Below are 230686 nucleotides of genomic sequence, written 5' to 3' on the forward strand. Positions count from 1 at the left end.
GCATGCGCCGACCTGCCGCTGCGCCTGCGCGCCGCGTTGGCGCGCCAGTTGCCCGACTACATGCTGCCCTCGGCGTTCGTGCCGATGGTGCGCTGGCCGCTGACAGCGGGCGGCAAACTCGACCGCGCGGCGTTGCCGCCGCCGGACGAGGATGCGCTGGCGCGGCGCGCCTTCGTCGAACCCGCCGACGCCGCCGAGGCCACGCTGGCCGGGTTGTGGCGCGACTTGCTCGGCATCGAGCGGATCGGGCGTCACGATCATTTCTTCGAGATCGGCGGCCATTCGCTGATGGCGGTGCGGCTGGTGGCGCGCATCGAAGAAGCCCTCGGCGTGCAGCTGCCGCTGCGCGAAGTGTTCGAACATCCCACCCTCGCGGCCATGGCGGCGCAAGCGGGCCAGGCCCGCGCCGGAGGTCTGCCGGCGGTGTCGCCGGTCGCACGCGATCGCGATCTGCCGTTGTCGTGGGCGCAGCAGCGGCTGTGGTTTGTGGACCGGATGGATCCCGAGGGCGCCGCGGCGTATCGGATGCCGGGCTGGTTCAGACTCGAGGGTGAGTTGGATATCGCCGCGCTGGGCCGCGCTCTGGACGCGCTGGTGGCGCGACACGAAACCTTGCGCACCCGTTTTCCCGCCAACGACGGGATCGCGCGTCAGCACATCCTGCCGGCGGAATCGGGATTCGCGCTGCGGCGGATCGACCTGTCGCACTTGCCCGAAGACGAGGCCTGGGCACAGGCGCGCACGGCTTGCCTGGATGAGGTCCGGCGCGGTTTCGACCTCGCCGTGGACACGCCCATTCGCGGTCTGTTGGCGCGCATTGGCGAACGCAGCCACGGCTTGCTGGTCCTTCAGCATCACATCGCTTCGGACGGATGGTCGGTGGCGATCCTGACGCGCGAATTGTCGGCGCTGTACGCGGCGTTCGCCGCCGGCCGGCCCGATCCGCTGCCGCCGTTGCCGGTCCAGTACGCCGACTACGCGGTGTGGCAACGCGAGACCATGCCCGCGCACTCGCACGAAGACCATCTGGCGTTCTGGCGAACGCACTTGCAAGGCGCGCCCGAGCGGCTCGACCTGCCGACCGACCGTCCGCGTCCGGCGTCGCCGAGCACGTGCGGCGGCGAAGTGATCCGCTGCCTAGATACGCGCCTGGCCGACGCCGTGCGCGGCTTCGGCGCGGCCCGCGGCATGACCTTGTTCATGACCGCGTTGACGGGGTGGGCCGCGCTGATGGCGCGCCTGAGCGGACAGGACGATATCGTCGTCGGAACGCCGATCGCGAATCGGGTCAGGGCTGAGTTGGAGCCGCTGATCGGCTTCTTCATCAACAGCCTGCCGCTGCGCTTGCGCCTGAGCGCCGAAGAAACCTTCGAAGGGCTGGCCCGGCAAGCGCGGGCGACCGCGCTCGATGCCTACCGGCATCAGGACTTGCCGTTCGAACAGATCGTCGAAGCCGTGCGGCCCGAGCGAGGCGAGGCCAGCCATGCGCCGCTGTTCCAGACCATGCTGCTATGCCAGAACATGCCGCGCGCCGAACTGGCGCTGCCCGGCATCGAGGCGACGGCGCTGGCGCCGCTGGAGATCGGCGCCAAGTGCGATTTGACCGTGTACGTCAGCGACGACGACGGCCGGATCGAACTGCGCTACGAGTACGCGGCCGACCTGTTCGACCCGGCCAGCATCGAACGCTGCGCGGATCACTTCGAGGCCTTGCTGCTGACGATGACGCAGGCACCGGAAACGGCGATCGTGTCGGCGCCGCTGGCCGCGCGCGTTCGCGCCGACGAGGCTGTCGCCACGCAGGTTGAGCAAACCGATGTCGATGCGCGGGCGTTGTCGCCGCACCAGCAGCGGCTGTGGTTCATCGAGACCTTCGAGGCGGGCAGCCTGTATCCCTCCAGCCCGACTTATCACAATCTGCCGTTGCTGATGCGCCTGAGCGGCCGGGTCGATGCCGATCGCCTGCGCGCCGCGGTCGCGCGGGTCGTATCGGCGCAGCCGGCGCTGCGCACGCGCATCGTCGCCGAGGACGGACGCGTGGGGCAGCGCTTCGTCGACGATGATCGGATACCGTGGTCGCAAGTCGACACAGACACTGACCCGATCGACGCGGCCCTGGCCTGGGCCGCCGAGCCCATGCCGCTGGGCGAGGGCGCGCTGCTGCGCTCGCGGCTTTATCGTGACGGCGCGCAGCGCAGCCTGCTCGCGCTCAGCGTTCACCATATCGTCGCCGATCGCGCCGCGCTGATGCAGATCGCGAATGCGATCGTGCAGGCCTACGACGGCGAGCCGATCGCGACGATCCAGACCGACGAGTACCTGGCCAGACTGCATCGCGATTCGCAGGCGCCGCTGACCTTCGAACCCGCCGCGCTGTACTGGCGACGGCAACTGCGTGCGCCGCTGCAGGCGGTCGAGCTTCCGCTCAATCGCCCGCGGCCGACGGTGCATACCTACACCGCCGCGCGCATCGACTTCCGCATCGACGCCGCCGTGGCGGCCGCGGTGCGCGCGACCGCCGCGCGCATCGGCGGCGACGAGGCCGCCGTGGCCAATGCCGCGTTCGCCGCGCTGATCCGCCGGTATGCCGGGCACGAGGACATCGTGTTCGGGACCAGCGCCGCCGCCGAGCCCGCCGCGCTGGGCCCGTTCGCCAATCTGCGGGTGATCCGCCAGCGCATCGGCACCGATACCCGCGTCGCCGCGTTGTTGGACGATAGCGCGCGGGTGCGCGCACAGGCCGATGCGCACGCGCAGGTTCCGTTCGACCGTCTGGTCCAATGGCTGGCGCCCGAAAAGGACATGAGCCGCACCGCGCTGTTCGATCTGCTGTTCCAGTTCGAGCGCGCCCCGAGCGTGCGGCAGGGCGCCGAGTTCGCCGTGCGTACCGTCGAGACCAACCTGGGCTACGGCAAGAACGATCTGCATCTGCTGGTCAGCGACGAAGGCGACGGCTATGCCTGCCATCTGGTCTACAACGCGGACTTCTTCGACGCGTGGATGGCGGATCAGATCGCTGGCCATTACGCCGCGCTGTTGCGCGAGATCACCGGCGACGGTTCGCGCACGGTCGATGCCCTGCCGTTGCTGTCCGCGGCCGAGGTCGAGCGGCAACGCGGGCTGGCCCAAGGCGCGCGCGCCGATTACCCGCATACGCAGACCTTGCATGGCCTGATCGCGCGTCAAGCCGAGCAGGCGCCCGATCGCGTCGCGCTCATCGACGGGCGCGGCGGCCTTACCTATTCGGTGCTGGAAGCGCGCGCCAACCGACTGGCGCGGCTGTTGCGCGCGCGCGGCGCCGCGCCAGGCGACCGCATCGGCCTGCTCGCAAGCCGTTCGGTCGAGGCGGGCGTGGCCATTCTCGCCATCCTCAAGGCGGGTTGCGCCTATGTGCCGCTCGATCCCGATGCACCCGCCGAACGCATCGCGTTCGCCCTGGACGATGCAGGTGCGCGCCTGGCGGTGATCGCGGGCGACGCGAATGCGCAAGGGCTGCCCGCGCACTGCGAGGCGGTGGCCAGCGACGATACGGGCCTGGCGGAACTGTCGGATGCGGCGATCGGCGAAGACGTGCAAGCCGATGCCGATGCCTATGTGATCTATACCTCCGGTTCGACCGGACAGCCCAAGGGCGTGCCGATCACGCATCGCAACGTCGTGCGACTGCTGATCAACGATGCACTGCCGTTTCGCTTCGATCCGGACGATGTCTGGTCGGTGTTCCACTCGTTCGCGTTCGACTTCTCCGTCTGGGAATTGTTCGGCGCGTTGCTGCATGGCGCCCGCGCGGCGATCGTGCCGGGTGCGTTGCGGACCGATCCGCCGGGCTTCGCCCAATGGCTGGCGGCGAATCGCGTCAGCGTGTTGAGCCAGACGCCGTCGGCGTTCCAGGCGCTGTCGCGCATGCTGCCCGATGCGATCGATTTCTCCGCCCTGCGCTATGTGGTGTTCGGCGGCGAGTCGCTCAATCCGAGCAAGCTGGCGCCGTTCCATCAGCGCCATCCGTGGGTCGCGCTGGTGAACATGTACGGCATCACCGAAACCTGCGTGCATGTCACCTTCAAGTACCTGGGCGCGGCCGAACTGGCCAGCGCCGACAACAACGTCGGACAGCCGATCCCGACCACGCGGGTGTATATCCTGAGCCAGGATCGCCGGATGCTGCCGTACGGCGCGACCGGCGAGATCTACGTCGGCGGCCTCGGCCTCTCGCGCGGCTATCTCAATCGGGATGCATTGACCGCCGAGCGTTTCGTCGCCGATCCGTTCGAGCCCGGACAGGTCCTGTACCGCTCCGGCGATCTTGGACGCTTTCTCGAGAACGGCGATATCCAGCACCTGGGGCGGATCGACCAGCAGGTGCAATTGCGCGGTTTCCGCATCGAGCCGGGCGAGATCGAAGCGGCGCTGTTGCGACTGCCCACGGTCGCGCAGGCCGCCGTCATCGCGCGCGGGGATCGCTCCGGCGATCTGCGCCTGATCGCCTACATCGTGCCTTCGGGCTCGGCGCAACTGGACCTGTCCAGCCTGGACGTGCCCGGCCTGCGCGCCGCGCTCTGCGCAAGCCTGGCCGAGTACATGGTGCCGTCCGCATTCGTGCCGATGGCCGCGCTGCCGTTGACCCGCAACGGCAAGCTCGATACCGACAGGCTGCCGGCGCCCGATCGCGATGCGGTCGGCGCGCTCGCCTACCAGGCGCCGCAAGGCGAGGTCGAGTCCGTCATCGCCGAGGTCTGGATGCAGTTGTTCGATCTGCCGCGGGTCGGCCGCCACGATCATTTCTTCCGCCTCGGCGGCCATTCGTTGATGGTGGTGACCTTGATCGAGCGGCTCGCCCAGCGCGGTTTGCGGCTGGACGTGCGCAGCGTGTTCTCGGCGCCGGTGCTGTGCGATCTGGCCGCGCTGGCGACCGAGCCTGCCGCCACGTTCGCGCAGGCCGGCGAGTCCTCGCTGCCGCGCCTGACCGATGCCGACGTGCGCGACGCCTTGATCAAGGCGCGCGGAGGTGTCGACGATCTCGAAGACGCCTATCCGCTGTCGCCACTGCAGCAAGGCATGCTGTTCCATCATCTGCGCGACGAGGGACCGGACGCATACTTGATCCGCACGCTGCTCCAGTTCGAGCGCGGCGAGGACATGACGGCCTTCGTAGCCGGACTGCAGTCGATGGTGGATCGCCACGACATCCTGCGCACCTCGGTGCATTGGCAGGGGCTGCGCGGGCCGCTGCAACTGGTGCATCGCGGCGCCCGCCTGCCGGTCGAGGCGGTGACGCCGCCGCCGGGCGTGACCGCGAAGCAGGCGCTGATGCAGGCCAGCGATCCGTCGCGGGTGCGTCTGGACCTGACCCGTCCACCGCTGCTGCGTGTCTGGACCGCGTTCGACGAAGCGTCGGGAACGTGGCTGCTGGCGATCCTCAACCATCACATCGTCAGCGATCACGTCAGCCTCGAATTGGTATTGGCGCAAGTCGCGGCGCAAATGCGCGCAGATCGCGCCGATGTCGTTCCGGCGGCGCCTTACCGCGAGTTCATCGAGTCGGTGGCCGCATCGTCGGAGGCCGCGCACGCGGCGTATTTCTCGGCGCTGCTCGCCACGGTGGACGAGATCACCGCGCCGTTCGGCGTGGCGGCGGTCGCCGATGGCGTGATCGGTGCAAGCAACGGTACGCGCCGGGTCGAGGCCGCATTGGCGGCGCGCTTGCGCGAGTGCGCGCGCGAAGCCGGGGTCAGCGCGGCGGCGGTGTTCCATCTGGCCTGGGCCCTGGCGCTGGGCGCCGCGAGCGGGCGCAGCGACGTGGTGTTCGGCACCGTGCTGAGCGGACGGCTGCACAACGCATCGCTGGCCTCGACCCCGGGCGTGTTTATCAATACCTTGCCGATGCGCGTGGACCTGGATGCGGCGTCGGCGCTCGCCGCGTTGCGCGCCCTGCACGAGCAGTTGGGCGCGCTGCTGGAGCACGAGCATGCATCGCTCGCGCTCGCGCAGCGGTGTTCGGGACTCGGCGCGGGCGCGGCGCCGTTCGCGGCCTTGATCAATTACCGCCACAGCGCGGGATTGCTGGCGGGCATCGAAGACGCGGGCGAGGGTGGCGAGGTGGACGGCGCCTTCGGCATGCGGCTGCTGGTCAGCGACGAGCACACTCATTATCCGCTGGCGTTGTCGGTCGACGATTACGGCGCGGGATTCGCGCTGAAGGTGCATTGCGCGAAGGGTATCGAGTCCGAGGCTGCGCTCGAGCGCATCGAACACGCCGTGAGGGTCCTGGTCGGCGCGCTCGAGGCCGAGACGTCCGGCGCGACGGCGATGGCGCCGTCCGCTCTGCCTACGTTGTCGGCGAGCGAGCGCAAGCGTCTGACCGCGGACTGGAACGCGACCCATCACGCGTATCCCCGCGAGGTGATGCACGCAGGATTCGAGCGCCAAGTGCTTGAGCGTCCGCAGGCGCTGGCGGTGTTGTGCGGCGATGAGCGCTGGAGTTACCAGGCGTTGAACGAACGCGCGAACCGTATTGCCTACCGGTTGCTGGCCGATGGCGTGCAGGGCGGCGACCGGGTCGGGATCCTGCTCGAGCGCGGTCCGTGGATGGTCGCGGCGGTGCTGGCGGTGGCGAAGGCCGGTGCGGCCTACGTGCCGCTGGACCCGGCGCATCCGGTGCAACGGCTGCGCGAGACATTGGATGACTGCGCGCCGCGGCGGGTGCTGTCGCAGCGATCGCTGTCGCAACATGAAGGCTTGTCAGCGGTACCGGTGCTGTGCGTGGACGAAGCCGAACGGTGGTCGGACCAGCCGGTGTGGAATCCGTCGTCGCAAGGGATCGGCGTGGACGCGCAAGCGTTGGCGTATGTGATCTACACCTCGGGTTCGACCGGTCGTCCGAAAGGCGTGATGGTCAAGCACGCGGCGGCGGCGAACCTGTTCGCGTGGGTGGAGTCGACGTTTGCGATGGGGCCGTCGGATCGGGTGCTGTTCACGACCTCGCTGAGTTTCGACCTGTCGGTGTACGACCTGTTCGGGGTGCTGTGGAGCGGCGGCAGCGTGCACGTGGCGCGTTCGGAGGACGTGCGCGATCCGGCGCGTTTGATCGAGCTGCTGCGCAGCGGGATCACGTTCTGGGACTCGGCGCCCGCGGTGTTCGCCGGTCTGGTGGGTTCGTTGACGGAGGAGGTGTCGCGCGACCTGCGGCTGGCGTTCTTCAGCGGCGACTGGATCGGCTTGGAACTGCCCGATGCGGTCCGGCGCGCATTCCCGCGTTGCGAAGTGGTGGCGCTGGGCGGAGCGACCGAAGCGACGGTGTGGTCGAACTACCACCGAATCGATCGGGTGCAGCCGCACTGGAAGAGCATTCCGTATGGCCGTCCGATCTGGAACGCGCGCTACTACGTGCTCGACGCGCGTGGCGAGCCCAGTCCGGTGGGCGTTCCGGGCGATCTGTACATCGCCGGCGACTGCCTGGCCGAAGGTTATTGGAACCGCGACGAGCTGACCGCCGAACGTTTCGTGCCCGATCCGTTCGTGTCGGGCGAACGCATGTACAAGACCGGCGACCGGGCACGGTATTGGGCGGACGGGACGATGGAATTCCTGGGCCGCAACGATTTCCAGGTGAAGATCCGCGGTTACCGGATCGAACTGGGCGAGATCGAATCGGCGTTGCAGTCCTGCGCGGGCGTGCGCGACGCGGTGGTGGTGGCGCGCGGCGAAGCGGGATCCGAGCGGATCCTCGTGGCGTATTGGCAAGGCGACGCGATCGAAGTGTCGACATTGCGTAGCCAACTGCAATCGCGCCTCCCTGAATACATGCTGCCATCGGCGTATGTGCATGTAGATCAGTGGCCGCTGACGCCCAACGGCAAGCTGGACCGCGCAGCATTGCCCGCGCCGGAAGGCGATGCGCATGCGCGGCAGGCGTACGAGGCGCCCGAAGGCGAAGTGGAGCAGGCGCTGTCGCAGCTATGGACGGAACTGCTGGGTGTCGAACGGGTCGGCCGCCACGATCATTTCTTCGCCTTGGGCGGACATTCGTTGCTGGCCGTGCGGTTGCAGGCGCGGGTGCACGAACGCCTCGGCGTTGAGTTGCCGCTGCGCGAAGTATTCGCCGAACCGACCTTGGCCGGTCAGGCGCGGCGGGTGCAGGCTGGCGGCGGCAATGGGTTGCCGGCGATCGCGCCGACCTCGCGCGAGGATCGGCTGCCGTTGTCGTGGTCGCAGCAGCGGTTGTGGTTCCTGGACCGGCTGGATGCGGCGGCCGGCGCGGCCTACCACGTGGCCGCGGGCCTGCGCTTGTACGGCGCGTTGGACGAGTCGGCGCTGGAACGTGCGTTGGCGCGGATCGTCGAGCGTCACGAGGCCTTGCGCACGCGTTTCGAAGACGTGGAAGGCGAGCCGGAGCAGCGGATCGAGCCGGCCGCGGGTTTCGCGCTGCGACGCGTGGATCTGTCGGCGCTGCCGATGCAGTCGCGCGCGGCCGCGCTGGACGCGCAGATGCGCGAGGAGGCGCAATCGCGTTTCGATCTGTCGCGCGGACCGTTGATCCGCGGGCGTCTGCTGCGATTGGAGGCCAACGAGCATGTGCTGCTGGTAACCCAGCACCACATCGTGTCCGACGGCTGGTCGCTCGGCGTGCTGGTAGAGGAACTGCGAGCACTGTACGCGGCATTCGCACAAGGCCTGGACGATCCGCTGCCGCCGTTGCCGGTGCAGTACGCCGACTATGCGCTGTGGCAACGCGGCTGGCTCAGCGGCGCGCGTTGGGAGGCGCAATCGCGTTACTGGCGCGAGCAGTTGCGCGGCGCGCCGGAGTTGCTGGCGCTGCCGACCGATCGACCCCGTCCCCCGGTGCAGAGCTATGCCGGACGAATGCATGCGGTACGGCTGGATGCGGCGCTGACGAAACGTCTGCGCGCATTGGCGCAAACCCATGGCGCGACCTTGTACATGGTGCTATTGGCAGGCTGGAGCGCATTGCTGTCGCGATTGAGCGGGCAGGGCGAGGTGGTGATCGGTTCGCCGGTTGCCAACCGGCCACGGGTGGAGCTGGAAGGGCTGATCGGCTTTTTTGTCAACACCCTGGCGCTGCGCACGCGGGTGGAGAATTCGACCACGGTGGCCGCATTGCTCGCGGACATCCGCCAGACCACCCTGGCTGCCCACGAGCATCAGGATTTGCCGTTCGATCGCGTGGTCGATGCGGTGCAGCCCTCGCGGACGCTGGGCCATGCGCCGATCTTCCAGACCCTGCTGGTGCTGGACAACACGACGGACAAACCGGCGGCGGCGCTGCCCGGCCTGCGCGTGGAGGCGCTGTCGATTCCGCATGCGACCACGCAATTCGATATCTCGCTGTCGCTGACCGAAACGCAGGACGGGCTGAGTGGGTCGATCGAATACGCGAGCGATCTGTTCGACGCGGACACCATCGCGCGCTGGTCGCGATGGCTGGAGCGTTTGCTGGACGGCATGGCGCAATCGCCGGATGCGACGGTGTCGTCGCTGGCGCTGCTGGACGAGGACGAGCGCACGCAACTGCTGCAAGCAAGCGCCGGTCCCTCGACCGAGCAGTCGCCGCGGACGTTGGTAGATCTGTTCGAGTCGCAAGTCGCGCGCACGCCCGACGCGGTGGCGCTGCGCAGCGGCGAAGCACAGTTGAGCTATGCGCAACTGGAAGCCGCATCCAACCGAGTCGCGCATGCCTTGATCGAGTTGGGCGTGGTGCCCGATACCTGCGTGGGTCTGTGCGCCGAACGCGGGATCGAACTGGTGGTCGGCCTGCTGGGCATCCTGAAGGCCGGTGGCGCCTATGTGCCGCTGGATCCGGGCTATCCACGCGAACGCGTGCTGCAGATGCTGGAAGACGCCGCACCGATCGCGGTGGTGAGCGCCGGCGGCGCAGCCGCGCGGCTGGGCGTGGACGCGGTTGCGGTACTGGAAGTGCAAGACACCGCCGGCAGCGCGCAGTCGCATTCGCCGAACGTGACATTGCGTCCCGATCACTTGGCCTACGTGATCTACACCTCCGGCTCCACCGGCCGACCCAAGGGCGTGGCGATCGAACACCGCAACACCGTCAATCTGCTGGCCTGGGCGCATAGCGCGTTCGCGCCAGAGGAGCTGGCCCGCACGGTCTGCTCGACCTCGGTCAATTTCGACCTGGCCGTATTCGAACTGCTGGTGCCGCTGACCCAGGGCGGCAGCGTGATGCTGGTGGAGGATTTGCTGCGCGCTGGCGCGCAGTTGGAAGGCGCGACCTTGGTCAACACGGTGCCGTCGGTGCTGAAGGCGGTACTGGATGCGGGTGGCCTGCCGGCCAGCGTGTGCGCGGTGAACCTGGCCGGCGAACCGCTCAAGCGCGAACTGGTCGAGCAGGTGTTCGCGCAGACCCAGGCGGCGCGGGTGGCGAACCTGTACGGCCCGACCGAGACGACGACGTACTCGACCTGGGTCTCGATGCCGCGTTCGACGGGCTTCGTGCCGGGGATCGGCGCGCCGATCGCGAATACGCGCGCTTGCGTGGTGGACGAACACGGCGAGCTGGTCGCGCCGGGCGTGGTCGGCGAGTTGTGGCTCGGCGGCGCGGGCGTGGCGCGTGGTTATCTGCATCGTCCTGAATTGACCGCCGAGCGCTTTATCGACGATCCGTTCGCGATGGGCGGCCGTGTTTATCGCACCGGCGATCTGGTCCGGCGTCGCGGTGACGGGGGCCTGGATTACCTGGGCCGCAACGATTTCCAGGTGAAGCTGCGCGGCTATCGGATCGAACTGGGCGAGATCGAGGCTGCGTTGCAAGCCTGTCCGGGCGTGCGCGACGCGGTGGTGGTGGCGCGCGGCGACGCGGGATCGGAGCGGGCCTTGGTGGCGTATTGGCAGGGCGACGCGATTGAAGCATCGGCATTACGCGGCCAACTGCAGTCGCGTCTGCCCGAATACATGCTGCCGTCGGCGTTTGTACACGTGGATCATTGGCCGCTGACCCCGAATGGCAAACTGGATCGCGCGGCGCTGCCCGCGCCGGAAGGCGATGCGCATGCGCGGCAGGTGTACGAAGCGCCCGAAGGCGAAGTGGAGCAGGCGCTGTCGCAGGTGTGGACGGAGTTGCTGGGCGTCGAACGGGTCGGCCGCCACGATCACTTCTTCGCCTTGGGTGGTCATTCCCTGTTGGTGGTGCGTTTGCAGGCCATGATCGAACGCCGCTTGCAGCACCGCCTGACCATGGTGGAGCTCTTCACCCATACCACCGTCGCGCAACTGGCGGCGTTTATTCGCGACGGCGATCGCGAGGCCGGTCGATTGACCGACAGCGACCGCCGCGGCGAGCAGCGACGCGAAGCCTTGCGTCGCCGCCGCGGCAGGCGTGCATCGGCCGAACACGAAATCGAATTGGAAGATTGAACTCAGGACCGTGCGACCGCGCGCGGTCGTGGCGGTAATTCATTGGAGGGGAGCGGATGAACGAGAACCAAGCAGGGGCGGGCAGCGACGGCAAACCGCGGACGCAGCCGACGCGGTGGTGGCGGACGCTGGCGGGACTGGCGGCGATCGTCGCCGTCGTGGCCGTGACATGGTCGCTGTCTTCGCCGCCCGCCGTGCGCGGCGACGGCGGTGCCGGCCACGCGTTCTCGGTCGAGCGAGCGATGTCGCACGTGCGGCAGATCGCGCGCGCGCCGCATCCCACCGGCTCGGCGGCCAATGCGAAGGTGCGCGATTACCTCGTCGCGCAACTGCGCGCCAGCGGCCTGCAGGTTGAGGTGCAGCGTGAACTCTCGTCGGGTCAGGGCAGCTTCGCCTGGGTCGAGAACGTCGTCGGCGTGCTGCCGGCGACAGGCGCCAGCGCCGGCAAGCCGCGCGACGCGGTGCTGTTGATGTCGCACTACGACTCCATCCCGTGGGCGCCAGGCGCGGCGGATGCCGGCGCCGGCGTGGCCACCGTGCTCGAGGCCGCGCGCGTCGCCGCCGGGTCGGACCGCGGCGCGCGCAAGCGCGATCTGATCGTGTTGCTGAGCGACGGCGAAGAAATGGGCGCGTTCGGTGCGCGCGCCTTCTTCGATCGCCACGCGCTGGCGCCGCGGGTCGCGACGGTGTTCAACTTCGAAGCGCGCGGCAGCAGCGGACCGGTGCTGATGTTCCAGTCCGGTTCGGGCAGCGCGCCGCTGCTGCGGTCGCTGCACGACGCAGCGCCCGTGGCGAATTCGTACTCCGATGAAATCTACAAGCGCATGCCCAACTTCACCGACTTCAACGTGTCGCTGGAGCGCGGGCTTCCGGGCCTGAATTTCGCCTTCATCGAGGGCTATTCGGACTATCACTCGCCGACCGATACGCCCGACCATCTGGCGCCGGCGACGCTGCAGCACATGGGCGACCAGGCCATCGGCGCCATGCGCGCGGCGCTGTCGGCAAGCTCGGTCGCGCCCGCGGCGGGCGCCGAGCCGGCCTATATGAACTTCACCGGCAAGGCCTTTTTCCAGTACCCGCGCTGGCTCGATCAGGCAGCGCTGGCGCTGGCCACGCTCCTGCTGATCGTCGCCGCGTGGCGCGGCCGCCGCTGCGAGCCCGCCGGCGTGTTGGCCACGGCGCGCGGCGCCTTGGCGGTGCTGGCGGCGATCGCGGTCGCGGTCTCGGTCGTGCTGTCGGTGTCGGCGTTCGTGCGCGAGGATTTCTGGCCCGGCGCGATGCAGCGCGCCGTCTCCGCGCATCAACTCGAATGGTTCCTCGCCTGGACGCTGCTGGCGGGCGGCGTGCTGGTGGCGATCCTCGGCGCCGCACGCGGCGGCCTGCGTTGGTGGTGGGCGCTGGCGCTGGCCTTGCTGGCGGCGCTGCCGATGCTGCGTGCCGGTTCGGTGTTCATTCCCGGTCTGGTCGCGGCCGCGCTCGTCGCCGGGCTGTTGTACAAGCCGCTGACGGAGACGGCGCTGTTGCGCGGCGGCGAGGCGCTGTTGCTCGTGCTGGCCTGGGGGCTGGCGCTGGCGCTTCCCGGCGCGGCCAATATCCTGGTGTGGCCGTTGCTCGCGCTTGCCGTCGTGCGCGTCATCGCCGCCCTGCGCGGACCCGCCGCGCCGGCGTGGAGTTCGTTCGCGCTGGCGATGCCCGTGGTGGTGGTCGGCGGCGTGATCCTCGGCGAATTGGCGATGCGGCTGGATCAGGCCCTGGGCGTCAGCGTGCCGGTTATCGGCGCGGTGCCGGTGCTGCTGCTGTGCGTGTTGTGCATGCACGCCTGGCTCGCCCACGGCGCGGCGCGCGTGGGCGCGGCGCTGGCGTTGTCGGGTCTCGTCGCCGTCGTCGCGCTGGTGTTCGTCAATCCGTTCGACACGCGACATCCGCTGCCGAGCAGCGTGTTCGTATTGAACGACCGCGTGCAGGGCGTGGACTGCCTGGCGAGCATCGACGCCACCGACGACGCCTGGAAGCGCTCGGTGTTGGGCGATGCGGCGCGTGCCTTGCCGAACAATCTGTATGCGCCCGAGGTCTGGCGCGAAACTCGCTGCCGGCCGCTGGGCGAGCGCGCCGCCGCGATCGGCGTGCCGGCGACGACGCGCATCCGCGTGCTCGGCGTGGAGCCGCAGGGCGAGCTGCGACGGATGCGTCTGGCCGTGACCGCGCAAGCTGGTCACGACGTGCTGGACCTGTACCTGCCCAAGGGCGTCGACGCGCGCAGCGCGTCCGTGCAGAACCGTTCGATCCACGCGCCGACCGCCGAAGGCTTCGAGCAATGGCCGGTGCGCATCCGCGGCTTCGCGGTGCCGGCGGGAGAGCTCGAACTCACGCTCGACATTGGCCCGGGCCCGCTTCCGGATGCGCTGCTGGCGGTCACCATCGACCACGGTCTGCCGGGCGGACTCGCATTGCCGGCGCGCCCGGCGGGTTTGATGGCGCAGACGCATCCGTATTCCGATGCGCGCGTCGGCGTCGCCCGCATCGCGCTCGAAGCGGCTCCAGCCGGCCCGTCGCCGTGATCGCCGAAACGATCCGGCGTCATCGGATTCCCCTGGCCACCGCCGGCGCATTGGCCGCGGGCAGCGCGCTGGCCTCGATCGTGCTAATCACCCAGATCGGTACGATCGCGGGCGGCGTCTTCGCCGGCACGCCGAACTCCATGCTCTGGCCGGCCGCGGCCAGTCTGGTCGCGATGCTCGCGCTGTCGGCGGCGGCGCAGACGTTCCAGGCCCATTTCGGCGCCGCGGTGATCTCGGACCTGCGTTCGCAGTTGTGCGCGCGGTTCATGGCGCTCGACTACGCGCGCTTGATGTCCAACCGCGAACGCATCGCCGGCGCGCTGGTGGTCGACGTGACCCGGATCGCGCAGATGCTGCTGGTGCTTCCGCAGGCGTTGTTCAACGCGCTGGTGGCGCTGTTCTGTCTGGCCTACCTGGCGTGGCTGTCGTGGCCATTGCTGCTGGTGCTGGCGGGATTCGTGGTGATCAGCGTCGCTTGCGCCCTGGCCATCCTGCGGCGCACCGAAGGTTTCTTCGCGCGTATCCGCGAGGAGGAAGACAGCCTGTTCCGCCACTTCCGCGCCATCGCCGAGGCGAAGAAGGAGCTCAGCATGAATGCCGCGCGCGCCGCGCATTTTTCCGAGCGCGTGCTGGGACGCGCGATCCGCGACAACGAAGTGTCGCTGCGCGCGGCCAACCGCTGGCTGGGCTACACCGAAGTGTGGAACATGGCGATCGTGTACGCGGCGATCCTGTCGGTCGCCTTCATGGGCCGGGCCTATCTGGGTCAGGACGCCTCGCAGGTGGCCCGCTTCGTCATCGCCTCGCTGTTCCTGATCGGACCGATCAGCGGCCTGATCGCCGCCATCCGCCAGGTGGTCGCGGGAATGAGCAGCGTGCGTTATCTGCGCACCCTGGGCCCGGCGTTCTCGGGCCCGGCGCTGGTGGCCGCGGTCGATCCGACGCGGTTCGCGGGATGGTCGCGACTGTCGTTCCGGCAGGTCGAATACCGCTATCCGGGCGACGCCGATGAGTTCCGTTTCGGGCCGATGGACCTGGAGCTGCGGCGCGGCGAAATGGTGTTCGTGACCGGCGGCAACGGCAGCGGCAAATCGACCTTGTCGCTGCTGCTCACCGGCATGCTGGCGCCGAGCGGCGGCGAAGTGCGGGTGGACGGCCATGCGTTGACGGCGGCCGACCTGGGCGACTTCCGCCAATTGTTCACCGCCGTGTTCGCCGACTACTGGCTGTTCGACGATCTGCTCGACCGACGCGGGCGCAGCCCGCCGCAGGCCGGAATCGAGGCCTTGCTGCACAGGCTGGGTCTGGATCGCAAGGTCACCGCGACCGATGGCCGTCTGAGCACGCTGGATCTGTCGCAGGGCCAGAGAAAGCGCCTGGCGCTGACCCAGGGCTATCTGGAAGACAGCGACATCTACCTGTTCGACGAGTGGGCCGCGGACCAGGACGTGGAATTCCGCCGCTGCTTCTATCAGGAACTGCTGCCCGAACTGAAGGCCGCCGGCAAGACGCTGGTGGTGATCACTCACGACGACCGTTACTTCGACGTGGCCGACCGAGTGGTCCGGTTGGAGTACGGCCAGGTGGCCGCCGACGCGAGCGCGGTCTGAGCGAGTCACGAACGGCGTCATCGCCAGGAACACGCAATGAGCAAAGCAACAGGCATCTCCAATTCGTCCGCGACGCGCGATGGCCACGAGGCCGCGATCGCCATCGTCGGCATGGCCGGGCGTTTCCCCGGCGCCGGCGATCTGGAATCGTTCTGGGCGAATCTCGTGGCCGGCGTCGAGTCGGTCCGCGATTTCGACGACGCGAGCCTGCGCGCGGCCGGCGTGGCGCAGTCCGATCTGGCCGACCCGCGCTATGTCCGCCGCGCGGGCGCGCTGGACGCAATCGAATCGTTCGATGCCGATTTCTTCGCGATGACGGCGCTCGAGGCGCGCGCCACCGATCCGCAGCAGCGCCTGTTCCTGCAGACCGCGTGGACCGCGATGGAGCATGCCGGCTACGGGCCGGGCTCGCGGATGGGCACGGTCGGCGTCTATGCCAGCGCTTCGACCAATGCGTATTTTCTCGAGCGCCTGGCGCGGCGACCGGAGCTGATGCAGGCGGTGGGGCCGATGGCGCTTTCGATCGGTAACGAGAAGGACTATCTCGCCACCCGCACCGCCTACAAGCTCGGGCTGCAGGGACCGGCGGTGACGGTGCAGACCGCCTGTTCGAGTTCGCTGGTCGCCGTGCATCTCGCCTGCCAGGCGCTGCTCGCGGGCGAATGCGATATGGCGTTGGCCGGCGGCGTGTCGGTGCGGACCCTGGAACCGCGCGGCTATCGGCACGTGGACGGCGGCATCCTGTCGTCGGACGGGCGTTGCCGGCCGTTCGACGCCGATGCGAGCGGAACCGTGTCGGGCGACGGCGTCGCGGCGGTGCTGTTGAAGCCGTTGGCGCAGGCGCTGGCCGACGGCGACTGCATCCACGCGGTGATCATCGGCAGCGCGGTCAACAACGACGGCGACGACAAGACCGGATTCACCGCGCCCAGCGTGGAAGGGCAGGCGGCGGTCGTGCGCGAGGCGTTGGCGGTCGCCGGCGTGGAGCCGGAAACGATCGGCTATCTGGAAGCGCACGGCACCGGCACCGCGCTCGGCGATCCGATCGAATTCGCCGCGCTGAAGTCGGCGTTCGGCGACGCACAGGCGCCGTACTGCGCGCTCGGCGCGCTGAAGGCCAACATCGGCCACCTCGACGCGGCGGCCGGCATCGCCGGGCTGGTCAAGGCCGCGCTGGCGATCGGTCGCGGCGAACTGCCGCCGAATCCGCATTTGCGCCAGCTCAATCCGCATATCGATACGACGGGCAGCCCATTCCGTTTTCCGCTCGCGCGCGAAACCTGGCCGCTGCGCGACGGCGTGCGCAGGGCCGGCGTCAGCTCGTTCGGCATCGGCGGCACCAACGCCCATGTGGTGCTGGAATCGCCGCCCGCGTCACAGGTCGTGAGCGCGCCACAATCGAAATGGGCGCAGCCGCTGCTGCTGTCCGCGCGTACGCCGGCGGCGTTGACCTCGCTGGTGGATGCGATGCGGCGCCGGCTCGCCGATGCGGGCGATGCCTACGCCGCGATCGCCCACACCACGCGCACGGGGCGCAAGGCGTTGCGCTACCGCACCGCGATCGCGGCCGCCGATGCGTCGGCCGCGATCGAATGCTTGGACCGCGCCCAGATGCACGACGGCGAGAACGCACCGGCGCTGGTGTTCCTGTTTCCGGGCCAGGGCAGCCAGTTCGCGGCGATGGCCGCGGCGCTGTACGCGGCCTATCGCGGCTTCCGCGAGGACGTGGACGCGTGCGCGCGCGTGCTCGAGCCGCAGCTCGGCCTCGATCTGCGGCCGCTACTGCTGGAGCCTTCGCAGGCAGGGCGGCTGGAAGCGACCGAGCTGACTCAACCGGCGCTGTTCGTGGTCGGCTACGCGCTGGCGCGCCTGCTGGAATCCTTCGGTCTGCGCCCCAGCGCCATGCTGGGCCACAGCCTGGGCGAATACGTCGCGGCCTGTCTGGCCGGGGTGATCGCGCGCGACGACGCGCTGCGTCTGGTGGCGCTGCGCGGGCGATTGGTCGCGCAATTGCCGGCCGGCGCCATGCTCGCGGCGATGGCGGACGAAGCGAGCCTGCGCGACCTGTTGCTTGCGCAGGTGGAGATCGCCGCGGTCAACGGCGCGCGCCAATGCACCTTGGCCGGTCCGCCCGAATCGATTCGCGCGCAGGCCGAAGCGCTGGCGACGGCCGGCATCGCCTGCCGCGGCCTCAGCGTTTCGCATGCATTCCACAGCGCGATGCTGGAGCCGATCCTGCAGCGCTTCGCCGATGCGGTCGCGCTGACGCCGCTGTCGGCGCCGCAGCGTGCGTACATCTCCAACGTCGATGGCGGGTGGATCAGCGCCGAGCGCGCGACGTCGGTCGATTACTGGGTGGCGCATATGCGTCAGGCCGTGCGCTTCCACGATGGCCTGCGCAGCTTGGCTTCGCTGGGCGAGATCGCGGTCGTCGAGGTGGGGCCGGGCGCGGCGCTGGGGGCGTTCGCGCAAGCCGCCGGCGTGTCTTCGCAGAGTTTTCAGACCTTGTCGGCGAGCGACCAGGATCCGCTGGCGGCGCTGCGGGCGACGCTCGCGGCGCTGTGGGCGCGCGGGCATCGGATCGACTGGCGGCGGGCGGTGCCGGAGGCGCCGCAACGTCGCGTGCCGGTGCCTGCTTATCCGTTCGCCGAGGAACGGCACTGGATCGATGCATCGCCATCGACGGTGACTGAAGCTCGTAGCGACGATGTCGTTGCCCATTCGTCCTCAGGGTCCGGCTTTGTTGAAAGCGGTCTCGTTGAAATCGTTCCTGCTGCAATCGCTGCCGCCGAAACCGGTTGGGTCGAAACCGCGGCCTCGATTCCCGGCTGGCGCCGGCTGCCGCGGCCGCCGGCCGAATGGCCGATCGCGCCGCCGCGGGAGGTCCTGTGGTTCGCCGATCCGGGCGGCGCCGATCTTGCGACGCTCAGCCATCTGCGCACGCAAGGCTGGCGCGTGCGTCTGGTCGAGGCAGTCGCGGGCGTTGTGGGCGTGGTGACGCGATCGGACGGCTTCGCGCTCGACCCGGCGCAACCCGAAGCCCTGGCCCGGCTGGTCGCCGAACTCGGGGAGGGCGGCGCGGTGCCGTCCAGAATCGTCTACGCCTGGCCGATGTCGGCCCGCGACAGCGACGGCGAAGGCGCCGAACAGCTGTGCGTGCACGCGCCCATCGCGCTGGCGCGCGCTCTGGATGCGAGCGCCGGCGCGCGCTTCAGCGTCGACGTGCTGACGCTGGCGGCGCAGTCCGTCGACGGACGGGAACACGACGACCCCGCGCAGGCCCTGGTGGCCGGCGTCTGCCGGGTCGCGCCGCTGGAGCATCCGCGCATCGCCTGGCGTTGGCTCGATGCCGAAGGCGGCCTGCACGACGGCCATGCGCCGGCCGATCCGCTGCTGTTGGCGACGGCGCTGGCCGGTCTCGGCGTGGACGCCGGCGCGCATCCGGCGCATGCCGTCGTCGCTTTGCGCGGATCGCACGCGTGGGTGCCCGATCTGGCCGAGGCCGATCTGCGCGAAACCGATCCGACGCGGGCGATCGATCCGGAAACCGGCGGCGCAGCGCTGCGCGACCGCGGCCACTGCCTGATCCTCGGCGGCACCGGCGGCATCGGCCTTGCGTTCGCCGAGTATCTGACCGCACGCGTGGCGAATCCGCGGCTGACGCTGCTGGCGCGGCACGAGCGCGACGATATCGAGCGGCGACTGGACGCGCTGCGCGAACGCGGCGCCGCGTTCCGTCTGATCCGCGCCGATGTCGCCGACGCGGACGCGCTGCGCGCCGCCATCGCCGATGCCGTCGCCGCCTACGGCGCCATCGACCTGGTCCTGCACGCGGCCGGCGCGGCGGGCGAAGGCCTGATCCGGCATACCGATCGCGCGCGTCTGGCGCCGGTGCTCGATCCCAAGACCGCGGGCTTGCGCGCCCTGGATGCCGCGCTGGGCGACGCGCCGGTGCGGATCGTGTTGTGTTCGTCGATCAATGCGCTGCGGCCGGTGCCCGGGCAAGTCGGCTATTGCGCCGCCGGCGCCTACCTGGACGCGTATGCGCAGAAGCGATCGCGTCGCGGGCGGCGCATCGTCTCGGTCAACTGGGGGGCGTGGGCGGGCGTCGGCATGGCGGCGGCTCAGGGCGCTGGCGATATGCCCGATGCGCGCGCGATCGGCGATGCATTCGATGCCGTGCTCGGATTCGGCGGCCGTCAATTGCTGCTGACGCCGAGTCGTGCGGCGTCGGCTGCCGTTGCGAACGCCGCGCCGGCGCTCGTCGAGGCGACATACCCGGATGCGGTCGGCGGCGAGTTCGCGGCGGTGATCGCGCGCATGCGCGGCATCTGGAGGGACTTGTTCGCGCGCGACGCCGCCGACGATGCCGACTTCTTCGCCGTGGGCGGCCATTCGCTGATGGCGTTGCAGCTGATCGCGCGCGTGCAGCGCGACTTTGGGGTCGAGCCTTCGCTGCAAGCCTTGCTGGCCGCGCCGACCCTGGTGGGCATGGCGCGGGCGGTATGGAGCGCGATGCGCGGCGCGCAACCGGGCGCATTGCCGTTGGCGGATCGCAGCTTGCCGCTGCCGTTGTCGTGGTCGCAGCAGCGGCTGTGGTTTCTGGATCAGCTGGATGCGGCGGCCGGCGCGGCGTATCACATCGCGGCGGGCGTGCGCCTGCGCGGCGTACTGGACGAAGCGGCGCTGACGCGGGCGCTGGATCGCATCGTCGAACGGCACGAATCGCTGCGCACGGTGTTCGAGCACGGCGCGGACGGTCCGGTGCAAGTGGTACGGGCGACGAACGGACTGACATTGGAGCGGCAGGACCTGCACGCGCTGCCGGCTTCACAGCGCGAGGCCGCGCTGGCGCAGGCCTGCATGGCCTGGTCGGCGGCGCCATTCGATCTGTCGGCGCATCCGCCCGTGCGTGCGCTGCTGGTGTGTTTGCAGGCCGACGAGCACGTACTGGTGCTGGTGCAGCATCACATCGTGTCCGACGGTTGGTCACAGGGCGTGCTGGTGCGCGAACTGGGCGCGCTGTATGCCGCGTATGCACAGGGCCGGCCTGATCCATTGCCGGCACTACCGCTGCAATACGCCGACTATGCCGCCTGGCAAAGGGTGCGGCTTTCGCAAACCGACAGCGCCGAGCAGGTGCAGGCGTGGTGCGCGCAACTGCGCGGCGCGCCGGAATTGCTGGCGTTGCCGACCGATCGCCCGCGTCCGTCGTTGCAGAGCTATCGCGGCGGCCGTTTGCCTTTGCGTCTCGAGGCTGGGCTGACGCAGCGCCTGCACGCGCTGGCGCGGGCGTACGGGACGACCTTGTATACGGTGCTGCTGGTGGGCTGGAGCGCTCTGCTGTCGCGACTGAGCGGGCAGGACGAGGTGGTGTTGGGTTCGCCGGTGGCCAATCGGCCGCGGGTGGAACTGGAGGGGTTGATCGGATTTTTCGTCAACACCCTGGCATTGCGGCTGCGGGTGGAGGACACGGCGACGGTGGCCTCGTTGCTCGAGCAAGCCAAGACGAAGGTGCTTGAAGCACACGGGCGCCAGGATGTGCCGTTCGAACGCGTGGTCGAGGCGCTGCATCCGCGGCGCAGCCTGAGCCACAGCCCGGTGTTCCAGACGCTGTTGAGCCTGGACAACACGCCGGAGCGGACGCTGGCATTGCCGGGGCTGGACGTGGAAGGCTATGTGGTGTCGCATGGCGCGACCCAATTCGATCTTGGCCTGACGCTGCGGGAAGAAGGGCAGGAACTCAGCGGCGCGATCGAGTACTCGAGCGATCTGTTCGACGAGGACACCGTCGCGCGCTGGTCGCGGTGGCTGGAGCGTTTGCTCGACGGCATGGCGCGTTCGCCCGACGCGACGCTGGCTTCGCTGACGTTGTTGGACCAGAACGAACGCGCGCAATTGCTGCAAGAGAGCACCGGCCCTTCAGCTGAGCCGCCGCAGAAGACGCTGGTCGAGTTGTTCCAGACGCAAGTCGCGCGCACGCCCGATGCGCCGGCGTTGCGCAGCGGCGAAGCGCAGTTGAGCTACGCGCAATTGGAAGCCGCATCCAACCGCGTCGCGCATGCGTTGATCGAGTTGGGCGTGGTTCCCGATACCTGTGTGGGCCTGTGCGCCGGGCGCGGAATCGAGCTGGTAATCGGCTTGCTGGGCATCCTGAAAGCCGGCGGCGCCTACGTGCCGCTGGACCCGGACTATCCGCGCGAGCGCGTGCTGCAGATGCTGGAAGATGCCGCGCCGGTCGCGGTGGTGAGCGCCGGCGGCGCGGCTGCGCGACTGGGTGTGGACGGCCATGCGGTGCTGGAGGTGGAAGACACCGTCAACAGCGCACGGTCGCATGCGCCGCAAGTGGCATTGCGCCCCGATCACCTGGCCTATGTGATCTACACCTCCGGCTCCACCGGCCGGCCCAAGGGTGTGATGGTCGAACATCGCCAGGTCGCGGCATTGTTCGCCGCCACCCAGGCATCGTTCGGTTTCGGCCCCGACGACGTGTGGACCGTGTTTCATTCGTTCGCCTTCGACTTCTCCGTGTGGGAGTTGTGGGGCGCGTTGCTGTACGGCGGCTGCGCGATCATCGTGCCGTGGGAATGCACGCGTTCGCCGGAGGATTTCCTGGCCCTGCTGGCGCGCGAGCGCGTCAGCATGCTCAGCCAGACGCCGAGCGCGTTCCGGCAGCTGATCGCCGCTGGTGCCGGTGACACGCCGCTGCCGGCGCTGCGCGCCGTCGTGTTCGGTGGCGAGGCGCTGGACCCGCGCATGCTGCGGCCGTGGATCGAACGCCACCCGCCGGAGCGCGTGGCGATGATCAACATGTACGGCATTACCGAAATCACCGTGCATGCGAGCTATCTGCGCCTGCAACGCGATGCGATCGAACATGGCCATGGCAGCCCCATCGGCCGGGCGCTGCCGCACCTGCGCCTGTACGTGCTCGATGCATCGGGCGAGCCGGCGCCGGTCGGCGTGCCGGGCGAACTGTATGTCGGCGGCGCCGGCGTGGCGCGCGGTTACCTGCATCGGCCCGAGTTGACCTTGCAGCGCTTTGTCGCCAATCCGTTCGTGCCCGGCGATCGTCTCTACCGCACCGGCGACCTGGCTCGCCGGCGCGCCGACGGCGGCTTGGACTATCTGGGCCGCAACGACTTCCAGGTCAAGATCCGCGGGCACCGCATCGAACTGGGCGAAATCGAAGCGGCCTTGCGCGGGCTCGACGGGGTCCGCGAGGCCGTGGTCGAAGCGCGCGAGGGCGGCGAGGGCGAGCGCCGGCTGGTGGCCTATTTCGAAACCGCGGATGCGAACCTCGCAGCCGAGTCGCTACGCGCGGCGCTGATCGCGGCGTTGCCGTCCTACATGGTGCCGGCCGCGTTCGTGCGCGTGAGCCACTGGCCGCTGACGCCGAGCGGCAAGCTCGATCGCGGCGCGTTGCCGACGCCCGATGCCGAGGCCGCATTGCACCGCCGCTACCGCGCGCCGACCGATGCGCTGCGCCAATCGTTGGCCGACGTCTGGGCGCGGGCGCTGCAGCTGCCGGTCGATCGCATCGGTATCGACGACAACTTCTTCGAACTCGGCGGCGATTCGATTCGCAGCATCGCGGTGGTGGCCGAGGGCCGGCGGCGCGGTTTCGGCTTCGCGGTCGTCGATCTGTTCCGGCATCCGACCGTCGACGCATTGGCGCATGCGATCGGATCAAGCGTCGCAAGCGCCGAGGCCGATGACGCGCCGGACTGGCAAGTGCTGGACGCGGCATCGACCGAGACCCCGGTCGGCGACGAACTGCCCGACGGCGTGGAAGACGCGTGGGACGCGACCTTGCTGCAGCGGGGCATGATCTTCCACGGCGAATACGGCGGCGCCCGCGGCGTATACCACGACGTGTTCTCGTACCGCATCGATCTGCCACGATGGGACGAACCGGCCATGCGCGCCGCGCTCGATGCGGTCGCGCTGCGCCATCCCTCGCTGCGCAGCGGCTTCGAGCTGCGGCGCGACGGCACGGTGAGGCAGTGCGTGCATGCGGCGGCGCGGATCGCACTGACCTGCAGCGACCTGCGCGGTCTGGACGCGGACGCCCAGCGCGCCGCGGTGCTCGCGTTCCTGGCCGAGCAGCAGGCTCGGCCGTGGGAGCTGCAGAAGGCGCCGCTGTTGGCGTTCTTCGTTCATCGCTGCGACGGCACCCGGATCCAGCTGACGATCGCATTCCATCACGCGATCCTCGACGGTTGGAGCGTGGCGCTGATGCAGAGCGAGATCTTCGCCGAATATTTCCGCGCTCTCGGCATGGATGTGCCGGCGCCGTTGCCGCCGACCGTATCGCCGAAGGCGGCGGCCTGGCTCGAACACCAGGCGCTCGGCGTCGCGCGCCACGCCGAGTTCTGGTCGGGTTATCTCGCCGACGCCGAAGCCACGATCCTGCCGGATCTGCCGGGTTCGTGGCCGCACTGCGACGTGCGCAATCCGGCTGTCGCGGTGCCGGCGCCGGTGGCGGCGCGATTGTCGGCGCTCGCGTCCGAATTGGGGGTGCCGCTGCGCTCGGTGCTGCTGGCCGCGCATCTGCATGTGATCGGCCTGTTCGCGGACACGCAGGCGCCGATGACCGGCGTGGTATGCAATACCCGTCCGGAAACCGACGGCGGCGAGCGCACGCTCGGTCTGTTCCTCAACACCCTGCCGCTGCGGATGAGCGCGGCCCCGGGCAGTTGGAAGCAACGGATCCAGGCGGTGTTCGACGAGGAAAACCGGCTGGCCGAACACCGTCGCTATCCGTATTTCCGCATCGTGTCCGAGCACGCGCACCGGGCGCGTCTGGATGCGGTGTTCAACTACGTGCACTTCCACGCCCACCAGGCCATCCACGACGCCGTGCGCGATCGCGCGGTGCCCATGGCCGCGAACGATGTCGATACGGTCGAGTCCACCGGCTTCGGCCTGACCACCACGTTCTCCGGCGCGGGCGATGGCCTTGCTCTGGCCTTCGACGCCGACCGCGGCCGCTTCGGCCGTGACCAGTTGATGCGAATGGCCGACGCGTACCTGCGCGTGCTCGCGACGATCGCCGACGACGCCGACGCGGCATGGCAGGCGACATCCGCGTTGTCGGCGAGCGAGCGCAAGCGTCTGACCGCGGACTGGAACGCGACCGATCACGCGTATCCCCGCGAGGTGATGCACGCCGGGTTCGAGCGCCAGGTGCTTGAGCGTCCGCAGGCGCTGGCGGTGTTGTGCGGCGATGAGCGCTGGAGTTACCAGGCGTTGAACGAACGCGCGAACCGTATTGCCCACCGGTTGCTGGCCGATGGGGTGCAGGCCGGCGACCGGGTGGGGATCCTGCTCGAGCGCGGTCCGTGGATGGTGGCGGCGGTGCTGGCGGTGGCGAAGGCGGGCGCGGCCTACGTGCCGCTGGACCCGGCGCATCCGGTGCAACGGCTGCGCGAGACATTGCAGGACTGCGCGCCGCGGCGGGTGCTGTCGCAGCGATCGCTGTCGCAACACGAAGGCTTGTCGACGGTAATGGTGCTGTGCGTGGACGAAGCCGAACGGTGGTCGGACCAGCCGGTGTGGAATCCGTCGTCGCAAGGGATCGGCGTGGACGCGCAGGCGTTGGCGTATGTGATCTACACCTCGGGTTCGACCGGCCGTCCGAAAGGCGTGATGGTCAAGCACGCGGCGGCGGCGAACCTGTTCGCGTGGGTGGAATCGACGTTTGCGATGGGGCCCTCGGATCGGGTGTTGTTCACGACCTCGCTGAGTTTCGACTTGTCGGTGTACGACCTGTTCGGGGTGCTGTGGAGCGGCGGCAGCGTGCACGTGGCGCGCTCGGAGGAAGTACGCGATCCGGCGCGCTTGATCGAGCTGCTGCGCAGCGGGATCACGTTCTGGGACTCGGCGCCCGCGGTGTTCGCCGGTCTGGTGGGTTCGTTGACGGAGAAGGTGTCGCGCGACCTGCGGCTGGCGTTCTTCAGTGGCGACTGGATCGGCCTGGAACTGCCCGATGCAGTCCGGCGCGCATTCCCGCGTTGCGAAGTGGTGGCGCTGGGCGGCGCGACCGAAGCGACGGTGTGGTCGAACTACCATCGAATCGATCGGGTGGAGCCGCACTGGAAGAGCATTCCGTACGGCCGTCCGATCTGGAACGCGCGCTACTACGTGCTCGATGCACGCGGCGAGCCCAGTCCGGTGGGCGTTCCGGGCGATCTGTACATCGCCGGCGACTGCCTGGCCGAAGGTTATTGGAACCGCGACGAGCTGACCGCCGAACGTTTCGTGCCCGATCCGTTCGTGCCGGGCGAACGCATGTACAAGACCGGCGACCGGGCGCGGTATTGGGCGGACGGGACGATGGAGTTCCTGGGCCGTAACGATTTCCAGGTGAAGATCCGCGGTTACCGGATCGAACTGGGCGAGATCGAATTGGCGTTGCAGTCCTGCGCGGGCGTGCGCGACGCGGTGGTGGTGGCGCGCGGCGACGCAGGATCGGAGCGGACGCTGGTGGCGTATTGGCAGGGCGACGCAATCGAAGTGTCGGCATTGCGTGGGCGACTGCAGTCGCGTCTACCTGAGTACATGCTGCCGTCGGCGTTTGTACACGTGGACCATTGGCCGCTGACCCCGAATGGCAAGCTGGACCGCGCGGCGCTGCCCGCGCCGGAAGGCGACGCGCATGCGCGGCAGGCGTACGAAGCGCCCGAAGGCGAAGTGGAGCAGGCGCTGTCGCAGCTATGGACGGAACTGCTGGGTGTCGAACGGGTCGGCCGCCACGATCATTTCTTCGCCTTGGGCGGTCACTCGTTGCTGCTGGTCCAGTTGTCGCTGCGGATGCGCGAAATGTTCGCGATCGAACTGACCATCGACCTCCTGATGCGCTCGCCCGTGCTCAAGGCCATGGCCGAGGCGGTGGTCGACATGCAGTTCCAGACCTATATGGGCAGCGATGCGCAGGCTTTGAGCGACAGCCTCGACGGACTGTCGCGCGACGAGTTGCTGGCGTTGCTGGACGAGGAGGACGGCGTGACATGAGCCACGACCCTGCCGGGACAGACAGACACGATCGGATATTCACTCATCGAGGACGACCCCATGAAGCACGCAGTCATTGAACAAGCAACCAACGGCGAAGCCGGCAACAGCGCGAACAAGACGGCGCCATCGAGGCGAACGCGCCCGCGCGGCGCGCTCGCCTGGGTGATGATCGTGGCGCTGATCGCTTTCAGCCCCGTCGCACCGGCGCGACAAGCCGCGCCCGTGGCAGGGAACGACTACGCGGTCCTGGCCAAACCCGTGCAGGCCTCGCCCGGCCCCGGCATCGAGGTCGTGCAGGTATTCAGCTATGCCTGCGGCGCCTGCGCGAAGTTCGATCCGGCGATGGAAGCGTGGCGGCGCAAGCTGCCGCGCGGCGTCCGCTTCCAATACGTGCCGGCGGTGTTCGGCGGCGCCTTCGATGCCGGCGCCAAGGCCTATTACGCGGCCGCGCAACTGGGCGTCGTGGACAAGACCCACGCGGCGATCTACCGCGCGGTGCATGTCGAGCAGACGTTGACCGGCGACAGTCCCGATCAGATCACCGACGCCTACGCGCGGCTGGGCGTGGACCGCGCGCGCTTCGCCAACGCTTACGCCAGCAGGAAAACCGACGAGCGCGTGCAATGGGCCAGGTCCTACGCGATCGCCGCCGAGGTCGACAGCACGCCCACGATCATCGTGGCCGGCAAGTACAAGGTCGCGCCGAAACCCGGCGCGGCGCCCGAGGCGCTGCTGGCCACGGTCGACTATCTGATCAGGGTCGAACGCACGGCGCGCGCGAAGCGTTGAACGCCGATCCGCACGGACGCAACGAGGAGAGACCCTTGTTATACGACTCAATCCTGGACACCGTGGGACGCACGCCGATCGTCAGGATCAACCGGCTCGCGCCGGCCGGCGTCGACATCTACGTCAAGGTGGAGGCGCGTAATCCCAGCGGTTCGATCAAGGACCGGATCGCGGCATCGATCCTCGACGACGCGCTCGCACGCGGCGCTCTGCGCCCGGGCCAGGCCGTGGTCGAGGCCACCTCCGGCAACGCCGGCGTCGCCCTGGCGATGGCCTGCGCGGTGCGCGGCTACCGCTTCGTGGCCTTCATCAGCGATAACTACTCGGTCGAGCGGCGGCGCCTGATGCGCGCGTACGGCGCGGAGGTCGTGCTGACTCCAGCCGCCGAAGGCGCGATGGGCCGCAGCCGCGCGGCGCGCGAATACGCCGAGCGCACCGGCGCGTACTTCGCCGACCAGTACGCCAATCCGGCCAATCCGGCCTGTCACCGCGACAGTACCGCGCGCGAGATCCTGCAGGCGTTCGCGCAGCGGCGGCTGGACTGGTTCGTATCGGGCTGGGGCAGCGGCGGCACCTTGAGCGGGGTAGGGGCGGCGTTGAAGGCCGCGCGTGCCGACGTGCAAGTGGCGGCGGCCGAACCGGCGCGCGCGCGCGTGCTCGCCGGCCACCCATGGACCGCGCACGAAATCGCCGGCTGGGCGCCGAATTTCATGCCCGCGGTGATGACGCCGGAGGTGGTCGACCGGACCGTGGCGGTGGAAGAGGACGAGGCGCGCGAGGCCGCGCGCGAACTCGCGCGCCAGGAGGGCCTGTGCTGCGGCATTTCCTCGGGCGCGGCGTTCGTCGCGGCGAGAAAGATCGCGTCGCGGGCGCCGGCCGGCAGCGCCGTGCTGACCATCCTGCCCGATACCGGCGAACGCTATCTGTCCACCTCGCTGTTCGACAGCGCCGACGCCTGAGTCGGACCCGCATCTCTCCACGCCACGCAACCGCAAAGCCCCCGATGACCGACGACACCCTCAGCCTGGAAGAACTCAAGCGTAAGGTCCTGCAGCGCGCATTGGACAAGCGCATGCGCGAGGCCGCGCCCGCGCCGGCAGCGATCGCGATCGCCGAACGCGGCGAAGGCCTGCCGCTGTCGTTCTCGCAGCAGCGGCTGTGGTTTCTGGACCGGCTGGAACCGGCCAGCGCCACCGCCTACCTGCTGCCGGTGGCGCTGCGCCTGAGCGGCACGCTGGACCGCGTCGCGCTGCGCGCGACCCTGGATCGGATCGTGGCGCGGCACGAAGTCCTGCGTTGCGCCTTCGTCGAACGCGACGGCGCGGCCCGCGCGCAGCCCGCGCCGGCCGACATCGGCATACCGATGCGCGAGGACGATCTGAGCGGATTGCCGGTTGAAGATCGCCAGGCGCGGATGCGGGCGATCGTCGCGCAGGAATGCGCCATGCCGTTCGATCTCACCCGCCCGCCGCTGGTGCGCTGCCGGTTGTTGCGGCTGGACGAACGCGAGCATGTCGTGATCCTGGTGCAGCACCACATCGTCTCCGACGGTTGGTCGCTGGGCGTTCTGGTCGGCGAGATCGCGGCCTTGTATCAGGCCTCTCGCCTTGGCGCCGCCGATCCGCTGCCGCCGCTGCCGTTGCAGTACGGCGACTACGCCGCATGGCAGCGCGAAATCGACGACGGCGCCGCGATGCAGGCGCGGCTGGACGCATGGCGCGCGCGCATAGGCGATGCGCCAGGATTGCTGGCTTTGCCCTGCGATCGCCCCCGACCGCCCCAGCAGAGCTTCGCCGGCGCGGCGGTCGCCGTGGCGCTGCCCGCCGCGCTGTCCGCGCGCGTGCGCGAGTTCGCGCTGGCCTGGGATGCGACCGCGTTCAACGTGCTGCTTGCCGCCTGGTCGGTGCTGCTGTCGCGGCTGAGCGGTCAACGCGATCTCGTGGTCGGCGTCTCGGCGGCCAATCGCGGGCGCAGCGAGGTCGAAGGGTTGATCGGATTTTTCGTCAACACCCTGGCGCTGCGGGTCGACCTGCGCGACGCGCCCGACGTGGCGACGCTGATGCAGCGCACCCGCGAGACCCTGTCGTTCGCCTACTCGGCGCAGGACGTGCCGTTCGAACGGGTGGTCGATGCGGTGCGACCCGCGCGCAGCCTCGCGCATGCGCCGCTGTTCCAGGCCATGTTGAATTTCGACAACACCCCGGTCGCGGCGCTGGACCTGCACGAGCTGCGGGTCGAGCCGGTCCGCCTGGAGCAGGCCGCGACCCATTTCGACCTGACCCTGGCGCTGAGCGACGACGGCGAATGCATCCACGGCCGGCTGGAATACGCCACGGACCTGTTCGACGCCGACACCGCGCAGCGCTGGGCCGGCCACTTCCTCGCCGTGCTCGAATCGCTGACCCAGGCCGCGCCGTCGACCGCGGTGGATGCGCTCGATGTGCTGGGTCCCGGAGAGCGCACGCGGCTGCTGCGCGACTTCAACCGCACCGACACCGTGTTCGCGGAAGAACTGTTGATCCACCGGATGATCGAAGCGCAAGCGCGCAGGACGCCGCAAGCGGTCGCGGTGGAGTTCGAGGGCGCGCAGCTGAGCTACGCGGAACTGGATGCGCGGGCCAATCGCCTGGCGCGTTACCTGCGCGCGCGCGGATGCGGCCCGGACGTGCTGGTGGCGATCGGCATGGAACGTTCGCTGGAGATGGTCGTGGCCCAACTCGGCGTATTGAAGGCCGGCGCCGCGTTCCTGCCGCTGGATCCGTCCTATCCGCTCGACCGTCTGGCCTACATGCTCGAGGACGCGCGTCCGCGCATGCTGCTGAGCCAGGCGCGGCTGGCACCGATGTGGCCGGCGCAGCCATCGCGCGACAGCCTGGCCCTGGACACGCAATGGGACGAAGTCGAGGTCTATCCGTCGACGCCGCTGGAGGCGACCGCCGAGGCGCCGACTGAACTGACGCCCGATCACCTGGCGTACGTCATCTACACCTCCGGTTCGAGCGGTCGGCCGAAGGGCGTCATGGTGCATCACCGCGGCATCGCCAATCACATGAGCTGGTTGCGCGCGCGGTACCCCATGGATACCAGCGACATCCTGATCCAGAAGACGCCTTTCAGCTTCGACGCCTCGATCTGGGATTTCTTCAGCGCGCTGATCTGCGGCGCGCGTCTGCTGGTCGCCGCGCCCGGCCGCCATTTCGATGCCGACTACCTCGTCGACCTGATCCTGCGCGGCGGCGCGACCCGGCTCAAGCTGGTTCCGACCTTGCTGCGCGCCATGCTGGATCATCCGCGCTTCGGCCAGTGCACCAGCCTGCGGCAGGTGTTCTCCGGCGGCGAGGCGCTGCCGTACGAACTCGCCCAGCGCTTTTTCCAGGTGTTGCCGGGCACCGAACTGTTCAACCATTACGGACCGACCGAAACCTCGGTCAATGTCTGCTACGCGCGTTGCCGGCCTGACGATCCGGGCGCGCGCGCGCCGATCGGCTGGCCGATCGCCAACACGCGTTTCTACATCGTCGATGCGGCGATGCGTCCGGTGCCGGTGGGCGCGCCGGGCGAACTGCTGATCGGCGGCGTGCAGGTCGCGCGCGGTTACCTCAACCGTCCGGATCTGACCGACGAGCGTTTCGTCGCCGATCCGCTGGATCCGGCCGGCGGCCGCGTCTATCGCACCGGCGACCTGTGCCGCTGGCTCGACGACGGCAGCGTGGAATACCTCGGGCGCAACGATCAGCAGGTCAAGATCCGCGGTTTCCGCATCGAACTGGGCGAGATCGAAGCGCAACTGCTCGCGGCCGCGGGCGTGCGCGAAGCGGTGGTGGTGGCGCGCGCCGGCGAAGCCGGCGAAAGCGGGCCAGGCGATGCGAGGCTGGTGGCCTACGTCGTTGCGCACGATGGCGCCGAGCCCGATCCGTCGGCATTGCGCGCCGGACTGGTCGCGAGCTTGCCCGACTATATGGTGCCGGCGGCGATCGTGCGGCTCGCGGCATTGCCGCTCACGCCCAATGGCAAGCTCGACCGAAACGCGCTGCCGGCGCCGGATCGCGGCGCGATGGCGGTGCGTGGCTTCGTGCCTCCGAGCACGCCGACCGAGCAGCAAGTGGCGGCGCTATGGCGCGAACTGCTGGGACTGGAACAGGTCGGACGCGACGACGGTTTCTTCGAATTGGGCGGGCATTCGATGCTCGCGATCCGAATGGTGGCCAAGTTGCGTGAGCATGGCGCCGCGGTCGACGTGCGCGCCGTGTTCGCCGCGCCGGTGCTGCATGCGTTCTGCGCCCAGCTCGATGCCGGTGTCGGCCGCGCGGCGAGCGTGGTCGACGATGGCGGCGTTCCGAAGGACGCGGTGGCGTTGCACCCGGACATGGTGCCGCTCGCGGGCCTGTCGCAGGCCGAGCTCGACAGCATCGCCGCGCGGGTTCCGAACGGCGCGGCCGGCATCCAGGACATCTATCCGCTCGCGCCGCTGCAGCAAGGCATCTTGTTCCATCATCTGGCGGAAGAGGTCGGCGATCCGTATCTGTCGACGTTCGTGCTCGGCTTCTCGGACCGGCGCGGACTGGAGCGCTTCGTGGAGGCGCTGCGCACGGTGGTGGCGCGTCACGACATCCTGCGCACCTCGATCCACTGGCAGGGGCTGGCGCAGCCGATGCAGGTGGTGCATCGCCAGGTCGATCTGCCGCTGCACGAAGCGGCGGTGCCGGCGGGCAAGGACACGGTCGCCTGGCTGTCGCGCATCGCCGATCCGGCGACGGTCCGCATCGCGCTCGATCGCGCGCCGCTGATCGCGCTGCACGCCGCGCCCGAGCGCGCCGGCGATGATGCCGATGATCGGGGCGGTGATCGGGCCAGTGGAGAGTGGCGGCTCGCGCTGGTCAATCATCACCTGATCAGCGACCACGTCACCCTCGAACTGATCCTGCGCGAGGTCGCCGCGTTGCTCGACGGCCGCGCCGCGCAGCTGCCCCGGCCAGTGCCGTTCCGCCAGCATATCGCCGCGATCGCCGCGCAACCGGCGCAGGCGCACGAGGCCTACTTCACCCAACTGCTGGGCGATGTCGATGCGCCGACCGTTGCCTTCGGCGTGGACACGCTGCGCGGCGGCGCGTCCGGGCTGCATGAAGCGCGGCGCGCATTGTCGGCGCAGCTCGCCTCACGCATCCGCTCCTGCGCGCGCACGCGCGGCATCGCGCCGGCCGCGCTGTTCCACGTCGCCTGGGCACAGGTCGTGGCGCGCTGCAGCGGACGCGACGAGGTCGTGTTCGGCACCGTGCTGTCCGGGCGCATGGGCAGCGATCGCGCGGACGAGATGATGGGGGTGTTCATCAACACGTTGCCGTTCCGCCTGCGGATCGACCGGCGCGATGCAGGCACCGCGGTCGACGCGGCGGTCGCGCAACTGGCGGCGCTGCTGCGGCACGAGCATGCGCCGCTGGCGCTGGCCCAGCGCTGCAGCGCGGTGCCCGCGCCGCAACCGCTGTTCACCACGCTGCTCAACTACCGCCACACCGTGTCTCTGGCCGAACCGGGCCCGGGCGGCGCCGACTGGGACCGCATCCGCGTGTTGTTCATGGAAGAGCGCACCAACTATCCGCTGTCGATGTCGGTCAACGACGAAGGCGACGGCTTCACCCTGGTCGTGCACTGCGCGCGCGAGATCGACCCGGCGCGCACCATCGGCCTGCTCGATCTGGCGCTCGACGGTCTGACCGAAGCGCTCGCCGACGGCGCCGCGACCGGCATATGCGATCTCGAGGTGCTTCCGGCATCCGAGCGCGCGCTCATGCTGGAGCAGTTCAACGCCACCACCGTCGATTACCCGCGCGGACTCACCGTGCACGGCCTGTTCCAAGCGCAGGCCGCGCGCACGCCCGATGCGGTCGCGGTGGAATACGAAGGCGAAACCTTGAGCTATGCGCAACTCGAGGCCGCCGCCAACCGGGTCGCGAACCGGCTGAGTTCGTCCGGGATCGGGCCGGAGGCGCGGGTTGCGATCTGCGTGGAGCGCTCGCTGCATCTTCCGGTCGGCCTGCTCGGCATCCTCAAGGCCGGCGCCGCGTACGTGCCGCTGGACCCGGCGTACCCGCACGAGCGCTTGAGCTACATGCTGGAGGATTCGGGCGCGGCGGTGCTGTTGATGCAATCGGCCCTGGCGAAAAAACTGCCGCAACTGGCGGCCGCATGCGAGCGGGTCTGGCGCCTGGACGAGAGCGGAGAGTGGTCCGGCTACGGCACGCAGGCCGCGCCGGTGCCGGCGCTGACCGAGGCCAACCTGGCCTATCTCATCTACACCTCCGGATCGACGGGACGCCCGAAGGGAGCGATGAACCAACACGACGGCGTGGTCAATCGCCTGCTGTGGGCGCGCGATCATTTCGGCGTCGACGCGGGCGATGTGGTGCTGCAGAAGACCTCGTTCGGCTTCGACGTGTCGGTGTGGGAAATCTTCCTGCCGCTGTTGAGCGGAGCCAGACTGCTGCTGGCGCGGCCGGGCGGACAATCGGATCCGGCCTACCTGTCGCGCACGATCGGCGAGCGCGGCGTGACCATGGTGCATTTCGTTCCCTCGATGCTGCAGGCCTTTCTCGATGCGGGCGATGCCGAGGCCTGCAGGGGACTGCGGCAGGTGCTGTGCAGCGGCGAAGCGCTGTCGGCGCGGCTGCAAAAGCGCTTCCGTCAATGGCTGCCGCGGGTGCAGCTGCATAACCTGTATGGACCGACCGAAGCGGCGGTGGACGTGGCCTGCTGGGCGTGCGAAGAACAGGCGCCCGAGTCGGTGCCGATCGGCCGGCCGATCGCGAATACGCGCATGTATGTGCTCGACCAGCGACACCGGCCGGTCCCGCTCGGGGCGACGGGCGAGTTGTATATCGGTGGCGTGCAGGTCGGCCGCGGCTATTGGAATCGTGCGCAACTCACCGCCGAGCGCTTCCTGCCCGATCCGTATGTCAGGCAAGGACGGATGTATCGCACCGGCGATCTGGGCCGCTGGCGCGAGGACGGCGCGCTCGAATATCTGGGACGCGGCGATTTCCAGGTGAAGATCCGCGGCTATCGGGTCGAGCCGGGCGAAATCGAAACCTGCCTGGCCGCGCATGCGGGTCTGGACGATGTGCGCGTGGTCGCCCACGACTTCGGCGACGGCGATCGCAGACTGGTGGCCTATGCGCAGCCGTCGGCGCGCAACGCCGCGGTGGCGCGCGCGATGGCGGCGTTGGCGGCGCATACCGACACGCAGACGCTGGAGTTGGACGGCCTTGGCGAGGTGTTCCATCTCAACACCAGCGAAACGCGTTTCCTGCACGAGGAGATCTTCGGCGGCGACGCCTATCGCCGCCACGGCGTGAGGCTCGACGACGGCTGCTGCGTGTTCGACGTCGGCGCGAACATCGGCATGTTCGCGATGTACGTCGGCGCGCATTGCCGCGGCGCGCGGATCTTCGCGTTCGAACCGATCCCGCAGGTCCATCGCATCCTGCGCTTGAACGCCGAACTGCGCGGGCTGGATGCGACCGTCTACGATTGCGGCCTGGCCGCGGCACCGGGCGAGGCCGACTTCATTTTCTATCCGCACAACAGCATCGTCTCCAGCAGCGTGCTCGATGCCGATGTATCGCGTGGGGTAGTCGAGTCCTATCTGAGTTCGTCCTCGGTCGATGCCTCTGGCACCGGCGAAGATCTGCGCGAACTGCTGGACGAGCGCATGCAGGGCGAACGGGTGCGCAGGCCGTTGCGGACCTTGTCGCAGATCATCGGCGAGCACGAGGTCGCCCGCATCGACCTGCTGAAGGTGGATGTGGAAGGCGCGGAGCTGGAGGTGCTGCTCGGCATCGACGCCGCGCATTGGCCGCGCGTGCGCCAGGTGGCGGTGGAAGTGCACGACGTAGACGGACGGCTGGCGCGCGTGCGCGATCTGCTCGCGCATCACGGTTTTGCCGTCGCCAGCGAGCAGGATGCGGCGCTGGCGGGAACCGCGTTGCACAACGTCTATGCCATCCGTCCCGAGGCGCCATCGCCGCGCGAAGAACCGCGCACGCGCTCGGCCCAGGCGGCGCGCTGGAATGGACGCGGCGCGCTCGAGCGCGACCTGCGCGAGCACGTCGCGGTACTGCCCGAGTACCTGCGCCCGGCGCATTACGTCTTCGTCGCGCGGCTGCCGACCACGGCCAATGGCAAGCTGGATCTGAGCGCGTTGCCGGCGCCGGGACGCGGCCCCGCGCTCGCCGGCCGACGCGAGCCGCCGGCCGATCGAAGCGAACGCGAGCTCGCCGGGCTGTGGAGCGAATTGCTCGGCGTCGCCGAGGTCTGCCGCGACGACGACTTCTTCCTGCTCGGCGGCCATTCGCTGTCCGCGCTGCAGCTTGCGCTGCGGGTCCGCGAGCGCCTGGGCATCGCGCTGACGGTGCGCGACGTGTTCGCGCATACGACGCTCGCCGCGATGGCGGCCGCGGCGACCGAGAAAGGGCTGGCGGCATACGACGCTCGGGCGGTGGAAGAGGCCAGCGCAGGGCTCGACGGGCTCAGCGAGGAAGAACTGCTGGCGCTGCTGGACGAGTAAACGCCGTGCCCGATGGGCGAAACGATGGACGTGCGGGACCGACCACGAAATGGAATCCAGGTAATGACGCAGAATCGAGACGATGCAGGCGACAACGGGCAGCGGCAGGATGGCGACGATAGCGTCCGCGGCGAGCACGCGGGTGACGGCGGGGCGGACCAGGGCGGGGCGGGCGAGCATGCGGCGCGCAACCGGCTGGACGCGTTGCGCCGCGCGGTCGCGCTCAAGCGCTTGCGCGCGACCTCTGCACAGACCGACGCCGATGCGACGGGCATCGCCCGTATCGATCGCGACGGCGCGCTGCCGTTGTCGTGGGGCCAGCGCCGGCTGTGGTTTCTGCACCGGCTTGGTGGCGCGGGCGGCGATGCGTACCGGATCGGCGCCGCGCTGCGCCTGCTCGGGCCGTTGCGCGGCGACGCGCTGCAGGGCGCGCTGAGCGATCTGACGGCGCGGCACGAGATCCTGCGCAGCCGCATCCTCGACCGCGACGGCGAGCCGGAACTGACGATCGCTGAAGCGGACGATTTCGCGCTCGCGCAGTCCGATCTGTCCGGCGTTGCCGACACCGGCGAACGCGAATCGCGGCTGCGCGAGCTGTGCGCCGAAGAGGCCGCAATGCCGTTCGATCTGCAGCGCGAAGCGCCGATGCGCGCGCGCCTGATCCGCCTCGCCGAAGAGAACCACGTGCTGGTGATGACCCAGCACCATATCGTTTCCGACGGCTGGTCCATCGGCATCGCGGTGCGCGAGCTCGCGGCGCTGTACGCCGCGCGCCTGGACGGCGCGCCCGATCCGCTGCCGCCGTTGCCGCTGCAATACGCGGATTTCGCCGCGTGGCAGCGCGGCCGTCTGCGCGGCGACGGCTTCGACGCCGCCTTGTCGGCCTGGAAGCAGGCGCTGGACGGCGCGCCGATGCTGTCGACGCTGCCCGGCGACTTCGCGCGCTGCGCCGTGGCGCGTCATCGCGGTGCGCGCGTCGTCATCGGCTGGCCGCAAACCGTCAGCGCCGCGGTGCGCGCGCTCGCTTCCCGCTGCGGCGCCACGCCGTTCGCGGTGATCCTCGCGGCGTGGAATGTGTTGTTGGCGCGGATGAGCGGCCAGCGCGACCTGGTCGTCGGCATGCCGGTCGCGCATCGTCCGCGCACCGAACTGGAAGGCCTGATCGGTTTCTTCGTTGACACCTTGCCGGTGCGGCTGCGGTTGGACGACGGCATCGGTGCCGGGCGCCTGGTGCGGGCCGTGCATGATGAACTGCTGGCCTGCTTCGAGCGCCAGGAGGTGCCGTTCGATCGCATCGTCGACGCGGTGCGTCCGCAACGCGCGCTCGGCCACGGTCCGCTGTTCCAGACCCTGGTGTCGTTGAACAACACGCCGTCGGCGACGCTGCAACTGGGTCGCCTGCGCATCGAAGACTTCCCGCTGGAGCAGCAGACCGCCAGCCACGACCTCGTGCTGAATCTGAGCGAGACCGCCGATGGCCTCGTCGGCAGCCTGACCTACGATGCCGATCTGTACCGCCACGCCAGCGTCGAGCGCTGGGCCGACTACCTGCAGCGGCTGTTGCTTGAGATGGCGCGCGATCCCGCCGCGCCGGTCGATACGCTGGCGCTGCTTCCGCCGTCGGAGCGTTCGTTGCTGCTGGAAGAGTTCAACGCGACTGATCGCGTCTACCCGCCATTGCCGACACTGCATGCCGGCTTCGAGGCGCAGGCGCGGACGGCGCCGGACGCGGTGGCGGTGGAGTTCGAAGGCTTGCAGCTGACTTACGGCGAATTGAACGCCCGGGCCAATCGTCTTGCGCATACGCTGTTGGCGCAGGGCGTGCGTCCGGACGATCGGGTCGGATTGTGCGTCGAACGCAGCCTGGCGATGACGATCGGTTTGCTGGGGATCCTGAAGGCCGGCGCGGCCTACGTGCCGCTGGATCCGTCGCTGCCGGAGCAACGGGTGCGGGCGATGGTGACCGACTGTCGGCCGCGGCTGGTGCTGGCCGATGCGGCCGGCGCGCAGCTGCTGGAACAGCTATCGGAAGCGGTGTTGCGACTGGACGAACCCGAATCGTGGTCGCTGGTCGAGACCGACCCGGATGCGCAGGCGCTGGGTCTGAAACCCGATCATCTGGCGTACGTGATCTACACCTCCGGCTCGACCGGCACGCCGAAGGGCGCGATGAACCAGCACGACGGCGTATGCAACCGTCTGCAGTGGGCGCGCGAAGTGTTCGGTTTGAGCTCGCAGGACACGGTACTGCAGAAGACGCCGTTCGGTTTCGACGTATCGGTCTGGGAGTTCTTCCTGACCTGGACGGTGGGCGCGCGGCTGGTGCTCGCGCGTCCGGGCGGTCATCAGGACCCGATGTACCTGAGCGAACTGATCGAATGCAGCGGCACGACCGTACTGCACTTCGTGCCCTCGATGCTGGATGCCTACCTGCGGCATGCACGCGAAGGCTCGCTGTCGGGCGTGCGCGCGGTGCTGTGCAGCGGCGAAGCGCTGAGCGGCGAATTGCGTGATCGCTTCCTGTCGACGTACCCACAGGTGGAACTGCACAACCTGTACGGCCCGACCGAGGCGGCGGTCGACGTGACCTGGTGGACCTGCACGGCCGGCGAAAGCGGCGCGGTGCCGATCGGACGTCCGGCGCCGAACGTGCGGATGTATGTGCTGGACGGCGGCCTGCGGCCCGTGCCGCTGGGCGCGGTCGGCGAGCTGTACATCGGTGGCGTGCAGGTCGGTCGCGGCTATTGGAATCAACCTGAGTTGACGTCGCAGCGATTCATCGACAGCCCGTTCGTAGCGGGCGATCGGCTGTACCGCACCGGCGACCTAGGCCGCTGGCGCGAAGACGGCGCGCTGGAGTATTTGGGGCGCAACGATTTCCAGGTGAAGCTGCGCGGCTTCCGGATCGAGCTGGGCGAGATCGAAAGCGCGCTACGCCAATGCGATGGCGTGCGCGAGGCAGTGGTGTGCGCGCATGCCGACGGTAGCGGCGAACCGCGACTGGTGGCCTACATCGAAGGCGAGCCGTTGCAGGTAGCGGAATTGAGACAAGCGCTCGGCGCGCGACTGCCCGAATACATGGTGCCGGCGTTGTACGTTGCAGTGACCCAATGGCCGCTGAGCGCGAACGGCAAACTCGACCGCAGCCGTCTGCCGGCGCCGGACTCGGCGGCCTACGCGCAGCGCGACTACGCCGAGCCAGAAGGCGAGGCCGAACAAGCACTGGCGCGGATCTGGTCGCAGGTGCTGAACGTGCCACGCGTCGGGCGCCACGACAATTTCTTCGAACTCGGCGGCGATTCGATGCGGATCCTGCGGCTGGTCGAACCGCTGTCGCGCGAAGGCTGGCGATTGCAGGTCGGCGACGTGTTTTCCGCGCCGGAACTGGCTGCGCTGGCGCGATGCATGACGGTAGATGACGCTTCGGAGCCGGCCGTCGCCGTACCGCCGAACCTGATTCCCGCCGACGCCGAGCGCATCGAGCCGCACATGCTGCCGCTGATCGCCTTGTCGCAAGCGGGCATCGATGCGATCGCCGCGGCCGTGCCGGGTGGCGCACGCAATATCCAGGACATCTATCCGCTCGCGCCGCTGCAGGAAGGCATCCTGTTCCACCATCTGCTGCAGGCCCAGGGCGATACCTACCTGCTGCGCGCGGTGATCGGGTTCGACAGTCGCGCGCGCCTGGACGGGTTCTTGCGCGAACTGCAGGCGACGATCGACAGCCACGATGTGCTACGCACGGTGGCCTGCTGGGAAGGCGTGCCGGAGCCGGTGCAGGTGGTGCTGCGCCGGGCGTCGTTGCCGCTGGAAGAGATCGCGGCGGTGCCGGGCCAGACGCCGCGGGCGACGCTGGAAGCGCATACCGACCCGTCGCGGCTGCGCCTGGACCTGCGCCAGGGCCCGTTGCTGCGCGCCTACGCGATAGCGGACGAGGGCGGCGAATGGCTGCTCGCCCTGGTCAACCATCACTTCATCAGCGACCACATCACCCTGGCGGCGGTGGTCGATGAAATCGCCATGCGTCTGGCGGGGAAGGGCGCGCAGTTGCCGGCCGCGGTGCCGTTCCGCGAGTTCATCGCGCGTACCCGGCTGAGCGGCAGCGCCGATCACGAAGCCTACTTCCGGCGCACGCTCGGCGACGTCGAAGAACCGACCGCGCCGTTCGCGATTGTGGATGTGCGCGATGCCGGCGCGGCCGCGACCGAGGTGCGTCACTCGTTGCGCGAAGAGATCGCGCTGCGCCTGCACCGGCTGGCGCGCGCGCGCGGCCTGCCGCTGTCGGCGTTCCTGCATGCGGCTTGGGCGATGACCCTGGCCGCGTGCACCGGCCGTCGCGACGTGGTGTTCGGCTCGGTGCTGTCGGGGCGCATGCGCGAGGCCGGCGCGGCGCGCGCGCTCGGCGTGTTCATCAATACCTTGCCGCTGCGCATCGCGCTCGAGGGCGTCGATGCGAACGCGTTGGTCGAACGCACGCGCCAGGCGCTGGCCGAGTTGCTGCGCCATGAGCAGGCCTCGCTCGCGCTGGCCCAGCGCTGCAGCGGGGTCGAAGCGCCGTTGCCGTTGTTCACGGCCTTGCTCAACGTGCGCCATGCCGGGTCGGGATCGGAACTCGAATCGGAGCTCGGTCCCGAAGCGAATACGGGTCTGCAAGGCTTGCGCGTGCATGCCGGGCGCGAACGTTCCAACTATCCACTGACCGTGTCGGTGGATCTGGCCGGTCAGGCGATCACCCTGGTCGCGATGTGCGCGCCGGGGATCGATTCGGCGGCGATGGCCGAACGTTACGCCTACGCGATCGAACGCCTGCTGGCGGCGGTCGAATGCGATGATCCCACCCCCGCGCATGCGCTGCCGGTGTTACCGCCGCGCGAGCGCGCGCGGCTGGTGGACGCGTTCAACGCGACCGCCGCGCCGTACCGACGCGACGACCTGATCCATGCCGGCTTCGAGCGCCAGGCGCGCCTGCGTCCGGACGCGATCGCGCTGATCGCCGACGGCCGCACTTGCGGTTACGGCGAGCTCAATGCGCGGGCCAACCGGATCGCCCATCGTCTGTTGGCCATGGGCGTGCGCCCGGGCGAGCGCGTGGCGATCTGCGCCGAGCGCGGCGTGCCGATGGTGGCGGCGCTGCTGGGCATCCTCAAGGCCGGCGGCGCCTATGTGCCGCTGGACCCCGCATACCCGCCCGATCGTCTGGCCTACATGCTCGAAGACGCCGCGCCGGTGGCGCTGGTGGCCGATGGTTGTCTGCTCGACGATCCCGGCGTGCTCGGTCAGGCCGCGCTCGATGCGAACGACCCGCCGATGCAGGTGCTGCGCCTGGACGACGAGCGCGCACTGGCCGGCTATTGCGATCGCGATCCCGATGCGGCCGCGCTCGGCATCGTCTCCGACCAGCTCGCCTACGTGATCTACACCTCCGGTTCGACCGGCCTGCCGAAGGGCGTGATGGTGCAGCATCGCCCCGCGATCAACCTGTTCGAATGGGTGGAGCGCAGTTTCGGCGTGGGCGCGGACGATACGCTGCTGTTCACCACCTCGCTGTGCTTCGATCTGTCGGTGTACGACTTGTTCGGCATCCTCGCGGCGGGCGGCCGGGTGCGCGTGGCCACGCGCGAGGAGGTCGCCGACCCGCGCGCGCTGGTCAGGATCCTGCGCGAAGAACGCATCACCTTCTGGGACTCGGCCCCGGCGGTGTTCGCCCAACTCGTGCCGTACCTGCACGATGGCGTGCAATCGCCGTGGTTGCGGCTGGCGTTCTTCAGCGGCGACTGGATCGCGCTGGAACTGCCCGACGCGGTCCGCGCCGCATTCCCGAACTGCCGGCCGATCGGCCTGGGCGGCGCCACCGAAGCGGTGGTGTGGTCGAACTACTTCCCGATCGGGCGCGTGGATCCGGCCTGGCCGAGCATTCCCTACGGACGACCGATCCAGAACGCGCGCTATTACGTGCTCGATGCCGACCTCAACCCGGTTCCCGAAGGCGTGCCTGGCGATCTGTACATCGGCGGCGAATGCCTCAGTGCCGGCTACTTCCGCCGTGAGGCCCTGACCGCCGAGCGTTACCTGTCCGATCCGTTCCTCGCCCACGATCCGCAGGCGCGCATGTACCGCACCGGCGATCGCGCCCGCCATCGCGGCGACGGCGAGCTGGAGTTCCTCGGCCGCCTCGACAGCCAGGTCAAGATTCGCGGTTTCCGCATCGAGCTGGGCGAGATCGAGGCGCAGTTGCTCGATGCGGGCGATGCGCATGCGGCACTGGTCGAGGTGCGCGAGTTCGCGCCGGGCGGCCGCCGGTTGGTCGCCTATGTCGTTCCGGTCGATCCGGCCGCGTGGTCGGCCGCGGCGACGCGCGACCGTCTCGCCGCGCGCTTGCCGGATTACATGATGCCGTCGGCCTTCGTCGTGCTGGACGCATTGCCGTTGACCTCCAACGGCAAGGTCGATCGCGCGGCGTTGCCGATGCCGGAAGGGCAGGATGCGGTGGTCCGCCGCGCCTATGCGGCGCCGCAAGGCATCGAGGAGACCATATTGGCTGAGGCCTGGGCGGCGGTACTGGGGATCGACGCGGTCGGACGTCACGATTCGTTCTTCGAACTGGGCGGGCACTCGCTGTCGGCGATCGCGCTGATCGAGCGCCTGCGTCACGGCGGCCGCGCGCTGGACGTGCGCGCGGTGTTCGATACGCCGGAGCTGGCGCGGATGGCGGCACGACTGCGCGCGCTCGACAGCGCGCAAGCGTCGGACGCGCTCGCGGCCGATACCAGCGGCATCGCGGTGGACGCGGCGCGGATCGAGCCGCAGATGCTCGACCTGGTGACGCTGGACCAGGCGCGCATCGACGCGGTCGTCGCGGCGGTCGACGGCGGCGTGGGCAACGTGCAGGACATATACCCGCTGGCGCCGCTGCAGGAAGGGATCTTGTTCCATCACCTGCTCGGCGGCAGCGGCGACGCCTATCTGCTGCGTACCGTGATCGCGCTCGACAGCGACGCCCAAGCCGATGCGTTCCTGGAGGCGTTGCAGGCGGTGATCGACCGTCACGACATTCTGCGCACGGCGCTGCACTGGGAGGGCGTGGAGGCGCCGTTGCAGGTCGTGCGACGGCGGGCGGCCTTGCCGCGGATCGACCACGGCCGCATGGCCGATGCACAGGCCGCCACCGCGGCCCTGCTGGCGGCGACGGATCCCGATCGTATCCGCCTGGATCTGCGCCGGGCGCCGCTGCTCGCGGCCCATCGCGTGCACGTGGCCGACAGCGGCGAATGCCTGCTGGGATTGCTAGCCCATCACGCGGTCTGCGATCACGTCACCCTGGCGATGATGATGCGCGAAGTGCTGGCCTTGATGTCCGGCGAAGAGCTGTCCAGGCCGCTGCCGTACCGGCGCTTTATCGCGCACACGCTGTCGGTGCCGCGCCAGGCGCACGAAGCGTATTTCCGCGCCCGCCTGGCCGACCTCGCCGAACCGACCTTGCCGTTCGGCGCGACCGACGTCCGCGGCGAAGGCAGCGCATTGCGCGAAGCCACCGTGAGTCTGCCGAGCGCATTGTCCGAGGCCCTGCGTGCCCGCGCGCAGCGCATCGGCGTGCTGCCCGCGGCGCTGTTCCATCTGGCCTGGGCGAGGGTGCTCGCGGCCTGCGTGGACCGCGACGACGTGGTGTTCGGCACCGTGCTGTCCGGGCGCCTGCAGGGCGTGGCCGGGTCCGACCGCGCGCTCGGCGTTTTCATCAATACCTTGCCGGTGCGGGTGCGGTTGAACGACCCGGGTATCGGCGCGGACGATGCCGCGAATGGCGACGCGGCCTTGCGCGCAATGCAGGACGAACTCAACGCGTTGCTCGCGCACGAGCAGGCGCCGCTGTCGTTGGCGCAGCGCTGCAGCGCGGTCCCGCCACCGACGCCGTTGTTCAGCAGCCTGCTCAATTATCGCCGGGGCGAAGCGGCCGACGCGCGCGCCGCCGAGGCGCTGGCGAGGCAGGGCATGCGTCTGGTCGCCGGCGGCGAGCGCACCAATTACCCCATCGCCATCGCGGTGGACGACACCGAAGAAGGGTTCTCCATCCTCGCCCAGTGCTCGCATTCCGCCGCCGCGGCGGATCCGCGGCGTCTGATCGGCTATCTGCGCACCGCGCTGGAAGCGTTGGCGAGCGGCCAGTGCGTGGACGATGTGCTTCCATCGTCGGAGCGTTCGTTGCTGCTGGAAGAGTTCAACGCGACCGATCGTGCGTATCTGCCGTTGCCGGCATTGCATGCCGGCTTCGAGGTGCAGGCGCGAACGGCGCCGGACGCGGTGGCGGTGGAGTTCGAAGGCTCGCAGCTGACTTACGGCGAATTGAACGCCCGGGCCAATCGTCTTGCGCATACGCTGTTGGCGCGGGGCGTGCGTCCGGACGATCGGATCGGATTGTGCGTCGAACGCGGCCTGGCGATGACGATCGGTTTGCTGGGGATCCTCAAGTCCGGCGCGGCCTACGTGCCGCTGGATCCGTCGCTGCCGGCGCAGCGGGTGCGGGCGATGCTGGCCGACTGTCGGCCGCGGCTGGTGTTGGCCGATGCGGCCGGCGCGCAGCTGCTGCAGCAGCTATCGGACGCGGTGTTGCGACTGGACGAACCCGAATCGTGGTCGCTGGTCGAGACCGATCCGGATGCGCAGGCGCTGGGTCTGAAACCCGATCATCTGGCCTACGTGATCTACACCTCCGGCTCGACCGGCACGCCGAAGGGCGCGATGAACCAGCACGACGGGGTGTGCAACCGTCTGCAGTGGGCGCGCGAAGTGTTCGGTTTGAGTTCGCAGGACCGGGTACTGCAGAAGACGCCGTTCGGTTTCGACGTATCGGTCTGGGAGTTCTTCCTGACCTGGACGGTGGGCGCGCGGCTGGTGCTCGCGCGTCCCGGCGGTCACCAAGATCCGGTATATCTGAGCGAACTGATCGAATGCAGCGGCACGACCGTGCTGCACTTCGTGCCGTCGATGCTGGATGCCTATCTGCGGCATGGGCGCGAAGGCTCGCTGTCGGGCGTGCGCGCGGTGCTGTGCAGCGGCGAAGCGCTGAGCGGCGAATTGCGTGATCGCTTCCTGTCGACGTACCCACAGGTGGAACTGCACAACCTGTACGGCCCGACCGAGGCGGCGGTCGACGTGACCTGGTGGACCTGCACGGCCGGCGAAAGCGGCGCGGTGCCGATCGGGCGCCCGGCGCCGAACGTGCGGATGTATGTGCTGGACGGCGGCCTGCGGCCCGTGCCGCTGGGCGCGGTCGGCGAGCTGTACATCGGTGGCGTGCAGGTCGGTCGCGGCTATTGGAATCAACCTGAGTTGACGTCGCAGCGATTCATCGACAGCCCGTTCGTAGCGGGCGATCGGCTGTACCGCACCGGCGACCTAGGCCGCTGGCGCGAAGACGGCGCGCTGGAGTATTTGGGTCGCAACGATTTCCAGGTGAAGCTGCGCGGCTTCCGGATCGAGCTGGGCGAGATCGAAAGCGCGCTACGCCAATGCGATGGCGTGCGCGAAGCGGTGGTGTGCGCGCATGCCGACGGTAGCGGCGAACCGCGACTGGTGGCCTACATTGAAGGCGAGCCGTTGCAGGTAGCTGCGCTGAGACAGGCGCTGGGCGCGCGATTGCCCGAATACATGGTGCCAGCGCTGTACGTTGCAGTGACGCAATGGCCGCTGAGCGCGAACGGCAAGCTCGACCGCAGCCGTCTGCCGGCGCCGGACTCGGCGACGTACGCGCAGCGGGACTACGCCGAGCCAGAAGGCGAGGCCGAACAAGCACTGGCGCGGATCTGGTCGCAGGTGCTGAACGTGCCGCGCGTCGGACGCCATGACAATTTCTTCGAACTCGGCGGCGATTCGATACGCAGCATCGCCGTGGTCGCCAAGGCGCGCGAGCACGCGATGGAATTCTCCATCGCCGATCTGTTCCGCACGCCGACCATCGCCGAACTCTCGCTGGGCGTGCGCGCGGTCGAAGTCTCGGCGGAGCGTCCGCAACCCCGCGCACTGACGGCCGCCGATGCCGCGCGTCTGCCCGATGGGATCGAAGCGGCTTATGCGGCGACCCTGCTGCAACAGGGCATGATCTTCCATGCCCAACTCGCCCGCGCCGAAGGCGCCTATCACGACGTTTTCAGCTACGAACTCGAATTGCCCAGCTGGAGCGAAACGAGCATGCGCGAAGCGCTCGACGCGGTGACGCGCCGTCATCCTGCGCTGCGTACCGGCTTCGTCCATGGCGGCTACAGCGAGCCGCTGCAGCTCGTGCACGCGCTGGCGCGGGTACCGCTGGAGGTCGTCGATCTGCGCGCCCAGGACACCGACGCGCGCGCCGCCACGGTTGCCGCGTTCGTCGCGCGCGAGCGCGGCCGCGATTTCGATCTCGAACGGCCGCCGCTGTGGCGGGTGTTCGTGCACCTGCTCGATGAGCGTCGCATCCAGTACACGATGAGTTTTCACCACGCGATCCTGGATGGATGGAGCGTGGCGCTGATGCAGACCGAAGTGTTTACCAGTTACCTGCGCGCGCTCGCGGGCGGCGATGCCGTTCTGTCGGAGCCGCGGCCGCTGCAGGTGTCGCCGGCCGACGCGGTCGCGCTGGAACAGGCGGCGCTGGACGATCCGCGCCAAGCGGCGTTCTGGCGCGCCGCGCTGGAGGGCTTCCAGCGCGGCGTGCTCCCGGCTCATGACGGCAGTGCGCACGCACCGGGCGGTTACCACGCCGAAGCGCTAGAGATCCCCGAGGACCACGAGCGGGGCCTGCGTGATCTCGCCAACACCTTGGGCGTGCCGGTGCGGACGTTGCTGCTGAGCGTCCACCTGCGTGTGCTGGCCTCGCTGTGCGGCAGCCGCGACATCACCACCGGGCTGGTCTCCAATGTCCGGCCCGAAACCGCCGACGGCGACCGCGCGCTGGGACTGTTTCTCAACACGCTCCCGTTGCGCGCGCAGATGACGCCGGGCCGCTGGCGCGACCTGGTGCTCCGGGTTCGCGAGGCCGAGCTCGGCGCGATCGAACATCGCTACTACCCGTACTTCCGCCTGCACCGCGAGCAAGGCGGTGAGCCCTTGTTCGAGACGATCTTCAACTACGTCAACTTCCACGCCTACGACGCCCTCGAGAACGCCGGGCTGCGGTTGCTGGGATCGCGCGTCCACGAATGGACCGGTTATCCGCTCGACGTATCGTTCTCGCATACCGGCGGACGTTTGCTGCTGCAGGTGATCGTGGATCCGGCGCGACTTTCGCCGGCGCAGGCCGGGCGCATCGCAGGGTACTTGCGCGACGCGATTGCCGCGTTGGTGGCTCGATCCGATGCCGATCACGCCGAGTACCGGCTGTGCGCGCCCGATGACGCCGAGCGGCTGCGAGCCTGGGAGCGCGGTCCCTCATTGCCCGACGACGACGCGCCCGCGACCGTTCACGCTGGCGTGGAAGCGCGCGCGCGCGCGTGCCCGGACCGCGATGCGATCGTCGATGGCGACCGCACCCTGAGCTACGCCGAGCTCGATGCCGGCGCCGGACGCGTCGCCCGGCGCCTGCGCGCGCTCGGCGCGGGGCCCGGACGCTACGTCGCGCTGGTCATGGGCCGCGGCGTGGACCAGATCGTCGCCATGCTCGGCGTGTTGAAGTCCGGCGCCGCGTACGTGCCGATCGATCCGGTCTACCCGGATGCGCGTATCGCCGACATGCTGGCCGACTGCCGCCCGACCGTGGTGATCGCGCAGGACGCCATCGCGCAGCGGTGGGGCAGGGTCGCCGGCGACGTCGATGCTCCGCTGCTGATCATCGAAGACGCCTGCGCGCCCTCTGACGCGACGGATGCCTTGTGCGACGGCGGTGCCGCCGCGTTGGCGTCCGATGCCGCCTATGTGATCTACACCTCCGGTTCTACCGGACGCCCCAAGGGCGTCGTGGTCGAACATCGCAACGTGGTCCATCTGATCCGCAACCACCTGATCCAGTGTGGGCTGGTCGCCGCGGATCGGGTCATGCACTACGCGTCTTGCAGTTTCGACACCTCGGTCGAGGAGATCTTCCCGGCCCTGTGGGCGGGCGCGACGATCGTGGTGCGACCCGCGACGCTGGTCGTGCCCGATGCGGATTTCGAACAGTTCCTGCGCGACCAACGGATCAGCGTGGCCGATCTGCCGACCGCGTTCTGGCATCGCTGGGTGCAGGCGTCGGCGCGAGGTAATGGCGAGGGTCCAGCGATGGGGCCTGACCTGCGCCTGGTGGTGGTGGGCGGCGAGAAGGCCGAGCCCGCGGCGCTGGCGCAATGGCGCGCATTGCCGGCGTGCGCGGCGACGCGCTGGCTCAATACGTACGGCCCAACCGAAACGACCGTGTACGCCACCGCCCATGCGCTGGACTGCGCCGCCACGCCCCGCGCCTGGGACGGCGGCATCGGCCGGCCGATCGCCGGCGTGCATGTGCGCATCGTCGATGCCTACGGCCAGGTCGCGCCGGTGGGCGCGGCCGGCGAACTGTGGATCGGCGGCGACGGCGTGGCCCGCGGCTATCTCGACCGTCCGGCGCTGACCGATGAGAAGTTCCTGCGCGATGTCGATGGATTGTGCTGGTATCGCAGCGGCGACATCGCGCGTTGGCGCCACGACGGGCATCTGGAATTCCTCGGACGCGACGACGGCCAGACCAAGCTGCGCGGCTATCGCATCGAACTGGGCGAGATCGAGGCGGCACTGCTGGCGTGTCCGCAGGTGCGCGACGCGGCCGTGACGGTGCGCAGGGACGGCGACGGCGAGCCCCGCATCGTCGCCTACGTGGTGCCGGTCCCGGGCGAAACCATGGACACGCGCGGCCTGCGCGACGCCCTGGCCGCGCAGCTGCCGGAGTACATGCTGCCCGCGGCGTTCGTCGCGCTGGAATCGATTCCGCTGCTGGCCAGCGGCAAGCTGGACAAGGCCGCGCTGCCGGCCCCGAGCGGCACCGCCGGCCTGGCGGCCTATGCCGCGCCGGCCGCGGGCGTGGAGTCGGCGATCGCCGCGATCTGGTCGGACATGCTCGGGGTCGAACGGGTCGGTCGCGACGACCATTTCTTCGAACTCGGCGGTCACTCGCTGATGATCGTCGGCATGATCGAGCGACTGCGCGAGCAGGGCATCGCGCTGGACGTGCAGACCGTGTTCGCGGTTCCGCGACTGGCCGAACTGGCCGCGCGCGCGCTGCAGGCATCGACCGCCGATGCCGACGTCGCATCGGCGCCGTCCAATCCGCTGCAGGCCGGCCCGCAGCGCATCGTGCCCGCGCTGTTGCCGCTGGCGGACATGGATCAGGCCGACATCGACGCGCTGGTCGCCGCGGTGCCGGGCGGCGCGGACAATATCCAGGATGTGTACCCGCTGGGAACCCTGCAGACCGGCATCCTGTTTCATCATCTGATCCAGCGCGAAGGCGATCCCTACCTGCTGCGTTACGTGGTCCGCATCGACGGGCGCGCGCGCCTGGACAGCCTGCTGGCCCACCTGCAGCACGTGATCGACCGCCACGATGCGCTGCGCACCGGCGTGCATTGGCAGTCGCTGCTGCAACCGGTGCAGGTGGTCCAGCGCCGCGCGCAGTTGCCGGTGATCGAACTGCAACTGGACGCCGCCGAAGACGGAACCGAACAGATGTTCCGCCTCACCGATCCGCGCGTGGCGCGCAAGGACCTGCGCGTCGCGCCGCTGCTGGAAGCTCGCTATGCGCGCGATCCGGGCGATCGTTTGGATGGCTGGCTGCTGGCCATCCTGGTGCATCACATGGTCAGCGATCACGTCAGCCAGAACCTGATCCTGGGTGAGGTCGATCTGCTGCTGCGCGATCGCGCGGACTTGTTGCAGCCGCCGGCGCCGTATCGCGACTTCATCGCCGCGCAACGCTTCACCTCGGCGGACGAACAGCGGCGTTACTTCGAGCAGCGTTTCGCCGATTTCGTCGAACCGACGATCGTGTTCGGCGTACCCGAGGTGCGCGGCAGCGGACACAGCGTGGTCGCGGTGCATGAGCCGGTATCGCCGGTCCTGGCCGCCGGCGTGCGCGCGAACGCGCAGCGGCTCGGGGTCGCGCCGGCCGTGCTGTTCCACATCGCGTGGGCGCGCTGCCTGGTGGTGCTGAGCGGCAGCGGCGATGTCGCCTTCGGTACCGTGCTGTCGGGCCGCCTGCAGGGCATCCGGGGTTCCGGTCGGGCGATGGGGGTGTTCATCAACACCTTGCCGGTCCGGTTCCGCCTGGACGGCTTGAGCCTGCGCGCGGCGGTGGAACTGGCGTTCGGCGAATTGAGCGCGATCCTGCGTCATGAGCAGGCGCCGTTGGCGCTGGCGCAGCGCTGCAGCCCGACGGGTTCGCGCTCGCCGTTGTTCAACACGCTGTTCAATTATCGCCACAGTCCGATCGGCGATGAGCAACAACTGGCCCGTGCGCGCGAGACATGGCAGGGCATCGAGCTGGTCCTCGGCGAGGAGCGCACCAACTACCCGGTCGCGGTCTCGGTCGACGATCAGGGCGCCGGCCACGGCTTTGTGGTCAGCGTGCAGTGCGTGGCGGGGATCGATCCCGCCGCGGTGTGCGCGATGATGCAGACCGCGATGGCGAATCTGGTCGCCGCGCTCGCGAGCGATCCCGAGCGAGCGCTGTCGTCGATCGCGATCGATGCGGAGTCGGACGGCGACACGTCGGCGGCCGTCGCGGACAACGAGGCAATCGCATGAAAGAAACAACCGGCACGATGATCGTGCTGCACGAGCGCGCGGCGCCGCCGATCGCGATCGCATCGGCGGACGCTACCGTCGCGATCCGGGTACCGGGCCACGGCGAGGCGACCACCTTGCCCGGCATGGCCAAGGCGATCCTGGCCGAGTTGCACGAGCGCGGCGTTCACGCCGCCTGCGTGCTGGTCGGTCTGGGCGACCGCGCCGGCGTATTCGCCCAGGCGCTCGCGCTCGAAATGCTCGGGCGCGATCTGCCGCTGCGTTGCGTGGCGGTCGTGCCCGACGCCGCGCTTGCGGCGGAACCGGCGCCCGCGGAGGAAGATGCGGCCAGCGATCGCCTGCGGGCGGCGTGCGAGGCATGGACACCGCCGGAGCCCGCGATGCTGCCGACGCTGCGCTGCGCGGACGACGAGCCGGATGTCGCGGGCTGGGTCGCCGGCACGTTCGCCGCGCCGCCGCTGCCAAAACCACCGGCGGCGACGCAGTCTATTCCGCTCAAGATCGGTGGTCCGCTGCGCGCGCCGGTGTTCTGCATTCCGGGCGCGGGCGCGAGCATCGTCAGCCTGCTGGACCTGGCTCAGGCGGCGCATCCCCAGGCTAATGTGGTCGGCATGCAGCCGCGCGGGCTGGATGGCATCGAGCCGCCATGCACTTCGGTGGAAACGGCCGCGGCCTCGATCCTGCCGCAGGTGCTGCAGGCGGCGCCGCACGGTCCGATCCGGCTGGTCGGCCATTCCTTCGGCGGATGGATCGCGTTCGCCGTCGCATTGAGACTGCGCGAGCAGGGCAGGACGCTCGCCAGCGTCGACCTGCTCGATTCCAGGCCGCCCACCTCCGACCCCGCCATGGCCGAGTGCGACGAGCTGGACGTGCTGCTGCGCTGGATCGCGCTGGTGCAGCTGTCCACCGATCAGCCGCTGGGCATCGACGCGGCCAGGTTGCGGCCGTTGCCGGCGTCGGCGCGGATGCATCTGGTGCATCGACGCATGGCCGAGGCGGGGCTGATGCCCGCGCGCTCGGATCCCGCATCGATGCTGGGAGCGCTGCGCATGTTCGCCGCCTGCCTGCGCACTCACTATCGGCCCGCGGGCGATTACGACGGTGTGCTTCGCGTGGTTTACATGCCCGACCCCGATCTCGATGCCGCCGGTAACGACGACGAAGCCGAGCGGATGCGCGCGGGCTGGTCGCGGCATGCGCCGCGCGTGCAGTTGATTCGCGGCGGCGGCAACCACATGACCGGCATCCGTGGCCGGCATGCGAACGCATTGGCCGATCGTCTGGGTCTGAGCGCTTGATCCAAAGCGCGCCGCGGGCGGCATCCAGAGCGACAGCGCATCGATGCCGTGGCAGGGCGTGACAGGGATGCGCCAGCGCCCTGCCGCTGGGCAGGGCGCATCGATACCTCAGACCGCGATCAGTACTTCATCTGCGGAGCGATGTCCTTGTACAGGCCACCGCCGTCGATGATGCTCGAAAACTGCTGCGCCATCGCCATCAGGGCGCCGCCGCCGGCCAAACGTTCCAGCGATTCCAGGCGCTCCTTGAATTCGCGCGGCGCCATCGTGGCCAGGTTGTCCGGACTCAGCGCCGAGGTCGGTCGACGCCAGTCCAGGTCGTACAGCGGCGGCGCGTTGTCGAGCATGAAGCGGAACAGGTCGCGCCACGACGGCAGCCGCACCTGCAGGACCAGATGCAGGCTTTCCTCCAGGTTCTGCTCGACCTTGTGCCAATACCCTCGCGGCATGTACATCACCGAACCGGGCAGCATCTCCACCGACCGCCACTGTTCGGGTTCGAGGATCGGCTGGGTCGGGTCCTTGAGCTGAAACGCCATTTCCCGCGACGGCGACGGCGTGGGCATGCCATTGAGGGTGGGCCACTCGACGTAATCGTTGGGCGCCACATGCCACAGCTTGCGGCCGCGGACCTGGACCACGAACACTTCCTGCGAATCCCAATGCCACGGGATGCCCTTGCCGCGCAGCGAGGTGAAGGCATTGACCAGGGTGGTGCCGGGAATCAGGCCGAGCGCGGCATCCAGGGCGCGGTTCCAGCGGCGGATCTCGTCGGTCTTCAGATCGAGGATCTGGATGGTATTGCCCGCATGGAACTGCTCGATGGCGTGGGCCGGGTCGGCATTGAGCTCGATCCTGAAGCGCTCTTCGCGGGTGTAGTTGATATGGATACCGCCGTCGTTGCCGATCGCGCAGAACGACTCGATATCGCGCAGCTCCGGCTGCGCGAGCAGCGCCGCCAGCCCCGGCTTGACCTCATGCGAAATATGCAGCCCCGCCGGCCATGCCGTGGCCTTGAATTCCTGCGCCGACAAAGGGGCGACGAGACCTTCGAACAGGCGCGCGTATTCCGTTGTGCTCATGCTTGCCTCAAGCGGCGTTTGGAAGCCTGGAGGATTGCACGGATGGCGCGGGATCGCCATTTCGAGCCCACGGAACTGGCGGCCGATGGCGCGGAGCGGGCAACGTGGCCGCGCCAGTCGGTAGCCGGTCGGGCTTGATGCGAAGGATGACATTACGCAACGAAAACCGCCGTTGTGGGCGGCTTGCGCAAACCTCATCAGCGAGATGGCTCGACTATTCCGTGCTGCGTTTGCGGGATTGCAGGCCCTTCGTGGGGGAGGGGCTGTCGCTTGAACAGATGGATGGGAAAGAGCGAAGCTGCGGGTGTTCAAGTATTAACTAAGTCCCTCTCCCTGATTCAAGGAGAGGAGAGGGCTTTCCTGGCCGCGACGACAGCATCAATAATCGAAGCGCACGCGCAAACCCACCGTGCGCGGGTCGTTCCAATAGCCGCGAATGAAGCCGCCGGCGTCGTCGGCCCAGTTCTTGGTCATCTTGTCGGTGGCGTTGAGCACGTACAGCTCGGTGCGCCAGAACGACGGCGACTTCAGGCTCAGGCTGGCATCGACCGTCGTATAGGCCTCTTGCGCGTCGGAGACGTGCGCGTTGTCGAGGTTGCGCAGGGTGAAGTACATCTTGTCCTGCCACTTCACGCTGAGCCACGGCACCAGTTCATAGCCATTGCCGAACTTGAAGGTATGCGACACGTTGACGCCGGCGGTGAATTTCGGCGTCATCGGCAGATGGTGACCGGTGATGTCGTAGATCTGGCGGCCGGCCAGCGTCGGGTCGGAGCCTTGGTAAGGCGGAGGGCAGGGCGGGGCGCCGAACTCTTCGCGCACGCCGCAGTTCCATTCGTCGCTGAAGGTGGGGTAATCCTTGATCTTGCTGTCGATGTACGAGAAGAACCCGCCGATCCGGGTGTTCGGCGTGGCCAGGTAATCGACTTCCACTTCGACGCCCGGGATGTTCACCGTGCCGACGTTGACGGTCTGCCACTTCTTGATCACGTCGCAGGTCGGGTCGAAATCCGGGCAGGGCTCCTCGACGTGGACCTTGGCGGCGTAGAAGTCGCCGGTCACCTGCATGTCCTTGTAGCGGCTGTAGAAGGCGGTGACCGACAGGCTCAGGCGCTTGTCCAGCAGCAGGCCCTTGTAGCCGACTTCGAAGTTGGTGACGGTTTCCGGTGCGTATGGGAAGAAGGTGTACTGCGGGCCGGCCGGGCCGTCGATACAGACTTTGCCGCCGCATTTGTCGTCCTTGTCGCCGAAGCCGCCGGCCTTGTAACCGGTCGACAGCGAGGTGAACAGAATCTCGTCGTCGGACAGGTCCTTGGTCAGACCCAGGCGCCAGGTGACCTTGCGCCAGGATTCGGAGTGTTCGTTCTCGGCCGGCGGCCCCCACAGCTTGTAGGCGTCGATGCCGCCGAACGGCCCCATGCGTTCGCTCAGGTCGCGGCCGTTGTGCGGACGAAAGCCCGGCTCACCCGGCGTGCCCGGGTCGTACAGGCCGTTGTAATAGGCCGTCGATTCGGTATCCCAACCGCCGTACACCTGGCCCCCGCGGTCGGTCTTTTTGTCGCGGCTGTAACGCGCGCCGATCGTCGCGGTCCAGGTCGGGGCGAAGCGCCAGTCCGCCTGGGAGAAGATCGCCTTGGCGTCGATCTGGCGATTGGGCTGGTGATAGAACTGGCTGATCGGATAGCCGAACGGCGCGTTGACCAGCAGTTCCTGGGCGTAGTCGATCGAGTTCTTCTCGTGCATCCAGAACAAGCCCGACACCAGCTTCAGGCGTTCGCCCTGATGCTTGAATTGCAGTTCGTGCACGACCGACTTGTACTTCGAATCCAGAGTGATCGAGGTGTTGTCGCGCACCGGCCACACGCCCCAGTCGCCCTCGTGCGGTACTGGCAAGGTCGCGGTCACCTGCGAGGGGATCTCGTGGTAGCCGCCATCGTCGTCGGCGATCTGCGAACGCTTCTGGGTGGCGAAGGCCACGCTGTATTCGAGGCTGTTGCTGTCGCTGAGAAACCAGTTGAGGTTGGAGCGCACGGTGTCGATCGACATGTCGGTCTTGCCGGGCACGTTGATCTTCACATCCCACTTGCCGCCTTGGCAGGCGAAACGGGTGCCGGCCGCTTGCTTGCAGTCCTTCAGCCCGACCTGGCCGGCGCCGGAGTTCTGGAATTTCTCGTAGGCCAGCAGCCACTCGACATTGTCGGTGAAGGCGAAACGCGCGGCGATGCGCGCGGCCCATTCGTCGCGGTTGTAGTAGTACTTGTCGCGCCCGACCTTGACGTTGCGGCGCTGGTCCACGTCCGGGATGCCGTCGGCGATGAAGCCGCGTTCGGGGATATCGACGTCGGTGAAGTCCTGCTGCTGATCGATCCAGCCGTCGCGCTCGACCTTGGTGGCGGAAAAACGCAGGGCGAAGCGATCGTTCACCGCGATGTTCTGGATCAGGTTGAGCTGGCGCAGGTTGTAGCTGCCCACGTCGAGCTCGGCGCTGCCGAAGGTGGAATCGAAACGCGGCTTGGCCGGAATGATGTTGATGCTGCCGCCGGTGGAGTTGCGCCCGAACAGCGTGCCCTGCGGGCCGCGCAACACTTCGACCTGGTCGACGTCGAACATCAGCGCCAGCGCGCCTTGCGGTCGCGGCGAGTACAGGCCGGCCACGTGCAGGCCCACGGCCGGGTCGCCGATCTCGGTGAAGTTGTTGGCGCCGATGCCGCGGATGCTGACCTGCACGCCGGAATCCGGACCCGAGGCGATCTGCACATTGGGCATCGTGCCGGACAGGCCGCGCACGTCGCGGATGCCTTCGCGGGTCAGCGCTTCCTGATTGACGGCGGTGACGGTGACCGGCGTCTTGAGCAGGTCCGATTCGATGCGGGTGGCGGAAACGTGCACGGTTTCCAGGGTGGTTTTGGCTTCGCCAGCGTCGGCCTGCCCGTCCTTGTCGGTCGTACCGGACTGGGCCATGACCGGCGCGGTTGCGCAACTGATCAAGACCGCGGCCACCGCGACGGCGATGCCGGTCGGTCGAACATCGCTGCGATGCTTCTTCATTGATTGGCTCCTGGTTGTACGGCGACTCGGGCCGGCGGACCCGCGCGGTGGCTGGTGCGGTTGCCCGATCAGGGCGAGGCGGGAGTGTTGGATGCAGGTGTGTTTTTCGCGGAATACACGGTCTGGTTGCGTACCAGTGGCCTGGCCCAGGCACTGACGCTGAGGATGTAAAGCAAGGGAATGAAGACCAGCGACAGACCCACGCGCAGGCCCCAGTGGTCGGCGACGACGCCGATCAGCAGCGGCACGATCGCGCCGCCGAGGATGCCGCTGCACAGGATTCCCGAGAACGCGCCGTGGTGCTGAGTGACCGAGTTCAAGCCCAGCGCGAAGATCACCGAGAACATCACCGACAGGAAAAATCCCGCGGCGGGGAAGGCCAATAAGGAAATTTGCGCGGGCCCGAACAGCGCGAGCCCGAGGCAGCCGATCGCCAGGGTCGAAAAAATCGCCAGCACCAGTTTCGAGTCCAGCAGTTTCAGCAAGCCCAACCCGACCAGACAGCCCAGCGACATCAAGCCCCAGAAGCGGCTGACGGCGATGGCGCCTTGCTCGGTGGCCGACATGCCGTGGTAGCTGTGCAGGAACTGCGACATCCAGTTGGCCAGCGACTGCTCGGTGCCGACATAGGCGACGATGCCCAGGAAATACAGGCGCACATCGACGCGTCGCAGCAGGCTGCGATAAGCCTCGCGGCTGCCCGCGCGCTCGTCGTCCTTCAATTCCACCGCCGGCAGCGGCAGCTTGTAGTTGAGCAGCGCCAGCAGCACGAAGGCGGCGCTGAAGAACCAGTAGAACGTCAGCCATGCCAGCGGCTGTCCTTCGATGCCCGGGCGCTGCATGTAATACCGGAAAGCCAGCGGGCTGAGAAACGACGCCAGGCCGAACACCAACTGCGCCATCACCGAGAAGAAAGCGAAATGCTCCTCACCGGCGGCCACGCGCATCAACGGGTTGATCACCACCTGCAGTAGCGCCATCCCCAAGCCGATGACGAACAGCCCGGCCACGACCGAGACGTAACCGGGCATCACCGCGATGGCCAAGGCGCCGATGAAATTCAGCGCGAACGCGGTAAACAAAGTGAAGCGGGTGCCGCGCACTTCGATCAGGATGCCGCCCGGGATCGAGATCAGACCGTAGGCCAGAAAGAACGAGAACGGCATGAACCCGGCCATGGTCAGGCTGAGCTTGAAATCCTCGATGGCGATGGGCATCAGCGGCCCGATCAGATTGGTGATGAAGGAGATCGCGAACCAGATCAGGAGGATGTAGCTGACGATCATCGGCCTGTGCTTCATGGTCGTGCCTCCGGGTCAGGATTGCGGCTGCAGGCAATGAGCGAGTTCGCCGGCGGCGATGCGCTTGCGCGGGAAGCGCGGCAGGATCGCGGTGGCGGTGCGGCAACCGGCGGCGAGCGCGTCGCGCAGGCTGGCCTGGTTGAGGCGCGCGGCGAGATAGCCGGTGTTGAAGCTGTCGCCCGCGCCCACGGTGTCGAAGATGTCCGATACCGCCTGCGTGGCGTAGCGGATGCTGCGGCCGTCGACATGACCCAGCGCGCCGGCCGCGCCCAGCTTGACGATCAGATGGGCGCCGGGCTTGAGCAGTCGCGCGACGCGCTGCACGGCTGGCTCCAGGTCCTCGTGCTCGTCGTGGCTGTTGGCGATGCTTTTCGCCTCCAACTCGTTGACCAGCAGATGGTCGCAATGGGCCAGCCAGCCTTCGACTTCCTCGTGCACCCGCGGCGTCCAGCCTTCCGGTGGCCAGCCGGTATCCAGCGCGACCTGATAGCCCTTGCTCGAGGCCTGCGCCAGCAGTTGGCTGAAATCTTCGCGCAGGCCCGGCAGCAGGAACGGGGCGGTGAACAACGCGACGCTGCCCGGCGATGCCTGCGGCAGATGCTTGAGCACGAAGTCCGGGGTCAGATGCTGCAGATGCCCGTAACTGGTGAAGAAGGTGCGCTCGCCGTCGGCATGCAGCAGTCCGACCGACATCGTGGTGTCGCTGGCGCAGGTCTGCAGTTCGACCCGAATGCCCGCCAGTTGCAGCAGCAGCCACTGCGCCAGGTCGTCGTTGCCGATCGCGCCGATCAGATGCGGGCTCAGGCCGAGATGGCGGGCGGCGAGGGCGGAGTTGGCCGCCGAACCGCCGGCACGCAGCTCGCTGCGAGGCAGCAGCTGTTCGGTGCCGATCTTGGGCCAGCCGTCCAGCGTGCCCAGGACCAGGTCCACGCTGACATCTCCGACGATGCTGAATTGGGGTGTGCCGAGTTGAGGCTGATCGAGCTTCATGGGGCGACTATAGTCACCCCGATTCCGCCTCGTCAATAAAAATATCCAGTGGAAGTTTAATTAAATGCGGCGTCCGCCGGCGAACGGACGGTGACCCAGCAGCTCGGCCGCCTGGAGTTCGGCTAGGTCGTCTTTCTGCAGACCTTCCAGGCGCGGCGAGAGCAGCTCGTGGATCGGCAGCACCGCCGCGCCCAGCAGCAGGCAGTCTTCCTCGCGCTGGGAAATCATCACCCGCGGCAGTTCCGGGGCAGGGCGGCCGCGTACCGAGCGGTGCCACGGCTGGGCCAGGTCGACCAGGCGCTGCACCAGTTTCTGCGGCGCCGAGCCGCCGATGACGACGGTCTGCGGGTCGAGCAGGTTCTCGATCATGCAGACGGCGTCGCGCAGTCGCTGGGACGCCTGCTGGCACCACTGCTGCAGGGCTTGATCCTCGGCGTCGTCCAGGCGGTCGAGCAGGTCCGGGGTATGGATCTGCGCATCGTCCAGGCCCAGCGCCTCGGCCAGCGAGTGCAGCGACAGGTAGCGCTCCAGGCAGCCCTGGTTGCCGCAATAACACGGCGTGCCGCCCGGGACGACCGGTACGTGGCCGATCTCGGTGGCGTTGCCGTCGGCGCCGCGGTAGTTGTTGCGGCCGACGATCAGCGAGCCGCCCAGGCCCATGCTCAGGTGCAGATAGAAGAAGGTGTCCAGGTGCCGGGCGACCCCGTACAAGGTCTCGCCCAGCGCGCCGGCCACGCTGTCGACGCTGTGGAACAGGGGCAGGCCGGTGGCTTCCTGCAACTGGTCGAGGATGGACAGGTCCTTCCAGCCTTCCAGCGCGGTGGGCCCGACGAAACTCAGTTCGGTGTCGCCGAGCGGGCCGGGCAGGGCCACGCCGATGCCCCATAGCCGGGCGTTGGCCTGCCGGCGCAACTTGGCCACCAGTTCCAGCAGACCGGCCAGCAGCTGCGGGCGATCGCAGCCCTGCAACTGCACCTCGCAGCGGGCATCGATCTGGCCGACCAGGTTGACCAGCGCGCCCGAGGCGCGGCCCGGTTCCAGGCTGATGCCGATCGACTGGCCGGCGTCGGGATTGATCTCGAAGGCGATCGGCGGCTGGCCGCGGGTTTTCAGGTCCTTTTGCCGGCGCGAGACGATCAGGCCAATGGATTCGAGCTCATTGGTGATGTTGGCGACCGTCTGCGGGCTGAGCGAGACCTTTTCCTGGATGTCCTTGCGCGAGGCCGCGCCGTGCTGGCGGATGAAATCCAGCACGAGTCGGCGGTTGTAGGGGGCGCTGGATTGCTGGGTGGCGCCGCGGCCACTGTTCATAGGCATTGAAACCGGTTGAGCGTAGGGGGAGAGGCGACGCCGTATTATTAATACATCCGTGTGAAGTATTTATTGACGGCGGCCGGCTACATGGCTAAGTTTCGATGCCTAGTCTATCCGGAACCGTGCCGATGACCCCTTTGCCGCATTCGCGCAAGACTGGACTTCAGCTGCTGGCCGCGCTGGCGATGGCGTTGTCCAGCCTGCCGCAGATGGCCGTCGCCGCGTCGACCGACGAGTCGGCGACGAAGCCGAAGACGACCGTGTCGGTGAGCCTGCCCAAACAACCGTTGCTGGTGCAGATCAACCAGGTGGCGCTGGAGCGGCAGGGGCCGAAGCGGGCCGTCGTCGAATACGCGGGCAAGGCCGGGCAGGGCGGCTACACCGTGCTGCGCGATGGCAAGCCGATCAAGCACGGCGATCTGCGGCCGCTGCCTCCGTTTGCCGAGTGGGCGCCGGGCAAGCGGTATTTCAGTGTCGACTTCTCCGATGTCGAACAGGCGGGCCAGTATCAAGTTGAAGTGCAGATCGGCAAGCAGCGGGCGCTGTCGGCTCCCGTGACCGTGCGCGACAACGCGGTCTTCGCCACCACCGGCGCGCAGCTGCTGGGCTACTTCAAGCGCAGCCGCCACACCGACGAGGCCGATCGCGACGTGCCGATCTTCCAGACCTCGCGCAAGGCGAACGTCTGGGGCGGCTGGCAGGACGCCGGCGGCGACAAGGGCAAGTACCTGTCGCACCTGGGCTACGCCAATTATTTCAATCCGCAGCAGGCCTCGATGGCGGCCTGGGTGCTCGCCTATGGCGCGCACGCGCGCAAAGCCTTGTTCACCGCCCACGGCCTGCAGACGCAGGTCGAGGACGAAGCGTTCTGGGGCGCGGACTATCTGCATCGCACGCTCGATGCAGAAGGCTATTTCTACACCACGGTGTTCGACCAGTGGGGCACGCCCGGCGCCGAGCGCATGGTCACCGGTTATGAAGGCGCGGCCGGAACGTATACGACGCTGTATCGCTCGGCATTCCGCGCCGGTGGCGGCATGGCCATCGCCGCGCTCGCGCGCGCCTCGATGCTGGCCAGGCAATCGGGCCGCCATGGCGAATTCGACGGCGCGCAATATCTGGCCGATGCCGAGCGCGGCTACGCGCATCTGCGCAAGTTCAACGCGCAGTACGGCGCCGATGGCAAGGAAAACATCATCGACGACTACACCGCGCTGATGGCGCTGGTAGAACTGCATAACGCCAGCGGCCAGTCGCGTTACCTCGACGACGCGCGCGAACGCGCGGCCAGCCTGATCGCGCGGCAACAGGCCGACGGCGGTTTCATCAGCGACGGCGGCAGCCGCCCGTACTACCACGCGGCCGAGGCGGGCTTGCCCGTGATCAGCCTCTCGGCGTATGTCGATATCGAACCGGAGCAGGGGCGTCGTCAACGTTCGCTCGACGCCATCGGCCTGGCGCTGGGACACGAACTTAGCATCACCAACGCGGTCGCTAACCCGTACGGCTATGCGCGCCAGCGTTTTCAGCTGACGCAGGACGGCAAGGCCGCGGGCGAAGTGCTGGAAGGCTTCTTCATTCCGCATCGCAACGAAACCGGCTACTGGTGGCAGGGCGAAAGCGCCCGCCTGGCCTCGCTCAGCGCGGCCATGGTCATCGGCGGCCGCAAGCTGGCGGATCACGGCGCCGCCGGTTACGGCCTGTCCGCCGATCGCGCCGGTTACGCGCAAAACCAGCTCGACTGGACCCTGGGCCGCAACCCGTACGGCATCTGCATGCTCTACGGTTTCGGCAAGAAGAACCCGCCGACCGTGCTGGAAAGCGCCGGCGAAATGTTCGTGGGCGGCATCTCCAACGGCATCACCGGCGCGGTGGGCAGCGACACCGGCGCCGGCATCAGCTTCGCGCCTGGCCCGGATTCCGAGCAGTGGCGCTGGGTGGAGCAATGGATTCCCCACACGACCTGGATGCTGTTTGCGGTTATGGCGATGACGGCGGACGAAGCTCGGTGAGTTGTCTGCGGCGTTGAAAGCAGGATTGGCGTGGGCGCGGTCGAAAGGCGGCTGCAAAGAAACCGTGCATGGAAGATCGTCGGCGAGGCTAGGGCGCGCGTACGCGGCTCGACAAACTAGATCCAGGGTTGGGATATCTGCGGCAGACAACTGGGTCAACCGGCCGCAAGGCCGTTGACCCTGAGCTCAGCCAGCTCAATCACGACCACCTTGATCTGTTGTCGATTCTTGGCGGCCTTTGCCGCGGCATTGCGGCTGCGGACTTGAAACAAGCGCGCTTCGTTGTGCTGGCGCCATGCCAGACCCAGCAGGCGTTCCGGCGTCAGCCGCAAGCCGCTGGGCGATACCAGATCGCGGCCGCGAAAACGCCAGCCTTGCCAAGGGCCGGTAAGGTCCACGTGGTTGTAGACCACACGTTCGTGCAACGCGGCGGCGCAGTCGTTTGGGCACAGTTGGCCATCGGGCCAGCAAGGGGGACGATTGATCATGGTAGCTCCTGTGTAAGTGGGTAAGCCTGGGGAGATGCTGGGGAAACGCATCAGCTAAGGCATGCTGCTCTCATATCTATAACTTCGCATAATGTATATTATGTTATTGACAAGAAGTGCTGGCGGGGCTGGTCTTGCTTGGTGTTCCAGCTGTTTCGATGCGCCGAGCAACTCGCCCGGACTGGCTTCGGATTTATGCGACTACGTATCCGGCGCGCCCGGGTCGGCGTCGGGACTGCCGCGTTCCAGGCGGTTCGTGGATTAGTGCTGGCCTGGCCGGCGATCGCCGCTGGTCACTTTGCAAGCCGCCTAGACGCGATCCTGTTGGACGCGTTCACGCCGTTCCGCCCAGATCGTCGCTGTGCTTTGCTGGCTGCCGCACGGCCGGCTTCGGTAGCTGGTCGACTTACCGTCGCTGACGCTCTTTGTTCGTTCAGCGCCGGCCGCCATCAACGCGAACAGCAATGAAGGTGCGATCCATGCATTCATGGAGCCATGCGCCCAGTCCTGTTGAGCAAGAATGCGAGAACGCTCCTACGGCAATCCGTTCGCCAGGTATCTGCGTCTCTGCCCTACTCTCTTGTCAGGCCGGTCGCTAACAGACCGGACATTTTCGTCAACGCATCGCCGGCGGATACGCGTTATCGGGCAGGTCGGTAAGACGGCCGATCGTGCACCTCGGAAATGGTATTCATCCGCGGCGTTATTAAGTGCGTTTAAGTGCGCTGGTATTTCCAGCTGGAAAGATCGGCAAGATACGGCGACGTTGTTTGAAGACCGGGAAAATAGTTCGGCAGGAATCGTGAGCACTGGCTGTCGTTGGATTTCGTTTGTTCCCGCTATCGAAACTATTGAAAGTCGTGCGCAACTTATCTCTGAATCTTTCCGTTGCATCCATAACTGGAGCAAGTCCGTAAGCGTGACGCGCGACCGCAACCTCATGTGGGCACTGCCACGGACCGCATTCGCACGACGGCCCAACCTGCAGAAGCGATCCAGTGCCGATTTTTTCTGCGACTGAAGCAGCAGCACGCAGATGGCGAAGGCCTGGCGATCGAAACGCGCCAATCCGGACTTCACCGTCAGTCGCGCTCATTGCGACGGCATTCGAGGCTATCGCCGCGAGCCGGATGATCCGCGTCGAATCCACGATCTCGCCGTGCTCGTCAAGGCCGCGCCGCGTGTCGGCTGTGGCGTCTGGCGACAACCGAGCTCGCAACGACAGACCGTCTGGACACTGAATGACATCGATCGTCATTGATAGCGAGGAACTTTCCAGCATCGTCGTTGTCGCCGTCGCGATGTTTCGCTGCGACTGTGACGCGCGCGATGGTTGCGATGATATGCGCTTCTCATCGGCATGCATCGTTTCGTGCGAAAACTGCGATTGACACGTTTCGATCGTCTTCGTCATCGCGACGTCGTGATTCTTGTCATGGATGTTACGCATCTATTTCACTCATGCTTCCGGAAATTGATTAAGCACAGCATTTACCGCAATACGTGCATCGCAACACACTCGATACTGCGCGGCCTTGCTACCGTTCGCCCCGTTCCGCGACCAAGGGTGGCCAGTGAGCGAAACGCAGAAAAATCGAAACCATTTATGGCAACTCATTCGTCGCGGCCGTCCTTCCGTCGCGGCGTTTTCCGTCGCCGTGCTCGCGGCCTTGGGTTCGGTCGCCGGTTCGCTCTGGTTTCCGATCCAGACCAAACATCTGATCGATCAGTTCAACGGCGGCGGCATCGATCTGCGCCAAGTCGCGCTGGTGGCCGCGGTATTGACGGGCGGCGCGGCCGCGGGCGCGCTTTCGGCGTACATGCTCGCGCGCGTGGGCTATCAAGTCGTGGCGGCGCTGCGCGTGGCGCTGGTCGAAAAGCTGTTGCGGCTGCCGGTGGCCTCGTTCGACAGCGAAAGCAGCGGCGAGCGCGTCAGTCGCGTGGTGCGCGATTGCGAAGCTATTTCCGAACTGATCACCAAGCAGACCATCAATCTGGTCACCGGCGTGCTGCTGCTCGGCGGGTCGGTCGTGGTTCTGCTGCTGCTCGACGTGCCGCTGACGCTCACCCTGCTCGGCTCGGTCGTCGCCGCGTTCGTGGTGATGATCCCGATCGCATTCCTGCTCGACGGCCTGTCGCGCCGCACCCAGGATCGCGTCGCGCGCATGAGCGGAATTCTCACCCATATTTTCCAGGAGATCCGCCTGGTCAAGGCGTTCACCGCCGAGGCGCATGAGCGCCGGCGCAGCGTCGAGGAGATCGAAGACCTCAAGCGCCTGGGCTTGAAGACGGCGCGCATCAGCGTGGTGCTGGAGCCGTTGATGGGCCTGGCGATGACGCTTGCGATCATCATCATCCTGGTTTACGGCGCCGCGCGCGTGGCCGCCGGCGAGATCAGCATCGGTACGCTCACCGCCTTCATTCTCTACATCTTCAACGTCGTCAATCCGCTGGGGCAGCTGACCAACTTCACCGCCGAACTGCAGAAGGCCAAGGGCGCCTCGGTGCGCATCGCGGGGATCTTCGCCGAAGCCGAGGAAGCGTCCACGCCGCAGCCCGCGTCGCGCAAGCCCGGCGGCGTTCTCGAATTCCGCAACGTGTCCTTCGCTTACGGCGGCCGCGACAGAATCGTGCTCAACGGCATCGACCTGCGCTTCGAACCGGGCACGACCACCGCGCTGGTCGGCGCCAGCGGCAGCGGCAAGACCACGGTCCTGTCGCTGATCGAACGCTTCTACGAGCCCAGCGAGGGCGAGATTCTCTACCACGGCCGCCCCATCGGCGACTATCCGTTGCCCGAATGGCGCGGCGGCATCGGCTATGTCGCGCAGAGCGCGCCGGTCATGCCCGGCACCGTGCGCGAGAACATCGTTTACGGCCTGTCCGGCACTTTCTCCGACGCCGATGTACGTTCCGCGGCCGAGCGCGCCGGCGCGCTGGATTTCATCGATCACATGCCGCAGGGCCTGGATACCGTGCTGATCGAACAGGGCAACAACCTGTCCGGCGGGCAGCGCCAGCGCATCGCCATCGCACGCATGTTCCTGCGCGATCCGGACATCCTGATTCTCGACGAGGCCACCTCCAACCTCGACAGCGAGACCGAGCACCAGGTCAAGCTGGCGCTGGAAAAACTGATGCAGGACCGCACCAACATCATCGTCGCCCATCGCTTGTCCACGGTGATGCATGCCGACCGCATCTGTTTCCTCGATAACGGCCGGATTTCCGGCACGGGCAACCATGCCGAGTTGATCGCCAGTCATCCTTATTACGCGCGCCTGGTGCAGCGCCAGTTCCAGCAACCGCTCGAGGTCGAATCGCTGGAAGCCGGTTGAGTTCCGCCTGGGTTTCGCGATCCGCCATGTTCCGCCTGTTCGCCGATCACATGACTTATTCCGAATCCCGCTCGCTGTGCTCCCCGCGACTGGAGATGGACGCCGCACAGCAATCCGAACCGGACGCGCGCCTGTACCGGCGCAGTGTCCCAGCGCCCCTTTTCACCCCATTCCCTGCAGGCATATGGAAATGAAGAAAAAGCGATTGGACAGCGACGTGCCCGCCCCGCTTCTGGTCGCGCCCACGCACGCGAATCCCGATCTGTCCGCGGTTCTGGCCGAGCATGCGGTCGAGATCAAGGATGAGCTGCTCGAGCACGGCGCGCTGCTGTTCCGCGGTTTCGCGGTCGACAGCGTGGAGAAGTTCAGCGCGGTGGCGGACCAGGTCGGTAACGCCAGACTCAACTACACCTATCGCTCGACACCGCGCACCTCATTGGGTGCTGGCGTGTTCACGGCGACGGAATTCCCGCAAACGCAGGAAATTCCTCTGCATTGCGAAAACGCCTATCAGCGCGATTGGCCGATGCTCGTCGCGTTCTGTTGCCTGCAGCCGGCGAGCGTCGGCGGCGCCACGCCGATCGCGTCCATGCGCAGCGCTACTCAGGCGATCGGCGGCGCGGTGATGGACGAATTCGAACAGCGTCGGGTCAAGTACGTGCGCCATTACCGACCGTACGTCGATCTGCCCTGGGAAACGGTGTTCCAGACCAGCGACAAGCAAGAAGTGGCGCGATTTTGCGACAACGCCGGGATCGAGCACGAATGGCTCGATGAGGAAACCCTGCGCACCGGACAGATCTGCCAGGGCGTGGCCACGCATCCGGTCACCGGAGAAAAACTGTTCTTCAATCAGGCGCACCTGTTTCATGTCTCGTCGTTGGGCGCGGACACCGCGCAATCGATGATCGACATGTTCGGCGCCGATCGTTTGCCGCGGCAGTCGTTCTTCGGCGATGGCGCCGAACTCGCCCCGGACGTATTGCAGGCCGTGCGTCAAGGCCTGAACCAGCAGGCTTACGACGTGGCCTGGGAACAAGGCGACGTGCTGCTGCTGGACAACATGCAGTTCGCGCATGGCCGGCGCACCTTCAGCGGCCCGCGAAAAATCGCCGTCACCCTCAGCAATCCCTATTCCAGCCATCTGCCTGGCTAGCCGCTAACCGCCAGTCAGGCAGCGCGGACGCACACCGGCCCATGCCTGGGCCGAGCATGCGCCGTGCGGCGACCGCGCACGACCGTGTTCGACGCTTGCCAGCCCTTGCCGGCGCAAATCATCGCGGTGTCGCGCTTCAACCGGATGCAGTCATGAACAAAGAAACGAATCACATTTTCCGTCCGCTCTCGACGCCGCAGTTGGAAATGTGGTTCGGTCAGGAGCTCGATCCGGCCAACTGGCTTTATCACAGCTGCGGCTATCTCGACATCGGCGGCCGCGTGAATATCGATAAGTTCGAACAGGCCTTGCGGCGCTTCGTCGCCGAAACCGACGCCCTGCGCCTGCGCTTTTGCGATGGCCCGGAAGGGCCGTTGCAGTATTTCGCGCAAACCCCCGCCCTGCCCTTCGAATTCGTGGACGTTTCCTCGCGCGAGCAGCCGTTCGAGGCCGCGCTGTCGGCGATGCACGCCGACATGCGGCGCGTGTTCGAACTGCGCTCGTCGCGACTGTTCAACTACGCGCTGTTCAAGCTCGGCGAAGATCGTTACCTGTGGTACAAGCGCTACCACCATATCGTCCTGGACGGCGCGGGCTCGACCCTGGACGTATCGCGCGTCGCGCAGATCTACACCGCGCTGTGCGCGGGCGTGGATATCCCGGCCAGCAACCTGGGCGCGATCGCCGCGCTGCTGGACGACGATCGCGATTACCGCGAATCCGCGCGCTACCAGCGCGACCTGGACTTCTGGCGCGACTATGCGCGCGATCTGCCCGAAACCACCGCGCTGAACGGCCGGCCGCTCAGCCGCGACGCGACCTTTCGCCGCCGCTCGGTACCGATATCGCCGGCGCTGAGCGCCGCACTGATGGCCGCGGAGACCGGCGAAAGCAAATGGCCGCAGTTGATGACCGCCGCGGTCGCGGCCTATCTGTACCGGGTCAGCGGCGGCAAGGTCGACACCTTCGATTTCCCGGTGGCCGCGCGCGCCAAGGATCTGCGCCATGTGCCGGGCACGACCGCCAACGCCTTGCCGCTGCGCCTGGGCGTGCTCGCGGGCGAATCGCTGAGCGGACTGGCCAAACGCAGCGGCCGCGAAATCCTGCGCGTGCTCAAGCACCAGTACTTCCGCGGCAAGGACATCCAGCACATGCGTCCGGCCGCGGCGAGCGCGTTCGGCCCGCGCATCAACATCATGCCGTTCGATTTCGAATACCTGCTCGACGGCCAGCCGGCGACCTTGTATTCGCTGTCCAACGGGCTGGTCCACGATTTCTCGGTGACTCTGCAGGGCCAGCCGGGCAAGGGCCGTTGCGCGCTGAACATCGACGCCAACCGCGAGTTGTACGACGAAGAGCAACTGGCCCGACACGCCAGCCGTCTGCTGCAATTCATCGAGCGAGCGCTGGCGGAGCCGTCGCGACCGCTGGCCGAAATCGAGCTGTTGGATGTCGAAGAGCGCCAGCAATTGCTGGGCGAATGGAACGACACCGCGCAGCCGATACCGACCGCGAACGTGGCCGAGCTGTTCGAACAGCAAGCAGCGCGCACACCCCAGGCGATCGCCGTCGTCTACGAAGATGAGCGGCTCAGCTACGCCGAGCTGAACACGCGCGCCAATCGTCTGGCCCGGTATCTGGTCGCGCATGGCGCCGGTCCGGAAAGCATCGTCGCCATCGCCTTGCCGCGTTCGGCCGAATTGGTCGTTGCCCTGCTCGCCGTGCTCAAGGCCGGCGCTGCCTACCTGCCGCTGGATACCGATTATCCCGCCGAACGTCTGGCGTTCATGCTCGACGATGCGCAGCCGATGCGGCTGATCACGCGCAGCGATATCGCGCTGCCGGCGACGACGGTGCCGCGCCTGGAACTCGACGACGCGGCGCTGCAGGCCGAGCTGCTCACCGAAGCGCAAGACGGGCAATGGCGCGGCAAGCTCGCGCCGCTGCATCCGGCCTATGTGATCTACACCTCCGGCTCCACCGGAAAACCCAAGGGCGCGCCGAACACCCACGAGGCGCTGGTCAACCGCCTGGCGTGGATGCAGCATGCCTACGCGTTGCAGGACGACGACGTCGTACTGCAGAAGACGCCTTTCAGCTTCGACGTGTCCGTGTGGGAGTTCTTCTGGCCGCTGCTGTACGGCGCGCGGTTGGTGATGGCGCGTCCCGGCGGACACCGCGATCCGGCGTATCTGGCCGAAGTGATCCAACAACAGAACGTCACCACCCTGCACTTCGTGCCGTCGATGCTCGAAGCGTTTCTGCACGATCCGGCCAGCGTCAGCTGCACCAGCCTGCGCCGCATCGTCTGCAGCGGCGAAGCCTTGTCCGGCGCGTTGCGCGAGCGCCTGCGCCTGACCCTCGACCGCCCGCTGCACAACCTCTACGGTCCGACCGAAGCGGCCATCGACGTCACCGCCTGGACCTGCTGCGACGAAACCGCCGGCAGCGCGGTGCCGATCGGCGCGCCGATCTGGAACACCCAGACTTACGTGCTCGATGCCGCGCTGCGGCCGGTACCGCAGGGCGTGCCGGGCGAGCTGTATCTCGCCGGCTCCGGTTTGGCGCGCGGCTACCATCGCCGCCCCGGCCTTACCGCCGAGCGTTTCATCGCCAATCCGTTCGCATCCGGTCAGCGCATGTACCGCACCGGCGATCTGGCGCGCTGGCGCGCCGACGGACAACTGGAATATCTCGGTCGCACCGATCATCAGGTCAAGATCCGTGGCCTGCGCATCGAACTGGGCGAGATCGAAGCAGCGCTCGCGCTGGCCGGCTTCGCCCAGAACGTGGTCGTAGCGCGCGAAGACGGCAACGGTCAGGCCCAGTTGGTGGCTTACGTGGTCGCGTCGACGATCGACGTCGCGTCACTTCGCGCGCAACTGGGCCAGCACCTGCCCGATTACATGGTCCCGGCCGCGTTCGTGGCGCTGGACGCGCTGCCGCTCAACGCCAACGGCAAGCTCGATCGCAAGGCGCTGCCCGCGCCGAGCTTCGCGTCGACCACGCGCCGCGCGCCGAGCACGCCGCAAGAGGCCGAGCTGGCCGCCTTGTTCGCGCAGGTGCTGGGCCTGGAAGACGCCGGCGTCGACGACAATTTCTTCGAACTTGGCGGACATTCGCTGTTGGCGCTGCGCCTGATTGCCGCCATCCGCGCCCGCATGCACGCCGACGTATCGATCCGCGACGTGTTCGAAGCGCGCACGCCTGCCGCGCTCGCGCCGAGACTGCGCGCGATGCACGCTCCGCGTCCGATGCTGCAGGCGCGGCCGCGGCCCGAGCGGCTTGAGCTGTCGCATGCCCAGCGCACGCTGTGGTTCATGCATCAGTTCGAAGGCCCCAGCGCGACCTACCATATTCCGCTGACCGCGCGTCTGCACGGTCCCTTGCAGGTCCCTGCCCTGCGCGCCGCGTTGAACGATCTGGTCCAGCGCCACGAAAGCCTGCGCACGATTTTCCCCGCCGCCGAGCACGCCTATCAGCAGGTGCTCGCCCAGGCCGAGCTAGAACTGTCGGTGATCGAAGTCGCCGAGGATCGCCTGCAGGCCGCGCTCGACGCCGAGGTGATGCGCCCGTTCGACCTGAGCGTCGAATTGCCGCTGCGCGCCTGCGTGTTCCGTATCGACGCCGAACAGCATGTGCTGCTGCTGTTGCTGCACCACATCGCCGGCGACGGCGCATCGCTGCTGCCGCTGACCGGCGATCTGTCCCTCGCCTACGCCGCGCGCCTGCAGCATCGCGCACCGGACTGGCAAGCGCTGCCGGTGCAATACGCCGATTACACCCAATGGCAACGCGAAGTGCTCGGCGATCCGGACGATCCGCACAGCCTGCACGCGCGCGACATGGCGTATTGGCGGCAAGCGCTGGCCGACCTGCCCGAGCAGCTGAGCCTGCCCTACGATCGTCCGCGCCCGCCGGAAATCAGCTATCGCGGCCAGCATCTGTACTGGAACCTCGACGCCGATCTGCACGCCCGTCTGCTGACGTTGGCCAAGCGCCACGACTGCACCTTGTTCATGGTGCTGCATGCCGCCTTGGCGGCCTTGCTGACCCGGCTGGGCGCGGGCACCGATATCCCGATCGGCAGCTCGGTCGCGGGCCGCGCCGATCCGGCGCTGGACGGGCTGATCGGCCTGTTCCTCAATTCGCTGGTATTGCGCGCCGATACCTCGGGCAATCCGCGCTTCGACGCCTTGCTGGCACGCGTGCGGCAAACCGATCTGGCCGCGTACGAGCACCAGGAACTGCCGTTCGGGCAAGTGGTCGATGCGCTGAGCCCGGAGCGCTCGCTGTCGCACCATCCCTTGTACCAGGTGATGCTGGTCCTGCAGAAAGCCGCGGGCCATTGCCTGCATTTGCCCGGACTGGATTACCGCGAACAGCTGTTCGACATGCCCACGGCCAAGTTCGATCTGAGCTTCGAGCTGGCCGAGCACGAACATGCCGACGGCAGTCCAGCCGGCCTGCGCGGCTTCGTGGAATACGCCACCGATCTGTTCGATGAGGCGACGGCGCAGTCGTTCGCGCAGCGTTTCGAACGCATGCTCAAGGCGGTCGTCGAGGACGCGAGCCAGACGATCGACGCGATCGAGCTGATGGACGCCAGCGAACGACGGCAGTTGCTGCAGGACTGGAACGCCACCGCGCAACCGATCGTCGCCGCCACCTTGCCGGCGATGTTCGAAGCGCAGGTCGCGCGCACGCCCGCGGCCGTGGCGGCGATCTGCGGATCGCAGCGGCTCGACTTCGAGCAACTCAACCGCCGTGCGAACCAGTTGGCGCATCTGCTGATCTCCGACGGCGCCGGTCCGGAATCGGTGGTGGCGATGGCCCTGCCGCCCTCGCTCGATCTGATCGTGGCCCTGCTAGCGGTGGTCAAGGCCGGCGCCGCGTATCTGCCGCTGGATCTGGGCAATCCGCCCGAGCGGCTTGCGGTGGTGCTCGACGATGCGCGCGCGGTGCGGGTAGTCACGCACGGCGAATTTTCCGGATTGTTCCCGGCCGCGGCGCCGTTGTGCCTGCTCGACGAGGCCGCGCTGCAAGAACGCCTGGCGCAGGGCCGCGACGACAACCCCGGCGATGCCGATCGCCTGCGTCCGTTGAATCTGCTGCATCCGGCGTATGTGATCTACACCTCCGGCTCCACCGGCAAGCCCAAGGGCGTGATGGTCTCGCACTATTCCGCCGCGCATTATTTCGCCTGGTCGCGCCACGCGTATTTCAATGCCGACGGCAACGGTTCGGCGACCACGCTTTCGGTCGCCTTCGACGGCAGCGTGACCGTGTTGTTCGGCCCCTTGCTGGCCGGACAGCCTTTGACTCTGACCGCGCTGGACGGCGATTTCTCCAGGCTCACCGCCGAACTGCCGGCGGGCGGTTACGAGGTGCTGAAACTCACCCCGGCGCATCTGAAGCTGCTCAATGCGGAACTCGAGAACGCCGGCCCGCGGGCGGCCGCGCCGGCGCGAGCGCTGATCCTCGGCGGCGAAGCGCTGATGCAGGCCGATCTGCTGTATTGGCACGAGCACCATCCGCAGGTGCGGCTGATCAACGAATACGGTCCGACCGAGGCCACGGTCGGCTGCTGCACCTTCGAAGCGGATCCGCTGGAGCGCGCGGACGGCGGCGTCGCCATCGGCCGTCCGATCTGGAACACGCAGTTGTACGTGCTCGACGCCAACCTGCGGCCGCAAGTCGTCGGCGCCGCCGGCGAGCTGTACATCGCGGGCGAAGGCCTGGCCCGCGGCTATCTGCATCGCCCGGCGCTGAGCGCCGAGCGCTTCGTCGCCAATCCTTTCGCGGCCGGCGAACGCATGTACCGGTCCGGCGATCTGGCGCGCTGGCGCGCCGATGGCCAGCTCGAATACCTCGGCCGCATCGATCAGCAGGTGAAGATCCGCGGCTATCGCATCGAGCTGGGCGAAATCGAAGCGGCCCTGGCGCAACTCGGCTTCGCCAACAGCGCCGTGATCGTGCGCGAAGACCATGCCGGGCAGAAGCAACTGGTGGCCTATCTGGTCGCCGACGCGATCGACAGCGCCCGTCTGCAACGGCAACTGGCCGCGCGTCTGCCCGCCTACATGCTGCCGGCCGCGTTCGTGGCGCTGGCTGAGTTGCCGTTGACCGGCAACGGCAAGCTGGACCGCAAGGCGCTGCCGGCGCCGGATTTCCATCACGGCCACACGCGCGGGCCGCGCAACGTGCACGAAGCGCTGCTGTGCGAATTGTTCGCGCAGGTGCTGAATCTCGACGAGGTCGGCATCGACGACAGCTTCTTCGAACTCGGCGGCGACAGCATCAGCGCGATCCGCCTGATCGCCGGCGCGCGCAAGCGCGGTCTGCCGTTGGCGCCGCGCGATCTGTTCAAGCATCCGAAAATCGAAGCGCTCGCGGCCGCCGTCGCCGCGCAGGAGCTCGCTGCGCAGAATGAGCCCGCGCCGGCGCCGGTCAACGACGAGGCGATCGGCGATCTGCCCTTGCTGCCGATCATGCAGGCCTTCGTCGAGCAAGGCGGCCCGCTTGTCGGGCTGCATCAATCGCAACGGGTGAACCTGCCTGCCGGCATGACCCAGCCGGCGATGCTCGCCGCCTTGCAGGCCCTGCTCGACCGCCACGACGCGCTGCGTCTGCGCCTGATTTCGCGCGATGGCGAGCATTACGCATCGATCGCCTCCGCCGGCGCCGTCGACGCGGCGGCGTGCCTGACCCGTGTGGAGCTGACCGGCGCCGATGGCGAGCGCCGTTTCGAACAGGCCGCGGCCGACGCGCTGGCGCGCCTGGATCCCAATCAAGGCCGCCTCGTGCAGGCGATCTGGGGCGACCGCGGCGCGGATCGGCCCGGCCGCCTGTGCTTGATCGTCCATCACCTGGCCGTCGACGGCGTGTCCTGGCGCATTCTGCTGCCCGATCTCGAACAGGCCTGGCAGGCGGCGGCGAAGGGACAGCCGCCCGCGCTCGATCCGGTGGGCACTTCGCTGCGACGTTGGGCCGGGCTGTTGCGAGACGACGCAGGCGCGGCGCGCCGACACGACGAACTGGCGCTGTGGCGCGGCGTGGCGGCGACGCCCGATCCCGTGCTGGGGACGCGGCCGCTCGATCCGGCTCGCGACACGGTCGCGACGCGGCGCGAGCTGCGCCTGCGGCTCGCCGGCGACAGCGTCACCCGCCTGTTGAGCGAAGTGCCGGCCGCGTTCCGCGCCACCGTCAACGATGTGCTGCTGACCGCGTTCACCCTCGCGGTCGCCGCGTGGCGCCGGCAGCGCGACGCGGACGCCGGGCTGGCGGTGCGCTTCGAAGTGGAAGGCCACGGCCGCGAGGACGTGTTCGACGACGTCGATCTGTCGCGTACGGTGGGCTGGTTCACCAGTGTGTATCCGGTCGCGCTCGATCCGGGCGCGATCGATCTCGATCGGGCTCTCAACGGCGACGAGGATCTAGGCCGCGCGCTACGGCGGATCAAGGAACAACTGCGCGCGATTCCCGACCACGGCCTGGGTTACGGGCTGCTGCGTCATCTGGCCGCCGACGCCGAGCTCGCCGCCGCGCCCGCGGCGCAGTTGGCGTTCAACTATCTCGGCCGTTTCGCCGTATCCGCGGACGGCGATCAGCAACAGTTCGGCGGCGGCGACGACCCGCGCCGCCCGTTGAGCCATGCCATCACCCTCGACAGCATCGTCTACGACCGCGGCGGCGAAGCGGAACTGGTGGCGGCGTGGTCGTATGCCGCAGACCTGTTCGAAGCCGACGAGATCGGCGCGCTCGCGCAGACCTGGTTCGACTGCCTGCAGGCGCTGATCGCGCATTCGGCGCGGCCCGACGCGGCCGCTCTCACGCCGTCGGACCTGTCGCTGCTGACGCTGGATCAAGACACCATCGCGCACCTGGAAGCGGCGCGTCCGCTGGCCGACATCCTGCCGCTGGCGCCTTTGCAGCAGGGCATGCTGTTCCATGCGCTGTACGACCAGGACGCGGCGGACGCCTATCTGGTGCAGATGCTGTTCGCGCTGCACGGCCCGCTGGATGCGACCGCGCTGGAACGCGCCGCGCGCGAGGTGCTGTCGCGGTATCCGCATCTGGACGCGGCCTTCGTCCAGATCGATGCGCAACCGCCGCTGCAATTGCTGCCGCGCCAGCCGGCCTTGTGTTGGCAACGCTGCGATCTGAGCGCCCTGCCCGCGGCCGAACGCGAGCAGGCGCTGCACGCGTACCTGCGCGAAGACCTCGAACGCCCGGTCGACCCGGCGCGGGCGCAGCTGCTGCGCTTCAGCCTGGTGCGCTTGAGCGAGCACGAACATCGTCTGGTGTTCACCCATCACCACATCCTGCTCGACGGCTGGTCGGTGCCGGTGTTGCTGCAGGAGTTGTTCAACCTGTATCACTCGCGCGGCCAGGCTTCGTCGCTGCCCGCGGTCGCGCCCTACGGCGACTATCTGCGCTGGATCGCCGCGCAGGATCGGCCGGCCGCGCTCGCCGCGTGGCGCGAAGCCTTGCAGGGCTTCGCTCAGCCCTGTCTGATGGCGCCGCAGGCCAGCGCGCAGCCGGTCATGCCGCGCACGCGCCGCCGCGATTTCTCGCGCGAACTCACCGCGAAGCTGGAAGCGCAGGCGCGCCGCCGCGGCCTGACCCTCAACACTTTGTTGCAAGGCGCCTGGGCCTTGTTGCTGGCGCAAGCCACCGGCCATCAGGACGTCTGCTTCGGCATCACCGTGTCCGGGCGCCCGGCGGAACTGGCCGGCATGGAACGCATGGTCGGTTTGTTCGTCAACACCCTGCCGTTACGGCTGCGCGTCGACAACGCGCAGACCCTGGGCGAACTGCTCGACGGCCTGCAGGACAGCCAGTCGCGCCTGCTCGGCGCGCATCACCTGGGTTTGACCGATCTGCTGGGCGAGTTGGGCCATCAGGCCTTGTTCGACACCTTGCTGGTGTTCGAGAACTATCAGCTCGACGCCCAGGACCGGCGCTTCCTCGATGACGAGGCCGGTTCCCTGCGCGTGCGTCTGGACGAAGGCGGCCGCGGCGGCGACATGTCGCATTATCCGCTTGGTCTGTTGCTGGTGCCGGCCGAACGCCTGCACCTGCGCATCAGCTATCGCCCCGACCTGTTCGATGAAGCGCAGATCGAACGCATCGAGCAGTGCTACGAGCGCATCCTGGAGGCCTTCGCCGGCGATCTGGAGCGGCGCGTGGGCCGGCTGGATCTGCTCGATACCGAGGCGCGTCAACAAGTGCTCGGCGAATGGAACGACACCGCGCAGCCCGTTGCGACCGCGACCATCCCAGAGTTGTTCGAACTGCAAGCGGCGCGTACCCCGCAGGCGCTCGCCGTCGTCGGCGAAGATGCCCAGCTGAGCTACGCCGAACTCAATACCCGCGCCAATCGCCTGGCGCGGCGCCTGATCGCGCATGGCGCCGGTCCGGAAAGCATCGTCGCCATCGCCTTGCCGCGTTCGGCCGAACTGGTCGTCGCCCTGCTCGCCGTGCTCAAGGCTGGCGCCGCCTACCTGCCGCTGGATACCGATTACCCGGCCGACCGTCTGGCCTTCATGCTCGACGACGCCCAGCCCGTGCTGTTGATGACACGCAGCGATATCGCGCTGCCGGCGACGACGGTGCCGCGTTGGCAACTGGATGATGTGGAACTGCAAGCCCGCTTGCGCGGCGAGACGGGCGAAGAGGCGCACGACGGGCAATGGCGCGGCAAGCTCGCGCCGCTGCATCCGGCCTATGTGATCTACACCTCCGGCTCCACCGGTAAACCCAAGGGCGCGCCGAACACCCACGAGGCGCTGGTCAACCGCCTGACCTGGATGCAGCACGCCTACGAACTGCAGGACGACGACGTCGTACTGCAGAAGACGCCCTTCAGCTTCGACGTGTCGGTGTGGGAATTCTTCTGGCCGCTGCTGTACGGCGCGCGGTTGGTGATGGCGCGGCCCGGAGGTCACCGCGATCCGGCGTATCTGGCCGAAGTGATCCAACAACAGAGCGTCACGACTCTGCACTTCGTGCCGTCGATGCTGGAAGCGTTCCTGCACGATCCGGCCAGCGCGAGCTGCACCAGCCTGCGCCGCATCGTCTGCAGCGGCGAAGCCTTGTCCGGCGCGTTGCGCGAGCGTTTGCGCCTGACCCTCGACCGCCCGCTGCACAATCTGTACGGCCCGACCGAAGCGGCGATCGACGTTACCGCCTGGACTTGCCGCGACGAAACCGCCGGCAGCGCGGTGCCGATCGGCGCGCCGATCTGGAACACCCAGACATACGTACTCGATGCCGCGCTGCGGCCGGTGCCGCAGGGCGTGCCGGGCGAACTGTACCTTGCCGGCACTGGCTTGGCGCGCGGCTACCATCGCCGCCCCGGCCTCACCGCCGAGCGTTTTATCGCCAATCCGTTCGTCGCGGGCCAGCGCATGTATCGCACCGGCGATCTGGCGCGCTGGCGCGCCGATGGCCAGTTGGAATATCTCGGTCGCACCGATCATCAGGTCAAGATCCGCGGCCTGCGCATCGAATTGGGCGAGATTGAAGCCGCGCTCGCCGTGGCGGGTTTCGCCCAGAACGTGGTCGTGGCGCGCGCGGATGGCAATGGCCCGCAGCAATTGGTTGCCTACGTGGTCGCGCCGCAGATCGACACCGCGCAACTGCGCGCGCAACTCGGCCAGCACCTGCCCGATTACATGGTCCCGGCCGCGTTCGTGGCGCTGGACGCACTGCCGCTCAACGCCAACGGCAAACTCGACCGCAATGCTCTGCCCGCCCCGGTCCTGACCGCTGGCGCGCTGCGTGCGCCGCGCAACCCGCGCGAGGAGCTGCTGTGCCAGCTGTTCGCGCAATTGCTGGGCCGTGAACAGGTCGGCATCGACGACGATTTCTTCGAACTCGGCGGACATTCGCTGCTGGCGGTCCGTTTGACCGGCATGCTGCGCTCGCGCCTGAAACTGGAACTGCCGATCCGCACCGTGTTCGAAGCGCCGACCGTGGCGCAGCTGGCGCCGCGGCTGGATCCGAACAGCGCGCCGCGTCCGCCGCTGCGGCCGCAACCGCGGCCGGTGAACCTGCCGCTGTCGTACGCGCAGCAACGCCTGTGGTTCCTGCACAAGCTCGAAGGCGCCAGTTCCACCTACAACGTCACCGTCGCGCTGCGTCTGCGCGGCGAACTCGACATCGCCGCGCTGCGCGCCGCGCTCAACGATCTGGCCGCGCGCCACGAAAGCCTGCGCACGATCTTCCCCGACAGCGAACAGCCGCTGCAGCAGATCCTGCCGCCGCAGCGCGCCGACGTGCCGCTGTCGCTGCACGCCAGCGACAACGCGCGCCTGGCTGACGACCTGCTGCGCGCCGCCGGTCACGCCTTCGAGCTGAGCCGCGAGTTGCCGCTGCGCGCAGACCTGTTCGCGGTCGATGCGGGCGAGCACGTGTTGCTGTTGCTGCTGCATCACATCGTCGCCGATGCGGTTTCGATGCGGCCGCTGGTCCAGGACCTCGCCCAGGCCTATGCCGCGCGCCGCGCCGGACACGCGCCGGCGTGGGCGCCGCTGCCGTTGCACTATGCCGATTACAGCCTGTGGCAACGTCAGTTGCTCGGCGATGTCCAGGATCCGCACAGCCGCGGCGCGCATCAGTTGGACTACTGGAAACGCCACCTGGCCGAACTGCCGGAACAGATGAGCCTGCCCACCGACCGGCCGCGTCCGGCGAAGGTGAGCTATCGCGGCGGCAGCGTCAGCTTCAAGCTGCCGGCCGAATTGCATCAGCGGTTGCTGGAACGCGCCGGCGCCCATCAGGCCAGCTTGTTCATGCTGCTGCAGGCCGCCGTGGCGGCGCTGCTCAGCCGACTCGGCGCGGGCGACGACATCGTGCTCGGCAGTCCCATCGTCGGGCGCGGCGAGGAAGGCCTCGACGGGCTGATCGGCGTGTTTCTCAACACCCTGGTGCTGCGCACCGACACCTCGGGCGATCCGAGTTTCGAGGCCTTGCTGGCGCGCGTGCGCGAGACCGATCTGGGCGCCTACGAACATCAGGATCTGCCGTTCGAGCAATTGGTCGATGCGATCAAGCCGGCGCGCTCGCTGTCGCATCACCCGCTGTTCCAGGTGCTGCTGGCCTTGCAGACCCAGGACGCCGAGTTGCCGGCCTGGGACGGACTTGAGGTCCGCGCGCAGCCGCTGCAGTTGCGCAACGCCAAGTTCGATCTGAGCTTCGACTGGATCGAGCACCGCCACGGCGACGGTCGCGCCGCCGGCCTGTTCGGCCGGCTGGAATACGCCAGCGACCTGTTCGACGCCGCCACCGTCGAGCGGCTGGCCGAACGTGTGCAGCGCGTGCTCGACGCGGTCGCGGCCGATCCGCGCCGGCGCCTGAGCGAATTGCCGATCCTGACCGACGCCGAGCGCGGTCGTCTGCTCGGCGACTGGAGCCATGGCCCGGACGTCGCCGCGGCCGAGTTGCTGCCGCGGCGCTTCGAACGACAGGCCGCGGCCACGCCGCGGGCGATCGCGCTGACGCATGCGCAGGGTCAGCTCGATTACGCCACGCTCAACGCCGCCGCCAACCAACTCGCGCACGTGCTCATGGCGCGCGGCATCGGCGCGGGCGATCGCGTGGCGATCGCGTTGCCGCGCTCGGCCGATCTGCTGATCGCCCTGCTCGCCGCGCTCAAGAGCGGCGCTGCCTATGTGCCGGTGGACCCGGATTATCCGGCCGAGCGCGTCGCCTACATGCTCGAGGATGCCAAGCCGGCGGTGTTGATCACGAATGCTGCCGCAGCCGTTGCCGTGGCCATCGAAGACACCGAAGCCGTGCTTGTGCTCGACGACGCGCAAACGCGCGCGGCGATCGAACTCGCGCCCTCGCACAACCCCGCGTTCGCGGCGCCCGATGCGCGCTGCGCGGCCTACACCATCTACACCTCCGGCTCGACCGGCCGCCCCAAGGGCGTGACCGTCGAGCAGCACGCGCTGGCCAATTTCCTGCGTTCGATGGCGCGCAGCCCGGGCATGGCCGCGGGCGAACGCCTGCTCGCGCTGACCCCGATCTCGTTCGACATCGCCGGCCTGGAGCTGTACCTGCCGCTGTGGGTGGGCGGCTGCGTGCATCTGCTCGACCGCGACACCGCCAGCGACGCGGAACGGCTTGTCGCGCAGATCGAGCAGGTTTCGCCGCAACTGATCCAGGCCACGCCCGCGACCTGGCAGATGCTGCGCAATCACGGTTGGCGTCCGAACCCGTCGATGCGCCTGCTGTGCGGCGGCGAAGCCTTGCCGCCGGATCTCGCCGACTATCTTAGCGCCGACGCCGGCGCGCTGTGGAACATGTACGGCCCCACCGAAACCACGGTGTGGTCGCTGCTGGACCAGGTCGAAACCGGCGCGCCGGTCAGCATCGGCCGTCCGCTCGACAACACCCGCGTCTACGTGCTCGATGCGTATCTGCAACCGGTGCCCGCGGGCGTGGCCGGCGAGTTGTACATCGCCGGCGACGGCCTGGCGCGCGGCTACCACGAACGCGCCGCGCTGACCGCGGAGCGCTTCGTCGCCAACCCGTTCGAACCCGGCGCACGCATGTACCGCACCGGCGATCTGGCGCGCTTCCGCGCCGACGGCCGCCTGGATTGCCTGGGCCGGGTCGACAACCAAGTCAAACTGCGCGGCTTCCGCATCGAGCTCGGCGAAATCGAAGCCGTGCTCGCACAGGCCGGCTATCCGCGCAACGCCGTGTTGCTGCGCGAGGATGCGCCAGGCCACAAGCAACTGGTCGCCTACCTGGCGAGCACCGAAGCCGTCGATGCGGCCGCGCTGCGGCAACAGCTCAGCGCGCAGCTGCCCGACTACATGCTGCCCGCCGCGTTCGTGGCGCTCGACGCGCTGCCGCTGACCCCCAACGGCAAGCTCGACCGCAAGGCGCTGCCGGCGCCCGAGTTCAGCGCAGGCGAAGGCCGCGGCCCGCGCAACCCGCGCGAAGCGCTGCTGTGCGCGCTGTTCGCCGAAGTGCTGGGCGTGGAGCGCGTCGGCATCGACGATCATTTCTTCGCCCTCGGCGGCCATTCGCTGCTCGCCACCCGACTGGTCAGCCGCATCCGCGCCGAACTGGCGGTGGAACTGCCGCTGCGCGCGCTGTTCGAGGCGCCGACCGTGGACGCGCTGGCGCAGGCGCTGCCCGGCGCGCACGGCGCGCGTCCGCCACTGCTTCCGCAGGCGCGGCCGCCGCGCTTGCCCTTGTCCTACGCGCAGCGCCGGCTGTGGTTCATCCAGCAGTTCGAGCGCCAGTCCGGCCACGACAATGCGCGCGAAGGCGCCGGCGCGGCCTACAACATCTCGATGCCGCTGCGTCTGCGCGGGCGCCTGGACCGCGCCACGTTCGACGCCGCCGTGGCCGATGTGCTGGCCCGCCACGAAAGCCTGCGCACGACCTTCCCGGACATCGACGGCGATCCTTGCCAGCAGCTGATCGCCGCCGAGGACGCGGGCAACGTGCTCGAGTTCGTGCGCGTCGATGCGCGCTCGCTGGAGCGGGAACTGCGCGGCCGCGCCCTGCACGTGTTCGACCTCGGCGCGGAACTGCCGCTGCGGGTCAGCGTGCTGAGCACGAGCGAAGACGACCACGTGCTGCTGGTGGTGCTGCATCACATCGCCGGCGACGGTTCCTCGCTGGCGCCGCTGGCGCGCGATCTGAGCCGCGCCTATGCCGCGCGTCTGCGCGGGCAGGCGCCGGACTGGGCGCCGCTGCCGGTGCAATACCCCGATTACACCCTGTGGCAGCAGCGCATGCTCGGCAGCGAACTCGATGCCGACAGCCTGATCGCGCAGCAATTCGACTATTGGCGCGAACAGCTGGCCGGCCTGCCCGAACGCATCGAGCTGCCGATCGACCGGCCGCGCCCGGCCATCGCCAGCCTGCGCGGCCGGCAGTTGTCGCTGCACATCGACGCGGCCTTGCACGCGCGTCTGCTGCAACTCGCGCACCGCCACGAAGCCAGCCTGTTCATGGTGCTGCAAGCCGGCTTGTCGGCGCTGCTGCACCGGCTCGGCGCGGGCGAGGACATCGCGATCGGCAGCGCCATCGCCGGTCGCAACGATCAGGCGCTGGACGAACTCGTCGGCTTCTTCGTCAACACCCTGGTGCTGCGCGCCGATCTGTCCGGTCGCCCGGACTTCGCCACCCTGCTCGGCCGCGTGCGCGCCACCGCGCTGGCCGCCTACACCCATCAGGACGCGCCGTTCGAGCGCCTGGTGGAACTGCTCAACCCGGTGCGCTCGACCGCCCACCACGCGCTGTTCCAGGTCGGACTGGTGTTGCAGAACGTCGAACAAGCCGCGCTGGAACTGCCGGGGCTGGAAGTGTCGGAGCATCCGGCCGACTTCCGCACGGCCAAGTTCGACCTGTTCTTCAACCTCAGCGAACGCCACGCCGACGGCGCGCCGGCCGGGCTGGCCGGCAAGCTCGAGTACGCCACCGACCTGTTCGACGAATCCAGCATGGCCGCGCTGTGGCAACGCCTGCTGCGGCTGCTCGACACGGCCTGCGCCGATCCCGCGCGCAAGATCGCCGACATCGACCTGCTCGACGCCGAAGAACGCGCCGGACTGCGCCAGCGCGCCAGCGACGGCATCGCCGCGCCGGCCGCGGCGAGCATCGTCGAACTGTTCGAGCGTCAGGTCGCGTGCGATCCCGACGCGCCGGCGCTGTTGTACCGCGACCAGTGTTGGAGCTACGCCGAACTCGACCGCCGCGCCAATCGCGTCGCGCATGCGTTGATCGCCGAAGGCATCGGCGCCGAGGATCGTGTCGCCATCGCCCTGCCGCGTTCGCCGGAGATGGTGGTCGCCGCGCTCGGCGCGCTCAAGGCCGGCGCGGCCTATCTGCCGCTGGATCCGGACTATCCGCCGGAACGGCTGGCCTACATGCTCACCGACGCCAAACCGGCGTTGTTGATCAGCCGGCGCGAGATCGAAGCGCGCCTGCCCGAGCACGGCGTCGCGCCGTGGCTGCTCGACGCGGCGCAGACCGTGCAGACCTTGGCCGCGCAAGCCGTCGATGCGCCGCGCGCGCGCATCGTCTCGCCGCAGCAGGCCGCCTATGTCATCTACACCTCCGGCTCCACCGGCCGGCCCAAGGGCGTGGTGGTCAGCCATGCCGGCGTGCCGAGCCTGCTGGCCGCGCAAACCGCCGCGTTCGAGGTCGGACCCGGCGCGCGCGTGCTGCAGTTCGCCTCGCTGAGCTTCGACGCCGCGTTCTGGGAACTGTGCATGACGCTGCTGTCGGGCGCCGCGCTGGTGATGGGCGACGCCGAACAGCTGCGTCCGGGCGAAGCGCTGACCGCGCTGATGCGCGAGCACGGCGTCACTCATGCGACCCTGCCGCCGGCCGCGCTGCCGGTGCTCGATGCCGACGCCGTGCCGCTGCTGCGCGACCTGATCGTCGCCGGCGAAGCCTGCGCGCCGCCGCTGGTGGAGGCGTGGTCGCGCGGCCGCCGCATGACCAATGCCTACGGGCCGACCGAAACCACGGTGTGCGCGACCATGAGCGCACCGCTGAGCGGCGCGATCGATGCGCCGATCGGCGCGCCGATCCGCGGCGCGCGAGTGTACGTGCTCGATGCCGGCCTGCAGCCGGTGCCCGCCGGCGTGACCGGCGAGCTGTATCTGGCCGGCGCCGGTCTGGCGCGCGGCTATCTGGGCCGCGCCGCGCTCACCGCCGAACGCTTCGTCGCCGATCCGTTCGCGCCCGGCGAGCGCATGTACCGCAGCGGCGATCTCGCCCGCTGGAACCGCGAGGGACAGCTCGAATTCCTCGGCCGCGTCGATCATCAGGTCAAGATCCGCGGCTTCCGCATCGAACTGGGCGAAATCGAATCGGCGCTGCAACGTCATCCGGCGGTGGCGCAGTCGATCGTCGTCGCGCGCGAGGACGTGCCCGGCCACAAGCAACTGGTCGGCTACGTGGTGCTCGAACGCGAGCTCGAAGCGCGCGACGAAGACCGCGAGGCGCGCCAGATCGGCGAGTGGGAAACCATCTACGAGGACTTGTACGGCGACAAGGCGCTCGACGGCGCCTACGCCTTCGGCGAGAACTTCCACGGCTGGAACAGCAGCTACGACGGCAGCGAAATCCCGCTGGAACAGATGCGCGAATGGCGCGCGCATACGGTCGAACGGATCCTCGAACTCAAGCCCGAACGGGTGCTGGAAATCGGCGTCGGCAGCGGCCTGATCCTGTCGCAGGTGGCGCCGCACGTGCGCGCCTATCACGGCACCGATCTGTCGGCGGCCACGGTCGAACGCCTGCGCGCGGAAGTCGCGCAACAGCCGGCGTTGGCCGGCAAGGTCGAACTGTATGCGCGGCCGGCCCACGACATGGACGGCCTCGACGCCGGCCTCGCCCCGGGTGAGCGTTTCGACGCGATCGTGATCAACTCGGTGCTGCAGTACTTCCCCAACGGCGAGTACCTGGCGCAGACCATCGGCCAAGCGATGCGCCTGCTCGCGCCGGGCGGCGCGCTGTACCTGGGCGACGTGCGCAATCTGCGCCTGCAGCGCAGCTTCGCCACCGCGATCGCCCTGCATCAGAGCGATGACGACACCGATACGGCCACCTTGCTGCGCCGCGCCGAGCAACTGCGGCTGGCCGAGAAGGAACTGCTGGTCGCGCCGGAGTTCTTCGCCGCGCTGGCGCAGCGCGACGATGCGATCTGCGCGGTCGATATCCAGACCAAGCGCAGCGGTTACGGCAACGAACTCAGCCGCCACCGCTACGAAGTCGTCCTGCGCAAGGGCCCGCTGCCGCTGCGTTCGGCGGCGGCGTGGCCCGCCGTCGCTTGGACGCCGGCGCTGGCGGACGACAATGCGTTCGTGCGCCTGCTGCGCGAGCGTGGCGACGGCCTGCGCCTGACCGGCGTGCCGAACGATCATCTGCAAGCGGAAACCGATGCGTTGAACGCGCTGGTCGACGGCGTGTCGGTGACCGCCGCGCGAGCGCGCCTGCTCGACGCCGGCGACCGCGTCGATGCGCGCAGCGAAGCGCTGATCGCCACCGCCGCGGCGCTGGGGCTGCGCGCCGCGAGCACCTGGGCCGGCGACGGCGTGGACGACCAACTGGAACTGCTGTTCTGGCGCGAAGACGGCCGCACCATCGCCGACCTGCACCGCCCGGCCGCGGTGCGCGAACTGTCGGCCTGCACCAACGAGCCGTCCGCGTTCGACCAGTTCGCCGATCTGCGCCGGCACATCGCCGCGCAGCTTCCGGACTACATGCAGCCGCTGCTGGTGCTGTTGCCGCAGATGCCGCTGACGCCGAACGGCAAGATCGACCGCAAGGCCTTGCCTGCGCCCGACTTCAGCTCGGGTCAGCACCGCGCCGCCGGTAACGAGCGCGAGCAGACCCTGGCCGCGCTGTACGCGCAGGTGCTGGGCCTGCCGCGGGTCAGCGTCGCCGACAGCTTCTTCGATCTCGGCGGCGACAGCATTCTTTCGATCCAGCTGGTCGGCCTGGCGCGCAAGGCCGGGCTGCTGATCACCCCGCGCGAAGTGTTCCAGCACCAGAACGTGGCGGCGTTGGCGCGGATCGCGCGCGACGCCGACGCCGGTCTGCCTGCGCTGGTCGACGAACCGGTCGGCGCGCTGGCGCCGTTGCCGATCCTGCAATGGTTCCTCGACCGCGAGGCGCCGCTGGACGGTTTCAACCAGCGCGTGCTGCTGCGCGTGCCCGGCGGTCTGTCGCAGCAGGTGCTGCACGAGGCATTGGCCGCGCTGATCCGACATCACGACGCGCTGCGCCTGCAATTGCGCCGCGACGACGATATCTGGACGCTGCACGTGCCGGAACCCGAATCCGCCCGCTTCGGCCTGCGCCGCGTGGATATCGCCGGACTCGATCAGGCCGCGCTGCAAACCGCGCTCGACGCAGCGGCCGCGACGGCCGCGCAAGAGCTGGCCATCGACACCGGCGAGCTGCTGCAAGCCGTGTGGTTCGATGCCGGCGACGAGACCAGCGGCCGTCTGCTGCTGTGCATTCACCACCTCGCCGTCGACGGCGTGTCCTGGCGCATCCTCATTCCGGACCTGCGCGAGGCGGTCGAATCGCTCGCCGCCGGCCGCGAACCGGTGTTCGCCGCGCGCAGTCATTCGCTGCGCGCCTGGACCGCCCAGTTACGCGAACAAGCGACCTCGCCCGCGCGCCTGGCCGAATTGCCGCATTGGCGCGCCCTGGCCGAAGGTATCGACCCGCCCCTGTCGCCGGTCGCGCTGGATCCGCTGCGCGACGTCGGCGCCGCCTGCGGCCACCACAGCCTGAGCCTGCCGGCGTCGGTCGCCACGCCGTTGCTGACCGCGCTGCCGGCGCGCTTCCACGCCGGCATCAACGACGTGCTGCTCAGCGCCTTCGCCCTGGCCTTGGGCGACTGGCGCCGCCGTCATACCGGCCAGTCCTGCGAGCGCGTGCTGCTGGATCTGGAAAGCCACGGCCGCGAGAGCGCGCACAGCGAGCTCGACCTGTCGCGCACGGTCGGCTGGTTCACCAGTCTGTATCCGCTGCGGCTGGACCTGGACGGCATCAACCAGGCCCAGGCGCTCGGCGGCGGGCGCGAGCTCGAACGCGCGCTCAAGCGGGTCAAGGAACAACTGCGCGCCGTGCCCGATCACGGCCTGGGTTACGGCGCGCTGCGCTGCTTCAATCCCGACGCCGCGCGGGCGCTGGCGGCGTTGCCGCAGCCGCAGGTCAGCTTCAACTACCTCGGCCGCTTCGCCGTGACCGGACAGGCCGCGGGCGCGCGGACAGCGAGCGACCACGGCCACGGCGACTGGATCGCCGCCGCCGAAACACCGGCGCCGGCCGGCGGCGAAGCGCTGCCGATCGCGCACGCCATCGAACTCAATGCGCTGACCCAGGACCGCGACGACGGCCCCGAGTTCCTCGCCACCTGGTCGTGGCCGCGGGCGCTGTTTTCGCAGCAGCAGATCGAAGACCTGGCGCAGACCTTCGCCCGCGTCCTGCGCGCCCTCGCCGCGCTCGCCGGCGACGCGCACAGCGGCGGCCTGAGCCCGTCGGACGTGGCCCTGGCCGCGCTCGAGCAGGATGGGATCGAACGGCTGGAACGCGACTACCGCGACAGCGGCGGCGTCGCCGACCTGCTGCCGCTGACGCCGCTGCAACACGGCCTGCTGTTCCACACCCTGTACGAACACGACGGCCCCGACCCGTACGTGGTGCAGGTGCGTTTCGATCTCGACGGCCCGCTGGATCCAGTTCGCCTGCGCGAAGCGGCACGCACCTTGATGCAGCGCCATCCGCATCTGTCGGCCGCCTTCGTCCACCGCGGCCTGGAACGGCCGGTGCAGGTGATCCCACGCGAGATTCCGCTGGACTGGCGCCGCATCGATCTGTCCGCGCATCCGGCCGATACCCGCGAAGCCGAAGCCGCGCGCATCGCCGAACACGACAGGGTCCGGCGTTTCGAGCTGGACCAGGCGCCGCTGCTGCGCTTCACCCTGCTCGCGCTCGGCGCCGGAGCCGACGGCCGCGTGCGTCATCGCCTGCTGATCGCCAACCATCACATCCTGCTCGACGGCTGGTCGATGCCGCTGCTGGTGCAGGAGTTGTTCGCGCTGTACTCCGGCGCGTCGCTGCCGCGCGCAAGCGCCTATCGCGATTACCTGCACTGGCTGAGCGCGCGCGACCCGCAGCTGGGCGAGCTCGCCTGGCGCGAAGCGCTGGACGGCATCGACGAGCCGACCCTGCTGCTGCCCTCGCAGCCGCACGCCTCCGGCCGCCAGAGCGAACACGAACTGGAACTGCCCGAAGGCCTGTCGCGCACCCTGGCGCAACTGGCGCGGCGCCACGGCCTGACCTTGAACATCCTGGTCCAGGGCGCGTGGGGCCTGCTGCTGGGCCGCATGCTCGGCCGCGACGACGTGGTCATCGGCACCACGGTGTCGACGCGCCCGTCGGAACTCGGCGAGGTCGAGCGCATGATCGGCTTGTTCATCAACACCGTGCCGACCCGCCTGCGCCTGGACCCCAAGCGCAGCTTCGTCGACCTGCTGCAGGAACTGCAGCGCCAGCAGACCGCGCTGATGGAGCATCAGCATCTCGACCTGGCCCAGTTGCAGCGCTACGCCGGGTTCGAGCGGCTGTTCGACACCTTGTACGTGTTCGAGAACTATCCGATCGATCACGACGGCCTGGCCAATGCGCTGGGCGAGTTGAGCATCGCCGGCTTCGCCAGCAGCGACGCCACCCATTACCCGTTGAGTCTGCTGGTCACGCCGGGTAAGCGCCTGTCGCTGCGTTTCAACTTCGATCCGGCGCGGCTGGATGCGCTGAGCGTGCAGCGCCTGGCCGAGCGCCTGTCGCGCCTGCTCGACGCGGTCGCCGCGCATCCGCAGCGCAGCCTGGAGCATTTCGACCTGCTCGACGATCGCGAGCGCCGGCGCGTGCTGTACGACTGCAACGACAGCGAACGCGAGCTGCCCGCCGCGACCGTGCCGGCATGGTTCCAGCAGCGTGTCGCCACTGCGCCCGAGGCGATCGCGCTGGCCGACGCGCATGGCGAACTGACGTACGCCGAACTCAACCGCCGCGCCAACCGCGTGGCGCATGCGCTGATCGCGCGCGGCGTCGGCCCGGAGGATCGCGTCGCCCTGGCGATTCCGCGTTCGTTCGACACCGTCGTCGCCGTGCTCGGCATTCTCAAGGCCGGCGCGGCGTATCTGCCGCTCGACGCTGATCATCCGCTCGAACGCCTGGACTACACCTTGCGCGACGCGCGTCCGCGCCATGTGCTGGCCACCCGCGCCGTCGCCGCGCGGTTGCCGCAGGACGCGCCGCTGCTGCTGATCGACGAAGCCAGCGGTTTCGCCAACGAAATCGCCCACGCCGCCGGCCACGACCCGTCCGACGCCGAACGCATGCACGCGCTGTCGTCGCAGCATCCGGCCTATGTGATCTACACCTCCGGTTCGACCGGCCAGCCCAAGGGCGTGTGCGTCACCCACGCCGGCATTCCCAGCCTCGTCCACAGTCAGGTCGAACGCTTCGGCCTCGGCCCCGACAGCCGCGTGCTGCAGTTCGCGTCGATGAGTTTCGACGCGGCGGCGATGGAGATGCTGATGTGCTTCGCCGCCGGCGCCACCCTGGTGCTGCCGCCGCCGGGCCTGCTGCTCGGCGACGCGCTCGCGCGCACCCTCGCCGAGCAACGCATCAGCCACAGCCTGATTCCGCCGAGCGCGCTCGGCAGCCTGGATCCGGCCGCGCTGGCCTGGCCGAAGACGCTGATCGTCGGCGGCGAAGCCTGCCCGCCGCACGTGGCCGCGGCGTGGTCGCGCGACGGCCGCCGTCTGGTCAATGCCTACGGCCCGACCGAGATCACCATCTGCGCGGCGATGAGCCAGGCGCTGGACGAAACCGGCCTGGCCGGCGCGGCGCCGCCGCTCGGCGGACCGGTCGCCAACACCCGCCTGTACGTGCTCGACGCGATGCTGCGGCCGGTGCCGGCCGGCGTCGCCGGCGAGTTGTACATCGCCGGCGCCGGTCTGGCGCGCGGTTATCTCGATCGCCCGGGCCTGAGCGCCGAGCGCTTCGTCGCCGATCCTTTCCACGTCGGCCAGCGCATGTACCGCAGCGGCGATCTGGCGCGGCGGCGCGAGGACGGCCAGCTCGATTACCTCGGCCGCGTCGATCAGCAGGTCAAGCTGCGCGGCTTCCGCATCGAACTGGGCGAAGTGCAATCCGCGCTGGCGCAATGCGGCTATCCGGGCAACGCCGCGATCGTACGCGAAGACCGTCAGGGCCATCCGCAACTGGTCGCCTATCTGGTCTCGGCCGAGCCGGTCGATGCCGACGCGTTGCGCAAGCGTCTGACCCAGCGTCTGCCCGAGTACATGGTGCCGGCCGCGTTCGTCGCGCTCGACGCGCTGCCGCTGACCGCCAACGGCAGCAAGCTCGACCGCAAGGCGCTGCCGGCGCCGGAGTTCGCCGCGCGCGCGCTGTCGCGCGGCCCGGCCAACGCCACCGAGCAGTTGCTGTGCTCGCTGTTCGCCGAAGTGCTGGGTCTGGAACGGATCGGCGCGGAAGACAACTTCTTCGCCTTCGGCGGCCATTCGCTGCTGGCCACGCGCCTGATCGGCCGTATCCGCGCGACCTTCGACGTCGAATTGCCGATCCGCGCGTTGTTCGACGCGCCCACCGTGGAAACCCTGGCGCGGCGCCTGCCCTCGGGCGCAACCGCGCGCGAGCCGCTGCTGCCGCAGACGCGGCCGGCGTTGCTGCCGCTGTCGTTCGCCCAGCAGCGGCTGTGGTTCCTGCACCGGTTCGAAGGGCCGAGCGCGACCTACAACATCCCGTTGGCGCTGCGCCTGGACGGCGAGCTCGACGGCGATGCGCTGGAAGCGGCCTTGAACGACGTGGTGGCGAGACACGAAAGCCTGCGCACGTTGTTCCCGGCCGGCGACGTGCCGCAGCAGCGGGTGTTGCCGACCGATCAGGCCGTGTTGCGCCTGCACCGCGCCCGCGGCGACGAAGCCGGGCTGCACGCGGCGTTGTCGGCCGCGGCCGCGCATCGCTTCGATCTCAGCCGCGAGCTGCCGCTGCGCGCGAGCCTGATTGAACTGGGCCCGCAACGCCACGCCCTGCTGCTGTTGCTGCACCACATCGCCGGCGACGGCGCCTCGCTGCAACCGCTCGCGCGCGACCTCAGCCACGCCTACGCCGCGCGCCGGCGCGGCCGTGCGCCGGCGTTCGCGCCGCTGCCGGTGCAGTACGCCGACTACACCTTGTGGCAACGCCGCGGCCTGGGCGAGGAAACCGATCCCGACAGCCGCCTGGCGCAGCAACTGCACTACTGGAAGCGTCAGCTGGCCGATCTGCCCGACCGCATCGCCCTGCCGAGCGACCGGCCGCATCCGCCGCAGTCGAGCTATCGCGGCGGTCATCTGCCGTTGTCGCTCGACGCCGCGCTGCACGCGCGGCTGACGGCGCTGGCGCGCAGCCAGGGCGCGACCTTGTTCATGGTGCTGCAGGCCGCGCTGGCGGCGACATTGGGCCGGCTCGGCGCCGGCGACGACGTCGCCCTGGGCACGCCGATCGCCGGCCGCGGCGACGAGGCCTTGCACGATCTGGTCGGCCTGTTCCTCAACACCCTGGTGCTGCGCACCGATCTGTCCGGCGATCCGGGTTTCGCCGAACTGCTCGGACGCGTGCGCGAGACCAACCTCGCCGCGTACGAGCATCAGGACGTCCCGTTCGAACGCCTGGTCGATGCGCTGCAACCGGCGCGATCGATGGCCCATCACCCGTTGTTCCAGGTGATGCTGTCGTTGCAGAACCATGCCAGCGGCGAACTCGCCCTGCCCGGCCTGAAGGCGCGCCCGGCCGGGTTCGACCTGGACATCGCCCAGTTCGATCTGAGCTTCGATTTCAGCGAAGCCCACGACGAATTCGGCGCGCCGGCCGGCCTGCATGCCAGCATCGAGTACGCCAGCGATTTGTTCGAGGCCGATACCGCGCTGCGCATCGGCCGCTGCCTGCAACGCATGCTCGAAGCGGTCGCGGCCGATCCGCGCCGGCGCATCGGCGAGGTCGAACTGCTCGATGCCGATGAGCGCAATCAGTTGCTGTGCAATTCGCAGGGCCCGCGGATCGCGCCCTCGGGTGTGCTGCTGCCGCAATGGTTCGAACGCCAGGCCGCGGCCACGCCGGATGCGGTGGCGCTGGTCTGCGGCGAACAGTCGCTGAGCTTCGATCAGCTCAACCGCCGCGCCAACCGCATCGCGCATGCGCTGATCGCGCGCGGGCTCAAGGCCGAGGATCGCGTCGCCCTGGCTCTGCCGCGTTCGGCCGACACGGTCTGCGCCATGCTCGGCGCGCTCAAGGCCGGCGCGGCGTATCTGCCGCTGGACACCGAGCACCTGGGCGAGCGCCTGCGCGAGCTGATCGCCGAAGCCGCGCCCGCGCTGCTGCTCGGCCACGCCTCGATCTGCGCCACGCTCGGCCACGCCGGCCCGGCGTTGTTGCTCGATCAGGACGCCGGCCGCGCCGAACTGGCGTCGATGCCGGAGCGCAATCCGCACGACTCGCCCGAGCTCGGCCGCGCCGCGGCGCTGCATCCGCGGCAGGCCGCGTACGTGATCCACACCTCCGGTTCGACCGGCAAGCCCAAGGGCGTGGTCGTATCGCACGCCGGTCTGGCCAATCTGTTCGAGCACCACCGCGACGGCGTGATCGCCGATGCCGCGCGCCATGCCGGCGGCGGCACAGTGCGCTTCGGCCTCACCGCCACCTTCGCCTTCGACACCTCGCTGGAAGGCCTGCTGTTCCTGTGCGCCGGCCACGAGCTGCACGTGTTCGACGACGTGCTGCGGCGCGAGGGCGAAGTGCTGCTGAGCCACCTGCGGGCCGCGCGCATCGACGCGCTCGACCTGACCCCGACCCACTTCGAACAGCTGCAGCGCCTGGGCCTGCTCGACAGCGGCGAGTCCGGCCGCGCCTATCCCAGCACGCTGATGCTCGGCGGCGAATCGGTCAGCGAAACGCAGTGGCGCACGCTGCGCGGACATGCCTCGGTGCGCGGCCATAACTACTACGGTCCGACCGAGTACACGGTCGATGCCGGCGGCCTGGCCCTGAACGACGGCGACGAACGCCCGAGCATCGGCAGGCCGTTGCGCAATACCCGCTTCCACGTGCTCGACGCGCGGCTGCGGCCGGTGCCGGCCGGCACCGTCGGCGAGTTGTACATCGCCGGCGAAGGTCTGGCGCGCGGTTATCTCGGTCGTCCTACCTTGACCGCGGAACGTTTCGTCGCCGATCCCTTCGCGACAGACCCGTCCACCGCCGGCACGCGCATGTACCGCTCCGGCGATCTGGCGCGCTGGCGCCGCGACGGCCAGCTCGAACTGCTCGGCCGCGCCGATCATCAGGTCAAGATCCGCGGCTTCCGCATCGAGCCTGGCGAGATCGAAGCCGCGCTCGCGCAGATCGGTTTCGCCACTAACGCAGTGATCGCGCGCGAAGACCGGCCCGGCCACAAGCAACTGGTCGCCTACCTCGCCGCGCCCGCGCTGGCCGCGGCCGATCTGAGCCGGATCAGGAGCGAGCTGGCCGAACGCCTGCCCGATTACATGGTCCCGGCCGCGTTCGTCGCCCTGCCCGAGTTGCCGCTGACGCCCAACGGCAAGCTCGACCGCAAGGCGTTGCCGGCGCCGCAGGCGAGCGCCGCGACCGCCGCCGGCGCGGACGACAACGCCAGCGAACGCGAGCGGCTTCTGGCGAAGCTGTTCGGCGAAGTTCTGGGACTGGACGCGGTCGGCCTGGACGAGGGCTTCTTCAGTCTCGGCGGCGACAGCATCAGCTCGATCCAGCTGGTCGGCCGCGCGCGTCAGGCCGGATTGCGCCTGAGCGCGCGCGAAGTGTTCCAGCATCAAAGCGTGCGCGCGCTGGCCGCGGTGGTCAGCGAGGAACTGCTCGTCGCGTCCGCGCCGACGGTGGCGCCGGTCGGCGAGCTGCCGGCCACGCCGATCGTGCGCGATCTGTTCGAACACGACGCGCCGTACGCGCAGTACCAGCAATCGATGCTGCTCAAGGTGCCGGCGCTGCAGGCACGCGCGCTGGCGCAGGCCGTGCAGGCCTTGCTCGATCATCACCACGCCTTGCGCCTGCGCGTGCTCGACCGCGAACGTCTGGAAATCGCGCCGATCGGCGCGGTGCGCGCCGACGATTGCCTGCTGGCGATCGAAGCCGCCACGCCGAGCGCGGACGAGGTCGCCGCGCAGGCCCAGGCCGCGCAGCGCCGCCTGGATCCCGCCGCCGGCCGTCTGCTGCAAGCGGTGTGGTTCCATGCCGGCGACGAATCGCGTTTGCTGCTGGTGATCCATCACCTCGCCGTCGACGGCGTGTCCTGGCGCCTGCTGGTGCCCGATCTGCGCGCGGCCTACGAGCAGGCGCTGGCCGAGGCCGACCGGATCGAACTGGATCCGGCGCCGACCTCGCTGCGCGAATGGGCCTTGGCCCTGCCCGAGGCCGCGCAGCGCCGCCGCGAGGAACTGCCGCTGTGGCGCGACATGCTCGCCGGCGACGGCGCGGCCTGGCTGCCGCGCACCTTCGATCCGCGCCGCGACACCATGGCGACGATGCGCACCCATGTCGCCAGCCTGGACGCGGACACCACCCGCCTGCTGCTGACCCGCGCGCCCGAACGCATCAACGGCCGCATCAACGACGTGCTGCTGTGCGCCTTCCTGCTCGCCGCGCTGCAATGGCGGCGCGCGCGCGGCGACGGCGACGCGCACGCCGCCGCCTTCGATCTGGAAGGCCACGGCCGCGAAACGGCGGCGGTGGACGGCCTGATCGACGGCGCCGATCTATCGCGCACCGTCGGCTGGTTCACCAGCCTGTTCCCGCTGCGTCTGGACGTGGCCGACTTCGATATCGATCAGGCGCTGGCCGGCGGCAAGGCCTTGGAACGCGCGCTCAAATCGGTCAAGGAACAACTGCGCCGAGTGCCCGACCAGGGCATCGGTTACGGCCTGCTGCGCCATCTCGATCCGTCCGCGCGCGCCGAACTGGCCGCGCTGGCGCCGCCGTCGCTGGGCTTCAACTACCTCGGCCGCTTCGCGGTCGCCGACATCGACCGCAACGAAACCGACTGGAACCCGGTTGGCGAAGACGGCGGCTTCGGCGGCGGCGGCGACGCCGAACAGCCGCTGGCGCATCCGCTGGAACTCAACGCCCTGGTTCGCGACGAAGCCGACGGTCCGCGTCTGTACGCGAACTGGAACTGGGCCGGTGAACTGCTCGACGAAGCCGCGGTAGCGGCCTTCGCCCACGCCTGGTTCGACGCCCTGCGCCGCATCGCCGACTTCGCCCGCGAAGCCGACGGCGCCGCGCTGACGCCATCCGACGTGCCCTTGGTCGCGCTCGACCAATCCGACATCGAACTCCTGGAATCGCTCTATGCGCAACTCGAAAATTGAAGACATCCTGCCGCTGACGCCGCTGCAGCACGGCTTTTTGTTCCACGCCTTGTACGACGACAAGGTGCAGGACAGCTATGTGGTGCAGATGACCTTCGTCCTCGACGGCGCGCTCGACCCGGCCGCGCTGCGCGCCGCCGCCGACGCGCTGCTGCGCCGCCACGCCAGCCTGCGCGCGGCGTTCGTGCACCACAAGACCAAGGAACCGGTGCAGGTGATCCAGCGCGATCTCCGCGCGCCGTGGCGCGAGATGGACCTGTCGGCGCTTGCGCCCGAACAGCGCCAGGCCGCGCTCGAACAGGCCATCGCCGACGACGCCCAGGAACGCTTCGACCTGAGCCGCGCGCCGCTGCTGCGCTTCGTGCTGATCCGCGAATCGGCCGCGCGCCATTACCTGATCTTCAACAGCCACCACATCCTGCTCGACGGCTGGTCCACGCCGATCGTGCTGCAGGAGCTGTTCGCGCTGTACCGCAACGGCGCCGACACCGAGGCCTTGCCGCGGGTGGTGCCGTACCGCGACTACATGCGCTGGCTCGGCGGGCGCGACCACGCGGCCGCGCGCGAGGCCTGGCGCGAGGCCTTCCTCGGCTTCGAGGAACCGACCCGGATCGCCGCCGTCAGCACCGCGCCGGCGGTGCCGGACACCTTGCGCATCGACCTGCCCGACGAACTGGTGAAGCGTCTGACCCGACAGGCGCGCACGCTCGGCGTAACGCTCAACACCGTGGTCCAGGCGGCATGGGGCGTGCTGCTGGGCCGGCTGACCCATCGTCATGACGTCGCGTTCGGCACCACCGTGTCCGGCCGTCCGCCGGAACTGGCCGGCGTCGAGCAGATGGTCGGACTGTTGATCAACACCTTGCCGCTGCGCCTGCAATGGCGCCCGGACGAAACCGTCGCCGCGCTGCTGCAACGCTTCCAGCGCGAGCAGTCGGCGCTGCTCGATCACCAGCACCTCGGGCTGGCCGAGATCCAGCGCATCGCCGGCCACGGCGAATTGTTCGACACCCTGGTGCTGTTCGAGAACTTCCCGGTCGGCGAAGACGGCGACCGCCCCGACGACCTCGCCGTCGCCGTGCACAGCCACCACGGCGGCGACACCTCGCACTATCCGGTCGGTCTGGCGCTGATTCCGGGGCGCCCGGGCCAGCCGTATCAACTCAAGCTCAGCTACCGCCCCGACCTGCTCGAACGCGAGCAGGTGCTGCGCCTGGGCCAGCGCTATCAGCGCCTGATCGACGCGTTCGCCACCGACGCGCAGCAGCCGCTGGGCCGGATCGACCTGCTCGACGCCGACGAAACCCGGCTCGTGCTGCACGACTGGAACGCGACCGCGCACGAACAGCCGGACACCCATCTGGCCGCGTTGCTGTCGGCGCAGGCCGCGCGCACGCCCGACGCCATCGCGCTGTGCTTCGAAGGCAGTTCGCTGAGCTACGCTGAGCTGGAAGCGCGCAGCAACCGTCTGGCGCGCGCGCTGATCGCCCAGGGCATCGGCCCGGAATCCATCGTCGGCGTGGCGCTGCCGCGCTCGCTGGACCTGCCGATCGCGCTGTGCGCGGTGCTCAAGAGCGGCGCGGCCTATCTGCCGCTGGATACCGACTACCCGTCCGAACGTCTGGCCGACATGCTCGCCGACGCCGCGCCGGCCTGCGTGCTCACGCGCGGCGACGTGGCCGAAGCGTTGCCGGCCGCCGCGCCGCTGTGGCGGCTCGACGATGCCGCGCTGTGCGAACGCTTGGCCGCACTGCCGGCGCATGCCATCGACGACGGCGAACGCAGCGCGACCCTGCGGCCCGAGCATCCGGCCTATGTGATCTACACCTCCGGTTCCACCGGCAAGCCCAAGGGCGCGGTGATCCCGCACCGCGGCGTGGTCAATCGGTTGGAGTGGATGCAGCGCGAATACGGCCTGCAGGCCGACGACGCGGTGCTGCAGAAAACCCCGACGAGCTTCGACGTGTCGGTGTGGGAACTGTTCTGGCCGCTGACCCGTGGCGCGCGCCTGGTGCTGGCACGGCCCGACGGCCATCGCGAACCGCGCTACCTCGCCGAGCTGATCGAACGCGAACGCATCACCACCGTGCACTTCGTCGCATCGATGCTGGAAGTGTTCGTGCTCGAAGCCGGCGCCGAGCAATGCGCGAGCCTGCGCCGAGTCATCTGCGGCGGCGAAGCGCTGTCGGCCGATCTGCGCCGGCGCGTGACCGAGCGCCTTGGGCGCCCGCTGCATCATTCCTACGGCCCGACCGAAACCTCGATCGGCGTGGCCGCGTGGCCGTGCCGCGAGGTCGAAGACGGCCCGATCCCGATCGGCGGCCCGATCGCCAACACCCGTTTCTACGTGCTCGACAGCGCGCTGCGCCCGGTGCCGCCGGGAACGCTCGGCGAGCTGTACATCGCCGGCGACTGCCTCGCCCGCGGTTATCTCGGCCGCGCCGCGCTCAACGCCGAGCGCTTTGTCGCCGATCCGTTCGCCCGCGGCCAGCGCATGTACCGTTCCGGCGATCTGGCGCAATGGCGCGAGGACGGCGTCATCGTCCATCGCGGCCGCGCCGATCATCAGGTCAAGGTGCGCGGCCTGCGCATCGAGCTGGGCGAGATCGAGGCCGAACTGGCCCGCGCCGGCCACGCCCGCAACGCCGTGATCGTGCGCGAGGACCGTCCGGGCGATCGCCAGATCGTCGCCTATGTCGCCAGCGACAGCGGATTCGACGCCGAAGCCTTGCGCGCGCATCTGGCCGCGCGTCTGCCCGACTACATGCTGCCCGCCGCGCTGGTGGCGCTGCCGGCGCTGCCGCAGCTGCCCAACGGCAAGCTCGACCGCAAGGCCTTGCCGGCGCCGGATTACGCGCCGGTCAGCCTGCGCGAACCGCGCGACGAACGCGAGCGCATCCTGTGCGCGCTGTACGCCGAAGTGCTGGGCGTGCAGCGCGTCGGCATCGACGACAGCTTCTTCGACCTGGGCGGACACTCGCTGCTGGCGATTCGCCTGATCGGCCTGATCCGCGCGCGCCTGCAACTGGAACTGCCGATCCGCGCGCTGTTCGAACACCCCAGCGTGGCCGCGCTGGCGCCGCATCTGGACCGCAACCGCGCGCGCCGGCCGGCGTTGACGGCGCAACAGCGTCCGCGGGATCTGCCGCTTTCGTTCGCGCAATACCGGCTGTGGTTCCTGCATCAGCTCGAAGGGCCCAGCGCGACCTACAACATCCCGCTGGCGCTTCGCCTGCACGGCCCGCTCGACCCGGACGCGATGCAGGCGGCGATCAACGACGTGGTGGCGCGCCACGAAAGCCTGCGCACGCTGTTTCCGGACAGCGACACGCCGCGCCAGCACATCCTGGCCGCGCCCGGCGCCCACGACCGTCTCGACGACCAAGCCGCGTTCGTGGCGCTGGAAACCGTCGACACCGATGCAGACGCCTTGGACGCCGACCTGCGCCGGGCCGCGGCTTACGCCTTCGATCTGAGCTGCGAACTGCCGCTGCGCCCGACCTTGTTCCGGGTCGGCGCCGATGACCACGTGCTGCTGCTGTTGCTGCACCACATCGCAGGCGACGGCGCCTCGCTGGCGCCGCTGGCGCGCGACCTGTCGCAGGCTTATGCCGCGCGCCTGATGGGAGCGGTGCCGGCCTGGGCGCCGCTGCCGGTGCAATACGCCGACTACACCTTGTGGCAGCGGCAACTGATGGGCCGCGAGGACGACAACGACAGCCTGCTGCGCCAGCAGATCGACTACTGGAAGCAACGCTTGGCCGATCTGCCCGAACAACTGCCGCTGCCGACGGACCGGCCGCGTCCGGGCACCACCAGCTATCGCGGCCGCACCGCGCATTTCGAGTTCGACACCGCGCTGCACCGCCGACTGCTGACGCTGAGCCAGCGTCACGGCGCGACCTTGTTCATGGTGCTGCAGGCCGCGGTCGCCGCCTTGCTGACCCGCATGGGTTCGGGCACCGACATTCCGCTCGGCGCGCCGGTGGCCGGCCGCACCGACGCCGCGCTCGAGGATCTGGTCGGCCTGTTCCTCAACACCCTGGTGCTGCGCGTCGACTCCTCCGGCGATCCCAGCTTCGCCGCCTTGCTGGCGCGCGTGCGCGACACCGATCTGGCCGCCTACGAGCATCAGGACCTGCCGTTCGAGCAGTTGGTGGAAACCCTCAATCCGGTGCGTTCGCTGTCCTATCACCCGCTGTTCCAGGTGATGGTGGTGCTGCAGAACATGAGCGTCGGCGAGCTGCGCCTGCCCGGCCTGCGTTGCCAGGCGCATGCGCTGGAAACCGACGTGGTCAAGTTCGACCTCAACTTCGCGTTCTCCGAGCGCACCTTGGCCGACGGCGCGCCCGACGGCCTGCAAGGCGCGATCGAATACGCGACCGACCTGTTCGACGAAGCCAGCGTACACACGCTGTGGCGACGCTTCGAGCGGCTGCTGCACGCGGTCGCCGAAGACGCCGAGCGCAGCATCGGCGCGATCGAGTTGATGGACGCGGGCGAGCGGCAGTGCCTGCTGCACGACTGGAACGCCACCGAACACAGCGTGGTCGAAGCGACCTTGCCGTCGCTGTTCGAGGCCCAGGTCGCGCGCACGCCGTCGGCGCTGGCGGCGATTTACCAGGAGCAACCGGGCCAGGAGCAGCGTCTCGGCTTCGATGCGCTCAATCAACGCGCCAACCGCTTGGCCAATGTGTTGATCGCCGAAGGCGCGGGCCCCGAGCGGGTGGTGGCGATCGCGCTGCCGCCGTCGCTGGACCTGCTGGTCGCCCTGCTCGCCACGCTCAAGGCCGGCGCGGCGTATCTGCCGCTGGATCTGGGCAATCCGGGCGAGCGGCTGGCGATGATGCTCGACGACGCCAGGCCGGTGCGCGTGCTCACTCGCGAAGCCTTCGCCCACCTGCTGCCCGCGCACGCGCCGCTGTGCCGGCTCGACGATCCGGCGCTGCAATCGCGCCTGGCGCGCAGCAGCGCCGCCAATCCCACCGACGCCGACCGGCTGCGGCCGCTGAAGCTGCTGCATCCGGCCTATGTGATCTACACCTCCGGTTCCACCGGAAAGCCCAAGGGGGTGACGGTCGCGCACCGTTCGGCCGCGCATTACTTCGCCTGGTGCCGGCACGCCTACTTCGGCGCGAGCGACGGTAACGGCAATGGTTCGGCGACCACGCTGTCGGCCGCGTTCGACGGCAGCGTCACCGTGCTGTTCGCTCCGTTGCTGGCGGGTCAGCCGCTGACGCTGATCGAGACCGACAAGGAATTCGCCGGCCTCCTGGCCCGGCAACCGGCCGGCGGCTATGAACTGCTCAAGCTGACCCCGGCGCATTTGAAACTGCTCAACGCCACCCTGGAACCTGGCGCGCCGTCGCCCGCGCGCGCCCTGCTGCTCGGCGGCGAAGCGCTGGTGCCGGCCGACCTCGCCTATTGGCAGCAGCGTTATCCGGACGTGCGCCTGATCAACGAATACGGCCCGACCGAGGCCACGGTCGGCTGCAGCACCTACGAAGTCGATGCCGACATGCGCGAGGCCACCGCGGTGTCGATCGGCCGGCCGATCTGGAACGCGCGGCTGTACGTGCTCGACGAGCGACTGCGGCCGCAGCCGTGCGGCGTGGCCGGCGAGCTGTACATCGCCGGCGCCGGCCTGGCGCGCGGTTATCTCAATCGTCCCGGTCTGAGTGCCGAACGCTTCGTCGCCGACCCCTTCGTCGACGGCGAGCGCATGTACCGCACCGGCGATCTCGCCCGCTGGCGCGCCGACGGTCGCCTGGATTACCTGGGCCGCATCGACCATCAGGTCAAGATCCGCGGCTACCGCATCGAACTGGGCGAAATCGAAGCGGCCTTGGCGCAGGATGGCTTCGCCCACAATGCGGTGATCGCGCGCGAGGACCACGCCGGTCAGAAACAGCTGGTCGCGTATATCGCGATCGCCGGCTCCGCTGCCGACGACTTCGATCCGGCCGCTTTGCGCGCGCGGCTGGGCAAGCGCTTGCCCGACTACATGGTCCCGGCCGCCTTCGTCGTCCTCGACGAACTGCCGCTCACCGGCAACGGCAAGCTCGACCGCAAGGCATTGCCGGCGCCGCAACTGCGCAGCGTCGGCGAGCGCGCGCCGCGCAATGCCGCCGAAACCCTGCTGTGCGAACTGTTCGCCGACATCCTGCACCTGCCGCGGGTGAGCATCGACGACAACTTCTTCGCGCTCGGCGGCGACAGCATCGGCTCGACCCAGTTGGTCGGCCGCCTGCGCCGCGCCGGTTGGTCGGTCAGCGTGCGCACCGTGTTCGAACACCAGAGCCCGGAAGCGCTGGCGCAAGTCATGCGGCCGCTGGCCGAGACGGTCAAGACGACGTTGGAAGCGGCGGTCGGCGAACTGCCGGCCACGCCGATCATGCACTGGTTCCTCGAACAGGGCGGCCCGCTGCAGCAGTACCATCAGTCGGTGCTGCTGCAACTACCGGCCCTGCGCGAAGCCGATCTGCTCGCGGCCTTGCAGGCGGTGCTCGATCACCACGATGCCTTGCGCCTGCAACTGACGCCGCAGCAACGCTGGAACCTGCGCGCCGCCGGCGCGGTGCGCGCCAGCGACTGCCTGGCGCGCATCGAGACCGGCGATTGGGCCGCGGACAAGCGCGCATTCGAAGCGCGCATGCACGAACGCGCCAACGCCGCCGCGGCCGCGCTGGACCCGCGCAGCGGCCGCATGCTGCAAGCGCTGTGGTTCGATTACCAGGATCAACCGCTGTTGCTGGTGCAGATCCATCATCTGGCCATCGACGGCATTTCCTGGCGCATCCTGCTGCAGGACCTCAAGGACGCCGCCGCCGCGATTGCCGCCGGGCGCCCCGTCGTGCTGCCCGCGGTGGCGACGCCGCTGCGTCACTGGGCCTTGCAATTGCCGCAAGCCGCCGCGCAACGCGCGCACGAGTTGCCGCTGTGGCAATCGATGCTCGCCGGCCCCGATCCGGCGATCGGCGCACGCGCGCTCGACCCCGCGCGCGACACCGTGGCCACGCGCCGCAGCCTCAACCTCAGCCTGGACAGCGAGATCACCCGTTGCCTGCTGACCCGCGCGCCCGAGGCCATTCATGGCCGCATCAACGACGTGCTGCTCACCGGCTTCGCCCTGGCGCTGCGCAATTGGCGCGCGCGGCGCGGCCTGGGCGATCCGGCCAGCGTCCGCTTCGAACTGGAAGGCCACGGGCGCGAGGAGATCGTGGCCGGCGCCGAGCTGTCGCATACCCTGGGCTGGTTCACCAGCCTGTTCCCGGTGCAGCTGGATCTGGGCGCACTGGATCGCGACGGCATCGATGCGAACGCCGCCTTGCACGATGAGCGCGCGCTCGCGGCTTGCCTCAAGCAGGTCAAGGAACAACTGCGCCGCCTGCCCGACCAGGGCGTCGGCTACGGCCTGCTGCGTTATCTGCACGAACCCAGCCGACAGGCACTGGCCGAGCACGCGCCGCCGCAGATCGCCTTCAACTATCTGGGACGCTTCGGCGCCGGCGATGCGGGCGCGGATTGGGGCGCGACGGACCTCGTCGCGGTGCAGGCCGGCGATCATCCCGAACGGCCGCTGTCGCACACTCTTCAGCTCAATGCGATCACCCTGGACGGCGCTGCCGGACCGGTGTTGAACGCGACCTGGAACTGGGCCGGCGAGTTGCTGGATGAGCGCGACGTGCGCGAACTGGCCGAAGACTGGCACGCGGCCTTGCGCGCCATCGCCGACTACGCCTCGCGCACCGAGCGCGATGCGTTCACCGCCTCCGACCTGCCGCTGGTCGCGCTCGAACAGACCCAGATCGAGCGCATCGAAGCCGCGCAGCCGGCGCTGGCCGACATCCTGCCGCTGTCGCCGCTGCAGCACGGTTTCCTGTTCCATGCCTTGTACGACGAACGGGCGCACGACAACTACATGATGCAAGTGGTGCTGCGCTTCGACGGCCGCTTGCGCGGCGATGCGCTGCGCAAGGCCGCCGACACGCTGCTGCAACGCCACGCCAATCTGCGCGCGGCCTTCGTGCACGAAGGCCTGGGCGAAGCGGTCCAGGTTATCGCACGCAGCTTGGACGCGCCCTGGCGCGAACTGGACCTGGACGAGGACGGTTTCGCCGAACTGCTGCGCGAGGATCAACAGCAACGCTTCAACCTGAGCCAGGCGCCGTTGCTGCGTTTCACCCTGGTGCATACCGCGTCCGAGCAGCATTACCTGGTATTCACCAGCCACCACATCCTGCTCGACGGCTGGTCCACGCCGATCCTGATCCAGGAATTGCTGACGTTGTACGCGCAGGGCGAACACGCCGCGCTGCCGCGGGTCACCCCGTATCGCGACTACCTGCGTTGGCTGGCGAGCCGCGACAAGCCGGCCGCGTTGGCGGCCTGGCGCGAGGCGCTGGACGGGCTGGAGGAACCGAGCCGGATCGGCGCGGCGAACACCGCCGCGAGCACGCCCGAACTGCTGCGCTACCACCTGCCGCAAAGCCTCAGCGCGCGTCTGCTCGAACAGGCGCGCCAGTGCGGCGTCACCCTCAACACCGTGATCCAGGCGGCCTGGGGCATCCTGCTCGCGCGTCTGCTGCGTCGCGACGACGTGGTGTTCGGCATCACCTTCGCCGACCGTCCGGCCGAACTGGCCGGCAGCGAACAGATGGTCGGCCTGCTGATCAACACCTTGCCGCTGCGCCTGCGCCTGCACGCCGCCGAGTCCTTGCACGACTTGCTGCGGCGTCTGCAACGGCAGCAATCGGCGCTGCTCGAACACAGCCACCTCGGCTTGAGCGAGATCCAGCGCCTGGCCGGCCTGGGCGAGTTGTTCGACACCCTGATGGTGTACGAGAGCTATCCCATCGACGAGGCCAGTCTGCAGGCCCAGTCGCAACAACTCAGCGTGGCCTTCCACAGCCACCACGGTGGCGACACCTCGCACTATCCGCTGGGTCTGTCGGCGGTGCCCGGCGAACGCATCCGCCTGGGTTTCAGCTATCGCAGCGATGTGTACACACCCGCACAAGTCGAACGCCTGGCCGACAGCTATACCCGCATCCTGGAAGCGTTCGCCGAGCAGCCGCAATGCAGCCTGGCGCAACTCGACGTGCTGCCCGCGCTGGAACGCCAGCGCCTGCTGCGCGACTGGAACGACCGCGCCCTGCCCGTCGCCGCGCTGGATCTGGCGACGGTGCTGGAACAGCAAGCCGCGCGCAGCCCCGACGCGACCGCGCTGATCTTCGGCGAGCAACGGCTCAGCTACGCGCAATTGCATGAGCGCGCGCGCCGGCTCGCCGGCGTGCTGCGCGCGCGCGGCATCCGCGCCGAGGACCGCGTCGCGGTGGCGCTGCCGCGTTCGGCCGACCTGGTGGTCGCCCTGCTCGCCGTGCTCAAGGCTGGCGCGGCGTATCTGCCGCTGGACGTGGACTATCCGGCCGAACGTCTGGCCTATATGCACGACGACGCCGGTCCGGCGATCACGATCACCCGTCGCGACGCGATGCAGGCCGCGCCGGACAACGCATTGCTGCTCGACGACGACGCGGTGCGCGAGGCCATCGACAGCGCGGTTGCGGACAGCGCGGCGGACGACAGCGCGCTGCGTCCCGAGTTGCGGCTGGATCACCCGGCCTACGTGATCTACACCTCCGGCTCCACCGGCAAGCCCAAGGGCGTGGTGGTGAGCCATCGCCAGATCGTGCATTCGAATGCGGCGCGACTGGATTACTACGGATCGGCGAACGGCGGCGCCCCCGAAAACATGCTGCTGCTGCCGTCGGTGGCCTTCGACGCATCGCTCGGCGCGATCCTGCATGCCTTGAGCAGCGGCGGCACGCTGGTGTTGCCGGCGCCGGGACAGGAGCGAGAGCCGGCCGCGTTGGCCGAACTCGTGGCGCGGCACCAGGTACACGCCTGGCTCAGCGGACCGGCGCTGTATCGCGCGGTACTGGAGCAAGCGCAAGGCCGCTTGTCGACGCTGACGCGCGTGGTGCTGGGCGGCGAGTCCATCGCGGCCGCGCTGTTGCAGCAACATCGCGCGCAGGCTTCGGCCGAGTGCGCGCTGTACAACGAATACGGCCCGACCGAGGCCAGCGTGTGGTCGAGCGTGGCGCGGCTGCGCTCGCAGCCTCGGCCGGAGGCCGATGCCGACGAACTCGCCAGCGAACTGACCTGCATCGGCGCGCCGATCGCCAATACCCGCCTGTACGTGCTGAGCCCGCAACTGCAACCGCAGCCGGTGGGCGTCGCCGGCGAGTTGTACATCGCCGGTGCCGGCCTGGCGCGCGGCTACCTCGGGCGCGCCGCGCTCAGCGCCGAACGTTTCGTCGCCGATCCGTTCGCATCCGGCGAACGCATGTACCGCAGCGGCGATCTGGCGCGCTGGCGCGAAGACGGCCAGCTGGAATACCTCGGCCGCGACGACGGCCAAGTCAAACTGCGCGGCTTCCGCATCGAACTGGGCGAGATCGAAGCGGCCATCGCCGGCGCGGGTTACCCGCACAACGCGGTCGCGGTGCGCGAGGACCGCCCCGGCCAGCGCCAGTTGATCGCCTATCTGGTGACCCGCGCCGACGCGCTGGACGCCGATGCGCTGCGTCGCAACCTCGCCGGCAACCTGCCCGAACACATGGTGCCGGTCGCCTATGTCGCGCTGGACGCTTTGCCGCTCACCCCCAACGGCAAGCTGGACCGCCAGGCCTTGCCCGCGCCGGAAGCCAGCGGCGACATCCGCCTGCCGCGCACGGCGCTGGAACAGACCCTGTGCGATTTGTTCGCCGCGGTGCTGGGCCTGGACCGGGTCGGCATCGACGACAGTTTCTTCGCCCTGGGCGGCGACAGCATCAGCTCGATCCAGTTGGTCGGACGCGCGCGCCAGGCCGGTTTTCGCTTCAGCGCGCGCGATGTGTTCCAGCACCCGAGCGTGCAGGCGCTCGCGCGCGTCGCCGCCACCAGCGAACCCGTCGACGCGTTGCCGCAACAGGCGCCGACCGGCGTCCTGCCGGCCACGCCGATCATGCAATGGCTGCTGGAGCGCGAGGGCCCGTACCAGCACTTCTGCCAGACCATGCTGCTGCAAGTGCCGAAACTGCGGCGCGAGCCCTTGCAGGCCGCGTTGCAGGACCTGATCGAACACCACCATGCGCTGCGCATGCGTCTGCGCGATGGCTCGGCCGGGATCGACTCGTTCGAAATCGGCGAGCCCGGCAGCGTGCGCGCGGCCGACTGTCTGGAATCGGTGCCGCTGCACGGCCTGTCCGCCGATGCGCGCGAGCGTCGCATGCACGAGGCCATGCTCGCGGCGCAACTGCGGTTGTCTCCGGCCGAGGGACGCATGCTGCAAGCGGTGTGGTTCGACGACGGCGTGGATTCGCGCCTGTTCCTCGCCTTGCACCATCTGGTGGTGGACGGCGTGTCCTGGCGCATCCTCGTGCCAGATCTGCAGGCGGCGTGGGAGGCGCGCGCCGCCGGCGCCGCGCCCGATCTCGCGCCGGTGCCGACCTCGTTCCGCCATTGGGCTCTCGCCCTGCCCGCGGCCGCCGCCGTGCGCATCGAGGAACTGCCGTTCTGGCAGGCGATGCAGCAAGGCGAAGATCCGCCGCTGAGCGCGCGGCCGCTCGATCCGGCGCGCGACACGCTGTCGACCCAGCGCCATCTGTCGCTGCGGTTGGAACCGGAGGTGACGCGCCTGTTGCTGACCCGCGCGCCCGAACGCGTCCACGGCCGGATCAACGACGTGCTGCTGTCGGCGTTCGCGCTGGCGGTCGCCGAGTGGCGCCGCCGCCACGGCCTGGGCGATGTCGAACAAGTGCGCTTCGACCTCGAAGGCCATGGCCGCGAAGCCCTGACCGGCAACGCGGAAGCCGACGGCATCGACATCAGCCGCACGGTCGGTTGGTTCACCAGCCAGTTCCCGCTGCAGCTGTCGCTCACCGGCATCGACCAGAGCGCGGCCGCGCACGGCGGCACCGCGCTGGATTCCACGCTCAAATCGGTCAAGGAGCAATTGCGCGCCCTGCCCGACAACGGCATCGGTTACGGCTTGTTGCGTTATCACCACGCGGACGGCCGCGCCGCGCTCGGCGGCCACGCCGCCGCGCAGATCGGCTTCAACTATCTGGGCCGTTTCGCCATCGCCGAACAAGGCCAAAGTTCCTCCGACTGGACTCAAGCCCAGGCGGCCATTCCCGGCGCGGGCGAGGACGCGCCGCTGGTCCACGCGCTTTCGCTCAACGCCACCACCGAGGACCGCCGCGACGGTTCGGTGCTGTGCGCCAACTGGAGCTGGGCCGGCGAGTTGTTCGACGAGACCGCCGTCGGCGAACTCGCGCGGCTGTGGTTCGACCTGCTGCGGCAGATCGCGCGCAACGCCGCGCAGGACGAGCGCACGCTGTTCACGCCCTCGGACCTGCCGCTGATCGCGCTCGACCAGCAACGCATCGAAGCCATCGAGGCGATTCAGCCGCCGCTGGCCGATATCCTGCCGCTGTCGCCGCTGCAGCATGGCCTGCTGTTCCACGCCCTCTACGACGACGGCGCGCCCGATGCCTATCTGGTGCAGCAGGTGTTCCGCTTCGAAGGCCGGCTGGACCCGACGGCGATGCAGACCGCCGCCGACCGCCTGCTCGAACGCCACGCCAACCTGCGCGCGGCCTTCATTCACGACGGGCGCTCCAGCACGGTGCAAGCCATCGCCCGCGTGGTCAAGGCGCCGTGGCGTTTCGTGGAAACCGATGAGGCCGGCCTGCAGACGCTGTTGCTGCTGGACAAGCAGCAGCGCTTCGAACCGTCGCAGGCGCCGCAGCTGCGCTTCACCCTGGTACGTACCGCGGCGCAGCTGCATTACCTGGTGTTCACCAGCCACCACATCCTGCTCGACGGCTGGTCGATGCCGATCGTCCTGCGCGAATTGCTCGCGCTGTACCACGCGCGCGGCAGCGACGCCGCGCTGCCGCCGGCGCCGGCGTATCGCGACTACCTGGCCTGGATCGGCGCGCAGGATCGCGAAGCCGCGCGCGCGGCCTGGCGCGAGGAACTGGCCGACCTGGACGAACCCACGCTGCTGGCGCCGCAGGCATCGGACGAACCGTCGATGCCGCTCACCCACCAACACCTGTTCTCGCGCGAGCTCACCCAGGCCCTCAACACCCAGGCGCGCCGCCATGGCCTGACCCTCAACACTTTGCTGCAGGCGGCCTGGGGCTTGTTGTTGGCGCAGTACACCGGGCGCCACGACGTCGTGTTCGGCATCACCGTGTCCGGCCGCCCGCCCGAAGTGGCCGGCGTGGAGCGCATGGTCGGCCTGCTGATCAACACCTTGCCGCTGCGCCTGCGCATCCGGCCCGAGCAAACGCTCGGAGCCTGGCTGGACGACCTGCAGGCGCGTCAGGCGCGGCTGCTCAACGAGCAGTTCCTGGACCTTCCGCAGATCCTGCGCGACAGCGGGCACGCCACGCTGTTCGACACCTTGATGGTGTACGAGAACTATCCGCTGGACCCGAACGACCGCCGCGCGCTGGAAGCCGACAGCGAACTGCGCATCGGCATGGCCGAGGGCCACGGCGGCGACCTGTCGCACTACCCGCTCAGCCTGTCGCTGCTGCCGGGCGAGCGCCTGCGCCTGGATTTCAGCTATCGGCCCGACGTGTTCTCGCTGGCCGATCTGGAAGCGCAGATCCGCCGCTACGCGCGCCTGCTCGAAATCCTGGCCGGCGATCTGAGCCTGCCGATCGGTCGTCTGGACCTGCTCGAAGCCGGCGAACGCACACGCCTGCTGCAAGCCAGCGGCGCGGACCTGCGCGCACTGCCGCCCGGCGGCCTGCACGATCTGTTCGCGCAAACCGCCGCCAGCACGCCGCGGGCCACCGCCTTGGTCTGCAACGGGCAACAGCTGGATTTCGCCGAGCTCGACGCCCGCGCCAACCGCCTGGCCCATGTGCTGATCGCCCGCGGCATCGGCGCCGAGGACCGGGTCGCGCTGGCGCTGTTGCGCACGCCGGACATGATCGTGGCGCTGATGGCCGTGCTCAAGGCCGGCGCCGCCTATCTGCCGTTGGATATCGAGCAGCCCGCCGAGCGTCTGCACGAAATCCTCGACGATGCCCTGCCCGCCGTGGTGATCGGCACCGGCGCCGGCACGCGCTCGCTGACCCAGGACGATCGCGGCCGCGAACTGCCCTTGCTGATGCTCGACAGCGCCGACACCCGCGATCTGCTCGCCGCGGCGCCCGAACACGCGCCCAGCGACGCCGATCGCCGCCGGCCGTGGTCGCCGCAGCATCCGGCGTACGTCATCTACACCTCCGGCTCCACCGGCAAGCCCAAGGGCGTGGTGATCGCCCACGGTTCGCTCGCCAATCTCTATCACCATCACAAGCAGATCCTGATCGATCGCGAGGCCGCCTTCGCCGGCGGCGCGCGCCTGCGTTTCGCTTTGACCGCATCGATGGTGTTCGACACCTCGATCGAGGCCCTGCTGTGGATGGCCGCGGGCCACGAGCTGCACCTGATCGACGAACAAGTGCGCAAGGACAGCCAATGGCTGGTCGACTACGTGGTCGAGCACGGCATCCATGCGATGGACGTGACGCCCTCGTTGTTCGAAGTGCTGTTGCAGGACGGACTGCTGGAACGCGACGACAGCGAACTGTGTTGCGTGATGCTCGGCGGCGAAGCCGTCAGCGAGGCGCAGTGGCGCACGCTCGGCGAATCGCCGCGGGTGCGCGGCTACAACCTCTACGGCCCGACCGAGTGCACCGTCGACGCCTGCTTCGCGAGCATCGACCCCGACAGCCGCCCCGCCATCGGCGCGCCGCTGTGGAACAGCCGTGCCTATGTGCTCGATGCGCGTCTGCAACCGCTGCCGGTCGGCGTCGCCGGCGAGCTGTACCTGGCCGGCGCGTTCCTGGCGCGCGGCTATCTCGATCGTCCGGCCTTGAACGCGGAACGTTTCGTGGCCGACCCGTTCGCCCATGGCGAGCGCATGTACCGCAGCGGCGATCTGGCGCGCTGGCGCAGCGACGGCCAGCTGGAATATCTGGGCCGTGGCGACAATCAGGTCAAGATCCGCGGCCACCGCATCGAACTGGGCGAGATTGAAGCCCGGATCAGCCAAGCCGGTTACAGCCAGAACACGGTGCTGGTGCGCGATGATCAGCCGGGCCGCAAGCAACTGGTCGCCTATATCGCCGCGGCCGATGCCGCCGATCTGGACGCGCTGCGCCGGCAACTGGCCGCGCAACTGCCCGACTACATGGTGCCGGCGGCGTTCGTGCGCCTGCCGCGGTTGCCGTTGAGCATCAGCGGCAAGCTCGATCGCAAGGCGCTGCCGGCGCCGGACTTCGCCTCGGTCAGCGTGCGCGCGCCCCGCGACGCGAAGGAGCAGCTGTTCTGCACGCTGGTCGCCGAAGTCCTGGGTCTGGAGCGGGTCGGCATCGACGACAACTTCTTCACCCTGGGCGGCGACAGCATCAGTTCGATCCAATTGGTCAGCCGCGCGCGCAAGCAAGGCCTGGTGATCACCGCGCGCGACGTGTTCCGTCAGCAGACGGTCGAGGTGCTCGCGGCCTCGGCCGCGCCGCTGCCGCGCACCGCCGCCGCGCCGCTGGAGGCGCCGACCGGAACGCTGCCGGCCACGCCGATCATGCACTGGCTGCTGGATCAACCCGAACTCGCCGAGTCCTTCAATCAGTCGATGACCCTGCCGCTGGGCCTGGCCCATGCGCAGGGAGAAGCGCTGACCCAGGCGCTGCAGGATCTGCTCGATCATCACCATGCGCTGCGACTGCGCCTGGATCCCGGACGGCAACTGCGGATCGTGCCGCAAGGCGCGGTGCGCGCGCAGGATTGCCTGCGTCGGGTGTCGCTGGTCGGTCTCGACGCTGCGGAGCGCCAACAAGTCATCGAGGACGCGCAGCGAACCGCCCGCCAGCAGCTCGCACCCGCTGAAGGCCGGATGCTGCAGGCCGTTTGCTTCGTCGACGAGCAAGACGCGCAGCTGCTGCTGACGATCCATCACTTGGCCGTGGACGGCGTGTCCTGGCGCATCCTGCTGCCGGACTTGCAGACCGCGTTGGACGCGCGCGCGCGCGGCCTCGCGCCGCGCCTGGAAACCGCCGCGACCTCGCTGCGCCACTGGGCGATGCAACTGCCGGCCATCGCCAATACCCGCCGCGGCGAACTGCCGCTATGGCAATCGATGTTCGCCGGCGACGATCCGGCCTTGAGCGAACGGGCGCTCGATCCCCGCCGCGACATCGGCGCCACCCAGCGCACCCTGAGCTTGCGCCTGGACACGCAGACCACGCAGCAACTGCTGACCCTGGCGCCAACCCAGATCCACGGCCGCATCAACGACGTGCTGTTGACCGCGTTTGCGCTGGCGCTGATCGATTGGCGTCAGCAACGGCTCGGCGTGACCAATGCCTCGCTGCGTTTCGATCTGGAAGGCCATGGCCGCGAAGCCATCCTCGAGGGCGCCGACCTGTCCCATACCGTGGGCTGGTTCACCAGCGAATTCCCGCTGCAACTCGACCTGGCCGGACTGAATCTGGACGAGGCGATGCGCGGCGGCCCCGCGCTCGAACACGCGCTCAAGCGGGTCAAGGAACAACTGCGCCGACTGCCCGACAACGGCATCGGTTACAGCCTGCTGCGCTATCTCGACGAGCACGGTCGCGAGGCCCTCGCCGCGCAGCCGTCGCGTCAGATCGGCTTCAATTACCTCGGCCGCCTGCAGGCGGTCGACGAAGCCGGCGACGACGACCGTCCGCTCGACGCTCCGCGATCCGAAGCGCCGCACGGCGACGATGCGACCTGGCCGCTGTGGCATCTGCTCGGCCTGGACGCGGTGACCATCGACCACGCCTCCGGCCCGATGCTGCACGCCACCTGGAACTGGGCCGGCGAACTGTTCGACGAGACGGCGATCGGCGCACTCGCGCAACGCTGGTTCGAACTGCTGCGCTGCATCGCCGAGCGCGCCACCCATGCCAAACCCGGGTTCACTCCGTCGGACCTGCCGCTGGTGAAGCTCGATCAGGCCCAGATCGAAGCGATCGAGGCCAGCCAACCGCCGCTGGCCGAGATCCTGCCGCTGTCGCCGCTGCAGCATGGCCTGCTGTTCCACGCCATCTACGACGAAGATTCGGTCGATGCCTATCTGGTCCAGGAGGTATACCGTTTCGACGGCCCGCTGGACGCCGCGATGCTGCAGACCGCGGCCGACCGCTTGCTGGAACGGCACGCCAACCTCAGCGCCTCGTTCGTGCATCAAGGCCTGCCCGAAGCGGTGCAGGTGATCCCGCTCAAGCCGAAGGCGCCGTGGCGCTTCGTCGAACGCGACGAGGCCGGCGTGCCCGCGCTGCTGCGCGAGGATCAACAGCGCTTCGACCCGTCGCAGGGGCCGCTGCTGCGTTTCCTGCTGGTGCGCACCGCGCCCGAATGCCATTACCTGGCGTTCACCAGCCATCACATGCTGCTCGACGGCTGGTCCTCGCCGATGGTGATGAAGGAACTGCTGAGCCTGTACTACGCGCGCGGCGATCGCTCGGCCCTGCCGTATGTGACGCCGTATCGCGAGTACCTGGCCTGGGTCGCCGCCCAGGATCGTCAGGCCGCGCGCGATACCTGGCGGCGCGAACTGGCCGATCTCGACGGCCCCACCCTGCTGGCGCCGCAGGCATCGCCCGAACCGGTGATGCCGCATACCCATCCGCACGATTTCTCGCGTGAGCTCACTCAGGCGGTGACCGCGCAGGCGCGTCGCCACGGCCTGACCATCAACACCCTGCTGCAGGCCGCATGGGGCCTGTTGCTGGCGCAGAGCACCGGACGTCAGGACATCGTCTTCGGCATCACCGTATCCGGCCGTCCGCCGGAACTGGCCGGCGTGGAGCGCATGGCCGGCCTGCTCATCAACACCTTGCCGTTGCGGCTGCCGATCGACCCGGCGCAGACCCTGGGCGACTGGCTGGCCGCGCTGCAGGACCGCCAGGCGCAATTGCTGGACGCGCAGCATCTGGGGCTCAGTCAGATCCTGCAGGACAGCGGCCACACCCAGTTGTTCGACACCTTGATGGTGTTCGAGAACTATCTGATGGACGCCGACGACCAGCGCCTGTCGAATGCCGACGGCAGCCTGCGCATTTCCATGGTCGACGGCTTCGGCGGCGACAAGTCGCACTATCCGCTGACCTTGCTGTCGATGCCCGGCGAATGGGTGAAGTTGAATTTCAGCTATCGACCGGACGTGTTCACCAAGCGCGACATCCAGCGCTTCGCGCGCCGTTACGAGCGCATCCTCGAACAACTCGTGGGCGATCTGAGCCTGCGCGTGGGCCAGCTGGATCTGCTCGAGCAAAGCGAGCGCGCGCAGCTCGAGGCCTGGAACGGCACCGAGCATCCGGTGCTCGCGGAAAGCCTGGCGGCGTGTTTCGAGCGTCAGGCGCGCCTGACCCCGGACGCGACGGCCCTGGTGGCCGGCGAGCTCAGCCTGAGCTACGCCGAACTCGACCGCCGCGCCGACGCGCTGGCGCGACGGCTGATCGCGCGCGGCGTCGCCGCGGAACAAGGCGTGGCGCTGTTGCTGCGCCGTTCGCCCGAACTGGTCATCGCCACCTTGGCCGTGCTCAAGGCCGGCGCGTATTACCTGCCCCTGCACGAGCAGCATCCGGACGAACGCCTGGCCCTGCTGCTGGCCGAAACCGACACCGTGCTGCTGATCGCCGATGCCAGTATCGAAGGCCGCGATCTGGACGGTTCCAAGCTGACGCCGTCGCAGGTGCTGCGCGTGGACAAGGCCGACGAGGATGCGGCGCCGGCGTCGACCGTTGCCGCGCCCTTGCCCGTCGCACACCCGCGACAGCTGGCCTACGTGATGTTCACCTCCGGCTCCACCGGCCGTCCCAAGGGCGTGGCGGTGGAACAAGGCGACATCGTGGCCTTCGCCCGCGACCGCCGTTTCGCCCGCGATCACGAGGTGGTGCTGCTGCATTCGCCGCACGCCTTCGATGCGTCTACTTATGAGCTGTGGGTGCCGCTGCTCAACGGCGGTCGCGTGGTGGTGTGCACGGTCGACAGCGGCGACGGCCGGCAGATGCAGCGCCTGGTGGCCGAACACGGCGTGCGCAGCATGTGGCTGACCGCGGGCCTGTTCCACGAATTCGTCGAATCCGCGCCCGAACTGTTCGCGTCCCTGGTGCAAGTCTGGGCCGGCGGCGACGTGCTGTCCGCCGATGCCATCCGCCGCCTACAGGCGCGCTATCCGGCGCTGCGCATCGTCAACGGCTACGGCCCGACCGAGACCACCACCTTCGCCCTGACCTGCGCCGTGCCCCAACTCGCGATTGACGCGGCCAGCGTCCCGATCGGCGAGCCTTTGGACAATATGCGCGTTTACGTGCTCGACGGCGCGTTGCGGCCGGTGCCGCCCGGCGTGCCCGGCGAGCTGTACATCGCCGGCGCCGGCCTGGCCCGCGGCTACCTCGGGCGGGCGTCGTTCACCGCCGAGCGCTTCGTCGCCAATCCCTATGCGCCGGCGCATCACCGCGGCGAGCGCATGTACCGCAGCGGCGACCTGGTGCGCTGGCGCGAGGACGGCCAGATCGAGTTCATCGGCCGCGGCGACCAGCAGGTGAAACTGCGCGGCTTCCGCATCGAGCCGGGCGAAATCGAGAACGTGCTGCAGGCTTATCCGGCCGTGGCCCAGGCCATCGTGCAGGTGCGCGAGGACGTGCCCGGTCACAAGCAGCTGGTGGGCTATGTCGTGCTCAAGCAAGGCGGCGGTCAGCGCGACACCGCGCTGGAGACGCGTCAGGTCGACGAGTGGGAGTCGCTGTATCAGGACCTCTACGACGAAGACACCGTCGATGCGCAGGCGCCCGAATTCGGCGAAGACTTCCGCGGCTGGAACAGCAGCTACACCCAGACGCCGATTCCGTTGGAGCAAATGCGCGAATGGCGCGCGGCCACGGTGCGGCGCATCCTCGCGCTGCGTCCGCGCCGGGTGCTGGAGATCGGCGTCGGCAGCGGCCTGATCCTGGCGCCGGTGGCGCCGCAGGTGGAGACCTACCACGGCACCGATCTATCGCGCGCCACCGTCGAACGTCTGCAGCGCCAGATCGCGCAGCGGCCCGAACTGGCCGGCAAAGTGCAGCTGCACACCCTGCCCGCGCACCGGACCCGGCAGGTGGCCGAGTCCTTGCCCACGCAGGCGTACTACGACGCGGTCATCGTCAACTCGGTGCTGCAGTATTTCCCCAGCAGCGATTACCTGCTGGAGATGATCGAGCAGTCGATGGCCTTGCTGGCGCCCGGCGGCGCGCTGTACCTGGGCGACGTGCGCAACCTGCAACTGCTGCGCAGCTTCGTCAATGCCGTGCAACTGCATCAGGCCGAGAGCGGCATCGACCCAACCACCTTGCAGCGCCGCATCGATCAGACCCTGCTGACCGAGAAGGAACTGTTGCTGGCGCCGGAGTTCTTCACCCAGTTGCCGCAACGGCTGCCGGCCATCGCCGCGGTCGATATCCAGACCAAGCGCAGCGTTCACGCCAACGAGCTGACCCGCCATCGCTACGAAGTGGTGCTGCGCAAGCACGGCCCGAAGGTGCGTTCGGCCGCCGCGCTGCCGACCCAGCCGTGGTCGCCGGCGTTGCTCGAACCCGGCGCGCTCGCCGCGCGGCTTGCCGAGCAGCCCTCGGGACTGCGCATCAGCGACGTCCCGCATCCGCTGCTGCAACCCGAACTGGACGCGCTGCAGCAACTGCAGGCCGGCCGGCGCATCGCCGAAGTGCGTACGCGCCTGCTGGCGGCGCAGACCCAGGAACTGCCTCCGGCCGAGGCGCTGCATGCCCAGGGCGAAGCGCTGGGCTGCGAGGTCGCGGTGACCTGGTCGGCCCCCGAACGCGGCCTGGAACTGCTGTTGCTGCCGAAAGACAACGACGAAGCGATCTGGACCGACATCCATCAACCGGCCCACCCGCGCGAGTTCGACGCCTGCGCCAACAGCCCCGGCAGCTTCGATCGCCTGTCCGAGTTGCGCCAACACGCGCAACGGCATCTGCCCGACTACATGCAACCGCTGCTGGTGCCGCTGCCGACCTTGCCGTTGACCCCGAACGGCAAGGTGGATCGCAAGGCCCTGCCCGCGCCGGAGTTCACCTCCAGCCATCGGCGCGCGGCCACGACACCGCAGCAGCAGGCCTTGTGCGAGTTGTTCGCCGAAGTGCTGGAACTCAACGAGGTCGGCATCGACGACGACTTCTTCGAGATCGGCGGCCATTCCCTGCTGGCCACGCGATTGGTCGGCCGCATTCGCCACACGCTCGGCGTGGAAGTGTCGGCACGTGTGCTGTTCGAATCGCCCACGATCGCGGCCTTGTCCGAACGCATGGCCGAACCGCTGCTGGCGCTGTCGGCGCTCGAACCAGTGGTGGCGATCCGCGCGCAAGGCAACCTTCCGCCGTTGTTCTGCCTGCCGCCGGGCGGCGGACTGGGCTGGTGGTATCGCGGCCTGACCCGCTATCTCGACCCGCAGCGCCCGATCTACGCACTGCAAAGCGCCAGCCTGATCGATCCGGCCGCGCCGTTGTCGGCCAGCGTGGAAGAGGACGTCGCCGCCTACCTCAGCCAGATCCGCGCGATTCAACCCGAGGGGCCGTATCACCTGCTCGGTTATTCCTACGGCGGCGCCACCGCCCTGGAACTGGCCCTGCGCCTGCAGCAGGCGGGCCAGGAGGTCGAGCGGCTGGTGATCCTAGATTCGTGCATCCGCACCTCGATGCCGGGCTTCGATTCCGCCACCGTGCCTACCGGCGACTACCGCGCGAGCATCCTGCAAGGCTTCCTCGAGAACATCGCCGGTTGCGACATCGGCGACTACGATCCCGAATCGCTGGACTTCGAAAAAGCCGTCGAACTGCTGAAATACAGCATCTTCTCCGGTTTCGACGCGGGCCTGCTGGAGCGCTTCGTCGCCACCCAGAACAACGATTCGCACCTGCTCAACTACTACAAACCCAGCGGCAAGTTCCGCGGCGACGTGGTCTTCTTCATCGCCACCCAGGACTGCCAGGGCGAGGCCTACGTACTGGAACCGGGCACCTTCAAGCACAACATCACCGGCGCGCTTCGCACCCACGACATCGATTGCCGCCACGACCAGCTGACCCACCCGCAGAACCTGTCGCGCATCGGCCGAACGCTGGCGCAGGACTATCGCCTGTGAACCGTCGCGACGACTCGTTGAACTGCCGCGTCGCGCGACGGCCGCGGGCGAAGCCGTCGTCGCGGCGCGTCGTGCGCGCAGCTCGACACCCGCCGCGGATGTTCCCCATGGTCGTCGCCCCGGCGACGCCATCTGTTTCGTCAACGTCCTGCTTTTCCAACATCCATTAACCGGAGAACACCATGACCAATCCTTTCGAAGACACCAACGGCAGCTTCCTTGTCCTGGTCAACGACGAGAACCAGCATTCGCTGTGGCCCGAGTTCGCCGAAGTCCCGGCCGGCTGGAAGCGCGTGTTCGGCCCGGACCAGCGTCAGTCCTGCCTGGATTATGTCGAGCAGCACTGGGTCGACATGCGTCCGGCCAGCCTCGCGGCCCTGGACGACGCCCGCGCCGCCTGAGCCACTCGGCCTCGCCTTCGGGCGGGCAGGTTCAGACCGGACGCGGCGCCCGCGCCGGTTCGCACACATCGCGGTCGAGGGACGCCGAACCCGATGTCGGCGTCCCTTCGCTTGCGCGTCGATCCGTTTCGGCGCCTCAAGCCGCGGCGAAATCTTCAGCGCCGCCAATGGCCGCGCGGCCAGCTACTTCGTTGCCTGCGCGCACAACGCCTGGGTGTCCGAGGCCGTGTCCGCATCGGTCAGCAAGTGCCGCAGAAACGGCGTCCAGCGGTCGTTCTTCGAGTAAGCCATCACCGAGTGCTTGCGCCAGAAGCGCGCCGTGCCCGGCGTTTGCACCTTGGATCGCGAGAAGTCGAACACCCCGACATCCGTGCCGCTCGCTGCGAACGTCCCGACCAGCAGCTTGCAGGTCTGCACCGGCCGCACCGCCATGCACGACGATCCATAGAGTTCGCAGTTGAGGAAGTACTTGCCGGTCGCCGAATCGCGCGGGTTCAACGCCATGGTGATGCGTTCGGGGACGATGTCGCGCGCGAGGTCGTAGCGCTTGAAGGTGTCGAGCGTCGCCGCCGGCGCGACGGCGGCGAAGCGCAGCCGGGACTTGCGCTTGACCGCGTAGCTGCCGTCATCGCCGGCCGCGTGGTCGCCGCCGGCGGCGCGCACGTAATACTCCGGTTCGAGCAATACCGGCCGTCCGTTTTCGCGGAACGCTTCCGACGCGTCGCCCATCGCGTTCGCCACCAGCGGCGCGCCGGTGCTGTGGGTGATGATGCGGATCGGCATGTCCGCCGGCAGTTCGTTGAGCAGGCGGCGGAACTCGAGCCCGATGAACGCCATGTTGTACTGGGCCTGCTTCCACAGATGCAGGAAGCGCCAACCCGTGGTGCCGTCCCAATACACATGGACCAGCGTGGCGCGCGGCTCGTGCTGCAGGATCATGCCGTCGAGCGGCGTGTACCAGTCGCGCGCATCTTCATAGTTGTTGCGATAGCCGTGGATGACGAACACCACCGGCGCGCCGTCGGCCGCGGCCTCGATCCGGGCCGCGAGCTGTCGACGATAACCGGCCTGGATGCGTTGCCAGTTCGCCTCGCTCCACTGGCTCGACGGCAACGCGCCGTCGGTCAGGCCCGCGTCGCGCGCGAGCCGCTGCACCACCGTGTCCGAGGATGTGGCCTCGCGCGCGAAATAGCCGCGCAGCGTTCCGGCGTCCTGCCGCTCGTCGAAACCGCGGATCAGCTCGTTGGTGGCGACCGGCACCGCGGCGGACGGATACAGGTTGCCCTTGCGGTCGTAGAAGATCGTCAGCGGTGCCTCGGAGCGGCGCACGTCGTCGCTGAAGGTCGATGCCGTCGAGGGCGTGTACCACTCCCGCTGGTAATCGCGCAGCGAGGTTTCGCCGGGTGCCGGCTTGACCGGAGCGCCGGTGCAACCGGCAAGCAGCAACCACAGCGCGCAAGCGCTCGCGAACGACCATCGTTTCCCCATCGCAGCCCCCCTAGGCCTGATTTTTTGGTTTTCAGTGCGGACAGTGCCCGCGTACAACGGTCGAGAACATCGACATCGCGTCGAGATCCCATCGTTTGCCGCGGCCCCGCCGTTCGCGCCCGATCCGGACGCGAACGGCCTGGATCGACTTGGCGATCGTACCGGAACGACCTCACAGCGTCGTCTCCACGATCGAAATGTAAAGGCCGCCGGGATTCTTCACCAGGCCGGTGGAGGTCAGGCGGACTTCCTTGATGCCGACCGAATCGCCCTCGTTGCCGCCGATGGTCCACAGGTAGCGGCCGCGGTTGTCGGTTCCCACCTCCACCACGATCGCGCTGTGCGACTCGTACTTCCGGTGGGTGGCGGCGAAATCGAAGTCGAAACTGTTGCCGGAGCGGTTGTTGTGCAGCAGGTCGCCGACCTTCGGCGCGTACTGCGCGACGCGCCGCCCCAGGAACACGCCCTGCCCGGCCTGCGCGTTGGCGATGGCGGCGTGGATGAAGTCGCCGTGGCGCGCGGAAAACCCGAACTGGTTTTTCGTCGCGCCGGCCTGTTTCATGCACCAGCTTACGAACACCGCCGACCAGGCGGTGCCTATGCCTGGAAAGGACAGGCCGAGTTCGGTCCAGTACAGGCGGATCTGCGCGGACAAGGGGTTCTGGTTCTCCCGGAACAACGAGAACTTGCGATGCTGCTCCTGGGCGACGGTGGCCAGCTTCTTGGTGAAGGTCGAAGGCATGTGGCTGCTCCTGCGTGACGTTTCGCTTCCTTTGCTGTTCCGCCGTCGCGAAGGCCTGTGCCGCATCGCGTCGAATGCGCGAGGTCGATCGCCGATCCTGTCCGACGGCTCATGCCCGGCATCGAGCGCAACGCGGCGAAGCTTCCTCCGCGTTCGTCAATCAACTACGCGCCGTCGCGGGCGGGTCGGCCACCGTTGGTCGGGTAGCGGCCGGAACGCGTGGCGCTTCGCCCTGGCCGCGGGCGCGAGCGAGATGCCCAGGTTGTATCCCGCGGGCCGTTGCCGGAGTTTTCAGCGCTTCGCAAGATGCGGGACTGAAAGTCAGCGGCGGCGAACCGGTTCAACTCCGGCAAGGGCTATGGATCTGCTGGCCGAAACACGCGCAAGGAGATATTCGCGTCCACTGCCGCCAATCCAGGGACGAGGATTTCGAACTTCGACCGCGGGGCGGCAGCGAGTAGCGTTCGAGATCGGCGAAGGCCAGACACGATCATTTCGGCGTCCGATCCAAACCAAACTCCATCACCGGCCCCATATGCAGGACTCACTCCTCCGCCATTGCGTTGTCCATAGTCCCGCATTTCCTGGGGTAGCCCTGGACCGCGACGAATCGATACAGAAAATCCGAAAACTCGTCGCCCCAGATTTCGTTGTGTCCCGAGATTATTCCCTTCTCGACCTGGACCACCATGTAAGGATTGAAACGGGCCGACTCGAGGCTCGACCGCGAGCTTTCAGACTTTGCCGGAGTTCGGGCGAGCGCAACCGCTCCGACATTCCACCGATCGGTTGTCCCGTTGCTGTAAGCCTTCCACGAGCAGGCGAAGTCCCTGAATTCGACCGTCGACGGCGTGGCGAGCTGCATCAGGGTGTGGGTCTGGTAGGGCGCGTAGTGACCAATCGCCTGGATGTTCTGGCGTTTTTGCTCGGCAGTGCTGTGCTCGGAGAACAAGGTCGCCAGCGCGCGACCGGCCGGGAACGCTCGCTTGGTCGCGGTATCGGCCTGTGAGGTGAATATCGCCAAGATCGGCATCTGTCCGGGCGTGAACGTCATCGCCGATGCCTTGCGCTGGAGCGCGTTGAAGCGTGCGGCCTCGAATGCGGGATTGACCAGCACCACCAGGTTGGCGACGTTGCGTACGACCCTGCCGTCTTTGCCGACATACGCGGTGTCGCGAATCAGCAACTGATTGAGCGCGTTGTAGACGAGCGCGCCGCCGAAGCTGTGGCCGGTGATGATCAGGCGATTGGCGGGCCGTGTGGCCTTGATCTTGGCCAGTTCGGTGAGCACCTCGGTGGCGCCGTCGGTGCCGACGCGATGCGCGCGCCCTTTGCGTCCCCAGAATGTCAGGGTCTTGAACGGTTCGACCCTGTTGGACAGCCCCCGCCAGCCGAGATAGACCCCGACGACCTGGCGCGCACTGCATGCGCGGTTCTTGCAGACATCCGCATCGGCTTTCGCGATCTTTCCGAGGAACTGCGCGAATGCCTGCACGTTGCCGTCGTCGGGCGCGGCGTTGTGCTTCCATCCGTGCGCGAAGACGACCATGAGGACCGGGCGATCGTGGTCTATCGCGCGGATGTGTTCGATCAAGCGGTCCTTGCTTCTGGCATCGCGCAAATAGCCTTGGTCGTCGAATTCGACGTAGCCCATCAGGACCGGCACGGACGACGGCGACGAAGGCGTCTCTCCCACTTGGTGCAGCAACTCCTGGGGACAGTCGCCCTTCGCCTTGAAGATGCAGTAGTCGTTTGTATGCAATTGGGTTCGATAGGTCCGTCCGGAAACACAACCGGCGTTGATGCAGGCAATCAGCAATAGACAGACCACGCCGAGCCGATGCGAGAGGCGCCCAAGGCTCCTGTCGTCCATGTCCTGTCCCCAGTTGTCCATTCGTACCTGGGTTAACGGATGAATGGCTGGGCTGCGGACAGTCGGTGGGGCTGTCGTCGAGTAGGCGCGACGGTCGATCCTGGTTCCGGATCGAAGGTTTCAAGTCCGACAACTGGCGATCTGGATGCGGACTGCCGGGTCTTCGGGCTTGCGTTCGCCGAATTCTGCCCGGGATGGCGGCCAAGATTGCCGGTGATGTGTGCTGAGGTCGGGGGTGGTGCTTGCGTTGCTGGGTTGAGCTGAGAAAAAGCAAAAGCAAAAGCAAAAGCGAATCCCCCCTGCCCCCCTTTTCCAAAGGGGGGAAAAGCACGGTATCGCGCTCTCCGAAAATCACGCCGCTACCGATCGCGCGCCACGAGAATCATGCCCACTTTGAAAAAGGGGGCGAGCGCCCGACGCGACCATGCGGTCACCGCGTCGCTGTCGCGCGGGGGATTCGCTTCTGGATACAGATCGCCATGCGCTTAAAGCAAAACAACGTCGCGCACCACGAGAATCATGCCCACTTTGAAAAAGGGGGCGAGCGCCCGGCGCGACCATGCGGTCGCCGCGTCGCTGTCGCGCGGGGGATTTGCTTTTGGCGGATCCCGATGCGCTGAAAGCAAATCCCCCTGCCCCCTTTTGCAGGGGGAAGCGAATTGGGGGACTCAACAATCAGCGGCAGCGCGGGCCGATTTCTATCGGCCGCCGCCGAGCGGCCAATCGGGCCAGCCCGATGCATTGGGATCGGGCGCTTTCGTCGTCCACTGCCCGGTTTGCGGATCGATGTACCAGCGGCCGACGTCGGCGGGAATCTCGGGCACGCCGTCGGGGAAGCGTTTGTTGAAGCTCTCCTCGACCGGACCCATGGTGTGGCCGACCGGGAACTTCGGCGGCAGCATCTCGCGATGGCCCAGGGCGTCGGGCATGCCCGGAATATGATCCTGCAACCAGTTGAGTTCGTCGTTCTTGACCAGGTAGGCGCGCACTATGCCGCCTTGCTCGGCGAAATACGGCGCCAGGTCGCGGCTGTTGGCGAAGGTGCCGCCGTCGGGCGCCTGCTGCACGCCGCCATCCTCGCGGAACAGCGGATTGTTGCGGGCCAGATTGCGCGGATGCACGGCCGCCGGGTTGAACACGATCGCCGGCAGATTACCGCCGCCCACCGCCATCGCCGCCTGCGAGGCGAGCCCGCCGCCTAGCGAATGTCCGGTCAACACCAGGTTCTCGCCATAGGTTTCATAAGCGCGACGGGTGAGATCCACCGCATGCCGGTATTGCGCGGTGTCGAAGCCCAAGCCCTGCGCGGCGTCGGTGTAGATGTCCTTCAAGGCCGTGCGGCTGGTCGGCGCGGTGCCCTTGAACGCGAGCACGAACTGGCCCTCGCCGTTGGTGTACAGGCCCGCGCGCAGGCCCGAGGAATGGTTGAAATCCGCCGGGGTGAAACCGGCCGGCAGATCGGCGTCGGCCACCTGGCGGAAGCTGCCTTCCAGGGCGGAACCGTCGGCCTTGTAGACGTGTTTGGCGACTTGCAGCAGATCGCCGTCGAGGCGATGCGGCGTGGTGCCCGCCATGTCGTCGGCGAACGAGCGGCCGGGCGGCACCTGGTAGGCGCCGCTCGCGCCGGCCGGCGGCAAGGCATCGGGAGGATCGACGCCCTTGGCCACGGGCTGGAAGGGATCGTTCTTGCCGGCATAGATCTGCAGGCGTCCGCCTTCGGTCGGCATCGACAGGGTGTTGTCCGGTATCGCCCAGGTGTCGTCGATGCGGTTCGCGGTCGACACCAGCACCTGAGTGTCTTCGGTCAGCACGTAGCGCGTGGACACCTTGGACACGATGCCGTCGGGAGTGATTTCCGCGGCGTATTTGGGATCGACGCCGACATGCGGCTGAGCCTGGATATCGCGCACACGACCGTACACGCCCGGCCCGGGACCGATGTCGGCGATCCCGATGTCGGTGGGACGCGCGCTTTCGCTGAAGGAGAAGTAGTTGCCCTTCGGCCCGCCCGGCACCTGCCACTGATAGACCTCGGTGCCCTTGGGCAAGGTCCGCACTTCCACCGGGCGGGTGAAGTCGATGCCGGCCACATGCGAAAGATCCGCGGGCTTGCCGGTCGCGCGTTCGTAGAACGAAATCGCCGTGGCCTGGCGCTGGGCGATGACTTCCGCGGTCGGCGCCGCGTCGAGCGCCAGACGCTGCGGCGCGCCGCCGAGCACGCCGCTCGGCGGCGGCAGATCGGTGATGTTGTAGACGCCGTCGGGGCCTTGCGTCGCCAGACGCGGCTCGGTTGCCGGCGGCGTCACCGGGCGGCCTTGCTGATCGATATAACGCAGCGGACTGTGGGCCACGTCGTCGACCGCGCCGGCCGCGCCGGGCAGTTTGATCTTGGGAATCTTGAGCGGGATAAGCAGCGAGGCCACGTCGAAGGTGACGTTGCCGAGCGCCTCGCCGTAGCGGCCTTCGCTCCAGGCCTTGCCGATGTGATCGAACATGTGCGGCAGGCCTTCGACCATCGCCTCGCCGGTCTCCATGCCGCGCTTGGCGCTGGGCAGGAACGCCGGCGCGTTGCCGCCGCTGATCTGATCGACGAGCACGCCGGTGCCGCTGAGGTCGTACGCGGTCCTGGCCAATGCGCCGAGGCCGACGACGAAGCCCACCGCCGCGTCCTTGACCCCGCCGCCGAAGCCCTGCAACTGGCCCATGAACGAGGTTTCGCCGTTGCCGCGCACATCGGTGATCAGCTCGCGCATCTGCGGCGTGAACGCCTCGTTGCCTTCGGTGGCGCGGCTGATGATGCTGTCGCGCAGCCAGTTCAGACGCGCATCCGGATCGGTCTTGACGATCTGCCGCATCAGCGCCGCCTGATCGTCGGGATCGAGCGCGCCCATTTCCTTGACCAGCGCCTGCACCCGTTCTTCCTGGTTGTCGACCATGAAGCGGCGAACACCCGCGTCCATCACCCGGTCGCGCGCGGCGAGCACGGCGGGGCTCTTGTCGGCCGCGGTCTCCAGGCGATCGCCCATCAGCGTGTTGTAGGTGTCGCCGTCGATCTTGACCGTCTGCGCGGTGAAGGTCGTCACCCCGGTGTCGCGTGCGCTGGCCAGGTGTTCGTCGCTGAGGAAGCCTTCGGTGAACGCATCGCCGTGCATGCGGTTGTACAGCGCCACGAAGCGCGCCTGCGCGGCGGGGTCGGCCGCGCGCGCCTGATACTGGGTCATGAACGCCTGCAACTGCCCGGCGTTCTGTTCGTCGCTGGTCGCGGCCAGTTCGCCGTATTCGCCGGTGTAGTTGTCGCCGTTGGCGTTGTACTGATCGATGTCCTTGATCGCCTGCAGATCGGCGGCCTTGGTGCCGGGCACGCCGGTCATGATGTCCAGGCCGCCGTTTTCGAGCTGGGTCATCTGCTCGGGCGACAGATTCTCGAGGATGCCGGTCTTGAACCACGACTGGCCCATGCCGGGATCTTTTTCCTGTAGCGCCGACAGCACCATCTGCTGGGACACCGGGTCGAGGTCCTGCAGCGTGTCCAGCGCGTAGTTCAGGCGCTTCTCGTAGTCGTCGCGCCACATCGTGCGGTCGCCCTGATCGAGAATCTCGTCGGCGACCTGCCCCGCTCTGCCCTGATCGATGCGCTCGCCCTTGAGCGAACCCAATTCCTTGACCACGCTGCCGTCGGCGGCGGTCTGGCGCACGCCGACCGGCTGCCGCTGAGCGTCGTACTCGGTCACCACCTTGCTGCCGTCGGCGTTGGTGGTGGTATCGCGAGCGGTGACGACCGGCAGGCCGCTGACCGACTCATGCTGGGTGGTCTGCTGCAGCGCGCCCTTGGCGTCGTAAGCCTGGGTCGTGGCGAGTTTGCCGTCGTCGCCCAGCGAGTACACGGTGCGGCTGCCGTTCGCGGCGGTGTCGATAACCTGCCTGCGTCCGTCTTCGCCGACCCGCTCGGTGCGCGCGACGCCTTTTTGTTCGAAAACCACGGTTCCGTCCTGCGCGACCAGCTTTTGCGACAGCTGCGCATCGGCGATGCCCTGCGATCCGGCCGGAGCCGCATGCACCTGGTACTCCATGCGATAGCCGCCGTCGTACTGGTGCGTCACGGTGCTGACGCCGGGCTGGCCGGCCACCGGGGTGGTGGTGATCTTGCTGACTTCGCCGGTATCGAAGCTGGTCGCGCCGTCGGCGGACACTTCGCGAATCCGCAGCGGCTGCGGCCCGGTGACGTCGGCGCCGTTGTCGCGCAGCGTCACCGACTGGACCTGATAGCCCTGTTCGTTCGGGATGACCGCATGCTGCACGATCCGCGCCGGATCGGCCGCGGTACCGCCGTAGGCATCGGTGATGACGGCGCTCTTGCCGTCAGGACCTTGTTGCACGGTGCGCTGCGGAAGCCCGCTGACGGTCGACACGCCGTTGTCGACGACGCTGCGGCTTTCCAGCGGCACCGCGGCGGCGGGACCGGTCGCCTTGGGATCGAAGACCTGGGTGGTGACCAGCGCATTGCCGTTGGCGTCGAGCCCATCGGTGTGTACGACGCGAGTGCCGTCGGCATAGGTGCTTTCGCGCACCGCCGCGCCATCGGCCGTCTGCGTGGTGCGGCTTTGCGTCGGCGCTTCCGGCTTGGCCTGGGCGACGACGTTGTCGGCATCCAGTCGCGCCTGCGCCTGATCGTAGGCGCGGTTGATGGTGTTGATGTCGCCGGTTCGGCCTTGTTGCGAGGCCTGATCGATCGCGCTGCGACGGCTGTCGCTGAGATTGGCGATGGTCTGCTGATGGGTCGGCCCTTGCAGGGTGCCGCCCTTGTCGAAAGTAGCCTGCGCCAGCGCGTCTTCCGGCTTCTCGATTTTGACCGGAGGTTTGAGCGGGGGCTTGACCGACTCCGGCGGCGGCGGAGGGGGCGGCGGCGGTGGCGGCAGCGGTTTGATTTTTTCGTCGCTCATCGGGGCTGTCTCCGTCTCGCACCTGCGGGTTTGCCGTTCGACCGCGGCGCGCTTCAAGCGCCGCGTCGTTCAGGCCATCGTCTGTCGTGCCGCGCGCTCGCGCATTCGGCTCGCGCATCCAGCTCAGCACAGGCAGGCGACCGCAAAGTCACGCATACCCGCGCAGGCCCGAGAATTGCATCGCCGACGGCACCTATTCAATACGGGGCTACCCTAGGAAGCGTTTATTCTGAGCGTGCGTGTTCACCTGATTGAACGAAACACCGTTCAGTCGCCACCGCCTCGATGCCCGCCCTTGGTTCACCTTCGCTCACCGCGGACTCGGGTGTTCGGCTGCGACAGCGCGGCATGCAAGTACCTGAACAAGTTTGTTTCCACTTGCGTGATACGAGTCCGGAAGCCGCGTGCGCGCGGATATTTTTCGCGTTGTTGTGCAGCGCGACGCGGGCATACGGTGCGTTGTGGCCGCCAGACCCGGGTCACGTCCGAGGTCGCCGCGCATCGGCGCTTCGCGCAATCGAGTGCTTTCGTAACCGACGTTCAACAACCGTCTTTCAACCGCCCGACTCCCATCGCCGGCCTCGCCGCTCCACGGCCTGGTTTGCCGGATGCGCATGCCTGCGTCGCGGACTAGGTCTCATCCCTGCGTCTTAACTCAAGGAAGGAAAGAGCCATGAAACGACTGTACGGTTCCCTCGCTTTGCTGTCCCTTTCGATCGGCGCCGCGATCGCCGCGCCGGCGACGCTGCCGGCCGCGTTCGAACATCCGAACGTTTCCTCGCTCGACAAGGTCGCCGTGCGCATCATGCCGGCGGTCAATGTCGACAAGTTGAAGGCCGAAGATCGTCTGCGCGACAAGCGCGGCGACATCCCGCGCTTCGCCTTGCCGATGACGGTCGACATGACCCCGCTGAATTCCGGCGTGTGGGAAGACGTCGACGCCGACACCGTGGTCTGGCGCCAGCGCATCCGTTCGGACAAGGCGATGTCGCTGAATTTCGGCTTCACCCAGTACCACATGCCGGCCGGCGGCCGCATGCTGATCTACCCGGCGACCCAGGAAAAAGGCGGCGACCGCGACCTGATCCGCGAGTACAGCGACCGCGACAACAACGAACTGGGCCAGTTGTGGACGGCGATCGTCCCGGGCCAGGAAGCGGTGATCGAAGTGGTGGTGCCGCGCGCCAGCGCTGGCCAGTTGAGGCTGCATCTGACCAAGGTCAATCACGACTACGTCGGTTTCGGTCCGCTCGCGCGGCGCTTGGCCGAGGCCAGCGGCGAGAAAGGCGTGTCGGGTTCGTGCAATGTCGACGTGGTCTGCCCTGACGGCGCCAGCCGCAGCGACATCATCCGCTCGGTGGGCGTGTATTCGAAGAACGGTTCGCTGGCCTGCACCGGATCGCTGGTCAACAACACCGCCAACAACAAGAAGATGTACTTCCTCACCGCGCACCACTGCGGCATGACCACGACCGCGGCCGCGAACAGCATCGTGGTGTACTGGAATTATCAGAACTCGACCTGCCGCGCGCCCAACACCCCGGCCAGCGGCGCCAACGGCAACGGCTCGCTGGCCCAGAACCAGTCGGGCTCGACCTTGCGCGCGACCTCGGCCAATTCCGACTTCACCTTGCTGGAACTGCGCACCGCGGCCAACCCGGCCTTCAACCTGTTCTGGGCCGGTTGGGACCGCCGCAACCAGAACTTCCCGGGCGCGGTCGCGATCCATCATCCGAACGTCGCCGAGAAGCGCATCAGCCTGTCGACAACCTCGACCTCGTTCGTGGCCTGGGGCGGCGGCGCTGGCACCACCCACTTGAACGTGCAGTGGCAGCCGACCGGCGGCGTGACCGAACCGGGCTCCTCGGGCTCGCCCTTGTACAGCCCGGAAAAGCGCGTCATCGGTCAGCTGCACGGCGGCCCGTCGAGCTGCAGCGCCACCGGCACCAACCGCAGCGACCAGTACGGCCGCGTGTTCACCTCGTGGACCGGCGGCGGCACCAACGCCACCCGCCTGAGCAACTGGCTGGATCCGGGCGCGACCGGTGCGACCTTCATCAACGGCATCAACTGATCCGCGCGTGATGCTTCACAAGTCCGGCTGAGCATCGTTCGGACCGGCGAGTCGCTCCGCGCTGGAGCGGCTCGCCCTTCGCGGCGCCGAGCCGCCGGACCGGCCGCTTGTCATGGCCGGCGCGCCTTCGAACTGCGGACCGTCAGGTCGTCGTCAGGTCGCCGCAGCGCGCCTGTGCCCGACATCGCGGGCGTATTGCGCCGGCCTTGCAACCGTCAGGTTTCCGAAAGGTGCGCACGCCCCGCGATGTGGATGCTGGACTCAACCACCGGCCAGGACGACGCCGGTGCGGCTCGCGCCGCAAGGCCGCGAGCACGAGTCGTCTCATCATCGGATCGAGGACAGCATCATGTCGACCATCAGCTACGCCGGTTACGGCGTGTGGAACAGCACCAACGACGTCACCAGCAAGGTCACCCAGCAGTACGCCAACAAGCAGCGCGAGTTCTTCGCCAACAACGGCGATTACGGCGATCCGGCGCCGGGCGAGCGCAAGTACCTGTACATCGTGTGGAACAACAACGGCAGCGCCAGCGGCGTGGTCGGCGAAGACGACAGCCGCGGCATCATCCTGCCGTAAGCCGCGGCGGCGCCGACCCCGGCTTGATTCGATTACGCATCAAAACGGGCTGGCCTGGGCAACTGGGCCGGCCCGTTCTATTTGTGGCGTCGCTTCGTCACCGTGGCTGGACCGGTTGCAGTCTCGCGGCTGCGGCGACGCCTTGCTCACCCAAGCTCTGCCCTGCCTCACCGTTTCGCCGAGTCCGTCGGCCGATGATCTCAGGCGTCCAGGGTCGCGCCGCCATCCACGCGCAAGTCGTGCAAGGTGATGTGGCGCGCACGATCCGACAGCAGGAAGCAGATCGCCTCGGCGATGTCGTCCGGATCGGCGATGCGTTGCAACGGAATTCCCAGGCGATAACGCTCGGCCACGCCCATCAGAATGTCGCGCCGCGCCTGTTCGTCGTCGGCGAAGGCGCGCTGCATCGCGGTGTCGGTCGATCCGGGCGATACAAGATTGCAACGCACACCGAACGGCGCCAGTTCCAGAGCGAGGCAGCGCAGATACTGGCTCGCCGCGGCCTTGGACGCCGCATAGGCCGCCATGCCCACGCGCGGCGTGGCGGCGGCGTTGGAGCCGACCGCGACGATGCTGCCGCGACCGCGCGCCTGCATCGATCGCGCGACCGCGCGGGTGGTGGTGAACACCGCGCGGGCGTTGACCGCCATGCACGCGTCCCAATCGTCCGGATCGAGCTGCAGGCAATCGCCGACCCGCAGGATGCCGGCGACATGCGCCAGATGTTCGATCGCGCCGAGCTCGTGTTCGATCTCGGCCACGGCGGTCTCGACCGCGGCCGCATCGCACAGGTCCAGCGCCCTCGCCCATACCGTCGCGCCGTGCGCGCGCAATCGCGCGACCAAGCTGGCCAGCGAATCCGCTTCGCGATCGATCAAGGCCAGCACGGCGCCCTCGCCCGCCAGCCGCCGCGCGGTCGCCGCGCCGATGCCCTGCGCCGCGCCGGTCACCACGGCGACGCGGCCGGCAAAGTCCCCTGTGCCCGCGCCAATCGCGTTACCGCTCATGCCTGCGCCTCATCGAACGCATCCATGATCCGATGGCGTTCCTCGTGATACCTGTCTTCGTCCCAGCGGTCCTTCCAGTACGGCACCGCGTACATCATCGACCGATGCACGCCGCGTTCGCCGGCGAGGAAATCGCGGATCGCCACGACCTGCGCGCTCTCCCCGGCCAGGGTCACCGAGACCGATTCGCCGTGCGGCCACGCCAAGGCCCGCACCGCATCGAGCAGCAAACGACTCGCGCCCGCGGGTTTTCCGTCGCGCGACAGCCAGCGCGAACGCAGGCGCGGATGCGGCGGCAGCGCCTGGATCTCGCTCGCGTCGGGCACTTCCAGCAAGGCGTCGATATCAACGCTGTCGGGCAGCCTGGCGATCACCGCGCACAGCAAGGCATAGCTGCTCGGATCGCCGATCAGCACATGCCGCTGCGCGTCGGCGCGAAACAACTCGGGACCGCCCGGCCCGGCCAGACCGAGCGGATCGCCGACCCGCGCCGCGCTCGCCCAGCGCGACGCCGGCCCTTCGTCGCCATGCAGCACGATGTCGACATCGAGTTCGTTCAACCCCGGATCGATGCGCGCTACGGTGTAGGTGCGTATCAGCGGCCGGATCGCGCCTTCGGGCCAGACCGGGCCGTGTTCGCCCAGGGCCGGCAACTGCGGCGCTTCGCCGGCCAGCGCCGGAAACAGCAGCTTGATATGCGCGCCTTCGCTGCCGCCGGGAAACCCGGCCAGATCGATCCCGCCCAGGGTGATGCGCCGCATCTGCGGCGTGCGTTGCGCGATGCGAAGCACCCGCAGCAAGCGGGCGCGGGGACGCGTGCTCATGCGGCGCGCACCGCCGACTGCTGGGCGATACGGCCGCTCAGGACCTCGATGCGGCACTCGGGTTCGGCGATGATCCGCTGCAGCAAGGCCAACAGCGCCGCGTGATGCCCGGCCAGACAGGCCGCGTCGTAGGCCAGCGGATTGGCCTCGATGTCGAAACGCACGCCGTCGGCCATCGGCGACACGGTGATGTCGAGATCCTCGACCGAACCGACCGAAATCGGATGCGCGCGGCTGCGCAGCCCTTCGAACACGAAACCGCGGTCGAACGGCATCAGGTTGACCACCGGCCCGTACAACTGCGCATGGCTGTCGCCCAGGCCGAGATCGTTGCGCAGCCATTCGTAGTTGTAACGCTGGTGCGGCCGCAGCTCGCGCAACTGCGCCGCGACCGCGCGCGCCAGCGCATCGAAACCTTGTTGCGGATCGACCCGCAGACGCAGCGGCACCACGTTCATCGCCATGCACGGCACGCCGAGCGCGGCCGAGCCGAGCCGGTTCATCACCAGCAGACCGACGCTGATATCACGTTCGCCGCTGCGCGCATGCATCCAGGCGAAGATCGCCGCCATCAGCCAGGCCGACCAGTCCACGCCGAGCCGGCGCGCCGCGGCCTGCCATTGCGCGTACTGCGACGGCAGCAACATGGCGCGTTGCGAATGCGAGCTGTCGCCGGGCGCGCGTTTCGGCCCCAGCGTGACCGGTTCGCCCAGGCCGCTCAGGCGCTGTGACCAGTATTCGCGATCGTCGGCGAAACGCTGCGATTGCCGGTAGTCGGCTTCCTCGGCGACCACCGGCTCCAGCGACCAGTCGCGTACCGGCGCCGGTTCGCGTCCCGCGATCCGCGCCGAATACAGCTCGGCGACGCGATGGATCAGCAGCAGATAGGCGAACCCGTCCAGGGCGATGTGATGCGCGCGCAGATACCACAGATGACGATCCGCGCCGAGCCGGATCAGGGCGCAGGCGAACAACGGACGCCGGGCCAGATCGGCCTGACGCAGCAGGTCCTCGCTCATCCACTCGCGGGCGCTGCGCCACGGGTCGGCGCAGTTCGAATAATCCTGACGCTCGATCACCACCGGGCGTTGCGGGTCCAGCGACTGCGCGACCTCGTCGCCGCGGCGGGTGTAGCGCATATGCAAGGCATCGCAGGCGCTCAGGGTTTCGCGCACGGCATCTTCCAGCGCGCACGGATCGAGCGCGCCGTTCAATTCGATCGCTTCGGCGGTCCAGAACGAAGGGCTGTCCGGATCGAGCTGCTGCCCGGCCCACATGCCCAACTGCGGTCCGGTCAACGGCCACGACGCTGGGTTGCGTGCGTCGCGATCCATCACGCCGCCCGCCGCGATTCGATCAAATCCCACCATTCCGACACGCTGCCGCGTTCGGCCAGTTCGACCAGGCCGATGCGCTCGCCGCGCGCCGACCAGCGTTCCAGCAAGGTCATCAGCCGGATCGAATCCAGCCCGGCCTCGAACGGATTGTCCTGCGCGTCGATCTGCTCCAGCGGCAGTTCCATGATCAGCGCCAGTTCGGTACGCAGCGCGGTCAGGCTGCGCGGCAGGCCGATGCCGTCAGTCAGTGACTGGATGCACGAGGCGCGATCGCTGACCACGCCGCAGCGGCGCGAGACGTAGTTCAGGGCCAGCGCATGCTCTTCGGCCGAGAAATCGGCGACCGCATCGGCGACCAGGAACGGCTGGATATCGTGCATGAACGCATCGCCGACGGTCATCATGCAGCCGATATGGGCGTAGATGCCGCACACGATCAGCTGATCGCGGCCTTGCGCGCGCATGCGTTCGCGCAGGTCGCTCGAGACGAAGGCGCTGTAACGCCACTTGGTCAGCACGGTGTCTTGCGGCCGCGGCGCCAGTTCGGCCGCGACCGGCGCGAGTTCGGGCCTGGCGGTGATGCCCGGCCCCCACCACGGTTGCAGCAGGCCGCGCTGTACCGCGCTCTGCTGCGTCGGCTGCGCGGTGTAGACCACCGGCACGCCGGCATCGTCGCAGGCATCGCGCAAGGCGCGGATGTTGCCGATCAGCTCCGGCACCGGCGCCTGGGCGCGGTCGTAGAACGCAAGGAAATACTCCTGCATATCGTGGATCAACAGCACCGCCCGCGCCGGATCGGGATGCCAGTCGACGCGATTGGCCGGCCACGACTCGGCGCCGGGCATGGGGTAACTGGCGATGGTGGGAATCGTCATGACTGCGCTTCGCTGAGAGGAAGAGAGGAAGAAATCGGAGATTGGGAAATCGCGGCGACCGGCGACGCGAATCGCGCGCGCAGCGCCTTCTTGTCGGCCTTGCCGACCGCGGTATACGGCAGGGCCGCGACCAGCTCGACCCGGTCGGGAATCTTGTAGGCGGCGATGCCGCGTTCGCGCAGGAAGCGTTGCAACTCGCGCGGCGCCATTGGCGGCGCATCGTCCGCTCGCGGCCGCAGCACCACGAACGCACAGGATTTCTCGCCGAGCCAGCGGTCCGGCATCGCCACCAGCGCCGCGTCGAACACCGCCGGATGTTCGAGCAGATGGCTTTCGACCTCCTCGGCCGCGATCTTCTCGCCGCCGCGGTTGATCTGGTCCTTGGCTCGGCCTTCGACGATCAGATGCCCCGAGGCCAGGCGCCGCACGCGGTCGCCGGTGCGATAGAAACCGTCCGCGGTGAATGCGCGCGCATTGTGGGCGTCGGCGCGGTAATAGCCGCGGATCGTGTACGGGCCGCGGGTCAGCAGATGACCGACCTCGCCGTCGGCGACGTCGTTGTCCTCGTCGTCGACCACGCGGATCTCGTCGTGCGCGCTGATCGGCCGGCCCTGGGTGCTCAGCACCACGTGCTCGGGATCGTCGTCGCGGGTGTAGTTGACCAGGCCCTCGGCCATGCCGAACACCTGCTGCAAGCGGCAGCCGAATGTCGAGGGAATGCGTCGCGCGATATCGCCGGCGAGGTGCGCGCCGCCGATCTGGATCGTCCGCAGACTGGACAGGTCGTAGCGCGCGAGCGACCGCGATTCCAGCCATGCCAGCGCCAGCGACGGCACCAAGGCGGTCCAGGTCACCCGTTCGCGCGCGATCAGGCCGAAGCAGGACTCCGGATCGGCCTGCCGCGCCAGCACCACGCAGCCGCCGACATGGAACACGCCGAGCGCGCCGGGCGAACTCATCGGAAAATTATGCGCGGCCGGCAAAGCGCACAGGTACACGCAGTCCCGGCCGAGCCCGCAGATCTCGGCGCTGGCGCGGACGCTGTAGAAATAATCGTCGTGAGTGCGCGGGATCAGTTTGGGCACGCCGGTGCTGCCGCCGGACAATTGCAGGAACGCGACCTCCGAGGCGTCCGGCAAGGCCTGCTCGATCGGTTCGTCGAGCAGCGAGTCGAAGGCGATGAATTCCTGCGCCTCGCCGACCACGATCACCTCGCGCAGGCACGGCTGGGCGGCACGCACCTCGCGCATGAGTTCGCGAAAATCGAAGCCGCCGTCGCGGTCGGCGATCACGCAGGCGCGGATCTGCGCGTGTTCGACGAAATAACCGATCTCGGCGCGGCGATGCGCGGGCAAGGCGAACACCGGCAACGCGCCCAGGCGGAACAAGGCGTGGCAGGCGACGTAGTGTTCGGCGAGATTGGGCAGTTGCAGCAGCACCCGGTCGCGACGGCCGATGCCGATCCGCGCCATGCCCGCCGCGAACCGGCGCACCTGTTCGTCGAAATACGCGTAACTCCAGCGCCGTTCGCCGCAGACCAGCGCGGTGCGCTCGGGGTATCGCGCGGCGACCTGGGCCAGCCGCTGATACAGCCCGACCCCGCTCCAATAGCCCAACGCGCGATAACGCGCGGCGAATTCCTCCGGCCATGGCGTGAATCCTGGCAGCGTCGTCGGCTCAACATCGAACGGTTGCGCGCTCATGCCCTGCCCTGCGTGCCGCCGGCCTCCGCCGCGTGCGCCAGCCCCATCGCGCCGAGCATGGTGCCGAGCTTGGCCGTGGTTTCGGCCAGTTCGTCGCGCGGTTGCGAACCGGCGACGATGCCGGCGCCGGCATACACCGTCGCGCATTCTTCTTCGACCACGGCGCAGCGGATCGTCACCGCCCATTCGCCGTCGCCTTCGTTGTCGCACCAGCCGACCAGGCCGGTGAACAGGCCGCGTTCGTAACCTTCGAACTCGCGGATCACTTCGCGCGCACGTTCGGTCGGATAGCCGCATACCGCCGGCGTGGGATGCAGCGCCAGCGCGAGTCGCAGCGAACTGGTCGACGGATCGATCAGCACGCCGTCGACGCGGGTCGACAGATGCCACATGGTCGGCGTGGCGATCAGCGACGGCGTGGCCGGGACCTGCAATTCGCGGCAATACGGCCGCAACGCCGCCGCGACCGAGCCGATCACCAGCGCGTGTTCGTGCAGATCCTTGGCCGATTGCAGCAAACCGCGCGCACGGCGCTGGTCCTCCTGCGGATCGGGGTGGCGCGGAATCGAACCGGCCAGCGGATTGGAAACGATGCGGGCGCCGCGCTTGGACAGCAGCAATTCCGGGCTGGAACCGATCAGGCACGCCTGCGGCCCGCCCGCGCCGGCCAGGTCCATCGCGAAGGTGTAGGCGCCGGGCGCGCGCGCCAGCAACTGAGCGAGCAACTGCGGCACGTCCACACGCGCGGCGATGCGCAGGCTGCGCGACATCACCACCTTGCTGATCCCGCCTTCGACGATGCGATCGAGCGAGCGCTCGACATTGCGCATGAACTGCGCCGGCGCCGGCACCGGTTCGACCCGCGGCATCGGCCGTTGCTCCGCGTTCAACGCGCTCAGCGCCGCGCCGCGATGACGCGCGCGACCGGCGGCGAATACCGCCTGCGACGGCAGCCACATGCGCGAGGGTTCGTCGCTGGCGAACGGCACCGCGCCGAGCATCGGCAAGCGGCCGGTTTCTGCGGCGACATAGGCCAGCAATCGCTCGCTGGCGCCGGCCAGGTCGTCGTCGATGCTCCGCGTCAGCGACTGCAACACGCCGCGCGCATGCAGTTGGGTCGATGACGAGGAAAACAGCGAATCGCGCGGCTGATAGTTCGACAGCAAGGCCGCGCCCGTCGTGGACGCGACCGCCGACAAGGCCGGCGCGAGCGCCGGCGCGAGGTCTTCGACCCCATGCAAGGAATACGCTTCGCCGATCATCGCCAGACTCCGCACCGCGCTTGCGCGGCTGTCGAAGCGGCACGATCGGATTGGGGAGCGCCGCAATGGGCACAGCTCTGCGCGCAAGCCGCGCGACGGAATGCGTTCACTGATTCACCTGCAAGCTCTGAGTGTGATCGAGCTTGCGGGCGCGAACGCCGGCTGGCAGGAGGGACGGGACCGGCCCGTCGGGATGCGGCTTAAACTACGCCAAGCCCACCGCATCGGCAAGGTGTTGCGATGCGGCAAGCGCATGGCGTGTGATGGCGCACACGCGGATAATCCGCGCTCGCCGCTTGCGCAAGCGGGCCGAGCGCGAACCGCGTCACAGCGCGTGATATTCGCACTGCGACGCGGATCGCGGGATCGACTGCCGGCTCAGTCGCGGCGAATCTCCGACTCACAAGTCTTGGTAGTAGACATTGTCGATGAACACCTCGACGTTGCTGCCCGGCGGATCGGACACCAGCATGAACATCTGCTTCACCGCATGCAGGTCCAGGTCGTGGAAGGCGCTGAACGGAATGCTGACCTCATGCCATTGGCCGTCGCGCACCAGGCCGTATTGCTGGCCGCCGTTGACGAAATCGATCCAACTGTCGCCGAATGAGGTGCTGATACCGATCTTGAAGATCGACGGCGTGGTCGTGCGCATGTGGAACTTCAATTTGCCGGGCGCGAAGCGGCTCATGTTCTTATAGTCGGTGGCCACGCCCAGCCCGTACCAGGCTCCGGCGTTGGCGCGGTACGCCATCAGCTGGCTGCCTTCGAACGGCGACGCCGCGATCGGGGTGAGGTTGTTCCACAGGTACAGGTTCGCATCGCCGTTGTAGTTCAGACGTGCGTTCATGTCGTTGCGTTCGGTGAACACGCCGAACTTGCCGCTGGGCGGATTGGCGCCGGTGTACAGGCTGCTGCCCGGGTTCTGGTACAGGCGGATGTAGTCGATCTCCATGCGCCCGGGCAAGGGCGCGGTGATGCCGCTGGCGTTGGGAATGCCGGTGTAGTTGCCGCCGACCGCGAGATTGAGCAGCAGGAAGTACGGCGCATGGAATTCATGCAGCGACGCGCCTTCGATATTGGAAATGGCGAACTCGAAGAACTGCTGGCCGTCGATCGACACGCGCACGAACTGCGGGTCCCAGGTCAGGCGATAGGTATGGAAGCCGCCGTTGAGGTCGCTGCCGCTGTTGAAATCCTGGCCGAAGTCGGCCTGCGATCCCCGATAGTCCCAATGCACCGCCGCGCCGACGCGGCGGTTGGTCATGTTGGCGGCGATGGCCGCGGCCGAGCCCATTTCCAGCAGATCGATCTCGCCGCGCGCCGGCCAGTTGCCGGTGGTGCCGAGCATCCAGTACGCCGGCCACAGGCCGTTGCGCAGGTCGGGCACCTTGATCCGCGCTTCCAGCGTGCCGTACTTGAAGTGCATGCGGCCTTCGGTCTTCAGGCGCGCCGAGGTGAAGCCGCGGCTGCCGAAATTCTCGCGCCGCGCTTCGATCACCAGGCTGCCGTTCTCGATGCGCGCGTTTTCCGGGCGGCTGGTGTAGTACTGCAATTCGTTGTTGCCCCAGCCGCACAGGCCGATCTGGCAGCCGTCGCCGACGTCGTAGATCCATTTTTCGCCGTCGATCGAGGGGCCGTTGAAATTGTCTTCCCAGACCAGGGTCTGGGCTTGCGCGGTCTGTGGCGACAAGCAGACGCCGGCGGCGATCAAGGCCGCGGCGGACACTGCGTATGCGCGTGCGAAGTTCATGGTGCGCTCCTGAAGGGGGACGGACCCGCGCGAAACAGCGCCGCGCCGGGTTCGCGGCCGAAGCTGTCTTCCTATGACAGCGCTGTCAACGGCTTGTTTTTCGGTGCTTCCTTTTACCCGGACGGGTTCACATTCCGGATGTGGGCTGGTTGGTAGTCCCCGGTCAGACGCGGACGATGCGTGTTGCACGACAGCACGCGCGTCCGGCTCAACGGTTCGCGCGTCCGACTCGATGCGGCAAATCGGCCACTGCGTCCCGCGATGGCCGATAATCCCGGCCTCGCCGCTTGCCGAACCGTCATGACCGTGCTGTCGCGTTTGCTGTTTTCGTTGGTGCTGGCCGCGGCATCGCCGGCCTGGGCCGCCACCGTTGCCCTGCCCTCTGCCTGGATCCACGGCGCCGGCGACGAACCTCCCTTGCAGGTGCAGCCGGCCGCGCCGGGCCTGTGGGTGCTGCGCCAATCCAGGGCCAGCAACTTCGAAGCGCCGTTTCTGTACCTGATCGCCGGCGACGAACGCGCCTTGCTGCTGGACACCGGCGCCGAGCCGGAGATCGACAATTCGTTGCCGCTGCGCCAAGTCGTCGACGATCTGCTGGCGCAATGGCAGCGCGAGCGCGGTCTGAGTTCGATGCCGCTGATCGTCGCCCACACCCACAGTCATCGCGATCACGTCTTCGGCGACAGGCAGTTCGGCGATCGTCCCGATACCCGCATCGTCGGTTTGCGTCCCGAGCAGGTCGCCATGGTCTTCGGCCTGGACCGCTGGCCCGACGGCGAGGCTTCGTTCGACCTGGGCCATCGCGAACTGATCGTGCTGCCGCTGCCGGGGCATGAGCCGGCGCATATCGCGATCTACGATAGGCAGACCGCCAGCTTGTTCAGTGGCGACACGCTGTATCCCGGGCTGCTGACGGTGCGCGATCTGGCCGCGTACCGGGCCAGCGCCGCGCGATTGACTGCGTTCGCGCAGCGGCATCGAGTCGAGCGCGTGCTCGGCGCGCATGTCGAGATGAGCACGACGCCCGGCGTGCTGTATCCGCTCGGCGGACCGTATCAGCCGCACGAGCACGGGCTGGCGCTCGGCGCGAAGCAGCTCGCGCAATGGCAGGCCGCGCTGACCGATGCCGGCGATTTCGTGCACGAACATATCAGCGACGATTTCGTGCTGGGACGCGTCGCCCAGCCCGGTGAATTCGCCGACTCGCCCAACACCCACGGCATGCTGGTGGTCGGTACCGACGCGGTGTATCTGTCGCATCTGCCGATGTTCCATCCCCCGCATCACTATCAGCTGATTTTCGAAGCGAACCTGCCGGCCGACGGGCTGCGCGAGTATCGCGACGATGCGGCCGCGCATCCGGACACCTACTACACCCTCGCCCCGACCCAGCGCTGGGTCTTGCCGGACACGATCAAACCCGACGCGCATTTCAAGGCCGACCTGTATCGCGGTCATTTCGAACGCGGCGGCACGCCGATCGCGCGCGACATCGATGTGTCGGTGCGCCGGATCGTGCATTTCCGCCGCTTCGAAGCCGGCCGCACCCCGCAGCCCTCACGCTGGATCGGTTTCGGCCGCGGCAGCCAGCGCTTCGCGGCGCATCGGATCGAAGCCGCGCCGGACATGGACCAGATCGTGCAGATCAGCGCGCCTGCCGCCGCGGCGCGAATCGAGGATCAGCCACTCGTCCATCCGGCGCGAGGCAGCGGCGAGCTGCGACGCGGCGATCGCATCGGTGGCGGCCGGGTCGAACGGGTGATCTACACCGAGTACGGCGATCTGGCCCAATGAGGCCTGCGCGGCGCGGCGTTGACGGCCGGGCTCGACGCGTCTGGAGCGACAACCTTCCTACTGTGGACAGGTCGATTGCAGGCCAAAGACTCACAATCCATTAACGCGCGCGTCGGCGAAACGGTTGAAACTCGCGTCCACCTGCACCATCCTGTGCCGCACTCGATCCGGCGCCCAATGACCTATTTCTCGCTCCTGCTGCGCATCGTGCTGATCGTCTCGATCAGCCTGAACGGTTACGCCGCCGCGGCGATGACCGTCGGCGGCGCGCAGGCGATGCATCGGGCGCATACCGTCGCGGCGGTATCGAGCGATGCGGCGTCCAGCGAGACGGCGATGACGGCCGAATGCCACGAAGGCGTGGCGGCCGGCGTGGGTCCTGCCGCCATGAATCACGACGGCATGAACCACGCGGGCATGAATCCCGCCGCGATGAACCACGATGCCGAAGCGACGACCGCGCAATCCACGGACGCCACGCTGTCGGCCCAGCCCGACGATTGCTGCGGCACGTTCCGCTGCCAATGCGACTGCACCCACGCGGTCGCGATCGTGCGGGTCGCCCTGCGCCTGGCGCCGGCCCTGGCCGGCCCCGCGCTCGCCCTGCCGCCGGAAGCGGCCGCGCCCAACGGCGTGTCGAGCCTGCCGATCCGACCTCCGATCGCCTGATCGCCGTTACCGGGTCTCGCCCGGTTTACGACTCCGCGCAGATTTCACGCAGCCTCGCGAGGGTTCTCGCGACCCTGCACGCGTCGGCGTCGTTCGTTCGCGCACCTTGACGACCATCCATTCGGGAACGGGTCGCAGCCTGCGCACATCGCGAGACATTCGCGACTCTTCCAGTTGTAGGAAGCCCAATGAACAGATTTTTCTCCGACGACGGCGGCGCATCGATCGATGCCGGCCGTCGCCGTTTCGTCACCGGCCTGGCGGTCGGCGGCCTCGCCGCGGGCAGCGGCCTGTGGCGTTCGGCTTATGCCGCGCCCGCGCTGGCCGGTGCGCCGCAGGTATTGAGCGGGACCGAATTCGATCTCTCGATCGGCTCGTCGCTGGCCAACTTCACCGGCAATACGCGCCCGGCGATCACCGTCAACGGCAGCCTGCCCGCGCCGATCCTGCGCTGGCGCGAAGGCGATACGGTGACCTTGCGGGTCGCCAACCGGCTCGCCGAAGGCATGAGCTCGATCCATTGGCACGGCCTGATCCTGCCGGCCAACATGGACGGCGTGCCGGGCCTGAGCTTCGACGGCATCCATCCGGGCGAAAGCTACGTGTACCGCTTCCGGGTCGGGCAATCGGGCACGTACTGGTATCACAGCCATTCGATGTTCCAAGAACAGGCCGGGCTGTACGGCGCGATCGTGATCGATCCGCGCGAACCGGCGCCGTTCCACTTCGATCGCGAGCACGTGCTGCTGCTGTCGGACTGGACCGACATGGACCCGGCGGCGCTGTTCCGGCGCTTGAAGAAGATGTCGAGTTACGACAACTACGCCAAGCGCACGGTCGGCGATTTCATGCGCGACGCGCGCGAACGCGGGCTGGCCGCGACCCTGCGCGATCGCGGCGAATGGGGCCGCATGCGCATGACCCCGACCGATCTGTCCGACGTCAACGGCAACACCTACACCTACCTGCTCAACGGCGCCGCGCCGGCCGGCAACTGGACCGGGCTGTTCCGTCCGGGCGAAAAGGTGTTGCTGCGTTTCATCAACGGCTCGGCGATGACCTACTTCGACGTGCGCATTCCCGGCTTGAAGATGACCGTGGTCGCCGCCGACGGCCAGTACATCCATCCGGTCACGGTCGACGAATTCCGCATCGCGGTGGCCGAAACCTTCGACGTGCTGGTCGAACCCGCCGGCCAGGACGCGTACACCATCTTCGCCCAGGACAACGGCCGTACCGGCCATGCGCGCGGCACCCTGGCGGTGCGCGAAGGCCTGCAGGCCGAGGTGCCGCCGCACGATCCGCGGCCGTTGCTGACCATGGACGACATGGGCCATGGCGGCATGAGCGGCATGGATCACGGCGCGATGGGCGGCGGCGGTCACGACATGAGCAAGATGAAAGGCATGGAAGGCGGTTGCGGCGCGAATATGGGCATGGCCGGCATGGATCGCGGCGCGATGCAGCACGGCGCCGCGGCCACGCCCGCCCAGGGCGACGAACGCCTGATCGACATGCGCGCGATGGCGACCTCGCCCAAGCTCGACGATCCGGGCATCGGTCTGCGCAACAACGGCCGTAAAGTGCTGACCTACAGCGACTTGCGCAGTGTGTTCGACGATCCCGATGGTCGCGAACCCAGCCGCGAGATCGAACTGCACCTGACCGGCCACATGGAGAAATTCGCCTGGTCGTTCGACGGCCAGAAATTCATGGGCGCCGAGCCGATCCGCCTGACCTACGGCGAGCGCATGCGCATCGTCCTGGTCAACGACACCATGATGACCCACCCGATCCATCTGCACGGTCTGTGGAGCGACCTGGAGAACGAGGCCGGCGAATTCCAGGTGCGCAAGCACACCATCGACATGCCGCCGGGAACGCGGCGCAGCTACCGCGTGCGCGCCGATGCGCTCGGCCGCTGGGCCTACCACTGCCACCTGCTGTACCACATGGAAGCCGGGATGATGCGCGAAGTGAGGGTCGAGGAATGAACACGATGCCGTCCCTTCCCTATCGCGCGCTCGCGTTGAGTCTGGGCCTGGCCTTGGCCGGCGCCGCGCAGGCGCAAGGCCACGACCATTCGAAAATGGATCACGCCGCTCATCAGGCCGCGCAGAAGCCGCCGGCGAAACCCGCGGCCGCGGTCGATCACTCGACGATGGATCATTCGAAGATGGATCACGCCGGCATGGGCGACACCAAGCCCGCCGCGCCCGAAGCCAAGCCCGCGCCGATGGATCACAGCCAGATGGACCATTCGCAAATGGACCATTCGCGGATGAATCAGGCAAAGCCCGCCGCCAGCGAACCGCGCGAACCGATCCCGCAGCCCACCGACGCCGATCGTGCCGCCGCGTTCGCCCCGATCAAACTGCACATGCAGCACGCGCCGGAGTTCAATCATTACGTGTTGATCAACCGTCTCGAAGCGGTCGACGCCGAGCACGGCAACGCGCAAGCCTGGGAAGGCCAGGCCTGGTTCGGCAACGACACCGACCGGCTGTGGCTGCGCAGCGAAGGCGAGCGCGAGGACGGCCGCGTCGAATCGGCCGACCTGGAAGCGCTGTACGGCCGCGCGATCTCGCCGTGGTGGGACGTGGTGGTCGGCGCCAAGCACGATCTGCGTCCCGAGCATGGGCAGACCTGGGCCGCGTTCGGCGTACAGGGCATGGCGCCGTACAAGTTCGAAATCGCGGCGACCGCTTACATCGGCGAAGCCGGCCGCACCGCGTTGAACTTCGAAGCCGAGTACGAACTGCTGCTGACCAACCGGCTGATCCTGCAGCCGCTGATCGAAGTCGATCTGTACGGCCGCGACGATCCGCAACGCGGGATCGGCGCAGGCCTGAGCACGGTCGAAGCCGGTCTGCGCCTGCGCTACGAGATCACCCGGCAATTCTCGCCCTACCTCGGGGTGACCTGGGAACGCGCGTTCGGCGACACGGCCGATTACCGACGCGCCGCGGGCGAAGACAATAACGATGCTCAGTTGGTCGCCGGCGTGCGCGTGTGGTTCTGAGCTGGGCGATTGGCGATGCGCCGAGTTTGCTCGGGCCCGGGAGCCGAGGCCCGGCGATGGCTCGGCCGTTGCGGATCGACGCGGCGCGGGCTCTCGCGCAAAGCGTGAACGCGGGCAGGTTGTTGCTTGCGTGAGCGCTGTCTCTGCCGCGTCCGGGCTCGGGTCCGGACGCGGCGGTGTGTCGTATCTGCCTGAATTTACGGGCGCTTTGGCTGAACGAAAGCGCGCGCGGGTTCAGCCCGACCGGCCGACAGGCTATGATTCGGCCAGGACGAACCGGCCTCACCGAGGAGCCACCATGTCGATCAACTCCAAGGCCCGCCGCGACGCCAAGAAGCGCAAAATCGCCAAGGCCCGCAACGCGCCGTTGCCGGGCCCCAGCATCGAACCGCATGCCGAACTGCGCGACGCCCAGGGGCGTCTGCTCGGCGGCATCGTGCGCCGCGAAGGCGAATGGACCCTCGGCCTGGGCGGCCGCATCGTCGGCGGCTCCGACAGCGCCGCGCGGGTGCTGGCCCTGCTCGAACGCGCGGCCGACCTGCACCGTCGCGACGGTCTGGAGGTCCGCCTGGGCTGCTCGAGCGCGCTGCGCGCCGCGGCGAACACCGAGGTCGCCGAACGCGGCATCAGCTTCGAACAGTTCCAGCTCGAACTCGAAAAGGAACTCGCGATCGATCCCTCGCCCGGCCTGCACGTGGTGCAGCCGATGAGCGAAGTGCGTCACTGAACGCTTCACCGTAGTCGTATCGCGTCGATCGGAAGCGCGATCGGCGACGCGCAATCACCCTGCCGTTACGCCGCGCCGGGTTTGCTAGGGGCATGACCTACTCGCCCCCTATCTCATTGCATTTGACTCCGTGGACCTGAAAAGCGGCTATCCCTTCTGGGCGATCCACAATGGCCTGATGCACGCGTTCCCGCGCCTGGAGCGCGATCTGCGCTGCGAGATCGTGGTGATCGGCGGCGGCATCAGCGGCGCCTTGATCGCCGACGAACTGGCCGCGCACGGCCACGACGTGGCGGTGATCGAACAACGCGATATCGGCTGGGGCAGCACCGCCGCCAGCACCGCGTTGTTGCAGTACGAAATCGACACCCATCTGATCGACCTGTGCAAGCAATACGGCGAGGCCGACGGCGCCCTGGCCTATCGCGCCTGCGCGCAGGCGATCGACGATCTGGGCGAAGTCGCGCGCGGTCTGCGCGATGTCGACTTCCGCCGCAGCGCGAGCCTGTACTACGCCAGCAAGCCCGGCCACATCCCGGTGCTGCGCGAGGAAGCCGCGCTGCGCAGCCGGCACGGCCTGAGGCTGCGCTGGCTGGAAGCCGATGCGCTCGAATCCGACTACGGCCTGCGGGCGCCCGGCGGCATCCTCAGCGAATGCGCGGCCTCGGTCGATCCGTATCGCATGGCCCAGCGCCTGCTCGCGCGGCTGCAACGCAATGGCGCCCAGGTGTTCGACCGCACCAAGGTGGCGACGATGCGCACGACTCAACGCTCGGTCGAACTGCGTACCGACGATGGCCTGCGCGTGCGCGCCGAGCATGCGGTGATCTGCGCCGGTTACGCCGCGCAGAAGTGGATCGACCAACGGCTGGCGCGCAATCGCAGCAGCTACGCCTTCGTCACCGATCCGCTGCATAAGGACGAACTGCAGGCGCTCGACACCACCATGGTGTGGGAATCGGCGCGACCGTATCTGTATATGCGCAGCACCGGCGACGGCCGCTTGGTGGTCGGCGGCTGCGACGATGCGATCGATCTGCCGGCGCGGCGCGATCGCCGGGTCGAGTCGAAGGCGCGGGAGTTGGTCAAGAAAGTCGGCCAGCGTTTCGCACGCCTGCAATTGAAACCCGCCTTCGCCTGGGCCGGCACCTTCGCCGAGACCGCCGACGGCTTGCCCTGGTTCGGCCCGCATGAGCAACACGGCCCGCGCGTGCAGTTCGCGATGGCCTATGGCGGCAACGGCATCACCTACAGCATGATCGGCGCGGGCCTGGTGCGCGCGCGGATCGAGCGCCGCCAGCATCCGCTGGCGCGGCTGTTTTCGTTCGAACGCGGCGAGCGCTGAAGCGACCGGCCCGCGGTTTGGATCGGGCGCGAAGCATCGCGCCGCCGGGGTTCAAAGCGTCGCCGCCAGCCGTCCCTGCAAGCCGCGCACGCCGCGGGTGAAAGCGGCCACCGCATGATCGAGATCGGCCACCGCCTCGCTACGCAGTTGCGCTTCCAGTTGCTGGCCGATCCGGGCCAATCCGACATCGAACAAGGCGATGCTGCCGACCGCGCGATGCACCGCGGCGGCCGCGGCCTGGCCGCTGCCGCTGGCGATGGCCTGATCGATGCGGGCGAGATCGCGCGGCAGTTCGCGCAACAGCACCGGCACCACTGGCTGCAGGCCCGGCGCGACCACGAGCGCCGGCGCGGCGTCCGCGGACGCGGTCTCGCCCGGCCCGTCGCCCGCCTCGGCCGGCAGCCAGCGCTGCAGGGTTTCGCGCAACTGCGACAGATGCACGGGCTTGATCAGATACGCGTCCATGCCCGCGGCGATGCATTGATCGACTTGCTCGGGCAAGGCGCTGGCGGTGATGGCGATGATCGGCAGGCGCGATCCGCCGCCGCGACGCGCGCCGGCGTCGCGTTCGCTAGCGTTGTGCTCGCGAGCGCGAATCTCGCGGGTCAGGGCGTAGCCGTCGACCAGCGGCATCTGGCAATCGGTCAACAGCAGGTCGTAGCGTTGCCTGGCTAGCGCGGCCAGGGCCGCGTTGCCGTCCTCGCACAGATCGCAGCCATAGCCCAGCTGCGCGAGCTGGCGGCGGATCAGTTCGCGATTGACCGCGTTGTCCTCGACCACCAGGATGCGCGCGGCGCGCGTCGCTTCGATCGCGGCGGACGGCAGGCGCTCGCCATGGCCTTCGCCGGCCGGATCGCGACACCAGGCGCAGGCGCGCACGACGTGCAGATGCAACAGCGGATTGGCGTCGATGACGCAGTCCGCCGCGGCCGCCGAATCCGGCTGGCGCACCACTCGCACCGTATCGGCGATCTCGCCGTCGACGAACAACAGCTCGACCGCGTCACCGGGTTCGACCTGGTGGCCCAGCGCCGCCAGTTGCTGCCGCAGCGCATCGGCGCGGCGCGGATCGCGCACGGCGACCGCGACCCGCAGCGGCGGCGGATCGGCGACGGACAGCTCGGCCCGGCACAGCGGCAAGCTGGCGATCACCCGCGTGCCCTCGCCTTCGCGGCTGTCGATATGGATCGACCCGCCCATCAACTCGACCAGGCTGCGGCAGATCGACAGGCCCAGGCCGGTACCGCCGAAACGGCGCGAGGTCGAATCGTCGGCCTGATGGAACGGCTCGAACACGCGCGCGACCTGTTCGGCGCTCATGCCGATGCCGGTGTCGCCGATCTCGATGCGCAGCCGCGCGGACGGCGCCGGACCGCCCTCGCCCGCGGACGCTACGGCGTCGTCCAGGCCCATCGTCAGCCACACGCCGCCGTGCTCGGTGAACTTGACCGCGTTGCCGAGCAGGTTCAGCAACACCTGCCGCAGCCGCATCGCGTCGCCGAGATAGCAGCGCGCGACCGCGGCGTCGATGTGCACGTCCAGGCGCAGGCCTTTCTTGCGGCAGGCCGACGCGGTGTGCATGGCGACCGTGTCGGCGAGCACGCGCGGCTGCAGCGGCGCGTGTTCCAGGCGCAGATGACCGGCCTCGATCTTGGACACATCGAGAATGTCGTCGAGGATCTCCTGCAACGAGCGCGCCGAGTCCTGCATATGCCCGAGCAGGACCTTCTGGTCCTCGTTCAAGTCGGACTGGCCCATCAGTTCGAGCATGCCGATCATGCCGCCCATCGGCGTGCGGATCTCATGGCTCATGGTCGCCAGGAAATTGGATTTCGCCCGCGTCGCCGCCTCGGCCTGTTCCTTGGCCGCGGCCAGCGCCTCGGCCTGGGCGTGGGCGTCGGTGATGTCGACGAAATAGCCGGCGTAACTGGCCTGGCCGTCCTCGTCGTCGGGTTGCGGACGCTGCGGCAGCGCGCTGACCCGCACCCAGCGGATCGAACCGTCGTCGGTCAACACGCGAAAATCGGCGCTGATCTCGCCGCGGGTCAGCGCGGCGTCCGCGATCGCCTGGCTCAGGCCGCGCCGATCGGCGGGATGGATGCGCGAATAGATCAGCCGCTCCTCGGCGACGAGGCGCTCGGCGTCGACCCCGAACAGCAGTTCCGGTCGGCCGGTCAGATAGGGAAAACGGATATGCCCGCTGGCGCTGCGCTGGGCCTTGAACACCACGCCGGGCAGATTCCCGGCGACTTCGCGCAGCTTGCGGTCGGCCAATTCGCGACGGCGCGATTCCTGGCGCAGGCGCAGGTAGAACGCGCTGATCGCGGCGATCGCCAGCAGCGAACCGGCCACGATCAAGATCACGTTGGACCAGGCCAGACCGTAGTTGTAATCGGCGCTGATCCAGTGCGTGTGGATGCGCTGGCGCTCGGCTTCCGACAGGCTCGACAGTTGCCGGTCGATGATCGGAATCAGCGGCGCCAGGCGTTCGTCGACGACGAAGGCGATGTCCTCCTCCATGCCCGCCGGCGCGACCTGGAACGAACGCGGGTCGAACTGGGTGTTGATGACCTGATCGATCACCGCCAGATTGCCCACATGCGCGTCGACCTTGCCGGCCGCGACCAGGCGCAGGCCCTCGGCGTGGGTGGTCACGCCGACCACGCGCGCGTCCGGCGCGGCCTTGAGCACCGCCGCGCCGATGCGATGCAGCTGATTCACCGCGACCCGCTTGCCGGCGAGGCTTTCCATGCCGATCGCGGCCGGGTTGTCGTGGCGGGTCACGATCACCGTGGGCATGCGATCGACCGGCTGGCTGTAGACCCAATGCTCGCCGGGCAAGCCGCCGATCGGTATCAGGGCGATATCGGCGGTGCCGGTCAGCATCGCGTTGGCCACGCTCTTGTAGCCGTTGCCGAACACCGGTTCGAACTGCACCCCGAGGTGCTCCTCGACCATATGGATGTAGTCCGGCAGGATGCCCTCGGCCTTGCCGTCGCCGTCGATGGTGCTCAGCGGCGCGGAATTGTCGGCGATCGCGACGCGCAGCTTGGGTTGCTTGCCCAGCCATTCGCGCTGCGCGTTGGTCATGCCCGCGACGCTGCTCTCATCGAGTGCGTCCTCGCCCAGCCACTGCGTGCGCAGGCGCTGTATGCGTTCGGGGTCGCGCTTGAGTTCGGCATCGATCTGGCGCAACAGCGGCAGTTGCGCGTGCGGCGCGGTGAACAGCAGCGAGATCACCGGCTCGCGTATCGCCGCCGGCAACTGATCGGTGGCCAGCACGTTCAGATGCGGGTAGCGCTCGTGCTCGAGGTGCCAGCGGATGATCGGCGGCGTATCGAAGTACAGATCGGCGCGGCCCTCGTCGACCAGGCGCAGGGCTTCGCCGACGTTGGCGACTTCGATCAGGTGCGCCTTCGGAAACCAGTCCGGCGCCTGCACCTTGATCTGCGAGCCCTTGAGCACCGGAATGCGCATGCGCTTGAGGGTTTCGCTGTTGATCACCCGGGTATCGGCGCTGTGACGCACCGCGTACACGCCCAATTGCAGGTAGGGATCGGTGTAGGCGATGCAGCGGGTGCGCGCGGTGGTCAGGGTCACGCTCATGGCCAGGTCGACCCGGCCCTCGCACATCGCCCTGGCGATTTCGTCGACATTGGCCAGCGGCACGTACTTCAACCGGATGCCCTTGGCGCCCAGGATCTCGCGGATCAGCGCCACGCTCATGCCCTGCGGCTTGCCCTGGTTGTAGTCCGCATGCGGCATCGCGCCGTAGGTCGGCACGGCCAGACGCACGACGCTCGGCAAGGTCGGCGCGCGGGGCGCGTCCGCGGCCCGTTGCGCGCTGGCGGGCACCGCCGCGTTGGTCGCGGCTTGCGCGTTCGGCGCGGGCGCATCCGCCGCGACCGCGACACCGACCGTGTTGTCGGCGCCCGGCTGCGACGACGCCTGCGGTGCATGCTGCGCTTCCAGCGGCGACAGCCCCAGGCACAGCGTGCACACCACCGCGCAGGCCCAGCGCCGCCACCGCGCCGACGGCGGGGCCGTCGTTGTCGCGGTTTGCGGCGTCGCGGCCGAAGCCGCTTCGATGTCGGGCCCGCGCGGCATCTCTAGCGACTCAGGACACCAGGCCCATCGAGCGGGCGTAGTCGTAGATCTCCAGATCGTTCTTCAAGCCGAGCTTGTCCATCGCGTCGGTCTTCTGCCGGCTGATGGTCTGCTTGCTACGATGCAGTTTGGCGGCGATTTCCGAGACCGAATTGCCGGCCACGAACAAGCGCAGCACCTCGGTTTCGCGCGGCGACAGCGCCAAGTGTTCCTCGCGTTCGCCGCCGCTGCCCTCCAGCACGCCGCGCAGCGCTTCGCCGTAGTACTCGCGGCCCTGCATCACCGAGCGCACCACGTTCGGCAATTCGGTCGCCGCGGCGGCCTTGTCGAGCAGGCCGCGCACGCCGGCGTCGGCGATCGCGCGCAGCACCGGCACGTTGCTGATCATGGTCAGCACGATCACCGGCAGATCGGGATAGCGGCGGCGGATCATGCCGATCAGGGTGAGCCCGTCGCCGGCGCGGCTGCCGGGCATCGAGAAATCGGTGATCAACAGATCCAGCTGGGTTTCGGCCAGCAGGTTCAGCAGTTCGTCGGCGTTGGCCGCCTCGGCCACCACCTTCCAGTCTTCGTTGAGACCCGAAGCGGTTTCGAGCAGCGCGCGCACGCCGGCGCGAACCACGGGATGATCGTCGGATAGGGCGATGCGCAGACTCATGCAAGGCTCACAGTGAATTGTCTTGAAGGATGACCACCCGCCGGATCGCCCGGTTTTCGATTCGACATCCCGATCAGGGGATTCGAAGCGCCGACTCCGCGGCGACCGTCGTTGATCCGGTTGGCGCTGTTGACACGGTGCTGCGTCCGACGCGTCCCCCCGCTCCGCCTGCGCGCCGCGCATGCCCGGCCTTGACGACCGTTGCGATAGCGGGCTGGGTATGGCGCGCTGCGACTGCGGTGGCTTGCCTTATCGCCTGCCCGCCTCGATCGAAGGTGGCGGACTTACCTCACTCATCGCGGCTTGCGCATCAATCAGGACACCATCAGCGGGCATTTGCGGCACATTGCGTATAAGCCGCAGGCATAGGCGTGGGCGGCGGCGATGAATGGGCGGATATGACGGAGTCCTGGAGCGGCCGGGCGATGGCGGATCAACAGGGCTAATCGTGGATTCCGTTCGCGGGCGGACATCGGTGGCCGAAGCTCGATACGGCGGCCGCTGCGGGCTCGTCGCCCGCGCTCGATGCGACGCATGCTTATGCGGCCGCGCTGCGGTCGCATGCTGAATGCGGTGAAGTTCGGGTTGGCGGCGATGAGGGGTCGACCGATAAGGTCAGCCGCTGGTCGCGATGGCCAGGATCCGTTGGGCCGACCGCTCCGGTTGCCGCCGGCGCGTGGCGCGGCGGTGCCATGCAAAAAAACGGGCCGCATGCGCGGCCCGTCATTGTGCTTCGACGATGGGGTCTGGCCGCGACGGACGTTGCGTCCGCCGTGGCCGAAGCTCATGCCGCGATCAGGTCACGAACGAACCGGGACCAGGGTGATCTCGACGCGGCGGTTCTGCGCGCGGCCGGCGTCGGTGTCGTTGCTCGCGATCGGACGGGTCTTGCCGGCGCCGGTCAGGATGAAGCGGTCGCGCACCAGGCCCTTGGACATCAGGTAATTGCCGACGCTCGCGGCGCGCTGCTCGGACAGGCGCTGATTGACCGCGTCGGTGCCGATGCTGTCGGTGTGGCCGGCGACTTCGACGATGGTCTGGTTGTACTCGGTCAGGGTGCTGGCGACGTTGTCGAGCACGCCGTAGAACTGCGGGTCGAGGTTGGCGCTGTTAAAGGCGAAGGTGATGTTGCTGGGCATGTTCAGGGTGATGTTGTCGCCCTGACGGACCACGTCGACGCCAGTGCCGGCCATGCGGTCACGCAAGGCGCGTTCCTGACGGTCCTGGTAGTTGCCGATCGCGCCGCCGGCGAGGCCGCCGACGCCGGCGCCGATCAGGGCGCGCTGGCGGCGTTCGGTCGCATCGTCGCCGCTGAGCAGGCCGGCCGCGACACCGGCCAGCGCGCCGATCAGGGCGCCCTTCTGGGTGCGGTTCATGCCGCCCTGCTGCTGCGGCGGGTTCTGGCCCTGCGGGTACTGATTATTGGGGTAAGGCTGTTGCTGGCCGCCGTAGTAGCCGCCACCGCCGGTGGCGCAGCCGGCGAGCAGCGCGGTCATGGTGGCGGCCGCAAGCGCGAGCTTGAGTTGGGTCTTCATCGGGAATCCTCGTCTGTGTGGCGGAGCGCACCCAAGCTAATCACGTCGCCGTGGGGGACGAGTGACGAGGCCGGTCGCCTGTTCAGGCGACGGCAGGCGTAAACCGTTTTCAGGCGTGTCGAAGGGCGCGCGGGTTGTGCGGGCGCTGGCGGCGGCCTGGATCGACCACGTCGTGTGCCGCCACGTCCTGTACGCCCTGCCCGCGCACCGACACGGCGCGAGCACGGTGCATCCGCCAAGGTCGACCGGCGACAGACGGGCGTCGCCGGTGACTGCGAACGCTGCCTTCAAGCCTCAGGCGATCAACGCATCCGCGGCGTCGGCATCCAGGGTCACGTCCCAGTTGCCCATCAGCGACAGGTACAGCAGTTTGTCGAACTCGGCGCCGAAACGGCTGATGACTTCGTCCGGATCCGGGATCAGCTTGCCGTCGGCGATCAGGCCGAAGTGGACCCGGCCGTTGTAGCTCAGGATCGAGATGCCCACGCCGATCGAGCCGGTCTGCGGCACCCAGAACATCATCTCGTCCAGGCGGCAGCCGGCCATGTACAGCGGCTGCTGCGGACCGGGCACGTTGGTCGCCACCGCCGTCGCCTTGCGGCTGAACAGCTCCAGCGCCAGCCCCTGGACCTGGGCCGGCGCCATGCCGAGCGCGGCTAAAAGTCCAAATGCAACAATGGCTTGGCGTGAATTCTTGAGATTATTCATGCACTCGGCGACGCGCTCGACCCGGCGGATCGGATTGCTCTCGCCGACCGGCAGGTCCAGGAACACCAGGCCGAAATGGTTGCCGAGCTTACGCGCGTGTTCGAGCGGACGCAGGTTGACCGGCACGGTCGCGCGCAGGGTCAGCCCGTCGACCTGATCGCCGCGCTCGATCATGTAGCTGCGCAGCGCGCCGGCCGCGGTCGCCATCAGCACGTCGTTGACGGTGCAATCGCAGGCGCGTCCGACCGCCTTGACCTCTTCCAGGTTCAGCGGCTCGGCCCAGGCCACGCGCTTGCTGACCCCGAGCTTGCCGCGCAGCATCGACGGCGGGTCGTCCGACAGCGACAACGCATGCAACAACTCGCGCGCGATCTCGCCGCCCTCCTTGGCCAGCATCGCGGCCAGGGTCGGGTCGCGGTACATCTCCATGCCCTTTTCGATCGCGCGGCTGCCGAGCTTCATGTAGCGATCGACCGCGCCCACGCGCCGCGCCACATCGGCGCCGTCCTGCTTGAGCCAGGCATGGGCCAGATCGCTGCCCTTGGCCGGTTGCGCGGTGGTGTCGGTCAGCGACAGCAGCACCTGCACCAGGGCGATGCCGTCGGCATAGCTGTGGTGGATGCGCGCGACCAGTGCCGAACCGCCGTTGTAGCGTTCGACCAGATGGAACTGCCACAGCGGCCGGCTCGCATCGAGCGGACTCGACGCGAGCTGGCTGACGAAACGCTCCAGCGCGCGCTTGCCGCCGCGCCCCGGCAACGCCGTGTGCTGGACGTGCCAGTCCAGTTCGAAATCCTCGTCGGTCTGCCAGTACGCGCCGGCCGCGGTGTCGACCGCCTTCTGCCGGAACCGCGAATAGGCGAGAAAACGTTGCTTGACCACGCGCTTGAGCGCATCGACCGACATCGGCTCGGCGAACATCAACACGCCGGTGATCATCATCGGATTGGTCGGACGTTCCATCCGCAGCCAGGCCGTATCGACCCGCGACATCGCTTCGCGGCGCGCGCGCTTGCGCGATGGTGCTTCCGAACCGGCGTTTTCTGCAGTGGCCATGAGCCCTCCCAAGCGAGTCCAGCGAGTGAATCACGCGCTTGTTAGCGACGTCAACGCGGGAGAGCCGGGAATGGGGAATCGGGAATGGGGAATCGGAACAGCAAGAGCCAGCGTCCGATTCCCTATTCCCCATTCCCGATTCCCGGCTTCAATCGCGCATCTTCCGATACGCCGCCAGCGCCGCATCGCGCCCCGCCGCCAGATCGACCAGCGGTTGCGGCGGATAGTCGGGGGCCACGCGCTGCAAGGTGCGCGGTTCGCGCCACGGGGCGTGCCGCAGCGGCGCGGGCAATGGCGTCAGTTCCGGCACCCAGCGCGCGATGTACTCGCCGTCGGGATCGAATTTCTCGGCCTGGGTCACCGGGTTGAACACACGGAAGTACGGCGCGGCGTCGGCGCCGGTGCCGGCCACCCATTGCCAGCCCAGGGTGTTGCTGGCGAGGTCGGCGTCGACCAGGGTGTCCCAGAACCAGCGCGCGCCATGACGCCAGTGATAACGCAGGTGCTTGGTCAGGTAGCTGGCGACGATCATGCGCACGCGGTTGTGCATCCAGCCGGTGGCCCACAGCTCGCGCAGGCCGGCGTCGACGATCGGCACACCGGTGCGGCCTTGTTGCCAGGCCTCGAGCTTCGGCTCGGACACCTTCGCCCAATCGAAATCGATGAAGCGCGGGTTGAAGTTCTGTTCCGGCGTGTCCGGAAAATGGTGCAGCAGGTGATGGGCGAATTCGCGCCAGCCCAGTTCGCGCACCGCCGAGTCGACGTCGCCGGCATTGGCCGCGGTGCGGTGCTGGCGCAGCACCGCGGCCGCTCGCCACGGCGCGATTTCGCCGAAATGCAGATGCGGCGACAAACGCGAGGTGCCGACCCGATCGGGCCGGTCGCGTTGTTCGCCATAGCCGCGCAAGGCGCCGTCGACGAAGACCTCGAGCGCGGCATGCGCGCCGGCTTCGCCAGGCGTCCAGTGGTCCCAGAAACCGTCGGCCCAATCGCGCCGCGGCGACAGGCGCAGCGCCGTCAGCGGCACGCCCTCGGGCCCTTCGCGGGTGCTCGGCAGCGAGGCCGGCGGTTCCCACAAGGGTTCGTCCTTCCAGTTCGCCAATGCGCTGCGCCAGAACGGGGTGAACACCTTGAACGGTCCGCCCTGCTTGGTGCGCAAGGTCCACGGTTCGAACATCAACGCGCTGTTGAAGCTTTCGACCTCCAGGTCCATGCGCCGCAGCGCCTGCTTGATCCTGGTGTCGCGTTTTTCGATGTAGGGCTCGTAGCGGCGATTCCAGAACACCGCCTTGGCATCGGTCGCCAGCACCAGCGATTGCAGCGTGGCCAGGCTGGGACCGAAGAAACGGCGCAGGTGCGAGCCGCGTTTGCGCAGGTCGCGATCGAGCGCGTCGAGCGAGCGATGCCGCCAGGCGTCGGAGGCGGCGCCGGGGCGCCAGCTGCCGTGCTCGTCGGGCGCATGGATGTAGATCGGGACCGGGATATAGCCCGCGTCCAGCGCGGCGCGCAGGGCCGGGTTGTCGGACAGGCGCAGGTCGTTGCGGAACCAGACCAAGGCGATGGCGTTGGTATCGGGCATCGCGACGACCGTGATGGAAGAGACCGGCAGTATGCCGTGTCGTCGGCGCGCGTGGTCGGGACGTGGATCGTGGCGTGGGGCGCGTGTTCGGGCCGTGCACGGATGCGGCAGCCCTCGCCCGCCCCGCTGGCTCGTCGAACCCCTCTCCCCGCGAAGGGAGAGGGGCCGAAGCTTGGACTATGGGTTTACTGCGACTGCAACTCGGCGATCGCGGCCGGGATTTGCACCAGTCCCCAGCCGGTGTTGTTGTCGCGGCCGGCCGCGTCGATGTCGAGCGCGGAGGTTTCCAGCGCCTCGAGCACCTGCTGCGCGGTCGCGGTCGGCTTGCTGCTCCACACCACCGCGGCCGCGCCGGCCACGTGCGGGGTCGCCATCGAGGTGCCGCTCTTGTTCTCGTAGGCCACGTTGCTGAGCGACGGGGTGGCGTCGACGGTGGCGGTCTGCCCGGCCAGGCTGGCGATGATGGTTTCGCCGTCGGCCTTGCTGATGCCGACCGCCGGCAAGGTGCTGGTCACCGGCTGCGGCGGCGTGGCGGTGTTGAAGAACGCGGCCGACAAGGGGCCGTCGACGTTGTTGTAGACGACCATGGCCAGGCCGCCGCCGGTTTTGACCCGGGTGACCTTGTCGTTGAAGGTGTTGGTGCCGCGCTGGCACAGCACGACCTTGTTGCGCCAGGTCGACGAAGAGGCCGTGCACAAGCCGCCGTTGACCCAGCCGGCGCTGGCGGTGGTCTGCCTGGAACCGGCGATCGGATTGGCCGCGAACTGGCTGTTGCCGATAACCAGCGGATCGTTGGCCAGCGGCGTGGTGCTCAAGGTGTCCACGCCCGGGCCGGCCAGTTCGACCTCGGCGTTGAACTGCGAGAAGCTGGCCTTGACGTTGTTCTGGTCGACCGCGGCCACCGACACCACGCTCGGGTAGGAGGCCGGATAGCTCAGGGTCGCGTTGCCGTCGTTGCCGGCCGCGGCGATGCTCAGCACGCCGTTGTTGGCCAGGGTCTGGAACGCGTTGCGTTCGGTGGTGGAGCTGTTGGCGCCGCCCAGGCTCATGTTGATGACCTTGGCGCCGGCGCTGGCGCATCGCTGCGCCGCGTCGACCAGGGTCGAGCTGTAGGTCCACGAGCACTGGCCGTGGCCGCTGCCGTTGTAGCCGTTGCTGCCGAAGATCTTGATGATGTGCAGCGAGACCTTGCCCGGGCTGACGCCGACCACGCCGGTGGCGTTGTTGGCCGCGGCGATGGTGCCGGCGACATGGGTGCCGTGGCTGCAGGTGTCGGTGTTCCAGCCGGTCGGGTAGCCGGTCAGGGCGACGCCGGCGAAATCCTCGTGGGTGGAATTAATGCCCGAGTCGATCACGCAGACCTTGATGCCGGCGCCGGTCGCCGCGCCCGCGTCGATCGTGCCGTCGCGGTTGGCGTCCCACGCGTCGCGCGCCTGGACCTGGTCGATGCCGTAGGGAACGCTCTGCGCCATCGGGTAGCGCGGGTAGTCGATCTCGACCGACTCGACGTCTGGATTGGCGCGCAAGGCCTTGATCGCGTCGGCCGACGGCAGGGTCAGCACCGCGGCATTGAGCTTGTCGAACTGGAAGTTCACCGTCGCATCGCCGGCCTTCGAGGCGGCCAGCTTGTTGCGCAGCGCGCTCACCCGCTGCTGCAGGCTGAGCGGAATGGCGCTCGCGCTCTTGCCCAGGGCGCCGGCGGCGGTGTTGTTGTTCTGCTTGAACTTGACCCACACGCGGTTCGGATTGGGCTGTTCCTGCGCCATCGACGTCGCGGACGACACCATCGCGGCCAGACCCAGGCCCAGCGCGCATACCAACTTGCTCTGCTTCATCGATCCCCCTGCTTGCAACCATGGGCCTGACTCCGGGCGGAGCGGCCGCCGGCGCGCATTGCGCGCCCGACATGGGTGCAAACGGGTCGACGGTTGAGCACCCCTACCCAGAAATCGGATTTTCAGACCAATCCGAGCACCACGAGGCACAAAAGACGGACCTGATGCACAGAACGTGCATGCATCGCAGGTATCGAGTGCGCCCTGCCCGCCGCAGACCGGACACGGGTCCGGCGACGGCGGACCAAACCGGCAGGCTCAGCTCTCGACGAAACGGACCCGGCGCGTAATCGAACAGGTCAGCTCGTAACCGATCGTGCCGCTGACCTGGGCGATGCGTTCGACCGGCAGCTCCGGCCCCCACAGCACCACCGGATCGCCGACCTTGGCCTGCGGGATGCCGCGCAGGTCGATGGTCATCAGGTCCATCGAGACCCGGCCGATGACCTGGGTGTCGTGCCCGGCCACGCGCACCGGCGTGCCCGAGGGCGCGGCGCGCGGGTAGCCGTCGCCGTAACCGATCGCGGCCACGCCGATCAGCATGTCTTCCGGGCATACCCAGGTCGCCGCGTAACCGATGCGTTCGCCCTTGCGCACCGCGTTGACCGCGATCAGGCGGGTCGACAGGGTCATCGCCGGACGCAGGCCGAAGTCCTCGCCGTTGCGGCCTTCGACCGCGCTGATCCCGTACAGCAGGCCGCCCGGACGGATCCAGTCGGCATGCGCGTCCGGCCAGCCGAGCACCGCGGCCGAATTGGCCAGCGAGCGCGCGCCGGCCAGGCCTTCGATCGCGGCGGCGAATGCGCGCTGTTGTTCGCGGGTCTGGCGGCTGCCCGGCGAGGCGGGGTCGAATTCGTCGGAGCTGGCGAAATGGTTCATCAGCACGATGCCGTCGGCGACGCTGGCCGCCGCGCTCAGTCGCGCGTGCGCCTGATGCACCTGTTCGGGCGCGAAGCCGAGCCGGTGCATGCCGGTGTCGACCTTGAGCCAGCAGCGGATCGGATCGCCATCGCCGGCCTGTTCGAGCATCTCGACCTGGCTGATGTGGTGGACCACGGTTTCGACCCCGAGCCGGCGCAGTTGCGGCAGGTCGTCGGCTTCGTCGAAGCCCGACAGCAGCACGATCGGCTGCGACAGCCCGGCCGCGCGCAGGCGGTCGGCGTCGGACAGCGCGGCCACGCCGAAGGCGTCGGCGCCTTCGAGCGCGCGGGCGACGCGTTCGAGCCCGTGGCCGTAGCCGTCGGCCTTGACCACCGCCATCACCCGGCTGTGGGGTGCGAGCGCGCGGGCCTGGGCGAGGTTGTGACGCAGGGCGTCGGTGTGAATGAGTGCGGAAGTCGGTCGTGCCATGGCGCACATTCTAGCGAGACGGCTTCGCGCGCCGATGAGGCGAATGTGAAGTGCCGGGATTGGGGATTCGAGATTTGGGATTCGGCAAAGCGGTTCGTGGCCGATCCCAAATCCTGCGCCCCAAAAGAAATCGGGACTGGCTTTCGCCAATCCCGAATCTCGAATCTCGAATCCCGAATCCCAGCTTTTAATCGCAACGACGCTCGATCACGGTCTCGGTCTTGTTCTGCTGGTTTTCCTGGATCTTGCGTCCGGCGAACGCACCGCCGACCGCGCCGGCCGCGGTGGCCAGCTTCTTGCCATTGCCGCCGCCGACCTGATTGCCCAGCAGACCACCCGCGACCGCGCCGATCGCGGTGCCGGCTATCTTGTGCTGGTCCTTGATCTGCTTGGGACGCTGCACTTGCACGTCGTAGCAACGCGGCGTCTTCGACTTGGAAGACTTGCTCTGCGCGGTCGCGGCGCCGGTCACCATGACGCAGGACATCAGCGCGGCGGCGATCACGGATTTGAAATGGGTGTTCATGGACTCACCGATTGGGTTATGGGCAACGGTCACCATGCGCCGCGGCTTGTCATGAGAACGTCAAACCCCATTCGGGCGCCGCGGGCACTGCCGAGCGATCAGGCTAGTCCGCGACAGCTGAACGGGCGCATGCCCGCGCCCGCGGCCGCGAAACCGGCGAGGCGGAGCGTGCGCGGCGTCAAGGATCGCGGGGTTGCCGGCCATGCAGTGGGATGCGGTCGCGATGGCCAGCGCGAGGCGGCAAGCGAATTGCGCGACACCTGCGTACGACGCACCTTTGTGATTGATCGGCGTTGCATGGCGACCCAGACGACGTCATCGCGCCGCGATGGCCGTCGGTACCGCGGCGGTCTTCCGCGCAAAGGAACTTCAATCCGAGCGTTCTTGTTCAGTGCTGGCCAACCTGCATCTCCCGAGCGAGAGCCTCGCGCTGACGCCGCTCGCACCAGCGACCTCGTGGCGTCTTCCACTGCTCCATCGGCGACGTGGTCCACCTCGCCCATGCACACAAGCATCGCGCTTCGAACGCAGTCCGCATTCTGCGCAATCGGTCGCTCACATCCGTGCATGCGCACCCGCATTATGGACAGCCCGATAACGGCCAGCTCGATGGAGCCATCATGCCGACCTATGACGTCGTAGTAGCAGGCAACGGAGTGCTCGGCATGGCGACCGCGCGCGCCTTGCAATTGCGCGATCCGCGGTTGCGGGTGGCGGTGATCGGCCCTGCCGCGCGCGGCGGCGCGGCCTCGGCGGCGGCCGGCGCGATGATGGGCTGCTACGGCGAAGTCACCGCGCAACTGCTGCGCACCGATTCGGGCCGGGCCAAGCTGGCCAAAGGCAAGCTCGCCGCGCGGCATTGGCCGGCCTGGCTCGAGGGCATCAACGCCGAACTGGCGCAGGCCGATCGGGTGTCGATGACGCCGGGCACGGTGGTTTTCAGCAACGCCAAGTCCGGCACGATCGAAGACGAAAACTACGCCGCCATCCAGCAGGCCCTGCGCGAAAGCGGCGAGGCCTGCGAAGAACTCGATCCCAACCGCATACCCGGCCTGAACCCGGCGGAGGATTGCCGTCCCTCGCGCGCCTTGTTCCTGCCCGGCGAAGGCTCGATCGATGCGGCCCGGCTGTTGCAGGCGATGACCACGCTGATCGAACGCTCGGCGACCCTGAGTTTCGTCGACGCCACGGTGAAGGCGCTCGACATCCAGGGCGGGCAGATCAAGGGCGTGCGGCTTCAGGACGACAGCGTGGTGTCGTCCCCGCAGGTGGTGCTCGCGGCCGGCGTGTGGACGCAGACGATTCTCGATGCGCACCCCGATCTGGCGCGGCGCATTCCGCGCCTGTTCTCCGGCGGCGGCACCTCGCTGGTGCTGGAAACCGCGGCGGCGACCTCGCAGCAGCATGTGCTGCGCACGCCCAACCGCGCCTTCGCCTGCGGGCTGCACGCGGTGCCGCGCGGCGGCCGTCAGCTCTACATCGGCGCGACCAATACCTTGTTCGCGCAACCGATGCTGCGCACCTCGCCCGCGGACATGTTCTTCCTGCTCGAATGCGCCCTGGATCAGCTCGATCAGGATCTGTGCGCGGCGCAGCTGGTGACCTGGCAAGCGGGCAATCGGCCGGTCGCGGTCGACACCTGCCCGCTGATCGGCCCGACCTCGGTCGACGGCCTGTGGCTGCTTACCGGCACCTACCGCGACGGCTTGTTTCTGTCGCCGTTGCTCGCCCAGCACATGGCCGACCGCGTCTGCGGCGGTGCCGGGCTGTTCGAGGAAAGCTTCCGCCCCGAGCGCAAGCCGATCCGCCTGTACACCCAGGCGCAGGCCCGCGCCGAAGCGCTCAAGCACTATCTGGCGATGGGCTCGGAACACGGCATCCGCCTGCCCCGGGTCGGCTGGCATCGGGCCTTCCCGCGCTTCTACGAGCAGATGCTCAATGGCCTGTACGACGAACTGGGCGAGGACGAATACGTATTGCCGCCGGAGCTGCTGGCGATCGTCGCCAGCGATCGCGCGAGGATGGTTCCGTTCTTCCGCGACTACTACGCGCAGGTTCGTCAGGCCTGGGCCTGAAGGCGCGCGGTCATTGCGCCGGTGAATCGGCCGGAGCGTAACCCGGCCGATGGAACCACGCGGCGAAGCTGTTTTTCCATTCGCGGAAATACGCGCTGTCGAACTCGGGCGCGATCGTCGCCGAGCGCTTGTCCACGGCCAGCTTGTGCGTATAGCCCAGCGTCGCCATCGCCTGTTCGATCAGCCGGTCGCCGAGCACCAGCGAGAAGCCGCAGTCGGGGCGTTGGTTGTAGCGGTAATTGCAGCTGTTGATCATGTGCGGCACCACCACCCGCAACTCGTCGACGCCATGGTTCAAGGTATCGATCAGGATCCGTTGCGGCGCCAGATACGCCATCGCCTCGAGCAACACGAACGGATGCGCGGAGTGATACAGCACGCCCGCGCAGACCACCACCTCGAAGCGGTTCGGCTCGAACCGCCACAGTTCGTGATGCATATCGCCTTCGATGACCGTCAGCCGATCGCCGAACCGATCGCGCAGATGGGCGACGCAACGCGGGTTATTTTCGATGGCCGTGACCGACGCGGCGTGGCCGATGATCGATTCGGTCAGACCGCCGGTGTGCGCGCCGAGTTCGAGCACCGATTTGCCGCGCAACCATGCCGCGCAATCGTCGATCAGATGCCGGCGCCTCACCGGCGTCGCATGGGCGTGATCGGACTGCTCCAGCACGATCGCAAACCGCGAATGCCACTGCGCGGCCGAAGCGCTGCCGTCGCTGTCGGACTCGCCGTCGAGCCAGGCGTAGTCGATCGTTTCGGCCGAGCATCGCAATACGACGACGGCCTTGTCGCGGTCGTTCAGGGGGCGCCATATCTCGCCCACGGTCGGCGGAGCACTCAACTCGCCCATCCTTCCAGTCCAAGAAACCTGCCGCACCCGTTGCGAGCGCGGCAGATCCCCGTTACCTAGGAATTCGCCGCCTGGGTCGGCGCAACGCTGTACGGCGGCCACCAGCGACGTTCATCGGCGGAGCCGGTGGTCACTTCCGATTCTTCCAGAGTCTTCTTGTTGCTCAGGAGGCTCTTGAGCGTCTCCAGGCAAGTTGATTCATTGTTCATGAACTATCTCCTCTGTGGTGGAAGTACTGCTTGCTTTGCTACGGTCGCGACATCCGTGTCGGCTGACTCCCCTGCTCCATAACTGTCCTGTTTCAAGACGACTCGTCCGTCACGCGGGCGCGGCTTCGATCAGCCGGCTGCCCAACAGCGATTCGAGTCCGCGCTGCGCCTGCCGCCGCGCGCCGTCTTCGTTCAACTTGTCGCCGGCGAGTTCGGCATAGCCGCGCTCCACTTGCTCGACCGTGCGGCCGTCGCACAGCTCGAACACCAGCCAGGTGTTGAGGCCGAGCCAGTGGATCTTTCCCGACTGCGGCGAGAACACCATCAGGCAATCGGCCTGCGGCACCGGGCGCGAACGCAATCCGCTCGCCTTGCGTACCGTCAATTCGTCGCGCATAAGGCCTCCGGCGCTTCGCTGAACACCGCCTCGTCGACCGGGTCGAGCGAGCTCCTGAGCCAATCCACGAAGTCGATCCCGCCGGCCGACAGCAACGGCGACCATTGGGTCTGCAGCATGTGGCCCAGATAGCGGGCGCGGTCGATGGAGCGGCCGTACTGCGCGGCGGTGTCGTTGTTGACCACCGACATGGCATGCGGCCGGATCACGTACGCCGACGGGTCGCCGAACAGTTCGAAGCTGCGCTTGTCCGCGCACAGCGCCGCGGCCTTGAACAAGGAAAGATGCACGTACACGTGATAGGCGAAGATCGCCCGCACGATCGACCAGCGCACGTTGCGCCACGGCACCTGGATGGTTTCGTCCGGCGCCTTCGCCAGCGAAACCGAACGCGCCGCGTCGAACAGCTTCATGTGCAGGCCCTCGTGCAGCAGGCAGCCGGCGATGTCCCACGGGTTGCCGAGTTGCTCGAGCGAAATGAACACGGTCGACGGGGTCAGGTCGCCGCCTGCGGCGGACAGCACGATGCCGCCCTCGAGCTGCGCATCCAGCAGCGCGATCGCGCCGACGTGGCGCAACGCCGCGGTGCCCGAGTTCGGCAACAGCATCGACAACAGCGCGATCGCATCCTGCACCTTGGTTTGCGCGGCGGCATCGGGATTGAGCAAGGTGCCGCGGTTGGCCGGGCTGGCCGAGAAAATGCCGTCGAACGCGGTCTGCAATTGCGCCGCATACGGATCGGAGCTGCCGGCGATCGCCCACATCCAGTGGCGCTCGTCCGAACTCAGGTCCCAGCGCGCCAGCATATGCGACTGGCACAGGCCCGACGGCAATGCGGCGATCGCCTTCGGCAACAGGTCTTCGAGCCGGTGCGGCGATGCCAGCTGCCCGGTTTCCAGTTCTGTGAATGCATCTTCTGTCGCCAGACGAACCAGCGGATCGAAGAAGATGCGCCGCACGTCGGCATCGGGCATCGTGTCCAGACGCTCCAGCGCCGCGGCGACCCCGGGCAAACGATCGGCGAACAATTCCGCTCCGAACCGATAGCGCGCATACACCTTGGCCAGAATCCGGTTCGAATCGCCGAAGTTCGGATGCTCGGACAGGATGCGGTCGGCGGTGGCGACGACCTTCGCGGTCGTGCTCATGCCGCCCTGCCTTCGCGGGCGGCCGCCGCGTCGTCGATCGGTACGATCATGCCGCTGGCGACAAGATGCCCGAGCATCGGCTCGACCTTCTGCCAGGCGCGGTCCTCGGCGACGCCGGTGATCTGCGCATAGGCCTGGGCCAGGTCGCGCTCGTTGCGACCGTCGCACAACTCGAACATCAGCCACGCGGCGGTGTTGAGCTTGCGGATCTGCGGCTGTTCGATCGCGGATGCGAACAGGATGCCGTGCTCTTTCAGCGGGCGCAGGTGCAGCTTGGGATTCTTCGCGTAACGCGTGGTCGGTGCCGGCGCGGTCGCGGTCTGCGCCTCGTCTGCCGTCGCCTGCGCGTTGTCGAGACGTTCAATGCGCATGTCGACCATCGGACTGATCGCTTCGCACAGCCAATCGACCATGCGGCGCGCGGCCGGGGTCAGGTACGAAGCCCAGGTCGTTCTGAACTGCTCGCCCAGATAGATCATGCGCTGATGACCGCGCGAGAACGGCGTGGTCGCGGCGGTATTGACCACCGACATCGCATGCGGACGCGTGTTAGCCAGATACGACTCCGGCGCGCCGTAGACCGCGTAGTGCTGCGGCCCCAGTTGTTCGACCGCGGTGCGGAACACCTGCAGATGCACATAGGCGTGAAACGCGAACAGGCAATTCGACACCGAGATTTCCCGGCCCCACGGCAAGGTCACCATGGCTTCGTCGACGACCGCCGCGCTGGTGCGCACCATGTCCGACAACTTCAGATGCACGGCTTCGTGCATGATGTGAACGGCCGTGTCCCAGGGATTGGCCAGTTCCTCCGGCGCGATGAAGATCATGCACGGCGTGGAATCACCGCCGGACGCGGTGAGCATCGGCCCGCGCTCGTTGCGCATGTGCGCGATCGCGACCGAGTGCAGATGCGAAAACACGCTGTGCGCGACCTGCGGCACCAGCGCCTGCAGCAAGGTGCAGGCGCGATCGAGTTGCGCCACCATCTCCGGCGTTGGCCGGATAATCTGCGCCTCGCAGTGGCCGCCGGGCATGAACCCCAGTCGCAGCGCTTCGCGCAGCGCATCGGCCACCGGTTCGGATCCATCGGGAAGATCCCAGACCCAGATCCGCCGGCCGTCGATCTGAGGTCCCACCTGAAAATCGCGCTCCATCGCAGCAGCGGACATGCTTTTGCTCTCGCCGGCGATGGCCAGGCTGCGCTCCAGGCACCAGACCAGCCGTTGCGTGTCCTGAGCAGCCGACGCATCGGTTTCCAGGCGTTCGATGGCCGCTTCGAGTTCGGCCCGGACCAACAGATCGCCGAGGATCTTGTTGGCGAGCGCCTCGTCCAGCCGCTCCACCGCCGGCAGCAAGGCCTGCAGCTTCGCGTCGTTCTGCGCGAGCACGGCCAGGGCGAATTTATAGCGCTCGATATTGAGCGCGATGATCTGTCGTGAATTTCCGAATTCTTCGTGAGCCTGCAGATTGGCGTCGACTTGCTCGATCAGATCTTTCATCTCAAGACCCTGTCCTTGCGCATCCAGCGTTCGAGTCGGAATGGCGCGCGCGACGACGGATGCCGATGGATCGCTGCGCGGCCTTCATCTACTTGCAACGCTTATAACAAGAAGGCGTCACGCGCATAGGCGACGCCGATCGCAAAGCGAACAGGTGGTGCATCGCATCGTCGCAATGCGATGACCGATAGGTAGCCATGCGCGCGATTCATCGAAAAAACGCGATGCAACGCGCAAAATCACATAGTGACGCACGCGTTAAGCGGGTGTTCGGATGATCGGACTTGAAGGCGCGGGCGAGTGCCGGTGGCAATGCAATCGCCATGCTCGATGAAACGTAGCGGACTTATATCGGCGATGTGTGCCGGGAAAATCGTCGCCCGTACATCTCCTCGGACGCGCGTAAGCCCATGTGCGGGACACGACATCGCACATCCACATCGACAAGACCGAAAGAAGCTCGCTACTCGAAGCAATACTCGAAATTCTGCCGATCCATCGGCAGCGCATTGAACTTCTTCACGAACGACTCCGGCTTGCGCACGAATCCCTCGAAACGCGCCTGACCACTGGAAACCGCATAGGCCAGGGCGTCGTAAAAACTATCGTCGCCGCCGAGAAACAACTGTCGCCGCGCGGCTTTTTCCGCCTTCTCCACGGCGCGTTGCAGTTCGCGCCGCATGCGCGCGGCCGTGCGCAGCAGCCGGCTCAGATCCTGCTGGCGATAGCATTCGCGCAAGACCGATCGGGCCGTATCGGCATAGCCGTCGTCCTGGGCGAATTTCGGCCAGTTCAGCGCCGCGACCACCGCCCAGAAATCCTTGGGATCGGTCTTTTGCAGACGCGACAGCAGCGTTTTCGCCCGCGGATGCGAGTGCGCCGAAGCGTCCGTCAGCGGACTGCTTTTCTTGAGCAGGCCGAGCACCTCCTGCTCGGACAGCGAAAACACCATGCGCGGGCCCAACTCGCGCACGATCAGGCGATAAACGCCTTTCTTCGATCCGGCCTGGCGCAGGCCGAAGATCCGGCCCTTGATCAGAGACTCGGTCCGGCCACGCGCGTTCTCCAGGCGGTAAACCGCCTTGGCGTTGTAGACGCGCCATTCGTAAGCGGCATTTTCGACGATCGTCATGCGGTCAGCACCCGCGGCGGCCCGATCCTGGGCACGCGCCGAATGATCCACGTTTCTGCGCTCAGCGCCAATCCCGGCCGCGACGCGGCCGGAGACTCAGCCGCGGCAGCGCTTTGCGATAAAGTCGGCGCGAGCCGCGCCCGCGTCTCATCCGAACCTGTCTGCCTCAACGCGCCAGCGCATCGACGCATCGCGGCCCGGCCATCGCCTAGTGCTGCTTACGAGCGGGACGCCGGCCGCCTTGCGTTGCGGTCTTTCGCTCAGGCTCTGCGCGCTGCTCGACGACATCGGGCTGGATCATGCGCAGGTCGATAACGCACTCCGGACCGTATACCTGGACGAAAGCAGCCACGTGATCCGCAATCCGGCGTCGGCCGTGCCCCCTGGCGGTGCTGTGCCACCACGGCGATCGCGGCGTCCATGCCGCCGAACATTTGCGTCGCCTGGGCCATCGGGATGTGTACTAATCGAAGGCGGCATCGAGGCCTGAGCCAATCTTGTCGACCCCTCGATTCCGCACTATTGAAGCCACACCCTGCCCGCCCGCGAACCGCGGCACACGCTTGTGCGCGCGGTTCGGACCAGCCCGACGCTATTCGAAACTGCCGATCGAATCGTGGGCCAGATTGTCGAAGCGGGTGTATTCGCCGAAGAACTTGAGCTTGAGCGAACCGGTCGGGCCGGAACGCTGCTTGCCGATGATGACCTCGGCCAGACCTTTGTCGGGCGAAGTTTCCTTGTTGTAGTAATCGTCGCGGTAAATGAACACGATCACGTCGGCGTCCTGCTCGATGGCGCCCGACTCGCGCAAGTCGGCCATCACCGGGCGTTTGTCGGCGCGCTGTTCCAGCGAGCGGTTGAGCTGCGACAGCGCGATCACCGGCAGGTTGAGTTCCTTGGCCAGATGCTTGAGCGAGCGCGAGATCTCGGAGATTTCGGTCGCGCGGTTTTCGTTGTTGCCCGGCACCGACATCAGCTGCAGGTAGTCGATCACGATCAGGCCTAGGTCGTGCTCGCGCTTGAGCCGGCGCGACTTGGCGCGCAGCACTTCCGGCGACAGGCCCGGGGTGTCGTCGATGAAGATCTTGGCTTCGCGCAGCTGACGGATCGCGCCGGTGACGCGGCTCCAGTCCTCGTCCTCGAGCTGGCCCGAGCGCAAGCGCTGCGCGTTGACCCGGCCGACCGAGGAAATCAGACGCAGCGCGAGCTGGCTGGCCGACATTTCCATCGAGAACACCGCGACCGCTTTCTTGGTGCGGAACGCGGCATGCTCGGCGATGTTCAAGGCGAACGCGGTCTTGCCCATCGCCGGACGCGCGGCCAGGATCAGCAGGTCGGTGTTCTGCAGACCGGCGGTCATCTCGTCGAATTCGGTGTAGCCGGTCGGGATGCCGGTGACCGAGCCGCCGTTGGCGTAACGCGTCTGCAGCACGTCGAAGGCTTCCGACAGCGCCTTGGTGACCGGGGTGAAGTCGGTGCGTCCGCGCGAGCCGGCTTCGGCGATCGCGAACACCTGCTGCTCGGCCTTGGCCAGGATCTCGCCGCTGTCGCGACCATCGGGTTGGAAACCGTCGTTGACGATCTCGGTGCCGACCTCGATCAGCTTGCGCATCACCGCCTTGTCGCGAACGATCTCGGCGTAGGCGGTGATGTTGGCCGCCGACGGCGTGGTGCTGGCCAGTTCGATCAGATAAGCGCCGCCGGCGACTTCTTCGACCAGGCCCTGCGATTCGAACCACTCGCCCAGGGTCACCGCGTCGAACGGCCGGCTCTTTTCCGCCAGTTCGCGGATCGCGCGGTAGATCAGCTGGTGATCGCGGCGATAGAAGTCTTCCTCGACGATCTGGTCGGCGACGCGGTCATAGGCGTCGGGCGCGAGCATCAGGCCGCCGAGCACGGCCTGCTCGGCCTCGATCGACTGCGGCGGCACGCGCAACTGGTCGATGCGCTGCTCGGCACGGGTCTCGAAACGTTTTTCGCCGCGGAATCCGCCGGCACGTGCGCTCATCGTGGAGGCGCTCCTCGTCGGTTCGGGCGCTCGCGCGCCCAACCGAGCCCGCGAGGGCCCGGAACTTTAAGTGATTGGCGTGCCGGCCGCTTGTCCGTCAAGGCCGTGTGCGAGCGCCAGACCGGCAAAACGGAGTCGAATGCACATCGTAGACGCGAAAGCCCTCATCCGGTTGCAGATAACGTTGTGGATAAAAAGGGATAACTCGCCTTTCTATCGCACGCGCGGGTCGCAACCGCTGAGACGGTGTCGATCGGCGGCCAGTTTCGGCGAACGACCGCGATCGGGACCTCGTTGCCGGTCCATCGCGCCCGCTCGCATGCGCTTGGAAATCCGATCCGTGCGCGCCGACAAAAACGAAAGGCGCCTTGCGGCGCCTCTCGTAAGTACCGCGATCAGGCTGCGATCAGGCGACTTCGCCGGCGACCGTGACCTTGACCGTGACTTCGACGTCGGCGTGCAGGTGGATCAGCACGTCGTATTCGCCGGTGCGGCGGATCGGGCCTTCGCCCATGATCACTTCCGACTTGTTGACCGGGAAACCGGCCTTGGTCAGCGCCTCGGCGATATCGCGCGGGGTCACCGAACCGTACAGCTTGCCTTCGGTCGCGGCGTTGGCGTGGACCGTGACGGCCGCGCCTTCCAGCTGCGCCTTGCGGCCTTCGGCACCGTCGAGCTGCGACTTGGCCTTGGCTTCGTACTCGGCGCGACGGGTTTCGAAATCGGCCAGGTTCGAGGCGGTGGCCGGCACGGCCTTGCCCTGCGGCACGAGGAAGTTACGGCCGTAACCCGGCTTGACGTTGACCTTGTCGCCGAGCTTGCCGAGGTTGGTGACGTTCTGCAGGAGGATCAGTTGCATGGTCTTGCTCCGTATTCGTTAGCGGGCCTGTAGGTCCGCAGCGGGATTCGCTGTCCGAAGAGCTGGAATCGATGAGTTGCGCTGGGAGTGATAGGCGGGTTGCGATGCAGAGCGTCGCGACCTTGGCCCTCACCCCTGCCCTCTCCCGCGTGCGGGAGAGGGGGACAAAGAGTCAGTCCGCTGAGCGGACTGACTGCTTTTTTCAGGCGTTGTGGTTGTCGGTGTACGGGATCAGCGCGAGGAAACGCGCGCGCTTGACCGCCGTGGCCAGCTGGCGCTGGTACTTCGACTTGGTGCCGGTGACGCGGCTCGGCACGATCTTGCCGGTCTCGGTCAGGTACTGGCGCAGGGTGTTGAGATCCTTGTAGTCGATCTCTTTGACGCCTTCGGCGGTGAACTTGCAGAACTTGCGGCGACGGAAAAATTTGGACATGGGATCGATCCTCAGGCGGCTTCGGCGTTGTCTTCGGCGCTGTCGGCGGTGCCGACTGCGTTGTCGCTGTCGTCGTCACGACGACGGCGCTCACCGCGCTCGGGCTTGTCGCCCTTCTCGTCCTTGAACTTCATGATCAGCGACTGCTCGGTGTCGGCGTCGTCGCGCTTCATGACCAGGTGACGCAGGATCGCATCGTTGAAACGGAAACCGTCGACCAGCTCGTTGAGCACGGTCTGGGTGACTTCGATGTTCAGCAGGACGTAGTGGGCCTTGACCAGGTTCTCGATCGGGTACGCCAGCTGACGGCGGCCCCAGTCTTCGAGACGGTGGATCTTGCCTTCACCGGCTTCGATCAGCGACTTGTAGCGCTCGATCATGGCCGGCACCTGCTCGCTCTGGTCCGGATGGACCAGGAACACGACTTCGTAATGACGCATGGTGTGATTCCTTGTGGATGATGGATCGCCAACGGCGAACCCGTCGGCAACCCGGTTCAGCCCCCCGACGTCCGTAGCGGATGCGGTGGAGCAAGGTCCCAGAAGGCCAGTCGCCTCTTGGGAGCCGCGTATTATGGCGGTGTTTGGCGGCCGGGAGCAAATCGCGGCCTGGCGTGGGCATGGCTGGCCCCGCATGCGGGAGCGTTCGACGGGCTGCCGATGCCGGCCTGGGCGAGGACTTCGGCCAGTCGCGCAATTCTATGCGACTGCCAGTCAGGTCGCGATCGGGCCGGACCGGCAACTCGAAACCGATGTCTCAACACCGATTGCGACACGGCCTCGCACGAGCAGCGGAACCGGTCCGCCGCTCGCGCCATGCGATTCGTGGACGCCGTGGGATCAGCGCCCGGCCTTCTTGCTCGCGATCCACTCGTCGATGTGCTTCTCCAGCACGCTCAACGGCACCGAACCGGTCGAGAGCACTTCGTCGTTGAAGTCGCGCACGTCGAAGCCCTCGCCCAGTGCCTGCTTCGAACGCTCGCGCAGTTCGGAGATCTTGAGCTGGCCGATCTTGTACGCCAGCGCCTGGCCCGGGGTGCCGATGTAGCGGTCGATTTCGTTGACGATGTCCTGCTCGGTCTTGGGCGCGTTGTCGGTGAAATAGGCGATCGCCTTGTCCCGGCTCCAGCCCTTGGCGTGCATGCCGGTGTCGACCACCAGGCGCACCGCGCGCCACATGTCGTAGGCCAGCTGGCCCATGCGGTCGTAAGGATCGTCGTACAGGCCCATGTCGTAGCCCAGACGCTCGGCGTACAGGCCCCAGCCTTCGCCGTAGGCGACGAAATAGCCGGTGCGGCGGAACATCGGCGCATCCGGCAGCTCCAGGCCGCAGGCGAACTGGAAGTGGTGGCCCGGCACCGCTTCGTGCAGCGACAGCGGGATCATTTCCCAGGTCGGCCGCACTTCGGGCTTGTACAGATTGACGTAGTAGAAACCCGCGCGGCTGCCATCCACGGCGCCGGGCTGGTAGTACGCGGTGGTGGTGTCGGGCGCGACGTTGTCGGGGATCGGTCGCACGCCATAAGGCTGGCGCGGGATGATCTTCGACACTTTGACCAGTTCCGGATCGATGCGCTTGGCGGTGGCCTGGTAGGCCTCCAGCAGTGCGGCCGGGGTCTTGTGGAAGAACTTGGGATCGCTGCGCAGGTAGGTGAAGAATTCGCCCAGGCTGCCCTTGAACCCGACCTCGGCCTTGATCTTTTCCATCTCGGCGCGGATGCGCGCGACTTCCTTCACGCCGATCTGGTGGATCGCATCGGCGCTCAGGTCGGTGGTGGTGTAGTACGCGGCGAGGAAGTCGTAATAGGCCTTGCCGTCGGGCAGATCGCTGACCGCGATGCTGGTGACGGTGTGCGGCAGATAGTCCTTGTCGAAGAACTCGCCGAAACGGCGATACGCGGGCACCAGAATGTCGGCGATGACTTTCTTCGCCTCGGCCTGCAAGGCCGCGCGATCGGCCGCGCCGATGCTGTCGGGGAAGCGGTTGAAGGGCTTGTAGAACGGGCTGCGGGTCGGATCGGCGACCACCTGCTTGGCGATCTGCGCCGGCACGCGCTGCATCAACACCCGCGGCGGGGTGATGCCGGCCTTGACGCCTTCGCGCATCAGCACCTGATTCTGCTCGATCACCGCGGGCAAGGCGCGCATGCGCGCGAGCCAGTCGCGGTAATCCTTGACCTGATCGAACTGCAGCACTTCGACCATGCCGTCGGCGCTCTGCACGCCGCCGGCCTGCCCCACCGGCGACAGGTACTCGCGGAATTTCTGCCGCTCGATGCCTTTTTCCAGATCCCAGGCGAACACGTCGTAGTTGAGCTGGTCGGCGACCGACAAGTCGCCGCGGTCGATGGCCTTGAGCTTGGCCAGCGCGTCGGGATCGGCCTGGTTGCGCGCTTCGATCGCGGCCAGGCTGTAATCGGTCCAGCGGTCGTTGAAGCGCTTGTCGCCGTTGTAGCTGGCGTTTTCCGGGCTCTCGCGCAGGCCGCGTTCCCACTGCGCGTCGAACAAGGCGTGCAGCGCCAGCGCGCTGGGCTTGCGCGCGACCGGGCCGGCGGTGGTGGTGGATGCGGGCGCGGCGAAGGTGGCGGGCGATGCGGCCAGCACCACGGCGGCGATCGCCATGGCGAGCAGGACGGGACGGAGCATGCGGAATTCCCCTCGGAGTCAGCGTCCGAGTCTAGCCCGGCGTCGCGGGGACGCCGCATGGCGAAAGTTGGGCTGGGTCTGGATCGGCCCGCCGTGTCCGCCGCGTATCCGACTGTAGGAGCTGCGCGAGCTGCGACCGCGAATTTACGCAGGCCGGCGCGGGTTTCGATCAGGCGTGTCGGATGGCGGTCGCGGCTTGCGCCGCTCCTACAGGAGGCTGACGGAGCTGCGCGGCGGTTGGATCAGGTTGCGAGGCATTGCGGATGCCGACTGTAAGAGCTGCGCGAGCTGCGACCGCGAATTGGCGTAGGCCGGCGCGGGTTTCGATCAGGCGTGTCGGATGGCGGTCGCGGCTTACGCCGCTCCTACAGGGGGCTGACGGAGCTATGCGGCGGTGGATCAGGTCGCCACGATTTATGCGCGGCGGTTGGATCAGGCCGCGTCAGCCTGGGTGGTGAAGCTCTCGCCGCAGCCGCATTCGGCGGTGGCGTTGGGGTTCTGGAACACGAACATCTCGCCCAGGCCCTGCTTGAGGAAATCGATGCGGGTGCCTTCGACCAGCGGCAGGCTGATCGGATCGACGTAGATGCGCACGCCGTCTTGTTCGAACACGGTGTCGCCTTCGCGCTGTTCGCGGGCGAGGTCGGCGGTGTGTTGCCAGCCCGAGCAGCCGGTGCGGGTCACGCCGAAACGCAGGCCCAGGGCGGTCGGCGTTTCCGTCAGGAAGTGCTGGACTCGGGCAAGCGCGGCGGGGGCGAGGGTAACGGGCATGGCGGTACTCGTAGGGTGGGCATGGCGGCACGACGACCGGCGGATCGGAGCGATTGGACTGAATCTGAGCGACTGTCGATCAGATCGCGTCCATCGCGATGGTCTCGTGCACGAACACGCGTGGACATGCATCGATTGGCCGATGCCGGAATGGTAGCAGCCCGGCATCCACGGGCTGTACCCGATATGGCGGCATGGGTCGCGGGGTTCAAGGCGTGGCCAGGTCCGCATGGCGGGCTGCGGATAGCCGTCGCGCCGGCTTCGGCCTGCCCTGCACCGCCTCAAGGCGTGCCGCTGATCCACCGATCCCTAAGGAACGCTCGGACCTGCTGCCCCGCCCCGTTCAGTCCCCGCGACCGGCCGCCGCGCCCGCAGCCGCTGCCGGCACATCAGGCGGCGCCAGCAGATAGGTCGCGAAGCTGCCCAGCCAGTGCGCGCCGGCGTAATGGGTGTCGCCGACCGCGATCAGGCCGAGCTTGCGGTGCTCGGTCGCCGCCGCGCGCAGGGCCGGGATCCGGCGGTCGCCCGAGGCCAGTCCGCGGGCGATGCCCTCCAGCATCCAGGCGCGGCTGAGGTTGAGGCCGTCGAGATGGGCCAGCTTGCCGTCGGCCGGGTCCAGCACCAGTCCCGGGGTCAGCCAGTCGTTGCGGGCGCGGCGCGGGATCTGCGGCAGGAAGGTCTTGAGCCAGCGCGAGAATTCCTCCGGCGCCAGCACCCGCCGCATTAGGTCGGCCTCGGCCAGGCACGGCGACAGGAAGTCCTGGCCGGACGGCTCGTAGGCCAGCGGGCAGTTACGGTCGGCCAGGTAGTAATAGCGCGAGCGGGCAATCAGCGCGTCGCGCAGGACCTGATCACCGCTGACAGCGGTCCAGTCCAGGGCCAGGCCGAACGCGAACGCGGTCTGGCTGTGTTCGCCGACCCGGATCGGCTTGGTCAGCTTGGGCAGCCAGCGCAGCAGACGGCCGGCGGCCTCGCGTTCCAGCGGTTCCAGCGCCGCGGCCCATTGCCGCGCCTGCGGGTCGTCCCAGCCGCGCAGCTGCGCGCCCAGTTGCAGCAGCCAGGCCAGGCCGTAGGGCCGCTCGAAGCTGTCGTCGTCGCCGCGGCGCAGATAGGCCAGCTCGCCGGCGATGTTCTGCGCGGTCAGGTTGCGCGCCAGCGCGGCGCGCGCGGGCGCCGCGAACGCCGCCTGCGGGAAGCGCTGGACCAGACGCGCCAGCAGCCAGTGGCCGTGGACCGAGGAATGCCAGTCGTAGCAGCCGTAGAACGCCGGATACAGCTGGCTCGGCGCCTGCACGTCGCGCGCGTTGTCCAGGCGGTGGGCGATCTTGTTCGGGTATTCGCGACCGACGCAGCTCAACGCCAATCCGGCGAAATGGGCGGCGTGGGCTTCGTCGAGCACCACGTCCGGCGCCGGCGCCGGGATCGGCAGGGCCTTGGGCACGGCCTCTTGCTGCTGCGCGAAGGCCGCGCCCGTCCACAACACGAATGCCGCGATCAGGCTGCCTCGCACGCTCGCACCCCAGCCGTTCGTCCCGTTCCGACCTGCCCCGCCCTTGCCCATGCCGCGTCCCCCCGTGATCGACTTGGCAGTCTACGATCGCGCGCGCCGCCGCGCTTCGCCGGAATCATCCGTTATGATCGCCGTCCCTCACACGCAACGCGCTAAGGCGGCACGACATGACGGTGGTAAGCGTCGAACAGGCACTCGCGGGCAAGATCCCGGCGGGCGGCGAGGTCACGGTACGCGGCTGGGTACGCACCCGGCGCGATTCCAAGGCCGGACTGAGCTTCGTCAATGTAAGCGACGGCTCCTGCTTCGCGCCGATCCAGGTGGTCGCGCCCAATTCGCTGGCCAATTACGACAGCGAGATCAAGCACCTCACCGCCGGCTGCGCGGTGGTCGCCACCGGCAAGCTGGTGGCCTCGCAGGGCCAGGGCCAGGCCTTCGAAATCCAGGCCGAAACCTTCGAGGTGATCGGCTGGGTCGAAGACCCGGAAACCTACCCGATCCAGCCCAAGGCGCATTCGCTGGAATTCCTGCGCGAAGTCGCCCACCTGCGTCCGCGCACCAACCTGTTCGGCGCGGTCACCCGCATCCGCAACTCGCTGGCCCAGGCGACCCACCGCTTCTTCCACGAGAACGGCTACTTCTGGATCAGCACGCCGATCATCACCACCTCCGACGCCGAAGGCGCCGGACAGATGTTCCGCGTGTCGACCCTGGACCTGGCCAACCTGCCGCGCGACAAGGCCGGCGCGGTGGATTTCTCGCGCGACTTCTTCGGCAAGGAAACTTTCCTGACCGTGTCGGGCCAGCTCAACGCCGAGGCCTACGCGCTGGCGATGAGCAAGGTCTACACCTTCGGCCCGACCTTCCGCGCCGAGAACAGCAACACCACGCGCCACCTGGCCGAGTTCTGGATGATCGAGCCGGAGGTCGCGTTCAACGATCTGGCCGCCAACGCGCAGCTGGCCGAGGATTTCCTCAAGTACCTGTTCCGCGCGGTGCTCGCCGAGCGCGCCGACGATCTGGCCTTCATCGCCGAGCGGGTCGAACCGACCGCGCTCACGCGTCTGGAAGCGTTCGTCAATGCGCCGTTCGAACGCATCGACTACACCGATGCGATCGCGCTGCTGCAGAAGTCCGGGCAGAAGTTCGAGTTCCCGGTCGAATGGGGCCTGGACCTGCAGACCGAGCACGAGCGCTGGCTGACCGAGCAGCACGTCGGCCGCCCGGTGGTGGTGACCAACTACCCCGAGCATTTCAAGGCGTTCTACATGCGCCTGAACGACGACGGCAAGACCGTGGCGGCGATGGACGTGCTCGCGCCGGGCATCGGCGAGATCATCGGCGGCAGCCAGCGCGAAGAGCGCCTGGACGTGCTCGACGCGCGCATGGCCCAGTTCGGCCTGGACCCGACCCATTACGGCTGGTACCGCGATTTCCGCCGCTACGGCACGGTGCCGCACGCCGGCTTCGGCCTGGGCTTCGAGCGGCTGGTGGTGTACGTGTGCGGGCTGAGCAATATCCGCGACGCGATCGCGTATCCGCGCGCGCCGGGGAATGCGGAGTTTTGATTCGAGGGCGCGCCGACAGTGATCTGTCGCGCGCCTTGTTTTGATCCGTCTTTCGCCCTGCTTTTTTGCTTTTGCTCGTCATTCCCGCGAACGCGGGAATTCAGCGACTTTGATCGCAACCGGCACGAAAGGCACTGGATCCCCGCGTTCGCGGGGATGACGTTCTTGGAGAGATGCGCCTCGGATACGCCATTGATGCATAACCGGCGTCTCATGCAAAACCGGCGTCGTCTCCCAGCACCGCAACGAGGTAAGCAACACGTGATCCTGTTCCTGGCCCTGACCTTCGTAGGCATCGCGGTATCGGCCTTCTGCGCGTTCGCGATCTTCTGGCCGCTGGCGCTGGTGCATCTGCGCGATCGCCATCCGCCGCTGCGGCATGAGCTCGGCGAGGCGGCCTTCGTCAATCCGGCGGCCTGGAGCTGGCTGCTGCGCCAGCGTTACCGCGCCGCCAGCGATCGCAATCTCGACGGCCTGGCCACGCCGGCGCGGGTGTCGTTGCTGATCGTTTTCGTGTCGCTGGCCTGCGCCGGCGTGTTGTGGATCCTGTCTGCGGTGGTGGCGTGATGAGCGAATATTCCGACGAGAGCTGGTGGCTGGCGACCCTGGGCCGCACCGTGGTGTGGGCGCGGCTGCGCGTGCGCGAGGCCGGCACCGCAGAGGTCTTCGACAGCGACGGCAAGATCCTGCCCTACGACAGCGAAGACACCGCGCGCGCGGCCTTGATGGACGCCGAGTTCGTCGAACTTAGCGGTCTGGACGACGACGATGCGCAGGCGCGCGGTTTCGCTCTGGCCGAGCTGGTTCCGCCGCGGGCCGGCGATGATGCCGCGCTGGCGTCGCTGATGATCCAGAAACTGCCGCAGCCGCACTGAGCACGGCCATGTACCTGCCGCGCGCCTTCGCCGAAACCGACCTGGGCGCGCTCGATCGCCTGGCCGAGCAGTACGACTTCGCCACCCTGATCACCGTGCGCGACGAACTGCCGACGGTGAGTCATCTGCCGCTGCTGTACCGCCGCGACGGCGATCAGGTCGAACTGCGCGGCCATTGGGCGCGGCCGAACCCGCAGGCGCGGCACGCCGGCCCGGCGCTGGCGATCCTGCAAGGCCCGCAGGCTTATATCTCGCCGGGCTGGTACCCCGACAAGGAAACCGCGGCGCGGGTGCCGACCTGGAACTACGCGATCGCGCATCTGCACGGCCAGTTGGAAACCTTCGAGGACGAGCCCGGACTGGCCCGGGTCGTCGACGATCTGAGCGTGCGTCACGAAACCCGCATCGGCAGCGACTGGCGCTTCGAAGTCGAACGCGAGGAACTGCGCCGGCAACTGCGCGGCATCGTCGGTTTCCGCTTCCGGGTCGAGCGCATGGAACTCAAGTTCAAGCTCAGCCAGAACCATCCGCTGGCCAATCGCGAAAACGTCGCCGCGCAATTGCAGGCGCAGGACCGCGACGACAGCCGCGCGGTCGCCGCGTTGATGCGCGAGCGCATGCGGCACACCGTCGCGGACGATTGACCGCGTCAGACTTCCACTTGCGCCGCGTATTGCCACGCAGATCGCGCCGCCACCATCGGAGACCGACATGGACCTCAACCTCACCGGCAAACACGCGCTGGTCTGCGGCGCCTCCGAAGGCATCGGTCGCGCCGCCGCGCACGAACTGGCCCTGCTCGGCTGCGATGTGACCGTGCTGGCGCGCCGCGCCGACGCCCTGGCCGCGGTCGCCGAGGCCTTGCCGCGCAGCGGCGCGCAGGCGCACGGCTGGATCGCCGCCGACGTCGCCGATGCCGCCGCGCTGAGCGTGCAGGTCGAGGCGCTCGCCGCCGGCAAGCCGGTGCAGATCCTGATCAACAACACCGGCGGCCCGCCGGGCGGCCCGGCGCATTCGGCGACCGACACCGCGTATCTCGATGCATTCGCGCGCCATCTGCTCGCCAACCAGACCCTGGTGCGCGCGGTGTTGCCGGGCATGCGCTCGGCGCAGTGGGGCCGCGTGGTCAACGTGATCTCGACCTCGGTCAAGGAACCCATCGTCGGCCTGGGCGTGTCCAACACCATCCGCGGCGCGGTCGCGAGCTGGGCCAAGACCTTGTCGCGCGAACTCGGCGGCGACGGCATCACCGTCAACAACGTGCTGCCCGGTTACACCCGGACCGCGCGCATCGAACAGATCGTCGGCGATCGCGCGCGCACGACCGGCTTGTCCGAAGAAGCCGTAATGGATGCGATGCGCAAGACCGTGCCGCTCAACCGCTTCGCGGATGCATCTGAAATCGCTGCGTGCATCGCCTTCCTGTGCTCGCCGGCGGCGGGTTACGTCGACGGCGTGAGTCTGGCCGTGGACGGTGGGCGGATGCAGTCGATCTGAGGGATCGAGTGATCGGGTGACGCCGAAGATGCCCTGCGATCGAAACTGAAGGGTCGCGAGATGCTTCGTGGTTCAGCGGAAGGGACTTCAGCCCGCCCCTGCCCCGATCGCCGCGTTCGATCATGAAGAGTCCTTGACGATCACAGCCGAAGCGCCTTCGCGCGGACGCTTCGTGCCGACGCCGATGCTTGCCGATCAGCTTTGCGCGGACGTTGCGGCATCCGCGCCATAGCGCCCCAGTCGCGAACGCTCCAGCCACCACAGCCCCGCGGCGCAAACCAACCAGAGCAGGAACCACGGCCATGCCGGTCCGCGCGGCAGGTCGCTCGCGAACAGATCTTCCCAGCCGTCGCGCTCGGGCGCATCGGCGCCGGCGTCGTCACGCCGCGGCTGCGGCGACACCAGCGCCAAGGTCGCCTCGCGTAATTCGTTCGCGCGCAATCCGGGCGCATCGTCGCGGGCGCGAACGAAGAACGCGGTCGTACGCTCGCCTTGTTTCAACGCATGCCAGCCGGCCGCCTCGGGCCAGAACGCGGCGCAACGCTCGGCGCCGCGCACCGGGTCGATCAGCAGGCTGAGCGATTTGTTTTGCGGGTCGGACACCTGCGCGCCGTCGGCCAGCCCGCACAGCACCATGCGTTCGCCCTGCCGCGCCACGCCTTCGATACGCAATGTGTCGCGCGGCTTGGCCCGCGCCAAGGTCGCGAACGCCTGACTCCACAACTGCGCATGCAGATCGTCGCGCCCGGCCAGGGCCAGCACGAAGCTGTCGCCCAGGCTCCACAGGCCGATGCGCCCCTGCCCGTTCGCGCGCCAGGCGGCGAAGGCGTTACCGTCGGCATCGCGCAGCAGACTTTGCACCTTCGGCCCGGCCAGCGACAGATTGCGCCGGGTCAGCGCCGGCACCGCCGCGACCGGTTGATCGCGCGGGCGCGGCGCGTGCTCGCTGCCCGGCCCGAGTCGCGCGCGCAGCGCATCTTCGTCGATCGACGGCGCCGGCAAGCGCATCGCGATCGAGTCCGCGCCCACGCCCAGTTCGAATCCGAGTTCGCGCAGCTGCGCGCGTGTGCGCGGCGACAAGGGCCCGGCGATGCGCAGCATCACGCCTAACCCCGTGCGCATCGCCGCCATCAGCGCCTCGCGCTGCGGCGCGCCCAGCGCATCCCAGGCACGCTCGTCGAGCACGACCAGATCGAACCCGGCCAGGGTCGCGGCATTCAGCGCAACCGGCGCATCGCCGAGCTGCATGCCGGCACCGACGCTGATCTGGGTATGCAGCTTCAGCCCCGCATCCAGCGCCCAGCGACGCAGGTATTTGAGTTCCGGTCCGGGCGCGCCGGCCAGCAGCAATACCTTGGGTTGCGCATCGGGCAACACCGAAACCGGCAGTTCGATCTCCTCGATCACGTTCTGGCGAGCATCGCGCAGCCGCAAAGTAAATGCAGTCAGTCCGGCGCCGCGCGCGACCGCGCTGAGCGCGAACCCGCCATCGCGATCGGGCGCGATCCGATCCACGCGCCGCCGGCCCGGATCGAGCAGTTCGATCGTGCCGTCCTGCAAGCCCTGCACTCGACCATGAACCGCGAACGTCGCACCGACGCCGACCCGCGACGGCGCCCACACACCGACCAAACCGCGCGGCAATGCCGGCAGCTGGAATTCGATCGCCAGTCCGCGCGCGGCGTCGCGATCGCGCGCTTCCAGTCCCGCGCCGATCACCCGCACTCGTTGCGTGCCGGGATGGCGGCGCAAGGCCGTGGCCAGGTCCGGCGCACGCTCGCGTTCGGCCGACAACGGCGCTTCGGGCAGGCCGATCTGCAGGTCGCCCGCTGTCGCAACACCGCTTTGCGCCGCGCCGGCGGTCGCGACCACCATCGTGCCGGCCTGGGTGCGCAGCGGCGGCGGCAGCAAGCTCAGGTACAACAACACCGCGAGGATCGGCTGCGCCGCGAGCAACAACGCCAGACGCCAGCCGCGCGAACGCGCCGGGCGATCGGTACGGCGCTGGCGGTGGATCAGGCTCGCCATCGCGATCAGCGCCGCGAGGCCCAGGACGACGGCGATCAGGATGGGCAAGTTGATGGGCAAGTTCATCGGCCGCCCTCGCCTTGCAGCGCTTCGAAATAGCGTCGGTCGAGCGCGTCGCCGGCATCGCGCGGCGTGACCGAAGCCGGCGGCCGGGTCAGCAACGGCCACAACAGGCTGCGCAGTTGCGCGCGGCACGATGCGCAATCGGGCTGGTTGCGCAGGTTGTCGAGCGCGGCCGCGAACGCGAGCGGATCGGCGACCCGCGCATCGTGTTCGCCGAGCCAGCGTTCCAGCGCGCCGTAATCGATGGCCGCCACATCGCGGCTGCCCGGCGCGGTCTGCAACTGCAGCCACAGGGAACCGAGCAAGGGATCGGCCGCATTCGCCGCGATCAAGGCATCCTCGCGCCGCGCCAGGCCTTTGCGGTCGCCGCTCAGGCGCCGGCTCTCGTCGATCGGCGGCAGCTCCGGGCCGACCCGCGCCAGGTAGATGCGGCTGGCCTGCTGCACCTGCTTGATGAATCCCAACGCCTTGTACGCATACGGTAAGGCCAGCTTCGGCTCGCCCTGGCGCAGATGCAGCTCGGATTGCCACATCTCGTCGAGCGCGGCCTTGAGCAACTTGCGCGTTCCCGGATCGAGCAAGGTCGCGGCCTCGGCGTGATCGTGGGTGTGGCCGTATTCCTCCAGCACCGCGCCTTCTTCGCCGAACTTCGCCGGCGCCGCGTTCGGCGCGTGATCGTGATCGTCGTGGGGCGCGTCCTGCGTCGCAGCGGGTTTATCGCCGTGCTCGTCTTTATGCTCGGCGTCGGCCGCGGGCGCTTCGTCGTTGGTCGGCAAACGCGGCTCGCCCTCGGCCTCTTCGCCGAGGAACTGACCGTAGCGCAGGCGCAACAGGCGCTGGTCGACGCCGATCGCGTCGGAGCGCTCGAGGAACTCGTCGGCGCCGAGCTTGCGCCGCTGCGGGATCAGGGCTTCGGCGTCGATGATGATCTGGCGCTGGCTGCGGAAATACGCCGGCAAGGTGGTCTTGACCATGCCTTCGAGGCCGGTGGCTTCGCTGCCCAGATCGGCCGGCCAGCGCAGGATCAGGCTCGGACTCAGCGCGGTCTGCGGCTGCGGGCTGCGGTTGTCGTCGACGCTGAGCTGCACGATCAGATCGTCGCCGACCGCGAAGCCCAGCGCGGTCAGATCCAGCCGCTGCGCATAGCGTTTCTGCGTGGCCGCGCCGATGCCGCGCAGGCTGATGCGCTGCTCGCGGAAGGTGATGTTCTCGCCGCTGCCCTGGGCCAGGGTGATGCGCAACTGCGCGCTGGACGCCAGGCCGTAATCGTCGGTGGCTTCGAACATCAGCGGCCAGGCGCGTTGCCCTTGCGCCATCAACGTCAGGCCGCGATCGGGTTCGAGCACGCGCAGTTGCGGAGCGCGGTCGGGCGTCACATCGAGTCGATACAGACGCCGCGACTGCGCCGGCGCAGCGCCGGCCGCTTCGATCCGGTACAGCGCCGACTTGGCCAGGCTGCGCTGCGCGATCCAGTCCTCGCCCTGCCGGCGCAGCGGCAAGCGCAGGCCATCGTGGAATACCAGCGCGACGCTGGCCGGTTGCGGCTGGAAACGCAGGGTCCAGCGCAGGTTCGAACCTTGCGGCACGCGCGCTTCCAGCGTCGGTTCGCTGCGTGGCGGCAAACGCGTATAGCTCGGCGGATCGACCCGCAGCGCCTGCTCGGTCAATCGAGGCTGCCCTGGAAGCGCGGCGACGGTCGGCGCGGGCGACAGTGCGTCCAATGCCTGCGCGGCGGGTTTGGGTGCTGGCCACAGTGCGATCACCGCGAACACCAGCGCGGCGATCAGCAGCGAGAGCAGCGATCGCTTCGTCGACCACGCCGGTCGCAGGTCCACTGGCGTTGCGTGTGCGAGGCGATCCTGCAAGCGCGAACGCTGCAGGCTCTGCAAGCCGGTAAGCCCCTGGGCCGACGCGAACAGCAGATCGGCGCTGTCGTCCATGTCCGCGCGCAAGGTGTTGAGGCGACGGATCAGCCACAGCGCGTCCAGGCGTCTGGCGCGGTACGCACTTGCCACCGCGATCAGCGCGAGTGCAACCATCAGCGCGACCACCGCGGCGGCGATGCCATGGAAACGCAGCACCATCGCCGCGACGACCAAGGCCCACGGCGCGCAGCTCAGCGCCAGATCGAGTCCGCGCCGGATGCGTACGCCGCGCAACAAGCTGTGCAATCGTTCGCTGGCGTTCATGGCGCCGCTCCACGGCGCGGCCGCGTCGCCAGCCAACGTTCGAACAGGAACACCAGCGCGATCAACAGCGCCAGCCACAGGCGCAGATCGCGCGGCGGCAACGCGAATGCGGCCGTGCCGGTCGACGGTGCATGCTCGCGCGCCATCACCCGCGACGGCGGTTCGTGCGGCGGTTCGAACAAGTTACGCAGTTGTCCGGCGAATCCGGGTTCGAGCAATTCCGGCATCGTCTGCGGGGTCAATGCGCGGGTCCAGCGCATGACCTTGCCGCGGCCGTAACGTGCACCCTCGACCAGAACTACGCCGTCGGCGTTGCGCCACAACGGCACCGGCATGATCGCCGCGCCCTCGCCCGCACCGCCAGGCCGGGCGCTCGCAGCGTCGAGCAAAACCGTGCCGCCGCCGGCGATCCATTGGCTCACCGCGTTCGGCAGCGGGCCGGGCTTGAGCCACAGCAACTGCCTGGAGCCCGCATCCAGCGGCTGCGTGTCCGGCGCGATCGAACCGTTGACGCGACCCGCCGTGGTCGCGCCGGGCTCACGCCACGACGCGATCGCCGCGCGCAGGTACGGCAGCGCCGCCGCGCGATCGGCGGCGTAGCGAATCGATGGGTCGGGCACGGCGACGGCCTGCGCGGTTCGCATCGTCATCGCGCCGGGCAGCACCCGCCATTCGACTTGTCGCGACAGCCGCGGTCGCTGCGCATCGGCGCCTTGCAGTTGCTCGGGTACGAGCACGGTCACGGCGACCTGCGCCGGCAGCGTGGCGTCGAGTTCGCGCAGCAGGCTCGATACCGGCAATTCGAACGACGTCGGCGGCGCGGGCGCGGCTGGATCGAAGGCCGGGAATCCCGGCGTCAACCAGTGCATGCGCGCATCCGCGGGCCGGTCCAGCGCCGCCAAGGCCTGTCCCTGCACCCCCGGCACCACCGCGATCCACGGCGCATCGCTCTGCGCGCCGTACAGCGCCGGCCGCGCCAGCAACACAGCCAGCAGTGCCAACAACAACAGGCGCACCGCCAGCAGCAGCCGCTCGTCGAAACGGATGCGATGGCGCGGCTTGGGTCGCTGCCGCAGCCAGCGCAGCGCGGCGAAATCGGTCGGACGCTGTTCGCTGCGCCGGGCCAGATGGATCAGCAACGGCACGATCAGCGCGGCGAGCGCGGCCAGGCCGATCGGCAGCAACAGGACCGGGTTCACGCCGCCCCCGCGCCGAACAATCGCCGCAGCGGCAGATCCAGCGCTTCGTCGAGCACGTACTCGGCGTGACGGATGCCGCTCGCGTCCAGACGCGCGTCCAGCGCCGTGCGCGCGGCGGCGAAGCGGTTGAGGAAGTCCTCGCGCAAGGCGGCGCCGTCGCCGAGCAATTCCCCGCCGGTTTCCTGATCGCGGAAACGGTAGCCGCCGCGGAACGGGAAATCGCGTTCCTCGGCGGTCAGGATGCGGATGCTCAACACTTCGCGCCGTGCCGCGGCCAGCCGTTCGGCGGCTTCGAGCGCGCCCTCGTCGAAGCCGTCGCCGATCATCACCACCAGATCGCCGGCGCCGATGCGTTCCCACAGCGGTCGCAAAGCATCGGCCGAGGGCCACGCGCCCTGCGCCGACAAGCCGTGCAGTTCCAGCAGCAAACGATCGCGCTGACGCACGCCGGTCGCGGGCGCGGCCAGGCGCAGGCCGTCGCCGCGCAATGCGATCAGTCCGAACCGGTCGCCCTGGCGCAGCGCCAGTTCGGTGATGCAGGCCACCAGCGCCTTGCCCGCTTGAAGGCGCGACCAGCCAGGCCGCGCCGCATCGCCCTGGCTCATCGACGCGGTCGCATCGAGCAACAGCCACACCGCGAGCGGACTCTCGCGTTCGGCTTCGCGCACGAAGAAACGGTCGGAGCGTGCGTACAGTTTCCAGTCGACCTGACGCAGTTCGTCGCCGGGCTCGTAAGCGCGGTATTGGGCGAATTCCAGCCCGGCGCCGCGACTGCGGCTGCTGTGCAGGCCGATGCCGTGGTTGCCGACCGCGCGCCGCGACAGCAACTGCAGGCTGCGCAATCGCGCCCGCACCTCGGGTGGAATCAGGTCGTTCACTGTCCGATCCGCGCCGCGCTCAGGCGCCGGGCAGCGGCACGCCGCGCAACAGCGCGGCGATCACGTCGTCGGCGCTCTTGTTCTCGGCTTCGGCCGCGAACGACAGCAACAGGCGATGGCGCATCACCGGCGCGGCCAGCGCGGCGATGTCCTCGCGGGTCGCGGCGAAACGGCCGTGCAACAACGCACGCGCCTTGGCCGCGAGCACCAGCGACTGGCCGGCGCGCGGACCGGCGCCCCACTTCACCCACTGCCGCACTTCCGCCAGCCCGCCTTCGTCGGGACGGCTCGCGCGCACCAGCCGGGTGATCCACAACAGCAGATCGTCGGCCAGATGCACTTCGCGCACCCGCGCCTGCAAGGCCAGCACGTCCTCGCCGCCCATCACCCGCGGCACCTGCGCGCTGTGCGCGCCGGTGGTCTGCTGCAGGATGTCGTGTTCTTCGCGCTCGCTCGGATAGCCCACGCGGATATGCAGCAGGAAACGGTCGAGCTGCGCTTCGGGCAAAGGATAGGTGCCGGCCTGTTCGAGCGGGTTCTGGGTGGCGAGCACGAAGAACGGCGACGGCAAAGTGTGGGTCACGCCGGCGTAGCTGACCGTGCGCTCCTGCATCGCTTCGAGCAGCGCCGCCTGGGTCTTGGGCGGGGTGCGGTTGAGTTCGTCGGCGAGCAGCAGATTGGTGAAGATCGGCCCGGGCTGGAAGCGGAAATGACGATGGCCGGTGCCGTGGTCTTCTTCGAGCAGTTCGGTGCCGAGGATGTCGCTGGGCATCAGGTCGGGGGTGAACTGCACGCGTCGGAACTGCAATTCCAGCGCCTGCCCGAGCGAGCGCACCAGCAGGGTCTTGCCGAGCCCGGGGACGCCTTCGAGCAGGCAGTGGCCGCCGGCGAGCAGGCCGATCAGCAGCTGCTCGACCACGTCGTCCTGGCCGACGATCGCCTGCGCGATCGCCTGGCGCAGCGCGCCTAGACGATCGAGTTGCGCCTTGAGTTCGGCTTCGCTGTTGTTGTTTGCCGCGTTCGTAGTCATTTCATCGTCCCGGGGGCCAACGCCACATCAGTCACCACGTCAAAGTCCCCCTTTGAAAAAGAGGAGTTAGGGGGGATTTGCTTTTGCCTTCGACAAACAGCAAGAGCAAAAGCAAATCCCCCGCGTCCGCTGCGCGGTCGCCGCCCCCTTTTTCAAAGGGGGCAAAAGCAACCACCACGCCGTACATCAGACTTCGCCGGCATCCATTCCCGCCTCACCACACTCAGCCCGCAGATCCCGCGTCACAACACAGCGCTTCGCAAGCCGCCTTTGCGATTCCCGACTCCCAATTCCCGATTCCCGGCCTTCAAGCCCCCAACGCATACATCACGATATTGACCCCGAACTTGGTATTGTCCTCGGCCAGAAAACGCTTGTTGCGCCAGTCGTAATCCCACTCGCAGCCATAATCCTTGTTGCTGTACAGCACACCCAGACGACCGTCGATCTCGATGCCCTGCAGATAGTCGTGAACCAGATCGTCGCCCCAGCCGTTCAATTCGAAACCGGTCGCGGGCGGACCGTCGAAGACGAAGAAGCTGCGGTAGATCGGGTGGTTCTTCGACAATCGCTTGAGCGCCTTGGCGCCGAAGATCTTGCCCATCTGCGCTTCGAACGATTTGGCGAACAGGCCGTCGATGTCGTGGTTGCAGTCGTCGACGAACACGAAGCCGCCGTTGCGCACGTAGCGTTCGAAGTTGCGCCGCTCATCGGGGTTGAACTCGACCAGCTTGTGCCCGGCCAGATAGCAGAACGGCGCGGCCAGCATCTTCGGATCGGCCAGCGCCAGCACGTGCTCCTTCGGATCCACGCGCAGATTGGTGTAGTCGATCAGCGAGGTGATCAGATTGGCCGGCATGCGCTGGTCGACATCCCAGTCGCCGGAATCGTACTTGAGCCGGGTGAACCAGAAATCGTAATCGGCCGCGGCCTGCGCCAGCGGCGAGCGCGCGAGCCAGGCGCCGGCCGCGCCGCCCAGCATCAGCCGCAGGAACTGCGCGCGGTTCACCGCGATGCGCCCTCACGCAAGACGATCGGCAATGAGGCACCCTCGCCCATCGGATTCATCGCCTACAGCGCACGCGCGGTGTTGATGACGTTGATGCCGTTGAAACGCGTCGTGCTCGACCCGTGCGACACCGCCGAGACCTGGCTGGGCTGGCCCTTGCCGTCGAAGAACGAGCCGCCGAGGCGGAAATCGCGCTCGTCGCACACCGCCACGCAGGCGTTCCAGAATTCCGGCGTGCGGATCTGATACGCCGCATCCTCGATCATGCCGGTCACTTCGCCGTTCTTGATCTCGAAGAACAACTGGCCGCCGAACTGGGCGTTGTAGCGCTGCTGATCGATCGAATACGAGCCGCGGCCATGCACGTACAGGCCGCGCTCCACGCCCTTGATCATCTGCGCCACGCTCAGCGGCGTCTTGCCCGGTTTCAGCGAGACATTGGCCATGCGCTGGAACTGCACGCTCGACCACGAATCGGCGTAGCTGCACCCATGCGATTGCTTGTGGCCGAGGATGTGCGCCTCGTCGCGCGTGGCCTGATAGTCGACCAGGATGCCGTCGCGGATCAGGTCCCATTCGCGGGTCTTGACGCCTTCGTCGTCGTAACCGACCGCGCCCAGGCTGCCCGGACGGGTCTTGTCGGCGACGAAGTTGACCACTTCGCTGCCGTAGCGATAACCCTGATCGCGCTTGTCCAAGGTGGCGAAACTGGTGCCGGCGTAATTGGCCTCGTAGCCGAGCACGCGATCGAGTTCGAGCGGATGGCCGACGTTCTCGTGGATGGTCAGGAACAGATTGGACGGGTCCAGCACCAGATCGTACTTGCCCGGTTTCACCGACGGCGCCTTGAGCTTGGCGCGCGCGTGGCCGGCCGCGGCGACCGCGTCGGCCATCACGTCGTAGGAGCGTCCGTAGCCGATCAAACCGCCGGGCAACGACACCCGGCCCGCGGGATCGGCGTCGAGGTATTCGTAGCCCATGCCCATCGGCGCCGACAAGCCGTCGCGGGTGCGGAACTTGCCGGTGGCCTTATCGACCGCGGTCGCGGTCAACGGCAGCCAGATGCGATGCACGTCCTGATCGATGTAGCTGCCGTCGGTGGACGCGAAGTATTTTTGTTCGTTGATCACGAACAAGGTCGAATTGACGTAGTCGGCGCCGGCCTTGAGCGCGGCCGCGTTGACCGACAGCAGCAGATCGACCTTGTCCTTGATCGGTACCGCCATCGCGTTCTTGCGGATCGGCGTTTTCCAGGCGACTTCGCCCACCCCGGTCACCGGCGCGAGCTCGACCTTGCGGGTCTGCGCCCGTGCATTGGCGCGCGCGATCGCCACGGCCTGGCGGGTCGCGGCGGCCACCGCGTCGGCGCTCGACGACGCCGTGGCGGCGAAACCCCAGGCGCCCTCGCACAGCACGCGGATGCCGACGCCGGCGGATTCGCCGTTGACGATATTGCGCACCTGCGCCTCGCGGGTGATCACCGACTGGCGCAGATAACGCCCGATGCGCACGTCGCAATAACTCGCGCCGCCTTCGCGCGCCGCGCTCAACGCGGTGTCGGCCAGATGCCGGCGCTTGGCCTGGTCGGCCGGTTCCAGCAGCGCATCGGCCGCGATCGCGCGGCCGTAGGGAAGCGCCAGGCCGGCCAGGCCCAGACCGGTGAAACTCAGGAAATCGCGTCGTTGCACAGGCGGCTCGCACTCAGTGGATCGGATGCATCGAACGAAAGGACTCGCGACTCACGCGGCGATGGCGAGTGGCGCACCGCAACGCGGCCGCGCCACCCGCCTGGCGCCGGTCAGACCGCGTCCGACAGCGAGGTGAAGGTGAAATCGCGCAGCTTCATCGGCGGGATCATCATCACGAAGCCCGACTCGTCGCCGGCCACGCGCACCGGACGGCCGAGTTCCTCGATGTTGTTGAGCATGATCACCGGCGATTCGTTGAAGCGGAAATTCTTCACCGGGTGCTTGATCACGCCGTTCTCGATGTAGAAGGTGCCGTCGCGGGTCAGGCCGGTCAGCAGCACGGTCTGCGGATCGACCATGCGGATGTACCAGGTGCGGGTGACCAGGATGCCCTTCTGGGTGCCCTTGATCAGCTCGGCGGTGGACTTGTCGCCGCCGGCCATCAGCAGGTTGCCCGGCGAGCCGATCGCCTTCTTGCCCTGCTTCTTCGCCCAGAAGCGCGAGTAATCCAGCGCGGCGACCTTGCCGTTGTCGATGATCGCCATCTTCTCGCGCGGCAGGCCCTCGCGGTCCCACGGCAACACCGAGGCGCGCGGGTCCCAGGGGTCGGCGCTGATGTTGACGCGCGGGTCGTAGACCAGTTCGCCGAGCTTGTTGCCGCCGCCCTTCTTGGACAGGAAGCTGCGGCCTTCGTCGGCCTGGCGCGCGTCGAAGAAATTCATCATGAACGAGATCAGGCCGGCGGCCGCGGCCGGTTCCAGGATCACCGTGTACTTGCCCGGTTCCAGCGCCTTGGCCTCGGCCGATTCGGTGGCCTTGCGCATGGCGATGCGCACGTCGGCATCGGTCTTGAACTGGCCCGAGTCCTGCAGGTTGCGCCCGACCCAGCCCGAACCGCGGCCGTCCTCGGTGCGCACGGTGCAGGTGTAGTTGAAGTTGGTCGCCTGCTGGTAGCCGAAGTTGCCCTTGCTGTTGGCGAAGGCGACGAAGCTCTGGCCGTCCTCGAGGAAACCCGCGGCGGTGAGCTTGCCGTCGCGGCACGGCGCGATCGAATCGGTCGCGACCTGGGCGCGGAACTCGGGCGTGATCGCCGCGGTGGCGGCGCTGAAGGTCGAGCTGGGCTTGTAGGTCTGCTTCTCGATCGCCGGCATGAACTCGGGATTTTCCGGCGCCAGTCGCGCCAGGTCCTCGGCGCGGCGGACCACGCGTTCGAGCGCGGCGTCGTCGAACTCGTTGATGGTCGCGGTGCCGGTGCGGTTGCCGAAGGCCACCTGCACGGCCAGGTCGGCGTTGCTGACGATGCCGCTGGTCGACACGTTGTTGAGGGCGAACCGGATGTTGCCGTCGATCGAACCGGTCAGGGTTGCGGTGCATTCATCGGCCTTGGACAGCGCGATGACCTTGTCGAGGATGGCCTTGGACTGCGCTTCGGTAAAAATACTCATTGTCTGATTCTCCTGCGCCGGTCAGCCGAGCTTGCGGGCGGTGTTGATGACGTTGACGCCGTTGAAACGCGCCGTGCTCGAACCGTGCGAAACCGCCGAGACCTGGCCGGGCTGGCCCTTGCCGTCGAAGAACGAGCCGCCCAGGCGGTAATCGCTGTCGTCGCAGACCGCGACGCAGGAATTCCAGAACTCCGGGGTGCGGATCTGATAGGCCACGTCCTCGAGCATGCCGGTGATCTTGCCGTTCTTGATTTCGTAGAACAGCTGGCCGCCGAACTGGGCGTTGTAGCGCTGCTGGTCGATCGAGAACGAACCGGCGCCGACGATGTAGATGCCGTTTTCCACGTCCTTGACCATGTCGGCGACGCTGAGCTTGCTCTTGCCCGGCGCCAGCGAGACGTTGGCCATGCGCTGGAACTGCACCGACGACCACGAGTCGGCATAACAGCAGCCGTCGGACTCGGTCTTGCCCAGGATGTGGGCCTGATCGCGGATGGTCTGGTAGTCGACCAGGATGCCGTCCTTGATCAGGTTCCAGCGCTTGGTCTTGACGCCTTCGTCGTCGAAGCCGACCGCGCCGAGGCTGCCTTCCTGGGTCTTGTCGGCGAACACCGTGACCTGATCGCTGCCGTACTTGAAGCCGGACTTTTGCTTGTCGAGGGTGGCGAAGCTGGTGCCGGCGTAATTGGCCTCGTAGCCGAGCACGCGGTCGAGTTCGAGCGGATGGCCGATCGACTCGTGAATGGTCAGCCAGGTGTGCGAGGGATCGAGCACCAGATCGTACTTGCCCGGCTTGACCGACGGCGCGGTGAGTTTCTGCTGCGCCTGCTTGGCCGCGGCGACCGCGTCGGCGAGCATGTCGTAGGACTTGTTGTAGGCGACCGCGCCGTTGGGCAGCGCGACCTTGCCCGACGCGGCGCCGTCGAGGTATTCGAAGCCCATGCCCATCGGCGCGGACAGCCCGTCGCGGGTGCGGAACTTGCCGCTGGCCTTGTCGATCGCGGTGATCGTCATCGGCGCCCAGATGCGGTGCACGTCCTGGTCGATGTAGGAGCCGTCGGTCGAGGCGAAGTACTTCTGCTCGTTGACCAGGAACAGCATCGAGTTGACGAAGTTGGCGCCGGCGTTGATCGCCGCGGCGTTGACCCCGAGCAGCAGGTCGGCCTTTTCCTTGATCGCCACTTCCATCGCGTTCTTGCGGATCGGGGTTTTCCAGGCGACCTCGCCCACGCCCGGCGTCTTGGCCAGTTCGACCTTGGACGTCTGGCTCTTGGCGTTGGCGCGCGCGATCGCGGCGGCCTGCTGCGCGGCCTTGGCGACCGCGTCGTTGTTGAGCTGGTTGGTGGCGGCGAAGCCCCAGGCGCCGTCGACCAGCACGCGGATGCCGATGCCGGTGGATTCGGTGTTCACCACGTTCTGGACCTTGTCCTCGCGGGTGATCACGAACTGGCGCAGATAGCGGCCGATGCGCGCGTCGCAGTAGCTCGCGCCGGCGGCCTTGGCCGCGTTGAGCGCGATGTCGGCCAGGGTTTTCTTCCTGGCCACGTCCAACGGCACCAGCAAGGCCTCCGCGGCGATCACGTTGCCGAAGGGAATCATGAGCCCGGCGATGCCGAGCCCGGACATGCTGAGGAAATTGCGTCTATCCACGTGATGGTTCCGCCGTAGTGAGCCCCGCAAGCGCGCTTCGGCGATCGCCAGGCATGGATGAAAGTGACCCCGCCGGAATGTGCGCAGCGTCGTACTTGCGCGTCAAGTGCCGAGAGGCGCGCATGACCATGACCATGCCGTGCGCGTTTGATCCATCTGCGCATGAATTACCCGTTGTTTCGCGACTCATGCATTCCAAGCATGACTTTCGACCTAGATCGCATTGCACAGGCCATGATCGGCAAACTTGGGGTCGTGTTGTTCGAAGGCTTCGAAGTCTTTTGTGAAAAGGCTGAAGCCCGAAATCTTTCGTGGAGGGATGAGGTCTTGGCGCCGGCGCAGGACCGCCGTGGCAGCAAGGCCGACGCCACGAGCCCTTTTGTGGGAGGGACTTGAGCCCCGACGCTTTTCTTTCGAATCACGGCGACTGAGCGCACAGCGTCGGGGCTTAAGCCCCGCCCACAAAAGACCTCCTGCATTCGTAATGCCCATGGGATTCGTGATGGCCCTGCCTGCCACGTCGCCACGAACCACAACCGTCGTCGCAACTGCCAACCGAGCAGTCGTTCATCAAACGCAACCCCGCCGACGCTCACGCCCGGCGCGGCCGCCAGCCCGGGCTATGGGCGTCCCCGCGCCCACGCGTTAAGCTTGGCGCATGCAGAAATTCCGGCACTGGATCGACGGTCAGGCGCGCGATGCGGCCGGCGGCCGTTGGCTCGACGTCCACGATCCGGCCAATGCGCAGGCGTATGCCCAGGTCGCCCGCGGCGACGCGGCCGATGTCGAGGCCGCCGTCGCCGCCGCACAGGCCGCATTCCCGGCCTGGTCGGGCCTGCCCAACAGCGAACGCGCGCATTGGCTGGACACGCTGGCCAATGCGCTGGAAGCGAATCGGGAAGCCTTCGCCCAGGCCGAATCGCGCGACGGCGGCAAGCCGATCGCGCTGGCCCGCAACGCCGAGATTCCGCGCGCCGTGTCCAACCTGCGGTTCTTCGCCCAGGCCGCGACCCAGTTCGCCAGCGAATCCCACCACGGTCAGGCCGGGCTCAACTACACCCTGCGCGCGCCGTTGGGCGTGGTCGCGGCGATCTCGCCATGGAACCTGCCGCTGTACCTGTTCACCTGGAAGATCGCGCCCGCGCTCGCGGCCGGCAACACCGTGGTCGCCAAGCCGTCGGAAATCACCCCGGCCACTGCCACGATGCTCGGCGAACTGGCCGCGCAAATCGGCTTCCCGCGCGGTGTGCTCAATATCGTGCACGGGCTGGGGCCGGAGGTCGGCGAGCCGCTGATCGGCCATGGGGCCGTGCGCGCCATTTCGTTCACCGGCAGCACCGCGGTCGGCCGCCGCATCGCCGCGATCGCCGCGCCGCTGCTGCGCAAGGTTTCGCTGGAACTGGGCGGCAAGAACGCGAGCCTGATCTTCGCCGACAGCGACTGGCGCGCGAATCTCGACACCCTGGTGCGCTCGGCGTTCCAGAACTCGGGGCAGATCTGCCTGTGCGGCTCGCGCATCCTGATCGAGCATTCGATTTACGACGAGGTCCGCGACGCCTTGGTCGAACGCGTCAACGCGCTCAAGATCGGCGATCCGTCGGATGCGGCCACCACGCTCGGTCCGCTGGTTTCGCAGGCACATTACGACAAGGTCGTGGCCGCGCTCGATCGCGCCCGCGATGAAGGCGGCCGGATCCTGTGCGGCGGCTCGGCGCTGGACCGCCCCGGTTGGTACGTCGCACCGACCCTGATCGAGGGCCTGGGCCCGGATTGCGCGAGCAATCGCGAGGAAATCTTCGGCCCGGTGGCGACCCTGCAGGCCTTCGACGACGACGAACACGCGCTGGCCCTGGCCAACGCCAGCGACTACGGCCTGTGCGCCTCGCTGTGGACCCGCGATCTCAACCGCGCCCATCGCCTGGCCGCGCGGCTCAACGTCGGCATGGTCTGGATCAACACCTGGCTGCAACGCGACCTGCGCACGCCGTTCGGCGGCACCGGCGCGTCCGGCCTCGGCCGCGAAGGCGGCGCCGAGGCGATGCGTTTTTTCACCGACGCCAAGAACGTCGGTCTTCATCTGGGATGAGTGCTGCATGAGTGCCAAAGATTCAAATTCCGAGGGTTCCGATGTGACCGGCGCGGCCAACCCCGGCTCCTCCATCACCCTGGACGAGTTGCTCGAACGCAACAGGGAGTGGTCCGAACGGGTCAACGCCGAAGATCCGGGTTTCTTCGATCGCCTCTCGCAACAGCAGGCGCCCGAATACCTGTGGATCGGCTGTTCGGATTCGCGCGTGCCGGCCAACCAGATCATCGACATGGCCCCGGGCGAGGTGTTCGTCCATCGCAACATCGCCAACGTCGTGGTGCACACCGACCTCAACTGCCTGTCGGTGATCCAGTTCGCGGTCGACGTGCTCAAGGTCAAGCACATCATCGTGGTCGGCCATTACGGCTGCGGCGGCGTGCATGCGGCGCTGCACGGGCTGCGCGTGGGCTTGGCCGACAACTGGATCCGCCATGTCGGCGATGTCGCCGACAAGCACGCCGACTGCATCGCCCATGTCCACGAAAGCGAGCGCCACGACCGCCTGTGCGAGCTCAACGCGATCGAGCAGGTGCAGAACGTGTGCATGACCACGATCGTGCGCGACGCCTGGAGCCGCGGCCAGCCGCTCAGCGTGCATGGCTGGGTCTACAGCCTGCGCAACGGCCGCGTCCACAACACCGGCATGGACGTGGATTCGTTCGAATCCCTGCAATCGGCTTACACCCGCGCGATCGCCACGGTCCATTCCACCCACGGCGGATCGCCGCGATGAGCGACTCGCACGGCAACGGCGGCATCCGCGCCGACGGCGCGCCCAAGCCGGTCGGCTCGTATCCGCATGCGCGCCGGGTCGGCGAACTGCTGTTCCTGTCCGGGATCGGCCCGCGCGACGCGGCCAGCAACGCCATCGTCGGCAATGTCCACGATGCCCAGGGCCGGTTGATCGCCTACGACATCGAGCTGCAATGCCGCGCGGTGTTCGCCAACGTGCGCGCGGTGCTCGAAGCCAGCGGCGCGGGCTGGGACGATCTGGTCGACGTGACCGTGTACCTGACCGACATGGCCCGCGACTTCACGGCCTACAACGCGGTGTGGGCGGAGTATTTCCCCGACATCGAGCGCGCCCCGTGCCGGACCACCCTGGGCATCACCGCCCTGCCGACCCCGATCGCGATCGAACTCAAATGCATCGCGCGCCTGCCTGGCGCGGCAACGGAGTAACCGCATGCTTCCCGGACCGCTCAACCTCGCCGCGTGGATCGACGAACACCGCCACCTACTCAAGCCGCCGGTCGGCAACAAGGTGATCTATGTCGGCGACTTCATCGTCATGGTGGTCGGCGGGCCGAACCAGCGCACCGATTACCACTGGGACGAAGGCCCGGAGTGGTTCTACCAGCTCGAAGGCGAGATGGTGCTGCGCATCCAGGAAGACGGCGCGGCGCGCGACATTCCGATCCGCGCCGGCGAGATATTCCTGCTGCCGCCGCGCGTGCCGCATTCGCCGCAACGCATGCCCGACTCGGCCGGGCTGGTGATCGAGCGCAAGCGCCTGGCGCACGAAGACGACGGCCTGATGTGGTTCTGCGAACAGTGCAACCACAAGATCTACGAAGAGTATTTCCACCTGCACAACATCGAGACCGACTTCCCGCCGGTGTTCGAACGCTTCTATTCCTCGCGCGAGCATCGGACCTGCACGAACTGCGGCCATCTGAACCCGGCGCCGGGCCGCTACGTGATGCCCGACACCTGAGACCGCGATGCTCAAGATCGACACCCACGCCCATTACCTGCCGCGCGACTGGCCCGATCTGGCGCGCAAGTACGGCGACGACCGCTTTCCAGTGATCCATCACACCGACGACGGTCGTCATCGCATTTATAAAGACGGCAAGTTCTTCCGCGAAATCTGGTCCAAGACCTGGGACCCGCAGGAACGCGTCGACGACTACGCGCGTTTCGGCGTGCAGGTGCAGGTGATCAGCACCGTGCCGGTGATGTTCAGTTACTGGGCCAAGGCCAATCAGGCGCTGGACCTGCATCAATCGCTCAACGACCACATGGCCGCGACCTGCCGCGAGCATCCGCGCCATTACGCCGGCATCGGCACGGTGCCGCTGCAATCGCCGCGCCTGGCGGTGCAGGAACTCGAACGCTGCATGGACCAGCTCGGCCTGCAGGGCTGCCAGATCGGCAGCCACGTCAACGACTGGAACCTCGACGCGCCGGAGTTGTTCGAATTCTTCGAGGCCGCGGCCGACCTGGGCGCGGCGATCCTGGTCCATCCCTGGGACATGATGGGGACGCCGAGCATGCCCAAGTACTGGCTGCCGTGGCTGGTCGGCATGCCCGCCGAGCAATCGCGCGCGGCCTGCTGCCTGGTGTTCGGCGGCGTGCTCGAACGCTTGCCGAAGTTGAAGATCTGCCTGGCCCACGGCGGCGGCAGCTTCCCCTACACCATCGGCCGCATCGAGCACGGCTTCAACATGCGTCCGGATCTGGTCGCCACCGACAACCCGCGCAATCCGCGCGATTATCTGTCGCAGCTGTATTTCGATTCGTGGGTCGCCGACCCGCGCGCGCTGCAATACCTGCTCGACACCTGCGGCGTGTCGCGGGTCATGCTCGGCACCGACTATCCCTTCCCGCTCGGCGAGCAATCGCCCGGCGCCGGCATCGCTTCGTTGCAGTTGGACGAGGCCGATCAGGCGCGGCTGTATCACGGCACCGCGCTGGAATGGCTCGGCCTGTCGAAAGCGCGGTTCGAGTAGGCGCATCGGGCCACGTCGCCGCCCATGATCGATATCGATACCCTGCTCGCCGCGATCGAGTCCACGGCCTGGCACCTGCGCCAGCGCGACCAGGACGTCGACGAAGCCGTCATCGCCCAGTATCTCGATTCGCGCGACGAGCCGCCTTTCGATTCGGATTGGACCGCCGCCGATGCCTTGGTCCAAGCGTGCAAGCGCGGCCTTTCGGCCGAATCCATCGCAGCGATCGACGCCCAGTCCAGGCAAGTGCGCCAGGACGCGTTCGCGCTGGTGTTGCGCGTCAGCGAGCACGACGAATTGGCCGGCTACTTGTCCGACGACGCCGGACTGATAGTCGAAGCCGACCGGCTCGGCGTCGACTCGGCCTGGATCGCCGCGCTGCGGCGCCGCTACGAACGCCATGCGGCGCCGTTCGGACCTTTGCTTTGATTCCGCTCACTCGCTTTGACCTCGCTAGAAAGTCCCCGCGCCCATCGCGCCACGCCCGCCCACGCAGCGAAGCCACTCACTCATGACCCAACCGCACTCCCCCGCCCATGCCGCCGCTCTCGACGCGGCCGATCCCTTGCAGACCTTGCGTGGCGAGTTCCTGATCCCGCGCCACGCAGATGAGGAGCAGGCCTACTTCGTCGGCAACTCGCTCGGCCTGCAACCGCGCGGCGCGCGCGCGCATGTCGAGGAAGTGCTGGACAAGTGGGCGATGGAAGCGGTCGAAGGCCACTTCACCGGCCAGGCGCAGTGGATGCCGTACCACGAACTGGTGCGCGAGCCGCTGGCGCGACTGGTCGGCGCCTTGCCGAGCGAAGTGATCGCGATGAACTCGCTGACCGCGAATCTGCACCTGATGATGGTCAGCTTCTACCGCCCCACCCGCGAACGCCCGGCGATCCTGATCGAGGCCGGCTCGTTTCCGTCCGACCGTTACGCGGTGGCCTCTCAGATCGCCTTCCACGGTTTCGATCCCGATACCGATCTGATCGAAATCCAGCCCGATGAACCCGGCGGGTTGATCTCGATGGCGAGCATCGAGCGCGCGATCGCCGAACACGGCCCGCGCCTGGCGCTGGTGCTGTGGCCGGGCGTGCAGTACCGCAGCGGCCAGGCGTTCGACCTCGACGCGATCGTGCGGCTGGCGCACGCGCAGGGCGCGGTGTGCGGGTTCGATCTGGCGCACGGCGTGGGCAATCTGGAACTGGGCCTGCACGACAGCGGCGTCGATTTCGCGGTGTGGTGCCATTACAAATATCTGAACTCCGGCCCCGGCGCGGTCGCCGGCTGCTTCGTCCACGATCGTCACGCGCGCAGCGACGTGCCGCGTTTCGCCGGCTGGTGGGGGCATGAAGCCACGACCCGTTTCCGCATGGGCCCGCAGTTCGTACCCACTCCCGGCGCGGAAGGCTGGCAACTGAGCAATCCGCCGATCCTGGGCCTGGCGCCGCTGCGCGCTTCGCTGGACCTGTTCGACCGCGTCGGCATGCGCGCCCTGCGCGAAAAATCCCTGCGCCTGACCGGTTATCTGGAAACGTTGATCCGCGCGCGCCTGGCCGACACCCTCGACATCGTGACCCCGGCCGATCCGGCCCAGCGCGGCTGCCAGCTGTCGTTGCGGGTGATCGGCGGTCGTGGCCTGAGCGGTCGCGCGGCGGGCCGCGATTTGTTCGACTATCTGGCGCAGAACGGCGTGCTGGGCGACTGGCGCGAACCGGACGTGATCCGCATTTCGCCGGCGCCGCTCTATAACACGCATGGGGATGTTTCGAGGTTTGTGGCGGCGGTTGAGGGTTGGCGGGGTGCTTAAGCTCCGGCCATAACCGCGCAACCCCAAGCCCGTCATTCCCGCGAACGCGGGAATCCAGTGACTTTAAGCCCTCAAGGGCGAGGCATGAACAAACAACCTGCCGTCTACCTGATGGCCAGCGGCCGCAACGGCACTTTGTATATCGGCGTCACGGGTGACTTAGTGCGACGCGCATGGCAGCATCGGGAGCACGTCACCCAGGGATTCACGCAACGCTACGACGTGCATCAACTGGTGTGGTTCGAATTGCACGATTCATTCGAAAGCGCCATCACCCGCGAGAAGCAGATAAAGAAATGGCGACGAGAATGGAAAATCGATCTGATCGAGGCGAAGAATCCGTATTGGCTCGATCTGTGGCCCGGCTTACTGGCGACGTGACAAAAGTCGCTGGATTCCCGCGTTCGCGGGAATGACGGCCTGGAAGTTACGCTCCCGGCCGGAAGCATTCTTTTTAGCCTGAAGCATCCTTAGCAGTACTCGCCCTGAAGGCTCACGCTCCTTGAACACACCCACCCACCCCAAGCACATCACCCTCATCGGCGCAGGCCTCGCCGGCGCCCTGCTCGCCACCCTGCTCGCGCGGCGCGGCTGGCAGGTGGATGTCTACGAGAAACGCGGCGATCCGCGCCTGCAGGGCTACCAGGGCGGGCGCTCGATCAATCTCGCCCTGGCCGAGCGCGGCCGGCATGCGCTGCGCCTGGCCGGCGCGGACGAGGCGGTGATGGCGCAGGCGGTGATGATGCGCGGGCGCATGGTGCATTTTCTCGACGGTCGCGCCGATCTGCAGCGCTACGGCCGCGACGACAGCGAGGTGATCTGGTCGGTGCATCGCGGCGAGTTGAACCTGATCCTGCTGCAGATCGCCGAAGACGCCGGGGCCAGGCTGCATTTCCATCGCGGCCTGAGCGAGGTCGATTTCGACCGGCGCATCGCCCGCTTCGTCGACGATCGCGACGGCGGTTCGCACGAAATCGTCTTCGACAGCCTGGTCGGCGCCGACGGCGCGGGCTCGGCGCTGCGCGCGTCGATGAAGCAGGCCGCCGACCTGGGCGAACGCACCGAGTTCCTCGGCCATTCCTACAAGGAACTGGAAATCCCGCCCTCGCCCGACGGTGGTTTCAGCATCGAACCCAACGCACTGCACATCTGGCCGCGCGGCCGCTACATGTGCATCGCGCTGCCGAATGACGAACGCACCTTCACCGTCACCTTGTTTTTACCCAACGAAGGCGATCCGAGTTTCCAGACCATCCGCGACGGCGCCGACGCGCGTGCATTGTTCGAACGCGACTTCGCCGACGCGCTGCCGCTGATCCCGAACCTCGAGCACGATTTCGAACACAACCCGGCCGGCCTGCTGGCGACCTTGTACCTGGACCGCTGGCACCTGGACGATCGCGCGGTGCTGCTGGGCGACGCCGCGCACGCGATGGTGCCGTTCCACGGCCAGGGCATGAACTGCGCGTTCGAGGATTGCGTCGCCCTGGCCGAGCGTCTGCTCGCCGACGACGACCGCGCCGCGGCCTTCGCCGCGTTCCAGCAGCAGCGCCTGCCGAGCGCGCGCGCGATCCAGGCGATGGCGCTGGAAAACTATCTGGAAATGCGCGACCGCGTCGACAACGACGATTACCTGCTGCAGCGCGCCCTGGAGCACGAACTCGCCCAGCGCCATCCCGAGCGTTTCATGCCGCGCTACGCGATGGTGACCTTCCACCGCATGCCGTACGAGGTCGCATACGAACGCGGCCAGCGCCAGCGCGAGTTGCTGGTCGAGCTGACCGCCGGCCACGAGCGCCTGGACACGCTCGACTGGCACCGCGTCGACGCGCTGGTGCGCGAACGCCTGTCGCCCCTGCCCACGGACGAATGAGCGCCGACTGACCATGCCCGCCAGCTTCCTGTTCTACGATCTGGAGACCTACGGCTCCGATCCGCGCACCACTCGCATCGCCCAGTTCGCGGCGATCCGCACCGACGCCGATCTCAACCAGATCGACACGCCGATCAGCGTGTTCGTCAAACCCGCCGACGACCTGCTGCCCTCGCCGATCGCCACCGTCATCACCGGGATCGCGCCGCAGGACGCATTACGCGACGGCGTCAGCGAGGCGGAGATCTTCGCGCTGATCTTCGACGAAATGGCGCGGCCGGAAACCTGCAGCGCAGGCTACAACTCGCTGCGCTTCGACGACGAGTTCGTGCGCTACGGGCTGTTCCGCAATTTCTACGACCCTTACGAACGCGAGTGGCGCGGCGGCAATTCGCGCTGGGACCTGCTCGACGTGCTGCGATTGGCGCATGCGTTGCGGCCCGACGGCATCGTCTGGCCCAGGCGCGAGGACGGCGCGACCTCGTTCAAGCTCGAACACCTGGCCGAAGCCAACGGCGTGCGCGAAGGCGACGCCCACGAGGCGCTGTCGGACGTGCGCGCACTGATCGGCATCGCGCGCAAGTTCAAGGCCGCCCAACCCAAGCTGTGGGAATACGCTTTGCGTCTGCGCGACAAGCGCTTCGCCGGCTCGCTGCTCGACGTGATCGCGATGACCCCGGCCCTGCATGTGTCGCAGCGCTATCCCGCCGCGCGCATGTGCGCCGCGCCGGTGATCCCGCTGGCGCGGCATCCGCGCATCGACAACCGCGTGCTGGTGTTCGATCTGGCCCAGGACCCGGCCGCGCTGCTGCGTCTGGCGCCCGACGAAATCGCCGACCGCCTGTACACGCCGACCGCCGACCTGCCGCAGGGCGAGGAACGCATCGCGCTCAAGGAAGTGCATCTCAATCGCTGTCCGGCCCTGATCGCGTGGAATCATCTGCGGCCGGCCGATTTCGAACGCCTGCAGATCGATCCGGCCCAGGTCGAACGGCATGCCGCGCAGATCCGCGAGGCCGGGCCGGAACTGGTGGAAAAGGTCCGGCGGGTGTATGCGAACGATCGCGCGCGCGATCCCTCGGACGTCGACGCCTCGCTGTACGACGCCTTCATCGGCGACGGCGACAAGCGTTTGTTCCGCAACGTGCGCACCACCGCGCCCGAAGCGCTGGCCCAGGCTGCGTTCGAATTCCGCGATACGCGCCTGCCCGAACTGCTGTTCCGCTACCGCGCGCGCAACTGGCCGCAGACCCTCAGCGTGGCCGAGCGCGAGCGTTGGGACGCCTACCGTCGTCATCGCCTAGTCGACGACTCGGGCCTGTCGGAATTCAACTTCGAGCGCTTCGCGATCGAGCTGCAGCAAGCCCGCGCGATGGTCGGCGAGGATGGGGCCAAGCAGGCCCTGCTCGATCGGCTCGAGGACTGGGCGGGCGCGATCGCGCGCGATCTGAACGCTTCAGGGTGAACCGCGGCGTCCGCGAGCGGGCGCGCAAACCCGCGCTTCGGCTCGGCGTCTCTTGGATTTCGCGCATCCATCGCTATTTTGTCGGGATCGAACCAATCCGGCCCGGACCCGCCGCGACCCAGGCCAATGGCCTGGACGCCGCGCCGGATCGTTCGTCCCACCTTTCGCTTCGCGCTTTCGAGACTGCCGCATGAGCCGATATTTCTCCGATGCCAGCTTCAAGTTCCTGCGTTCGCTGGCGCGCAACAACAATCGCGAATGGTTCCACGAGCACAAGGCCGCTTACGAGAGCCATGTGCGCGGCCCGTTCCTGCGCCTGCTGACCGATCTGCAGCCGGCGCTGGCGCAGATCAGCCCGCATTACCGCAGCGAACCCAAGAACGTCGGCGGCTCGCTGTTCCGCATCCATCGCGACACCCGTTTCGCCAACGACAAGGCGCCGTACAAGAGCTGGCAGGGCGCGCGCCTGTTCCATGAGCGCAAGCGTCAGGTCGAAGCGCCGTCGTTCTATATCCACCTGCAGGGCGGCGAGTGCTTCATCGCCTCGGGCGTGTGGCATCCCGAGCCCGATTCGCTGCGCAAGATCCGCCACTTCGTGCTCGACAACCCGGGCAGCTGGAAGGCGGCCGCGCACGATCCCAAGTTCCGCAAGCGCTACGACCTCGACGACAGCGAGATGCTGACCCGCGCGCCGCGCGGATTTCCGGCCGATTTCGAATTCGCCGAGGATCTGCGGCGCAAGAACTTCGTGGCCTTGCGATCGATCGACGACGAGACCATGACCGGGCCGCGGCTGCTCAAGACGCTGGAGAAGGATCTGGCCGGGCTGGCGCCGTTTACCGATTATCTGTGCGCTGCGCTGGATCTGGAGTTCTGAGTCACCGCGGTTGGCTGGATTGCCGCGCTTGTGGTGAGTAAAAGCGAATCCCTCATGCGCCCCTTTTCCGAAGGGGGGGAACAGCAAAGGCGGCTGTCGCGCATGCGTTGGTTCATCGCGCATCCCGTGGCTCAGCGCGCACCACATGGCCCACTTTGAAAAAGCGGGCGAGCGTGCGGCGCGGGTACGAAGTCAGGAGTGTCCTCAGCGCGGGGGATTCGCTTTTGCCGCAACGGCCAAGCGAAACGTTCAACCCCGCGCGGCCCGTCGCGACAAGACACAAATCGACACGAATATCCACGCCGGCGCACCCGACCCACCCCCACGCTTCCGGTATCGTGACCACTCCGCCCCACACCGTCGCGAGCCCGCGCTTGTCCCCCGCCGAATTCCGCCGTTACGCGCTGTTCTACCTGGGCTACTACGGCGCGCTGGGCGCCTACACGCCGTACATCGGCCGCTGGGTCAGCGCCAACGGCCACGGCGGTTATGCGGTCGGAGCGATGCTGGCGCTGTGGTACGGCGGCCGCATCCTGGCGCCGCCGACCTGGGCGCGGCAGGTCGCGCGCAGTCCCGCGCCGGGGCATTGGCTGGTCGCCGGCTGCGCGCTGGCACTGGCGGTGTTCGCCGGCTTCACCCGCTTCGACCACGGCCTGATGCTGTTCGTGGTCATGGGCGTGTTCGCGCTGTTCTTCAATGCGGTGATGCCGCAGTTCGAGGCGATGACCTTGAACGCGCTGGGCACGCGCAATCACGACTACGGCAAGATCCGCATGTGGGGATCGGTCGGTTTCCTGCTGGTCGCGGCGAGCTACGGCTGGCTGCTCGACCGGCTGGGCAACGATGCTTTCATCTGGCTCACCTTGCCGTGGCTGGCGCTGACCGCCGCGGCCGCGTGGCTGCACCGCGCCGATCCGCCCTCGCCGGCGATCGACCCGGGCGTGGCGCGCGAACGTCTGTGGCGACGCCCGGGCACGCGCCGCCTGCTGTGCACCGCGCTGCTGATGCAACTGGGCTTCGGCCCGTTCTACGTGTTCTACACCCTGCAACTGCAGGCGCACGGCCACGACGGTTTCGCGGTCGGGCTGCTGTGGGCGATCGGGGTGATCTGCGAGATCCTCATGTTCTGGCAGGCGCCGCGACTGGTGCAACGCTTCGGCGCGCACAAGCTGATGGCGGCGTGCCTGATCGCGACCGCGTTGCGCTGGACCCTGGTGGCGTTCTTCGCCGATTCCTTCGCCTGGATGGCGTTGGCGCAGACCGGGCACGCGCTGAGCTTCGCCGCGTTCCACGCCGGCTGCATGCGGCGCATGGCCGAGCTGTTCCCGGCGCGGCGCGACATGGCCTCGGCGCAGGGCATGCTGTACGGCTTCAGCGGCGGTATCGGCGGCGTGCTCGGCGCCGGCATGGCGGCGTTCGCCTGGCAGCACGGCGGTGGCGCCGCGGCGTTCGTGGCCGGCGCGGGTTGTGCGTTGATCGCGTTGTGCGTGCATGTGGCCACGCAGCGATTCGCGCGGTCGGTTCCCGCCTGAGATCGCCACCGCGCTACGGCGAGCGCTGAGTCCGCATCATCGTCCAACCGGTTTGCGCATTGCTTGATGCGGCTTCCAGGCCCGCGCCTGCGCCGTCGATGCGGCCGGACGAAACACGCCGCACTCGCCTTGTCGGACATCGCGCTGACCTGGCGTGTTGCGATGGTTGCGAGCGCCCACTTGCGCTGGCGTTTACCGCAACTGTGCGCGTCGTCGTTTCGCGATCGACCCGCGGTCACGCTTTGCCTTCATTGCATGGCGCATTGCCGCATGACAGCAACATTCGGCTACGTATGCTCGGTCGACCGCCGCGCAGGGACGCCGCGGCCAACGACCGGGGGCATGCGGGCACGACGCCGGCGGCAGGACGTTCTCGGCAATCGGGGAGGATTCATGGATAAGTTTTCGATCGCGCGGCGGCCCTTGGCCGCGGCGATGCTGGCGGCCGCGTCGTTGATCGCGGCGCCCTTGGCCGCGAACGCCGCCGCCACCGGCGTCGCCTTCGTTCACGGCACCGGCAATCAAAGCAATGCGTATCAGGACTACTGGCAACCGGCGATGGTCGACAGCGTGCGCGGCGGCCTGGCCAATCCGTCCAACTACGTCGTCATCAACTGCGATTTCGAGCAGTACATGTGGGACAGCCGCGCCGCCGGTTGCCTCGCGCAACAGTTGACCAGTTTCATCAGCGCCAAGGGCATCACCCAGCTGATCGTGATCACCCATTCCAACGGCGGCAACGTGATGCGCTGGATCATGTCGAACCCGACCTACGACAGCCGCTATCCGAACATCATCAGCAAGATCGTGCGGGTCAACGCGATCGCGCCGTCCTCGGCCGGCACGCCGTTGGCCGATGCGGCGATGAACGGCAACGGCTTCGAACAGGCGGTGGGCTGGCTGCTGGGTTACAAGTCCGACGCGGTGAAGATGCAGCAGGTCAGCTGGATGGCGACCTACAACGCCAACAATCTGTACGGCACCGCCGGCCGTCCCGCGCTGCCCAAGACCTTCCGCAGCGTGGTCGGCACCGACGTGGATTCCTCGCCGTTCGACAGCGACAGCTATTGCGGCGGCTATCCCGAGAACGTCGGCCTGGAAACAACGCAGAACTGGTTGAACAGCTGTTCCGACGGTTTCCTCAACTGCTCCAGCCAGTCGGCCGCGGGCACCGTGTGGTTCCAGGACAAGCAGCGCACCGCCGGGGCCGAACCGCTCAGCCACAACCAGAGCCGGCGCGCCTGCTTCAACCTCAACACCATCCTGCGCAGCGACATGACCCCATGAGGCCGACGACCATGCGAACCCTTTTGACTCTCGCTTTGCTCGCCGCGCTGTCGAACGCACACGCAGCCGATACGCCGATGCTGCCGGCGACGAAATCCGATCAAGTGCCGCAGCGCCTGGCGGTGCTGGCCGCGCCCAAGAGCGCGGCCGAACGCGCGCCGGTGCAGTTTTCCTGGGCGCTCGATCCGAATGCCGCGCTGACCAGCGACGCGAAACCGGCGGTGATCGAAAGCCGCGAGTACTGGCAGGAAACCGACGGAGCCGCGCTGCAACGCGGGCTGGACATCGCCACCAGCGCGCCGGGCGCGTTGATCCGGGTCAGCCCGGTCACCGGCGCGGCCAAGGTCTCGGCCGACGCGGTGCGGATCAGCCGCGCCGGACGCGCGGTGAGCGCGGCCAAGCGCACCGACGCGGCGCAATTGCAATCCGCTGGCTTGGCGGTCGGCGAAGGCACCGCGGCGGTGCAACTGGCCGACGAAGCCGGCGCCGGGCATTACGCGGTGCAGGTCGCGCAGGCGCGCGGCCGTTACGTGGTGCATGTGTTCGAACCACGCAGTGAAGTGCGTCTGCTCGCGGCGTTGAGCCACGACCATGGCCTGGCCGGCACCAGCCGCGAAGTGGTGGTCGATCTGCAGCGCGGCGATACCCGGCTCAAGGCCCAGGGCGGCGCGTTGCTGGTCGCGCCGTCGGGCCGCAGTTGGCCGCTGAGCCTGAAGGACGGCGGCGATGGCCGGTTGCGCGCGGCGGTGACCTTGCCGAGCGATGCCGGCGAACAACCGCCGGGCCTGTGGGAAGTGCAGGTGTTCGCCGGCGACGGCGAGATCCAGCGCGACGCGCGCACCGCGATCGCGGTGGCCCAACCGACCGCCAAACTCGACGGCGGCTATCGTTTCGACGCGGCCAGGCTGAGTTTCGAGCTGCCGTTGCGCGCGGCCTCGCCGGGCCGTTACGAGGTGCGCGGCACCTTGTACGCCACCGGGCCGGGCCGCGCACTGCGTCCGGTCGCGATCGCTCATAGTGCCCGTTGGCTGGATGGCGGCGCGGGCCGGATCGAACTCGCCTTCGATCGCGCGCAACTGGCCAAGGGTTATGGGGCGCCGTATGAGCTGCGCGATGTCGAGCTCAACGATCAGAGCCGGCTGGCGCCGGTGGAGCGTCGGCAGCGGGTGGCGCGGATCGCGCGGTGATTTGAATCGGCCCTCATCCGCCCTTCGGGCACCTTCTCCCGCATGCGGGAGAAGGAAGCGTTCCCAGGCCCGCATCATCACCCGCGGCAGATAAAAGCCCCTCTCCCGGTTGCGGGAGAGGGGTTGGGGTGAGGGCCGCGTGACACCGCATACCCTGCGCAGATTCCTCACCTCTGCCCTCATCCGCCCTTCGGGCACCTTCTCCCGCACGCGGGAGAAGGACTCCAGCATGGCGCCGGTGTAAACAAAGGACGTGCCGCGCTCGCCTCTTAAGCCCCGGTAACCCCAGCAGCGCTACTCTGGCCATCCGCAACCCGGACTGCCTTCGATGAAGAAATGGATCGCCCTGTTCGTCCTCGTTCTGGCCCTGCTGCTCGGCTACGTCGCCGCGGGCCCGTTCCTCACCGTCCACGCGATCCGCACTGCGGTCAAGGAAGGCAACACCGGCGAACTGTCCAAGCATGTCGACTTCGCCGCGATCCGGCTCAGCCTGAAGGCGCAGGTCGAGGACTACATCGTGCGCCGCGCCGGTCCGCAGGTGCAGTCCAGCCTGTTCGGCGCGCTGGGCCTGAGCGTGGCCAGCGGCCTGGCCGGCACCGCGGTCGATGCGATCGCCACGCCGATGGGCATCGGCGCGGTGCTCGAAGGGCGCAAGGTGTTCAAGCGGTTCGACGGCAGCGCCGCCCGCCGCGACGCCTACGAACCGGTGGCGCCGGCCGAGCCGCTCAAGGACCTGCAGTACCGTTTCGAGTCGCCATCGCGCTTCACCGCCACGGTCAACAACGCCGACGGCGATCCGGTGGTGTTCGTGTTGACCCGCGACGGGCTGAGCTGGCAGGTCACCGACGTGCGGCTGCCGCTGGACAAGCTGCTGCCCTGAGTTCCGGCCGAACCTGGACCTCGCCGCCGCGCGCCGCCCGCCCCCGCCCCACCGTTGCCCGACCGCGTTCGCGCTGGCCTGCGTATTGCGACAGCGTGCATACTTCGCGCGGGCCCGCATCGGTTCACCGCGGCGGGCTGGGACAGGCCCGTCCCGTATCGATCGCCACCTCAGTACCCCTTTGGACAGGAACGCCATGAAAACCATCTTCTGCGCCGCGGCGCTCGGCCTGCTCGGCCTCGCCTCTTTCGCCGCCAACGCCCAGGGCGAGTGCGACAAGTACCGCACCAGCTACGACAAGACCTATTGCTTCGCCAAGCTGTTCCTGGAGTCGGACAAGGAACTCAACACCGCCTACAAGGATCTGCGCGCGGTGGCCAAGGAAGCCGCGAACCAGAAGCTCAAGGCGACCCAGCTGGACTGGATCAAGTACCGCGACGCGACCTGCGAGTCGTCGGGCAGCATCAACGTCGACTGCAATTACCGGGTCAACCGCGAGCGCACCGAGTACCTGCGCGACCGCGCCCGCGAGTGCAAGGCCGGCACCTGCCGCGACGAGATGATCGGCAAGAAGTCCTGGAACTGATCGGATCGCGGGCGCCTCGTCCGGGCTCGCGTTGATCGACGCGATGCAGTGAGGGCGTTCGACGGTTGCACCGATGAAGAACGGCGGGTCGGAAACGGCCTGCCGTTTTTTTTGCGTCGATGGCTGTGGCCGGAAACGCCTTGCCGAGTGTTTGCGCCCGGCGGCGGAATGCGACGGCGCCAGTACGAGCGCAAGTGCAAGTGCACCGATAGCATGGCGAACGGCGCGCATTGCGTCGATTACGTTGGCGAGCGATGTGTCGTGGTCGCGGCTTGCGCCGCTCCTACAGGGAGAAACGAAACTTCGATCGCGCCCCTGTAGGAGCGGCGCGAGCCGCGACCGCGACATATCGATGACCGCGAACGCAGCAGCCAAGCGATGGCCCGCGACACGCAGCTTTTGCCCCCTTTGCAAAAGGGGGCGGCGACCGCGAAGCGGACGCGCGGGATTCGCTTTTGCTTTTGTCGTTGCGGTTGCTCGGGCTCAGAGCAAAAGCAAATCCCCCCTGCCCCCCTTTTGCAAAGGGGGGAACCGGTCTGATGGGTTTGCTTCGAATCCAACGGTCAACGCTCAGACGTCGGTCGCCAGTCGCCAGCCGTCAATCGCATCCGCCGACCACCCATCGCGCTCAAGCAAAACGACCGCGCAGTTCAGCGATTCGCAACCCCATGCGGCACATGTCCCGCCGCGACGTGATCGCGCGCCGACAGGATGTTGTGCTCGGAATCGTCGAAGAAGATGTCGGCGCCGAATGCTTCCAGGAACGGGCCCTTGGAACGGCCGCCCAGGAACAACGCTTCGTCCAGGCGGATGCCCCAGTCGCGCAGGGTGCGGATCACCCGCTCGTGCGCCGGCACCGAGCGCGCGGTGACCAGGGCGGTGCGGATCGGCGCGTCCTGGCCGACCGGGAACGCTTTCTGCAGGCGATGCAGCGCGTCGAGAAAACCGCGGAACGGCCCGCCCGACAGCGGTTCGCCGGCATGGCTGCGCTCGTGTTCGGCGAACGCGGCCAGACCGCCCTCGCGCGAAACCCGCTCGCCTTCGTCGTCGAAGATCACCGCGTCGCCGTCGAAGGCGATGCGCAACTGGTCCGGACGCAGATGCGGCGCGAGCTTGGAGCTGCGGGTCGACGGCAGCAGAGTCGCCGCGGCGACACCGGCGGCGAGCGCCGCGCTGACATCCTCGGCGTTGGCCGACAGGAACAGGTCGGCGCCGAACGGCCGGATGTAGGGAAACGGCGGCGCGCCGTTGCTGAAGGCCGCGCGCTTGATCGACAGGCCGTGATGGGCGATCGAATTGAAGATGCGCAGGCCGCTGTCGGCCGAATTGCGCGAGATCAGGATCACCTCGACCCGCGGCGCCTCGGCCGGCGCGCCTGCGTTGAGCGCGAGCAGTTTGCGCACCAGCGGGAAGGCGATGCCCGGGCGCAGCACATCGTCCTCGTGCTCGCGCTGGAAGTCGGCATAGGCGTCGATGCCCTCGCGTTCGAACAGCGAATGGCTCTCTTCCATGTCGAACAGGGTTCGCGAGGAGATCGCGACGATCAGGGGGTCGGCATCACGGTCGGGCATGCGGCTATTGTGGCAGGAGTGAGTGGAGAGGAGTGAGGAACGAGTAGGAGCCGCCTTTACTCACTCCTCACTCCTCTCCACTCGTTTCTGCTTTCCGGCTCCTGCTATCGTTCCGCACCGCTATCCGGCCCGGAACCGCCATGTCGCCCAGCCCCGCACCCGCCTCCGCCGACGCCTCCAGACTCGGCCACGCCCTGAAATCGCGGCAACTGGTGATGATGGGCCTGGGCAGCGCGATCGGCGCGGGCTTGTTCCTGGGCTCGGGCCTGGGCGTGCAGACCGCCGGGCCGGCGGTGCTGCTGTCGTATCTGATCGCCGGGGTGCTGGTCATCATCGTGATGCGCGCGCTCGGCGAGATGGCCGCGCTGCGGCCGACCAGCGGCGCGTTCTCGGTCTACGCCGCCGATGCGATGGGCCCGACCGCCGGCGCCACCCTGGGCTGGCTGTGGTGGGCGCAACTGGTGATCGTGATCGCGGCCGAATCGGTCGGCGCCGCCGGCCTGTTGGCGACGGTGTGGCCGTCGTTGTCGGTGGCGGCCGCCTCGCTGGTGTTCATGAGCGTGTTCACCGCGATCAATCTGCTCGGCGTGCGCCATTTCGGCGAGTTCGAATTCTGGTTCGCGATCCTCAAGGTGGTCGCGATCCTGGCCTTCATCGCGATCGGCGTGGCGCTGCTGCTGGGCCTGCTGCCCGACGTGCCCTCGCCGGGCCTGGGCAATTTCACCGAGCACGGCGGCTTCGCGCCCAAGGGCTGGGGCGGCATCGGCGCGGCCTTGCTGCTGGTGGTGTTCGCCTTCGGCGGCACCGAGATCGTCGCGGTCGCCGCGGCCGAAACCCAGGACCCCGAACGCAGTATCACCCAGGCGATCCGCACCGTCGCCTGGCGCATCCTGGTGTTCTACATCGGCTCGCTGGCGGTGATCATCGCGGTGGTGCCGTGGACCAGTCAGGCGCTGAAATCGCCGTTCGCGGCGGTGCTCGATGCGGCGCGGATTCCCGGCGCGGGCACGGCCATCACCCTGGTCGCGGTGGTCGCCCTGCTGTCGGCGCTCAACGCCAATCTGTACGGCGCCTCGCGGATGATCTATTCGCTGGCCGAACGCGGCGAAGCGCCGCGCGGGCTGGCGCGCCTGACCGGCAACCGGGTGCCGGTGATCGCGGTGCTGGCGAGCGTGGCGTTCGGCTTCGTCGCCACCGGCCTGGAGCTGCTGTACCCGGACAAGGTGCTCCCGGCGCTGCTCAACGTGGTCGGCTCGACCTGCCTGCTGGTGTGGACCTTGTCGCTGGTCGCGCAGTTGATCCTGCGCCGCCGCGCCGACCGCGCCGGAGTCGAGCTGCCGTTCAAGATGTGGGCGTTCCCGTACGTGACCTGGCTGGGCCTGGCCATCCTCGGCATGGTGTTCGTGCTGGCCCTGGTCACCGAGGGTTCGCGGACCCAGTTGCTGTCGACCGTGGTGCTGACCCTGTGCATCGCGGGGATCAGTGAAATTGCGCGGAGGATGCGGGCGCGGGGGTGAGTTTGATGGGCTTGTGATTGCGAGCCAGTCAGCTAAATCACTTCAGTTATGTCGCGCAAGTATTTGATTTATATTTACTCACGAACTCAAAGTAAGTTCTTAAATCACGCGTCCGGGTGCCCCGCGTTACGCCTGTCGACGATTGGCACATTGAGGCCCGATTCGGCCGCCGAACCGCCCCCCGATCTACAACCGCTCCAGCCCGGCGAGCAAGGCCTTGCGCTGCGCCGCATCCAGCCCATCGAGCTGCAACTGCAGCGCGCCCGGCTGACGCCAGTACAGCGCGACGCCCAGGGTCTGTCCGCCCTGCCCGCCATGCCAGATCAACAGGCCGCCGGCATCGAGAAACGGCCGCGTTTGGTCGACCGAGGCCAACACCTGCACGTCGCCCTCGCCGTCTATGCCGCTGATCCGCCCGGCGGCGTCGGTCAGGCGCCAGCCCAGTTCCGGCAACCCGGCCAGGACCCGTTCGGCGTCGGCCGCGGCGATCAGGACTTCGTATCCGCTCATCGGCGCATCAACCGCTCTTGCCCGCGTTCTTCAGTACGCGTCCGGTGCGCAGGTCGACCTCGAACGGTAGCCATCCGCCGGGCGGGTCCCATTCGCCGCTGCCATGCACGACGCCCTGCCTGACGTCGGATATCACCACCCCGTCGATCCCCAGATCGTCCACCCGCCATAACTCCTGCCCCGAGGAGTCCAGATGCCATAGCGCATTGGACGAGCTGATCAACAGCCCGAACGCATCCGCATCCAGGCCCATTTCCCAAGGTTGCTGCATCTCGCAGATATACCAGCCGACCTCGGTCGAGCGCACTTCGCGCCGCTCCGGCCAGATCACATGGAACGCGGTGGCGACGCCGATCACGACCACCTCGTTGGAACAACGCAGCTCGCTGTTGAACGAATCGTATTCGTGGAAGACATCGATCCGCAGCAACGGCGCGCCATCGCGGTCGCGAATGCCGACGCGGGTACCCGAACGGCAGCCGGGGCGTTGGGGCGTCGGTATTTCCAGGCATGCGACCGCCGACCACCCCGTGGCGTCGTCGTTGAGAAATTCGGCGCTGTACATATTGATCCGGCTCCGATCGCCGTCCTCAAGCGAGGCTCAACCGCTGGTGAACTGCTCGATCAGCATCCGCTCTTCCAGGTTGTGCTCCGGATCGAACAGCAAGGTGACCGTGCGGTCGCGCGATTCGCGGATCATCACTTCGACCACGTCGCGCACTTCGTGCGAGTCGGCGGTGGCGCTGACCGGGCGCTTGTAGGGATCGAGCACGCGAAAGCGCACTTCGGTGTCGGCCTTGAGCAAGGCGCCGCGCCAGCGCCGCGGGCGGAACGCGGCGATCGGGGTCAAGGCGATCACCGCCGAGCCCAGCGGCAGGATCGGTCCGTGCGCGGAGAAGTTGTAGGCGGTGCTGCCGGCCGCGGTCGCGACCAGCACGCCGTCGCAGATCAGTTCGTCGAGCCGGGTCTGGCCGTTGAGGTCGATGCGCACGTGCGCGGCCTGGCGGGTCTGGCGCAGCAGCGAGACCTCGTTGTAGGCCAGCGAGCCGAAGGTCGCGCCCGATTCGGTCTGGGCGACCATTTCCAGCGGGCGCAGTACCGCGGGTTCGGCCGCGGCGAGGCGTTCGAACAGGTCGCCGGCGCCGTCGGCGTATTGGTTCATCAGGAAGCCGACCGTGCCCAGCTTCATGCCGTACACCGGTTTGCCGAGCGCGCCGTGGCGATGCAGGGTCTGCAGCATGAAGCCGTCGCCGCCGAGCGCGACCAGCACGTCGGCGTCGTTGGGTTCGTGCTGGTCGTGTTGAGCGATCAGCGCGCTCAAGGCGCGTTGCGCTTCGTCGGTGTGACTGGCGAGGAAGGCGATGCGTGGCGTCGCGGTCATCGGCGGCTCCGGAAGGATGGGCTCAGCATAACCCGTGGGCCATGAAAGAACCCTTGGCAAAGCCCCCGTCTCCCGCCTTGCGGGAGAAGGTGCCCGAAGGGCGGATGAGGGCTCGCGAAAATGAGCGACGCCGCAAGATATGCAGGATGGCGCGCCCTCACCCAACCCTCTCCCGCTTGCGGGAGAAGGTGCCCGAAGGGCGGATGAGGGGCGCGCGAAACTGAGCGACGCCGCAAGATATGCAGGATGGCGCGCCCTCACCCAACCCTCTCCCGCAAGCGGGAGAGGGCTAAAGCAAGAAGTAGCTGCACACGGGAGAAAACTGGAATTACAGCAAACGTGCTTCACGTCACGCGCTGCATCACCTGAAACGCCGCGCCGCCGCCCCAGACTTCGACCCAGGGTTCGGATTCGTCCAGGGTCCACGCCAGCAGCGCGCGTTCGCGGTTCTGCTCCCAGTCGCCGTCGGGCCACGGGAAATGCCAACCGCCGAGCACGGCGACGATGTCGTCGGCGTACATCGGGCAATGGGCTTGCCAGTGGACGAGGTAGGCGTCGTCGGCGTCGCCGTCGTCGAACGCATCCGGTGGCGGCAACGAAGGAGATGGGTGGGCGTACAACGGCTCGCCCTCAAGCGGAGCATCGGCCCGCGGCAAGCGCGCCTGCGGATCGTGGACGGCGAATCCCGATTCGCCGTCTTCCTCGTCGGTGTAGATGCTCAGCACGCCGCTGTCCGGGCCGAGGCCTTCGGGCAGGAACCGGCAATCGATGCTGAGCCAGTGGCGGTGATTCGCGTCGGGCGCGGTGACCACGCCGGGCCCACCCCACCATGCGGCGAATTTCTCGCCATCGCGCTTGAGCAATACGCTGGCGCGGGCCAACGCGTCGGCTTGCGCGATCAGCGCCGACACGGTCGGCGCGGAATCGTCGGATCTAGCCATGTTCATCGTTCCTTGATGAAAGAATTCCGTGATGTAGAGAAAAACCGACCGGCCGCGGGAGCGCCAAGCGGCGCCCCCGCGGGACGGCTTAGCCGCGCGCGGCCAACTGCGACAGACGCTGCACCGCGACCGAGGCGGTCGGATAGTCCAGGGTCTTCTGCGCCGCCAGTTCGGTCAGCATCGCCAGGGTGAAACGCAGCGACTGATCGTCGCGTCCCAGCCATGCCTGCACCTTCGCGTCGGCGTTGGCGCCCGGCATCTTCAGCACCTGGCCGACCAGGATGCGCTGCTGGGTCGACAGTTCCTCGCGCAGCACGCCGCGCGCCACCGCATGCCAGCGGCCGTCGACGGTCAGCGCGTCGATCTGCTCCTGCAGCCACGGCAGACGCAGCGCTTCGCCGAGGCGGAAGTGGACCTTGGCCACGTCGACCGGCTTGAGCTTGCGCTCGCGCGCCAGTTCGATGATGTCGCAGCTCGGTTCCAGGTACGGCAGCGCGGCCAGCTGCGCGGCCAGCGATTCGGGCACGCCCTTGGCCTTCCAGTCGGCGAACGCGGCATCGTGGGCCGGGCGTTCGCCGTCGCCGAGGATGCCGACGCCGGCGCGGATGTTCTTGAAGCCGTCGTGGTAGCGGTCGACCGCGGTGGTGATGTCGGGGATCGCGCCCGGACGCGACAGCAGCCAGCGGGTGAACGAACGCTGCAGCGTCCAGATCACCTGCAGGGCGTCGATCTGGGTCGACTCGGCGACCTTGCCGTCGAGCGCGTCGATCTGCGCCCACAGCTCGCGCGCGTCCAGCGTCTCGCGGGTGATGGTGAAGGCCTTGGCGACTTCGCCCGGGGTGCGGCCGCTGTCTTCCTGCATGCGCAGCAGGAAGGTCGCGCCCATCCGGTTGATGGTCGAGTTGGTCACCGCGGTGGCGATGATTTCGCGCTTCAGGCGGTGGTTTTCCATCGCCTTGGCGTACTTGGCCTGCAGCGGCTGCGGGAAGTAGCGCACCAGTTCCTTCGACAGGTACGGGTCTTCCGGCACGTCGGAATCGAGCATCTGCTGGAACGCGACCAGCTTGGAGTACGACAGCAGCACCGACAGTTCCGGGCGGGTCAGGCCCTGGCCGCGCGCCTTGCGCTCGGCGATCTCGGCATCGCTCGGCAGGAACTCGATCTGGCGATCGAGCAGGCCCTGCGATTCCAGCGTGCGGATGAAATGCAGCTTGGAACCCAGGCGCGACAGGCTCATCCGCTCCATCAGGCTGATCGCCTGGTTCTGGCGGTAGTTGTCGTTGAGCACGAGGTCGGCGACCTCGTCGGTCATCGACGCCAGCAGCTTGTTGCGCTCGGGCAGGGTCAACTTCTTCGCCTGGACCTGACCGTTGAGCAGGATCTTGATGTTGACCTCGTGGTCGGAGGTGTCCACGCCGGCGGAGTTGTCGATGAAGTCGGTGTTGAGCAGCACGCCGTGCTGCGCGGCCTCGATGCGGCCGAGCTGGGTCAGGCCCAGGTTGCCGCCCTCGCCCACCATCTTGCAGCGCAGGTCGCCGCCGTTGACGCGCAGCGCGTTGTTGGCGCGGTCGCCGACATCGCTGTTGCTCTCGCTGCTGGCCTTGACGTAGGTGCCGATGCCGCCGTTCCACAGCAGATCGACCGGCGCCTTGAGGATCGCGCTCATCAGCTCGACCGGGCTCATCGCGGTGGCGTTGCCCTCGATGCCGAGCGCGGCCTTGATTTCCGGCGACAGCGGGATCGACTTGGCCGAACGCGGGTACACGCCGCCGCCCTTGCTGATCAACGCCTTGTCGTAGTCGTCCCAGCTCGAGCGCGGCAGCTTGAACATGCGCGCGCGTTCCTTGAACGTCCTGGCCGCGTCCGGATTCGGATCGAGGAAGATGTGGCGGTGGTCGAACGCGGCCAGCAGGCGGATGTGCTCGCTCAGCAGCATGCCGTTGCCGAACACGTCGCCGGACATGTCGCCGATGCCGACCGTGGTGAAGTCCTGGGTCTGGCTGTCGCGGCCGAGCGAACGGAAGTGGCGCTTGACCGACTCCCACGCGCCCTTGGCGGTGATGCCCATGCCCTTGTGGTCGTAACCGACCGAACCGCCAGAAGCGAAGGCGTCGTCGAGCCAGAACTTGTGCTCGGCGGCGATGCCGTTGGCGATGTCGGAGAAGGTCGCGGTGCCCTTGTCGGCGGCGACGACCAAGTAAGGGTCGTCATTGTCGTGGCGCACGACATTGGCCGGCGGAACGATCTTGCCGCCGACGATGTTGTCGGTGATGTCGAGCAAGCCGTTGATGAACATCTTGTAGCAGGCGATGCCCTCGGCCAGGACCGCGTCGCGGTCGCCGCCGATCGGCGGGCGCTTGGCGAAGAAGCCTCCCTTCGAGCCGACCGGCACGATCACGGTGTTCTTGACCATCTGCGCCTTGACCAGACCCAGCACCTCGGTGCGGAAGTCCTCGCGGCGATCGGACCAGCGCAGACCGCCGCGCGCGACCGGACCGAAGCGCAGATGCACGCCTTCCACGCGCGGGCCGTAGACGAAGATTTCGCGGTACGGACGCGGCTTGGGCAGGTCCGGCACGTTGGCCGAATCGAACTTGTAGCTCACATAGCCGCGCTCGGAACCGTCGGCGGTGGTCTGGTAGTAGCTGGTGCGCAAGGTGGCGTTGATCACGCCGATGAAGCTGCGCAGGATGCGGTCTTCGTCGAGGCTTGAGACGCGGTCGAGCAGCGCCTTGATCGCTTCGACCGTGGCCTGGGCCTGCTGTTCGCGCTTGCCGCTGCGCGCGTCGATGACCGGCTTGAGCGTGGTCATGACCGCGGCGTCGCCGCCGGACAAGGTGTCGAACTGCTGGACCAAGCGTTCCTGGCCGGCCTTGATCTCGTCCTTGCTCTCGCTGCCGGTGCACGGGTCGAAGCGGGCTTCGAACAGTTCCACCAGCAAGCGCGCCAGCAGCGGATAGCGGCTGAAGGTTTCCTCGACGTAGCTCTGCGAGAACGGCACGCCGACCTGCAGCAGATACTTGCAGTACGCGCGCAGCATCGCGACCTGACGCCAGGAAAGGTTGGCGGTCAGGATCAGGCGGTTGAAGCCGTCGTTCTCGGCATTGCCGCGCCAGATCTGGGCGAAGGCTTCCTCGAAGTTTTCGTCCAGGCGATCGACGTCGATGTCGTTGTTGGCGGTCTCGACCTCGAAGTCCTGGATGTAGACCGGCTGGTTGTCGACATTCAGGCGATAGGGATGCTCGGAGATCACCCGCAGGCCCATGTTCTCCATCATCGGCAGCGCGTCCGACAACGGGATGTCGTCGAGCTGGCGGTAGAACTTGAAGCGCAGCCCGCCCTCGCCGCTGCGCGTGCGGCACAGGCTCAGGCGCAGGTCGTCGGGGCCGCTCAGGGCGGCGACGTGGGCGATGTCCTGCGCGGCGACGGCGGCGGAGACTTCTTCGATGTAACCGGCCGGCAAGGCGCGGCCGTAGCGGTTGGCCAGGGCCAGGCCCTGCTGCTCGCCGTTGTTGCGCACCAGCGCTTCGCGCAGGTCGTCCTGGCGGTTGCGCACGATCTCGGCCAGTTCGGCCTCGATCGCGGCGTTGTCGATCTGACGGCCGCCGTTGTGGACCGCATCGCCGGCCTTCGGCCGCACGATCAGATGCAGCTGCGCCAGCGGCGATTCGCCGATGTGCACGGTGGTGTCGATGTGCTCGCCGTGCAGCTGCTCCTTCAACATCGCTTCCACGCGCAGGCGCACGTCGGTGTTGAAGCGCTCGCGCGGGATGTAGACCAGGCCCGAGTAATAGCGGCCGTAGCGGTCCTGGCGCAGGAACAGCTTGCTGCGTACGCGCTCCTGCAGGCCGAGGATGCCCGAGGTGGTCTTGAGCAGTTCTTCTTCGCTGGACTGGAACAGCTCGTCGCGCGGCAGGGTTTCCAGCACATGGCGCAGGGCCTTGCCGCTGTGGCTGTCGGGGCCGAGGCCGGACTGCTGCATCACATAGGCATGGCGCTGACGCACCAGCGGGATGTCCCACGGACGGCGGTTGTAGGCGCTGGAGGTGTACAGGCCGAGGAAGCGCTTCTCGCCGGTCGGACGGCCCTGGGCGTCGAAGCTCAGCACGCCGATGTAGTCCATGTAGCCGGGGCGATGCACGGTGGAACGCGCATTGGTCTTGGTCAGGATCAGCGCATCGACCGAACCGGACTGCGGCATGTAATGCGCCGCCAGCGAGGTCAGCAGGCGCGGCTTGCCGACTTCCTTGCCGCGCAGCAGGCCCAGGCCGCTGTCCTTGACCGCGCGCAGCACCTCGTTGCCGCCGAGCTTGACGACTTCGTACTCGCGATAGCCCAGGAAGGTGAAGTGGTTGTCGGCGGCCCAGTGCAGGAACGCCTGCGCCTCGCGCTTGCCGTCTTCGTCGATCGGCAGGTTTTCGCTGGGCAGATCGTCGGCGACCTCGTTCATCTTGTCGCGCATCTGCGCCCAGTCGCGCACGATCGCGCGCACATCGGCGAGCACGGTTTCCAGCGCCTGCTTGACCGCGGCGGCCGATTCCGGAGTCTGCCGGTCGATTTCCAGGTGCATCAGCGATTCGGCCACGCCCTGCCCGACCGCCAGCAGCTTGCCGGACTTGTCGCGCTGGAACGTCACCACCGGATGGCCGAGCACGTGCACGCCGATGCCCTGATCGGCCAGCGCCATGGTCACCGAGTCGACCAGGAACGGCATGTCGTCGTTGGCGATCTGCAGCACGGTGTGCGGCGATTCCCAGCCATGAGACTTCAGCGTGGGGTTGAACAACCGCACCAGCGCAGAGCCCTGCTTGCGATCGCGCGCGTAATCCAGAAAGTCCACCGCCAACGCCGCCCAGCCATCGGGCTGATGCTGCGGCAGTTCATCCCCGCTCATGCGCTTGTAGAACGCATGCGCGAACGCCTCGGCCTCGGCATGGCGCGCCTTGGGCAGGCGCTTGCGCATCGCCGCGACGATCGGCTCGAGGCTTACCGCCTGGCTGTCGACCGGCGGCGCGGACTGACCGCTGTCGAGCGCGGCCTTGCCGGGCGTGGCCTTCTTGACGCTGGCCGACTTGCTGACGGGCGCGGCCTTGTCCGCGGCGGGTTTGGCCGAGGTTTTCTTGGCCGGGGCTTGCTTGGCCGATGCCGACTTCGTCGCCGGTTTGGCGGCGGCGCGTTTGGCGGGTTCGGGCTTGGAAGCTTTTTTAATGCTCATGGGGATGTCGAGATCCGGATGGAATGAGGCCCACGCTTTCGCGCGGGCCAAGAGAGTGGTTATTGCTTGGAGGTCGAACCTTGCAAGGCGGCAACGACGCCGGCGCCGTAATCGAGCGACGCGCCCACCCGGGCCCGCGCGCTCACGCGCGGGCCGGCCTGCATGGCGCGGATCGAAACGCGCAAGCCCTTGCCGCCGTCCTCAGGACCGGCGGTAGGCCTAGACGAACCGAAACGTTTCATCGTCGGTGGTTTTCAGCGCAGACCGGTTTCGTTGCGGGCGATGACCAGACGCTGGATCTCGCTGGTGCCTTCGTAGATTTCGGTGATCTTGGCGTCGCGGAAATAACGCTCCAGCGGCATTTCCTTGGAATAGCCCATGCCGCCGTGGATCTGCACGGCCTGATGGGCGATCCACATCGCCGCTTCCGACGCGGTGAGCTTGGCGATCGCCGCCTCGTTGCTGAAACGCCCGCCGTTCTTCTCGGTCTGGCCCTTCTGCCAGGCCGCGCGCAAGGTCAGCAGCAGGGCCGCGTCGAGCTTGCACTTCATGTCGGCGATCTTGGCCTGGGTCATCTGGAACGCGCCGATCGGCTGGCCGAAGGCCTTGCGCTCGCGCACGTAGCTCAGCGTGGCCTCATACGCCGCGCGACCGATACCGATGGCCTGCGAAGCGATACCGATGCGGCCGGCGTCGAGCACGCCCATGGCGATCTTGAAGCCGTGGCCTTCCTCGCCGAGCACGTCCTCGGCGGCGGCGACGTAGTTTTCGAATTCGATCTCGCAGGTCGCCGAGGCGCGGATGCCGAGCTTGGGCTCGGTCTTGCCGCGGTGGAAACCGGGCTTGGCGGTGTCGATCATGAACGCGGTGATGCCGCGCGCGCCCTTGTCCGGGTCGGTCATCGCGAACAGCACGATGTACTTGGCGACCGGGCCGGAGGTGATCCAGCTCTTCTTGCCGTTGATCACGAAGGTGCCGTCGGCCTGCTTGACCGCCTTGCAGCGCATCGCGGTGGCGTCGGAGCCCGACTGCGGCTCGGTCAGCGCGAACGCGCCGATTTCGCGGCCTTCGGCGATCGCGCGCACGTACAGCTGCTTCTGTGCCTCGGTGCCGAACTTGAGAATGCCGTTGCAGAACAGCGAATTGTTCACCGACACGATGGTCGAGTGGGCCGCGTCGCCGGCGGCGATTTCGACCATCGCCAGCACGTAGGAGATCGGGTCCATGCCGGCGCCGCCGTACTCGGCCGGCACCTCGATGCCCATCAGGCCGTTCTCGCCGAGGGTGCGGATGTTCTCGAGCGGGAACTCGCCGGTGCGATCGTGGTGCTCGGCGCTGGGAGCAATCTTTTCCTGGGCGATACGGCGCGCCACGTCCTGGATCATCAACTGCTCTTCGGTAAAGCCAAAATCCACGTCGGCACCTCTCGGGTCTTGATTGCTGTGGTGATTGCCATCGCAGCCCGATCGAACGGCGCCGTCGCCTCACTGGCGCGTTGCGGCCGATCCGACCCTGGCTCATGGTCCGCGCGTCCATTCGGTTGAACCGCGAACGCGAATTGTAGCCGCGCGCGCCGAATAACCCCACCCATCGGCCTGCCCCGATCTGGCGTTCGGCCGGCGCGCTTTCAGTCCGCTTTTAGACGTCGTCCGGGTCGTCCCGGCTTTTGTTGCGACGCGTCATGACTTGACCTGGGGGGCTTCGGATACCACACTTATCGCTATATCGCGATACGTTGATGGAACAGCGGGGATCGGGAACGGAAAATCGGGAATCGGCTGCAAGCCGCCGTCGCCGACGCCGTTTACCGATTCCCCATTCCCGACGCCCCATTCCCGTTCAAGGCACCCCGCATGGATCTCGAAGGCTGGTCATCCCGTCTCAAAGTGTTCGCCGACGCCACCCGCGTGCGTCTGCTGACCCTGCTCGAGCGCGAGGAGCTGACCGTGGCCGAGCTGTCGGCGATCACCCGCCTGGCCCAGCCGCGCGTGTCGACCCATCTGTCCAAGCTCAAGGAAGCAGGGCTGGTGCGCGACCGCCGCGCCGGCGTGTCGGCCTATTACCGCTTCGACGAGGGCGCGCTCGATCAGGCCCAGCGTGCCTTGTGGCAGACCCTGAGCACCGGCAGTGACGATCCGCTGCTGCGTCAGGACGCCGAACGGGTGACCGCGGTGCTGGCGATGCGTGCCTCCGACCAGAACTGGGCCGATTCGGTGGCCGGCGACATGGAGCGCCACTACTCGCCCGGCCGCACCTGGGAAGCGCTGGCCCGCTCGGCGGTGCCGCTGCTGCAGCCCGGCGACGTGCTCGACATCGCCTCCGGCGACGGCGTGCTGGCCGAGCTGCTGGCGCCGCACTCCAACCGTTATGTGTGCCTGGACGCCAGCACCAAGGTGGTCGCGGCCGCGTCCGAGCGCCTGCGCAAGCTCAAGAACGTGGAAGTGCGCGAGGGCGACATGCACGCGCTGCCGTTCGCCGCCGACAGCTTCGATCTGGTCGTGCTGATGCACGCGCTGACCTATGCCGAACAACCGGCGCAGGCGGTGATCGAGGCAGCGCGGGTGCTGCGTCCCGGCGGCCGCCTGCTGCTGACCAGTCTGGCCCGGCACGAACACCGCGGCGCGGTCGAAGCCTTCGGCCACGTCAACCTGGGTTTCGCCGAAAAGGACCTGCAGAAATTCGCCGGCAAGGCCGGGTTCGAGATCGTCAGCTGCGAGACGGTCACCCGCGAACGCCGGCCGCCGCATTTCGAAGTGATCGCGTTGATGGCGCGCAAGCCCGGCGGCGAGCCGGTGCGCAAGCCCGGCAAGAAGTGAGGAGACCGATATGAAGCAGTTACCGTGGATCAACCCTGAGCGCGCGCATGCGCTCGAGCGTGGATTGGCGCAACGGATCTTGGTCATGGACGGCGCGATGGGCACGATGATCCAGCAGTTCACGCTGGAAGAGGCCGACTACCGCGGCGAACGCTTCGCCGAAGGCTTCGACCGGCTGTACGCGCCGCAGGACGAACACGGCGCGCACGTGCATGGCGAGGGCTGCGGCTGCGCGCGCGACCAGCGCGGCAACAACGACCTGCTGACCCTGACCCGGCCCGACATCATCCGCGGCATCCACGCCGATTATCTGGCCGCCGGCGCCGACCTGATCGAGACCAACACCTTCAACTCGACCACGATCTCGCTGTCGGACTACGGCCTGGAGCATCTGGCGCGCGAACTCAACCTAGAAGGCGCGCGCCTGGCGCGCCAGGCCTGCGACGAAGCCGAAGCGCGCGATGCGGCCGCCGGCAAGGACAAGCCGCGCTACGTGATCGGCGTGCTCGGTCCGACCAGCCGCACCGCATCCTTGAGCCCGGACGTGAACCGCCCCGGCTACCGCGCGATCACCTTCGACGAACTGCGCATCGCCTACCGCGAAGCCACCGACGGACTGATCGACGGCGGCGCCGACGTGATCATGGTCGAGACCATCTTCGACACGCTCAACGCCAAGGCCGCATTGTTCGCGGTCGAGGAAGCCTTCGATGCGCGCGGCGCGCGGCTGCCGGTGATGATCTCCGGCACGATCACCGACGCCTCTGGCCGAACCTTGTCGGGCCAGACCGCCGAGGCGTTCTGGTACTCGGTGCGCCACAACCAGCCGGTCGCGATCGGCCTGAACTGCGCACTCGGCGCCAAGGACCTGCGCGTGCACATCGACGTGCTGGCGCAGATCGCCGACGCCTACGTCAGCACCCACCCCAACGCCGGCCTGCCCAACGCGTTCGGCGGTTACGACGAAACCCCCGAGGACATGGCCGCGGTGCTCGGCGAATTCGCCCGCGCCGGCCTGCTCAACCTGGTCGGCGGCTGCTGCGGGACGACGCCGGCGCATATCGCCGCGATCGTGGCGGCGGTCGAAGGGGTGGAGCCGCGGCAGCCGTTGCAGTTGGTCGATGCGGCCTGACCGCAAGGCGCGAGGAAAGAGTGGGCAGGAGTGAGGAACGAGCGAAAGCGCGCCTCGCCTTAGTCACTTCTCACTCCTCTCCACTGTTTTTTCCACCGGCAATCCCGATCAAGGCAAAAAACTCCCCCGCATGACCGCCACCCTGCCCCGTCAAACCCGACTCAGCGGCCTCGAACCGCTGCAGATCACCCCGCAAAGCAACTTCGTCAACGTCGGCGAGCGCACCAACGTCACCGGCAGCGCGCAGTTCAAGAAGCTGATCCTGGAAGGCCGCTATGACGAGGCCATCGTGGTCGCGCGCCAGCAGGTCGAGAACGGCGCGCAGGTGCTCGACGTCAACATGGACGAAGGCATGCTCGATTCCGAGCTGGCCATGGTCACCTACCTCAACCTGATCGCGGCCGAGCCCGATATCGCCCGCATCCCGGTGATGGTCGACAGCTCCAAGTGGTCGGTGATCGAGGCCGGGCTCAAGTGCCTGCAGGGCAAGGGCATCGTCAATTCGATCTCGATGAAGGAAGGCGAAGCCGAGTTCCTGCGCCAGGCCCGGCTGGTGCGACGCTACGGCGCGGCCGTGGTGGTCATGGCCTTCGACGAGGTCGGCCAGGCCGACAGCATCGACCGCAAGGTCGAGATCTGCTCGCGCGCCTACAAGCTGCTGACCGAGGAGATCGGTTTTCCGCCCGAGGACATCATCTTCGACCCCAACGTGTTCGCGATCGCCACCGGCATCGAGGAGCACAACAACTACGCGGTCGATTTCATCGAGGCCACGCGCGAGCTCAAGCGGCGCTTTCCGTACAGCCATATCTCCGGCGGCGTGTCGAACGTGTCGTTCTCGTTCCGCGGCAACGAGCTGGTGCGCCAGGCGATCCACGTGGTGTTCCTGTATCACGCGATCAAGGCCGGCATGGACATGGGCATCGTCAACGCCGGCGGCCTGCCGTTGTACGACGATCTGGATCCGGACCTGCGCGAACGGGTCGAGGACGTGGTGCTCAACCGCCGCAGCGACGGCACCGAACGCTTGCTCGACATCGCCGACCGCTTCAAGGGCAAGAAAGGCGAGAAAAAGGTCGAGGACCTGCGCTGGCGCGACAAGCCGGTACGCGACCGCTTGAGCCATGCGCTGGTCCATGGCATCGACCAGTGGATCGAGGAGGACACCGAAGCGGCGCGCATCGAATCGACCCGCCCGCTCGACGTGATCGAAGGTCCGCTGATGTCGGGCATGAACGTGGTAGGCGACCTGTTCGGCGCCGGCAAGATGTTCCTGCCGCAGGTGGTCAAGTCGGCGCGGGTGATGAAGAAGGCGGTCGCCTACCTGCTGCCGTACATCGAAGCCGAGAAGCTGCGCACCGGCGATGTCGGCAAGTCCAACGGCAAGATCGTCATGGCCACGGTCAAGGGCGACGTACACGACATCGGCAAGAACATCGTCGGCGTGGTCCTGGCCTGCAATAACTTCGACGTGATCGACCTGGGCGTGATGGTGCCGGCGCAGACGATCCTCGATCGCGCCCGCGCCGAAAACGCCGACCTGATCGGCCTGTCGGGCCTGATCACGCCGTCTCTGGAGGAAATGAGCCACGTCGCCCGCGAGATGCAGCGCCAGGGCTTCACCATGCCGCTGCTGATCGGCGGCGCGACCACCTCGCGCGCGCACACCGCGCTGAAGATCGACCCGCATTACAAATCGCCGACGATCTGGGTCAAGGACGCCTCGCGCGCGGTCGGCGTGGCCCAGTCGCTGATCTCGATCGACCTGCGCGAGCCCTTCGTCGCCGCCAACGCCTCCGACTACGCCGAGATCCGCGAACGCCACAAGAACCGCGGCGACGGCAAGCGCCTGGTGTCGCTGGAAAAGGCGCGCGGCCAGCGCTACGACGGCGGTTGGGACGAGTACGTTCCGCCCGCGCCGAAACAACCGGGCCTGCACGTGTTCGACGATTACCCGCTGGACGAACTGGTCGAGTACATCGACTGGACGCCCTTCTTCAACACCTGGGAACTGGCCGGCCGTTACCCGGCGATCCTCAGCGACGAAATCGTCGGCAAGCAGGCCACCGAGCTGTACCGCGATGCGCGCCGGATGCTCAAGCAGTTGGTCGAGGAGAAGTGGATCAAGGCCAAGGCGGTGTTCGGGCTGTGGCCCGCCAACTCGATCGGCGACGATGTCGAAGTCGACATGAACCTCCCTCTCCCGCTCGCGGGAGAGGACCGGGGTGAGGGCCAGCACGCAGCGACTGGCGTGTCCCCATCCCAGCCTTCCCCCGCAAGCGGGGGAAGGAGCGAAGCGGTGCGCCTGCACTTCCTCAGACAACAAGCCGACAAACCCGCCGACCGCCCCGACTTCTGCCTGGCCGACTTCATCGCGCCGAAGGAATCGGGCCGGCAGGACTGGATCGGCGGCTTCGCGGTCACCGCCGGCATCGGCATCGAGCCGCATGTCGCGCGCTTCGAGGCCGATCACGACGACTACAACTCGATCATGGTCAAGGCGCTGGCCGACCGCCTGGCCGAAGCGCTGGCCGAGCGCCTGCATCAGCGCGTGCGCAAGGAGTTCTGGGGCTACGCCGACGACGAAACCCTCAACAACGATGCGCTGATCGACGAAGGCTACCGCGGCATCCGCCCCGCGCCGGGCTATCCGGCCTGCCCCGAACACAGCGAGAAGACCACGCTGTTCCAGATGCTCGACGCCACCCGCCACACCAGCCTGGAGCTGACCGAAAGCTTCGCGATGTACCCGGCCGCGGCGGTCTCGGGCTATTACTTCAGCCATCCGGGCAGCCAGTACTTCGTGGTCGGCCGGGTCAACAAGGAACAGGTCGAGGACTACGCCCGGCGCAAGGGCGTCAGCCTGATCCAGGCCGAACGGTGGCTGGCCTCGAATCTGGATTACGATCCCGAGTGAGCGCGCCGGGGCCCTGCCCCGATGCGCCGATCCGATCCGACCCAGCACCGAGCCGAACGAGTACGCAAGGATGAGCGACGAAATCCTGTTGTCCGCCGATGTCGAAGAGCAGGCCGAATCGGCCGACGCCTTCGGCAATGCCGCCTTTATCGAGAAACACGCCGGCCCCGGCCGGATCGGCCTGTGCGGCGGCCGCGACTGGATCAACAAGCTGATCCGCAAGGCGCAGTCGCCGTTGACCGTGGACGGCCACCGCAGCCTGTGGTCGCACGCCTTCATGTTCAGCGAGCGCCGCATCGACGGGCGCTGGTGGGTGATCGAGTCCGACCTGGACATGCGCTACAAGCAGATCCGCCTGGGCGTGCAGGAGAACCGGGTCGAGCGCTATTACGACGCCGAGGCGTTCCCGAACATCGCGATCCTGGATTTCGGCCTGGACGACGAGCAACTGCGCAAGGTCCAGATCGCCGGGCTGGACCTGCTGTCGGGGCTGTCGAGTTATTCGATCAGCGAACTGGTCGGCACCTTGATGGCGATGCACAGCCGCCGCCTGCGCAAGCGCAGCAACCTGCTGGCCAAGGAAGGCGCGCTGTACTGCTCGGCATTGGTCCAGCATTGCTATGCCGCGGCCGGCATCGAGTTCCTGCCCGGCGTGCCGGGCAAGAACATCGCGCCGCACGACATCGACGAATCGCCGCTGCCGCATCGCACCCATCGCATCATCCGCGACCTGGGCGTGTCGACGGTGCGCGAACTGGCGCACAGCGCGCGCGCCATGTTGCCGGCGTCGCTCGGCGGCGACTGAAACCGCGCGGCGGATCGATCGTCGTCGCAGCCTCCGCGCGTGGTGACGAACGTCGATCGACGACAGCGTCGGCGCGCGCATCGCCCCGTGCATCCGCACCGGCCAAGAAACTCCGCCGGCGCGATGGCCGGCGGAGCGTCAACACCCTGGTAAAGCCAGCGACCGACTTACGGAGCCGGCGGCAACGGCTGTTCGACGTTGTAACGGGTGACCGCGCACTCGGAAAAACCCGAGTGGATCGTGTTGATGAACACGTTCTCCACGCAGGTCGCCCCGCTCGCGCCGCTGAGACCGAACATCACGTTCTGCTGACGCGACATGATGGTGTTGTGGACCACGCGCGCGCGCGGCGACTGTTCCAGACGGATCATGCGATCGACCGCGGCCGGATCCAGGAACTGGTTGTTGGTGATCTGCACGTCCGGCGAGTCCACCAGTTCCAGGCCGACCGGCCCGCGGTGGCCGGCGACGACGTTGTTGCTGATCACCGCGCGGCCCAGGCCGATCACGCGCAGCGCCGGGGCCCAGCTGGACGAGGGATCGTTGGGGTTCGGGTAGCCGATCACCCGGTTGCCGACGATGCGGGTCGGTTCGGCGAACGGATCGTTGTTGTTGATGCCGTGGACCATGATCGCGACATCTTGCGCACGCACCACGGTGTTGTTGAGCAACTGCGCATTGGACTGCACGTTCATGTCGATGCCGATCGGAAAACCGTCGACTCGGCAATTGCGCACGATGACCTTGTCGCCGGAGTTGATCCGGATGCCGGTCGGGCCGCCGCCGTTGGGACTGGGATTGATGATGGAGCGGGTACGGCAATCGAGTTCGATGTCCGGGCCGCTGATCTCGATGGGAAGGCTGCGATTGGCGCTCAGGCAGTACTTGCCCGGGCCATAGATCGATATTTGCTGCGACGGGACGATGGTGTCGCAGGCGAACGCGGAGGTGCTGAGCATCAGGCCGGTCAGGGCCAGGCCTGTAATCGGGAGCAGTCGCATGAAGTTCCTTTTCCTTGAAGGGTGTGACGGATGAGCGCAGTGCGCGAGGTGATGAATCGATCAGTCGCCTCGCTGTGCTGCGCCGACGATTGTATCGACATTGCATCTCAGTCATCGCGACGAAGCGCCGATCGCTTCTGACTCTGTCGCCTGCACGTTCATCGCAAACGACGACGCCCCGCTGTTTCGAAGGAAGCATCTTGAAGGTGCATATCGGCACGTTATCGACGGCGATTGGCGCGAACGATTCGTCCTAGTTCTCGACGAGGCGCCGATCGCGTCTGACCCAATCACCTGCACGTTCACCGCAAACGACGCCGCCCCGCTGTTTCGAAGGCGGCGTCTTTGAGATGCATGCCGGCACGTTATCGATGACTATCGCCGCAAAAAATCAATCGCCGTTGTTGATCTGATCGACGTTGTGACGCGTCACCGCGCAGCCTTCCAGGCCCGAGTGCACGGCATTGATCAGGATGTTCTCGATGCAGGTCGCCTCGCTGGCGCCGCTCAGGCCGTGGGCGTTGACGCCGCGACGCAGCATCACGGTGTTGTGGACCATGCGCGCGCGCGGCGAGAAAATCAGCTCGACGCCGACCGATCCGCCTTCGTTCAAGTCGAGCAACTGATTGCCGGTCAACTGCGCATCCGGGGACCGGTCCAGTTGCAACGCGGCATGGCCCATGAAACCGGCGACCACGTTGTTGGTCAGCACCGCGCGCGGCGAATGCCAGATGCCGATGGCCTGCTCGGCGCCGTTTTGCGAACCGTAGAACAACACCCTATTGCCGATCACGCGCAAGCCGTCGCCTTCGGGACGGTCGCTGCCGTAGGCGGTGATCGCCGGCCCTTCGGGGATGAAGGTGTTGTTGAGGATCTGCACGTTGAGGAACTGTTCGGCGAGCACGCTGAACTGCCAGCCCTCGAAGCGGCAATTGCGCACGGTGAGGTTGTCGCCGCGCAGCAGCACGCCGGTGCCGAATCCGGGCGAATTGGACGGGCGCGACAGCGTGCGGCCGCGGCAGTCGAGCTCGACGTTGTCGGCGCGCACCTCGATCGGCGCGCTGCGGTTGGCGGCCAGGCAGTAGGTGCCGGCCGCATCGATCGAACGGACCTCCGGCGACAACACGGTGTCGCAGGCGGCGTGGGCGGTGTGGCTGAGCAGCAGGCCGGTCAATGCCAGGCCCGCGAACGGAAGAATGCGCATGAATTCCCTCTCTGAGTGGATGTCCTTGTGGCGTGCGTCGCCGCCAAGCCGCATCGATCGGTCCGATCGGCAAACCGCTACGCACGCGGCCGCACTTTAGCCGCAACCGATCTCATCCGCGGCGATGGCGGTGGGTTCGATGCGCGAACAAGCGGCGCGTTCGCTGACGCGCATGTCATCCGGTTTCGCGACGAGGTGGCGTACGTCGAAGGGCCGATGCTTAGCCCGCGCTCGCCGAGGTGCTTCCGTCGATCCAGGCCCGGGTCTGCGCCAGCACTTCCTCCGACAGCGCCGGGTCGTCGCTGAGCCGCGCCAGGATCACCGCGCCGACCATCGCCGACCAGGCGCCGATCGCCTGGCGCCTGCGGGTGGCTTCATCCGGCGCGGATTCCATCCGGGTCATGTGCTGCAGATGCTGGCGCAAGCCCTCGGTCATCGCCTGTCGCGCCCGCGGCGACTGGCGAATCGTGTCGGCGCCGAGCGCGGCGGTCGGGCAACCGCCGGCGAGGTCGCCGCAGTGATGCGGCGACAGGTAGAAATCCACGAACGGCCGCAGTTCGTCGCCGACCTGGGCCTGGCTCAGCACATGGCCCAGGGTCTGCGCGATCAGGTCGTCTTTGGACTGGAAGTGGCCGTAGAACGCGCCGTGGGTGAGGCCGGCGGCCTTCATCACCTCGGCCACCGTGACCGCCTCGAACCCGCGCGCACGGAACAGCCTGCCGGCCTCGTCGAGGATCCTGCGCCGGTTCTCGCCCACCTGTTCGCGACTGACCTTCATCCCGTTCTCCTGCTGATTGCGGCCGATCCGACGACCCGACGGACGGGGCCTGATCGTCCTTGACATGTTACATGACGATCATCATGATAACTTAAACATGATGATCATCATGTAACAGTCCCCCAACACCCAACGAGGTTCACCGTGACTACCCCGCTTCCCACCGTCCTCATTACCGGCGCTTCCAGCGGCATCGGCGCCGTCTACGCCGACCGTTTCGCCCGCCGCGGCCACGATCTGGTCCTGGCGGCGCGCGACCTGTCCCGCCTGGACGCCCTCGCCGAACGCCTGCGCGCCGATTACGGCGTCAAGGCCGAGGTGCTGCAGGCCGATCTCGCCGACCCGGTCCAACTGGCGCGGGTCGAGGCGGTGCTGCGCGACGACCCGCGCATCGGCGTGCTGGTCAACAACGCCGGCGCCACCCTGCCCGGCAACTTCCTGGATCAGTCGCCCGACCAGGTCGCGCAGCTGATCGCGCTCAACGTCACCGCGCCCGCGCGGCTGGCCGCGGCGATCGCGCCGCGCTTGGCCGCCGCCGGCCAGGGCGCGATCGTGAACCTCGCCTCCGTGGTCGGGCTCGCGCCGGAATTCGGCATGAGCGTGTACGGCGCAACCAAGGCCTTCATGCACTACCTGAGCCAGTCGCTGCAGGTCGAGCTCGGACCCAAGGGCGTGTACGTGCAGGCGGTCTTGCCGGCGGCCACGCGCACCGAGATCTGGGAGCGGTCGGGCCGCGACGTGGAGCAAATTCCCGGGGTCATGGAAGTCGGCGATCTGGTCGATGCCGCCTTGGCCGGGTACGACCGGCGTGAGAAGGTGACGATTCCGCCGCTGCACGACGCGGCGCTGTGGGACACGCTGGAAAGCTCGCGGCAGGCGCTGCTTCCGCATTTCGGCCAGTCGCAGCCGGCGCCGCGGTATCGCGAGGCGGCTTGAGGTTTTGTCGTGGTGAGCGCGACGCGGGTTCGATGGGCCTGCGTCGTAGTTTGTGATTCGCGGTCGCGGCTCGCGCCGCTCCTACAGGGGGCGGCCGGGCATCCACGAAGTCCGACTGTAGGAGCTGCGTAAGCTGCGACCGCGGGGCAGCCGATCGCCGCGTCACTTACTGCAACTGGCACAGCGGCGACCGACCACGCGCTTGCAACGACGCCACTTCGCCCTGACACCCAGCGGCCACTACCGGCTACCGCACAACTGTACGCAATGGTATGGTTCTGCCACCTCATTGCCAGCGGCCAGTTGCGGCCCCTCGCCCGCATGCACGATCTGCTGCTGTTCTCCCACGCCAACGGCTTTCCGGCG

112 protein-coding genes (2 of these 112 running past the window's edge) are annotated in these 230686 nt (G+C 67.9%); 53 read left to right on the forward strand and 59 right to left on the reverse strand.

What is annotated here, in order from left to right; translation table 11 throughout:
• The 9 genes from IEQ11_RS12400 to IEQ11_RS12440 form a co-directional block, all read left to right on the forward strand.
• A protein-coding gene (locus IEQ11_RS12400) for a non-ribosomal peptide synthase/polyketide synthase (RefSeq protein ID WP_228464405.1) crosses the window boundary here: on the forward strand, positions 1-11388 show its 3' portion. 9081 nt of this gene lie to the left of the window's left edge; only the last 11388 of its 20469 coding nucleotides appear in the window; its start codon lies off the left edge, out of view; its stop codon occupies positions 11386-11388.
• Between the two features lie 56 nt (positions 11389-11444).
• Positions 11445-13949, forward strand: coding sequence for a M28 family peptidase (locus tag IEQ11_RS12405; RefSeq protein ID WP_191820619.1), 2505 nt, complete (start codon positions 11445-11447; stop codon positions 13947-13949).
• Positions 13946-15559, forward strand: a complete 1614-nt coding sequence (locus IEQ11_RS12410; protein WP_191820620.1) for a cyclic peptide export ABC transporter — start codon at positions 13946-13948, stop codon at positions 15557-15559. Before IEQ11_RS12405 ends, IEQ11_RS12410 begins: the two co-directional genes overlap by 4 nt.
• Before the next feature lie 36 nt (positions 15560-15595).
• Positions 15596-26575, forward strand: coding sequence for a non-ribosomal peptide synthetase/type I polyketide synthase (locus IEQ11_RS12415; RefSeq protein WP_191820621.1), 10980 nt, complete (start codon positions 15596-15598; stop codon positions 26573-26575).
• Between the two features lie 60 nt (positions 26576-26635).
• Complete coding sequence (locus tag IEQ11_RS12420; protein WP_228464382.1) at positions 26636-27367, forward strand: thiol:disulfide interchange protein DsbA/DsbL; 732 nt, start codon at positions 26636-26638, stop codon at positions 27365-27367.
• Positions 27368-27402: 35 nt separating this feature from the next.
• Entirely contained in the window at positions 27403-28326 is a 924-nt protein-coding gene (gene cysK / locus IEQ11_RS12425) for a cysteine synthase A (RefSeq protein ID WP_036107472.1), read from the forward strand.
• Positions 28327-28370: 44 nt separating this feature from the next.
• Positions 28371-35927 (forward strand): non-ribosomal peptide synthetase, encoded by a 7557-nt coding sequence (locus tag IEQ11_RS12430; protein ID WP_191820623.1) that lies wholly within the window; start codon positions 28371-28373, stop codon positions 35925-35927.
• A 63-nt stretch (positions 35928-35990) separates the two neighbouring features.
• Positions 35991-50645: a non-ribosomal peptide synthetase gene (locus IEQ11_RS12435; RefSeq protein ID WP_191820624.1), complete on the forward strand. Its 14655-nt coding sequence runs from the start codon at positions 35991-35993 to the stop codon at positions 50643-50645.
• A 380-nt stretch (positions 50646-51025) separates the two neighbouring features.
• The gene (locus IEQ11_RS12440; RefSeq protein WP_228464407.1) at positions 51026-51943 is read left to right on the forward strand and encodes a thioesterase domain-containing protein; all 918 of its coding nucleotides are present in this window, start codon (positions 51026-51028) and stop codon (positions 51941-51943) included.
• 119 nt (positions 51944-52062) lie between these two features.
• Here the strand turns inward: IEQ11_RS12440 and IEQ11_RS12445 are convergent, their stop codons facing one another.
• The 5 genes from IEQ11_RS12445 to IEQ11_RS12465 all read right to left on the reverse strand — a co-directional run bounded on the left by IEQ11_RS12445 (position 52063) and on the right by IEQ11_RS12465 (position 59681).
• Positions 52063-53025: a JmjC domain-containing protein gene (locus IEQ11_RS12445; protein WP_191820625.1), complete on the reverse strand. Its 963-nt coding sequence runs from the start codon at positions 53023-53025 to the stop codon at positions 52063-52065.
• A 378-nt stretch (positions 53026-53403) separates the two neighbouring features.
• On the reverse strand, positions 53404-56073 hold the full coding sequence (locus tag IEQ11_RS12450) for a TonB-dependent receptor (RefSeq protein ID WP_191820626.1): 2670 nt from the start codon (positions 56071-56073) through the stop codon (positions 53404-53406).
• Between the two features lie 68 nt (positions 56074-56141).
• On the reverse strand, positions 56142-57374 hold the full coding sequence (locus tag IEQ11_RS12455) for an MFS transporter (RefSeq protein WP_191820627.1): 1233 nt from the start codon (positions 57372-57374) through the stop codon (positions 56142-56144).
• A gap of 15 nt (positions 57375-57389) precedes the next feature.
• Complete coding sequence (locus tag IEQ11_RS12460; protein WP_191820628.1) at positions 57390-58304, reverse strand: carbohydrate kinase family protein; 915 nt, start codon at positions 58302-58304, stop codon at positions 57390-57392.
• Positions 58305-58424: 120 nt separating this feature from the next.
• Positions 58425-59681, reverse strand: a complete 1257-nt coding sequence (locus IEQ11_RS12465; protein ID WP_191820629.1) for an ROK family transcriptional regulator — start codon at positions 59679-59681, stop codon at positions 58425-58427.
• Between the two features lie 125 nt (positions 59682-59806).
• Between IEQ11_RS12465 and IEQ11_RS12470 the strand changes: the two genes are divergently transcribed.
• Positions 59807-61690 (forward strand): glycoside hydrolase family 9 protein, encoded by a 1884-nt coding sequence (locus tag IEQ11_RS12470; protein WP_191820630.1) that lies wholly within the window; start codon positions 59807-59809, stop codon positions 61688-61690.
• Positions 61691-61845: 155 nt separating this feature from the next.
• Here IEQ11_RS12470 and IEQ11_RS12475 read toward each other — a convergent pair whose 3' ends face one another.
• Both IEQ11_RS12475 and IEQ11_RS12480 read right to left on the reverse strand, forming a co-directional pair.
• Positions 61846-62178: a DUF3653 domain-containing protein gene (locus IEQ11_RS12475; RefSeq protein ID WP_191820631.1), complete on the reverse strand. Its 333-nt coding sequence runs from the start codon at positions 62176-62178 to the stop codon at positions 61846-61848.
• A 706-nt stretch (positions 62179-62884) separates the two neighbouring features.
• Positions 62885-63628: a hypothetical protein gene (locus IEQ11_RS12480; protein ID WP_191820632.1), complete on the reverse strand. Its 744-nt coding sequence runs from the start codon at positions 63626-63628 to the stop codon at positions 62885-62887.
• 208 nt (positions 63629-63836) lie between these two features.
• Between IEQ11_RS12480 and IEQ11_RS12485 the strand changes: the two genes are divergently transcribed.
• The 5 genes from IEQ11_RS12485 (at position 63837) to IEQ11_RS12505 (ending at position 117254) form a co-directional block, all read left to right on the forward strand.
• Complete coding sequence (locus IEQ11_RS12485) at positions 63837-65516, forward strand: ABC transporter ATP-binding protein (RefSeq protein WP_148650372.1); 1680 nt, start codon at positions 63837-63839, stop codon at positions 65514-65516.
• Positions 65517-65733: 217 nt separating this feature from the next.
• Positions 65734-66672, forward strand: a complete 939-nt coding sequence (locus IEQ11_RS12490; RefSeq protein WP_247024824.1) for a TauD/TfdA family dioxygenase — start codon at positions 65734-65736, stop codon at positions 66670-66672.
• A 152-nt stretch (positions 66673-66824) separates the two neighbouring features.
• Positions 66825-94634 carry a non-ribosomal peptide synthase/polyketide synthase gene (locus IEQ11_RS25895; RefSeq protein ID WP_191820634.1) on the forward strand — a complete coding sequence of 9270 codons (27810 nt, stop codon included), beginning with the start codon at positions 66825-66827 and terminating at the stop codon, positions 94632-94634.
• A complete protein-coding gene (locus IEQ11_RS25900) occupies positions 94615-116853 on the forward strand; it encodes a non-ribosomal peptide synthase/polyketide synthase (RefSeq protein WP_191820635.1) in 22239 nt (7412 codons plus the stop codon). Before IEQ11_RS25895 ends, IEQ11_RS25900 begins: the two co-directional genes overlap by 20 nt.
• Before the next feature lie 182 nt (positions 116854-117035).
• Positions 117036-117254 carry an MbtH family protein gene (locus IEQ11_RS12505; RefSeq protein ID WP_057921677.1) on the forward strand — a complete coding sequence of 73 codons (219 nt, stop codon included), beginning with the start codon at positions 117036-117038 and terminating at the stop codon, positions 117252-117254.
• A 183-nt stretch (positions 117255-117437) separates the two neighbouring features.
• Here IEQ11_RS12505 and IEQ11_RS12510 read toward each other — a convergent pair whose 3' ends face one another.
• The 4 genes from IEQ11_RS12510 to IEQ11_RS12525 all read right to left on the reverse strand — a co-directional run bounded on the left by IEQ11_RS12510 (position 117438) and on the right by IEQ11_RS12525 (position 126297).
• Complete coding sequence (locus IEQ11_RS12510; RefSeq protein ID WP_191820636.1) at positions 117438-118742, reverse strand: hypothetical protein; 1305 nt, start codon at positions 118740-118742, stop codon at positions 117438-117440.
• Positions 118743-118914: 172 nt separating this feature from the next.
• Positions 118915-119484, reverse strand: coding sequence for a DUF2272 domain-containing protein (locus tag IEQ11_RS12515; RefSeq protein ID WP_191820637.1), 570 nt, complete (start codon positions 119482-119484; stop codon positions 118915-118917).
• A 544-nt stretch (positions 119485-120028) separates the two neighbouring features.
• On the reverse strand, positions 120029-121357 hold the full coding sequence (locus tag IEQ11_RS12520) for an alpha/beta hydrolase (RefSeq protein ID WP_191820638.1): 1329 nt from the start codon (positions 121355-121357) through the stop codon (positions 120029-120031).
• Between the two features lie 698 nt (positions 121358-122055).
• Entirely contained in the window at positions 122056-126297 is a 4242-nt protein-coding gene (locus IEQ11_RS12525; RefSeq protein ID WP_191820639.1) for a Tle-like phospholipase domain-containing protein, read from the reverse strand.
• Between the two features lie 673 nt (positions 126298-126970).
• Here IEQ11_RS12525 and IEQ11_RS12530 point away from each other — a divergent pair.
• Positions 126971-128371 carry a trypsin-like serine peptidase gene (locus IEQ11_RS12530; protein ID WP_191820640.1) on the forward strand — a complete coding sequence of 467 codons (1401 nt, stop codon included), beginning with the start codon at positions 126971-126973 and terminating at the stop codon, positions 128369-128371.
• A gap of 349 nt (positions 128372-128720) precedes the next feature.
• Positions 128721-128951 carry a hypothetical protein gene (locus IEQ11_RS12535; protein WP_036104330.1) on the forward strand — a complete coding sequence of 77 codons (231 nt, stop codon included), beginning with the start codon at positions 128721-128723 and terminating at the stop codon, positions 128949-128951.
• A gap of 200 nt (positions 128952-129151) precedes the next feature.
• Here IEQ11_RS12535 and IEQ11_RS12540 read toward each other — a convergent pair whose 3' ends face one another.
• The 7 genes from IEQ11_RS12540 to IEQ11_RS12570 form a co-directional block, all read right to left on the reverse strand.
• Entirely contained in the window at positions 129152-129958 is an 807-nt protein-coding gene (locus IEQ11_RS12540; RefSeq protein ID WP_191820641.1) for a 2,3-dihydro-2,3-dihydroxybenzoate dehydrogenase, read from the reverse strand.
• A complete protein-coding gene (locus tag IEQ11_RS12545; protein WP_191820642.1) occupies positions 129955-130782 on the reverse strand; it encodes a siderophore-interacting protein in 828 nt (275 codons plus the stop codon). The genes IEQ11_RS12540 and IEQ11_RS12545 overlap by 4 nt, the downstream gene beginning before the upstream one ends.
• Positions 130779-132116 carry a condensation domain-containing protein gene (locus IEQ11_RS12550; protein WP_191820643.1) on the reverse strand — a complete coding sequence of 446 codons (1338 nt, stop codon included), beginning with the start codon at positions 132114-132116 and terminating at the stop codon, positions 130779-130781. The genes IEQ11_RS12545 and IEQ11_RS12550 overlap by 4 nt, the downstream gene beginning before the upstream one ends.
• A complete protein-coding gene (locus tag IEQ11_RS12555; protein ID WP_191820644.1) occupies positions 132116-132994 on the reverse strand; it encodes an isochorismatase family protein in 879 nt (292 codons plus the stop codon). Before IEQ11_RS12555 ends, IEQ11_RS12550 begins: the two co-directional genes overlap by 1 nt.
• Entirely contained in the window at positions 132991-134697 is a 1707-nt protein-coding gene (locus IEQ11_RS12560; RefSeq protein WP_191820645.1) for a (2,3-dihydroxybenzoyl)adenylate synthase, read from the reverse strand. Before IEQ11_RS12560 ends, IEQ11_RS12555 begins: the two co-directional genes overlap by 4 nt.
• Positions 134694-135959, reverse strand: a complete 1266-nt coding sequence (locus IEQ11_RS12565) for an isochorismate synthase (protein WP_191820646.1) — start codon at positions 135957-135959, stop codon at positions 134694-134696. The genes IEQ11_RS12560 and IEQ11_RS12565 overlap by 4 nt, the downstream gene beginning before the upstream one ends.
• Before the next feature lie 400 nt (positions 135960-136359).
• Positions 136360-137712, reverse strand: coding sequence for a glycoside hydrolase family 16 protein (locus IEQ11_RS12570; RefSeq protein WP_191820647.1), 1353 nt, complete (start codon positions 137710-137712; stop codon positions 136360-136362).
• 300 nt (positions 137713-138012) lie between these two features.
• Here IEQ11_RS12570 and IEQ11_RS12575 point away from each other — a divergent pair, with 300 nt between their 5' ends.
• The 6 genes from IEQ11_RS12575 to IEQ11_RS12600 all read left to right on the forward strand — a co-directional run bounded on the left by IEQ11_RS12575 (position 138013) and on the right by IEQ11_RS12600 (position 145269).
• On the forward strand, positions 138013-139506 hold the full coding sequence (locus IEQ11_RS12575; protein WP_191820648.1) for an MBL fold metallo-hydrolase: 1494 nt from the start codon (positions 138013-138015) through the stop codon (positions 139504-139506).
• Positions 139507-139683: 177 nt separating this feature from the next.
• On the forward strand, positions 139684-140175 hold the full coding sequence (locus IEQ11_RS12580; RefSeq protein ID WP_191820649.1) for a CopL family metal-binding regulatory protein: 492 nt from the start codon (positions 139684-139686) through the stop codon (positions 140173-140175).
• Between the two features lie 188 nt (positions 140176-140363).
• Entirely contained in the window at positions 140364-142169 is a 1806-nt protein-coding gene (locus IEQ11_RS12585; protein WP_191820650.1) for a copper resistance system multicopper oxidase, read from the forward strand.
• Complete coding sequence (locus tag IEQ11_RS12590; protein ID WP_191820651.1) at positions 142166-143197, forward strand: copper resistance protein B; 1032 nt, start codon at positions 142166-142168, stop codon at positions 143195-143197. The genes IEQ11_RS12585 and IEQ11_RS12590 overlap by 4 nt, the downstream gene beginning before the upstream one ends.
• Positions 143198-143495: 298 nt before the next feature.
• Positions 143496-143924, forward strand: coding sequence for a hypothetical protein (locus IEQ11_RS12595; RefSeq protein WP_046656654.1), 429 nt, complete (start codon positions 143496-143498; stop codon positions 143922-143924).
• Positions 143925-144054: 130 nt separating this feature from the next.
• Positions 144055-145269, forward strand: a complete 1215-nt coding sequence (locus IEQ11_RS12600; RefSeq protein ID WP_191820652.1) for an NAD(P)/FAD-dependent oxidoreductase — start codon at positions 144055-144057, stop codon at positions 145267-145269.
• Between the two features lie 51 nt (positions 145270-145320).
• Here the strand turns inward: IEQ11_RS12600 and IEQ11_RS12605 are convergent, their stop codons facing one another.
• The 8 genes from IEQ11_RS12605 to IEQ11_RS12640 form a co-directional block, all read right to left on the reverse strand.
• On the reverse strand, positions 145321-149376 hold the full coding sequence (locus IEQ11_RS12605; protein ID WP_191820653.1) for an ATP-binding protein: 4056 nt from the start codon (positions 149374-149376) through the stop codon (positions 145321-145323).
• Positions 149377-149386: 10 nt separating this feature from the next.
• Entirely contained in the window at positions 149387-150034 is a 648-nt protein-coding gene (locus IEQ11_RS12610; RefSeq protein ID WP_046656657.1) for a response regulator, read from the reverse strand.
• Positions 150035-150834: 800 nt separating this feature from the next.
• On the reverse strand, positions 150835-151569 hold the full coding sequence (locus IEQ11_RS12615) for a YiaD family glycine zipper/OmpA-like lipoprotein (RefSeq protein ID WP_036103981.1): 735 nt from the start codon (positions 151567-151569) through the stop codon (positions 150835-150837).
• Positions 151570-151863: 294 nt separating this feature from the next.
• Positions 151864-153333, reverse strand: a complete 1470-nt coding sequence (locus IEQ11_RS12620) for a WS/DGAT/MGAT family O-acyltransferase (RefSeq protein ID WP_036103982.1) — start codon at positions 153331-153333, stop codon at positions 151864-151866.
• Positions 153334-153481: 148 nt separating this feature from the next.
• A complete protein-coding gene (locus tag IEQ11_RS12625; protein ID WP_191820654.1) occupies positions 153482-154912 on the reverse strand; it encodes a cryptochrome/photolyase family protein in 1431 nt (476 codons plus the stop codon).
• A gap of 185 nt (positions 154913-155097) precedes the next feature.
• Positions 155098-156747: a S8 family serine peptidase gene (locus tag IEQ11_RS12630; protein WP_191820655.1), complete on the reverse strand. Its 1650-nt coding sequence runs from the start codon at positions 156745-156747 to the stop codon at positions 155098-155100.
• Between the two features lie 258 nt (positions 156748-157005).
• A complete protein-coding gene (gene alr, locus IEQ11_RS12635; RefSeq protein ID WP_191820656.1) occupies positions 157006-158097 on the reverse strand; it encodes an alanine racemase in 1092 nt (363 codons plus the stop codon).
• 187 nt (positions 158098-158284) lie between these two features.
• Positions 158285-158623, reverse strand: coding sequence for a glycine zipper 2TM domain-containing protein (locus tag IEQ11_RS12640; RefSeq protein ID WP_096414605.1), 339 nt, complete (start codon positions 158621-158623; stop codon positions 158285-158287).
• 620 nt (positions 158624-159243) lie between these two features.
• Between IEQ11_RS12640 and IEQ11_RS12645 the strand changes: the two genes are divergently transcribed.
• Positions 159244-160698 (forward strand): NAD(P)/FAD-dependent oxidoreductase, encoded by a 1455-nt coding sequence (locus tag IEQ11_RS12645; RefSeq protein WP_191820657.1) that lies wholly within the window; start codon positions 159244-159246, stop codon positions 160696-160698.
• A 10-nt stretch (positions 160699-160708) separates the two neighbouring features.
• Here IEQ11_RS12645 and IEQ11_RS12650 read toward each other — a convergent pair whose 3' ends face one another.
• From IEQ11_RS12650 to IEQ11_RS12710, 13 genes are all read right to left on the reverse strand, one after another.
• Positions 160709-161545, reverse strand: a complete 837-nt coding sequence (locus IEQ11_RS12650) for a class I SAM-dependent methyltransferase (protein WP_191820658.1) — start codon at positions 161543-161545, stop codon at positions 160709-160711.
• Between the two features lie 65 nt (positions 161546-161610).
• Entirely contained in the window at positions 161611-161763 is a 153-nt protein-coding gene (locus IEQ11_RS12655) for a hypothetical protein (protein ID WP_191820659.1), read from the reverse strand.
• Between the two features lie 109 nt (positions 161764-161872).
• Positions 161873-162160 (reverse strand): hypothetical protein, encoded by a 288-nt coding sequence (locus IEQ11_RS12660; RefSeq protein WP_200899834.1) that lies wholly within the window; start codon positions 162158-162160, stop codon positions 161873-161875.
• A complete protein-coding gene (locus IEQ11_RS12665) occupies positions 162145-163308 on the reverse strand; it encodes an aKG-HExxH-type peptide beta-hydroxylase (RefSeq protein WP_046656663.1) in 1164 nt (387 codons plus the stop codon). Before IEQ11_RS12665 ends, IEQ11_RS12660 begins: the two co-directional genes overlap by 16 nt.
• A complete protein-coding gene (locus tag IEQ11_RS12670; RefSeq protein ID WP_191820660.1) occupies positions 163305-164810 on the reverse strand; it encodes a PqqD family protein in 1506 nt (501 codons plus the stop codon). Before IEQ11_RS12670 ends, IEQ11_RS12665 begins: the two co-directional genes overlap by 4 nt.
• A gap of 463 nt (positions 164811-165273) precedes the next feature.
• Positions 165274-165993 (reverse strand): DUF4240 domain-containing protein, encoded by a 720-nt coding sequence (locus IEQ11_RS12675; protein WP_191820661.1) that lies wholly within the window; start codon positions 165991-165993, stop codon positions 165274-165276.
• Positions 165994-166534: 541 nt separating this feature from the next.
• Positions 166535-167950, reverse strand: a complete 1416-nt coding sequence (locus IEQ11_RS12680; protein WP_036104007.1) for a replicative DNA helicase — start codon at positions 167948-167950, stop codon at positions 166535-166537.
• 406 nt (positions 167951-168356) lie between these two features.
• Positions 168357-168809 (reverse strand): 50S ribosomal protein L9, encoded by a 453-nt coding sequence (rplI, locus tag IEQ11_RS12685; RefSeq protein ID WP_046656666.1) that lies wholly within the window; start codon positions 168807-168809, stop codon positions 168357-168359.
• Between the two features lie 202 nt (positions 168810-169011).
• Complete coding sequence (gene rpsR, locus IEQ11_RS12690) at positions 169012-169242, reverse strand: 30S ribosomal protein S18 (RefSeq protein WP_031372470.1); 231 nt, start codon at positions 169240-169242, stop codon at positions 169012-169014.
• Positions 169243-169253: 11 nt separating this feature from the next.
• A complete protein-coding gene (gene rpsF / locus IEQ11_RS12695) occupies positions 169254-169682 on the reverse strand; it encodes a 30S ribosomal protein S6 (RefSeq protein ID WP_036104015.1) in 429 nt (142 codons plus the stop codon).
• 399 nt (positions 169683-170081) lie between these two features.
• Entirely contained in the window at positions 170082-171887 is a 1806-nt protein-coding gene (locus IEQ11_RS12700; RefSeq protein WP_228464394.1) for a DUF885 domain-containing protein, read from the reverse strand.
• A 432-nt stretch (positions 171888-172319) separates the two neighbouring features.
• Positions 172320-172658: a HesB/IscA family protein gene (locus tag IEQ11_RS12705; RefSeq protein WP_036104021.1), complete on the reverse strand. Its 339-nt coding sequence runs from the start codon at positions 172656-172658 to the stop codon at positions 172320-172322.
• Between the two features lie 343 nt (positions 172659-173001).
• Complete coding sequence (locus IEQ11_RS12710; RefSeq protein ID WP_247024537.1) at positions 173002-174168, reverse strand: DUF2891 domain-containing protein; 1167 nt, start codon at positions 174166-174168, stop codon at positions 173002-173004.
• 167 nt (positions 174169-174335) lie between these two features.
• Between IEQ11_RS12710 and asnS the strand changes: the two genes are divergently transcribed.
• From asnS to IEQ11_RS12735, 5 genes are all read left to right on the forward strand, one after another.
• Positions 174336-175736, forward strand: coding sequence for an asparagine--tRNA ligase (gene asnS, locus IEQ11_RS12715; protein ID WP_191820663.1), 1401 nt, complete (start codon positions 174336-174338; stop codon positions 175734-175736).
• A 261-nt stretch (positions 175737-175997) separates the two neighbouring features.
• Positions 175998-176303: a hypothetical protein gene (locus IEQ11_RS12720; protein ID WP_046656668.1), complete on the forward strand. Its 306-nt coding sequence runs from the start codon at positions 175998-176000 to the stop codon at positions 176301-176303.
• Positions 176303-176611, forward strand: a complete 309-nt coding sequence (locus IEQ11_RS12725; RefSeq protein ID WP_036104027.1) for a hypothetical protein — start codon at positions 176303-176305, stop codon at positions 176609-176611. Before IEQ11_RS12720 ends, IEQ11_RS12725 begins: the two co-directional genes overlap by 1 nt.
• An 8-nt stretch (positions 176612-176619) precedes the next feature.
• Entirely contained in the window at positions 176620-177255 is a 636-nt protein-coding gene (locus IEQ11_RS12730; protein ID WP_191820664.1) for an FMN-binding negative transcriptional regulator, read from the forward strand.
• Between the two features lie 67 nt (positions 177256-177322).
• Positions 177323-178108: an SDR family oxidoreductase gene (locus IEQ11_RS12735; RefSeq protein WP_191820665.1), complete on the forward strand. Its 786-nt coding sequence runs from the start codon at positions 177323-177325 to the stop codon at positions 178106-178108.
• A 195-nt stretch (positions 178109-178303) separates the two neighbouring features.
• On the opposite strand, the gene IEQ11_RS12740 is transcribed toward IEQ11_RS12735, so the two are convergent.
• From IEQ11_RS12740 to IEQ11_RS12780, 9 genes are all read right to left on the reverse strand, one after another.
• Positions 178304-180202: a carboxypeptidase regulatory-like domain-containing protein gene (locus tag IEQ11_RS12740; protein WP_191820666.1), complete on the reverse strand. Its 1899-nt coding sequence runs from the start codon at positions 180200-180202 to the stop codon at positions 178304-178306.
• The gene (locus IEQ11_RS12745; RefSeq protein ID WP_191820667.1) at positions 180199-182388 is read right to left on the reverse strand and encodes a hypothetical protein; all 2190 of its coding nucleotides are present in this window, start codon (positions 182386-182388) and stop codon (positions 180199-180201) included. Before IEQ11_RS12745 ends, IEQ11_RS12740 begins: the two co-directional genes overlap by 4 nt.
• Positions 182385-183587, reverse strand: a complete 1203-nt coding sequence (locus IEQ11_RS12750) for a BatA domain-containing protein (RefSeq protein WP_191820668.1) — start codon at positions 183585-183587, stop codon at positions 182385-182387. The genes IEQ11_RS12745 and IEQ11_RS12750 overlap by 4 nt, the downstream gene beginning before the upstream one ends.
• The gene (locus IEQ11_RS12755; RefSeq protein ID WP_191820669.1) at positions 183584-184465 is read right to left on the reverse strand and encodes a DUF58 domain-containing protein; all 882 of its coding nucleotides are present in this window, start codon (positions 184463-184465) and stop codon (positions 183584-183586) included. Before IEQ11_RS12755 ends, IEQ11_RS12750 begins: the two co-directional genes overlap by 4 nt.
• A 19-nt stretch (positions 184466-184484) precedes the next feature.
• Positions 184485-185495 (reverse strand): AAA family ATPase, encoded by a 1011-nt coding sequence (locus IEQ11_RS12760; protein ID WP_191820670.1) that lies wholly within the window; start codon positions 185493-185495, stop codon positions 184485-184487.
• A gap of 307 nt (positions 185496-185802) precedes the next feature.
• Positions 185803-186477 carry a DUF4159 domain-containing protein gene (locus IEQ11_RS12765; RefSeq protein ID WP_191820719.1) on the reverse strand — a complete coding sequence of 225 codons (675 nt, stop codon included), beginning with the start codon at positions 186475-186477 and terminating at the stop codon, positions 185803-185805.
• Positions 186478-186566: 89 nt separating this feature from the next.
• Positions 186567-188192: a TldD/PmbA family protein gene (locus IEQ11_RS12770; protein ID WP_191820671.1), complete on the reverse strand. Its 1626-nt coding sequence runs from the start codon at positions 188190-188192 to the stop codon at positions 186567-186569.
• 110 nt (positions 188193-188302) lie between these two features.
• Positions 188303-189637, reverse strand: a complete 1335-nt coding sequence (locus IEQ11_RS12775; protein ID WP_036104057.1) for a TldD/PmbA family protein — start codon at positions 189635-189637, stop codon at positions 188303-188305.
• Positions 189638-189658: 21 nt separating this feature from the next.
• Complete coding sequence (locus IEQ11_RS12780) at positions 189659-191287, reverse strand: TldD/PmbA family protein (protein ID WP_191820672.1); 1629 nt, start codon at positions 191285-191287, stop codon at positions 189659-189661.
• Between the two features lie 162 nt (positions 191288-191449).
• On the opposite strand from IEQ11_RS12780, the gene IEQ11_RS12785 reads away from it, so the two are divergent.
• The 17 genes from IEQ11_RS12785 to IEQ11_RS12865 all read left to right on the forward strand — a co-directional run bounded on the left by IEQ11_RS12785 (position 191450) and on the right by IEQ11_RS12865 (position 207596).
• Positions 191450-191683: a hypothetical protein gene (locus IEQ11_RS12785; protein ID WP_191820673.1), complete on the forward strand. Its 234-nt coding sequence runs from the start codon at positions 191450-191452 to the stop codon at positions 191681-191683.
• Between the two features lie 262 nt (positions 191684-191945).
• Entirely contained in the window at positions 191946-193373 is a 1428-nt protein-coding gene (locus IEQ11_RS12790; RefSeq protein ID WP_191820674.1) for an aldehyde dehydrogenase, read from the forward strand.
• Positions 193374-193380: 7 nt separating this feature from the next.
• Positions 193381-194109 (forward strand): carbonate dehydratase, encoded by a 729-nt coding sequence (can, locus tag IEQ11_RS12795; RefSeq protein ID WP_082723377.1) that lies wholly within the window; start codon positions 193381-193383, stop codon positions 194107-194109.
• Positions 194106-194558, forward strand: a complete 453-nt coding sequence (locus tag IEQ11_RS12800; RefSeq protein ID WP_191820675.1) for a RidA family protein — start codon at positions 194106-194108, stop codon at positions 194556-194558. Before can ends, IEQ11_RS12800 begins: the two co-directional genes overlap by 4 nt.
• Positions 194559-194562: 4 nt before the next feature.
• The gene (locus IEQ11_RS12805; protein ID WP_191820676.1) at positions 194563-195093 is read left to right on the forward strand and encodes a 3-hydroxyanthranilate 3,4-dioxygenase; all 531 of its coding nucleotides are present in this window, start codon (positions 194563-194565) and stop codon (positions 195091-195093) included.
• Between the two features lie 7 nt (positions 195094-195100).
• Positions 195101-196111, forward strand: a complete 1011-nt coding sequence (locus IEQ11_RS12810; protein WP_036104075.1) for an amidohydrolase family protein — start codon at positions 195101-195103, stop codon at positions 196109-196111.
• A 24-nt stretch (positions 196112-196135) separates the two neighbouring features.
• Complete coding sequence (locus IEQ11_RS12815; RefSeq protein WP_191820677.1) at positions 196136-196540, forward strand: hypothetical protein; 405 nt, start codon at positions 196136-196138, stop codon at positions 196538-196540.
• An 82-nt stretch (positions 196541-196622) separates the two neighbouring features.
• Positions 196623-197909 carry a kynureninase gene (gene kynU, locus IEQ11_RS12820; RefSeq protein ID WP_191820678.1) on the forward strand — a complete coding sequence of 429 codons (1287 nt, stop codon included), beginning with the start codon at positions 196623-196625 and terminating at the stop codon, positions 197907-197909.
• Positions 197910-197993: 84 nt separating this feature from the next.
• A complete protein-coding gene (locus IEQ11_RS12825) occupies positions 197994-198290 on the forward strand; it encodes a GIY-YIG nuclease family protein (RefSeq protein WP_036104083.1) in 297 nt (98 codons plus the stop codon).
• A gap of 121 nt (positions 198291-198411) precedes the next feature.
• Positions 198412-199782: an FAD-dependent oxidoreductase gene (locus IEQ11_RS12830; protein WP_191820679.1), complete on the forward strand. Its 1371-nt coding sequence runs from the start codon at positions 198412-198414 to the stop codon at positions 199780-199782.
• Between the two features lie 13 nt (positions 199783-199795).
• Positions 199796-201247 carry an exodeoxyribonuclease I gene (sbcB, locus tag IEQ11_RS12835; protein ID WP_191820680.1) on the forward strand — a complete coding sequence of 484 codons (1452 nt, stop codon included), beginning with the start codon at positions 199796-199798 and terminating at the stop codon, positions 201245-201247.
• A 190-nt stretch (positions 201248-201437) separates the two neighbouring features.
• Complete coding sequence (locus IEQ11_RS12840; RefSeq protein WP_036104095.1) at positions 201438-202124, forward strand: DUF2461 domain-containing protein; 687 nt, start codon at positions 201438-201440, stop codon at positions 202122-202124.
• Positions 202125-202462: 338 nt separating this feature from the next.
• Positions 202463-203656 carry an MFS transporter gene (locus tag IEQ11_RS12845; RefSeq protein WP_191820681.1) on the forward strand — a complete coding sequence of 398 codons (1194 nt, stop codon included), beginning with the start codon at positions 202463-202465 and terminating at the stop codon, positions 203654-203656.
• 435 nt (positions 203657-204091) lie between these two features.
• Entirely contained in the window at positions 204092-204943 is an 852-nt protein-coding gene (locus IEQ11_RS12850) for a hypothetical protein (protein WP_191820720.1), read from the forward strand.
• A gap of 11 nt (positions 204944-204954) precedes the next feature.
• Positions 204955-206130, forward strand: a complete 1176-nt coding sequence (locus tag IEQ11_RS12855) for a DUF4785 domain-containing protein (protein ID WP_191820682.1) — start codon at positions 204955-204957, stop codon at positions 206128-206130.
• Between the two features lie 328 nt (positions 206131-206458).
• Positions 206459-207010, forward strand: coding sequence for a DUF2939 domain-containing protein (locus tag IEQ11_RS12860; RefSeq protein WP_036104104.1), 552 nt, complete (start codon positions 206459-206461; stop codon positions 207008-207010).
• A gap of 196 nt (positions 207011-207206) precedes the next feature.
• Entirely contained in the window at positions 207207-207596 is a 390-nt protein-coding gene (locus IEQ11_RS12865) for a lysozyme inhibitor LprI family protein (protein ID WP_036104107.1), read from the forward strand.
• Between the two features lie 650 nt (positions 207597-208246).
• Here the strand turns inward: IEQ11_RS12865 and IEQ11_RS12870 are convergent.
• A complete protein-coding gene (locus IEQ11_RS12870; RefSeq protein WP_036104111.1) occupies positions 208247-209167 on the reverse strand; it encodes a 5'-nucleotidase in 921 nt (306 codons plus the stop codon).
• A 140-nt stretch (positions 209168-209307) separates the two neighbouring features.
• Here IEQ11_RS12870 and IEQ11_RS12875 point away from each other — a divergent pair, with 140 nt between their 5' ends.
• Entirely contained in the window at positions 209308-210684 is a 1377-nt protein-coding gene (locus IEQ11_RS12875) for an amino acid permease (RefSeq protein WP_191820683.1), read from the forward strand.
• A 186-nt stretch (positions 210685-210870) separates the two neighbouring features.
• On the opposite strand, the gene IEQ11_RS12880 is transcribed toward IEQ11_RS12875, so the two are convergent.
• From IEQ11_RS12880 to IEQ11_RS12910, 7 genes are all read right to left on the reverse strand, one after another.
• Complete coding sequence (locus IEQ11_RS12880; RefSeq protein WP_191820684.1) at positions 210871-211194, reverse strand: hypothetical protein; 324 nt, start codon at positions 211192-211194, stop codon at positions 210871-210873.
• A gap of 7 nt (positions 211195-211201) precedes the next feature.
• Positions 211202-211759: a hypothetical protein gene (locus IEQ11_RS12885; protein ID WP_191820685.1), complete on the reverse strand. Its 558-nt coding sequence runs from the start codon at positions 211757-211759 to the stop codon at positions 211202-211204.
• Between the two features lie 36 nt (positions 211760-211795).
• A complete protein-coding gene (locus IEQ11_RS12890; RefSeq protein ID WP_036104120.1) occupies positions 211796-212575 on the reverse strand; it encodes an NAD kinase in 780 nt (259 codons plus the stop codon).
• 344 nt (positions 212576-212919) lie between these two features.
• Complete coding sequence (locus tag IEQ11_RS12895) at positions 212920-213516, reverse strand: hypothetical protein (RefSeq protein WP_191820686.1); 597 nt, start codon at positions 213514-213516, stop codon at positions 212920-212922.
• Between the two features lie 88 nt (positions 213517-213604).
• A complete protein-coding gene (locus IEQ11_RS12900) occupies positions 213605-218731 on the reverse strand; it encodes an NAD-glutamate dehydrogenase (protein ID WP_191820687.1) in 5127 nt (1708 codons plus the stop codon).
• A gap of 59 nt (positions 218732-218790) precedes the next feature.
• Positions 218791-218973 (reverse strand): hypothetical protein, encoded by a 183-nt coding sequence (locus tag IEQ11_RS12905; protein ID WP_191820688.1) that lies wholly within the window; start codon positions 218971-218973, stop codon positions 218791-218793.
• Between the two features lie 12 nt (positions 218974-218985).
• Positions 218986-220146, reverse strand: coding sequence for an acyl-CoA dehydrogenase family protein (locus tag IEQ11_RS12910; protein ID WP_036104126.1), 1161 nt, complete (start codon positions 220144-220146; stop codon positions 218986-218988).
• 438 nt (positions 220147-220584) lie between these two features.
• Here IEQ11_RS12910 and IEQ11_RS12915 point away from each other — a divergent pair, with 438 nt between their 5' ends.
• From IEQ11_RS12915 to IEQ11_RS12930, 4 genes are all read left to right on the forward strand, one after another.
• Entirely contained in the window at positions 220585-221547 is a 963-nt protein-coding gene (locus IEQ11_RS12915) for an ArsR/SmtB family transcription factor (protein WP_057921728.1), read from the forward strand.
• A 10-nt stretch (positions 221548-221557) separates the two neighbouring features.
• Positions 221558-222679, forward strand: coding sequence for a homocysteine S-methyltransferase family protein (locus tag IEQ11_RS12920; protein ID WP_096414636.1), 1122 nt, complete (start codon positions 221558-221560; stop codon positions 222677-222679).
• Between the two features lie 130 nt (positions 222680-222809).
• A complete protein-coding gene (metH, locus tag IEQ11_RS12925) occupies positions 222810-225596 on the forward strand; it encodes a methionine synthase (RefSeq protein ID WP_191820689.1) in 2787 nt (928 codons plus the stop codon).
• Between the two features lie 70 nt (positions 225597-225666).
• The gene (locus tag IEQ11_RS12930) at positions 225667-226401 is read left to right on the forward strand and encodes a hypothetical protein (protein ID WP_191820690.1); all 735 of its coding nucleotides are present in this window, start codon (positions 225667-225669) and stop codon (positions 226399-226401) included.
• 167 nt (positions 226402-226568) lie between these two features.
• Here IEQ11_RS12930 and IEQ11_RS12935 read toward each other — a convergent pair whose 3' ends face one another.
• From IEQ11_RS12935 to IEQ11_RS12945, 3 genes are all read right to left on the reverse strand, one after another.
• Positions 226569-227402 (reverse strand): NosD domain-containing protein, encoded by an 834-nt coding sequence (locus tag IEQ11_RS12935; RefSeq protein WP_191820691.1) that lies wholly within the window; start codon positions 227400-227402, stop codon positions 226569-226571.
• 391 nt (positions 227403-227793) lie between these two features.
• Complete coding sequence (locus tag IEQ11_RS12940; protein ID WP_191820692.1) at positions 227794-228606, reverse strand: right-handed parallel beta-helix repeat-containing protein; 813 nt, start codon at positions 228604-228606, stop codon at positions 227794-227796.
• Between the two features lie 220 nt (positions 228607-228826).
• Positions 228827-229384, reverse strand: a complete 558-nt coding sequence (locus IEQ11_RS12945) for a TetR/AcrR family transcriptional regulator (protein WP_191820693.1) — start codon at positions 229382-229384, stop codon at positions 228827-228829.
• Positions 229385-229528: 144 nt separating this feature from the next.
• Between IEQ11_RS12945 and IEQ11_RS12950 the strand changes: the two genes are divergently transcribed.
• Positions 229529-230320: an SDR family NAD(P)-dependent oxidoreductase gene (locus IEQ11_RS12950; protein WP_191820694.1), complete on the forward strand. Its 792-nt coding sequence runs from the start codon at positions 229529-229531 to the stop codon at positions 230318-230320.
• A gap of 321 nt (positions 230321-230641) precedes the next feature.
• A protein-coding gene (locus tag IEQ11_RS12955) for an alpha/beta fold hydrolase (RefSeq protein ID WP_191820695.1) crosses the window boundary here: on the forward strand, positions 230642-230686 show its 5' portion. It continues 834 nt past the right edge of the window; 45 of the gene's 879 nt are visible here — the first part of the coding sequence; the start codon lies at positions 230642-230644; its stop codon lies off the right edge, out of view.

Source organism: Lysobacter capsici, assembly GCF_014779555.2.
Taxonomy (GTDB): Bacteria; Pseudomonadota; Gammaproteobacteria; order Xanthomonadales; family Xanthomonadaceae; genus Lysobacter; species Lysobacter capsici.

What these genes read in the sequence shown, in the direction of transcription:
- IEQ11_RS12405 (WP_191820619.1), top strand. Translation starts at nt 11,445, where the DNA reads ATGAACGAGAACCAAGCAGGGGCGGGCAGCGACGGCAAACCGCGGACG.
- IEQ11_RS12415 (WP_191820621.1), top strand. Translation starts at nt 15,596, where the DNA reads ATGAGCAAAGCAACAGGCATCTCCAATTCGTCCGCGACGCGCGATGGC.
- IEQ11_RS12420 (WP_228464382.1), top strand. Translation starts at nt 26,636, where the DNA reads ATGAAGCACGCAGTCATTGAACAAGCAACCAACGGCGAAGCCGGCAAC.
- IEQ11_RS12430 (WP_191820623.1), top strand. Translation starts at nt 28,371, where the DNA reads ATGACCGACGACACCCTCAGCCTGGAAGAACTCAAGCGTAAGGTCCTG.
- IEQ11_RS12435 (WP_191820624.1), top strand. Translation starts at nt 35,991, where the DNA reads ATGACGCAGAATCGAGACGATGCAGGCGACAACGGGCAGCGGCAGGAT.
- IEQ11_RS12440 (WP_228464407.1), top strand. Translation starts at nt 51,026, where the DNA reads ATGCTGCCGACGCTGCGCTGCGCGGACGACGAGCCGGATGTCGCGGGC.
- IEQ11_RS12445 (WP_191820625.1), bottom strand. Translation starts at nt 53,025, where the DNA reads ATGAGCACAACGGAATACGCGCGCCTGTTCGAAGGTCTCGTCGCCCCT.
- IEQ11_RS12450 (WP_191820626.1), bottom strand. Translation starts at nt 56,073, where the DNA reads ATGAAGAAGCATCGCAGCGATGTTCGACCGACCGGCATCGCCGTCGCG.
- IEQ11_RS12455 (WP_191820627.1), bottom strand. Translation starts at nt 57,374, where the DNA reads ATGAAGCACAGGCCGATGATCGTCAGCTACATCCTCCTGATCTGGTTC.
- IEQ11_RS12465 (WP_191820629.1), bottom strand. Translation starts at nt 59,681, where the DNA reads ATGCCTATGAACAGTGGCCGCGGCGCCACCCAGCAATCCAGCGCCCCC.
- IEQ11_RS12470 (WP_191820630.1), top strand. Translation starts at nt 59,807, where the DNA reads ATGACCCCTTTGCCGCATTCGCGCAAGACTGGACTTCAGCTGCTGGCC.
- IEQ11_RS12475 (WP_191820631.1), bottom strand. Translation starts at nt 62,178, where the DNA reads ATGATCAATCGTCCCCCTTGCTGGCCCGATGGCCAACTGTGCCCAAAC.
- IEQ11_RS12480 (WP_191820632.1), bottom strand. Translation starts at nt 63,628, where the DNA reads ATGCGTAACATCCATGACAAGAATCACGACGTCGCGATGACGAAGACG.
- IEQ11_RS25895 (WP_191820634.1), top strand. Translation starts at nt 66,825, where the DNA reads ATGAACAAAGAAACGAATCACATTTTCCGTCCGCTCTCGACGCCGCAG.
- IEQ11_RS25900 (WP_191820635.1), top strand. Translation starts at nt 94,615, where the DNA reads ATGCGCAACTCGAAAATTGAAGACATCCTGCCGCTGACGCCGCTGCAG.
- IEQ11_RS12505 (WP_057921677.1), top strand. Translation starts at nt 117,036, where the DNA reads ATGACCAATCCTTTCGAAGACACCAACGGCAGCTTCCTTGTCCTGGTC.
- IEQ11_RS12510 (WP_191820636.1), bottom strand. Translation starts at nt 118,742, where the DNA reads ATGGGGAAACGATGGTCGTTCGCGAGCGCTTGCGCGCTGTGGTTGCTG.
- IEQ11_RS12515 (WP_191820637.1), bottom strand. Translation starts at nt 119,484, where the DNA reads ATGCCTTCGACCTTCACCAAGAAGCTGGCCACCGTCGCCCAGGAGCAG.
- IEQ11_RS12520 (WP_191820638.1), bottom strand. Translation starts at nt 121,357, where the DNA reads ATGGACGACAGGAGCCTTGGGCGCCTCTCGCATCGGCTCGGCGTGGTC.
- IEQ11_RS12525 (WP_191820639.1), bottom strand. Translation starts at nt 126,297, where the DNA reads ATGAGCGACGAAAAAATCAAACCGCTGCCGCCACCGCCGCCGCCCCCT.
- IEQ11_RS12530 (WP_191820640.1), top strand. Translation starts at nt 126,971, where the DNA reads ATGAAACGACTGTACGGTTCCCTCGCTTTGCTGTCCCTTTCGATCGGC.
- IEQ11_RS12535 (WP_036104330.1), top strand. Translation starts at nt 128,721, where the DNA reads ATGTCGACCATCAGCTACGCCGGTTACGGCGTGTGGAACAGCACCAAC.
- IEQ11_RS12540 (WP_191820641.1), bottom strand. Translation starts at nt 129,958, where the DNA reads ATGAGCGGTAACGCGATTGGCGCGGGCACAGGGGACTTTGCCGGCCGC.
- IEQ11_RS12545 (WP_191820642.1), bottom strand. Translation starts at nt 130,782, where the DNA reads ATGAGCACGCGTCCCCGCGCCCGCTTGCTGCGGGTGCTTCGCATCGCG.
- IEQ11_RS12550 (WP_191820643.1), bottom strand. Translation starts at nt 132,116, where the DNA reads ATGGATCGCGACGCACGCAACCCAGCGTCGTGGCCGTTGACCGGACCG.
- IEQ11_RS12555 (WP_191820644.1), bottom strand. Translation starts at nt 132,994, where the DNA reads ATGACGATTCCCACCATCGCCAGTTACCCCATGCCCGGCGCCGAGTCG.
- IEQ11_RS12560 (WP_191820645.1), bottom strand. Translation starts at nt 134,697, where the DNA reads ATGAGCGCGCAACCGTTCGATGTTGAGCCGACGACGCTGCCAGGATTC.
- IEQ11_RS12565 (WP_191820646.1), bottom strand. Translation starts at nt 135,959, where the DNA reads ATGATCGGCGAAGCGTATTCCTTGCATGGGGTCGAAGACCTCGCGCCG.
- IEQ11_RS12570 (WP_191820647.1), bottom strand. Translation starts at nt 137,712, where the DNA reads ATGAACTTCGCACGCGCATACGCAGTGTCCGCCGCGGCCTTGATCGCC.
- IEQ11_RS12575 (WP_191820648.1), top strand. Translation starts at nt 138,013, where the DNA reads ATGACCGTGCTGTCGCGTTTGCTGTTTTCGTTGGTGCTGGCCGCGGCA.
- IEQ11_RS12580 (WP_191820649.1), top strand. Translation starts at nt 139,684, where the DNA reads ATGACCTATTTCTCGCTCCTGCTGCGCATCGTGCTGATCGTCTCGATC.
- IEQ11_RS12585 (WP_191820650.1), top strand. Translation starts at nt 140,364, where the DNA reads ATGAACAGATTTTTCTCCGACGACGGCGGCGCATCGATCGATGCCGGC.
- IEQ11_RS12590 (WP_191820651.1), top strand. Translation starts at nt 142,166, where the DNA reads ATGAACACGATGCCGTCCCTTCCCTATCGCGCGCTCGCGTTGAGTCTG.
- IEQ11_RS12595 (WP_046656654.1), top strand. Translation starts at nt 143,496, where the DNA reads ATGTCGATCAACTCCAAGGCCCGCCGCGACGCCAAGAAGCGCAAAATC.
- IEQ11_RS12605 (WP_191820653.1), bottom strand. Translation starts at nt 149,376, where the DNA reads ATGCCGCGCGGGCCCGACATCGAAGCGGCTTCGGCCGCGACGCCGCAA.
- IEQ11_RS12610 (WP_046656657.1), bottom strand. Translation starts at nt 150,034, where the DNA reads ATGAGTCTGCGCATCGCCCTATCCGACGATCATCCCGTGGTTCGCGCC.
- IEQ11_RS12615 (WP_036103981.1), bottom strand. Translation starts at nt 151,569, where the DNA reads ATGAAGACCCAACTCAAGCTCGCGCTTGCGGCCGCCACCATGACCGCG.
- IEQ11_RS12620 (WP_036103982.1), bottom strand. Translation starts at nt 153,333, where the DNA reads ATGGCCACTGCAGAAAACGCCGGTTCGGAAGCACCATCGCGCAAGCGC.
- IEQ11_RS12625 (WP_191820654.1), bottom strand. Translation starts at nt 154,912, where the DNA reads ATGCCCGATACCAACGCCATCGCCTTGGTCTGGTTCCGCAACGACCTG.
- IEQ11_RS12630 (WP_191820655.1), bottom strand. Translation starts at nt 156,747, where the DNA reads ATGAAGCAGAGCAAGTTGGTATGCGCGCTGGGCCTGGGTCTGGCCGCG.
- alr (WP_191820656.1), bottom strand. Translation starts at nt 158,097, where the DNA reads ATGGCACGACCGACTTCCGCACTCATTCACACCGACGCCCTGCGTCAC.
- IEQ11_RS12640 (WP_096414605.1), bottom strand. Translation starts at nt 158,623, where the DNA reads ATGAACACCCATTTCAAATCCGTGATCGCCGCCGCGCTGATGTCCTGC.
- IEQ11_RS12645 (WP_191820657.1), top strand. Translation starts at nt 159,244, where the DNA reads ATGCCGACCTATGACGTCGTAGTAGCAGGCAACGGAGTGCTCGGCATG.
- IEQ11_RS12655 (WP_191820659.1), bottom strand. Translation starts at nt 161,763, where the DNA reads ATGAACAATGAATCAACTTGCCTGGAGACGCTCAAGAGCCTCCTGAGC.
- IEQ11_RS12660 (WP_200899834.1), bottom strand. Translation starts at nt 162,160, where the DNA reads ATGCGCGACGAATTGACGGTACGCAAGGCGAGCGGATTGCGTTCGCGC.
- IEQ11_RS12665 (WP_046656663.1), bottom strand. Translation starts at nt 163,308, where the DNA reads ATGAGCACGACCGCGAAGGTCGTCGCCACCGCCGACCGCATCCTGTCC.
- IEQ11_RS12670 (WP_191820660.1), bottom strand. Translation starts at nt 164,810, where the DNA reads ATGAAAGATCTGATCGAGCAAGTCGACGCCAATCTGCAGGCTCACGAA.
- IEQ11_RS12680 (WP_036104007.1), bottom strand. Translation starts at nt 167,950, where the DNA reads ATGAGCGCACGTGCCGGCGGATTCCGCGGCGAAAAACGTTTCGAGACC.
- rplI (WP_046656666.1), bottom strand. Translation starts at nt 168,809, where the DNA reads ATGCAACTGATCCTCCTGCAGAACGTCACCAACCTCGGCAAGCTCGGC.
- rpsR (WP_031372470.1), bottom strand. Translation starts at nt 169,242, where the DNA reads ATGTCCAAATTTTTCCGTCGCCGCAAGTTCTGCAAGTTCACCGCCGAA.
- rpsF (WP_036104015.1), bottom strand. Translation starts at nt 169,682, where the DNA reads ATGCGTCATTACGAAGTCGTGTTCCTGGTCCATCCGGACCAGAGCGAG.
- IEQ11_RS12700 (WP_228464394.1), bottom strand. Translation starts at nt 171,887, where the DNA reads ATGCTCCGTCCCGTCCTGCTCGCCATGGCGATCGCCGCCGTGGTGCTG.
- IEQ11_RS12705 (WP_036104021.1), bottom strand. Translation starts at nt 172,658, where the DNA reads ATGCCCGTTACCCTCGCCCCCGCCGCGCTTGCCCGAGTCCAGCACTTC.
- asnS (WP_191820663.1), top strand. Translation starts at nt 174,336, where the DNA reads ATGACGGTGGTAAGCGTCGAACAGGCACTCGCGGGCAAGATCCCGGCG.
- IEQ11_RS12725 (WP_036104027.1), top strand. Translation starts at nt 176,303, where the DNA reads ATGAGCGAATATTCCGACGAGAGCTGGTGGCTGGCGACCCTGGGCCGC.
- IEQ11_RS12730 (WP_191820664.1), top strand. Translation starts at nt 176,620, where the DNA reads ATGTACCTGCCGCGCGCCTTCGCCGAAACCGACCTGGGCGCGCTCGAT.
- IEQ11_RS12735 (WP_191820665.1), top strand. Translation starts at nt 177,323, where the DNA reads ATGGACCTCAACCTCACCGGCAAACACGCGCTGGTCTGCGGCGCCTCC.
- IEQ11_RS12740 (WP_191820666.1), bottom strand. Translation starts at nt 180,202, where the DNA reads ATGAACTTGCCCATCAACTTGCCCATCCTGATCGCCGTCGTCCTGGGC.
- IEQ11_RS12745 (WP_191820667.1), bottom strand. Translation starts at nt 182,388, where the DNA reads ATGAACGCCAGCGAACGATTGCACAGCTTGTTGCGCGGCGTACGCATC.
- IEQ11_RS12760 (WP_191820670.1), bottom strand. Translation starts at nt 185,495, where the DNA reads ATGACTACGAACGCGGCAAACAACAACAGCGAAGCCGAACTCAAGGCG.
- IEQ11_RS12765 (WP_191820719.1), bottom strand. Translation starts at nt 186,477, where the DNA reads ATGCTGGGCGGCGCGGCCGGCGCCTGGCTCGCGCGCTCGCCGCTGGCG.
- IEQ11_RS12775 (WP_036104057.1), bottom strand. Translation starts at nt 189,637, where the DNA reads ATGAGTATTTTTACCGAAGCGCAGTCCAAGGCCATCCTCGACAAGGTC.
- IEQ11_RS12785 (WP_191820673.1), top strand. Translation starts at nt 191,450, where the DNA reads ATGAATTACCCGTTGTTTCGCGACTCATGCATTCCAAGCATGACTTTC.
- IEQ11_RS12790 (WP_191820674.1), top strand. Translation starts at nt 191,946, where the DNA reads ATGCAGAAATTCCGGCACTGGATCGACGGTCAGGCGCGCGATGCGGCC.
- can (WP_082723377.1), top strand. Translation starts at nt 193,381, where the DNA reads ATGAGTGCCAAAGATTCAAATTCCGAGGGTTCCGATGTGACCGGCGCG.
- IEQ11_RS12800 (WP_191820675.1), top strand. Translation starts at nt 194,106, where the DNA reads ATGAGCGACTCGCACGGCAACGGCGGCATCCGCGCCGACGGCGCGCCC.
- IEQ11_RS12805 (WP_191820676.1), top strand. Translation starts at nt 194,563, where the DNA reads ATGCTTCCCGGACCGCTCAACCTCGCCGCGTGGATCGACGAACACCGC.
- IEQ11_RS12810 (WP_036104075.1), top strand. Translation starts at nt 195,101, where the DNA reads ATGCTCAAGATCGACACCCACGCCCATTACCTGCCGCGCGACTGGCCC.
- IEQ11_RS12815 (WP_191820677.1), top strand. Translation starts at nt 196,136, where the DNA reads ATGATCGATATCGATACCCTGCTCGCCGCGATCGAGTCCACGGCCTGG.
- kynU (WP_191820678.1), top strand. Translation starts at nt 196,623, where the DNA reads ATGACCCAACCGCACTCCCCCGCCCATGCCGCCGCTCTCGACGCGGCC.
- IEQ11_RS12825 (WP_036104083.1), top strand. Translation starts at nt 197,994, where the DNA reads ATGAACAAACAACCTGCCGTCTACCTGATGGCCAGCGGCCGCAACGGC.
- sbcB (WP_191820680.1), top strand. Translation starts at nt 199,796, where the DNA reads ATGCCCGCCAGCTTCCTGTTCTACGATCTGGAGACCTACGGCTCCGAT.
- IEQ11_RS12840 (WP_036104095.1), top strand. Translation starts at nt 201,438, where the DNA reads ATGAGCCGATATTTCTCCGATGCCAGCTTCAAGTTCCTGCGTTCGCTG.
- IEQ11_RS12850 (WP_191820720.1), top strand. Translation starts at nt 204,092, where the DNA reads ATGCTGGCGGCCGCGTCGTTGATCGCGGCGCCCTTGGCCGCGAACGCC.
- IEQ11_RS12855 (WP_191820682.1), top strand. Translation starts at nt 204,955, where the DNA reads ATGCGAACCCTTTTGACTCTCGCTTTGCTCGCCGCGCTGTCGAACGCA.
- IEQ11_RS12860 (WP_036104104.1), top strand. Translation starts at nt 206,459, where the DNA reads ATGAAGAAATGGATCGCCCTGTTCGTCCTCGTTCTGGCCCTGCTGCTC.
- IEQ11_RS12865 (WP_036104107.1), top strand. Translation starts at nt 207,207, where the DNA reads ATGAAAACCATCTTCTGCGCCGCGGCGCTCGGCCTGCTCGGCCTCGCC.
- IEQ11_RS12870 (WP_036104111.1), bottom strand. Translation starts at nt 209,167, where the DNA reads ATGCCCGACCGTGATGCCGACCCCCTGATCGTCGCGATCTCCTCGCGA.
- IEQ11_RS12875 (WP_191820683.1), top strand. Translation starts at nt 209,308, where the DNA reads ATGTCGCCCAGCCCCGCACCCGCCTCCGCCGACGCCTCCAGACTCGGC.
- IEQ11_RS12880 (WP_191820684.1), bottom strand. Translation starts at nt 211,194, where the DNA reads ATGAGCGGATACGAAGTCCTGATCGCCGCGGCCGACGCCGAACGGGTC.
- IEQ11_RS12885 (WP_191820685.1), bottom strand. Translation starts at nt 211,759, where the DNA reads ATGTACAGCGCCGAATTTCTCAACGACGACGCCACGGGGTGGTCGGCG.
- IEQ11_RS12890 (WP_036104120.1), bottom strand. Translation starts at nt 212,575, where the DNA reads ATGACCGCGACGCCACGCATCGCCTTCCTCGCCAGTCACACCGACGAA.
- IEQ11_RS12895 (WP_191820686.1), bottom strand. Translation starts at nt 213,516, where the DNA reads ATGGCTAGATCCGACGATTCCGCGCCGACCGTGTCGGCGCTGATCGCG.
- IEQ11_RS12900 (WP_191820687.1), bottom strand. Translation starts at nt 218,731, where the DNA reads ATGAGCATTAAAAAAGCTTCCAAGCCCGAACCCGCCAAACGCGCCGCC.
- IEQ11_RS12905 (WP_191820688.1), bottom strand. Translation starts at nt 218,973, where the DNA reads ATGAAACGTTTCGGTTCGTCTAGGCCTACCGCCGGTCCTGAGGACGGC.
- IEQ11_RS12915 (WP_057921728.1), top strand. Translation starts at nt 220,585, where the DNA reads ATGGATCTCGAAGGCTGGTCATCCCGTCTCAAAGTGTTCGCCGACGCC.
- IEQ11_RS12920 (WP_096414636.1), top strand. Translation starts at nt 221,558, where the DNA reads ATGAAGCAGTTACCGTGGATCAACCCTGAGCGCGCGCATGCGCTCGAG.
- metH (WP_191820689.1), top strand. Translation starts at nt 222,810, where the DNA reads ATGACCGCCACCCTGCCCCGTCAAACCCGACTCAGCGGCCTCGAACCG.
- IEQ11_RS12930 (WP_191820690.1), top strand. Translation starts at nt 225,667, where the DNA reads ATGAGCGACGAAATCCTGTTGTCCGCCGATGTCGAAGAGCAGGCCGAA.
- IEQ11_RS12935 (WP_191820691.1), bottom strand. Translation starts at nt 227,402, where the DNA reads ATGCGACTGCTCCCGATTACAGGCCTGGCCCTGACCGGCCTGATGCTC.
- IEQ11_RS12940 (WP_191820692.1), bottom strand. Translation starts at nt 228,606, where the DNA reads ATGCGCATTCTTCCGTTCGCGGGCCTGGCATTGACCGGCCTGCTGCTC.
- IEQ11_RS12945 (WP_191820693.1), bottom strand. Translation starts at nt 229,384, where the DNA reads ATGAAGGTCAGTCGCGAACAGGTGGGCGAGAACCGGCGCAGGATCCTC.